The following is a 193,297-nucleotide window of genomic DNA, read 5'->3' as shown; positions in this document are numbered from 1 at the left end:
GAGGTAGATAGGTTCGAGGTGGAAGCGTGGCGACACGTGCAGCTGACGAATACTAATCGATCGAGGACTTAACCAATACTTTATGATTCACTTTGCATTCAACCGTTTCAATGTCCGTTGTATCCAGTTTTGAGGGCGCAAGCACTCAAACATAGTCCAGTGACGATGGCAAAGAGGCCACACCCGTTCCCATCCCGAACACGGCAGTTAAGCTCTTTTGCGCCGATGGTAGTTGGGGGTCTCCCCCTGTGAGAGTAGGACGTCGCTGGGCTATTCTATGTTTTATTTTTGTTCCGAGATTCTTTTGCCTTGCTTCCATAGCTCAGCAGGTAGAGTGCTTCCATGGTAAGGAAGAGGTCACCGGTTCGAACCCGGTTGGAAGCTTTTATTTTAAAAATGAAGTTTCTTTACATGGGTTACATAATTATTCATTAAGGCCCCTTGGTCAAGCGGTTAAGACACCGCCCTTTCACGGCGGTAACACGGGTTCGAATCCCGTAGGGGTCACCAAATTATCAAACGAAGATGGTAATTTTAATAATGGAGGATTAGCTCAGCTGGGAGAGCATCTGCCTTACAAGCAGAGGGTCGGCGGTTCGATCCCGTCATCCTCCACCATGTAGTATTCCAAATTTCATATCGGTGGGGTAGCGAAGTGGCTAAACGCGGCGGACTGTAAATCCGCTCCTTCGGGTTCGGCAGTTCGAATCTGCCCCCCACCACCAGTTTTATATTGGCATTGGGGTATAGCCAAGCGGTAAGGCAACGGGTTTTGATCCCGTCATGCCCTGGTTCGAATCCAGGTACCCCAGCCATTTTTTATGAGCCATTAGCTCAGTTGGTAGAGCATCTGACTTTTAATCAGAGGGTCGAAGGTTCGAATCCTTCATGGCTCATCTTTAATTTCCTTGCGCCTGTTCAGCGCGGGGCCTTAGCTCAGCTGGGAGAGCGCGACGCTGGCAGCGTCGAGGTCAGGGGTTCGAGCCCCCTAGGCTCCATTGTTCCATGTGTATTTGTACTATCCATGTGTAAAAATCCCGTATCCATTCAATTGGATACGGGATTTTTTTATGCCTTTCGAATCTTAACGGGCGCTTGCGCTTTTCTGGTGTCCAGACTCCGGCGACCCAGCTCTTCGAGTCATAAGCCAACCCAGCTGCCGTGGCAAAGAGCGCCACTCTGCTGGTCTGTCTTATGCTTTTCAGAGCTAAACGGGTACCGTCGCTTTTCTTAATTCCCGACATAAATCGATTGAGGACGGAAAATCACGTTATCTTCCTGTTGTTCGATGGTGTGGGCTGTCCAGCCGACGATCCGCGCGATACTGAATGTAGGCGTAAATAATTCAGGCGGCATTTCAATGGAACGCATAATAGCTGCGGCGTAGAATTCCACGTTGGTGTACAACGCGCGTCCTGGTTTTCGTTCATTAAGCAAATGGATAATACGTTTTTCGGCATCTACTGCGAGATCCAGCCAAGGATCACTGCCTTGAAGTTCAAGGCATTTTCGGCGCAGGAGAATTGAGCGCGGATCTTCGGTTCGGTATATACGGTGGCCAAAGCCCATAATTTTTTCTCCCGTTTCCAGTTTGCCGTTGATCACTGAATCGATATCATCCTCTGCACTGATTTCATTGAGCAAGGTGATGACACCGGAAGGCGCCCCTCCGTGTAATGGTCCCTTCATTGTGCCGAGTGCGGAAGTGACAGCTGCCACCATATCCGATTCAGTGGAAACGGTGACTCTGGCAGCGAAGGTGGAAGCGTTCATGCCATGCTCCATCGTCAGCTTCAAATATGTTTCAAGAGCTTCAATTTGTGCGGCGCTGGGCTCTTCTCCTTTGAGCATCCATAAATAATTGGCGACGTGCCCAAGTTTGTCATTCGAGCGAATTATCTCATAGCCGTTTTGAAGCCGATAAAGCAGGGCGGTCATAACGGGCAACGCGGAAGTGAGTGCGGTTGCCTGTTCATATGGGGACAATGAAATATATTCTTCATTATAATAAGCTGAGAGAAGAGTCCGCATTTTATCCATGAGTGGAGCAGTCTTCGGCAGCTCTACAGCAATTTTTTCAACGTGGGAAGGAAGTTTCCGGTACCTCAGGAATTGCTGGTTCAACTCCTGAGCCTGGTTTGCTGCCGGAAATTCTCCATGCCATAGAAAGTATGCAGTTTCTTCGAAACTTTTATGTTGAATCGCCTTCTCAACAAGTCTTCCACGGTACCGCAATTCGCCTTTCTCACCATCTACTGAAGCGATTTTCGTCTGTACAGCCACAACATCTTTCAAACCTTTTTGGAACATGTTAATTCCTCCTTTTCTTAAAGTTTACCCGGAGAGATTGATTATGAAAATTAATGATTTATAATTAAATCAATTCAAAATATTAATCAATGAGGAAGTGATCATTATCGACTTGGCATGGTTAAAGACTTTTGCTGATGCAGCAGAGACGCTGAATTTCCGTAAGACTTCCGAGAGGCTGCTGATGTCGCAGCCGAGTGTTACTGTTCACATCCGTCTGCTTGAAGAAAGCCTCGGAGTGGTTTTATTCCAGCGGCAGAAGAACCGGGTATCGCTGACGGAGGAAGGCAAGTTGTTCAAAGGGGAAGCGGATAAGCTGCTGCGGCAGTTGGAGCAGAGTGTGGAAAATGTCCATTCGTTTGCGCAGGGATACCGCAAGAAGTGGGTGCTGGCGATTTCTCCTTTGATGGCGGAGACGGTGCTGCCTTATCTATTGAAGTCTTTCACAAAGCAGCATCCGGATTTGGAGCTGGTTATACGGGTGGAGGAATCTGAAAAGATTGAAGGGCTGGTGGAGACTGGGGAAGTAAGTGCTGGAATTTCAGCCATCCATCCGGTGAGCCGAGTGCTGCACAGTGAAGTGGTATATAAAGACGAGCTTGTTTTTGTAGTGCCACGGGACGCTTACGATGACGAATCGGGGCCGGTAATTTCCGATGAAGCGATGCTCCGTTCCCATTATCTTTTCATCCATCATCACCCGGTATTTTGGAACGAACTGTTGGTGAAATTAAACCTGAAAGTGCCTGGTTTGCGGACGATGACTGTGACACAGGCGCATATTGCCAAGCGCTTTATACAGGAAGGGCTTGGGATATCATTTTTGCCAAGGTCGATGGTGCGCAGGGAGTTGATTGAAGGGCGTCTATTGGAAGCGCCATTTGGTTTGTTCTCGCTTCCTGAAGTGGCAACTTATTTTCTCTGTAAGGAAAAGAATGAATTGGAAAAAGAGTTTTTAGAAAGAATCCAGGCGGTATATTTTGGTTAAGGGGGAATTTAAATGATTATCGAACAACCAGGCGTACGCTTGCGTTTATTGAAGCGGGAAGATTTCGAAGCCCTGTGGAAGTTGCATACACCGGGTATTTTCGAGCACATGCTGATAAAAGTCGAGACGTTCGAGCAATTAGCGGGCTGGTTGGAAGCCGGATTAAACCAGTCGAACGTGCTGGTGTTTGGTGTAGAACAGCCGGACACCGGGAAAATAGTCGGAACGACTCGCATATACGCAATCGACGACGCGAATAAAAGCTGTGAGATCGGTTCAACTTTTTATGCGGAAGAAATGCATGGCAGCGGATTGAACAGCCGGGTGAAAAATGCACTGCTCACTTATTGTTTTGAAGAGCGCGGAATGATACGGGTACAGTTTAAAACGGACAAGGAAAATATCCGCTCGCAGAAAGCGCTTGAAGCCATAGGGGCAGTAAAGGAAGGGACGCTGCGCAACGAACGCATCCGTTCGACCGGCAAGCCGAGAGACGCTGTCGTCTATTCGATAATTGATGAAGAATGGCCGGCAGTAAAAGAATTATTGCTGAAACGAATGAATAAAAATACGTAATCTTGTGCAGTTGAGCCATGTTGTTGTTAGCGGTTACAATAGGTTTAACTACTCAAGGGGGTATAAAAACATGAATAAATTAAATGTGTCAATTATTGGAGTACCAATGGACCACGGACAAAATCGCCGCGGAGTTGATATGGGACCGAGCGCAATCCGCTATGCGGGTGTGGTGGATCGCATTGAAAACCTCGGGCATACTGTTAAGGATGAAGGGGATATCCAAGTAGGTCACGCAGATGGACAAGTCGATACGGATACGAACCTTCGCAATATGACGGTCATCACCGAAGCAATGGAAGCACTGGGTGAAAAAGTGCAGGCTGTTACGAAAACAGGGAATTTCCCGCTGGTACTTGGCGGAGACCATAGTATCGCTATCGGAACACTTGCCGGCATCTCTCCGAATCACGAAAACCTGGGTGTTATCTGGTATGACGCGCATGCGGATATGAATACGAGTGAGACGTCGCCATCGGGGAATATCCACGGTATGCCACTTGCAGCAAGTTTTGGCCATGGCCATGAGAAGTTAACGCAGATTCGCGGATTCGCACCAAAAGTGAAGCCGGAGAATATCGTCATCATCGGCGCGCGTTCTGTAGATCCGGGCGAACGTGAATTAATCCGTGAGCGCGGCATCAAAGTTTACAGCATGCATGAGATCGATAAGATGGGTATGGATTTCGTTATTGAAGATTCAATCCGTTATTTAAAAGAAGAGCGGGGAACAGACGGTGTCCATCTATCATTGGATCTTGACGGCATCGACCCTCTATATACACCAGGCGTCGGGACTCCGGTTCCAGGCGGCATCAGTTACCGGGAAAGCCATTTGGCGATGGAGATGCTGCATGATGCAGGAATCATCACATCCGCTGAATTTGTCGAAGTCAATCCGATTCTGGATGAAAAAAATAGAACAGCAGACGTGGCAGTGGCTTTAATTGGTTCATTGCTCGGCGAAAAACTACTTTAAAACAGGCGAAAGCCTGTTTTTTATTGTTGTGAAAAGAATTTATAAGAAATAAGAAACATCCCTTTGGTTATTTCGTATGAAAATTAGATGGATTTATTTGGGTAATATTTGATACCATAGAAAAGAGAAAAATAAATGAAACCTTTCTATAAACCATACGTATATAAAACATAGCCGCATAGGCGGAGGGAAATGAGATCATGGATGCGTTAGTGAACAAGAGAATAGCAAAAGTCATCAAAGGCGACCAGGACGCATTCGCAGAGATTGTAGAATTGTATCAGCACCAGCTGTATCAAATTTGCTATCGTATGCTCGGCAATAAACACGAAGCCGAAGATATAGCTCAGGAAGCTTTCATGCGTGCTTATGTCAATATTCATACATTCGATCAGAAAAGGAAATTCTCCACTTGGCTTTATCGTATAGCTACAAATTTGTGCATCGACCGGATCAGAAAGAAAAAGCCGGATTATCATCTGGATGCAGAAGTGCGTGGGGCAGAAGGTTTAAATATGTATTCGAGCATTGCCAACGACGACCAGCTTCCCGAAGACGAATTGGTGAAGATGGAAGTCCAGGAGCGGGTACAATATGAAATCAGCCGCTTGCCAGATAAGTACCGGGCAGCTATTGTATTAAAGTACATTGAAGAATTGCCGCTGGCGGAGATCAGCGAAATTCTGGATTTGCCGCTTGGCACGGTGAAAACACGCATACACCGCGGGCGAGAAGCCTTGCGGAAGCAATTAAGCAATTTGTAGGAGGCGAGCAGGATGAAGACATGTCCGGATTACATCGTCCAGTATATGAACGATTATTTAGACGGTGACCTTGAACCATCCAAAGAACGGGTGTTGAAAGAAAATCTGGCTACCTGCCAAGATTGTCAGAAGATATATCATGAATTGAACAAGACGATTGCATTCGTCCAGAGTGCATCCCATATAGAAGCGCCAAAAGGCTTCGTCGAAGCCACGATGAACAAACTGCCAAAACAGAAACAGCGTTCGGGCGCCCAGCGCTGGTTTAAACAGCATCCGCTGTTGACGGCTGCTGCGATTTTCTTTGTAATGATGAGCGCTGTTTTGTTCTCGGACTTCAATAATGAACAGCAATTCTCCTTTACGAAGCAGCCGAATGTTGTAGTGGAGGGGAACACCGTAATTGTACCGGAAGGTGAAGTGGTGACTGGTGACATCACGGTAAGAAACGGTGATCTGCGGGTCGACGGGGAACTTCACGGAGACGTCACCGTTGTAAACGGCCAATACATGGCTTCAAGTGGTGTGATTACTGGTGAAGTGGAAGAGATCGACCAGGTTTTCGACTGGTTATGGTATACCATCAAAAATGGTTTCAAAGACGCGGCCTCCATTTTTAATAATGAAGACGCAATGATCGGCGAATAAATCCGTCCCTTTGGGGACGGATTTTTTTGTCTATACTCCTGCGCCCAGATTCGAATAGGCTTTTTCGCGGCATATGAAAGCATGGCCAGAATGATTTATGATATACTTATTTTATGCAGATGTAGAAAAGCGAGGGTTGCAGATGCCGTTTTTGGAGAATATTTTTAACCTAACACCACTCGAACTCATAGTCAATATAGCTGATATTTTATTAGTTTGGTTCGTTTTATATAAATTGATAACGATTATTAAAGGGACAAAAGCAGTCCAGTTGTTAAAAGGGATCTTTGTCATTATTATCGTCCACCTGGTTACGCAGGCATTGAATCTGCAAACACTCGGCTGGATTATGCAGGAAGTGTTGAACTGGGGTTTCCTGGCGATTATCATTATCTTCCAGCCGGAATTGCGGCGGGCGCTTGAACAATTAGGGCGCGGAAAGCTCTTTTCCAGCAGTACATTAAATGAAGAATCAGAGCGCAACCGCCTGATTGAAGCCATGACAAAATCCGTCAGTTATATGGCGAAAAGGCGTATTGGTGCACTGATATCCATAGAGCGTGAGACCGGATTGAGTGAGTACATTGAAACAGGAATACCTTTGAACTCAGACATAACGTCAGAGTTGATGATAAACCTCTTCATCCCCAATACACCTCTTCACGATGGAGCCGTTATCGTCCAGAAGAACAGAGTGGCGGCGGCAGCGTGCTATCTTCCTTTATCGGAAAGTCCGTTTATTTCCAAAGAACTTGGAACACGCCATCGTGCGGCACTTGGAATCAGTGAAGTGACGGATGCCATTACGATTGTCGTGTCGGAAGAGACAGGCGCCATAAGCTTGACGGCCAATGGTGATTTGCACCGTAATTTATCACTTGAGGATTTTGAAGTGAAACTCCGTCGTATTTGGTTTGGTGAAGAGCAGCAGAACGAAACTTCTTCCTGGTGGAACTGGAGGGGAAAAAAGAATGGATAAAATGATGGACAACCCTTGGTTTTTGAGGATTACTGCATTATTGCTAGCCCTTCTCATGTTCGTTTCCGTAAAAGCGGAAGAAGAAAACAGTAACTCAGCGGCCAGCAATACGATGACGGAAGTCATTGAAGATGTGCCACTCGAAGTCTATTACGATGATACAAGTCTGATGGTCAGCGGTGTACCCGCGACAGTCGATGTCCATATTACAGGACCCAACAGCATGGTCCAGACCACTCAACAGATAAAAGACTTTACTGTATTTGTGGATTTACGTAATCTGCAGCTCGGGGAGCACCGCGTGCGCGTCCAAACGGAAAATATCTCCGAGCAATTGGGAGTCCGGATAGATCCGACTTTCTTGAATGTGCAGATCGAAGAACGCGTTTCCCAGGAATTTAAAATTGATGCAGAATTGAATGAGCGTCTGATTGCTGAAGGATTTGTACTGAAGAGCATTTCTGCAGATCCGGACACAGTAACAGTCAGCGGACCGAAAAGTGTCATTGATTCCATCAGCTTTGTAAAAGCGACGGTAACGGAAGAACCGGGCTTGAATTCTTCTGTAACAAGAGAAGCGAGAGTCCGTGTTCTTGCCAATGACTTAACGAAACTGGATAATGTGTCGATTGAGCCGGAAGTGGTGGAAGTCGAAGCTGTGATTGAAGAATACAGCAAAGAAGTTCCGATATCGCTAAGCCAGACAGGAACAGCACGCGAAGGGATTTCTGTGGAGGAAATTGAAACGGAAGTCGATACCGTCAAGATTTCAGGCCCGCAGAATATCGTTGATGCGATTGAAGAATATGAAGTCGAAGTGAATATCAGCGGTGTAACGCTGACGGATACGGCAATTGAAGTGGATCTCGCGGCTCCGGAAGGAACGAGTTCCGTGGATCCGGGAAGCATAATAGTAGAAGCTGAAATCGATGTGGATGAATCTGTACTGATTCCCGAAGATATTAGTTCCACCACGATAGATTACGGTGATTCTGCCGATAAGCTGTTTTTCGGCAGTCTTTCTGAAGAAGCTGAAGATTCGAAGGATAACAATGAAACCGTTGTTCCCGCTCACGCTGAAGGTACATCTGCTTTAATTGCTTACAGAACAGCAGAAATACTGGAAAGTTTGAATGTGGAAGAATTTGTGGTATATGTAGATGCAGTGGAAAAATTGGGACCATATAGAGTGTTGTAGAAATTGAAGGGCTGAGTTAGCCGTTCGCTGCAACCATCCGTATAAGATAGGCATTATTATCCGATATTGCATTGGATTTAAGGAGAGAATAATAGCATGGGAAAATATTTTGGAACAGATGGAGTTCGCGGCGTTGCCAATAGTGAATTGACACCGGAACTTGCATTTAAACTGGGCCGCTTTGGCGGATATGTATTAACGAAAAGCTCGAAAGATAAACCGAAAGTTCTTATCGGACGCGATACCCGTATTTCAGGCGAAATGCTCGAAGGCGCTTTGGCTGCCGGGTTATTGAGTGTCGGAGCGGAAGTGATGCGCCTCGGCGTCATCAGTACTCCAGGTGTTTCATACCTGACTCGCGTGATGAGCGCAGAAGCGGGTGTCATGATCTCGGCTTCGCATAATCCAGTTGAAGACAACGGCATCAAGTTCTTTGGTTCGGATGGCTATAAACTTTCCGATGAGCAGGAAGCTGAAATCGAAGCTTTGCTTGATATGGAAGAAGATACGCTGCCGCGTCCAACTGGCGGCGACCTTGGCGCCATCACCAGTTATTTTGAAGGCGGACAAAAATATATCCAATATTTGAAACAGACAGTTGATGAAGAATTTGACGGCATCCATGTGGCGCTTGACTGTGCACACGGTGCCACTTCAACTTTGGCGACGCATGTATTCGCCGATCTTGATGCGGATATCACGTCAATGGGAGCTTCGCCAAACGGCTTGAACATCAATGACCAGGTCGGTTCCACACATCCGCAGAAATTAGCGGAACTGGTAGTGGAGAAACACGCTGACATCGGACTTGCTTTCGACGGTGATGGTGACCGCCTGATTGCAGTAGACGAAAAAGGCAATATTGTCGATGGCGACCAAATCATGTATATCTGCAGCAAGTATCTTAAATCAGAAGGCCGCTTGAATAAAGACACAGTCGTTTCAACTGTGATGAGCAATATGGGCTTCTATAAAGCGGTGGAATCAAACGGCATGACTAGTGTGAAAACAGCAGTGGGCGACCGTTATGTGGTCGAAGAAATGCGCAAAAACGGCTATAATCTTGGCGGCGAACAGTCCGGCCATATTATTTTCCTGGATTACAATACAACAGGCGACGGATTATTGACGGGCCTTCAATTGGTGAACATCATGAAGGTTACCGGCAAGAAATTATCCGAGCTTGCAGCTGAAATGACGATCTTCCCGCAAAAACTCGTGAATATCCGTGTAACGGATAAACACGCAGTGACTGATAATGCGAAAGTGGCTGCTGAAATCGAAGAAGTTGAAACAGAAATGAACGGCAATGGCCGTGTGCTTGTGCGCCCTTCCGGTACAGAACCGTTAGTGCGTGTCATGGTGGAGGCAGCTTCAAAAGAAGATTGCGAACGCTATGTCGAGCGGATTGCAGAAGTGGTCCGTGCTGAAATGGGCATGAAATAATAAGAAAAGCGACAGCGCCCGTTAAGCTCTGAAAGGCATAAGCCAGAACAGCGAAGTGGTCCTGACCAAGCAGCTGGGCTGGCTTATGACCCGAAGAGCTGGGCCGCTGGAGTCTGGACAAAACTTCGCTCTTTCAAAGCCATTAGAAACTTTAAAATATCATCCTTTCTTATCCATTAATAATCTAAACCGTTCCGAAGCTGTAATGCTATCGGAGCGGTTTTTTATTTTGAGGCATTGGTAAACAAATTAACAGAAATACAAATATCTTAGTTTTTAGAGAGGCCGAACAATCGAATTTTATTGTTTATTCGATATTAATACAGCTTTGTCTAAGGACTTAGGGACGATTGACTAAGGTAATTGGAAAAGGTATGATATAGTAGCCTGTTTAAGGCCGCATAAAAAGGGGGATAGTAGTAAAGCGTATAAGGAAACTAGTTGAAGCGCCTGTACTGGAGAAATCGGACGGACAAGTCATTTTCCAGTAGACGAGGAGGAGGAGTATCGAGATTTCGGCGGATACCTCCCGGCCGTGAAGCCCGGTCGTTATGTTCATCTTCAAAGCAGCTGAGTGATCAGCTGTACAACAGGATGAATGGGCTCAAGAATGCGTCCGCGCAAAATGGCGAACGCTTATTTTGATACTGAAAAAATTGGAGGAACTATAATTATGTGTGGAATTGTTGGGTATATTGGAGAAAAAGATTCGAAAGAAATTTTATTGAAAGGCCTTGAGCGTCTGGAATACCGCGGCTATGATTCAGCGGGTATTGCTGTGCGCAACGGCGACGGCATTACAGTTTTCAAGGAAAAAGGCCGCATTGCGGACCTTCGCGGAGCTGTTAACGGCGACGTTACCGGCAATACGGGAATCGGGCATACACGCTGGGCAACGCACGGCAAGCCGAGCCAGGTAAACGCTCACCCGCATCAGAACACGTCAGACCGTTTCACGATTGTGCATAACGGCGTAATCGAAAACTATCACCACCTGCAGCGCGATTATTTGGCTGATGTGGAAATGGAATCCGATACGGACACGGAAATCATTGTTCAATTGATCGGTAAATTTGTTGAAGGCGAAGGCATGACGACGCAGGATGCTTTCAGCAAAGCCTTGAAATTGATGAAAGGTTCTTATGCGATTGCATTGCTTGATGCTGAAGAAGCACAAACGATTTTCGTTGCGAAAAATAAGAGCCCGTTGCTTGTCGGCCTTGGAGAAGATTTCAATGTTGTGGCGTCTGATGCTATGGCAATGCTGCAAGTGACAGACCAGTTCGTTGAATTGATGGACAAGGAAATTGTAATTGTCCGTAAAAACAGCGTGGACATTCTGACGCTTGAAGGTGAACCAGTAGAACGCGAACCATTCACTGCTGAAATCGACATGAGCGACATCGACAAAGGCACTTACCCTCATTATATGCTGAAAGAAATCGATGAGCAGCCAGCAGTAATGCGCAAAATCATTCAGGCTTATCAGGGCGAGGACGAGAAATTGACGATCCAGCCTGAAATCCTTGATGCTTTGCAGGAAGCTGACCGTCTGTACATCATCGCAGCGGGCACAAGCTATCACGCTGGTTTGATCGGCAAGGAGTATTTGGAAAAAATGGCGGGCATTCCAGTGGAAGTGCATGTAGCAAGCGAATTTGGCTATAACATGCCGCTTCTTTCCGAAAAACCGTTGTTCATCTTCATTTCTCAGTCTGGCGAAACGGCTGACAGCCGCCAGGTATTGGTACGCATCAAAGAACTTGGCCACCCGTCACTGACAATCACAAACGTTGCGGGATCGACTTTGTCACGCGAAGCTGACCATACGCTATTACTGTATGCTGGACCGGAAATCGCTGTAGCTTCCACAAAAGCTTATACAGCACAATTGGCGGTATTGGCGATCTTGGCAGCCGTGACTGCAGAAGCTCGCGGACGCGATCTTGGTTTCGACCTGGTGCAGGAAATGGGTATTGTGGCGAACGCCATCCAGGCGCAAGTTGACATGAAAGAAGAAATCGAGCAATTGGCGCATGATTTCCTTTCTACAACACGCAACTGCTTCTTTATTGGCCGTTTGATGGACTTTTTCGTCGGCCTTGAAGGTGCTTTGAAGTTGAAAGAGATTTCCTATATCCAAGCGGAAGGTTTTGCCGGCGGCGAATTGAAGCATGGTACGATTGCTTTGATCGAAGAAGGCACGCCTGTTATCGCACTTGCGACACAGGAATCCGTAAACTTGAACATCCGCGGCAACGTCAAGGAAGTCGCGGCGCGCGGAGCGAACACAATGATCATTTCAATGGAAGGCCTGAACGAAGACGGCGACAGCCACGTTCTTCCGACAGTGCATGAGCTGTTGACTCCGCTTGTATCGGTTATTCCGTTGCAGCTGATCAGCTATTATGCAGCGCTTCACAGAGACTGTGACGTTGATAAGCCGCGTAACCTGGCGAAATCCGTTACGGTTGAATAAAGAATAATAGAGCAGAGCCGGATCCTTAGGGGTCCGGCTTTTTTTGTACTTTCAGATTTAAAGACGCAAAAAAACAGACCAGGAATTATATCCCGGTCTGTTTTGTGTATTGATTTTATTACATTCTGCCGTAGCCAGTGAAGTGGTCTCCCCAATAAGGGCCGAATACGTCGACAACTTCTACTCCGCCGTTATTGGCAGCAACCATTTTGCCGTTTCCGACATAAATTCCGATGTGGGAAATTCCTGCTTTATACGTTCCGGAGAAGAAAACCAGATCTCCTTGTTGTGGAGTGCTGACTTTCGTCGCCATGTTATAGTAACCAGCTGCGCTTGTGCGGCTTACGTTGTGGCCTGCTTTGTTAAGTGTATAGGCGATAAATCCGCTGCAGTCAAATCCTGCCGGTGTTGAGCCGCCCCATACATATGGAACTCCAATATATTGCTGTGCAATAGATGCGACTGAAGAAGTAGGACTGCTCACCTGTGTTACTTGTGGAGCTTTCGTGCTGCTGGAAGCTGCAGAAGAACCTCCGCTAGTTTGGAATGTTTGGCCAGGATAAATCATATGGCCAGAAATGCCGTTGATGCTTTGGAGACTTGAAACCGTAGTTCCATAATCCTGTGCAATTTGCCAAAGTGTATCTCCAGATTTTACTTGGTGAGTAGCTGCGCTAGTAGGTGCAGCAATGGCAGTTGAAAGTGCGACAGTGGCAGTAAAGGCTAGTAATGCTTTTCTTGTTTTTTTCATTTTGTATTGCTCCTTAATTGTCTGGAATACACTGAATTCATATTGTTGAATAGTGATTCTCGTATTTTATATGTTAAACCATAATGTCTAGAGAGATATTAATAATCTGATGCTTCTTGTCACTTATCTTTGAAGCCTTGATTAGTGTAGCATGCCATTTTCCCGAATTAAACCCTTGTAATGGTTTTGTGAACGCATTTAAATATTTTGATATATTTTTGATATATTGTATTTTTATATAATAAAAAACAGAAAATTCGCTATAAATCTCTCCTAACGTTAGTGCGAAAGGATTTTAGAAGAAATTTTAATGAAAAAGTAGATTCGATTCTTTAAAATCAGACTGAAAAACTTACATTTAATGGATTGATTATTTCATGGATGAAATTTGGTTTTTCTTATTTCATGCTCAAAATTAAAGTGAAACTGAGTAAAGAACATCCATCTATGAATTGTAAAATTCAGTATTTTTGTATTTTACTGGGCTTTTGAATGGTATGATTAAGTAAAAAATGGAGGGCTTTACAGATGAATTGGGCAGTTATAAAAGACGGCAGAACAATGCTGGGACTGGTGTTGTCCGTTTTATTGAGTGTAAGTGCAATTGTGCTGGCGGTGAACGATATCGGTTACTGGGTTGCTCTGGTTGTAATGGCGCTGATTGTGCTTTTCTTCAGTATTGCCAAGGCTGATAAAGTGACGAGACAGGAATAGGGGAGCTGCAGCATGGAAAATCAGGCGTATGTGAATTGGGGTGGACATATAGTCAGTCTCAGCTGGGAACCTTACAGAAAGATGGAATCGGCTGATATTGTGACGAGTGTCCATGGCTATTGTTTTTTTGAAGGGAAAATTGTCCTCGTACATGTTAATGGCAGAGGGTTTAATGTTCCCGGCGGCCATATCGAAGAGGGGGAAAGCCCTGAAGAAACTTTGCACCGCGAAGCGTATGAAGAGGCTTATGTCAAAGGGGATATCAACTATATCGGGGCAATTTGCGTGGATCATACAGAAAACCTGAAGTTCACGGAAACCGGAAAGTATCCGCGTGTCGGGTATCAATTATTCTACCGGATGGACATTGCGGAATGCTTGCCGTTCCTCCGGGAGCACGAGACCCTGACTCGCATTTGGGTGGAGCCGGAAGAAGTGCCGCATGTGATGGAGGACCATAAAATAGCGTTATTGGTATTGAAGGAATCAATGAACAACAAGAGGGAAAGCGGAGTGACTATAGGAAATGAAATTGGAAACTGAACGATTGATTATCAGCCCTTGCACGGAAGATGTAATTGCATTGCTGAATGAACAGCATTACGAAAACGGGCCGCAGGTTTCAAATCACCTGAAGCAATTGGCGGAAGATCCGGCCATTCTTTATTGGGGACCCTGGCTTGCGATGCTGAAAGCGGACAACAAAGTTATCGGGGATCTGGGATTCAAAGGTGCGCCGGACAACAAAGTTATCGGGGATCTGGGATTCAAAGGTGCGCCGGATAACAAAGGTGCCGTGGAAATCGGCTATGGTTTGCTGGAAGAATACCGGGGCAAAGGATATGCGACAGAAGCGGTTGCGGCTCTGGTCGACTGGGCATGGAAGCAAAACGGTATACATAAGGTCAAAGCGGAAACGCTGGTGGATAACCAGGAATCGATTCGTGTGCTTGAAAAACTTGGGATGAGAAAAGTGGCTGAGAGCGAAGAGATGGTTTACTGGGAGATAACTGGAGGGTGAGTTTTTCGGAGATAGGAGCGGTATATGAACAGAGCAGCAGCTTTATACGGAGAATTCACAAGTGTATGTAAAGTTTTAAATGACGAGCTGCATATAACGCCGGTGCTGTACGGGTCTCTGGGATTAGCAAAAACAACGGGAACGGACTTTTCTCCGCAAGATATCGATATTCTGGTTCCGCTCATTTTCTTGGAGAATAGGTGGGGTGCACTGTGTGGAGTGATGGAGCGGCTTGGATATGAACTGGCCGATTTACGGGAACATGAATTTCATAATGGTGAAACGCAAATCGGATTTTCATTTATGGAAGATTTAAAGAGCTTCGCTGATATTGATTATTTGAATTTAGCTGCAGGCGAGGAGGATGGCGCGGCATATTATACGCTGAATGCTGCGGATTATTTCAAAGTCTATAAAAAATCGTCCGAAGATGGTTATAGAAGGACCAAGAATGATCAGAAAGACTTGAAGAAACTGAAGGTTTTACAACAAATATTGGAGGAGAAAAAATGATCAAAGGCCTTTACGAAGCTCATTTACCGGTACGTAATCTGAAGAAATCAATCGAGTTTTATAAAAAGCTGGACCTGGAACTGGCTTATCAAACAGACAAACTTGCTTTTTTCTGGACGGAGAAAGGGCATAGCTGGCTGGGATTATGGGAAACGGAAAAAGTGGACACGCCTTATCATCCATCGCTGCGGCACATCGCTTTTCACGTGTCGCTTGAAGATATTCGGAATGCAGGAGACTGGCTGAAGCAGAGAGGAATCGAAGCACGGACGGCTTTCGGCTTTTCGCCCGAGGAACAGCCGTTGGTCCTGGCAAATGTGGCCCATGCCCATGCGGCGGTTTACTTCCATGATCCGGATGGCAACTCACTTGAATTGATTGCACCGCTGCGCCTGGATACTGAAGAGAAGCTTGAAAAGATGTCGCTGAAAGAATGGGATCAGAAGTATAACTCGCAATAAATTGTATAGTCTGACGCAGCGGAATAGTTGCTTAAGAAATGAGAGGATTTTCATTATGCTGAAATATACACTTTGCCTGATTAAAAATGAGGATCAATTCCTGCTGTTGAACCGGTTGAAAAAACCGCAGATGGGCACGTGGAACGGTGTCGGCGGCAAAATAGAAAGCGGCGAAACTCCGCTGGAAAGTGTTATCAGGGAGACTTTTGAAGAAACAGGGATTCTGCTGAAAGAACTGGTATATGCCGGGAATGTGATTTTCAAAAGTACAGAAGGCCAGGAAGGCATGTATCTTTTCATAGCGGACTTGCCGGAAGGAAGCTGTCTTGAGACACCGGCGGGAACAGCGGAAGGCATCTTGGACTGGAAGCCGGCCGACTGGATCCTTCACAAAGACAACCGGGGAGTAGCAGCGAATTTACGGGCTTATTTGCCGGCAGTGCTGGAAGGCAGGATGGGATTTGAGCATCTGTTTACATACGACCAAGGGGTTATTCTGGATTATACGACTGCCGAATTCATTGGAAATGAAATAAATGAAAAATATGCATCGCCGATTGTTGTCAGTTGAATAGAGGAGTGTTTGGGGTGGAAAAGAGCGTTGGTGATAAAATTACGGTAAACGGCACAGAGCTATATTATGAATGGTCGGGTACAAGAGGTGAGGGACCAATCGCCGTCTTTGAATCCGGCTACGGCTGGTCTTTGGAAAACTGGGATCCGGTTCGAAAAGAAATGGAAGAATCTACGGAAATGTTCTTTTATGACCGTGCCGGTGTCGGAAAGAGCGGCAGAAGTGATGGACCTTTCCACAGCCTGCAAATTGTCCGGAATTTACGGGAGTTGCTTCAAAAGGCGAAGGTCAAGCCACCGTATTTATTGGTCGGCCATTCGTTCGGCGGCGTAAACGTCCGGCTTTTCGCCCATCTCTATCCTGAAGAAATTGCGGGAGTGATTTTACTGGACTCCTGCCACGAAGATCAGAACCGGAAGATGATGCCGTTGTTTACGGATGAGGTGAAAGAGGATTATTTGAATCAGTTTACCGTCGAAGCGACTTTGGAAGAATTTGAGCAAAGTCTTGACCAGGTTCGCGGCAAACGGCTGGGAAACATTCCGTTGCTGGTTGTAACCGGCGGCAATCAGCCTCACCATACGGCAGCGTCCATGCGGGAATGGCTGGACTTTCAGGAAGAGCTTGCAGGATTATCTTCGGAAAGTGAACATGTGTTGGTTGAAAATGCAGGTCACGCGATTCACTTGGACAATCCGACGCTCGTAACTTCATTGATTAAGAAGATGGCGGCGCGAGTAATACATTCCAGAGAGTTGCACTAATGATGGATGCACCGGTTGTGAAATATGGTATAAGACAGCTCCTGCCATTTTTGCGGGAGCTGTTTTTATTCAGATAGAGGATTATCGGCAGGCTTTGGAGAAAGAGAGAGGAAGTAAATCGCTTCAATGGGAGTACTTTATGGGAGCACTTTAATGGGAGGAATTTGTATGGAGCTGACACATATTCGCTTATTGGTAGACAATTACAAGGAATGTTTTCTATTCTACCGGAATGTTTTGGGTTTCAAGGTTTCATGGGGAGACGAAGATTCCAGTTATGCGGACTTTGAGTTTGCGGGAGTTAAACTGGGTTTGTTTGAACGGAAGCAAATGGCCGATGCAATCGGAGCGGAATACCATTTGCTCCGGAAACGGTCAGACAAAGCCGCGCTCATTTTCAAAGTCGATAATGTGGATGACAAGTACCGGGAACTTCAGAAGAAAATTGACTTCATCACCGAGCCGACCGTTCAGGAAGGCTGGGGCATTAAAGTGGCCCATTTCCGGGATCCTGCGGGTAACTTGCTCGAAATTTATGAAAGCCTCGAATCAATGGGGGATTAAGCTGAATCCAAAAGGGATCAGCTTTTTTATTGTCCACGACGCAGGAGTTCCGGGGTTTATTTTCTTCCGAAATCCTGTCGCTGGGCTGGACTTCGCTATACGAAATAATGGGTGACGCCAACGCCTATAGCCAGGTCAATAAGCACTTTAATTACCTCGACCAATCTAGATTGCGCGCCATTGTGGAGCAGGTGAAGCTGGTAAGGGTTTGTGTGGGAGAAGCCGATATATTGAAAGCAGGAAACCGCCTCTTTTAATTTAGGATAATGAGCCGCACCAATCTGCCTGTTTCTTCTTAATGGGCTTGTATCACTTAAAGTAGATAAGATGTAAAATAGAAGCATACTAGTTCGAGGACGTGATTTCTTTGCCGGATTGGACTTACCATACCGTCTTTAAACCAGGTCTTTCCCATTTTACGGCGAAGGCCGGGAGAGAATTTATCCACCGGAGCATGACCAGAATTTCTGCACTTCCAGGTGGAAGCAAACTAATCGAATACCTCGGCCATACCAACCCATCATCCCAGTTGGAAACGAAACTTTTCGGCTTCAAAATTTCCAATCCGATTGGATTAAGCGGGAAAATCGACCCTGAAATGACTGGCACCAAGGCATTCGGCCATTTAGGTTTTGGTTTTATAGAAGTTGGCCCTGTGACCTCAATTCCGGAAGGACATAGTGTGCCAACATATACTCAAGCGAAAGATAATCTTATTTTTCCTTATCGTCCGGAATCTCCGGGAATGGAAAAGACCGTGACAAACCTGCGAGAGCTGAAAGAATTTCAGAAACCGGTGTTTATCCGGGTTGGAAATACGAAATCTTTCAATGAGACTTTAACTTTATCTAAGGTGTTGGCAGGTCATGGAGATGCCCTTATCGTGAAAGGCTGTTATAGCGATGATGAATGGCGGTCATTAAAGGATTCTGTAAAAGATAAGACTCTGTTGGCGGTATACTCGTTAGATGAATTGGACAACGATACGATTGATAAGCTGACAGCCAACAGCTGGTTGGATGGTGTCGTTATCGATGAATACGCAAAAGACACTGGCGCGGGGTTGGAATATCCCTTGTCTCAGGCAAAAAGTTTGGCGGGGAAGGCAGCGGAAATCAGGAGCAGGAGTAAGATTCCGATTATCGTTTCCGGAGGCATCACTGAACCGAAAGATGCGCTGGCCTTATTTAAGGCAGGAGTGGATTTGGTAATGTTGACCGCCGGCTATGTTTTTACCGGGCCAGGATTGCCGAAACGGATCAATGAAGCTTTGCTGGATACAAAGATTGCAGTAAAGGATACATATAGCGGTTGGATATGGCATTGGCTATTCGGGTTTCTGATGTTGATAGGCGGTATTGCCGCTTTAATTGTCAGTATGACGATCGTTGTCCTGCCATATGATGAAGCGTTCTTGAAGATGACGAGGGAAGAATTAATCGCGATTAACCCAAACATTTACCGTTTTATGCAACATGACCGGATGACGGTCGCCGGAACAATGATATCGGGTGGCATCATCTACATGCAATTGGCCCGGCATGGCGTCCGTTATGGGTTGCAATGGGCGAAAAGAGCAATTCATATTGCCGGCATCTTAGGATTTTTAGGGATTTTGCTGTTTCTCGGATTCGGCTATTTTGACTGGCTGCACGGCATTTTATGGTTAGTCTTACTGCCGTTTTTTTGGAAAGGCTATTTGATGACTAAGAATCATGCTGAACACTCACCATCGAGTAACAGGACAAATCACAAAGCGTGGAAGAAAAGTTTATGGGGACAGCTGGCTTTTGTGGCGCTCGGTGCCGCTCTTGCAGTCGCTGGGCTCGTCATTTCCACAATCGGCGTGAACGGGGTATTTGTTCAAACGGATATCGCTTATATTTGCATGAGTCCGGAACAAGTAGCCGGTATAAATGATCGGTTGATTCCGGTTATTGCCCACGACCGCGCAGGTTTGGGAAGCGCTTTGATCAGTGTAGGTTTACTTGTATTGATGCTCGCGATCTGGGGATTCCAGCAAGGACAGAAATGGGTTTGGTATACCTTTTTGATCGGCGGAATTCCGGCTTTCAGCACTGCCATCATCATTCATTATGTGATAGGGTATACAACATTCATTCATATCTTCCCGGCCTATATTGCACTGTTGCTGTTTGCTGTGGGGTTATGGTATTCCAGGGAGTTCTTTTTTAAGAAACAATACTAATTCACCATTAATATCTTACCCTTTTCGCTGTAATAGGCGGAAAGGGTATTTTGAGATTGAATAGAAATTACGACAAACTTAACTCATCAAAACGCTGCAAAGACTCCACTTCGTCGAAAGAGCTGTAAATATTGTATTTTTCTTTATCTAATATTCGGAAATGCTGGCTGATAAGGTTTTGCTGAAGAATATAGTCGGAATTACTTTTAATTTCTTTCCACCAAATGACACCGCCCATTGTTTTCAGCCTCGGTCTATTATGGGATTCATAGATCAATGTCTCGATAATGACGAGCGGATCGTCACCCAATTCATGAAGCAAAATATCGCTTCTTCTAAATAAAGTGCACACGGCAATCGTCGTTGTCCAACCAGCAAGTATACGCCCTTTCTCGATTTGGACCAGTGTCTTTTTGGATAAGCCCAGCATTTCGGCCATCTTATCCTGAGTATAGTCCTTTTCAGTACGAATTAATTTTAATTTATTGCTGACAAGTAAGATCAAGTCGTCTCTGTTCATCGTCTCTTCCTTTCTAAAATGCCAAGCTGTACTCAAGAACGTCTTCGATGGATTGGATGTTGGCCAAATCCTTGGACGTCACATAAATTTCGTGAGTGACAGGCTTTTCGCTGTCATTTAGCCCTTCTTCATCATTGAAATACAAGGAAATATCAAGAGCTATGTTCTGTTTCTGTAATTCCTGTATCAGGTTGTACAGGTTTTCCGCTTCTTTTTTCTCGAATTCCAGCGACCATTTCTCGGAGGAATTGATAACAAGGTGGATATAATCCTGGGCTTCTTTGTAATGAAAGATCTCTTTGCCGGTCTGCATTTCGTGGGAGGCTCCGCCGCTTACAATTATCTGCAGCTCTTCGTATTCAGGGAAATGTTGGTTTACGAGTGGCGTTAAATCTTGAGTAAGCTGAGTTTTCCAAATAGCCTCAGGGTATTCATCGTAATAAACCCCGTTCCAGTTCCATTTTTCCGCCCGGAATACAAGTTCCTTTTGCGCTTCGGGATAAAAAAGTCCGCTATAATTGCCGTCCACGAAATTGTATTGGGCTTCTTGTAAATGAAAATCCATACCGTATTTTTCCTCCAGATGCGTTTCCAGCTCTTTTGCAACAACTCCTTTTTTAAAAGGCATGCCATAGATAAGGCTGTATCCTAGAAAAATAACGCCAGCCATAAAAACGCTCAGTAAAATAAGAAAAAAATTTTTCAGTTTCACCACAATTACCTCAGCTCTTTTTAAGTGTAATATTACACTTATGATTACTTTTGTCAATTAATTATCTGATAATTTTCAGTTTCTAGTATTTTAAGTAACCTTTTCCGCTACAATTGGCAGAAAGTGTATTATTTATTGCCAAAACGAAACCGGAATATTATGGGCGTTGTCTAACAGATAGAGAAAAAAGGGGGAGAGTGCTTGGAGAAGCGAGAGAAGGACCGGCTGCTGACGGAGGCGATGGATGAATAGGGGCATTATCTGGTGCGGCTGGCGTATTCGTTCGTCAAAGAACGGGCGAAGGCGGAAGACATTGTACAAGACGTGTTTATCCGCTATTACATAAATCTCGAAGGATTCGAAGGGCGCTCGAGCGCCAAAACGTTTCTGTACCGCATCACGGTAAATGAGTGCCATAACCATTTCAGAAGCTGGGCGCACCGCAAGATCGAGTTGACGAATATACTGAATCCACTTTTGCCGGATAAAAAATCAGCGGAAGAAACGGCGCTGGCCACTGAAAAGAGCAACGAAGTGGCGGGAGCGGTCGGCAAGCTGCCGCTGAAATACCGGGAAGTCATCTGGCTTTATTATTATGCAGAGCTGTCGGTGAAAGAAATCAGCGAGGTGTTGAAAATCTCAGGCAACACGGTGAAGACGCGGCTGGCCAGAGGGCGACAGCAGGCAGGCGTCAAATTTACGGAGGAGGGAATTGACCATGCGTGAGGATCTGAAACGGAAGCTGGATGAGTCGGTGCCGGAAGATGTGACGCTGTCGGATGCGAAAAAGCGGCAGATTATGATGGCTGCGCGAAATCGGGAAAATGGAAGAAAACCTTCGCGCGTACCGAAAATGTTGCCGGCGCTTGCGGGTGTGGCGGTGATTGGGCTTGGCGGGGTACTAGGCTACCCTTACGTGAGTGATTGGGAGGCAGGGCGTGGGGCTGTGGAAGAGTTACCAGAACCGAAAAAGTTGGTAGTCGCAGGACATGATTATCCAGTACTGATTGAATCTGAGTACGATGACCAGTCGGAGAACTTGCTTTATAATGATGGCGCCAATGTTTATTCGTTTGATCTGGCTGCCGGAGAAGAATCAGTGCTGACAAGTCTGGAGGAAAAGGTATCCACGTATCAATTTGCGGTAGACGGAAACTGGCTAGCCTGGGAAGAATATGGGGAAGAAATCGCCAATTTGAAAATCATGAATCGGGAAACAGAGGAAGTTGAAACTATTGAAGAGGCCAATATTATTGATCTGCATATCGATGAAGATTCATTGGTGTATGCCCGATTTGGGGTTGAGGACGACAAGCCGAAATATCTGTCGGTTAATTTGAACACGATGGAATCTCAAACTGTTCATAAAATGACGGGCCGGGGTTCGAATAGTGCCGCTTCCGTTTCGGAAGGCAAGCTCGTTATTCCGGAAGGAGCACTGGACGGTGAAAAAATTGTGAGTGAATTCCATCTCTATAATTTGAAGGAAAACATCTTGATTGAGACATTTACTTTGCCTTATCAGTCGGCGAGTGGAGTTACTTTGAATGATGGGCGAATATACGGACATTTCAGCAATGAAGAAACGTCAGAAAGCTTGCTTGGTTATGTTGATATTGAAACTGGAGAGTTTACAGAGATTCCGACCCCTGATTTTGTCGAGTTTGCTGTATACGGCGATTACCTCGCATTGAGCATAGCGGATGAAGCAGACTCCAGTGACTTGCATCTATACAGAATGGCGGGTACCGAACTGGAAGAAGTGCCAGCTTTTTCGGCAATTGACGAGCGGCTTGTCAGACCGCGCTTTACAGATGATGGAACCTTGGTGGTTAACGGTGAAGGAGAAGACTTGGCGATGTATTTATTAGAATTAGGGACAAAGGAATAATCTATTCCATATGGTCAAAAGAATGCTCTTGGGATAAGCTTTTCCTGAGAGTGTTTTTTATTTGTCTGTATTTATAAAACTCGGGGGAGTGGGAGAAGATATTGTCGATTTTCAAAAAGAAATGTGCAGTATGCAAAAAGAAGGCGGCACAGCCGCGGAAGTATTTCAATGAAGTGAATAAGGCGATAGTTGTTTGTGAGAAGTGTGTGTTATATGCAGAGAGAAGAGCTTTCCGGAAACGGACGGCATAAACAGGAGGTAATAACAATGAACGAACTGCCAAATTGCCCGAAATGCAACTCCGAATATGTCTACGAAGACGGCAGCCAGCTCGTGTGCCCGGAATGCGCGCACGAGTGGACGCCGGGAGCGGAAAGCGAAGCGGCTGGAGAAGAAAAAGTCGTAAAAGATGCCAATGGCAATGTCCTGCAAGACGGTGATTCCGTGACGGTCATCAAGGATTTGAAAGTGAAAGGCAGTTCGTCTGTCCTGAAGCAGGGGACGAAAGTGAAAAGCATCCGCCTGGTTAACGGCAATCATGATATCGACTGTAAAATTGACGGTTTTGGGCCGATGAAGCTGAAATCGGAATTTGTGAAGAAGGGGTAAAGGGGAGGCGGGAGAAAATCCAGCCTTTTTTAATTTGTTCTGCTATCACTAAAGAGCGCTTAAGGAAGTCTCCTTAAGCGCGGTAAGAAAAACTATTGTTTTTGCACGAGCATCTGATAATGGATAAAGTCGAAGAAATGGGCGTTATCAAGCATTCCATCGGCGGCGATGTCCTTGGCATGCCGGAAAACTTCATCCGCCAGTTCGACTTCGCCCAGTGATGAAAAATAAGTGTGCAAATAATAATAGACAGCCAGGGACTCGTAGTCCACCGTCGCTTTCAGCGTCTGCCGGTCATATCTGCCATATATTTTCTGCTCCTCATTCCACTCTTCCTTGAGCCATTCCGCGAATTGTTCTGAAGGCTGTCTTCTATTTTCACGGTTTAGCGCAATCAGCAATTGATCGATCATATGCACTTCATTGCTGCTGACGTACTGTTCGGACGCGGTGTCGTAGTATTCGGGAAAAAACACTTCGCTGGCATCGGCATTACCCAGCAATTCGTACGATTCGGCAGTAATCGATTCACTGTCATCCAGATAACTTAAAGTCAGCCGCTGGGCAGGCAACTCGAGCGACCAGTCATAGAAATCCACTGTATAGCCGCCTGTAGATTGAACGCTAAATACAGCTGCTGAAAGTTGGTCGGCAATAATTTTATAGTTTTCATTGCCAAAAATTCCGGCCGCCTGCTCCAGTGCCGTTGTGATGCGGATATCATCGATCAGTGCATTCGTCGCGGCATTTTCATTCAGGCGCCAGCGGATAAAATAATGGTCGTTTTCCTGCGCGAGAAAGTGGCTCTTCAGGAGTTCAACCTGCTTTGAAAAGTTCTCTTCATCTTCAACGAGCACTAAGTATGCCATATATAAGCTGATCGTTTCGGATAAGTATTCGGAATCCTGCTCTGTCGGGTAGGCGTGAATCAGTCCGTCGGCATTCGTATAATTTTTTTCGACCTGTTCCTGAACGGATTCCATTTTCCCGCAACCACCCATCATCAATCCAACCAGAAGCAGCATAACGAACTTCATTGTCATCAGCCAATACCTTTAAAACGCTTCGTTTTGTCCCAGGCAATCGTTTTGCCGCGCAGGCGGCTCCAGGCGTAAAGCGAAAAACTGCGCAACAGAAGGATGATAAACAGCTGGGCATAGGTGAAATACATGGTAAAGACGAAGAAGACGTTTTTCAGTGTCACGTTGCGGTCGATCACCAATGCGCTCAATAATTGGCTCGTATAGACGATATAACTCATGAACCAGAGAATCAGGAGCGGCGCGCCCATATTCGGAAATTCGTAGCCGGCCACACTGAGGATGAAAAAGATATCCGAAAACAGCAGGACCAACACGAAAACGAGATAAGTCATAACGTGCTGAAGGCTGAGGAAAAACGTCTTTCCTTTCCAATGCGTCAGATCCTGTAGGGATTTCTCCAAGAGGTAGATATTGCCGGTCAACCAGCGTGTCCGCTGTCGGATAAACGTTTTGATGCTTTCCGGTTCCTGTTCCCAGGTCCGTGACGTCGGAACGACCGGCAGCAGATAGCCTTTGGACGTCAGGCGGATTGTCAGTTCCGCATCTTCAGCAAGGGCGAACACATCGTACCCGCCGATTTCTTCAAGAACCGATCTCCGGAGCAGCATGTTCGTGCCTGCAAGCGAGCCAAGTTTGAAGACTTTCCAGCGGCCGCATTGCATCAATAATTGAAACACCTGGAATTCCAAAGCGATCATGCCGGTTAAGATGTTGGCGTTCCTGTTTTTCGTTTTTACATAGCCGACTGCTCCGGCTGCGTTTTTTGTACTTTCCGCTGTGCGCACCAATTTCTCCAAGGCATCGGTTTCCGGTTCATTGTCAGCATCATACACGATGAAGTAATCCGAGTCGGAAATGCTCAACCCGTAATTCAATACACGCGATTTGCCCGCAGGCGAACCATCGGGAACTGAAATGTAATGGATTCTGGAAAAGACGGCCGCAAACTCTTTGGCAATTTCCGCTGTCTCGTCTTTCGACCTGTCATCCAGCACATAAATATCCAGCTTCCCTTTGTACTCAAGGCGCGCCATTGCCCGCAGCGTGTTTTCGATGACGATTCCTTCATTGTGGGCAGGGATCAGCACCGCGACACTTGGGTAAACCTCCAGTTCCTCCGGATCTTTGAATGTAATACGGAACCAAACGCCTGAAATGGTCAGGATCGAGTAAAAAATGAGCAGTGTCCAGAAAAAGGCCATGATTACCAGAATGATAGACGTCATAACGGTTTCCCCATCAATCCGGCAAGATGCTCAACGTCTGTTACCTGCTCGATTGCTGTGGCATAAGGAGAGTCCGATAAATTGATTTCAGTCTGGACCTTTTCCCGGAAACGATCCAATACGATTTGCACACCTTCGGAATGTGTATTCTTTAATAGAAGATAAATGGCTCCCATATCGCCTGTCGCCAAATCGAATTTTTGGCGGATGCTCTGTAACGCCAGGCGTTCCATCTCTTCCTGCAGATTCACTTTCACGCGGTTATTGGGGGAAGTGATGGAAATCTTGACGAACCAGGCTTCTTCTTTATTTCGTTCCTTCGATTTCAGCAGCCATTGCGCCTGCTCATGAAATTCCGGAAGCGTCAGCAGCTTGGTCACACCTTTGTATTTTTGCAGCAGCCGAACCTCGTGTTTTAAATCGTTATTTTCATAACCGATTTTTTTAATGACATTCATCAGAATCCAATACAATAGAAGGGAACTCGTCAGCAACAGGTGCCCGTACATATACTGGAGCTGCATCTGGGACGATTGCTGATTGACGAAAGCGTAGATCGTCAGGAAGACGCCGTAGGAAAGGGCGACCGTGATCGCATACAAAAAGATGAATCTTTCCTGCACAGCAGTCATCACCAGAATGGAGATGGCGGCAAGCACGAGCACTGTCTGATAAAACGGCAACTCCAGAAAAGCGATTGCCCAACCATTAAGCAGAATTCCCAAAAGCAGCGTGGCAAGTACAAAGTTCTTTTTCATAACCTCATTCCTCCCTTTTATTAAAATTAAATATTTTGAATATTTTATCTATATAAACTGAATATACGTCTCGAGCACTAGAGCTACAAGTGCAGAAAAGCTTAGAGTAGGATTTTTGAAAAATAGTATAAAGACCTATGACGAGAAGTGTATTTAGTGAATTTATTTCTTTTAGATAAAATAGCGTTTAAATATAAGCTTCTCCTTTCTTTTTAATTGAAAAATGAAGAAAGGTACACAATAAAAAATATGATTTTCAATAATTTTTATGCTGTAATCCGAAGAATGCATAGGGATTTTGACGCTAGCACAAAAAATACTGTTTAATCATTCCATTATGTGCAAAAATAAGAACAAGCAATCAACGCATCATGAACAGAAATGAGGAGAACCCAAAGTGAATTTCCAAACGACCCGTTTCGGTGAAATAGAAGTAGCAGACTCAAGCGTCATCACATTTACACGAGGAATTCCCGGCTTTGACGAATACCAGAAATACGTCTTGATCCCGGCCGACACAAAAGAAGAAACGCCGTTTTTCTTCCTGCAATCGCTGGAAGCGGAAGATATCAGCTTCTTCCTCGTCGATCCATTTTCATTCTTTAAGGAATACGACGTTAAAATCTCTGACCAGACCGTCGAACGTCTCGAACTCGAAGACCCATCCGACGCGCTGGTGCTGACAACGGTAACCGTGCCCGGCGAAATGCAGCACGCGACGACCAACCTCAAAGCGCCGCTAGTCATCAATAATAGGAAGCAGCTCGGCATGCAAACCGTGCTGGACAATAAAACCTATGAAATCAAACAGCCGCTATTCCAAGCTGAAGCAAGGAAGGTGTAAGCGATGCTCGTACTCGGACGAAAAAAAGGCGAATCGATCATCATCGACGACCAGATCGAAATCACTATCAATTCCGTAGAAGGCGAAACCGTAAAGCTCGGGATTGAAGCCCCTCGGCATATTACGATTCATCGAAAAGAAGTTTACCTGGAGATTCAAGAAGAGAATAAGAAGGCGATGTCGAATGTTATTGATATCGGAGATTTTTTGAAGATGAAGAAGTGAGTGGAGAGTCTGCAGAGATGCGGGCTTTTTTGTGTTTCTAAAAGAAAATAAAAGTTTTTTAAAAATAAATTTAAAAAACGCTAAACATTTTCTGGCGCCCTCCGATAAAGATAGTGTAAGGAAGTTCAAACGGATTTGAACACCCTTGCAAAAAACAAAAAAACATTACACGGAGGTAATACACAATGATTATCAATCACAACATCACAGCTTTAAACACTCACCGCCAATTGGGCTCAGCAAACAACGCTCAGGCAAACAGCATGGAGAAATTGTCTTCTGGTCTTCGCATCAACAAAGCGTCTGACGATGCAGCTGGACTTTCAATCTCTGAAAAAATGCGCGGACAGATTCGCGGGTTGGAGCAAGCTTCGGCAAACGCTCAAGACGGCATCTCATTGATGCAAACAGCTGAAGGTGCATTGAACGAAACTCACGACATCCTACAACGTATGCGTGAATTGGCTGTACAATCTGCCAACGATACAAACACAGATACAGACCGCAAAGAGCTTCAAAAAGAAGTAAACGAACTTGCTTCAGAAATCACAAGAATTGGTGACAACACTGAATTTAATACTAAAACGCTTTTAGATGGTGGATTCTCAGGAACTTTCCAAATTGGGGCAAATGAGGGGCAAAACCTTTCAATTTCTATAGGAGATATGCGAACGGATGCTTTATCGGTTGGAACATCCTATACAGCTGCTACAGCATCTGATACATCTGGAACACTTGTAGGCCAAGACGGGACAACGGTTGTAGGGACATGGCAAGCTGCAACACCGGAGACTACCGATGCTACTACTGGGGCAGTAACACCAGCAAAAGTTGCCGGGTACTATGATGGCGCCGGTGTTTTAAAATTAGAAGCAGAGAAAACTTTAACAAATGACGCTAAAGGCGCTCTAGGTATTGATATTTCATCACAAGCAACATCTGACGCTGCAATCACTACAATCAATAATGCAATCGAATCAGTTTCTTCTGAACGTTCGAAGCTTGGTGCAAACCAAAACCGTTTAGACCACACAATCAACAACCTTGGAACATCAGCTGAAAACCTAACAGCAGCGGAATCACGCATCCGCGACGTTGATTATGCCGAAGCCGCTTAAAGCGAGCCGAGGTACAGTCGTCCTAACTGGTAACGGTTAGCGATTACGATCGGGTGAATTGCTGGAAACCCCTCATAGCTTTTATTGCCACAACGCAGCTGGAAACGGCAGACGTGAAGGCTCGAAAAAATAAAAGATTGGGCAATCAGCAGCCAAGCTCCTGTCTCGAAAGAGTGGAGAAGGTTCAACGACTAGGATAGACCATCTAAGGCGCAAGCTATGGTGATGAAATCCGTAGGTGATACAGTGTACATCAGCACTGATTGATCCGAAGTGCCCGGCCCCTACTAAAACTAGAGGGTGAAGATATAGTCTAGTCATTTATGAAAGTAAATGTTCGCACGATGGCGAAAGAAATGATGAACCAAACGAAGAACTCAATTCTTGCACAAGCAGCACAAGCAATGCTAGCGCAAGCAAATCAGCAACCGCAAGCAGTTCTTCAATTACTACGTTAATCTTAAGAAAAAATGGGAGCCTAATTTTAGGCTCCTTTTTCTATAAGGGGGGATGCTAAATGGATATCGCAGCATTATCAATGGTACTAAGCCAAGCGAATGTTCGACAGGAAGCCACTATGTCAGTAATGAAAAAGACAATGGATCAAGCTGAGTCGAATGGCCAAAATGTAGTTAAAATGCTTGAGCAATCTGTTCAGCCACATATTGGTGGATCGGTTGATTTAAAAGGATAATTATAAGTGCAAATTGATGTTAAAGGAGCCAAGGAATAATCCAAGGCTCCATTTTATATAGAGGAGAAAAATTTATGGATGATAGAATGTATAAAGAATTTCTTGAATCACAGCTTCAGTGGTCGAAAAATCAAACTGCTATATTGGATAAAATGGAGAGCAAACTCCTTGAAATGAAGAAGGTTGCTGAGTATGCAGCAGGTAATGTACTGTCGTCCGTTGAATTAGAAAATTCGACGGCTCAGATAAATAAATTGAATCAAGAATATCAGAGATTAACGGAATCATATCAATTGGGTGCGAATTAATCTTTTTCCATACGAAAACAACATGTAGTCAATTGGCTGACGGTCAATCCTGTTTGCAGTTTTAACTCCTGTAGAGATTCTCTGTAATTTGGATGGATTACTATTTGATAAGACTTGGTGGGAATTTGATGCGAAGCTATGTTTTGTCTGAAAAATTCATCTTGGTTCTTAGCAGCTTCAATTATTAAAGGCAACTTACTATACTGGCTGTTAACTTCTTTAGTAGGTTTGGCAAGGATGATTTCGTCTGGAAGATAAACAGTAGTTCGAGCTGCAATCGGTTTTACTCTGTGGGTGGGACGCTTTTTTCTGTTCATCGAATCATGGAGGTATGGCTCTACAAGATACAGGAAGTGGTATATCTGAAACTGATCATACAATAAGAGCCGATTCTGACCATCCAAGGAAAAACGAAATCCGTATTTCTCCTGAAGAAAATGCTGCAGAAAAAGGTTTTCTTCTTTACTGAAACTGTCAGTAGATAGAATGATTTTTCTAGGGATATCTCCATCCAATTTTAAATGCCCATCATCTTGATACCACCAGGCCAAACTCCGATCTGTAAAATTGTCTCCTATATAAGATAAAGGCAACTCTTTCTTTCCGCTTGGATACCAGACTTCATATAAAAATGAAATATCAATGGAAGTCCGAGATTGAACAATAAAACTTTCGGTATATCCCAACTTCATTCGGGAATCAATTAACTTTCGATATTTTGGCGGAGTTAATGGCAAGGATTCACCCAGCTGTTCGTAGCAATAATTGCTCCAACCTTTATCTTTTATGCAGTGAGTGAATTGGAATCTGGGTTTACGGTTCTGTTCTTTGGTCAGACAGCCATCCCCCAATAATTTCCCGCAAATTAAGTCATGCATTTCAACCACCAGCTTTCTGATAAGCTTTTAGTTAATTATACGTTCACTTGCAAGAATAAAGAATTTTGAGCGAGTAGATGCACTCATTTATATTTCGATGGAAGTAAACATTTTTAATGTCACAATTATCCTATTCTTTTTTCGTTAATTCTGCTGTATGATAAATTCATGATTATACTGACAAAGGTGTGTGACTCCCGTGACGAGCCCGATTTCTTCAAATTGGTTCTACTATACAACAATGGCTTCCTTGGCTCAGGCTTCATCAGCGGCTAACCAAACTGGAGCTTCCACTAATCCGCTGAACAGTTCAGGTACCAATATCTCCATGTTTATGACGTTGTTAAGCTCCATGATGCAAGGCGGCGAGATGGATTCTCCCATGCTAGCGGCGTTGAATCCTCAGACAAACTTGGGAAATAGCCAAAGCAGCCAGATGATGGCTCAATTGAATAATACCTATAAGCCGATTTCCGTTTCGTTGCCTGCTTCAACGGCTCCGGCAGTTGCTGAAACTGCTGCACAGTCTGCAGTGCCGAATTTGAAAACAGATTTAAGCTTCAAGCCGATTCAATTTCTTAAGCTTGAAAATACATTAGGCGGTAAGCTGAGTGGTACTTCTGCTCACTTCATCAATGCTGGTAAGAAGTATGATTTGGATCCCAATCTTCTGTCGGCTATCGCCATCCATGAAACCGGCAACGGCACATCTCGTGCCGCGAATGAGAAAAATAATATCGCGGGCATGATGGGCAAAAATGGCCTCCGCAGTTATGACTCTGTGGAAGAAAGCATTTTTGATATGGCTCGCAATCTCCGTCAAAATTATTTGAACCAAGGCAAGACCACAGTTGCCGCAATTGGTGCTAAATATGCTCCTGTCGGTGCTGGAAATGACCCGACAGGTCTCAATAATCATTGGGTAACAGGCGTAAATCGTCAATTGAATAAATTAACGTAGATAAAACCGATTGTTATTCGTCGGTTTTATTTTTATTTTCATCGAATAATAATTTCAATAAATGCTAAAAATATCTCTTTTTCTGCCGATACATAAGTATGGCAATTATGTAGATTGATCGGACAAGGGGATAGAGAGCGATGGAAGTGAAAAGTACACCTGTTATTCCAATTTTCAAAAGCAATGAAACTGTGGTTATTGAACCAATAAAAATTCAGGTAAAATCTGAAACTCCTATACAAAAAGAAGAAATTCATCAGGAACAAATCACTAAAGAGATGGTGCAGAACCAGATCGAAGGCATGAATGAATTTCTTGAGCCGACAACAACTGCCGTTAAGTTTTTATTGCATGAAGATTTGAATGAATATTATGTGCAAGTGATAAATCCTTTAACCGACGAAGTTTTGAAAGAAATCCCTAATAAAAAATTCCTTGATATGTATGCGTCGATGACGGAGCTCATGGGATTAATAGTAGACGAGAAAAAGTAAAAGAATGATATAGAATCGGAGTGATTTAAATGCGTGTAGGTGGACTGGCTTCCGGAATGGATACAGATGCAATCGTAAGAGACATGATGAAGATACAAAAAATGCCGTTGGATAAATTGATGCAGCAGAAAACTCTTATGGAATGGCAGAAAGATTCGTTCCGGGATGTCAATTTATCGTTGTCCAATTTACGGAATTTAGCTAGTGGCTTAAGGCTTCAAAGCACTTTTAACTCATATAGCGCAACTTCGTCAGTTCCAGGAGCAGCGACGGCGGAGACTTCCGCGCTTTCAGTCAGTGGCAGTTATAAAGTGAATGTGGAACGGTTGGCGAGTGGAGCAAAAGTCCATTCAGCAAATACGATAATGAAAGATGCGAATAATGCAGCCAAATCCACGGATCAAATCGGTGTGGCAGGCAACATCGTAATCAAAGGCAGCGGAACAGGGGCTGTCGATATACCAATTGCTATAGAAGCAACTGATACATATGAAGCAGTCGCTAAAAAAGTACAGGATGCGACGGCTGGTAAAGTACCGGAATTGCGGATGAGCTTTGATAACACAACTTCAAGGTTCTTCATCTCGACAAAAGGGATGGGCGCGGATCAGAATTTCACGATGGATTTTGAGAATGCTGATGGAACTGCCAATTCCGCATTGGCGAAGCAAGTGGTAAACCAAGAAAGTGCAACAGCTGGAGAATTCGTTTCTTCTTTCTCAACAAGCGCCGCTACAGCGACAGATACTTTTATGTCTGCAGCAGCAACTGGAAAAGTCACATTCGACGGAATCACTGTCGACAATCTGAATACCAACAAAACAACAATTAACGGTTTGACTATAAATCTCTTAAGTGTTGGAGAATCGATCATCACTGTGCAGGCAGACGCAACAAAAACATTCGATAAAATCAAAGAATTCGTTGATAAATATAATGAAGCAATCGGTGATATCGAAAAACAATTGGTTGAAAAACGCTATCCGAATTTCCAGCCACTTTCGACAGAGCAAAAAAAGGATATGTCGGAAAATGAAATTGAGCTTTGGGAAGAAAAAGCCCGCAGCGGTTTGCTCCGCAATGACCCAGTGTTACGAGGTGCTATGCAGGAACTGCGCCGCTCATTCATGGATCCAGTTGCAGGGGTACCGAATGGTAATCTCAATTTGATGTCGCAGATCGGTATCAATACTGGAAACTACACAGAAGGCGGCAAGCTTTTCATTGATGAAGATAAATTGAAAGCTGCTTTGACAGAACAGCCAGATGAAGTAATGGCATTGTTCACGAATCGTGTTGGCGATCAAAACGTTGGGGTCGGCGGCCGTGTATATGAAACTTTGAATAATGTAGTGAAAAGATTAAGCGATAAGGCGGGCAGTCCGTCCAGCCTTGTAGATAACAGCCAAATGACGAAATATCTTAAACAAATGGATCAAGATATCAGCAAATGGCAAGATAAACTCTCGCGGATTGAAGACCGCTACTGGAAACAATTCACAGCAATGGAGAAAGCACTGAGCCAGATGAATTCCCAAAGCGCTTGGATGCAGCAAAATATGTTCGGTGGTATGTAATGGACGCGTATCAACTCAGACTGGCTGAATTTCTCGAGCTTACAGAAAAATTGAATGCACAGGCAAAAACGGTGCATTCGAAAATGGAAAACAATGAAGAAGGACAACTCGAGTCTGTGCAGGTGCTGTTTGAAAGGCGTCAGGCAGTCATCAATCAGCTCAGTGAATATACAAAAGCCGCTGAATTCGAATGGACTTCTGAAGATAAAAAAGTCATCAGTCAACTGAAAGGTTATGAAGATGAAATGCAGCCGCTATTAAATCGATTGCATCAATCTTTTACAACCCAGATGAACCGGCTGAATCAGACAAGCCAGGCATCGAAAAAATATGTCGGTGCGTATCAGACGAAATCCACCGAGGGCTCATTTATCGATCAGCGGAAGTAATACAAGGAGGTTCTACAATTGGCAATCAATAATCCTTACCAAACATATCAACAAAACTCAGTCATTACGGCATCACCGCAGGACTTGTCCTTGATGCTCTATAACGGCTGCCTGAAATTCATCAAGCTGGCAAAACGCGCGATGGAAGAAGGTAAGATCGAAGAAAAAAATACTAATTTAATCAAAGCACAGGCAATCATCCAGGAATTCCAAATCACCCTTGACCGTGATATCGCAATTTCAGAAGGCTTGGCTCAACTATACGAATACATTAACTTCCGTCTTATAGAAGCGAACATCAAAAACGACATGGCCATTCTCGAAGAAGCAGAAGGCCAAGTCAAAGAACTGCGCGACACATGGAAAGAAGCAATGGCATTGGTGAAGGGGAAGTAATTTTTTTATTAAACAACCCCGAAGAAATCGCTGGAGGCAGCGACTCCTGCAGGATTAAGAGCGAGTCCTGAGACCCCGCAAGAGCAAAGCGATGAGGAGGCTCAGGCCGCTCCCTGCGGAACGCGTCTGCCTCAAGTGATTTCTGGCTACAGAAAAATAGCAACATTAGACAGAGACAAAGCAGTGAAATGAGGTTACAGATGTGGATAAGACATCCTGGATTGGCGTAATACTTGGAATAGTCGTTTTGGTTGGAGGCATGATTTTAAAAGGCTCCAGCCCAATCGCTTTATATAATCCGGCAGCACTAGTCATCATTTTTGCCGGAACAATCGCATGTATATTGGTCGCGTTCCCGATGGAAGAAGTTAAAAAGATTCCGAGCTTGTTCAAAGTCCTTTTCTCGGATAATAAAACCCTGTCAATCAAAGAAATGGTGCCGATGTTCTCCGGGTGGGCGATGCTTGCACGCCGCGAAGGGCTATTGGCTTTGGAAGAAAAAGCAGAAGAAGTGGAAGATCCGTTTTTACAGCGCGGCTTGAAAATGGTCGTTGACGGCCAGCCGCAGGAACAGATTCGCGAAATGATGGAAGAAGATATAGCGGCAATGGAAGAACGCCACGAACTTGGCGCAAAAATTTTCACGCAGGCCGGCACTTATGCACCGACACTTGGGGTACTGGGAGCGGTTATCGGGCTGGTTGCAGCACTTGGGCACCTGGACGATATCGCGCTTCTCGGAAAATCGATTTCCGCCGCGTTCATCGCGACGCTTTTCGGGATTTTCTCAGGGTACGTACTTTGGCATCCATTCGCCAATAAATTAAAGCGTAAATCCGAGCACGAAGCACGGACTAAGCGCATCATGCTGGAAGGCTTGCTGGCGGTTCACGAAGGCCTGCCGGTCCGTACAGTGGAAGAGAAACTATTGACTTACCTGCCGCTCAAGGACCGTGTTCTTGAAGAGGAAGTAAAAGAAGGTGTCGGCGTTGAAGCGTAAGAAAAAACATGAAGATCACGTAGACGAATCCTGGCTGATTCCTTACGCGGACGTTCTCACCTTGTTGCTCGCTTTATTCATCGTGCTGTTTGCAGCCAGTGAAGTGAATTCGCAGAAATTCCAGGAGATTTCGGATTCATTCAACCAGGAACTTCAAGGCGGAACAGGGATTTTGGATCAGCAGTCAGCGGTTGAAACGTTTGAAGAAACGTCGAAGCTTGCTGAACCGAATGATGTCGATCCGACCGAAGGGGAAGCGACAACACCGCCGGAAGTGGAAGAGGAAATTAACGATAAGATTGAAATGACTGCCGAAGAGATCGAGCAATTGGCTCTGGCGGAGGATTATAAAGAACTTGCGGCGATACAGGATAAAGTGAAAGCCTATATTGCAGAGCGCAATATGGAAGATAAATTGGAAGCGGAACTGACTTCCAAAGGCCTGGTGCTGAAAATTAAGGATGGCGTATTGTACCGTTCAGGAAGCGCAGACATTTCAGAAGGTTCTCGGACAGTCACGGAAGAAATCGGCAAGATGCTGGTGACAGATCCGCCGCGCAGCATCTTTATCGAAGGGCATACGGATAATATCCCGTCCACTTCCGACAAATACCCTTCCAACTGGGAACTGAGCTCCGCCCGGGCGATCAACTTTATGAAGATTTTACTGGAAAACAATGATTTGGATCCAACGAAATTCAGCGCAACCGGCTTTGCAGAGCATCAGCCGATTGCCAGCAACGATACAGCGGAAGGCCGTGCGGAAAATCGCCGGGTGGAAGTGTTGATTTCATTGTATGCACATGAAGAAACAGACTAATAGCAAATAGAGGTGCGTTATGGGGAAAATGATGAAAGTCTTGCTTATTTCATTGCTTGTGTTGGTTGCAGCAGGAGCGGGTGCGTTCTTTTTCTTAGGAAAAGACGCGGAAGGTTCTTCGGAAAAAGAAAAACAGCCTTCAGCGGAAGAGCTGGCAGCAATGAGCATTGATACAGATGTTATTACAACAAACTTGGCATCGCCGAATTTCGGAATCGTCCAATTTAATATTTTATTGGACAGTGAAAAAGCGAAGGAAGAAGCTGCGAAGCGGACGCCGGAAGTACGCGCAGCGATCATTTCAACAGTGGCTGGATTTACGAAAGAAGAATTGGTCGGACAGGAAGGCATTGCTGAACTGGAAGAGCAATTGAAAGGGAAATTGGCGGACATTATCCAGACCGGAAAAGTGGACCGCGTGTTAGTTACCGAATTCAAGGTTCAATAATTAAAAAACGCTAAACAAACCGTGAACTATGCCGATACTTACTATATAAAGGAACTGGGTGATTATTATGCAGTCAGATCGATTAGCTAACTGCACGATTTGCGGGAAGTTATATTTGAAGGATCATACGGATTATTGCTTGGATTGCTACAAGGAAATGGAGCAGGAGTTCAAGGTTGTCAACGATTTCCTGAAAGTTGAGGAAAACCGGTTCGCTTCCATTGAAGAAGTCAGCACATTCACTGAGGTAGCGGAAAAACGGATTGCGGAATTCATCCGGGACGGCAGGATCTACGTTGAAGATTACCCGAATCTGGGTTACGGATGCGCGCATTGTGGTACTCTTATCAAGAGGCAGATGCTGTGCAAGAACTGTTTCGAGGAATTCACTGCCGAGGTTAACAAGACCTTGAAGGCGGAAAAGTTTCTGGAAGAAGCGAACAGGCCGAACGAGCATGCTCAGGCGGCGCGATATTGGAAACTAAGAAATTAAAATATAAAAGACGGGGCGGTGAAGGAATGAATATCGATAAAACAAACGGTTCTTCCTTTATTCAATCTTACCAAAAGCAAATGCAGGTTTCGAAAGTGGACAAGACGAAGCCATTGCAGAAGGAAGACCAGCTGCAGATTTCAAATGAAGCCAAGCAGATGTTCGAAAGCAAAGCGGAATTTGAGCGCCATGAAAAGATACAGGCGCTGAAGGCCCAGGTCCAGTCTGGCGAATACCAGGTGAACAGCGAAAAAGTGGCAGAAAAGATGTTTGATTTCTGGTACGGAAAATAAAACGGATATATAAGTTAAATTAATGATTCTTGCCAATCGATATTCCGCAAAACAGCTCCACTTTCCTGGCGGCTCGCGCTAAGCTAACTCGGACCTTCGTCAGAGTGGATCTCAGCACTTCGCTTAGTCGCCTGGGAGTCTTCGCTGTTTTGCTCCATATCTCTAGAGAGTTCTCCAGCGCCGGCGCGTCGCCGGACTGGGCGGAACCATAAGACGAGTGTTCTTCTCGGCTTATGGTGTGAGCCTTGTCCAAAGCGCCGAAGCGGTATAATTACAATTGTTCTTTAATATAGTTTAGTTAAAAGGAGTGTGTCGGATTTTGAATGCAATGGTCACGGCACTGGATCAATTAATAGACGTCCAACAGCAGCTCATCACATGCGCTGACAATAAGAAAGCGGCATTGATTGAGCGCAATGTGGACAATTTGAACGGGGTAACAAAAGAAGAGAAGAAGCTGGTCAAACAGCTCGAACAAGCGGAACAAGAACGGATGGCAGCAATGGAAAGTGTTGCGCAGGATTCTGCTGCAGCAGGTTTCCAGTCATATCTAGATCAACTTCCCGATGGACAGGCAAGACAAAAGATCGAATCCCAATTGAAAACATTACAGGAGCTTACTGCGGAATTGCAGGCGAAAAACAAGATCAATGACCGCCTGCTGAAAGATTCCATGAGCTTTGTACAACATATGATTGACCAAATCACCAAGTCACAGCAGCAGCAATTCAATTACCAATCACCAATGGGCCAAGCCGGCCAAAAATCACAAACAAGCAACCGCGGCTTTTTCGATACGAAAGCCTGATCGGAGCAGAAGGAAGGGAAACACATGGTTTCAACATTTCACGGATTAGAGACTGGAAAACGCGCTTTGAGCGTCGGGCAGGCAAGCATTGCGACGACTGGCCATAATATCGCCAACGCCAATACGAAAGGCTATTCGCGCCAGCAGGTGAACCAGAGCACGACTCCTTCACTGGATGTCTGGACGAACAGCACGAACCCTGGCCAGCTAGGTTCAGGCGTTTCCATCGACTCGATCACGCGTGTGCGGGACCGTTTCCTGGACAATCAATACCGCGACCAATCAGCGACGCTTGCGGACGCACAGACAAAACAGGCAACGTTCGACCGTTTGGAATCGATCATCAATGAGCCAAGCGATTCCGGCTTGAATGCAGCGATGGACCAATTATGGAACGCATGGCAGGATCTTTCGAATAATCCGGACAGCGTATCTGCACAAGCGGTTGTCAAAGAACGCGCGCAGGCATTTGTCGAAGCGGCGCAGTCAATGGACAGCTCAATGGCTAACATGAAAACCGACTTAAATGAGCAAAAAACAGCCGCAATTTCTGAAGCGAATGATTATTTGAAGCAGATCGCTTCATTGAACGAATCGATTGTCCGCGGCGGCAATGGGTCGAATGATTTGAAAGACCAGCGCGATGTGCTCGTCGAGAAATTATCGTCACTTGCTCCGATCAAAGTGGATGCGCAGTCGAACGGAGCTTATAACATCAGCCTGGTTCAAAAAGACGACGCACCGCTTGCCCTCGTTGTTGGCACAACAGTAAGCGAGATTGACGATACTACTGAAGTGACAGGCGGGAAGATTGCCGGTTTGATTGCAGCGGAAAATAAAGTTGAATCAAACCACAGTGCATTGATCTCAGTAGCAACAACATTTGCAGCTGCCAACAATAAAACTGAAGGCGGCACGCCGTTGTTCAGCAACACGGCAAGCATTACCGCTATGGCAGTCGACTTTGGAGCGACACTTGGTGCACCGACAGCAGAGATGGAGACAGACATTAAAGGCGTGAAGTCTGATTACCAGAAGCTGGTCAGTACATTGGGCGCTGAAAGCCAATCGGCAACACGCTCAGTTGCGAACTTCGAAGCGACATTGCAGGCGACGGAAAATCGCCGCCAATCTGTAACAGGCGTTTCTTTGGATGAAGAAATGGCCAATCTAGTTAAATTCCAACATTCATATAGTGCCGCAGCTCGGCTGATATCGACGACGGATCAGATGCTTGATACGATTATTAACCGGATGGCTGCACGTTAATAATCGGTAACCGGAGGTAAGTATAATGAGAATTTCACATCAGATGCTACATCAAAATTCAATGAACCACGTCAGCCAGAACATGAGCCGCCTGAATAAAGCGTATAACGACGCTTCGACAGGCAAGCAAATCCATAAACCTTCAGATGATCCGCACGGTGTGAGCCAAGCGATGCAATTGAAGTCAGCCATTTCGGCTAACGGACAATACGAACGCAATACGAGTGAAGCCAATTTAGTGCTGGATGAAACGGATCAGACCATCAACAGCATGGTGAATGTCATGCAGCGTGTGCGCGAATTGTCTGTTCAAGGCAATAACGATACATTGAACGATGAAGACCGTAACATCATTGCGACGGAAGTCGAAGAGTTGACGGAGCAGCTTCGCCAGTTTGCCAACACACAAGTGAACGGCAATTACCTGTTCAATGGGACGGATACGAAAAATGCGCCTTATGCAGAAAAGAACTCGCACGAAACAGCCAATTTCGCTGATGTGAAATTGAAAACTTTTACGATTGCGGACGGCTTGACGCTGGAAGTTGGCGTGAAGGCGGGAGAATTATTCGGTGAAGGAGAAGATGGCCTCTTTGCGAAACTGTCGGAAGCAGCGCAAAACCTGCGTGCCGGCGAAAAAGTTTCGTTGGATAAAATCGATAGCGGAGTAGACCAGATGCTGCAAAAGGCTGCTGAAGTCGGAGCCCGTAAAAACCGCGTCGAAGCTGTCGAAAACCGCATCTCCGGCAGCACGCTAGAGTTGAAGCAAATGCTGTCGAAGATCGAAGACATTGACATCGCCGAAGCGATTACAAAGCTGAAAAGCGAAGAAAGCCTGTACCAGGCGAGTCTCGCGGCATCAGCAAAAATCATTCAGCCAAGTTTGATGGACTTTTTAAGATAATAATGAGAGAAAGAGCATTGCCATTATGGCAATGCTCTTTTTTGTTTTTTGTAATCGAGTGCATTTTGTAATCGCCGGAAATTCAAGAGCTTGGTTGGATGCTTTTCGCCTAAGCCCGGCCGAAAAGCGGGGAACCTGGAATTCAAAACCATAGTGGATGTTTTTCGCATTGCGAAAAACTCCTTCTTTAAGGAAATCTTCGCGGATGCGGAGATTTTTTCAATATAGGGGTTGTTGGAGAAGGAGGAGGGAATGGGTGAAAGACGGGGGAATTTGAGGGAGAATGGCTGTTAAAATAATCCATATTAAAAATAGGAGTTGCCGTGAGCTGGTTTCGTATGATGGGGGACGTTATCTGTCACGAATTATAGGGAGTTGGGAGTAAATCGATGAAAGTTGGGAGTAAACGGTGCCGAGTAGGGAGTAAAATCGAAAGCTAGGAGTGTGGGAAATATTTTGTTTAATTAATCCATTTAACAGGCGAATTGTTTAAGTTCAGGACAAGAGACTCCTGCTTTTTAGAATTTCACAGGACTTGGGCATAAAACGACAAAAGTTGGGCATAAACGGACCCGACTTGGGCATAAATCAAAAAAGCGGACACCCCCATGTGGGTATCCGCTTTTCTTATTAACCTCTTATAGTATTTACAAGCCCGCGCATATCATCAGCAAATGAAATCGCCTTGCTTTGCGATTGCAGCAAACGCTGGGTAGCGATTAATTCGGTCATTTCATTGGTCAAGTCGACGTTGGACATTTCCAGCGCGCCTTGGCCGACGCGGATTGAGCCGTCATTTCCGTCGGCAAGATTCAAAACCTGCAAGGTGCCGTTGGCGACTTGCTCAGCTTCGGTGCCTGGCAATTCATAAAGATTGCCGCCGGTTTTCTGAAGAAGATCCGGACGGTTTATTTCAGCGATGCTCAATTGGTATGTGTCTGCTGGCTTGCCGGCAGTTTTATACGTTACTTCGATTGTGCCGTTTTCATGTACAGTGATTTTATCGTAATCGTTGTCGATGGTTATTGGCTGGTTATTCGCACCGAGGACGGCTTCACCGTTGGATGTAACCAGATTCAGCTGGTTGCCGGCTGCATCTGGTGTTAATTGGAATGAACCGTTTTTTGTGTAATACGTATTGCCTTCAGACTCGACGCGGAAAAAGCCGTTTTCGCCAGTGATCATGAAATCGAGTTCGCGGCCGGTTTGGACAGCTGACCCCTGATTGGTGCGAAGGGCAATCTGTGAAACGGTTGCGCCAGCGCCGATGCGGATGCCATTTGGTGTTTGACGTCCGGCTTCAAGCGGGCCGGCTTGTTTTTCGAACGACTGCACCAGGGCGTCGGCGAAATTCGCTTCCTGCCGTTTGTAGCCGGTGGTATTGACGTTCGCGATATTATTAGCGATTGTGTCGATTTTTTTCTGCAATTCGCGCATAGAGGAAGCCGCGGAGTTCATCTGGATATTCATTTAGCTGGGCCTCCCATTATACACGGCCGATTTCATTGACCGCTTTTTCCATACTGCGGTCATAGGCCTGGATTATTTTCTGGTTTGATTCGAATCCGCGGTAAGTTTTCATCATATCGGTCATAGTCTGCGTTAGATCAACATTCGATTGTTCAATATATCCTTGCTGAACAAGGGGGCCGGTATTGCCGAGCCCGGCAAGTTCAATCGACACGGGAGCCAAGGCGGGATCGCCGGCCCAGCGCAGAAGATTCTGGCCTTCTTTGATAAATTGTTGCGGATTTTCGGTATAAGATAAAAATAGGGAATTATTTACAGTTCCGTCGGCCAATGTAACTTGTCCACCTTCACCGATAGTAAATTCAGTGGAATTGACCTGAATAGGCTGTAAGTTTTGATTCAAAACGTTGAATCCTTCAGCTGTTGTCAGGAATCCGGCATCGTCAACAGTAAATTGTCCGTTTTGGGTATAGCGGATTTCATTGTTCGGCAGCGACACGGCAAAGCTTACAGCCCCTTGCTGTCCAGTCTCCGGGTTGATTGGAAGTGACGAACTGAGCAAGGCTAAATCTGTAGAATTTCCTGTATTTTTTAAAGCGCCTTGTGTGAAAGAAGGAATTCCTTCCTGCGTATAAACTCCTGTATGAAGTGTACCGATATGTTTTTGCGAAGCTGGAAGTTTTGCTCCTCCAACTGTAGTTCCACCGGATTCCATTGCTTTGATTAATTGGGCAGGAAATGCGCGCATGACGGATTGGTCTTTTTTGAAACCAGGGGTCATGGCATTTGCCAAGTTGTTTGTCAGCACTTGCTGCTGTCTGTTGTTCGCCATCATCCCTGATGTGGCGGTGTATAAACCACGAAACATTGTTCGATCTCTTCCTCTCGAGAAAATAAGATTAATATGCGTAAGCATAACATTTTATTGACAATATTGACAAGCTTATTGGAAAATAAAACCATAAAAAATTTTTTAATCAAAAATATACAATTTTTTATTTATGTGATACTATAACTTGGAACTTAAATTTGAAAATGATAGAAAAGTAGGAGTTTGAAAGTAGAAAGTAATAAAACCTATCCTGAAAAAGGCAAACTTTTTGAAAGAAAAGGACGCAAAACCACGGGCCTAAGTATTTGTTTATAAGGCAGCCGGGTCACCGGAAGATGGAAGCTGTGAAGCTTGTCCACCTTTATTGAGGGTGGATTTTTATTTGCAGCAATGAATGCATATTTATAGTAGGAGGAAGGAAATTGAATCTCATTTCACCCACAATCCAGTCGCTGGAAAGGGCTTTATCAACTTCAGCCCTAAAGCAGCAGACACATACGGCGAATATAGCGAATGTGGATACGCCGGGTTACAAAGCCAAACAAGTCGATTTTGAAACCGCGTTGAAAAATGCTTCCAGCAAGCAGGCACTGTCGAGTTATAAGACTGATGCGAAACATATTGCATTCAGCAATGAATCCTCGCAATTTGATCCGAGGGTCACAGTCAATGAAAATTCGGAGTATAAAATTAACGGCAATAATGTCGACATGGATGTCGAAATGGCGGAGTTGGCGAAAAACCAGCTTCTATATAATGCAGTAACCGACAGAATCAGCGGGAAATTCCGCAGCCTGAGTTCTGTCATCAGTGGAGGGAGATAATTCGAATGAGCTTATTCAACAGTTTTAATATCAGCGCGTCCGGCCTGACGGCGAACCGACTCCGGATGGATGTGGTATCTGCCAATATTGCAAACGCGGAAACGACGCGGTCGCAAATGGTTAACGGCGAATGGACACCTTATCGCCGGAAAACAGTGGAATTGACGCAAAGCGGTGTTTCACCGTTTGAGCAGAAATTGCAGTCGATGATGGGCAACGGAAACAATGCTGTATCGGGTGTATCGGTATCACGAATTAAAGAAGATGACGCGCCTTTCACATTAAATTACGATCCGAGCCATCCGGATGCGGATGAAAACGGCTATGTACAGTTGCCGAATGTCGATCCAATCAAAGAAATGGTCGACTTGATGTCGGCAACGCGATCATATGAAGCGAACGTGACTGCGCTGAACGCATCAAAAAGCATGTTCATGAAAGCTTTGGAAATTGGGAAGTAATTCACTTCCGGAGATACTAAATTATTTAAGTTACTTCTATAAAGAAACAAACCTGGGGGAAATACGATGAATCCAATTAATCAGATACAGACACCGTTTATACAAGGTTTGACTAATCCGATCGCGAAGCCTGAAAACAAAGTAGAAGGTTTTGGTGAGATTTTCAAACAAGCGATACAGAATGTCAATCAGACACAAAAAGCATCCGATAAGCTGACAAGTGATCTGGCAACCGGGCAGGTTGAAAATATCCACGAAGTGATGATCGCTTCGGAGAAAGCGAGTCTTTCACTCGAGCTGACGATGCAAGTGCGCAATAAAGTAGTGGAAGCTTACCAAGAAGTAATGAGAATGCAAGTATGATTCTGGCAAATAGGATGAGTGATCGATGAAAGAGAAGTTTAGTGCTTATAAGACAAAAGTCAGTGAGACCTGGGGAAATATTTCTCCAAAGATAAGATGGACGATAATCGGATCGTTTTTTGTTACTTTCCTGCTGTTGCTCGTTTTCATATTTCTTGGTTCCAAATCGGATATGACGCCGTTGTATTCGAACTTATCACCGGCTGAAACAGGTGAAATTAAGGCGGCGATTGAAGCGCAGGGGATATTGACGGAAGTCTCGTCAGACGGCAAGACAATCAGTGTACCGCCAGAAGAAGTGGCAAACTTGAAAGTCAGTTTAGCCGCTGAAGGAATCCCGAAGAACGGCAATGTGAATTACAGCATTTTCAGTGACAATATGGGGCTGGGCATGACTGACCGCCATTTTGATGTTGTTGAACGGGATGCGATGCAAAACGAATTGGCCATGCTGATCCGCCAGATTGATGGCGTAACGGATGCCAATGTGATGATTACACTGCCAAAGGAAAATGTGTGGCTGACGGATGATGAACAGGTAGCGACAGCTTCTGTAGTCATTAAAGGCGAGCCTTCATTTCAATTAGATCAAAAGCAAGTCAATGGCTTGTATCACCTGATCAGCAAGAGTGTTCCGAGTCTGCCATCAGATCAGATCGTTATCATGGATCAGAACGGACAGACTTTCACCATGGAAGACGAAAAGGCTGCTGATACGACTTTGACGGTGTACCAGCAACAGCGCGATATCAAACAGGATATCGAAAAAGATATTCAGAAAGAATTACAGCAGATGCTCGGTTTATTGCTTGGGCGCGATAAAGTCGTTGTGTCGGTAATGGCGAGTGTGGATTTTACGAAAGAAAAACGCGAAGAACAATTGGTTGAGCCAGTTAATGAAGAAACGGGCGAAGGCATTGATATCAGCGTGGAACGAATTGTTGAAACCTATTCCAGTGAAGGCGCGGCAGTAGAAGACGCTGCGGGTACTGGAGATAGTGAGATTGCCAATTATCCAGCTGCAGGTGCAGGCGGGAACAGTGAATCGGAAAGAACGGAAGAGCGCATCAACCGCGAAGTAAACCGGATTCACCGCCAAATCGAATTGAGCCCTTATGTGATTGATGATATTACGATCAATGTCGGTGTTGAACCACCGGTACCTGGTAATCCTGATAGCCTGACGCTTGAAACGGTCGGCGATATCCGGAATCTGCTGGGCAACACGGTCAGTGCCGCACTCAGCATGAATGGCGCTGAAGTCAACGAGCTTGAACTGGATGATCGTATTTCGGTCTTTGCTACAGAGTTCCAGGGCAAAACGGTCGTAGAAGCTGAAGACCCGATTGATAATTGGTTCGGCACGATTCCAAACAGTCTTTTATTGATTGCCGGAGCAGCTGTTGCGCTGATTTTAATCATCGGAAGCCTGATTTTTGTTCTAATGAGAAGAAAACGTGAAGTAATCGAAGAGGATTACGGCTTTGATATGTTTGAACAGCCTGTAACGCCGATAGGATCCCTGGAGGAAGAGGAGAAAGAAATCGATCTTTCGGAATTTGACTCAAGATCGAATCCGAAACGGAAGACGATTGAAAAACTGGCAAAAGGCCGTCCGGAAGATTTCACGAAATTATTGCGTACTTGGATGTCGGAAGAGTAGGAGTGTAACTTGTGGTTAAAGGTGCTAAAGAATTAACCGGCGTACAAAAAGTAGCCGTATTACTGGTAGGACTGGGTCCGGATGTCGCTGTTGAGATATTCAAACAGCTGACGGAACCGGAAATCGACCAATTGACGATGGAAATTTCAAATGTGCGACAGTTGAAAAGCAGCCAGACAGAAAAAGTGATAGATGAATTTTACGAAATGGTACTTGGCCAGGACTTTATGGATGAAGGCGGGCTCGAGTATGCAAGAGGTATTTTGGAGAAGGCTTTAGGGAAAGACCGTGCGATGGATACAATTGGGCGTCTGACGAGCAGGCTTCATGTCAAACCATTCAATTTTGCGAGAAAAGCAGATCCGAATCAGCTTTTCAACATCCTCCAGCATGAACATTCTCAGACAATAGCACTTGTACTGTCCTATCTGGATTCAAGGCAGTCATCGCAGGTCATTGCTCAGCTTCCGCCGGCTAAACAGGCGGAAGTAGCGAAGCGGATCGCTTTGATGGAAAGCACATCACCGGAAGTAATCCATCAGGTGGAACAGATTATCGAACGCAAGCTGTCAGCTTCCGGAGCGCAGGATTACACAGCTACCGGCGGTGTCGAAGCGATTGTCCAGGTATTGAATAACGTGGACAGAGGAACTGAAAAAGCGATTCTTACCGAGTTGGAAATCGACAGCCCGGATCTTGTCGCTGAAATCAAGAAACGGATGTTTGTTTTCGAAGACATCGTTACACTCGAAACACGCTCGATTCAGCGCGTTATCCGCGAAGTATCGGATGCAGATCTGACATTTGCATTGAAAGTGGCAAACGAAGATGTCAAAGAAGGCATATTCTCAAATATGTCTGCACGAAGAGCGGAAGTTATTCGCGATGAAATCGACGTTATGGGTCCTGTGAAACTGAAAGATGTGGAAAATGCGCAAACGAATATTGTCGCATTGGTTCGCAGCCTTGAAGAAAAAGGCGAAATCATGGTGTCCCGCGGAGATGGAGATGAGCTGATTGTCTAATGTCATCCGCTATCATCACGGGAAACCTGTCGAAACAAAAATACTCAAGACGAAAAAGATAGAGTTCCGGAATATCCAGGAGCCCGAAGACGAAAAAGATCCTGAACAGCAAATATTGTCCGTAAAGCAAGAAATCGCGGCTTTATTAGCCCAGAAAAATGAGTTGGAAAATGAGCTGCAGGAGAAGCAGCAGCAAGCACAGACCGACATTGAATTCTGGTGGGAGCAGGCGCGGACAGAAGCCCAAGCTGAAGCGGAACGCCTTGCAGATGTGGCAACGGCGCAAGGATTTGAGACTGGCAAACAGCAGGGTTATCTCCAAGCCGAAGAAGACTTCAAGGAAAAGCGGCTCGAAATGGAAGAGCTGATCCGGGAAGCCTATAGCGAAAAATCGAAAATCGTACAGGAAGCGGAAACGTTTCTTCTGTCATTAAGTGTCCGCATTGCTGAACGTGTGATTAAAGAAGAGTTAAAGCAGCATGAAGAGCAGCTTTTGAATATTGTTAAGCAAGCTTTAAAGCATATCGAAGAAGCCGAAGACATCAACATGCAAGTGTCTTTGGACGATTACCCGGTATTATTACCCTTCCTGGAAGAGCTTAAAACCTATGTAAGGGCAGATTGTGAATTAAAAATGATTCCAGTGGCAAATGTCGAAGCCGGCGGCTGCATGCTGCATACGCCAAGCGGCTCTTATGACGTGACCATCGACAGCCAATTGGAAGAAATCAAAAAGCATTTACTCGCTTATTGTGAGGAGAAAACAAATGATGAACCAGCGGAAAGATGAATACCTGGCTCTGATTGATGAAGTGGAACCGATTAAAAAGCACGGCAAGGTTGTGCAGGTCATCGGATTGACCATCGAATCCAAAGGCCCGAACGCCAAAATCGGTGAAATATGTTTGCTGTATCCGAATCATTACGAAAAGCCGATTGAAGCCGAAGTGGTTGGATTCCGTGAAAATAAATTGATGCTGATGCCGTTGAATGATATTTCCCAGATCGGGCCAGGTTGTCTGGTAGTGGCAACAGGTGTGCCGCTGCAGATAAAAATCGGACCATCGATTCTCGGAAAAGTTCTGGACGGCACAGGAAATCCTTTGGATGAAACACGGTTGCCGAAAGGGCTCAAGAAATACTCGACGAACAACACGCCGCCGAATCCGTTGCAGCGTCCGAGAATCGAAAAGCCGTTGGAAGTTGGTGTCCGCGCAATTGATGGACTCCTCACTGTCGGACAAGGCCAGCGCATCGGCGTATTCGCCGGAAGCGGCGTCGGCAAAAGTACGCTGCTCGGGATGATTGCACGGAATACGGAAGCGGATGTCAATGTCATTGCGTTGATCGGTGAACGTGGACGCGAAGTGCGCGACTTTATCGAACGCGACCTTGGTCCGGAAGGTCTTAAGAAATCGGTCATCGTGGCGGCGACTTCGGACCAGACCCCGCTGCAGCGCATCAAAGGCGCAATGACAGCGACCACCATCGCGGAATATTTCCGGGATCAAGGGAAAAACGTCATGCTGATGATGGATTCGGTCACGCGCTTTGCGATGGCGCAGCGTGAAGTCGGGCTTGCGGTAGGTGAGCCGCCGACCAGTAAAGGTTATACGCCGAGTGTCTTTGCTTTATTGCCAAAATTACTGGAGCGCTCGGGGACTTCGGCCAAAGGATCAATCACCGCGTTTTATACGGTATTGGTCGACGGCGACGACATGAACGAACCGATTGCGGATGCAGTCCGCGGGATATTGGACGGGCATATTGTGCTGGACCGTAAAATCGCGCAAAAAGGACAGTTTCCAGCCATTAATGTTATGGCCAGCGTCAGCCGCGTCATGCACGAAGTCGTCAGCACAGAACACCAGAAAGCGGCTGTCGAATTCAAAAAAATGCTGTCGGCATATGATTCGGCAGAGGATCTGATTAATATCGGAGCCTATAAGGCGGGTGCCAATAAAGAGATAGACCAGGCCATACGCTCTTATCCACTTATCAAAGATTATCTGCAACAGGATATTTATGAAAACACCACGCTTGATGCAAGCATCGAAAAATTGACAGAGCAATTTGGGGGGACTAAGAATTGACGCAATTCAATTTCCGATTTCAGAAAATCCTTGAACTGAAAGAGAACGAAAAAGGCTTTGCCCAGGTACAGATGGCTGACGCGATAAAAAAAGAGCAGGCGGGCTATCAGAAAAGCAGAGCGATTACAGACAAACTGGCGGAAGCAGAACATCTCAAAAGAGAAAAGCAGCAAGGCGGCATCAATGTCGGCGAGTTGCAGAAGCTTGAAATGTACATAAACCAGCTGCAGGAGCAATCCATGGTTACCAACCGGGAACTGGAATTCCTTCAGGGCAATGTCACAAGAACGCAGAACCAGCTGCAGCAGAAAGCGCAGGAAGAAAAGACTTGGGGCAGCCTGAAAGAACAGGAGCTCAGCAAGTTTCAGGACGAGAAGAAAGTGCAGGAACAGAATTTCTTCGACGAACTGGCGAGCACCCGTTTTTACCGAACATCGAAAGCCATTACAGCTGAAAGAGGGTGAATCCAATAAATATCGCAAGTTCAGTATCTACTATGACTGTAAAGCAATCTGGCGAATCAGCGTCCGCCAAAGCTGAAGCTCCGGCGGCTGAAGGTTCGAAAGCTTTCTCAAGCCTGTTCCAATCATTGGCGGGCGGCGCGAAGCAAAGCGACAGCTCAGACCAGGCGTTGCCGAAGCAATTGCTTAAAAAGATTGAAGACATGCTTGCCGCTCTGCAGGAGCAGCCTGTTGAAGAACTTTCAGAAGAACAGCAAAAGCTTATGTATGAATTGATGCAATTGGTCAATTTGCAGCCGGCAAGAAAAGAAGGAACGATTCTAGTTGATACAACAGGAAAGAGAAAATTCACACCGATTAACACGGATGCTGAAAAGCAGGTGATACCAAAAGAAGTTCAGTCGAAGTTAATCGAGTTGGTTAAAAAGCTAAGTGATATTTTGCCGGCAACTACAACTGCTGATACAAAAAAGTTCGACGCCAGCATGAGTTTAATGGGGGTCGAAGGAAAAACTATCGCGATGGATGCTGAAAAAATCGAAAAGATAGCCAATAAAATCCTGGAAATCACTGGTTCACTCGCTGATAGCGGAAAAAAAGTTTCAGCAGCGGCCGCTCAACCTGAACAGGCAGCAAAAATCGGTGCAGTCGTCCCAGCCGAATCAGATAAACAGATGAAAGTCGCTGGAGAAACCAAAAGCGTAGACGCGGATGAAGCGCAGGCAGCCAAAGCGCAAACTTCTGCCGCTGTTGTCATTGCGGGTCGAAGCGACGGAGGACAGCAACAGGAAGCTTCACAGCAGGATGACACCAAGCAGAGCCTGACGCAAACTGCTGCTTCCGCAGACACAGCAAAATCAACTACTGCGCCTGCGCAGGCAACTCAACCGGTGCAGGCCAGATCAGAGCCTCCAATTATGCCGGCTCCGGTGGTACGGATGAATAACCTGACCGAAGAATTGGGTGAGGTATTCAAAAATTCGATGCGCATGAGCACAACCGGTGAAAGTACCCAAATCAAAGTGAATATTTCACCGGATCATTTAGGCCATCTGGATATTCGGCTGACAGAAACGAACGGCAAAATCGCCGCACAGATTTTCACGAGCAGCATGGCGGCGAAAGATGCCTTGGATCTTCAGCTGAATCAGCTTCGGAGCACATTGATCCAGCAAGGCTTGACGGTTGAAAAGATTGAAGTTGTGCAAAATAACTCACAGCAATCACTCGGCCAGCAAAATGCCCAATCCGAGCAGCGATTCACACAACAGCAGCGACAGAATAACGCCGGCCGCGAAAGCAATGGCTATCAGCAGATAGAAGAAAAAACAGCAGTGCAGCGAAGCCACCTCGACTCGGGAATGATGAAAGTGGATTACACAGTTTAACAAGAAAAGAGGTGTTCTGATGAACGTTACAAATACATCGACTGCTAATGTGATGGCGGGGACAGCGGCAAAAACGTCTGATCCGCAAAATACGCTGGGCCAGGATGCTTTCCTAAAGATTCTCGTTACGCAGATGAAGCACCAGGATCCGATGGAACCATTGAAAGACACTGAATTTATCGGGCAGATGGCACAGTTCAGCAGCTTGGAGCAATTGACGAACTTGAACAAGACGATGACTAATTTTGCCGCTGGTTCTAGCAACAATCAAACATTGGCAGATCACGCAAACCTGATCGGCACTTCGATCGATTGGTCTTATGAAGTAGATAGCCAGATGGAAACGGGCCAGGGAATTGTAAAAGCTTTATCGAGCAAAAACGGCGAACTGACGATTGAACTTCTGGACAGCGACAAGAAAATTCCACTCACAGCAATCAACCGGATTGAAATGAATACAGAAATTAAAAACGACCACGAGATTGTCTGATTCCAACTGGGATACGGACAATACTTGAAAGGGGAAAACTAAATGTTACGTTCAATGTACGCAGGTGTGTCAGGTATGAAAGGTTTCCAAACGAAGCTAGATGTCATCGGTAATAATATTTCCAACGTCAATACAATCGGGTACAAAAAAAGCACAATCAACTTCCAGGATTTATTGAGCCAGAATATGTCCGGTGGAGGAGCTAACCCGATGCAAGTCGGTCTTGGATCTTCAACAGGAGCGATCAATGTAAACCACAACGCCGGATCTTCTATGACGACAGGCGTTGGGACGGACCTGGCAATGATGGGCGACGGCTTCTTCATTGTGCAAGACCCGGAAGCTGCAGGACAAGATGGCCAATACTTGACGCGTGCCGGTAATTTCACGGTAACTGAAGATGGACGTCTTGTTACTTCGCAAGGATACAATGTACTTGGTTTTCCTGCTGCAGGAGGAGCGGCTGCTCCAATTACGATTGATCAGGGAACATATAATTCATTCAGTGTTAACCGGACAGGCGAAGTTATTGGGAAAGAACCAAATGGTGATGAAACAGTTCTTTTTAATCTCGCTATTTCAAATCCTGAAAACCCGACGGGCCTTAACAAATTTGGTGGTTCCCTGTATGAAATGACTGGACTGGCCAGTGCAGATGGCATCAACCCTCAAACAGTGGCAGGTGCAAACACATCCATCGCATCCGGCATGCTTGAAATGTCCAACGTTGACCTAACGGAAGAGTTCACTGAAATGATTATTGCACAACGTGGATTCCAAGCAAACTCACGCACGATCACTACTTCTGATGAAATTCTTCAAGAAGTTGTTAACTTGAAACGATAATAAAGGAGGGCGGCCTGAGGGAAGCTGAGCTTCCCTCGATAGGCGCTTTTATATGATCCTATTGACGAAATTAAATCAGACGCCGTTTACCATAAATGCGGTTTATATCGAAAGAGTCGAAGCTACACCGGATACAGTGGTGACACTGGTGTCGGGCAAGAAAATCCACGTTCTGGAGTCAGTCGGAGAAGTCACGGATAAAGTGACAGCCTATTATCAGCAGATCAGCATTTTGCCGACAATCCAAAAGCCTGACCCGATTGAATAAGGAGGAAACATCCATGGTAGATCATTTATCAGACGAAAATATAGATGCCATTCTTTCCTCCATTAAAAAAGAGAAGCCTGCACCTTATAAGATCGGCAAAGAACGTACAGTGAACAATTATGACTTCAAAAAAGCATTGCGGTTTTCACAAGACCAGATCCGGACATTGACGCGGATCCATGAAAACTTCGCGCGCTTGCTGACTTCTTATTTTTCTACGCAGTTACGTACATATGTCCAGCTTACGGTAACGGGAGTGGAACAATATTCGTACGAGGAATTCATCCAGAATATCGAGAAAAATTCATTGCTTGGTGTATTTGAAGCAAGCCCGCTGCCAGGCAGCATGGTGATGGAATTCTCTCCGGATGTGGCGTACGTGATGTTCGACCGTCTGCTCGGCGGGCAAGGGAATGCATTGAATAAAACAAGCGATTTGACGGAAATTGAAACTTCAATCATTGAACGGGTTTTTGTGAAGGCACTGGATTGTTTCCAGGAAGCATGGACATCGGTTATCCGGTTGTCACCGTCTTTGAAGGAAATTGAAGTAAATCCTCAATTTCTGACGATGTCACCACCGAATGAGACAGTCATCATGGTGTCGCTTCACACGAAAATCGGTGATGTAGAAGGCGTCATCAATCTGTGCCTGCCGCACCTGGTACTGGAAAAGGTGCTGCCAAAACTGTCGGCGAGGCATTGGCTGGCGAATCAGACAAAAACGAAAGAAAATCACGAAGTGGCCGCTTTGGAGAAAAAACTGCAAAGCACCAAAATGAGTGTGAAAGCGGTTCTAGGGCAATCTTCCATCAATATTGAAGATTTTCTGAATCTGAAAAACGGTGATGTGATCCGTTTGCAGGAATCCTTTTCGGATCCGGTGACGGTGCTCGTTGATGAAAAGCAGAAGTTTTTTGCTCAAGCCGGGGTTTCCAAAGGCCGTTTGGCGGTACAAATTACGGATGTTCAAACGCAGGAGGATGACAGCGATGGTAACTGGTAATTTGTCTTCAGATGAAATAAACGGCTTGTTGAACCGGGGAGAGAAGGAGGAGAAGAAAATGGCGAATACGTCACTTTCCACAATCGAAAACGAAGCGCTGACGGAATTGTTCAGCGTGGCACTCGGCAGTTCTTCGGCTGTATTGTCTATATTGCTGTCGAACCAAGTGACGGTAAGCTCACCGAAGTTGTCGGTTAAGCCGAAAACAGAAATCATGGCAAAAACGCAGGCGCCTTTCTTCGTGCTGCTCGGTGAATATACGGGTGATGTGTCAGGCATTCAATTTGTTTCGGTGAATAAAGAACAGGTGCAGGCTTTGACTGCAATGGTGGACCCGGGAAGCGCAAGCGAAGATACGGAACGCCAATTCGAAATCCTTCAGGATATCGTACAGCAGATGTATGCATCTGTTTCCCAGACATTCTCTGCTTTATTGGAATTGGAAGTCAGCCATTCCCTGTCCGGAATGGACATGGTCGAAGATCGGGAAGATTTTCCGGCAGCGAATTTTACTGCGGAAGAGTGGTTTGCTGAAGCCGCGTTTCAATTGAAAGCGCAAAACGGCCAGTACGCGGAATTCCATATGTGTATTCCGGTGCGTCTGGCAAAACAAATGGCAGGAATCTTGACCGGTTCAGGTGAAGAGGAAGTGCCGGAGGAGACACAGGATATGCAATTTGACTCGAACAATGAAAACAACGAACAGAATAAAAAAGAACAATCCGTTTCTTCACCAAGTATCCAACCAGTACAGTTTTCAAGTTTTGATGATTCAGCGGCCGCAAATACCGAACCGAACAACTTGAATATGCTGATGGATATTCCGCTTCAGGTCACAGTGGAACTGGGACGCACGAAACGGACGGTTAAAGAAATACTGGGCGTTTCTCAAGGGTCGATTATTGAACTCGACAAATTAGCGGGAGAACCAGTCGATATTTTAGTGAACAACAAATTGATAGCCGTGGGTGAAGTTGTAGTCATCGATGAAAACTTCGGGGTCCGCGTTACCGATATCCTATCTACAGAAGAACGAATCTCGAAGCTTCGCTAATACCTTTATGTAAGGAGTCTACAAGCTTGATCCAAAAAATGTCTTTATACAGTATTATGATGATCCTGCTGCTGACGCTGTCGGCAGTATGGATACCATCCGGAGCACAAGCCGCCGACCCGAAAGTCAGCGACAGCTATGACACGGACCAACCGGCAGTCGAACAGCAGGAACAACCCGCTGAAGCGGCAGCGCCGGAAGAAAAAAGTTTTATCGTGGTGATCGGCCAATTGATCTTCTACACCTTATTAATTGTCTTCATGATTTACGGCCTGATCAAATTCCTGTCGATGAAGCAGAAAAAGCTCCAGCCCAACCAAGCTGTAAAGCTGATGGGCGGAACAGCCTTAGGAAACAATAAATCCCTTCAGCTTGTAAAAGTGGGAGGACAGATTTATCTGATCGGTGTCGGCGATCAAGTGACGTTGATCAAAGAATTTACCGAAGACGATGAAATCAATGGAATCGAAAAAGACGTGGAAACCCAAGCTTCGCCATTACTGCCGAAGACGGTGACCAGTTTCATAAAAGAAAAGGTCGGCGGGCACTTGGAGAAGAACCCTTCCCAAACGAAAGGGTTTGAGCAATTGTTCAAGCAGAGTCTCGATAAACAGCGTAAAAAGCAGGACAAATTGGAATCGGATCTCAGCAAGCAGCATTCCGAGGATAAAGAAGGGCGTTTGTTATGATGGATTCTCTTCTCATGCTCGTCAACATTCCCGGAATCGATTTTGGCAACGATAATCCCGAAGACGTTTCAACTACACTGCAATTATTATTCCTGCTGACGATCTTGTCAGTGGCTCCCGGAATTTTAATCCTGATGACCAGTTTTACCCGCATCATCATCGTGCTGTCCTTTGTCCGGACCGGTCTCGGTACTCAATCGATGCCGCCGAACCAGGTATTGGTGGGACTCGCATTGTTCCTAACCTTCTTCATCATGGCTCCGATATTCTCGGAGATAAATGAAACTGCGCTTCAGCCTTATCTGGACGGAGAAATCGGACAGGAAGAAGCGATGGACTCAGCGGCATTGCCGATGAAAGAGTTTATGGCAAAACACACACGCGAAAAAGATTTAGCACTTTTTTATAAATACGCGGAAATGGAAAAGCCCGACAGCATCGCGGAAATACCGCTGACCTCGCTGATCCCGGCATTTGCCATCAGTGAGCTCAAGACAGCGTTCCAGATAGGCTTCGTCATTTTCATCCCGTTTCTGATCATCGACATGGTCGTGGCCAGCACCTTGATGGCGATGGGTATGATGATGCTGCCGCCGGTAATGATTTCATTGCCATTCAAAATTCTTTTATTCGTACTGGTCGACGGCTGGTACCTGATCATCGAATCGCTGCTGCTAAGTTTTTAGTGAAGGAAGTTAAATGAAAGAAACGGTTTTAATCCGCTTCGGCGCTTAGGACAAAGCTCCCGCAATAAGCCGAGAAGACCACTCGTCTTATTACTCCGCTCAGTCCATAGGCGCGCCGGCGCTGAAAGATATCTCTAGAGATATGGAGCAAAACAGCGAAGACGCCATGGTGACCAAGCGAAGTGCTGAGATCCACTCGGGCGAAGTGCAACGAGCCCGAGTTAGCTCAGCGCAAGCCACCAGGCAAGCGAGCTGTTTTGCGGAATATCGGCTACTAAAGATCATTAATTCAATTTGCATCGTTATGGAAGGAAGAACTCAATGACTCCAGATATGGTAATCAAACTGGCAGAACAATCGATTTATACAATCATCATTATTTCAGCGCCGATGCTGCTGATCGCATTGGGTGTCGGCCTGCTCGTCAGTGTATTTCAGGCGATGACACAGATTCAGGAACAAACCTTGGCGTTCATACCGAAAATACTCGCTGTTTTTATTTCGCTGGTTGTATTCGGACCGTGGATGCTGACAACGCTGTTGGATTATACGCGCAATCTGTTCCAAAGCCTTCCGCGAATAATCGGATAGGGAGCTTGCAATGAATTCTATTTTAGAAGTTTTGCCATATTTTTTATTAGTACTTATCCGGTTCACGAGTTTCTTTCTGATTGCACCGATTTTCTCGATGAAAGGTATGCCGAACCAATTCAAGATCGGTCTCGGCGTGTTCATTGCGCTGATAGCCGTTTCCACTCTGCCGGCTGAAGAGCCGATTGTCCTGGACGTCTATTACACGTTAATGGTCATAAAGGAAATCGGAGTTGGTCTGGCGCTCGGGTTTACAGCGGCGCTGCTGTTGTATGCGGTGCAGGTTGCCGGAGCGTTCATCGATTTTCAGATGGGCTTCGCTATTGCCAACGTCATTGATCCGCAAACCGGCGCGCAGGTGCCGATCATCGGTCACTTTAAATACATGATGGCGCTTCTTTTCATGCTGACGGTAAACGGCCATCACATGCTGCTTGATGGTGTGATGCACAGTCTGAGGCTGTTTCCGGTAGAAACAACCGCCTTCGCTTTTGAAGCAGGAGACCTTTCATCCTTTATATCGGCATTATTCGTCCAAATGTTTACCATTGCTTTGCAAATTGCTTTGCCGATTGTCGGCGCCCTGTTCCTAGTGGATGTAGCTCTCGGAATATTAGCGAAAACTGTACCGCAATTAAATATTTTTGCAGTCGGTTTTCCAGTTAAGATTTTCACCGGCTTTGTCCTGTTATTGCTGACAATGCCCATCTTCTTTTATCTTCTGCAATTTCTATTTGAAAAAATCATGATGAGCATGGCGCAATTGGTCAAGATAATGGGAGGGACATAAGTGCAGAAACGATTGGTTCTCGATCTTCAATTTTTCGCAGGTGAGAAAACAGAAAAAGCGACACCGCAGAAAAGGCAGGAGTCGAAACGCAAAGGACAGGTCGCAAAAAGTCCGGAAGTCGCTGCAGCCATGATTATGCTCGGCGGCGTCCTGTTGCTTTACTTCACCGGTGGTTGGATGCTTGACCAGATTCTTGCGATGTTCCGCATCAACCTGACGCAATTCTTTAACTGGGATCTGACACCCGCTTCCACGCGGACCCTGCTCGAACAGATGGCGTTTGAAGGATTGAAAATCATGGTCCCTATGGCGTTGATCGGCATGATTTTTGGCTTTTTCGGAAACTACATACAAATTGGCCCGATTTTCTCAACAGACCCATTGATGGCGAAACTTGAACGAATCGATCCAATCAAAGGCGCAAAAAGGATTTTCTCGGTGCGTGCCCTCGTGGAACTGGCAAAATCTTTACTTAAAATCGCTATCATCGGAACGGCGGCATTCCTTGTGTTATGGGCGTCGAAAGAAGAATTGTTTTTATTGTCCCAGCAAAGTGTGCCGCATGCCTTGAGTTTTGTCGGCGGGCTGGTCGTCAAACTGGGATTGACCGCTTCGATCATCCTCTTGTGTCTGGCGGTGCTGGATTATATGTATCAGAAATACGAGTTTGAAAAAGGAATAAAGATGTCGAAACAGGACATTAAAGATGAATACAAAAAGTCGGAAGGCGACCCGCTCATCAAGCAAAAGATCAAAGAAAAACAACGGCAGATGAGCATGAACCGGATGATCCAGGATTTGCCGAATGCGGATGTCCTTATTACAAACCCGACGCATTACGCGATCGCAATCAAATATGATGCCGAGACTATGGAAGCCCCGCAGGTCATTGCGATGGGGAAAGATCATCTGGCACTGAAAATTAAAGAAAAAGCGAAAGAACTTGATATTGTGATTATGGAAAATAAACCGCTCGCCCGCGCATTGTACGCACAAGTGGAAGTGGGCGACTACGTGCCGGAAGATCTCTTCATGGCCGTAGCCGAGGTGTTGGCATATATCTACCGTTTGAAGGGCAAGATCAGTTAAACATTCACGAAAGCAATAGGAGATGGGAAATAACTTGAAAATCAGAGATTATGCAGTCTTAGTATCCATACTTATGATCGTCGTCATGATGGTCATTCCGTTGCCGCCATTATTACTCGATATATTGATCCTCATAAATATCAGCCTAGCCATGACAATCCTGCTGGTGGCAATGAATACGAAAGAAGCGCTGCAATTCTCGATTTTCCCGACATTGCTGTTGTTGACGACGCTGTTCCGTCTTGGCTTGAATGTTTCGACGACACGATCGATTTTGACCAATCAAACCGGTGGTGAAGTGATCGAGACGTTCGGTTCATTCGTAGTCGGAGGCAGTGCCATCATTGGTATTCTGGTGTTCCTGATTCTTGTCATTATTCAATTCCTTGTTATTACGAAAGGTTCGGAACGGGTCGCGGAAGTTGCCGCCCGTTTTACACTCGATTCGATGCCCGGTAAACAGATGAGTATCGACGCCGATCTTGGCGCAGGCATGATTTCGGATATGGAAGCGAAAAACCGCCGGGAAAAAGTCAGCCAGGAAGCGGATTTCTACGGTGCCATGGATGGTGCCAGTAAATTCGTAAAAGGGGACGCTATTGCCGGGATTATCATTACAATCATCAATATCATCGGCGGATTGCTGATCGGGGTTATGGTCCACGGACTGCCGGTCGGCGAAGCAGCCAGCTTGTTCACACTCCTGTCCATCGGGGATGGTCTTGTGAGTCAGATACCGGCGCTGTTAATCTCAACTGCTATGGGTATTGTTGTAACACGCGCTGTTTCTGACGGCAACCTTGGATCGGATATCATCAAGCAGCTTTTTGCTTATCCGAAAATGATGTATGTCGTAGCGGGCACATTGATGATGATCGCTTTCCTGACACCAATCAATCCTTTCTTGATTTTGCCGGTGGCAGGGGTTATCGCATTCGCTGCATATAGAATGCAGAAAGCGTTGAACGAAGAAGAGAAATCCGAAAAAGAAGCCGTTTCCGGAGACGGCAAAGAAATTGAAGCCATGAAGAGTCCGGAAAGCGTCATCGACCTTCTTCATGTTGATGCCATTGAGTTTGAATTCGGCTATGGGTTAATCCCGATAGCGGATAAAAATCAGGGCGGTGATCTGCTCGACCGGGTCATCATGATCCGCCGGCAATTGGCGATGGAGCTTGGAATTGTGGTGCCGGTTATCCGCATACGCGATAATATCCAGCTCCGTCCAAACGAATACATCATCAAGATCAAAGGAAACCGCGTTGCAGCGGGTGAAATTATGCTCGACCATTATTTGGCCATGAGCCCTGGGATTGATGATGACAGCATTGAAGGCATTGAAACGATTGAACCGGCGTTTGGCATGCCTGCACTATGGGTCAATGACAGCATGAAAGAAGACGCTGAGATGGCCGGATACGCCATCGTCGATCCTCCTTCTGTCGTGTCAACGCATCTGACAGAAGTCATCAAGCGCCACGCACATGAATTGATCGGGCGACAGGAAGTGAAGTCGCTGATTGAAAATATGCGTGAAGCAAGTCCGGCAGTTGTTGAAGAATTGATTCCAAACTTAATGACCATCGGAGAAGTGCAGAAAGTGCTGATGAAACTCCTGAAAGAGAAAGTTTCCATCCGCAACTTGCTTATCATTCTCGAAACGCTGGCCGACTATTCATCGCAAACAAAAGATACAGATGTTCTGACAGAATATGTGAGACGTTCGCTGTCCCGTCAGATTACATTGCAATATGCTCCGCAGAATGAAGCCCTGAAAGTTATCACAGCAGGAGCGAGCGTCGAGAAGAAATTCGCCGAGTCGGTGCACCGTTCAGATCAAGGCAATTACTTGTCGATCGATCCGGAAACGTCCCAGCTCATATTCCAGAAAATATCCGAGCAGGCTGCGCAATTGCAGCAGACCGGCGTCCAGCCGATTTTGCTGACATCACCAGCCATCCGCATCTATATGCGTCAGTTTATCGAAGGTTTTGCACCGGATCTTCCGGTCCTGTCCTATAACGAACTCGAACCGAACATTGAGATTCAAAGCGTCGGCGTCGTCAATATCAGTGGAGGAGTAAATGTCTGATGAGATTAAAAACATATATCGTCCAGAATGTCAGTGAAGCTTTGCCGATGATCAAACGGGATTTGGGGGCTGACGCTTTAATCCTGAATACGAAAAAAGTGAAGACAGGCGGCTTTATCGGGTTTTTCCAGAAAGAAAGACTCGAAGTCACAGCCGCTGTAGAAGCGCAGCCGAAGAAGAAGAAAGCAGCGAGCAATGAACAGCAGGAAGCTGCATCGGATTCCCAGAAAGCCTCCGTACCGGTCCAGCACAATACAGTTGCCGCGCCGGAAGCTTCAAACAATCACTTAACGGGAGACTTGATCAATGAATTGAAAGGCATCAAGCAATTCATGATGCAATCCATGCAGGAAGAGCATTTGCCGGCTTCTTTGAAACCGTTGAATCAGCGTTTGAACAGCCAGGAAGTGACGAAGGAAATCCAGTCGGAAATCCTGGCGAAGATGATGCTGACAATTGGCCAGCAACCGGATATCTCCACTGCACAGATCCACAGAATGGCCAAGACGGAAATCATCCGCCTGATCGCTTTGCATCAGCAGAAACCGGTTGTGAAGGATCCGGAAATCATTTGTTTCATCGGACCGACCGGCGTCGGCAAAACAACGACGATTGCGAAAATTGCGGCTGACCTGCTGTTGCGTGAAGGCAAAAAAGTCGGCTTGATTACATCCGATACATACCGGATTGCTGCAGTGGAGCAATTGAAAACATACGCAGGCATATTGAACATTCCGATCCAAGTGGTTGATTCAGCTGAAGACTTGAACCGCGCAATGGTTGAACTGGCTGCATGCGATATCATCCTGATGGATACGGCAGGCCGCAATTACCAGCAGAAACAATACATCGACGATCTTGAAGCACTGTTGGCTGACAAGAATAAAATCCAGATCAATCTGGTATTGAGCCTGACTTCCAAATACGAAGATATGAAAAAAATCATCGACAATTTCCAGACTATCAAAATGGACCAGTTGCTGTTGACCAAACAAGACGAGACAAGCTCATCTGGCGCGATTTTGAATCTGATCTATCATTATTCGATTCCCGTTACTTATATTGCCAATGGCCAAAATGTTCCAGATGATATATTAACGGCAACTCCTGAGTTGATCGCAAACTTTGTGCTAGGGGAAGATGACAATGATTGATCAGGCAAAACAATTGCGGGAAAAAATGATGCAGAAAAAACCGAAAAAAGAACGCAAGCAAACGCGCATAATTGCCGTAACAAGCGGCAAAGGCGGCGTCGGAAAGTCGAATTTTGCCTTGAATTTCGCTTTGAGCCTTGTTGAGCAGAACCGGAAAGTCCTGATATTCGACGTCGATTTAGGCTTTGCCAATGTCGATGTGCTGCTTGGCCGGTCACCTGAAGAATCGATTGCGACGATGGTCGAAAAAGATTTATCGATTTGGGACATCATTGAAGAAGGACCGAATGGTTTATTGTTCATTTCCGGAGGGACCGGATTCAACGAAATGTTCAAACTGGATGAAGCGAAGATGAAGAAATTCTTTGACGAACTCAGCGAAATCCAAGGACATGTCGATTACGTGATCCTCGATACCGGTGCTGGATTATCGGATGAAAACCTCCGCTTTATCCTGGCGGCAGACGACGTGATTCTTGTTACGACACCAGAACCGACATCAATCACCGATGCTTATTCCATTGTAAAGATGGTTCATGTAAAAGATCCGAATGTCCATATGAAATTGATCGTCAACCAATGCACGACTGAAAAAGAAGGTAAACAGACGGCGGATAATTTCCGCCAGGTGACGCAGCAATTTCTCGAAAAAGAAATCGGCACATTGGGTTATATTCCAAGTGACTCGAATATACCGGCGGCTGTTAAGAAACAAGTGCCGTTTCTGCTGGCATTCCCAAACACATACGCTTCTCAGGCAATGAGAAAAGTGACAGGCGAATTTCTCGACTTGCCTGTACCTTATAAGCTGGGCATCAAAGGATTCCTGCTGAAAATGCTGTTTAAATAGACGTGCCCCGGTATCAAATGAATGGTGGTGAAACGCTTGTTGAATGATAAATTATCAAAAGAGGAACTGGAACACTGGGAAGGCTGGCAGCAGGGACGTGATCCTGAAGCCGGAAATTACCTGGTCGAACGCTATATGCCGCTGGTCGATTATGTGACCCAGCGTTTCATGATAAGCCTGCCGAAAACAGTGGACAAAGATGATATACGCAGTCTGGCTTTTGAAGGGCTTCTGGACGCATTTGATAAATTCAACCTGGAGCGGGACCTGAAGTTCGAAACCTATGCAGCATGGAGAATCAAAGGCGCGATCATCGATGGCTTGCGCCATAATGACTGGCTGCCGCGTTCTGTCCGCGAAAAGGTGAAGAAAATCGAAAAGGCTTATGCGGTTCTTGAACAGGAAAACAACCATTCCGTCACAGATGCAGAAGTCAGTAAATACCTTGGCATCACAAAAGCAGAGCTCAATAAAACTGTATCGGAAGCGGCGTTATCAACGATGATTTCGATGGATGAAAATCCTGGTGAGGACAATAATCAGGTAGGTAAATACAGTATGATCGGAAACGGTGAAGCAGGGTCTCCTGAACGCCGTCTCTATGAACGGACCATCAAGGAAGCGCTCACTGCAGCGATCGGGCGCTTGCCTGAAAAGGAAAAGATCGTCGTTTCACTGTGCTATTTCGAAGACTTGAAATTGACGGAGATCGCAGAAGTTCTCGGCGTCAGTGTTTCCCGAGTCTCCCAATTGCATTCAAAAGCAATTTTGCGGCTGCATTCGGCGACGCTTTCGGTCCATGAATATTATTAAGTTGTGCAAGTTGCGGAAAGACAGGTGATGGCCATGGAATGGCTGCTGATTTTACTTATTTTATTGGCGATAGCCGTGAATATACGATCGTTTATAGCGTTAAATCAATTCCAGAAACAGCGCAAAATCATGCTCGAAGACAGGGAAGCCGTCAATTCGAGCATGGAAGAGTTTGTAGCGAATCTCGAGCAGGAAAATGATGAACTCTATAACCGATTAGTGGAGCATATTGCCCAAAAAGAAAGCCGTATGGAAAAACGGATACGCGAATTGGAACTGAAAAGCGACAATGGAATCGTTGTTGAATCAGTGGACAAGCTGCCAGTTGCACCCAAAACCAAAACGGTGAAACAAAAGAAAATGGCTAAACCGGCAGAACCGGAAATCGATCCCAAACTGCCTGAAAATGAAAAAATTGAACAATTGCATAAACAAGGATTTTCACCGGTGCAAATTGCCAAAGTGGTTGCGGCAGAGCGCGGTGAAATCGAATTGATCATCAATATGTATAAAAAGAAACAAAGCTATCAGAAGTAAGATGGGGTGATTGCTATGCGCATTGAAAGCCAGACGAAAATACCGGGTGACCGGATTCAGAAAAACACAGTGGAAAGCAAATCGATCGACTCTTTTGCCAATGTCATGAAAAAGTCGCAATCGAAATTGCAATTGGATGCCTTGCATCAATTGATGAGCCGCGTCGACGCCCAAGGAGAAAAGCTGGGGGAGCAGCGCACCTTTGAAAATTTACGGGATTATAAAAATCTTGTGAAAGAATTTATGAGAGAAGCCCTAAGTTTTGGTATACAATTAACTGATAAACAAAGCTTTTCTCCTGGTGGCGGAATGAAAAATCATCAAATAGTGGAAGTCATTGACAAAAAATTGATTGAACTTCAGGACGAAGTGTTAAATAATGAAAAGGAAGGCTTGGATACGCTCCAGTCAATCGGAGAAATCAAAGGCTTACTGATTAATTTATACATGTAAAGGATTTGTCTGAAGTTAAAAAGGGTCTTCCCGCTTAATTTCCTGCTTTTGCATGGTTAAAGAAGAGAGAAGATTGAGGGGAGAAAGAAATGAGCGAAAATCGCCGCGAGTTTTTCCGTGTAATTTTTCATGAATCGGTCAATGGCAAAATCACCCGCCTCGGGGAAGCTCCAATGTCTATAGTGGTGGACAATATCAGTGTAAACGGTATGAGATTTAACTCGCCGGTCAATATTCCGATGGGCGAAAGGCTGGAATGCAGTTTTGAGATATTGGAACAGGCATTTCTGCTTGAAGGCACCATTGTAAGAAAGTCGACGAGAAATGACAGAGTCGAATACGGAGTAGGTTTTACAATCGATCAGGAAACGTCATCGCAATTATTCAAACATCTTAATTATTATCAGATCCGCCAAAGAAAAGGTTCATACGCAGATTGAGCATTATTGCAGAGGAAGCTGGCGCCGCGAAATTTCGCGGCGCCAGCTTTTTTATATCCGAAAAGTTGAAAGGGAAGTATGTTAAAATAAATTACAAGAACATTCCGTTAATTAATATAGAAAGGAGCGAAAAGATGAAAAAGACAGCGACAATTGTACTGACGATGGCACGGAGGATCAATGCGAATTCAAATGACGTATTCAAAGCCTGGACCAAACCGGAGCTGATGAAAAAATGGCTGTTCACGACGGAGGCTACGAATGTGGTTGCGAAAAATGATCTGCGTGCGGGAGGGAAATGGGAGATTATTGACCGGCGGGAAGGAGAGGAGTACCGCGCGACGGGTGAATATTTGGAAATCGATGCGCCTCACCGGCTGGAATTTACTTTTGAAATGCCTCAATTCAATAATTTACAGGATCAGATCATCGTCTGGGTTTCGCCAGTTGGAAAAGCTTGCGAAATGACCTTTAAACAGGAGATTACAGTGCCTCATGAAGAGAGTTGGGGACCTGAAGACATCAAAAGCGCAATGAAAGAGTACAGCGAAGAGTCGGAGGCAGGATGGGACAAGATGTTTGAAGGGTTGAAGCAATTAGTGGAAACCGGAGAAGTCAGAGCCATGGACAGTAAGTGAATAGCTGAAGCACAGCAGCTGCCGCCCACAATCTCATTGCGGCAGTTTTTTGGTGAAACCTTTTCGAAGGGATTGCTACTAATAGGATATAAAGCTGCAATTTGCAGGAGAGGGCGGTCGGCTATGAAAAATATACTGTTGTTATTAATGATTGCTGTAATGATTGCCGGGGTTGTGGCTTGGCCTGCTGCTGCCAGTGCCTGTTCGTGTATAGAACCACCTGGCGTGGCGGAAGAATTGGAGCGCTCCGATGCAGTATTCAGCGGAAAGGCGATTCTGGTCGATGAAAAGCCGGTGCTGTTTTCAGCAGCGACACGATCTGTTGTTTTTCAAGTTGCCCAGGTCTGGAAAGGACCCGCACATTCACAGATAAAAATAAAAACTGGTCAAGGTGACGGAGATTGCGGCATTAATTTCAGTGCCGGACAGGAATATCTGGTGTATGCAGTGAAATCCGAGATGTACGGAGCAAATGAGCTAACGACCATCATTTGTGACCGGACAGCTGTTTTAAGCCAGTCGCAAGGAGATTTTGCGGTGTTGGGAGAAGGGCAGGAACCGACAGAGGAAGTGGATTTGCTAGGCCGCAACGGATGGCTTTTGCCGCTGGCAGGATTTATTGTATTCGGGATAATCGCTTTTACAGTTTACCGAAAAAGGAAGACAATAAAATAGGGTGGGTGGAAGAGATGAAAGCACCAGAGGAGATACTGGCCGTATGGCGAAAATTCGACGATTTTCCGATGGAAACGCTGACGAAGGCGTGGCTCTATTCGAAACAGTCAAACCGGAAACAAAGAGATGTTGAAGCCATGAAACAGCATCATAAGGAATTCGGCGTCACAGGAAATTGCTTTGACTTGGCCATCTGGTTATTGGATGCATTTAAAGAAGCGGGGATTGAAGCTTACCCGATCGGAAGCGAGCTTGGGACAGGTGATGACCATGCTGCAGTTATGGCTGTCGACCGCAAGGGGCGCAGGTTCTTATGCGATCTGGGGGACCAATGGCTGCAGCCGATTTTGATAGATGGTGATGATGTAGCTTACACGGATGAAAAATTGGCAGGTTTTTTTCCTGGCGCAGAAGTGCAGGTGCTTCCGGAAAAGGATACCTTTAAAGTGGTTTATCACCGGCTGAACGGCAAGTTTTCAACGCAAATTTATTCAACCCTTCCTGTGTCGATGAAGGAATTCCTCGCAGCGGCGGATTTTTCGCAGAGCCATGTGTATCCGAAACCATTGTTGGAAGTGCGTTTGCCGTGGGAAAATGAAACTGCGCACTGGGAATTCTGTAATTGGAAAAGCTTTTTAAGCACAAGCAAGGGACTCGTTGAAGATCCGCCACTTTCAACGATTGATGAATGGGTGGAAAGAATTCACGAAAAGACCGGTTATGACAAAACGCTGTTAAAAGAATCGCTGGAATACTTCAAGGGTCTCGAAGAATCCTCTGCGTCTTGAGGCCTTTTCTGTTCCTGCAAAGAAAAGAGGTTTAAACGAATGGATGAGGAAATGATTACAGCTTGCGAGGAAGATGGCACGCCAATCGGAATCGCGACGCGTGAAGAAATACATAGAAAAGGCCTGTGGCACGAGACTTTCCATTGCTGGATCGTGGAAATCGAGGATGGCCTCCCTTATATTCACCTGCAACTGCGCAGCCCCGACAAAAAGGATTTCCCCGACCTGCTTGATATCAGCGCAGCCGGACACATCCTTGCACACGAATCGGTCATGGACGGTGTCAGGGAAATCGAAGAAGAACTGGGCATTGAGGTGAAGTTCGAAGAGCTGATTCCCCTCGGCATCATTAAAGATCAGCTTTCGCTGCAAAATTTCAAAGACAATGAACGATGCCATGTCTATCTGTATAAAGCGGCACAGAATCTGGATGAAACGTACCACTTCCAGAAAGAAGAAGTGGCAGGCATGTTCAAATTCGATTTTCAGGACTTTGCCGATTTATGTATAGGTGCCACGGAAAGAATCGATAGTGCAGGGGAACTTGCCACGGCGAAAACACCGTCACAAAAGAGTATTACATTGGCGGATCTCGTGCCGCACGGGGAGTCCTATTTGGAGCAGGTAGTGAAGGGGATACAAAAGGAATTAGGCTGAAATAAAGAAATTTCTGCGATAGAGGATCTTTTATAGAAAATAAAAAACCCGCAAACCAGCCGATTTTGGCAGGTTTGCGGGTTTTTCGATTAATTGGTGAAGAATACTTCATAATGGCGGCTGAATGCTACAGCAAAGTCTCCGCGAAGAACTTGTTCGCCGGGATTAAAGACAGCTTCTACAGTAGGTTCCAAGTCATATTTTCCTTGAGTGACTGAGAACTGGGCATTAAGAATATTCAAATCCAAGGCAAGCTGGACGTATGGTTTTAACTCGGCAGGAATAATGTCCTGGTCCTTAATGGTGACACGTTCATCTTTATACTGAACCGTAACGTCACCGCTGAATTCTTCGGCCTGTTTTTGCAATCCAAGGCTTTGCACTAATGAGTAGGCAAGTTCAGCTTTTGTTACGTTGCCTTTCGGATTGAATGTTCCGTTGTCTTTAGTGTTCATGACACCGTCAGATACTTGGCTGTAATCACGGAAGGCCGCTCCTTTGGCTGTAACTGCTTCAGCGTAAGGAGTAACGGAAGAATCCGTATCGGTAAAGCTTGGTGATGCCGGAAGGCTTTGGCGGATTTCAGCGCCCATTACCAAGTAAGTGGCCAAATCCGCTCGGGTCAGTTTATCATCAGGTCTGAACTGGCCTTTTGCATTGGAATCGAATAGACGGTTTTTAACGCCCATTGCGATTGCCGGTTCTGCCGGATGACCTGCTACATCAGTTAATCCTGTAATTCCGTTTACCTTGGTGAATGAAATATTCCCTTCGACTGTTTCCGGCACTGCCAGACCAATCGGATTAAGGGCATCACCGTGCAAGCCGCGCACTTCAGCTTTCCACTCGCCGGCCTGCGGATTATTTACAATTACAGTACGATCATAAGTCGTCGCGAATAAAAGGCTGATTCCTGAGCTGTATTCAGTGCCGTCTGGAGCGATCAGCACCAAATTCACAGGATTTCCTGTCTCTCCAAGAAGACCGGCAGCATTCACTTTTGCATTTACTGTAGAAACACCTTCTTCAACAGTAAAAGCGTGCTGGTTACTTACAGAAACAGTGTAGTCGACAGAAAATGCCTCTCGTGTTGTTTCTTCGGATACATTTGCATTGAAAACTTTTTCACTGTTTAAAGTTTCACCGTATGTTTTAGTATTGAATACTGCATCGATAGCTGCATAAGCATTCACATAACCTGCTCCGACTTCCCATGATTCATAGCCAGGCATGTTTGTTGCTGTTTGCTGAAGAACAGTTTTTACTTCATCAGGTGATAGCGTTGGATCTACTTCCAACAGAAGTGCAGTGATTCCAGCCACATGCGGCGTTGCCATCGAAGTTCCGCTCATAGTTGTGTAGTAAGGAAGGTATGCGGGTTCAATAGTAGCAGCATCTGCATCCGCTGAAAGAGCTGTAAGCGGTGACACAGTTCTTGTTGAAATGATATCGACTCCAGGAGCTACAATCGAAGGCTCATCTGCCCATGTCCATGTTTTGCCTTGAAGTTCAAAAGTTCCGCCTACCCCTTCTGTTCCGCGAGAGGAGAAGTCAGCAAGAGTACCGTCTTTTTCACCAGCTCCAACTGAGATTACCCACGGAGCTTTCGCATAAGGGTTATGTGTGTTTTCACCTGGACCAGCATTGCCTGCGGCGAATAAAACAACGATTCCGCGGTCATAAGCTTTTTTACTCGCAAGGTTGATCGGGTGGTTCGGATCAAAGTCTCCTGAAGAGCCCCACGAATTTGTGATGACGCGGATATTATATTCGTTCTGATGCGTAACCGCGTAATCGAAACCGCCGATTCCATCAAGGACGAACAGAGCTCCGCCGGAACCGTAACCAATCAGATCAGCGCCAGGTGCAGCACCTTCGTATTTTCCGCCGGAAAGTGCACCAGTACCACCGACCGTTCCTGCTACATGCGTACCGTGACCGGAGTTAGTGTCAGTGTTCGGTACATTTTCAGTGTAAGAAACAGGAAGAACACCTGTAATGCTTTGGAGGTTCGTAGTACCTAAAACGTTTTGAACAAGATTTCTTCCGAGTTCATGGTCTTTATGAGTGCCATCTACTCCGCTGTCGTTGACGACAACGCCGATGCCATCACCGGAAACCGGCAAGCCGCCGTTCAGTTTTCGGAATGAGTCATCCTGCTGAGCTTTATCGACGCCTGTGATCAGGTTGGCATCGGAATTGAAATATTCCAATTTTTCGTTGAGATAAATGGATTGGACTTGTTCATTGTTTGCAAGTTGTTCAATTTGTTGCTTTGTTGCAACAGCGCCCACAATCGGAAGGCTCTGCATACTTATGGCGGATTCAATTCCTAATCCTTCCAACAGTGACAGCTGAGCTTCTGTGGGCTTCTCATCTCCCCGGAAGGTAACAATCACCTGGGCAACTTCGGCATTGCCGAGAACCGACCAAACTTTTTCGTCCACCACTGCTGCAGTAGAAGAAACTGTGTTGTTTGCATTAACGGACGAGAAAGCCGGGAAGATAAGAAATAACATCATGACGATTAACAGGATTCTTTTCATTTACTCATTCTCCTTTTCCAAATAGTTTGAAAACTTCTAGTTAATTATCATCTGCCAGCGATATTTTGCCTATTAAGCAAAGGGTCTATTTTTTACACCCTCATGGACTATCTGATTTACTACCAAAGGAGTAGCATAAAAAAACGCCCCTTCGGGTAAAGGGGCGGGAAAACTTAGTTATTGGCATTTTTTTTCGAAGTTGTTACTGTTTCTGTTTTTAATAATGTAATCGCTTCGTATGCATTTACATACCCTGCGCCGGCTTCCCATGTTTCATAGCCTGGCATTGGTGTAGCGCTCTGCTGCAATAGTGCTTTTACCTCAGCAGGGGAAAGAGTCGGATCCACTTCGAGAATCAAAGCGATGATGCCGGCTACATGGGGAGCAGCCATTGACGTCCCGCTGAAAGTCGTATAGTACGGAAGGTGGGCAGGTGAAATACCTGATGTATCCTTCTCAACGCTTAAAGCTGATAAAGGTGAGATCACACGCGTTGAAACGATATCAACTCCTGGAGCAGTAACGGTTGGACGGTCTGCCCATGTGAAAGTTTCACCATCAATTACTACAGTGCCACCTTTATCTTTAACGCCGCGTGAAGAAAAATCAGCGAGCTCCATCGATGAATTGCCTGCTGCTACTGTAACGACCCAAGGTGCTTTCTTATAATTTCCTGAAATGGTAGATTCACCAGGACCAGAATTTCCGGCTGAGAAAACAGTAATGATACCGCGTTCATAGAGTTTCTTGGTCGCAATATTGATCGGGTGGTTTGGATCAAAATCAGTATTGGAATCGCTCGTGTCACCCCATGAATTCGTGATGACGCGAATATTATATTCTGTTTGATGAGTAAGTGCGTAATCAAAGCCGCCAATTGTGTCCATAATAGCTATCCCAGCTCCAGATCCATAACCGATCAGGTTGGCTCCCGGTGCTACTCCTTCATATTTACCGCCTGACATAGCGCCTGTACCGCCGACTGTTCCGGTAACATGTGTTCCGTGTCCAGAAGAGGAATCAGTATTAGGAACGTTTTCAAGGTAAGCGATTGGAAGGAGACCGACTGTGCTGTTCAAATTTATATTTGCCATAACGTTTTGAACCAGGTTCTTTCCGAGTTCATGATCTTTATGTGTGCCGTCGACACCACTGTCATTGATCACAACGCCAATATTCTCTCCGGTGATCGGCAAGCCGCCGTTTGCAGCTTGGAAGTCCGCGTCTTCACGCACTTGATCAACACCGGTCAATGAAGTAGAAGATTCGTTATCATATTGCAAAGGGGCATTATAGTAAATAGATTGAACTTGTTCCAAAGCTGCCACTTTTTCAACTTGGTCGGCAGTTAATAATGAACCTACAAAAGGAAGGTTTTGAAAAACTACCCCATTTGAAACTCCTATATCCTCCAGCAGCTGAAGGCTTGCTGAATCTGCCTGTTCCACATCTTCAAATGTAATGATTACTTCAACAGGAAGCAGGCTGTCTGCCAGTACTTGCTGAAGGCGTGGATCGATTATGGCCCCCTCTGTTGAAGCTGAAGACTTTTGGTTAAAAGAATATGGATTAAAAGCTAGGCCAATTGCTAAAGTGAAGATACTAAAAAGAACTAAAAACTTCTGCATAAAATTCCTCCTACAAATTTCAGAATAGTTGATCTTCTATATTCTTTCATTATCATGACAATAAAGCCATTCAACTACAGACCTAATTTAGGAGCTTAAAAAGGCGTAGGCAACTACTGCTTAAGTAGTAGTTGCCTACGCCTGAATTTTTATCTTAAAGGAACCAAGTTATTTTGCACTGCGAAAATAATCGCCTGTGAGCGGCTCTTGACATCAAACTTTTTGAAAATATTGCTGACATGGATTTTTACAGTTTTGTCGCTTATGTAAAGCTTGGAGGCAATTTCCTTATTGGACAGCCCTTCTACAAGTGCCAACAGAACTTCCATCTCGCGCGGGGTCAATGAATTATCTTCTGTTTGATTTTCATGCTGATGCATCGACAGCAGTTTCTTGGTCATAGTCGGCGGAATTACCGATTCTCCGTCAATTACAGTGCGGATGGCTCCAATTACATCCTTAGAAGGTGAATCCTTCAATAAGTAGCCGTCAGCGCCTTCCCTAATTGCGGCCATGAAATATTCGTCATTGTTATACATAGTCAGAACAATGATTTTAATCGCCGGATATTTGCTTTTTACCCATTTGGTCAATTCAATGCCATTCATATGCGGCATATTGATATCCATCATGATTATATCCGGATTGGTATTTGGCAGCATATCCATCAATTGCTCACTGCCTGTTGCTTCACCAGTTACTTCCATGTCATCTTCTTGCGCAATGAGTGTTCTTAATCCATCCCGTAAAATAGCATGATCATCTACCAATAGTACTTGAATCATTTATTTTATCCCCCTTCGAACCCCATTTTCGGTATTCTTACAATTATTTCAGTGCCTTTTGTTTCGCTGCTTTCAATTTGGAGGGTAGCCCCGATTTTTGCTGCATCTTCATTCATTTGCAAAATACCGTAGTGGGGTTCCTTCATCGCCTTAGTCATAGCCTCATATAAAGAAAATCCTACCCCATCATCTTTGATTTTCAGGAAAATCTGCTCTTTTTGGTAACTGAGCAAAATATTCAAAGAAGAGGCACGTGCGTGTTTAATGCAGTTCTGGATACTTTCCTGTGTGATCGAATAGATTACTTTTTCCGTCAATAAGCTTAATCGCGTTTGAACTCCGCGCATTTCAAATGAAATATCAACATCATTATTAGTATCTTTTTTCATTTCGTCTATCTTTTTCTTTATAGCCATATCCAAACTCAGACTTTCAGTAGGGTAGGGGCGAAGGGCGTAAATGGAGTCCCTTATCTCTTTCAGCCCTTCGCGCAAAGTACTATTGCTGTCGTTAATCATCTGCTGCGCATCCGCCGGGTGTGACGGGATTTTTCGGGCAGCGCTGTCGAATTTCATAACTGCACCGGCCAGAGTTTGAGCAATTCCATCATGGATGTCATGCGCGATTCGATTCCGTTCCTCCAATAGAATTCGCTGTTCTTTCTCACTGAATAGCTGTTGGGTCTTCAGGAAAATGGCCAATTGATTTGAAATGGTCGAAATGGAATGAACATCTTCGACGACAAAACTATTTGTCCGGATTTTCGTCAGGATCAGACAGCCGATCAGTTCATTATCCAACAGAAGAGGAGCATAAACTGCTGCCTGCATATTTTTATCAAAACAACCTGATAAGGGAGCCTCATCAAGGTTTTGTTTGTTAAATACCTGTGTAGAGCGTACTTTCTCCAACTTTCCGAGATCCATGGATCTAAGGGTTTCATGCAGATCGAGACGACTGCCTTGTGAAAATGCGAGTTTCCACCCGGTTTGATCATCTTTGGTGAATAAAAAGCTTTCTTCATAGAAAACGACATCACTCAGCAGCCGCTTAATATCTTCTTCCCATTCCTTAACTGGAATTGTTTTATTTAATTCGGAAGAAAAATGGAACAATGCTTTCAATCGTTGTTTATCTGCGCGTAAACGAAGAATAATTGAACTGATGATAGCAAGAAAGATCAAAGGGGACAAGAAGAAAAAATAACTGAAAATATCCACTTCCCCCCGATTTTGCCCACCCAGGTAATAGAGGAGAAAACCGTATAGAAGCGAGATGCTGAAACTGAAAAGCTCTCCTCTTCCTTTTTCCGCCCAGATTTCTACTGTGTATTTTTCCGGACGGAGAAAAAGGACAATATCTACAATGAAATTATTAAGAAGGTAGAAAAAAGCGATGAAAAAGAATAAAGAAACGAAATTCATCCATACTTCCCGTGAATCGAGTAAGGGTAGGAAGTTACTCTGGAAGAAATGGGCTCCTGCCAAACTGAGAACAAGCTGTGCAGGATTAAAAAAGATAATCCGCAAAGGTCTGCGATTGATCCAAGTCGTCAGTAGAACTCCGATAAAATAAAGGATGATGGTAATTTCGATCCCATAAATAAGATAAGTCAGAAATATGATGGGAAAGGCGAGAGAAGAATTCCCTTTTCTGAAGGGCATCGGGTAATGTTCACATATAAAGATAAAAGAAAGAAGGAGTAATAGTTCAAAAGGTTTTTCAATAGCTGGCAATTGCAGCAAAGAATAGAGGGCTAGGGACCAGCCGATCAAAGAGACAATCATCATGAATAATTGGGCGCTTTGGTGTCTGGCGGCTATCTTTTTCAAACTTGGTTCACCTGCTTTAGATCATATTTTAAGTACGTTGAAAACGTTCGCTTATACAATTTCCGAAACCTTCGTCGGTGTGATGCCGGCTTTCAGCAAGGATGCCGAAATTTTTTCAGCAAACGCCAAAGCATCCAGGCCATCTCCGTGAATGCAAATGGTATCGGCTTTCAATTCGGCATCAATTCCCTCGAGAGTCATCACTTTGCCTTCGCGCACCATCCGCACAACACGCGCAATCGCTTCACTGGAATCGGTGATCAAGGCGTTGGCTTCGGAGCGGGGTGTAAGAGAGCCATCTTTCTGATAAGTGCGGTCGGAGAATACTTCGTTAGCCGTTCGCAGACCGATTTCATTGCCTGCTGTGATCAGTTCACTGCCGGCAAGCCCGTATAGGATCAATGCAGGATTTACGTCATAGACTGCTTCTGCAATAGCTTCGGCATAAACAGCATCTCTCGCGGCCATATTATATAGAGCGCCATGGGCTTTGACGTGTTGCAGAATGCCGCCTTCCGCATTGACAAAAGCCGACAGGGCACCAATCTGGTAAACGACGATGTCATAGATTTCCTGGGCAGACAGGTGGAGATTGCGGCGGCCAAAGCCCGGCAGGTCCTGAAAGCCTGGGTGCGCGCCGATGGCTACATCTTTTTCGAGCGCCAGCCGAACAGTTTGGTGCATCGTAGCCGGATCCCCAGCGTGAAAACCGCAGGCGATGTTGGCCGAACTTACATAATCAAGGATTTCTTCATCCCGGCCAAGTTTATAAACGCCGAAACTCTCTCCCATATCACAATTCAAATCAACTTTATAAGTCATCACGTTTCCTCCCTTTTATATTTTATTGCCCGTTTCAAACGATTTATCTTTTTTTCCTGAAGCTTTAGCAGATGCTGTGCTTCTTCGACGCTGACTTCTTTGAACCGCAGACGGTCTCCAGGTTTCAACTGGCTGATGAGCGGCAGATCAACGGTGACGACTTCAGCGATTTTCGGATAGCCTCCGGCTGTCTGGCGGTCGGCCATCAAAATAATTGGATTGCCATCCACCGGCACCTGGATGGAACCGAAGACCACGGCCTCAGATGTCATTTCCTGTGCTTCTGCAAGTGCCAAGCGAGGTCCGTCGAGACGGTAGCCCATGCGGTCCGATTGGGAATTTACAGAAAAAGTTTCTGATAAAAAGTGTTTTCGGCTCTGTTCGGAAAACAATTCGAACTGGCGGCCTTTCGTTATCCGGATCACCGGGTTGGAAGAATAGGAGGGTGAAGGTACAAACCAGGACCCATTTTGAGCTGCTGATTTCTGAACGGCGCTTGCTTCGCCGATTGCCAGTTGGTCGCCGGATTCCAAAGCGCGTCCCTGATATCCGCCAAGCTCTGCACGTGTGTATGTGGAGCGGCTTCCCATCACTGCCGGAACATCAATTCCGCCTGCAACCGCCACGTAGCAACGGCTGCCGGTTCGAGGCTTACCAAACGTCAGTGCTTGTCCTTTTGCTACAGGAATCGCCCGCCAGCATCCCACAACTTTGCTGTCCAATTGGGGAGTGAGATTGCCTCCGCAAATCGAGATGACGTGGTCTTCAACAAAATGAATAGAGGGTCCCATTAAAGTTATTTCCAGTGCCGCCGCGTTTTCTTCATTGCCAACGAGCAGGTTGGCCATGCGCAGTGCATAGGGATCCATCGCACCGGATGCCACAACACCATATTGTTGGAAGCCTGTTCGCCCAAGATCCTGTACGGTTGTCTGCATACCGCTTTTACGTATGGTCAGCATTTTCTTTTTCCTCCAAAGTTTGATATTCCTCAGCTGTAATTCGGCGAAAAACAATAGTATCTCCCGCCCGCAGCAGGCTCGGAATTTCTTTTTTCGGCAAAAACAGCCGGGTCGGCGTGCGGCCGATCAATTGCCAGCCGCCTGGTGTGGAAATTGGATAGACGCCGGTCTGGTTCCCAGCGATTCCGACACTTCGCTCGGGAATGCTGACGCGCGGAGATTGTCTGCGCGGTGCTGCGATTTTTTCGGACATGCCGCCGAGATATGGAAATCCCGGCGCAAAGCCGATCATGTGGACGGTATAGCTTGTTCCAGTATGAATCGCTATCACTTCTTCCGTGCTCAAGCCATTGTGCTGCGCCACAAATTCAAGGTCAGGTCCATGGTCACCGCCGTAGCAAACAGGGATCTCGACTGTGCGGGGCGGTGAAGGCGTGATTTGGGAAGCTCCTTCCAGCAGAGCGGCCAATTCTTTTTTCACGTCCTCGAAATTGATGAGAAGAGGATTGTAGACTACGGATATTGTAGTAAATGCCGGGATATACTCAGTCATCCATTGTGGGCTATTCGCTTCGAGAAATGAAGATATCGCAAGTATCTCTTTTTGCGTATGTTCATTTATTGCGGTACCGACTTCAATGACGATTGCCTGGTCACCGAGCGGAGAAAAAGAATAATCCATGAACACCCTCCTGTTTCTTGATTAATCTGATTATTTTATAAGTATAGAGCTTTAAGGAGGAGGACGGAAGGGGAAGCGAAAGTAATATTGGCTGAGAATTGACGAGTTGGGAATAAATCGGGGGAAGTTGGGAGTATTTCGACCAGAGTTGGGAGTAAACAAAAATTCGCCAAAGAGGAGCCGTCGCGATTCCTCTTTTTGCGACTGGTTTGCTGAGTTGGGCATATTTTAGGGAAAGTCGGGCATATTCTGTCTGAAGTTGGGCGTATCTCAACCAAAGTTGGGCATAAGTATAAATCTTCGAGCCGCTGACCGTTATTCTAGAGCATGAACATAGTTTTTCTGCTGTCTATAAGATTTCATTATTTTCTGTAAATTAATATTGACCACCCTGGTCGACAGGCTTATAATGGAATCGACCGGAGTGGTCTAATGAGGAGGCGGAAATAATAAATGGAAAAATTCAAAGGCCTCGATGAAGAGAAGCAGCAGAAAATATTGGATGCGGCGTTAATGGAATTTGCGGAGCACGGCTACGAAAAAGCTTCGACAAACCGGATTGTAAAAGAAGCAGGCATCGGCAAGGGAATGCTGTTTTATTATTTTAAAAGCAAAAAAGATTTATACGAATTTTTGGCGGAATACAGCCTCGATTTTGTGGTAGAGAAATACTTTTCCCGGATCGATATGACGGAAGCGGATTTTATCGAACGTTTAAAACATACATCGCAAGTTAAGTTTGAAGCACAAACGGAAAATAAAAATGTATTCAACTTCCTGGGCACATTTATGCTGACGGCGGACTTTAAACTAGCCCCGCATATACAGAAAAAATACGAAGCTATGCAGAAGACAGGGAATGCAATGATTTATGAAAATGTGGATTTATCGCTGTTCCGCGATGATGTTGATGTGCAAAAAGCATTTAAGCTGATTCGCTGGTCGATTGAAGGCTATCAGAATGAACTTTTGCACAAGTTGCAGGGACAAAGCATGACGTCGATTGATTTTAATCCGTATTGGGAGGAATTTTACGAATACCTGGAAATTTTGAAGAAAAGTTTCTATAAAAAGGGGAGCGGGATCGATGACTATTCTTAAAACGACAGGTTTAACGAAAAAATTCGGTGATTTTGCGGCGCTTGATGGCGTGGATATCGAAGTGGGCAAAGGGGAAGTCTATGGATTTATCGGCCCGAACGGTGCTGGGAAGTCGACGGCCATTCGTGTATTGCTCGGAATCCTGAAGGCTACGGAAGGGCAAGCGACGATTTTCGGTAAAGATGTCTGGAAAGATGCGGTCGATATTCACAAACGGGTCGCTTATGTACCGGGAGACGTCAATTTATGGCCGAACCTGACTGGAGGGGAAGTCATCGATTTATTCATCAAACTGCGGGGCGGCAACAATAAATCACGGCGTGAAGAGCTGATCCGGAGATTCGATCTGGACCCAAGCAAAAAATGCCGCACCTATTCAAAAGGGAATCGCCAAAAAGTGGCTCTTGTTGCGGCGCTATCTTCAGATGCCAATCTTTACATTCTGGATGAGCCGACTTCGGGACTCGATCCTTTGATGGAACGCGTATTCCAGGAATGTGTCCGGGAAGCGAAAGCGGAAGGCAAAAGCATCTTGCTGTCGAGCCATATCCTGTCGGAAGTTGAACAGCTTTGCGATAAAGTGGCAATCATCCGTCAAGGCAAAATTATAGAAAAGGGTACATTGAAAGAACTTCGGCACTTGACGGGGACGATGCTGCTGGTGGAAACAAAAGAGCCGATGCCAAATTTGGCTGAGGTCAAAGGTGTACAGGGAATCGAACAGAGAGATGGCGCATTGTCATTTCAAGTGGATCAGGAAGAACTCGACCATGTGGTCCGGTACGTCAGCGGATTTGGCATCATCCGCATGGAAAGTGCGCCGCCGACTTTGGAAGAACTGTTCATGCGCCATTATGAAGGGATTGGAACAGGAGGCGCATTGTAATGACCAATCAGTTATTCAGTGGGACCGGCAGCTTGAGCCGTTTTATCCTGCGCCGCGACCGAATTCGGATTCCGATATGGATCCTGAGCTTTGTCTTTGCGACAGTGGCTACAGCGGTGGCATTTATTCGGCTATATGAAAATGCGCAGGAACGGCAAGCTATAGCATCGACAATGGAAAATCCTGCGATGACGGCGATGGTCGGCCCGGGATACGGGCTCGCCAATTATACAAGCGGGGCAATGATGGCGCATCAGATGCTTCTGATGACCGCGGTGGTCGTCGGGTTGATGAGTGTTTTACTGGTGATTCGCCACACCCGCACAGATGAAGAAGAAGGGCGCATCGAAATGGTGAGGTCTTTGCCGGTCGGGCGGCTGTCCAATGTAGCTGCCACGTTACTGGTGCTGTTTTTGGTGAATATCGTGCTGGCGATTCTTACCGGCGTCGGTCTTTATGCCCTAAATATCGAAAGCATGGAGCTGGAAGGCTCGCTTCTTTATGGAGCTGCGCTTGGGGCAACCGGGATGATTTTTGCTTCACTTACGGCTGTTTGCGCCCAACTTTCGCATAATGCAAGAAGTGCTATGGGCTTATCCATTGGTCTTCTGTTGCTGGCCTATATTGTGCGGGCAATCGGCGATGTGGGGAGTGAAGCCGTCGCTTGGCTGTCGCCGCTCGGGTGGATCGTCCGTTCGGAAGTTTACGTCAATAATATTTGGTGGCCTGTATTGATGACGGTGGGTGCTGCCATCATACTCGGCGGATTGGCGATGTACTTGAATTCGATCCGGGATCTTGGCGCCGGTTTTCTGCCGGCGAGAGCTGGGAAAATCCATGCTTCTCCCCTATTGTTGAGTCCCTTTGGGCTTGCATTCCGGCTGCAGCGGACAGGATTTATTGCGTGGGCAATCTCGATGTATGTGCTGGGTGCTTCCTATGGATCGGTAATGGGCGATATGGAATCCTTCTTTGCAGATGTCGACCTCATGCAGGATCTGCTTGTACCGATGGAAGGGTTTTCGCTCGTTGAACAATTTGTTCCGACATTGATGGCAGTGATGACCATCATAGCCACAATACCGGTGCTTATGGCCATATTGAAGGTAAGAGGCGAAGAGAAGAACGACCGTATCGAGCATGTTTTGGGCCGAGCGGTTTCAAGAAATCGCCTGCTCGGCAGTTATTTGCTGATTTCTCTGATTGCCAGTTTTGTGATGATTTCGCTGGCCGGTCTCGGTCTCGGAACAGTGGCGGACGCTGTAATGGATGAAGGATTTGATGTAGGTATGGCTTACCAGGCGGCACTCGCCTATTTGCCGGCAGTATGGGCAATGATTGGTGTGACGGTGCTGCTGATTGGCTGGCTGCCAAGATTAACCGGCTTTATCTGGCTGTATCTCAGTTTTTCTTTCTTTGTCATTTATCTCGGCAGTTTATTTCAATTGCCGGAATGGGGGGAGAAAACAACGCCTTTCGGCTATGTCTCAGCTATCCCGCTGGAACAATTCGATTGGCTGCAGGCGACAGTACTGACAGCAGTCGCGATCCTGCTGATTGTAATTGGATTCGTCGGATACAATAAAAGAGATATCGGCAAATAAGTTTTTGAACCTTGTTATGGAACGGATTTTCGTTGCATAACAGGGTTTTTTTGTCAGGTATTAAACCAATGAAAAGTAATAAGAAAAACTGGCACATTTTGTGATATTGACCGGCGGAAACGGGTATGTAGGTAGCAACATCAGAAGCCGGTTGATGAGGGAGGTTCCCTATGGCCAGTGACCTAATGAGTTATATTTTACTTGGATTTTCTCTTTCCGTTCCGGTTGGCGCGATTACGGTTGAAATGATCAAAAGAGGGCTGCTCAACGGATTTTGGCACGCATGGCTAGTCGGCGTGGGCGGAATGTCAGCGGACGTGGTGTTAATGCTGTTGATTTATTTTGGCGTCGCTAACCTGCTGACTGGGCCAGCTGCGCAAATAACAATCTGGCTCTGCGGTTTTGTGGTACTGGTTTATTTGGGAATCGGCAGTATAAGGGAAGCTTTCCGCAAAATAGAACTGGGTTCGGGAAGAGAAAGACGGTCTGATTCGCTTGCTAAAGCTTATCTGGCGGGATTTGCAATCGCAATATCAAATCCTCTCAATATTATTTTCTGGATCAGTATTTACGGTTCAGTGCTCGCTACAACTTTGCAGTCAGTAAGTGGAGGCAAAATCCTCTTTTACAGCAGCGCTATTTTTATCGGAATTGCGATTTGGGATCTTGTTATAGCAGGATCTGTCCATTTTGGCAGAGGGTTTGCTGGAGAACGCTTTATGAAGTGGTTCTCCATTGCTGCAGGTTTAGCGCTGATCAGTTTTGGATTATCGTTCGGATGGCAGGCAGCTGCTAAATTGATATCGCTGATGATTTATGGCAATTAAGGACAATGAATCAGTTGCAGCCTCCTGTCTTTGAGTTCATCAATCAAAAGGAGTGGTCGTATGTATCAAGATTTAGCAGAAAAAACGGCAATTGTCACGGGATCTTCAAAAGGAATCGGCAAAGGAATTGCTGAGCGTTTCGGAAAAGAAGGAATGAATGTGGTTGTCGACTATTTAACGGATCCAAGCGGTGCGGAAGATACGAAGGCGGCAATTGAAGCGAATGGCGGAAAAGCCATAACCGTTCAAGCGGATGTATCAAAGGAAGAAGGCATTCGGACATTGATGGAAACGGCGGTAAACGAATTCGGTTCACTGGATGTTTTGGTCAACAATGCCGGTTTCAGTGAAAGTGCTCCTTCTGAAGAGTTGACACTCGAGAACTGGCAGCGTGTGTTGGATGTCAACCTCACTGGTGCTTTTATAGCGAGCCGTGAAGCGATCAATTACATGTCGGAAAACGGTGTAAAAGGAAGCATCATCAATATAACAAGCGTTCACCAAACAATTCCGAAAGTGGAAAATGCGCATTACGGTGTAACAAAAGCGGGTCTTAAAATGCTGACGGAAACGCTGGCGCTGGAATACGCAGAACAGGGGATCCGGATTAATGTCATCGGTCCAGGCACCATCAATACGCCGGCCAATCCGGTTCATGAGCAAGATGAAGAGACGAAGAAAAAGACATTGGCGAAAATCCCGATGAAAAAAATCGGGGAACCGGAACAAATTGCAGCAGCGGCAGCCTGGCTCGCATCATCCGAAGCGGATTATGTGACTGGCGCTACGTTATTTGTTGATGGTGGCATGACGCTTTATCCATCGCAATTGGAACAATAAACAGTGCTTTAAATTGGAAAGCTGAAGGACAGGATAAACGCCTGTTGTTCAGCTTTTTTAATTTATTGTTATTTCAAGAAAATTACACATAGATGCTTACTTAGTACCTATTTCATCGGAATAGACAGATTCTTAGAATATTTGTGGCAAAAACGGTTGATTTTTCGATAAAACGATGTAATATTACATTATGCAATATATCGCATAATGTATTTTAGGTCTGGTAATTATATTGAAAATATATAAAGGACCGATAGCAGTATATATAGAAAACAGAACGAGGAGGAAAAAGAATGGATAGTAAATTATCGTTTAAGTCGTATGCCATTGTCGGAATGATGTTGTTTGCTTTGTTTTTTGGAGCAGGAAACCTGATATTCCCTGCACAATTGGGTCAATATGCAGGGACGGAAGTCGGCATTGCAATTCTCGGATTTTTAATAACAGGTGTTGGTTTGCCGCTTCTCGGAATTCTGGCTATCGGCTATTCGAAAAGCAATGATCTTCAGGACCTTTCAAGCCGTGTGCATCCGCTTTACGGCATTCTCTTCACTTCTTTGCTTTACTTGACGATCGGACCGTTTTTCGCTCTTCCAAGAACAGGTGCTGTCGCTTATGAAGTCGGAATTGCACCTTTTGTCAGTGATGGTTCAATGGGAACGATATTGCTTATTTTCTCAATCATCTTTTTTGCCATTGCCATGTTCATTTCATTGAACCCATCTAAAATTGTCGACAGTGTCGGTAAATTTCTGTCACCAGCCATTTTGGTTACGCTCGCAGTGCTTTTGGTTGCAGCGTTCATCACTCCGATGGGCGAAGCGGGAGCTCCGCAGGGAGGCTATCTCGATAATGCATTTATGACCGGCTTCCTGGAAGGCTATAACACCATGGACGCGCTGGCATCGTTGGTATTCGGAATCATCGTCATCGCGGCTATCCGCAAAATGGGTGTCAACTCACCGAAAGGCGTTCTGACCGCTACACTGAAAAGCGGACTTGTAGCTGCGGCATTGTTGGCTATCGTCTATACGGGAATCGCGCTTCTCGGCGCAACGAGCACAGGTACACTTGGCCTGATGGACACTGGCGGACCGGTATTAAGTGGCGCATCCGCTCATTATTTCGGCACTTTCAGTGCTTTACTGATTGCTGTCATCATTTCACTCGCTTGTTTGACTACAGCAGTAGGGCTTATTGTTGCGAACGCGGAATTTTTCCATAAGCTGGCACCGAAAGTCAGTTATAAATTATTTGTCGTCATTTTCGCTGTTTTTTCACTCGTTGTTACAAATGCAGGTCTTTCCAACATCATTACGTATTCAATTCCTGTATTGATGTTCCTGTATCCTTTGGCAATTGTGCTGATCCTTCTGGCTTTCACATCGCCGTTATTTAATCACGCACGTGCTGTCTATATCGCGACAATTACTGTAACGTTCTTTATCGCAGTGATTGACGGATTCAAGACACTGACTGGCACACTTGGGGTAGAAAATCCGGCATGGCTTCAAACAGTCATTGATTTCTATGGGACGGTTCTGCCGTTGTACAATGAAGGGCTGGGCTGGTTATTGCCGGCTATCATAACAATTGTTGTTACCGGGCTAATCGCTTCGAGCAGAAAAAGTGAAAGCGTCGAAGCCGTAAGAAATTAAAAAGAAAATATAAGAAAAGCTGTTCCGAAAGCATATGCTTTCGGAACAGCTTTTTTTGATTGGGATGTTGTTATTTGGCATTCAGTTCTTCGATGGAGCGAATCCAATTGTTTTTTGTCAGCGAAGACAGGCGGTCGACATCTTTGTCTTTGAAAGCCTGGATAATTTCATCATGTTCGTTGCGTGAGGCTTCTGACAGTTCCAGTGAATGGTGGAAGAATTGTCTCCTGACATGGGACTGCAGGCGGCTGAGCATGATGGTGATGTAAGGGTTCTGAGCGGCTTCGATAATAATCCGGTGGAACTCTTCGTCTATTTTGAGCGCATTGAAACTGTTTTTTTCTTCAATTGCTTTGGCAAAGCGCTTGTTCGCTTCTTCCAGTCGCTCGATTTGCTCTTCGGTAATATTCGGGACAGCAAGTTCACCAGCCAATGCCTGCAAAACGGCAAGTGGAGGCAGTAAGTGCTTGATGTCTTCTTTATTGACTTCGGTGACAGTGGTAGCTTTTCCAGGATACATTTTCACAAAACCAACCATTTCAAGCAGTTGCAGCGCCTCGCGGATGGGTGTTCTGCTTAAATTGAGAGCTTGGGCCAATTCAATATCGGTTAACTTTTCACCTGGCTGCAATGTACCGTCAATGATCCATTGTTCCAGTTGGGAATAGGCACTTTCTTTGGCGCTCATACGGACAGGTTTTGAATGGTTAGTTGGAACCGGCATAATAAATCTATCCTCTCTGAAACGATTATTATTATCCATTATACCCCAATAGCGGACAGTTGACATTACTCAATATGCAGTATATCGCTAAACAGCGTTTTCTGAAACTAGAGGTAGAAGATCCATACAAAGACGGGAGCAAGAAATGACCCGAACACGGCGCTCAGAGACATGGCGACCGAACTGACGGATGCTTCCTGTGCACCATATTCCAAAGCTTTGGCAGTGCCGATGCCATGAGCCGAAGCACCGAACCCTATGCCGACGCCGATTGGAGTCTCGATGTGCAGCATCTTCATGAAGGCTGGACCGATGATAATGCCGGAAAATCCCGCAATCATGACAAACACTGCCGCAAGGGAAGGGATGCCGCCCAATTGCTCTGTAATTTCCATCGCTACGGGAGTTGTAATGGATTTCGGCAGCAGGGAAAGGAGCAGGATCCGTGAAAAGCCGAATAATTTTGCCAAAGCGAGCCCGGTGGACATGCCGATGACCACACCGACCAGGATGCCTGAGATAACCGGCACCAAATTATCGAGAAGAAGCTTCCGTTGTTTATATAATGGAATTGCCAGGGCGACAACGGCCGGTCCCAGAAGGCTGTCAATCCACTGGCCGCCGATCATATAAGTATCGTAAGCGGTGTCCGTCATCAATAAGAAAAGTACGATGATTAATGTTGCTGTCAAGGCAGGCATTAAAAAAGAATAATGGAATCTTATATATAGAAGGTTCATCAAAAAATAAGCAGCAAATGTGAATACAATGAAAAATAGTGCAAGCAATATAGTCTCCATCATTCCTGCTCCTTCCTTGCTTCAATCCGTTGGCCAAGATATTGGCTGGTCAATCCGGATGCAGCCATCGTCAACAAGGTGCTGATGATAACGACGGCGATCAGGAAAAATCCTTTGCCGGCGAAGACATCGATATATTCGATGACGCCGACAGTGGCGGGGATAAAATACAGGGGTAAAAAAGACAGCAGCAGAGTGGCTGTGGATTCCACAAAGCGCAGCGGAAAAAGCTTTAGCGATAAAGCGGCGAACATGAGCATGAAGCCGATAATGCTTCCGGGCAAAGGAATACTGAACAGCTCACGCAGCAATTGTCCGAGAAAGAAAAAGCCATATATGAAGATGAATTGAAGAAGAAATACCAGAAACTTCATTGCGCGTGCGCCCCCTTTTCTTCCCAGTACTTAAAAGTCTGTGTTTTTTCCATAATAAGCTATTTTACATTATATCAATTGAAAAGCGAAAACATTGCGGGATCGATGGAACGGTTTTATTCGCGATGAAACTTCTGTAATCTGTTAACCGTATAGTAAGAAAAAGAATGGAGGAATTGGAATGAGCAATTACACAATCAGGGAGTTTATCGAAAAGACGCGGCAGGACGAACGTGAAAACGATTATTTCGAGCTGGAGACGGAAAGAATTCTGGAAGTGAATCTCGACGGGCTGGTATGGGCGAAAACCGGATCAATGATTTCCTACACGGGGCAGATTAAATTCGCGCGGGAAGGCGTCATGGAGCATGGCCTCGGCACGATGTTCAAAAAAGCGCTGACGGGGGAAGGCACTTCCTTGATGAAAGCGAATGGGCAAGGTCGCTTGTATCTCGCGGATCAGGGCAAGAAAATCACGATTTTCGAATTGAACAACGAAACGATTACGGTAAACGGCAATGATCTTCTCGCTTTCGAACCGGGAATTGAGTGGGAAATAAAATTAATGCGAAAAGTCGCGGGCATGATGGCTGGCGGTTTATTCAACGTTACATTGAAAGGCAAAGGGCGTGTCGCCATTACCTCGCATTACGAGCCGCTGACGTTATTAGTGAAACCGGGGCAGCCAGTAATCACCGACCCGAATGCAACAGTGGCATGGTCGGGCAACCTGACACCGGAATTCCGAACAGATGTCAGCTTCCGCACCTTTATCGGCCGGGGCAGCGGCGAATCGATCCAGATGGAATTCCAGGGAGACGGTTTTGTCATCGTCCAGCCTTTTGAAGAAGTTTACACAGTTTCCAATGGATCTTCGTGATCCGGTTTCCGGATTCTTGAACGGGGAATAGATATAGAAAAGCGCAAGCGCCAGTTAACGCATGGCATTCTCCGTTCAGGGAAAGGGGGGTCTCCTATTGTTGCCGACTGCTAAGTTGCCCGCTGAACTTCAACATCTATTTGCCACTGCTTTTTCAAAGCGGATCCAGAATAAAAACAGTCCCAATGAGGTTCTCTACCATTACACCAGCCTCACCAGCCTGATGGGTATGGTGGAGAGCCGGAAGATTTGGATGAGCAAAGCCGATTTTCTCAATGACTCAAGTGAAATGGTTTATTTCTCGGAAGTCCTGAAAAAGTCCGTGTCCCATATGAAAGATGTGGACAGTGCTGAAGCCTGGCATCATTATATTCGGAAATTTGAAGACTGCATGAATGGATTCTTGAATGATATCGATGAAGATGGACTGGAAGTCTATGTATTTTCCTTGTCCCATAATAAAGATTCTCTGGCTCTTTGGTATAACTACGCTCAAGGCGATGGGTACAACATCGGATTTGAAGCGGAAGATCTTGTCGGAAAAGGCGAAAAGATATTGAAAACCATCAATGGCATTCACGGATTCGTTCTCTACCAAGAAGAGGAACAAGAGGAGTTTTTGAGAGAGTCTTTACGGGATGCCTATGAACTGTTCAATAGGCAGGAAAAGCAGGGGAATGACATTGCCTTTGAAGAATATTTCAATATTCTGCTTGCAGCCTGCGCTACATTTTTTAAAAATCCGGCTTTTAAAAGTGAAGAAGAGTACCGGCTGGCTGCTGTTATAGGGAAAGAAAGCCGAGTGAATGTGGAGTTTCGCGCTCGGCACGGAATCATCATTCCATTTATCGCTGTGGAGCTGGGGGATATTTTACCGATTTGCCACGTTACCATCGGTCCGAAAAACAATATTGATGTGGCCAAAAAAGGTGTAGACTATTATTTGAAAAGCAAGGGTTATAATCTGGATAAAGTAAAAGTCAGCAAGTCGATTGCAGCTTTAAGGTATTAGAAAATAGCTGGGGAAAAGCTTTTATTTCTCCAGCTTTTTACATGAAATCAATATTATTCAAAACGCCCATAGCTTATCTGCAATAAAAGACAGATTTTTTGAAAATTACCGCTTTCTTTTGTTGCTTTTTGCTTTGATTATTGTAAGATGGCTAATGTAATGCATCGAATCATGGAATTTCTGGAACGGTTCAATCCAAATGCTTACGTCCTCAGGAGGAACCTGGATGGATACAAATCTGAACTTTAAATCTTACCTTATAATCGGCATGATGCTGTTTGCTTTATTTTTTGGTGCGGGCAACCTTATTTTTCCTGCGCAATTGGGACAATATGCGGGAACTGAAGTGGCGATTGCCATCACGGGCTTTCTGATTACGGGCGTAGGTTTGCCTTTGCTCGGAATTTTGGCTCTTGGATTTTCAAAGAGCAATGATTTGCGCGATCTTTCAAGCAGGGTGCACCCGGTGTACGGCCTGATTTTCACGTCTTTGCTGTATTTAACGATCGGCCCTTTCTTTGCTTTGCCGCGGACAGCTGCGGTAGCTTATGAAATCGGTATCGCACCGTTTACAGCTGACAGTTCGGGATCGGCCATATTGCTCGTTTTCTCCATTATCTTTTTTGCTATTGCTTTGTCATTATCATTAAATCCTTTAGAAATCGTCAATAAAATCGGGAAGTTTCTATCGCCTGCAATTTTGGTGACGTTAGCTGTACTTCTGATAGCTGCTTTATTCATGCCAATGGGCACGATTGGAGCACCTCAGGACAATTACACGGACAGCCCATTTCTGACAGGGTTCCTTGAAGGCTATAACACAATGGATGCATTGGCATCACTTGTTTTTGGTATTATCGTTATCGCTGCAGTGCGGAAACTTGGTGTCAATTCGGCCAAAGGCGTTCTTGCAGCCACGCTGAAGAGCGCTGTAATTGCAGCGGTTTTATTGGCCGTCGTTTATACGGGCATCGCCTATCTTGGCGCAACCAGCACAAGCACATTGGGTCTTCTTGACACGGGAGGTCCAGTCTTGAGCGGGGCGTCAGCTCATTATTTCGGCACATTCGGCCAATTATTGCTGGCCGTCATCATTACACTTGCCTGTCTGACGACAGCTGTGGGCCTGATTGTGGCGAATGCAGGATTTTTCAATAAACTCACGCCGATGATCAATTATAAAATTTACGTTGTCATCTTTTCCGTCTTTTCATTAATTGTCACAAACGCAGGACTTGCGAATATCATCGCTTTTTCAATTCCGGTCCTGATGTTCTTATATCCACTGGCGATTGTCCTGATTATACTCGCTTTTCTGTCGCCTCTATTTAAGCATCGCCGTCTTGTTTACGCGGCAGCGATCATCGTGACATTTTTCATCGCAGCGGTCGATGGAATGAAAACGCTGACAGCTTCGATCAGCGTAGAAAATCCCCAATGGCTGCAGTCGATCATAGATTTATATAATTCAATACTTCCGCTTTACAGCGAGGGTCTTGGATGGCTGCTGCCGGCACTCGTAACCATTTTCATAGCGGGAATCATCGCTCGCTTCAGCAGCGGAGAAGATGTAACATCAGCTGAAAATCAAAACTGAAGATGACACTTAAAACTGTTTCGAAGCTACAGGGCTGCGAAACAGTTTTTTTATGGGCAGATATTAACGGAGACAGCATTAAGCTTGCAGTTTGATAGCCTGAGAATAGGGAATAGAATAATACGATAATATTAAGGAAGGGGCGGAAAAATGCTGACTTTAGTGCCTAGTAAAGATATGGAAACAATTGCAGTGGAAATCGAAGGCCATGTAACAGAAGATGATTTAACGAAGCTCGATAAAGTTATACAGGAAAAGTTTTCGGAAAAAGGGGAATTCAACCTTTATGCGATTCTCTATCATTTTGAAGGCGCTTCTTTTAAAGCGTTGCTCGAAGAAATGAAAATTGATGTAAAACGCTGGAGCCAATACAATAAATTGGCGGTGATCAGCGATGATGAGAAAGTCGAGAAACTGGTCGAAACCAGTGACTATCTGCCATCCATCAAAACAAAGCATTTCGATATCAATCAGATGGAAGATGCGTGGGAATGGATTAGTGAACAGGGATAATGGCAATGCCATTTCATCTGTACAGTCAAAGAAAAAGGCGTTTTGCACATTCACAGTGCAAAACGCCTTTTTCATTTGTCCAGACTTCAGCGGCCCAGCTCTTCGGGTCATAAGCCAGCCCAGCTGCCGTGGCAAAGAGCGCCACTCTGCTGTTCTGTCTTATGCCTTTCAGAGCTTGACGGGCGCTTGCGCTTTTCTGTAGGTCAGGGTCCTATTTCTTCGACAGTCAGGAGCTCGGCTTTGACGATATGGTACATATTCAGCACAATCGTTTTGCCGGCAGCATCCTTTACTGGAAGCAAACTGACCATGACCCCGGAGAAATGGTATTCGAGCGGACCCTCAAACCGAATATTCTCCAGCCATTCCCCGTTCGACAGGAGAATGTTATAGGTGTGGATCTTTTTCTTCATGGTTACTCCTCCTCAGCTGTTATTCCAATGAAATAAGTGTATTGAGAGAGGCTTTGTTATACACTTATTATAAGATAAATGGGCCAATACAGATAGGATGAGAATTGATGAAACAGGAAATCACCATAAAATTGAAAGACAAGGCCAAAACGGAAATTGCTGGGGGCTATCCTCTGATTACAAAAGATTCACTTGAAAACATCGACCAGTTAAAAGAAGAAGGTGCGATACTGAATCTGACAGACAGCAAAGGGAGCTTTGTGGCAAAAGCCTATTATGGCAACCAAAACAAAGGTGTCGGCTGGGTGCTGACAAGTAATGAAAGCGAAAAGATCGACCAGGCATTCATTGAGCGGAAGCTTATTGAAGCTTTGCGTCGCCGCCCTGAAATGTTCAATAATCCGGAAACAACCGCATTCAGGCTGTTCAACGGGGAAGGCGATGGATTCGGCGGCGTGATCATCGATTATTACGATGGTTACTTCCTGGTAAGCTGGTACAGCGAAGGAGTTTATTCGTTTAAAGAAGAATTTGTGGCCGCTTTAAAAAATGTGGCGGAATTCAAAGGGATTTATGAGAAAAAACGCTTTGATACAAAAGGGCAATACATCGAAGATGATGATTTTGTCGCGGGTGAACGCGGAGAATTCCCATTGATCGTCAAGGAGAATGGAGTCAATTACGCCGTTTACATGAATGATGGAGCAATGACCGGCATCTTCCTGGATCAGCGGGAAGTCCGCAAAGCGATCAAGGAAAAATACGCAGAAGGAAAAACGGTGTTGAATACATTTTCTTATACCGGTGCATTCTCTGTCGCCGCTGCTCTCGGAGGAGCGGATAAAACAACCAGCGTCGACCTGGCAAAAAGAAGTAATGCTAAGACCATCGAGCAATTCAGCGTCAACGGCATCGATTACGAAAACCAGGACATACTCGTCATGGACGTTTTCAACTACTTTAAATATGCCAAGCGCAAAGAACTGAAATTCGATGTCGTGATTTTGGATCCGCCGAGTTTTGCCCGTTCCAAAAAATATACGTTCAGTACATCGAAAGACTATACGAACCTCATGAAAGAAGCGATTGCGATTACAGAAGACAAGGGAATCATCGTCGCTTCGACAAACAGCGCCTCTTTCGGGATGAAAAAGTTCAAAGGGTTTATTGACCGGGCATTCAAAGATCTGGGAAAAAAATACACCATTGTGGAAGAATATTCCCTGCCACCGGATTTCCGGGTCGATCCGAAATTCAAAGAAGGCAATTATTTAAAGGTCCTATTTGTGAAACTTGGGTAAAGCGTTCCGCTAAATGCTGGAACTGTGATGCAACGGCAGGTAAGATGTGACGGAAGTTTGCAGGCATTGGGGCTTTTTCAAGCGATTTTCATGCCGTCCGCTTGTAGTGATGGAAGCTCCTCTTCTATAATGATGGATAGAATGATTAAGGAGTAGAAGACCTTGAAAAATGCGTTGAATCAATTTCGTTTTATGGGATTAGTGGAAGGCGGCTCTTTGCTGCTGCTATTGTTTATCGCTATGCCGCTTAAATACTTTTTCGGCATGCCGGAAGTGGTCAGTGTAGTCGGCGCGCTTCACGGCGGGCTGTTCACCGTTTATGTATTAATGATCGTCTATGCCACTTTTGCAGTGAGATGGCCGTTCCGATTTACTGTTGGCGCCCTTGCTGTGGCGTTTATTCCGTTCGGCAATTTCATATTGGATAAAAGGCTTGAAAACTGGAAGCAACTGAAAGCAGCATGAGACACCTGGGGAATGAGTCCCCCGGTGTCTTTTTGCATCCAAACTGTTTTATAATAGAGAAATCAGCCGCTGCATGGCATTCGGACTGAGTTTATTAATACATAAGAATAATTCACTGGAGGACCTGTAATGGCGAACGCAATAAAGACATCTATGTCAGGGAACCCGGTTTATCCGGTTATGTTTGCAATCGGTGCATGCCACTTGCTGAATGATTCCCTGCAAGCGGTCATTCCCGCAATGTTTCCGATATTGGAAGAAGACATGGGACTGACCTTCACACAACTTGGCTTAATCGCCTTTGCTTTAAATATAGTGGCGTCTGTCCTGCAGCCGGTAGTCGGTTATATCAGTGATAAAAAACCGATGCCCTATGCTTTGCCGATCGGGATGACGAGCTCTTTTCTGGGTATTGCCGGGCTCGCTTTTGCACCGGAATATTGGATGATCCTTGTATCAGTGATGTTTCTCGGTTTTGGTTCAGCAGTATTTCATCCTGAAGGCTCACGCGTTTCCTATATGGCTGCAGGGTCGAAAAGAGGGCTGTCCCAGTCCATCTATCAGGTCGGCGGCAATTCCGGACAGGCGCTGGCACCGTTGATCAGTGCGTTTATACTTGTTCCGCTCGGCCAAACGGGAGCAGCATTGTTTTTATTCGTTGCGGCGCTCGGCATTTTTATCCTGTCGAAAATTTCGCGCTGGTACAAAGAGCAGCTGGAACAGGAAAAGCTGCAGAAAGTAAAGAAAGTGCTTTTATCGTCGTTGCCGGAAATGACACGTAAACAGGTAGGCGTCGCTTTGACTTTATTGCTGATCATTATTTTTGCGCGTTCGTTTTACGTTACGAATATCACAAGCTTCTATATTTTCCACCTCATGGAAGCTTACGGTCTAACGATACAGCAAGGCCAATTATACATATTCCTGTTTCTTGGCGTGGGGGCGGCCGGCACGTTCTTTGGCGGTCCGCTGGCAGATAAAATCGGGCGGAAAAATGTCATCGTGCTATCGCTCGTTGTGCCAATTCCACTCGCTTTGATACTGCCGTATATGCCGCTGTTCGCGGTTCTGCTGCTGCTTGGCCTGATCGGTTTCTTCATTATGCTGAGCTTTTCAGTGACCGTCGTTTATGCACAGGAATTGGTGCCGAGCAAAATAGGGACGATGGCAGGGCTGACGGTTGGCCTGGCGTTCGGCATGGGTGCGATCGGAGGCGTAGTAATCGGCATCCTGATGGATTCAATCGGTGTTTATGAAACGATGGTGGTTGTGTCGTTTCTGCCGCTTCTTGGGTTAGTCGGCCTTGGATTGCCGAAAGACCGTAAAATAACAGCAGTTAAATAGGGGGATGGAGTAATTATGGAGAAAAAAGTTGAAATACCGGAAGTTCCGGAGGAATTATTTACAGAACGGCTGAAACTGCGCATGCCAAAGCCGGGCGATGGAAAAGTGATTAATGCAGCTATCAAAGCTTCCATGGACGAATTGAAGCCGTGGCTCGGTTTTGTATTGGAAAATCCTTCTCCGACTGACACAGAAGTCAACGCGATGGAAGCGCACATCCTTTTCTTGAAACGTGAGAATCTCCGCTATTTGATTTTTGATAAAGAAACAGATGAATTTATTGGTTCGACTGGGTTCCATAATATTGAATGGGATATGCCGAAAATGGAAATCGGCTATTGGATCAATACGGTACATAGCGGCAAAGGTTATATGCTGGAAGCGGTGAGTACTTTGACTGATCTGGCTTTGACCAGTTTCGGCTGCCGCCGCGTCGAAATTCTTTGTGACGCGGAGAATCTCAAGAGCCGCGCTGTTCCGGAAAAATTGGGGTATGTGCTGGAAGGTGTTTTACATAACGACGAATTATCAGTGGATGGAAAAAGGCTGACGGATACATGCATCTACGCCAAATGGCAATAGATTGATCACGACAGGAGTTTGAAAACATGGAGAACAAGCAGGGGGAAAGTGGGTTAAAACCATTCGTCTCTTTAATCTTGTCATTGAAAATTCCGAAGGCGGCTTTGATTCTTGGGCTGCTGGCCAGTTTGATCACGACTCTTATCGGGTTGGTCGTGCCGCTGCTGACCAGAAATCTGGTGGACGGTTTTTCAGTGGAGTCATTGAGCATGCCGTTAATCATCGGCATCGCCGTTGCGTTTATCCTGCAAGCAATCATCAATGGTATTTCCATTTACCTGCTCAGCAAAGTCGGGCAGCGTATTGTGGCCGGATTGCGCGATAAAATGTGGATACGCCTGATCCGGTTGCGCGTCGTTTATTTTGACCAGCATTCGAGTGGTGAAACTGTCAGCCGGGTGGTCAGTGATACGGGAGTTGTACGAAACCTCATTACAGACCATTTCCCGAACTTCATTACAGGCATCGTTTCCATTGTCGGTGCTGTAACGATTCTGCTGATTCTCGACTGGAAAATGACTTTGATCATGCTGCTTGCTGTGCCTGTCACTGTATTGATCATGTTTCCTCTTGGCCGGCGCATGGCAAAGATTTCGCGTACGTTGCAGGATGAGACCGCCGAATTCTCTGGCCACGTCCAGCAGACGATCAGTGAAATCCGCTTGATGAAATCTTCCACTGCTGAAATGGTGGAAGAGCGTAAAGGCTTGAATGGCATTCATCAGCTTTTCAAGACGGGTATGAGAGAGGCAAAGATTTATGCGATCATTGCGCCGCTTATGTATGTTGTCATGATGGCAGTGATTGTAACGATCATCGGATACGGAGGAATACGGGTAGCGGAAGGGACGATGTCGACAGGTTCGCTTGTAGCGTTTCTATTGTATTTATTCCAGATCATCATGCCGGTCACCACTTTTGCAATGTTCTTCACGGAACTGCAAAAAGCGAAAGGGGCGACGGAGCGGATTATCGGAATTCTGGAGTTGCCGCTTGAAGATGGGCAGCAGGGGAAAGAAATGGATATTGCCGGTAAGGCATTGCGCATTTCCGGTGTGACATTTTCGTATGAAACGGGTGAACCGGTGCTGCAGGACGTCAGCTTCGAAGCGCAGCCGGGTGAAATGATTGCATTTGCCGGACCGAGCGGCGGCGGAAAAACCACTGTGTTCGGTTTGCTTGAGCGCTTCTATGAACCGCAAAAAGGCGAAATTCTAATCGGTGACATGCCGATCCGGGAGCTTTCCATCAATTCATGGCGTGACCAGATCGGTTATGTGTCACAGGAATCGGCTATGATGGGCGGGACGATCCGAGCCAATCTGACGTATGGTTTGGCAGACGCTGAGGCGATACCGGATGAGCAATTATGGACTGTAGCAAGAATGGCGTATGCGGAAGATTTCATCAAGGAATTTCCGGACGGCCTGGATACACAGGTCGGTGAGCGCGGAGTCAAACTATCAGGCGGGCAAAAACAGCGGATTTCGATTGCCCGTGCTTTCCTGCGCGACCCGAAAATCTTGATGATGGATGAAGCGACAGCAAGTCTCGACAGCCAATCGGAAGGCATCGTCCAGCAGGCATTGAGCCGATTGATGGAAGGGCGTACGACACTGGTCATTGCCCATCGGCTTTCAACCATTGTGGACGCGGATAAAATTATCTTTATTGAAAAGGGACGAGTGACCGGTATGGGCAAACACAGTGAATTGACTGCTTCCCATAATCTTTACCGTGAATTTGCAGAACAGCAATTAACGTGATATGAATGCTTGACCTTGACGCAGCGTAAAGGTGTAATGTGGACTCATCAGGAGGTGAGGAGATGGAATATACCGTTCAGAAGTTGGCTAAATTAGCGGGCGTCAGTACAAGGACTCTCCGTTATTACGACGAAATCGGATTATTGGAACCGGCCAGAAAAAATTCATCCGGCTACCGGATATACGGCAGTAAAGAAGTCGATAAGCTGCAGCAGATTCTTTTTTACCGAGAACTCGGACTGGATCTGGACAGCATCCAAAAAATCATTTCGAATCCCTCATTCGACGGACCGGCCGCACTCCGGATGCACCGTGAGAAACTCCTCGCCCGGCGCCGGCAGCTGGATCTCCTGATCACTAATGTGGAATCCACGATTTCCGCAGCAGAAGGGAAGAGCACAATGGCTGACAATGAAAAATTCAAAGGGTTCAAGCAGAAACTGATCGATGAAAACGAGCAGCAATATGGAGAAGAAGTTCGCGGGAAATACGGCGACGCCACGATCGATAAGTCGAACGCGAAAATGCTCAATATGAGTGAAGAGAAATACGAAGAATTCAAAACCCTGGAGAAGGAAGTGCTGAGTAAGCTTGCAGAAGCATGTGAAACAGGAGATCCTTCTTCGGAATTGGCTCAGAAAACGGCTGATCTCCATAAGGAGTGGCTGTCGTTCACCTGGCCAACTTACAGCAAAGAGGCGCATGCGGGGCTCGCGCAGATGTATGTCGATGACGAGCGTTTTGCCGCTTATTATGACAAGGGATGCGAAGGCGGCGCGAAATTTTTGCGCGATGCGATTTTGGTATACACCGGGGCAGAGCCGGAGAGTTCTATTGATTAAGGAAATAAAGTGTTGCATGGCCGCGAATTTTATATTCGCGGCTTTTTTATTGAAGAGGGCCTTTATTTGCAGAAGAATGGATTTTGAAATATTATACATATTTTTTGATGACACCTATAAATATAAAATGGAAAGTATTTCGGTCATTTTGGAAAGTATTTTGGGTGAATTGGAAAGTATTTAAGCCCAAATGGAAAGTATTTCGTGGGAATTGGAAAGTAAGCCCAAATAATGGGGTTTTTAATTTATAGTAACCAATTTTAAAAATGGAATGGACGGTATTTCATTCGCAGCAGACAGTACATCCAATCAACTGTGAATTATTTTTTTGAATCATAGGATATCTCGGCAATAAAACGAAAAAAATCAACCGATTCAGCAATCGTAATTTTTTGTTGTATAAATTTGAAATATATTTCCACCGCTAGTTTCATATAATGTTGACAGGGAAAAGCTGATAAAAAGGGGAGGCCGCCTAAATGACTGCTACGGATTCAACGCTCAGAATAATGAGTTTTAATATTTCTTCAGGTTTGACGATAGATGGCCGCCTCGATCTCGAGCTTACGGCCTCGGTCATTGAAAATGCGGAAGTGGATATTGCGGGGCTCCAGGAAGTGGACCAGAATTTCTCGGAACGGACCGATTTCACCGATCAGGTTAAGTGGCTGTCAAAGAGGCTGGATATGCATGTGGCGTTCGGACCGAATTTGACTGCGCATCCGGCTGATGCCAAATGGCCGATGCAAGCTTACGGCAACGCGATATTGAGCCGTTATCCGATCAGGAAATACCAAAATCATTTACTGGAGAAACTGGAAGAAGGACCTGAAAGTGAACAAAGAGGTTTGCTGGAAGCGACCATAGAAATAAATGAGGACTCAATCGCCTTTTTCAGCACGCATTTGTCTTTGAATGAAAAACAGCTTGAACGCAATATCGAAGAATTGCTGAGCATCATCAGAAATCAGGATCTGCCGGCAGTGTTGACAGGAGACTTCAACGCAGAACCGAACAGTCCGCATATGAAACGAATAGAAGAAGAACTTGATAATGTCTTTGGAGCGCCTGCTTCGCATCCGGAAACTTATAAAAAAGAGGGTGACCATGGCCAAAAAATCGATTTTATTTTCTACAGCAGGCACTGGCAAGTGCTTGAAGCAGAAACCATCGATACAGAAGCTTCCGATCATAGACCTGTCCTTGCAGTGTTGGAACTCAACCCCGAAGGTTAACAATTCTTTACAAACCTTTACACAGCTGATACAGTAATTTTTTCTGTCACTTGCTATACTGTATTCGAAGTCAATTATATTTAGTCAGCAAACTAAGTTTGTTCACCAAAAAGGAGAGCGAAGCATGAAAAACAGGAAACCGCCGATTGTCAAAGTCATGTCGTTTAACATCGCCCATGGTTTAGGTATGGATGGAATTACGGATCTTGAGAGGACGGCTACTGTTATTGAAGATTCCTGTGCAACTGTCATTGGCTTACAGGAAGTCGATCGTTTCTTCGGGGAACGGAGTCAGTTTATGGATCAGGTGGAATGGCTGGGGAACCGGCTTGGAATGTACACCGCATATGGTGCGAACCTGGATTATGCACCAGATCGGGAAGGGATGCCGAACCAGCAGTACGGCAACGCAATTTTAAGTAAATATCCCATAACATACAGTAAAAATCATCATATGACTCCAGTAAAACAATGGTACGGCAATGATGAGCAGCGCGGAGTCCTGGAAGCTGTCATCGAAATTGATGATATGGCCATTAATGTATTCAATGCCCATCTTTCATTGAAAGACGAAGAACTGAAACTCAGCGTCGACGAGATTTTGTCGTTGACTCAAAAGAGTAAATTTCCGTGCATCGTAATGGGAGATTTCAATGCTCCTCCGTTCTATTCACCAATTAGTAAAATGAACCGGCATTTCACGGATGCTTTTCTGAAAATGAAGAGAGGCGACGCGTATACGTATCCAGCTCCGCATTCATACAGCTCGACGGGTGTGGATTTGAAGCCCGTCACCCGCATCGATTATATTTTCTTCGGACCAGAGATGGAAGTCGCGCAAACTGCAACAATCTCTACCGATATTTCTGATCATTTGCCAATCGTGGCTGATCTGGTGCTGGCAAGAAATAAACAGGCTTTGCGGCCAAAGGAAAAAACCTCAAAAGCGAAAGCTTAATGAGGAACTAAGAATATATTTGCATTAGAAAAAAGGAGGGCTGCATAAGCTCTCCTTTTCGCATTAACTATAAATCGCCTTGCCGGAAACTTGTTCGCGGCGGCATAATTTGACGAGCAGATAGACAAGCGGTGTATCTGCAGTTGCCACGATCCACTTGAACAGGTATTGCGTGACAATCATGCCGATCAAAGCGCCGGCAGGCATCGTTCCCGCAAATGCAATCGTGATGAAAATAGTTGTATCGGCAAGCTGGCTCACCATCGTAGAAGCGTTATTGCGGATCCATAATTTGGATTCGCCGTGGCGCTCTTTTAATTTGTGGAAAATTGTAACGTCCAGGTTTTGGCTGATGAAATAAGAAACCAGGCTGGCTAAAGTCACACGGAAGCCTGCTGAAAAAATTGATTCGAATGACGACTGGTCGCCGAAAAATGGAGCAGCCGGCAGATGGATGGCGAAGAAGATGAAAGCCAGAGCCGCCAATTGAGTGATGAAACCGGCAAAAACGGTTTTTCTTGCCGCTTCTTTACCGTATACTTCCGCAATCGTATCTGTAATTGGGAAAGTGAAAACATATACGATGACTGCAGCCGGCAGCACCATCCACTCCCCGATGCTGAATAATTTCACCGCCAGGATATTGGAAAGGATCAGTAAGCCGACAAACGCGCCGTTCAAATAAAGCAACATGGATATTCCCCCTTATCGATTGGTTATCGTTTCAGGATTCATGTCGTGATTCATCATCCGGTACGATGCCATTTCTTCGTATTTTGTTCCTGGTTTGCCGTAATTGGTATAAGGGTCAATCGACAATCCGCCGCGGGGAGTGAATTTGCCCCAAACTTCGATATAGCGGGGATCAAGCAAATCGATTAAGTCATTCATGATGATATTGACCACGTCTTCATGGAAATCTCCGTGATTGCGGAAACTGAAGAAATACAACTTCAGCGATTTACTTTCCACCAATTTCTTATCGGGAATAAAGCTTAGGTAAATCGTTGCAAAATCCGGCTGGCCGGTCTGCGGACAAAGTGAAGTGAATTCCGGATTATTGAATTTCACGAAATAATCGCGGGTATGCATATTATCGATCGCTTCCAAAACTTCCGGAGCATATTCGTATTTATATTTTGTGTCCTGATTGCCGAGCAACGTTAAATGATCCAATGTGTCTTCGTTTCTTCCTGCCATTAAAAAAAGCCTCCTCAAATGCAGTTTCGGGAGAGGCTATAAAAAAAGGGAAAAAGAAAAAGCCAAATCGCATGTGGATTTGGCTGAGTTTCAAAATCCATAGTTTTTTATAGAGGGTGAAATGCTATGAACCTCTCCCGTCACCGGGTTATTTAATTTCCTTACCTATCGTATAAGAACCGGAGTTCGCTGTCAATCACCTTTTTTGCTAAAATGGCGATAAAGCAGGAAGGGAGGCAACTTGAAATGGGACATGATCACAATCATTTTGAAACGGCGCGGAGCGGCAATAAAAAAGCATTGATTCTGGCTTTGGTCATTACGTTTTCCATCATGCTTTTGGAGTTTTTCGGCGGCCTCTTTACAAACAGCCTGGCACTTATTGCAGACAGCGGGCATATGCTGTCAGATGCCGTATCACTTCTATTGAGCCTCGGCGCTATTTGGTTTGCAGGCAAAGCGGCTTCTGCCAACAAAACTTATGGTTATTACCGTTTTGAAATCATTGCCGCATTTTTTAATGGAATTACACTTTTTCTTATGGCCGGTTTTATCATATATGAAGCAGTTGAACGTTTTAATAACCCGCCGGAAGTGATGGGCGGATGGATGCTTGCAATTGCAGGCATTGGACTGGCGGCAAATATCCTGAGTGCCTGGGTGATCAATAGAAAAGCGGATGTGAAGGGCAATCTGAATATGAAAAGTGCCTACCTCCATGTAATTGGGGATGCACTGGGTTCAGTCGGTGCAATTATTGCCGGTGTGCTTATTCTTTTATTCGATTGGACCATTGCGGATCCGTTGATTTCCGTATTGGTGGCTTTATTGATTTTGAGAAGTGCCTGGGGCGTATTACAGAGCAGCATACATATATTGATGGAAGGTTCGCCTGTCACCGTCAATGTAGCAGAAGTTAAAAAGGTGCTGATGGATATTGATGGAGTGCTGGATGTCCACGATCTCCATGTTTGGACCATCACTTCCGGCATGGATTTGCTGACCTGCCATATGGATATTGAGGAAAAAGCAAAGGAGCAGGAAGTTTTAAAAGAAGCTATAGCTCTGATCAGTGAAAACTGCAAAATAGAACATACAACGATTCAAATCGAGAAACCTGGTTTTGATCATCATGAATTAAAAGTATAACTATAGGTGATAGTTTGGGTTTTGGGGGAAACAATAGAAAAAAGCCCTTGGAAAAGGGCTTTTTTTTAATATAGTGATGGCAGGGTAATTTCGTTTTTTACATCACTGTCTGACTGTGCCGATGATTAATGATATTGTCAGGCGACTGGCGAATTTTCTGGACATTGCTGATGATGAACCGGCTTTTCGGCATCGTCGGCATCCGCGCCATATCGTAACTCAAGTCCTGTTCAGGAACGGTGTAAGTAATATTTTCCGTTAGATACTTAAAGAACGCCTGCATGACCATAACCGTCATCCACTCGCCTGCGCAGCGGTGGCCGGCATGGAAATCGCCGCCTCCCTGCGGGACGAAAGCGAAGGGGCTGCCTTTCCAGTTTGCAAAGCGTTCCGGTATAAATTCATCGGCGTTTTCCCAATGATCCGGATGGCGGTTCGTTCCGAAAAGATCCAGAACAACCAGCATATCTTCTTTTACATGATAACCGTGCCAGATGAAATCGCGGTTCGCTTTTGCCGCCATTGCTGGAGCAAATGGATAATAGCGACGCACTTCTTGTGCAAATAGTTTACTGAAGTTATTTTTATCGGCTTGCAATTTCGGTTTCATTTCAGGGTACTCGTGGATGGCCAAAACTCCGAAAACAATCAGGTAGGCGGCTGCAATTATCGGTCTGTAGGCATTATTCAAATCGACCGCAGCAACATCCAGATTCAATAACTTTCCTTCCGGGCTTTTCTGCATCGCTACAATATAGGCGGCCGTATGGGACGGAGGAGAATAGACGCCTTCCCGAATATCGCTGATGATTTCCTTCAGCCATGCTTCGTGGCTTTTGCGGGCTTCTGCCCCTTCTTTAAAACGGGTGAGGGAGCCGCCAAAAGAATCCACCATTGCCACAAGTTCCTGCGTCCGCTGCTTCACTTCGCTTTCTTTTAATGGCAGGCCTGCCCAATTCATGACAGACCGCGACAGCACTTCTTCAATTTCATCGAGCAGCAGTACTTCATCCATGGATTCCCATTGAGAAGCTTTTTTGTCCAGTTCTTCTATCGCCATCCGCTTCATGTCTTCCAGCCTTTCGGGCGTCATCATCGACAAGAACATGCGCTTCTGATGATGGTGGTCTTCGCCGTCGCGCCCATGCAGCCCACCTTCTCCGAGTAAAGTCTTCTTCAGTGGTTTTGGCGCGGCACCCGCACGCTTAAAATATTTATTGTCATAAAAAACTGCAGCCGCTTCTTCACCAGCGATGCAAAGAGATTTTTTACCCAATAAACGTGCCTCGAAAATATCTGAGCCCAATTCTTTGCGGCGGTTTGGCAGGAAATTGAAGCCTTCATTGATTAAAGCCATCGTGCTGTCGAACTCTTTTGCTTTTGGAATCGGTTTTTTTACTTTCATAAATCAGGGGCCTCCTTCTATTTATAGCGTCTGGCTGAAAAACCGGAAGTTTTCGTCCGTTTTTACTGTATATAAAAAGCATACCCGCACGGCCCTTGTATAAACGCTGGTGCACATGGCAATGGCTGAGAAATGAAGTCTGGATTAATGTAGTATAAGATAAAATGGAGAAAAAATATCAACTTCGGCAGTGAGAAAGCGGTGAGGTTTATCGATATCCAAAATTTAAGTCAACCGACTCCGGAAAGTATTGGATGGGTGGAAGCAATTATTAAAAATCCAGTGGAAACAGCTGGGATAAAGAAGTTGCAAGGGGGCACTTCTTCGCTTGTTTTTGAAATACCTTTTAAAGAAAAAGGACAACAAGAAAATTTAATCCTTCGGCTCTTTCACAAAGAAGACTGGTTGGCGATGGAACCGGATTTGGCCAGACATGAATCTGAAAGTCTGCAGCAAGCAGCTTCAACTATAATGCCTTCTCCGGAAGTGATCGCCTTTGATGAGACTGGGGAGAAGTGTGGAATGCCTGCAGTGTTGATGACCAAATTGCCGGGAGACACTATTTTTCAGCCTTCTGACATGGATGATTGGCTGGATAAGATGGCTGAATGTTTAACCAGGATTCATCAGCAGAAAGCCGAAAACTTCGAATATGAGTATTTTTCCTATAACGATGCGTTAAGGTTGGAGAAACCGTTGTGGTCTAAGTTTCAGGATGATTGGATGCGTGCGTTTTATATTGTAGCAGGAGTCCGTCCGCAGGCAGATTTTTGTTTTATACACCGCGACTATCATCCGGGTAATATCCTTTGGCAGGATGGGAAGATAACCGGTATTGTGGATTGGGTGAATGCCTGCCGCGGTCCTGTGGGAGTGGATATTGGCCATTGCCGGGTGAATTTGACCCAATTATACGGCCTCTCCGCAGCAGATAAGTTTCTGGAAGCATATATCAAATATGCAGATGACAGTTTTCGATACGACCCTTACTGGGATTTGTTGTCTTTAACGGATACATTGGATGGTCCGCCAAAAGTATACAGAGGATGGACAGCACTTGGCATGACAGGCTTGTCTGATGAACTGATCCGCCACCGTCTTGACGAATACTTGCTGAGTTTACTTGAACGCTTTGATGATTAGGCAGACAGGTTTGATTTCTCTCAATTAGGAAATATACAGAACAAGTAGTTTTTGAGGAGGAATCGGCATGACTGATCAACAAATGAAACAATTGAAGAAACAATTGACTGACCAATTAGAGACTTTGGAAGATCGTGTAGAGCATACAGAGGAGTTCGAAAGAACGGAACTCTCAAATTATGATAATCATCCAGCGGATAATGCGACGGATCTCTTCGACCAGGAAAGAGGGATGGCATTGACGCAGTTTAAAGAAGAGGAAATAGATGATATCAAAGCTGCTCTGGCAGCGATGGAAGAAGGAACATACGGAAAATGTGCTGTTTGCGGAAAAGAAATACCGTTTGAGCGGATGGAAGCCCTTCCTACTGCATTGACCTGTATAGACCACGCGGATGAAGAACTTGATATGGAAAGCCGCCCTGTCGAAGAGGAAGTGCTGCAAGGATCAACTGATCAACCGGTCGAAAAAGAGGACGGAAGAGTCCGTGACTTCAATAACAGCTTTGAAGATGTTGAAGATTTCGGCTCTTCTGATGGACCACAGGATCAGCCGGGTGACGATGAGCAAATGGGTGACTTTTACGATGGTGAAAATGAAAACGATAAAGATTAAAAAATGCTCCGGTCAAATGTGACCGGGGCATTTCTTATTCCATCAATAAAGGGTATTGTTTATTTATATAAGGGAATTAGATATTTCCCGGGAAATATCACAGGGGGGATCCATAGTGAATGATTTGAAACGTGAAATCTATGAATTGGAATGCCGGCATATTTCGCCGGATGTGCGAACATCGAAAGTTAAGCTGGCGGAAGTGCTGGATGATGAATTTTACGAGTTCGGCAGCAGCGGCGGGATAATCCAAAGATGGGAATACGATGGCGACCATCCATTAAGTCCTGACCATATGGAGCTTTCTGAATTTAAAATACATCAACTTGGCAAAGAGGCGGTTCTGACGACTTATCGCATCGAAAATAAAACAACCGGCAAAAACACAAACCGCAGTTCTGTCTGGAAAAAACGGGAGAATGGATGGAAGTTATTTTTCCATCAGGGAACTGTAGCGAAGCCTTAGTGTTTAGGAAGAAACGAGAAAGGCTATTTATATGGTTAAGACGTTTTGCAGAGGAGGAAAATACAATGGATCATGCAATAGTGCTGTTTGACGGCGATTGCAATTTTTGCGATTCGAGTGTCCAATTCATTATTAATCACGATCCGGCAGGCTACTTCCAATTTGCATCGCTGCAAAGTGAAATTGGCGAAAAGCTGGCACGTGAACATAATATTCCGGAAGATGTCGATAGCCTTGTACTTATAGAAGATGGGAAAGCCTATGTTAAGTCTGAAGGGGCACTCCGAATTTCACATCATTTGACTGGCTTATGGAAATTGGCATACCATCTTCGACCGTTTCCAGCAGCAATTCGTGATGGCGCTTATGATATTATCGCCAATAACCGGTATAAAGTATTTGGTAAACTGAACAGTTGTATGTTGCCGCCCCCCCATATACGCAAACGATTTTTGGACAAGTAGAAAATGAGAGCCTGCACCCGAAAAGCAATTGCTTTTCGGGTGCAGGCTCTTTTAATTGAGAAGGTTTGTTTAGTTGTTTCATAACTGAACAGGCACTTCCGCTTTTCTATTGTCCAGACTCCTGCGGCCCAGCTCTTCGGGTCATAAGCCAGTCCAACTGCCGTAGGATAAAGGCTGCTCCTGCATCGCTGCGCTAGCTTCGTCGCAAAGAGATGGGCCCATAAATCTTGGGCCATCTCTTCACAGTCGCTTTTCTTTGTCCAGACTTCTGCGGCCCAGCTCTTCGGGTCATAAGCCAGTCCAACTGCGCGGCCAAGGCCACTTCGTTGGTCTGTCTTATGCCTTTCAGAGCTGAACGGCCGTTTCCGCTTTTCTTTACTCAAAATTCGAAATACGCCAATACTGGCTGGCAATGGGACCGGCCATCCAGGACAAACCTTTGTCTTCGGCTTCATGGATTTGGCCCCAATCAGCATTGCGTCCGGTTTTCAGGTAAACTTCGTGGTTGGGCGCCTGGTCATGGTTGCCGATAATGTCGTAGACACCTACTCTGTAGAAATTGGCGGCCATCTGGTAATCGATATCAGGGGAAGCCACCAACGGGTTGCCGACGGAATGCTTCAGATCGATTGCTATCTTATGGTGATCCTCTTTGACTTCTTTTAATTCGATACCGTCCGAAGAAGCAACATCCGCTTTACGGAATTTTTTGCGCCAATTATAGGCAATGGTCGTTCCGACATCTTTGGCACAATCGACTAATGCACCGTCCTCTGTAAAGCGGACATTCAGGTCGACGCGGGTTCTGTATTCTTTCGACTCTGGATCGAAGCTGCGTCCGTCTCCCTTGAAAAAACGGTTCAAAGATAATGGATTGGGGTTGGGAAGAATTTCTTCTCCCAGGAATGTCAAATAACGCAGCTGCCATTCCGGCTGCTGGATATGGTCTTTTTTAGTCGGCTGTTCAGCAAGCAGCTGCTCACGGCTTGCAACGCGTTTGATGATCCAAAATTCTTCCATCGCCGCTTTTTCCTGGGACGATCTGATATTGACTGCGCCAAAAAATGTAGCCAGCAGGGATTTCCTGTGCTTCTTATCTTCTTCGGATCTTTCAAGCGGGCGTTTGGCTTGTATCCAATACGTATAGGCTTTCTGTCTGTCGGCTTTTAAATCAGTAAACTGATTTTTTTCTGTGGTGGCCAGCAACTCGCCATCGCGGTATATATCAAAGCTTGTAATTCCTTCAATTGCACCCCACGCAATCGCAATTTTTGAATCGGAAATAATCGTGCTTACCGTAATTTGCTGAAGCTGATTAACAAAATCATCAAGGTAATTTTCGGTTCCTGTCTGCAATTTAATCCGGTCGATGACTCGTCCTTCCAGATCCAGTCTTTCAATCGTATAAATGTACAACTCTCCTGGCGTTAGCCCTTCATCTTTGAAAGAGTTTTCTGTTCCTTTATAAATTACTTTTCCATCCCGTTCAATCCGGCAAGTTCCACCGGTATTAGTCCAGATGAAAAAAATAGAGGTATCAGTTTGTTCCAACAATTCCACTTCCAGTCGTATTGGCATAAAGAACCTCTCCTCACTTGATATTTTCTCTTCAATACCCTGAATCCGAAATGACTGAACCTCGAATTAGTAAGAATGAAACATTTGTAACAGAAATAAAACAATTATAAAGGCTTACTGACTGTATAATATAGGTAATTACAATAAACGGAGGCGTTTGTATGGCACATCCGGCAAAAATGCTCAAAGAGTTAAAAGAACTTAAGCCTGACGCTTCAATTGAATATTGGATTTTTGGCATTTTCCATACAAGCCGCTCTGATAAGGTTGATGGATTCAAAGGCTTGCTTGCAGCCAGCAAGGAAACAGTGATTTTTAAAAGTGGTGGAAGTGGAGAAGACTCTTACATAATGGAAATTCCGCTAAAAGAAGTTAAAGACGTGCAAGCTGATTTAAACGGCACTGTAAATATGATTATTAACCTGATTGATGGAGGCTATATGGAGATGTCTTTTATTTCGCGCGGAGCGCCAAAGGAATTCCTGAGCTTTCTGAAAACACATGGTGAAAATTCACAAGATGAGCTTCCAACGATTGAGAATTCAAAGAAATAATACAAGCGCTGAGAAAGTGCACATTTTTAAGAAAACCGGACCTCTAAATAAGAGAGATCCGGTTTTTGTGTTTGAAGTTTTATTCTTTATCAAAGAAAACGTGCCGCAGATTCCATTCTTCTCCGATTTCCAGGATGCCAAAAGAGTATTGCTGCTGCCGGCGCTTGTCAGTTGGAGAGCCCGGGTTGAATAGAGTTACTCCGTTAACTTCTTTTTTTATCGGAATATGGGAGTGGCCAAAGACGACCAAATCGACCCCTTCATCAATAAACGTTTCGAGCGCGCGCTGTTCTGTAGTTTTACTTGCACCATCTCCGTGAACCATTCCTATTTTCAGATTTTCCACCGTAAGGATTTTCTTCTTGCCGAAGCGATCGAGTATTTCCCACGGATCAACATTTCCGGCTACTCCTATAGTTTCAGCGTAAGCAGAGAGTTCGAAAAATACATCGAGATTTTGCCAGTCGCCGGCATGTAAGATTAAATCGGCTTCTTCACAAGCATTTAAAAGAGTTTTGGGGAGCTGTTTCGCTCTTGCCGGTATGTGGGTATCAGATAAAATTACAATTTTTTTCATCGGCTATGCCTCCAATAAAATGAATTTAACTTACTGTATCAAATAGTTCGTACTAAGTCTAAGTGGTGTGTTACAGAACTGACATGGTTAACATTTGGGAAAAAGGGAAAATACACATTACAATGTTAGACTGTTATGGAGGGATTAAAATGAGAAAGCAAAGTATCAACAAAATGGTTTTTGCCGGCACCGCGTTTGCCGGTGGCATTATCCTCTTTAATAATATACGGAAAAAGAATGGGAAAAGAGTTTGGGTTTATGAAGACAATGATATGCGAAACAGTGTTACGGTAGACCGTGAAGAAAGTGTAAATGCCAAATATGATGATGCGGAAAAAGGGCTCACACAATTGGATGCTGCTTACCGTTCAGAGTGGCAGGCCAATGGCTTTCCACAGACGCACCGGGAACTTGAAAATTTAAAAGCAAATAAATAAGCAGTAAAAAAGGGTATGGGGCCGTATGCGGTTAAGTCGGCAGCTTTCAAAATCAGGAGGCGTTGAAAAATGGATACTGAACGAAAAATTGTCTGCTATATAGCCGAAAGTCTGGATGGCTATATAGCGACAGAAGATGATTCTCTTGACTGGCTCTTCAAAGTCGAAGGCGAGGGTGATGCCGGGTATGCGGATTTTATGGAGACAATTGATACTGTTGTTATGGGAAGAAGAACATATGACTGGGTAATGGAAATGGAAAAGGGGGAGTATCCTTATGAGGAGCTCAAATCCTATATTTATTCCAAGTCCGTAAAAGACGGCAGTCCTGCACGTGACATCGAATTTACAGACATGGACATACCGGCTTTTGCGGATAAGCTTAAAAGCGCCCCAGGTAAAAATATATGGGTCATCGGCGGATCGGAATTATTGGCCGGTTTCATGGATGCCGGTTTGGTAGATGAATTTATCATTTCAATCGCACCTGTTGTAATCGGCAGTGGAATCCCCTTGTTTAAGAAGTCCAATCTAATGACTGAATACAAGCTGAAGGATGTTAAAAGGTATGGGGAATTCGCGCAATTGCATTATATCTCAAAGTAAAAGCCTTATCATCAAGAGAGGAATCCTTGCTGTAAACAGCAAGTTATTTCCCTCGAATTAAAAATAAAATGTTTAGATCTATTTTCATAGGGAATTTCTATCTAGAGGACAAAACTATCCGTGTGCATTTTTACAGGCAGGAAAGTTTTTTAGAATGGAGAGAAACCATGAAAATTTTGAATCAAAACATATTTGGTGGAGCGGTTTTGGCCGTTGTTTTTTTATGTTTGCCATTAGCGGAAGCGCAAGCGGCTCAACATAGAATTTCAGGGCCGGGAGTGGATAACGGGGAAGAAATTCGGGAGCAGTTGGCACGAATGGGTTATTACGATGAAGACGTAACGGGATATTTTAATTTCATTACAAGCAACGCAGTCACAAGGTTCCAAGAAGACTATGGACTGCCCACTACAGGCATCGTTGGCCCGATGACGCAGATGAAACTCGAAAATGTTGAAATGATGGCGAAGATCGTTCATGGGGAAGCCCGAGGGGAAAGTTTTATCGGTAAAGTAGGGGTAGCGGCTGTGGTGTTGAACCGCATCGAATCACCGGATTTTCCGGATAGTACCGAAGAAGTCATTTTTCAGCGCAATGCCTTCACTGCTGTGATTGATGATCAATATTTATTGACACCGAACAGAAGCGCTTATGATGCAGTAAAAGAAGCGATGGACGGAGCTGACCCGACCATGGGAGCGGTTTTCTATTACAACCCAGCGGGGGTCACCGACGACTGGATATTTTCACGGACGGTCCTCACCCAGATTGGCCGTCATTTCTTTGCGGAGTAAACACATGCAGCCAACAATTCATATGGAACACAAAAGGCCACCGGGAAGTGGTCTTTTTTTAATCCATCATTTATTGAAGAGAACCGCTTTTGCTTTTGTGATGACATGGTCTTCGTCGTCGTAGATCAGGCAGTCGGCATGAATGAGATTGCGTCCTTCCTTTACAGCAAAAGCGCGGGCAGTCAAGACTGAAGATTTGCTGCTTTTTAGGAATGTCACATTCAAATCGGCGGTCACTGCCTGCTGCCGTCCTTGTTCATCAGGAGCGACCGTGTTGCATAAAGCGACTTCGGCAAGCGTGGAAATGATGCCGCCGTGTATGAGTCCGGCGCTGTCGATATATAACTCTTTGATTGGCAAAGTCACCTTTACACTGTTTTCTGTTGTTCGTTCGTATTCCATTTCAAGAAACTTATCGAATGGCTGGCGGATGAACATAGCTGGAGCCTCCTTCAACACTTCTTTATTCTCTACAATCCTTATTCGCCTTAAAGATCCTTGATTCCTTTTTACTGAGATAAGCCATACCATATGATCATTATGGAGCCCTTGAAAAGTATTGAAATTCCATTTGTTTATGTAAACCAGCCTTTCGTACTTTTTTGTCAAACAAATTAAGGAGGTCTGTTGGATACATAAAACCAAGTTTTAAATTTATACTGATTAGAATAAAAATATAGTTTATTGAATGAAGGGAGAGAAAAAATGAAATTTGTAAAAGCATTTTTATTCACAGCAATGGTATTCGCATTTTTAAGTTTTTCTCAAACAGAAACGAAAGCTCATTTTCCGGATCTCCATACCGGAATGGCAGGGGAAGAAGTAACCGCCCTTCAAAGGGATTTACAGAAACTTGGCTATTTCCACGTGGTGCCCACCGGTTATTTCGGCGAAATTACAAAAAACGCGTTAATCGATTATCAGAAGGATTTTGATGTTCCGGCAACAGGTTATTATGGGCCGTTAACACAAAGCAGAATGGCGGAAACAGAAATTATGGCACGCGTAGTCCACGGTGAAGCGCGTGGTGAAAAATATGTGGGAAAAGTGGCAGTCGCAGCGGTCATCTTAAATCGTAAGCAATCTTCCCTTTTCCCTGATTCTATCGAGAGTGTAGTTTTTCAGAGAAATGCCTTTACGGCAGTCAATGACAAACAGTATTATCTCGTGCCGGACAGCTCAGCTTACCGGGCTGTGAAAGATGCGGTAAAAGGCTGGGATCCAAGTTATGGAGCGACTTATTACTATAACCCGAGCGGTGTAACAGACAGCTGGATCTTTTCACGGACAGTCATAACGAAAATAGGCAAGCACGTTTTTGCCAAATAAGTAAAGAGTCCTGCCCGATCCATTAAAGGCAGGATTTATACTGGCTCAAAGCCTATTGCTCTGCAGCGCTCTCTATTATAATGAAGCCAGAGCTTAAGAAAGGCGGAAGATAGAGAGATGTATACGGTGATCTTGTATGCTCATATATTAAGCGCGGCATTATCAATCGGACCGTTTTTTGTACTGGTTCTACTGGTCAAACGGATCAGAGAAGCGGATACGCAGTACTTATCCGGTCTGATTGCGACGTTCCGTTCCGCTATCCGGCTGGTGATGCATGCTGGACATGTATTGGTTGCAACGGGTGTGCTGCTGATCTGGCAGGGTCCTTGGTCCTGGCATTCCCCGTGGATTCTGATGACGCTCGCCGTGATGTTTTCTTCGGTATTTTTCCTTGCGCGAGCTTTTTCGCCCGTGCTGAAAAAGTTCGCTGAACCGGAAGCGGATCACCCCGCATTGGCCGAAACGCTGCAACGTTCACTGTGGATTTACATATTGCTGTTATTGCTGATGCTGTGGTTCATGGTGGATAAACCAACTCTATGGCAATAAACCAAAAACTGATGTCTCGCCTCTAAGTGGGCAAGACATCAGTTTTATTTCGATAAAAATTCATCCTTTCAATGCGCCTGCTGTCATGCCTGCGACAAAGAAGCGCTGCAGGAAAACATAGGCGATGACCATCGGAGCGGATGCGATGATGACACCGGTGAACAGCATCGGGTAGTTTGTTGAATACTCGCCTTGGAATTCAAGCAAGGCAAGCGGCAACGTTTTATAGGCGTTGTCAGTAATGAACAGCAAAGGATACAGCAAATCATTCCAATGCATGACAAAAAGGAAAATGGCTGTTGCGGACAGGGAAGGCAGGGAAAGCGGCAATGCCAATTTCGTATAGATTTGCCAATTTCCTGCACCGTCTATTGTTGATGCTTCAAATAATTCTTTCGGCAGCGTCTTCATAAAGCCTGTCAGGATAAAAACCGCAATAGGCAAAGTGACCGCGATATTGACAAGGATTAAACCAAGCAGGCTGTTCGTCAAATTCAAATCCAGCATCAGCGAATACAAAGGCACCATATTGACCTGTGCCGGCACCATCATACCGAGTGTAAACAAGCCGAACAGGATATTGCCCATCCAATTATTCAATCGGCTAATGCCAAAAGCGATCATGGAAGCGAAAAATAAAGTCAAGAAAACGGAACACAAAGTGACGATGGTACTGTTCATAAAATACCCGGCCATTGTTTGTTCCTCGAAAATTGCGCTGTAATTGCTCCACTGGAAACCATCTTCAGGCAGTCCGAGCGGGTCTCTGAAAGTCTCCTGCAATGTCTTAACAGAAGTGAGGGCAACCATCAGCAGCGGTATTAAAATCAGTAACGCATAGACTGCCAACGAAAATTTCCGGAATAACAAAAAATCCCCTCCTTCTAATAAGAAATCCGGTCAGACCGCAAAGCTTTAAATTGCAAGAATGTGATGAATGCGATGATAATCATGAACAGAACTGAAATCGAGCTGGCGTAGCCAAAATTATAACTTCTGAAAGCAACATCAAATATATACGTGGCAATGATTTCTGTTGAATTATTCGGCCCGCCGCCTGTCATGGCAAACACCAGGTCAAATGCTTTAAAGGATTGGATGGTCGTATAGGCGATAACGATAGTGGCGGAAGGAGCGAGCAGCGGCCATGTGACTTTTCGGAACGTCTGCCATTTGCTTGCCCCTTCAATTTTTGCCACTTCATAGAGGTCTTCCGGAATCGCCTGCAGGCCGGCGACAAAAATAATCAGCATCTGGCCGGCATGAAACCAGATTTGGGTGATGGCCAAAGAATAGATGGCAATATCGGAATTTCCAAGCCAATTCTGCTGAAGAAAATCAAGGCCAAGCAATCCCAGAATCTGATTCAGGATTCCTAAAGACGGATCATAGATAAATGACCAGATGAAGGCGACCGAAACGGATGAAAGAATTGTTGGGAAAAAATACAGCGCCCTCAAAAATAAATTGGTTTTTGTATTCTTTAATACAATCATGGCGAACGCCAGAGCCGCCAGTGTTTGGAAAATAACGACCATCAGCATGAACTTCAAGTTATTGCCGACAGTTTTCCGGAAGACCGAATCACCGGTCAATGCCCGTTCATAATTCCCGATGCCGACAAATTGATAAGCATCACTCAGGCCGTCCCAATCGGTAAAGGAATAGAACAGGGCGCTAACAGTTGGATACAGGAAAAAGATGCTGTAGAGAAACAGCCCCGGTAAAAAGAATAGATAAATCGTCTTTGAAATCCTCATTCAGCTATTCCAGGTTTTCTTCGACAATTTGTTGTGCTTCTTCTGCCGCTTCCATCGGGTCGGCGCCTCCAAGTACATTTTCAATGGAGCTCAGGACAGCCGCTTCAACTTGAGCGTTGGTAATAAGGAACCGGGGCTGGAACCGTGTTTTTCTTTCATCAATCCAATAAGCGGTGTTCTGCAGCACTTCAGATTCGTATTCTACGTCGTTCACCGTCAAATGCTGACCGGTTTCATTGGCATACTGTGAGGCGATTTCAGGTCTGCTAAGGAACCGGATGAATTCTTTTGCCTGCTCTTTTTTCTCGGAGTTGCTGTTGACTGCCAGCATGAAAGTGGCGGTATTAATGCCTTCGTATTCGGCTTCACTTTCTTCAACTGTAATAGGAGCCATCAAGTCGAGCTCAAGTTCAGGGTTCAAATCAAGAAGGGAGGCCATGTGATAGGATCCGGTTGCGAGCATAGCAGCCTCTTCGTTGGCGACCATTGCCATGGCAGAGTCCTGGCTGGTGCCGAGAGCATCCGGCTGAATATAGCCTTTTTGTTCAAGGAGCTGGAAATCTTCAAGTGTTTTTACCCACCATTCGTTGGTGAGGGATTCTTCGCCGTTCTGCAATTTTTGGAAAACATCTTCATCGGGTGCATTGTTCATCATCATGCTGTTCATGAATTGGTTGGGCCCGATATCAGCACCTGGAAACGCGATAGGTGTGATGTCATTTTCAAGCAAGGTATCAGCCATCTCCTGAAACTCAGTCCAGCTCTTAGGCACTTCCAAGCCGAGCTCATCGAACATGCCTTTATTATAAACAGGCATATTGAATACTAATTGGTAAGGCAACGCCAATTGCTGGCCATCCTTTTCGCCCACCGTAATCAGGCTTTCGTCGAAGTTCCCGACGAAATCTTCTCCGCTGAGGTCTTCAAAAAAACCGGCGTTTGCAATCGCTTCAAACTGGGCGCCCGGGAAAGATGTAAACACATCGCCTGTCGAACCGTCCGTCAGCATACGCTGGCCGGTCGCCTGGTATTGTTCAGAAGGATAGATATTCATCTCGACACCGATTTCAGGATATTCTTCTTCGAATTGGGCAATGATATCATCAAAAACTTCTTTGTCTTCTCCGCGCCAATGAATAAAGCTGATTTGCGTGCGGTCTTCTGATCCGTTTTCACTTTCAGAACTGCTGTCCGGACTCTCGCCGGCGCAGCCAGCCAAGGTTAGAAGAGGGATGAGGAAAAATGCTGGGATTGAACTTTTTTTACTGATCATTTCGAAATCCTCCCTTTTTATATTTATGTATCCTTATTACAAGTTATACCGTAAATCTGCTTTAAATGACAGAATAATTAGATTTATATAGATTCTTTTCAGTTATACGGACATGAAAAAGCACAAGCTTTAGGGCTTGCGCTTTTTTCTTCTTCATTCTTCCCGTATAAGTGGAAGCGTACAACAGCGGAAGGCACCGCCGGACTTGATGATTTCAGAAAAATCGACTTCAATGACCCGAAAATCATTTGCCCTAAGCAAGGCATTTACTTTTGTATTCTGCGGCTGGCTGAATACCCTGCGATCGCCAATCGACAGTACATTTGTGCCTAGGGCAAATTGTTCCTGTTGATCGACAGGCAACAGGGTATAGCGGTTTGATAACATGTCGATTGTTTCTTGATCAAGTGCTTCTTCATAGATTAAAGCTTCGGTTGGAGAGAGGATATTGAAGACGCAATCCAAGTGAAGATACTTTTCATCAAAGGAAATCGGGATGACTTCAAATTCAGGAAGTTTCTTTTGTAATTCATCAACGGCATTTTTGCATGTACGGCTGCTGATTCCCACAAAAACAGTGTCGCGGTCAATTAGCACATCGCCGCCTTCGACCCGATTGCCTCCCAGTGCTTCTGGCTGAAAATCATTCTTAGTAAGCCACTTCTGCAGAACACCTTCTTCGCCTTGGCGAATTTCTGAAGCCATTTCAGCAATATAAACGGTATCACCCACGGTAAAACCGATATCACGGGTAAAGACCTGCTCGGGGAACGCCTCGGAGGGGTTCAGCAAATCCGTTTCCACGCCTTCATGCTGCAGAGCCTCAAGAAATTTCTTGTGTTGCTGCATTGCTTTTTCCGTATTGATATTTTCTTCCTGGTAACTTTTTTGTACATCGTTGATAACATCTTTTATTTCCATATATTCCGGCGGGCATAGCAAAACACGGCGCAAAGAATCGTATTCGCTTTTACACCTGGCCGATGGGGAAGATTTTGTGAATGCTGACATAATAGTTTCCTCCAAAATTTCTAGTTATTACTAATGTTATTCCCGTTTTAGGAGTGAATTAAAACCTGTAAAATGAGAAGATTGGGTAGAGCAGTGGAAGAAAAAGAAAGTGGAGGAGAATTTCAATATGAAAATCACACAGCAGGAAGTTCAAAAAGATCGGGATTTCATACGTCAGAAAGTGGTCGAACACAATAAAAACAGTTTGCCGGAACAATGGGAAAGCCCCTACGGCAATAGCAGTTTCATAGCAAGGAATGATGAAGATGAAATTATTGGAGGAATTACCGGAACTTATTTTTGGCGGCATATGCACATCGATTTTCTGTGGGTCGACCCGGCTCAACAGGGCAGTGGGATTGCTGCAAAATTGATGGCTGAGATGGAGCAGTTTGCACGTGAATTGAAGTGCAGGCTGATGACAGTGGATACATTCAGCTTTCAGGCTCCCGGTTTCTATCGCAAACAGGGTTTCCGTGAGTTCGGTAAGCTGGAAGATCATCCTGCGGGCCACAGCCAGCATTATTTTGAAAAGCGGCTGGTTGAGTAATTACAATGGAAACGCATATTATGGAATGAAAAAACGGACACCCATGGGGTGCCCGTTTTTCTTAATTATTCTTGATAAAAGACTTTATCTACGTTGTATTTCGCTTTTTGCGTGTTGATCAGGTAGGTTTCGTAAATTTCACGTTCCATCGGATCTTCCACAATGGATACAGTGATGCGGTGTACTTCGTCACGGTGGTTCTTAAGTGGCGAAACATTATCCTCAAAATGCTTTTTCACACGTTGGCGCAATTTGCGGGCTTTGCCGACAAACAGCAATTCGCCGCTGTGGTTGAAAAATTGAATGATTCCGCCTTTATCACGCGGAATTTCATGAAGGTCGATAAAGCCGTATAATGGCTTGATAACCGCTTCGTCGCCTGTAACTTCCTGTTTGCGCTGTGTAATTGTCACATCCGCTTTTGGTGGTTGAATATTAATCATACTTATCACGTCCTCTATTATCGTAATGCTCATTTTAACACAAAAGAGAGCGGAAATCCATCCGCTCTCAGGTTGCTTTATTAGACGGTCCCCAATTGGTTTTCCGCGTCTTCTTCGCCTTGCAGGATTTCAAATACTTTGCCGTATGTGTTTTCGCGTTCCAATACGTCTACCAGTACATGTGCCACATCTGCACGCGGAATTGAACGGCCTTCCATCGATTCGAAGCCTTGTGCTGAAACTTCGACTTTTCCGGTCTTCTCATCATCAGTCAAAGCACCAGGGCGAACAATGGTGTAGTCCAGATTAGTGGCTTGCAGAATCTCATCCGCGCTGCGCTTGGCAACGAGGTAAGGCTTCATCGCTTCACCGCCTGCATCCGGATTGTCCGATCCCATCGATCCGAGTTGGACAAACCGTTTAACACCTTTATCTTGAGCATATTTAGCTGCTTTTACAGAACCCCATAAGTCGATTGTCAATGTTTTGTCCGGACCTGTTTTTGGACCTGAGCCGGCAGCGAAAATTACTGCATCAACGTTTTCGAAGGCATTGCTGAAGTCTTCCTCTAAATCTGCCAATACTACTTTGGAAGCTCCAAGTTCCTCCATTTTCGCTTTTTGCTCCTCTTTTCGAACCATTGCAACAGCGTTATGATTTTTTTCAGCCAATTCTTTCACTATATTTCTTCCTACTTGTCCATTTGCTCCAATTACTAAAACATCCATTACATGTCCACTCCTCTAATTATCATGATTTTATTATTATTCCCTCTTCTTTATTGAATAAACAATATAAGGGGATAGTAAACATATGATGAAAAGAGCATTTTCCATTAAAGCTGTTAATAAGAAGAAGAACAAGCTAGAATAGAGATAAGACGGAGGTGGACCATATGGAAATTACCGATTTTACATTTCACAAAATCAATGATCCAACAGGAATAATGGAAAGCGATCGTTACGAATTTTTGCTGACTGTTGAAGTGGATGAAGATGATGAACTCTACACAGAAGCGGGTCTGGACCTGCGTGTCATCATGGCTGCCGATGACAATGGAGCTCGCATCGCACATTATAACTTCATGGATAAGCAAACAGGAAAAGCGATGGAATTTGCCCTTGAAGACGATGAAGAAGCTGAAGTGCAGGCATACTGCCGCGACAAACTTTCATTGTAAGAAAAAACCTCCAACCGACCGGGTTGGAGGTTTTCTTATTTAGGTTAGATTTTCACTTCAACATCAGCCGCTTTCCGCAACTCTTCGATGCGGTCATAAACGGCTTGCTTTTCGTTTTGATCCTCCAAGGATTGGAGGATCATAGGTTTCATTTCTTCGAATTCGGGTGTTTCTCCTTCAGTGGAATCCACATAGCCCTGATAGGCCTCTTTTAGATCTTCCTCTGTTACTTCAGCGCCTTCGATTTCTTTTGCAAGATAGCTTTCGTAGATCAATTGATCCCGCAGCTGCTGTTTCATATCATCCAGCGTAAAACCGGTTCTTTTAAGCGCTATATTCATCTGCTCTTCATTTTCGAATTGATTTTTCAGGTCTTCAAAACGTTGTTCCAGTACTTCTTCATCCACCTCGTGCCCTTTTTCAATGGCATCCTGGATGACCAATTTATTGCCTACTATGACAGAAATGGCTTGTTCTTTCACTTGCTCCGCAACTTCCGGATCATCCGCTTTTTTGCCTTGTGTGGCAACAGAGCTTTCAAGTTGGCGGGCTACGCTATTATAGACAGTGCCTTTGATTTCTTCACCGTTTACGATGACTACTACGTCATCGGCAGCCGGCAGGTCAAGATCCGTAGCAGGGTCATCGACTACAGTTTCCGAAACTGCTTCTGATTCCGCTGGTGCAGGTGTTTCTTCTGCTTTATCTTCGTCTGAACAAGCACCAAGCAACAGCAGCAAAGAAAGGGGCAAAGCCATTAATTTCATCTTTTTCATCGTGCAATTCTCCTCTTCGAATCGTTCTCGTTAAAGTAAACCACATTTGTGGGAAGGTTACAAATACTTCCGTATTATCTAAGATACAAAAAGATGGTATGATTAATTAATTATTTCTTTCAATAATAATAACCATCATGGGGGAATTCGAATGACGAACAGCAGCAATATTAAAACACGCAAAACGCTTGATGTGATCCAGCCGTATTCACCAGGAAAACCGATATGGGAAGTTCAGAAAGAATTAGGGCTCGACCGTGTCATCAAAATGGCTTCCAATGAAAACCCGCTGGGCCCGTCTCCTAAGGCCGTCAAAGCTATACAGGAAAGCCTCGCTGACCTGAACCGCTACCCGGATGCCGATGCCAGTGTCTTGCGGCAGGCAATTGCCGAGCAATACGGTGTTGCAAAACAGCAGGTTATCACGACAAACGGAGCTGATGAATTGATTACGCTCATTTCTGAAGCCTTTTTAGAACAAGGGGACGAAATTATTGTGCCTTCTCCGTCATTCAGTGAGTACGATTTCGGAGCGCATATTATGGGAGCGGTCGTAAAACAAGTGCCTTTCAATGAAGGTTTCCAATACAATGTGGATAAACTGCTCGAAGCAATTACTGAGAAAACAAAAATTATCTATATCTGTTCGCCGAACAACCCTACAGGCACTTATATTGCCAAAAAAGAAATGGCGCGTTTATTGGCAGAGCTGAAAGATATATTGGTGGTATTTGATGGGGCCTACAGCCAGTTTGCTGATGAAGAAGATTATACGGACGGTCTTGAATTTGTAGCTGAGGGACAACCTGTAATCGCTTTGCAGACCTTCTCTAAAATTTATGGCATCGCCGGTGTCCGAATCGGTTTCGGCATCGCATCGGAAGAAATCATCAAGTCCATCCTGAAAGTGAAAGAACCTTTCAACGTCAATACATTGGCGCAAATTGCAGCGTCGGCAGCAATCACTGACACGGAGCACGTCACTGCATCCTTCAATGCCAATAAAAAAGGACGCAATTTCCTGTATAAGAATTTTGAAAGACTCGGGCTGCATTATACCGAAACAACTGCCAACTTCATCCTGGTTCAAGTCGGGCCGAATGGAGAAGATATTTATCAGCAACTGATGGCCAAAGGCATTATTGTTCGCTACGGCAAGACATGGGGCTTGCCTGAGCATATCCGTGTAACAATCGGTACAGATGAAGAAAATGAATTTTTCATCGATACATTAACGGAAATTTTAAATCCATTAAAATAAATAAAGGCCGGTTCCTGTTTTTCAGGAATCGGTTTTTTTGTTGCGTTTTTTGGTTGTTCTATAGAAAGTTTATGAACTGGAAGATAAGGGAAAACCACGGAAAAAGCTTTAATGGAAGAGGTGGAAGGCTTGATATATGATTGTGCCATAATTGGCGGAGGACCAGCGGGATTGAGCGCAGCTTTGGTGCTCGGCCGTTCGAAACGAAATACGCTGTTGTTTGATGACGACCACGGACGTAATCTGGTGACGAGAGAAGCGCACGGCTTTTTGACACGCGACGGCATCCAACCGGAAGAATTGAAAAGGCTCGGACGGGAAGATATTGCGAAATACGACTGTGTGCAAATAAAGAAAAAACGGATTACCGATATTAAGCGCATCACCGAAAGTCATTACCAGCTTGATACCGAAGACGGCGATACTTTTCACAGTATAAAAATCATTATTGCAGCAGGCTTGAAAGAAGAATTGCCGAACATCCCGGACATCGAAAAATTCTACGGCACGAGCCTTTTCAGCTGCCCTTATTGTGATGGATGGGAACTCCAAAACAAACCATTGGCCATCATCGCTGATAAAATGGTATTCAAGTTAGCGAAAGAAGTATATACCTGGAGCAAAGATCTTGTCGTCTTTACCAATGGCATTGGGCGACTGGAAGAAGGGGAAAAAGCCAAGCTGCAGGCAAAAGGAATAACAGTCCGTGAAGAAATTATTGATGGCTTGGAAGGTGAAAACGGACAATTACGTAGCGTCAGACTTGAAGACGGTACACTGGTGGATCGGGAAGGCGGGTTTACCACTCCATTATGGAGCCATGCGACGCCTTTTGCCAAAGAGCTTGGCTGCAAGCTGAGTGAACACGGCGGCATTTTGACGGATGATTACGGCCGGACAAACGTCTGGAATGTCTATGCTGCCGGTGATGCTTCCTTGATCGTTCCTTCCCAGCTGGTGATAGCAGCGGGAGAAGGCAGCGCGGCAGGCATCGGTGTCAACGGAGACTTGACGAATGAATACTTTGATAAGGAATGATATTCGCTATATAAAAAACAGCAAAAGACTCTCCTTAGGAGAGTCTTTTGCTGTTTTTATTGATATAACGGTTCCACAGGAAATTCTGGAGCAGAAAAAGCAGCAAAGCAGTGATGCCTAAATTCAGGTAATACCAGATGCCGTCTCCGAAAAAACTTAAAGGTGTCACGGTATTCGGAAGCTGCATAAGATACAGATAGTTTGCATCGGTCAAGGGGTTTACCAGGAATCCGATGACAAGTGCATAGCCAACCAGCAGAAAAAACACTTTAAAGACGGAACGCAGTGTAATGGTGTCGGGTTTTGCGAGAGCCAAAAACAGGCAAGCCCAAGGAATAGCAGTGTGGTGGACAAAGAATTTCCAGAACCGGAAATGGTGATAATCGTATGGCAAGTCAGGTGTGACTAAAGCAAGAAATGAAGGGACAACACCGATATAAAAGGAAATTTGTATCCAGCTTCGCTGCATGGTCAATAAGCCGATCATGGCAGTAATGGAAGCAATCCCGCATAGATGGAGCGGAACGTGTCCGGCAAAATTCCATATCCCGTTTGAAATGGTCCAATACTGATAGGACACCTCGGATACTAATAATAACGAAAAAAGAATCCAGCGCAGGACTTGAAAGGGCCGGGAATCCGGCACTAAACGTTTCTTGAGAGCAATAAGCAGGATTATCCCCAGTAATGCCACTGCAAGCACAGTCAGATGGCTGGTCGAAAAGGGCGTAAAATAATGTTGGGAGTTTGTTCCGAACCAACTGTCCATGAGCCTTGCTCCTTCATCGATGTGATTTGTGTGAAAATTGTATCATTTACTCTATCATGCCGTCTATCTGCTTTTTTACAACCCGAGTTGGTTGCTTTGATGTTCAAAAATGGGGTAGACTTCATTAAAAGAGTCAAGGGAGGCTTCCGGAGAAGTGGAACAATCAAATCTATTGTCTACTATCACTTATGTCAATACGGAACGTTCCATTGAAGCGGGCGAGTTAAAAATCACCAAAAGCGAGTTCGACCTTCATCTATATGAAGATGTCCTCGTGTCTCCTACTGCAACCTTAAATTTGACCAATGTCTGGGATATCTCGTATAAAACTTTTTCGGATGATGCGAATCTTCTTTATTTGCATACGCATAGAGGCGTTGTCACCTATAATGTGCCTAATGATCCGCGGACGTTCGTTACTGTTTTCAAAAAAATAAAGAATGCCGATTACTGAATGTGAATGCATACAAAAGCTGCCAAAACCATTGGCAGCTTTTTCTATGGGAACGTTTTGGCTGGCGGTACAAAGGGAAATGTAATAACGGATGCTGGCCGCATAAAACGGGTTTGGAAATCTGACTCGAAAAGGGAGTGGGACGGATGACAACCAATATCGAAACGGCAGACAAATGGATAGAAAATGTGAATGCAAAAGATGTAGCTGCTGTGCTGAAAATCTCGGACCGCAATATCGAGTTGATCGGTCCGATGGGGGCGTCAGCGGGACATGAGACGCTTGCCGAATGGGTGAAAAATTCCGGCATCAGCCTTTCGACACAGTCGCGCTACGCCAAAGGCCATTGTGTTGTTTATGAACAGGAAGGCAGATGGGAAAATGAAAACGGCCAGGTCATGGTCTACACATTTATGGAAATCAAAGAAGGCAAAGTTAAAAGGATTGCCCGTTTTGATACGCTGGATGAAGCCTTCGGCTATTGTGGGATGAGCGAAGAAGATTTAGTGGAATGAAAAACAGTTTACAACTTTAAAAACGGTCTGGAAATCCAGACCGTTTTTAAAGTTGTACAGGTATCATTGCCGCAACATGCGGCTTATTCTATTTCTTTTTTTATCAACTGGTGCAGTTCTGCCCAGTCGCTGAAGCGCGGAAGATTCATATGCCGGTTATAGGACTGGTCTCTGACAAAAACATTTAATCCATCGCGTGCCAAAGTTTCAAGCACTTCCGGCTTGTCATCAAAATAATAATCCAGTTCGAGTTCTTCGATGATCTTCACTTTTTCTTCGTCTTTCATCCCGCAATAGAAACGTTCGTCCTGCACCGGGAATCCCTGCTTTTTCAGCCATGCTTTTGTGTCTTCGCCATGCTTCGCCGAACGCGCCGTAATATAGTAGATTTCATGTCCTTCGGCGTTAAGCTGCTGCAGCACCTCAATTGCGCCAGGATAGGCAGGGCAATCAGTGTAATAAATATAATCCACTGACTTCTTCCACATAGCCTTGCCTTCTTCATCGGTCATGCCGAATGCTTCGTGGATTTCCACGCGGTCAAGTTTATGGAACACATCAATCGCAACTTCCTGCTCTAATTGTTCCTGATAATAATGAAAAGCATATTCCCTCAAATTAATTAAAGTATCGTCTACATCAAAACCGAATTTCATATTCTTTAATTCCTCACTTTTCAGGGTAACCGGTAAATTTAAAGTCTTTGCCGATTTTTGTAAATTCTCCGTCCACCAAGTCGACTGCATCCTTCATCAGCTCAAATCCGCGGCCTTCAAGGAAGGTAGGGGCGTTGCTGCCGCCGACAAGCTTCGGCGCGAAATACAGCACCACTTTGTCAATCAGCCGATTTTCCAGAAATGTGGAATTGACAGTGCCGCCGCCTTCGATAAACAGGGAAGAGATCCCGTTTTCACCAAGAATGCGCATCAGATCGTTAACATCGGTTCGCGTTTCGCCCGAAGTTTCAAAAATACGGATGCCGGCCTGTTCAAGCTGTTCTTTTTTGGAGCGGTCGTATGTACGGCTGGTGAAAATCCAAGTTTCGGCAGCGCCGTCCACAACCACTTTGACATCCAACGGCAAGCGCAGGGAAGAATCGAGAATCACACGAACCGGGTTGCGGCCGTTCGGAATGCGTGCAGTCAGTTCAGGGTCGTCTTCTATCACTGTGCCGACGCCGACAAGAATCGCCATATGTTCGCTGCGCAATTCGTGGACATCCCGGCGCGCATCTTCAGATGTAATCCATTTGCTGTCGAGTGAGTGGGTCGCAATTTTCCCGTCGAGTGTTGAAGCCGCCTTTAAGGTAACGAAAGGCCTTTTAGTGGTAATGAATTTATTGAACACTTCATTCATTTTAAGAGATTCCTGTTCCCGAATACCGGAAACGACTTCGATGCCTGCATCTTCCAGCATTTTCACACCATTGCCGGAGACTAGAGGATTTGGATCCAGAGCGGCAATCACGACTTTTTTTAGCCCTGCATCGATGATTGCCTGCGCACACGGGCCGGTCCGCCCGAAATGGGAACAAGGCTCCAGCGTCACATAAATCGTACCGCCGCGCGCCTGGTCGCCTGCCATCCGCAATGCATGGATTTCTGCATGGGGTTCACCCGCTTTTAAATGGGTTCCGACACCGACAATCCGGTTATGGTTCACAATTACTGAGCCGACGAGCGGGTTGGGATCTGTTTGCCCTTTCATGGTCCGCGCATTACTCAGAGCAAGGTCCATATAAAATTCATGACTTGGCATGGACGCTGTCCTCCCCTTTGATATGGCCGGAACGTTTTACTTTCGTATCGAGATAAGCGGCGTTGTATTCGGATTCGTCCCCCCATAATGAAGTGCGTGAAGCAATCGACAAACCGGCTTTTTCTATAGCATCCACTTTTTTTGGATTATTCGTCATTAAAGTTACAGGTTTTGTGCGCAAGGCGCTTAGCACAGCGATTGCATCATCGTAACTTCTGGAATCATCCACGAATCCAAGGCTTTCGTTGGCTTCGACCGTATCATAACCATTTTCCTGCAGGACATAGGCCATCGCTTTGCTGAACAAGCCGATGCCGCGGCCTTCGTGGTTCGCCAGATAGAACAATGCGCCGCTGCCATGCTGGGCGATGCGTTTCATTGACTGTTTCAATTGGAAACCGCAATCGCATCTTTTGCTGCCGAAAATGTCCCCTGTGTGGCAGATGGAATGCATGCGGATCAATGCGTCTTCGCTATTTTCGAAATCTCCGTAAACCAATACGCTAGATTGCTGATATTCAGCAAGATTGGCTGAAGAAAGCTTTTCAATGATTTTTTCGTAGTCTTCTGTGACTTCTTCAAGGTTGAGCCAGCAATACCAATTGAAAATGATTGTATCTCCGTCCAGGTTGACAGGCAGTTTAATTGGCCCGACAAGGTAAATAGCACCTTCCTGTGACTTGATCATTTGTATTTTATCTTTTAAGACCGCAAACACCTGCGGTTCCAGTTTCATCTGTGTCATTTGGATTCCCCCAATATAAATCTGTAATAAAAACATCGTACTACATTCAGTTACTAAAAGTAAGTAAAGAGTTCCCTTGAAATCAAACTATTTTTACAGACGATAATAATTATCGATTAGAAGAAGATGTATAGGATTATAAATGATTATCATTATCAATTGAAAACATATATTCTCAATTACTTTCTTTTGTTTAAGGGGTATGGTATATTGTCTACATTAGAATAATTATTATTTAGAAAAGGGAGGAATTGTACATGTTACCTGAAAAACTTACAAATGCGTTGAACGATCAGTTTAATAACGAATTGCAGGCAGCCCATGCCTATACGGCAATGGCAGCTTATTTCTCGAAAAAAGGATATCACGGATTTGCCAATTTCTATTTGGTGCAATCTCGCGAAGAGCATTTCCATGCTATGAAGTTCTATCATTACTTGACTGCAATGGATGAAAAGCCGGTGCTGCAAAGTTTGGCTGAACCAAAAAATCACTTTGTAAGCGCAATTGATGTTCTTGAAAGTTCATTGGCGCAGGAAAAAGATGTAACCAGCAATATTTATGCATTGGTGACATTGGCGGACGAGTTGCAGGAGCATGCGACTTTATCTTTCCTTGACTGGTTCATAGAAGAGCAGATGGAAGAAGAAAAAACATTCCGCGATATTATAACGCGTGTTCGAGGCATCGAAGAAGGCGGCGAGTACTTCCTGAAAATGGATGACGAATTCGCAACGCGGAAAATGGAAGAGTAAGAAAGCTGAATAAGTAATGAGATAAAACAGCACACTGCTGACTGTGTGCTGTTTTTCTTTTAAGGTTAAGAAGGTATACACTTATTATGTTTGAAAAAGCGTTAAAACGAGCGGATTTCTGTCCAGGCTCCAGCGGCCCAGCTCTTCGGGTCATAAGCCGACTCAGCTGCCGTGGCAAAAGACGCCACTCTGCTGATCGGTCTAAGCCCGTATTGCTCCTGCATCGCTGCGCTAGCTTCGTCGCAAAGAGATGCCCCAAATTGCATTTGGTCCATCTCTTGCCTGTCAGAGCTAAACGGGCGCTATCGCTTTTCTTTTAAGGGAGGGAAACAGGTGACGACGGATTACAAACCGGCCATCCATTTTAACCATGTGGATTATTCTATAGACGGCAATAAAATATTGCGGGGGATAACAGGCTCTTTTCCGGAAGGCAAAATTACGACACTCGTTGGCCCGTCAGGTGCAGGCAAGACAACCTTGCTGAAGTTATGCAACGGCTTATTGTCGCCTGAATCCGGCGAGATTTACATTAAAGATAAAGGGATTGACAGTTTTGAACCCGTCGAGCTCCGCCGGAAAGTCGGCATTGCATTGCAAAGCGCTCCGATGGTCAGTGGCACAGTTTATAAGAACCTAGCACTTCCAGTGGAATTGCGTGGAGAAAAATACGACAAAAAAGAAGCGGAAAGCCTGTTGCGTGATGTTGGACTGGACGAAAAATTTTTGGACCGGAAAGTTACGGATCTTTCAGGCGGGCAGCAGCAGAAAGTTTCCATTGCCAGAACGCTGGTCAATAAACCGGAAATTTTGCTGCTCGATGAAATTACTTCTTCACTGGACCGCACTTCATTGAAGGAAGTGGAAGAATTGATCACCTTGATCAATCGGAAATATGGCACAACCATCATTTGGATTACACATAACCTCCAGCAGGCGCTCGACATAGGGGACTATACCTGGGTGATGATGGACGGTGAAGTGATCGAAACCGGGGAAAGCGAATTATTGCGGTCACCGGCCAACGACCGGGTGAAATCATTTGTTCAGGGGGGAGCGCAATGACTTATCTAACGTTATCGATTACGCTGATTTTTGTTGTGATTCCGCTCGTCCTCTCCAAAACACTGAATCTCGGACTTGAACGGGATACCATTATCGCCACCGTCCGTTCAATCATCCAGTTGCTGCTTGTCGGCTTCATCCTGAAATTCGTTTTTGATTCGGAAAGCCTTCTATATATCTTCCTGATGGTGACATTGATGATCGTCGCCGCTACGCATAACGCGAGGAATAAAGGCGCTTCCATCAAAGGGATCACCTGGAAAGTGGCTGTTACGCTTATTTTTGTTGAAGTGTTGACTCAGGGGATTCTGATCGGACTGGATATTACACCGCCTACAGCCCAGTACATTATCTCAATCAGTGGTATGGTCATCGGCAATTCGATGGTGCTGTCGATTCTTTTCCTTAATCGGTTTACGGCGGAAGTTGAATCCCATCAGGATGAAACGGAGTTGGTTTTATCGCTTGGCGGAACGCCGAAACAGGCCATCCATACCCAATTGATCAATTCCATCAAAGCCAGTATGATTCCGACGATTGAAAGCCAGAAAACGGTGGGGCTTGTGCAATTGCCCGGCATGATGAGCGGCCAGATTATCGCAGGTGCCGACCCGATTCAGGCTGTGCAATTCCAGTTGCTGATTATGTTCCTGTTGCTGACAACAGCATCCGTCACCAGTGTGATGCTCGGCTTCTTATCTTATCCAACCCTTTTCAATCAACGGATGCAATTAATTCAGAAAAGCTGACCTTTTAGGTGGGCTTTTTTCTATATTAGGACTTTTAGATTCAGCAGGTGACAAAAGTCCTCCTAATAGTTGGATAATATTTAAAATTTATGGAATATAGAACTGTTTTTAACTTTTTGCTCTTTCTTTATTGACCGGTCGGTATGTTAGTGATTTAATTATCATTAAATTAAAAATATTTAATTAATTGGAGGGAAGAATAAGTGGCAAAATCAATTACTGGAGAAGTTTTGCAAGGCCCCGTTACGAAAGAAGGAATTGAAGTAAAACCGGTTGACACGAGAGGGGCTCTAGAAGTGCCGGATTTTGAAAAAATTGAGAGATCTGAAGGGTTCAAGAACCTGATGCGCAAAAAGAAACTGTTTCTCATTCCCGCTACGGCTTTATTTTTAGGGTTATACCTGGCTTTTAATATTGTCATTTCCTATACAAACTGGCTGGATGCCCCGATTGTCGGAGATATTCCGTGGGTGTGGGTGTTTGCATTCGGATTGTTCGCTATGACGTGGATTCTTGTAACCGTTTACATGAAACAGGCGGCCCAATTCGACAAAATGGCCGAAGAAACACTGGGAGAATTTGGTTATGAAGAGAAGGAGGACATCCGATGAATGCTACGGTCATAATTATATTTTTGGTCATCGTCGCGATGACCTTGGTGATTACATACTTTGCAGCTAAAAGAACGAACTCCGCCAGCGATTTCTATACAGCCGGCGGCGGACTGACTGGTTGGCAAAACGGTATGGCAATAGCGGGAGATTACTTGTCGGCCGCGTCGTTCCTTGGTATTGCGGGGGCGATCGCCTTATTCGGTTTTGACGGATTCCTGTTTTCAATAGGTTATTTAGTGGCTTATCTTGTGGTGTTATTCGTTGTGGCTGAACCGCTGCGAAATCTCGGTAAATATACGCTGGCAGATATGATCAACGCCAGATTCAATGCTAAAAAAGTCCGTGGTGCTGCTGCACTCAGCTCGATTACAATCGTTATCTTCTATATGATTGCCCAGTTGGTGGGAGCAGGCGCGCTGATTCAGCTATTATTCGGCATCGATTATATATGGGCCGTGCTGCTTGTCGGAATCATGATGACAATTTATGTATTGTTCGGCGGCATGACTGCAACAAGCTGGGTGCAGATCATCAAAGCTGTGTTACTGATGTTAGGGACAGTCATCCTGTCGTTCCTGGTTCTAAAGAATTTCAACTTCAACATCATGGAAATGTTCACGCAAATGAAGACAGCGACACCTCATGGAGAAGCCTATTTAAAACCCGGCGTGAAATATGAAATTCCATTGGATACAATTTCGCTGATGCTGGCTTTAGTGCTCGGTACTGCAGGCCTTCCGCACATTCTGATGCGCTTCTTTACAGTCAGAGACGCAAAAACAGCGAGAAGTTCAGTTATGTGGGCAACATGGATTGTCGGTATATTCTATGTCATGACCATTTTCCTTGGATTTGGCGCTGCAGCATTTGTCGGTGCTGACTTGATTACTTCGACAAATCCTGCCGGAAACATGGCTGCTCCATTGCTTGCACAGGCCCTGGGTGGAGATGTTCTCATGTCGTTCATCTCGGCAGTGGCATTTGCCACAATCCTGGCTGTTGTAGCGGGGCTTGTGCTGACAGGAGCGTCCGCTTTTGCCCATGATATTTACGGCCAAATCATCAAAAAAGGCAAAGCGACAGAACGCCAGCAGATGCTTGCCGCGCGTTATGCTTCAGTAGGTGTGTCGGTATTCTCGATCCTCCTGGCGATTTTTGCTCAAAGCCTGAACGTAGCCTTCCTGGTTTCCTTGGCATTCTGTATTGCTGCAAGTGCCAATTTGCCGGTTATCGTCTACACGATATTCTGGAAAAAATTCAATACCGCAGGGGCGGTTTCAGCGATTCTGACCGGATTGATTTCCGCTTTGGTGCTGGTCTCGGTCAGCCCGAGTGTGTTGAGCCCGGAAGTTGGAGCGGCGATTTTTACTGGAACACCATTGTTCCCGTTGACTAACCCGGCGATCATTTCCATTCCTCTCGGCTTTATCGGAGGATTTGTCGGTACGCTCGTTTCACGTGAAATCGATGCGAAGAAATTTGCGGAAGTCAAAGTACGCGCCAATACAGGCGGTTTCAAACAATTATAATGCGAATCAACCTTATGCCGAACGGACGTGGCAGCGTCTGGATGCTGGGTGAAATGTGAATCAGACCCGGCAGCGTTATTGCCGGGTTTTATTTCTTTAAAAGCAGAAGGAGGAGTTAATATGCCGGATATTCATTTGATACCATATCGTATAGAAGAAATTTCATCGAGAGCGCCGCAGATTCCGGAAGGCGTCCGGATGATTCAGGCACCCGCCGTGTGGGAGGCAGCGAAAAAAGGAATAGGGAATGTCATCGCGATTTTGGATACAGGTTGCCAACCCGACCACCCGGATCTGAAAGACCGCATTATTGAAGGGAGAAATTTTACACCGGATTTTGACGGGGATCCATCTAATTTTGATGATAATAATGGCCACGGCACGCATGTAGCGGGTACGGCAGCCGCCTCGCATCAGGAAACCGGTGGTATAGCAGGAGTGGCTCCAGAGGCGCATTTGCTTATTTTAAAAGTGTTGAGCGGCGAAGGCAACGGCGATTATGAAGGGATTATCAAAGGCATCCATTATGCGGTGGATTGGACTGGCCCGAACGGTGAAAAGACCAGTGTCATCTCGATGTCGCTTGGCGGTCCGCAGGATATTCCGGAACTGTATGAAGCGGTGAAACGGGCAGTGGACGCAGGCATCCCAGTTGTTTGTGCCGCTGGAAACGAAGGCGACGACAGTCCGCAAACTGATGAATTCGCCTACCCTGGCGCCTATGGTGAAGTTATTCAAGTGGGAGCGGTCGATTTCAGACGCAAGATTGCCCCGTTCAGCAACACCAATAATGAGATTGATCTGGTGGCACCGGGCACTGATATCTATTCTGCATATCCCGGCAGCAAATACGCCAGTCTTTCTGGGACATCCATGGCTGCGCCTCACGTCTCAGGGGCTTTGGCGCTGATTAAGAACATCGCTGAAAATGAATTCGCCCGTGACCTGACAGAAGCGGAACTCTATGCCCAGCTGGTCCGGCGCACAGTGCCTTTAGGTTATCCGAAAACGGCCGAGGGCAACGGCTTGTTGGCGCTCGATATCCTGAGTAAATTTGAGCAATTGTTTAAGCTGTTCAACTCGTCTTATGGTATTTCGATGCAGCAAGGTTTAGACCAATAAGTTGCTGGCACCTGGCTCTGCAGCAAAACACGGGCAAGAGATTCCCATGAAATTCATTATTGTGGTAGAATTTCATCATGTGATTTACAACTAGCTGGCGTTTTGAAGGTTGAAATGCGGGAAAGAGCAGGTGCAAGTATGATTGTCGGAATAGATGCAGGAGGTACGCTGATCAAAGTGGCGTACACCGAAAATGGAACGCCCCACTTTGCCAAGTATCCAATTGCGGAAATTCAGCAAGTGGCTGCATGGGTAAACAGTTTGAGCGATGGTGACATTTGCATTACTGGAGGAAAGTCGGGTGTCCTTCTTTCTTTATTGAATAAAAAAGCGCGGGAAATGGTTGAATTCGAAGCGACTCATTTGGGTGTGCAATTCCTGCTGGAAAAAATGGGCCGCGATGATGATTCCTATTTGTTAACGAACGTGGGAACGGGAACTTCCATCCATTGTGTCGAAAACAATCAGCAGGAACGCATCGGCGGCACCGGGATTGGCGGCGGTACATTGGTCGGATTAAGCCGATTGCTGACCGGCGTGATGGATTATGAAGAAATGGTTTCTTTGGCGCGCAATGGTTCGCGTGATCGGATCGACTTGAAAGTGAAACATATCTACGAAGGAAAAACGCCGCCGATTTCCGGCGAGCTGACAGCCAGTAATTTCGGCAATAAAATCTTTGAAGTCGCGCACGAATTATCAAAAGAGGAATTGCTTGCCGCTGTCATCGGCCTGGTCGGCGAAACGGTCAGCACCGTAAGCGTGCATGCGGCGAAGCAATGCAATAATTCCACAATCATCTATATCGGCTCGTCTTTCTTCCATAATCCATTATTAAAAGAAGTAGTGGAAAGCTACACGGTTTTAAGGGGCGCCGTACCGCTGTTTCTGGAGAACGGGGAATACTCAGGAGCAGTTGGGGCAATGTCGGTGTTGAAATAAGAAGATGGCGCAGATTTTGCGCCATCTTTTTTTGATGTGCCTAGCTTGGGAAGCGTATTTTCTGTTTTTCTGACTTTTATGTGCGGAAAACGGAATTTATGTGCGCTGAGAGAAAAATATGTGCGGAGTGCCAATAATCTGCAGTTTATAACAAAAATAGGATGGAGCGATTTCCAACAACTCGCCCTCACTCAAAGTGCAGGTTCAACAGCGGATGTTTTTCGCTGCGCGAAAAACTCCAGTCCCTGAAAGGAAGGCTTCGCGTCCGCGAAGCCTTTTTCCAAAAAGAAATTTAAAAACAAAACAAAAAGGACTCTGAAAATCAGAGTCCTCCTACAAGCTGGCTATTCTGTAATAATCGTCAATTTCTCGCGAATAGCAGTCCGTTCGCGTTTTTGCGGAACCGTCTGCGGATAGCCGATCATCATTGTAGCGACAATTTTCTCGCCCGGTTGAACACCAAGCGCATCACGGAATTCCGGCTTATAAATCCAGTCGTTAGAACGCCAAATCATGCCGATTCCGCGTTCCCACGCTGCTAGCTGGAAATTCTGAAGCAAGGAAGCGACAGCGCCAAGGTCTTCATCGCGCTGTTTTTGGCGCGGGTCTTCTGAAATGACGACGACCAAGTGAAGCGGGATGTCACGGAAATACTCGGCTTTATTGAGCGCAGCCGGTGAAGGTGCGCCGTTAACTTTCGAAGCGGCGCCAAGAAACGCCTCCACAAATTTTTCTTTGCCGGCTTCTGCAAACAACAGGAAGCGCCAAGGTTCATTGACTTTATGGTTAGGAGCCCATTTGGCGATATCGAGCAGCTCGATGATTTCATCGATGTCGACCGGGTCCAGCTTGAAATTAGTGATGGATCGTCTTTCCATAATCGTTTTATCGATAGGGTTTTGCATTTACAAACTCTCCTTCATTCTCGTATTACTTTATTACCATACTATCACGTTTATGGCATGGCTTCTAACAAATGAAACCGCCTGCTAGTCGTTCACTTAGAATACAAATATCCCTGACTGCAGGTTGCCGGTTTTATTGATAAAATAGAATCAACAGTAAGGAGTGTGGTTGGCATGAAAAAAGTGGCAGTTATCGGAGGCGGCATCACGGGCCTTTCCGCTATGCATTATTTTCAGAAACTCAAGCAGCAGGAGAATTTGGATATTGAATTGGTATTGATTGAAAAAAATACAGAGCTCGGCGGCAAAATCCGCACCGTCAAAGACGGCGAATTCATCATGGAAACAGGGGCAGACTCGATTGTTGCGCGACACGGCAGTGTCTGGCCGCTGGTCGAAGAGCTGGACCTAGAGGACCGCGTGGTTTATAACGGCACCGGCATCTCTTACCTGTACACGGACAGCGGACTGCATCCGATTCCGGCGGATACGGTGTTCGGCATTCCGATGGATGAAGAAGCTTTGTTCAGTTCCACGTTGATTTCCGAACAGGGCAAGCAGGAGGCGCTGAAGGATTTCGAAACGAAGAATGAGCATTTCACCCGAGACAGTTCAATCGGTGAATTTCTCGAGAGCTTTTTGGGGAAAGAACTGGTCGAGAAGCAGATTGCACCTGTATTATCAGGCGTCTATTCGGGCAAATTGCATGATCTGACACTGGCCTCGACTTTGCCTTATCTGGCTGACTATAAAAACGAATACGGCAGCATCATAAAAGGGCTGGGCGCCAATAAAGCCAAGTTCCAAGGTGCGGCGAATAAAAAATTCCTGTCATTTGACGAGGGTATGGCGGTTCTGATCGACCGGCTGGAAGAAACGCTGACGGATGTCACGATCATGAAAGGCACCGGAATTGTGGCGGTTCAGAAAAATGGAGAAACCGTTATGCTCAGCATGGAGGATGGCGGTTCAGTAGAAGCGGATTACGTCATCTTGACGACTCCGCATCATTTGGCTCAGCAGGTTTTGAATCTGCCGGAATTAGAGCCGGAATTCAATCAATTGCACAACTCGTCTTTAATCAGCATCTACCTAGGTTTTAATATCCCAGATGCGGAACTGCCGGAGAACGGCACAGGGTTTATTGTTTCCGATAATACGGATCTCCGGTGCAACGCCTGCACGTGGACGAGCCGTAAATGGCAGCATACGTCAAAAGACAGTCATTTGCTGGTCCGCTTATTTTATAAGAGCTCGAATCCAGGGTTTGATGAATTGAAGGGGATGTCCGAACAGCAGCTGGCGGCTGTTGCACTGGAGGATATCCGCAAGAGCCTGAATCTTGCAGCGGAGCCGAAATCGGTGGAAGTCACCGGCTGGGACGGCAATATGCCGAATTATAATATGAATCATAAAGCAGCGGTTGAAGGATTGGAGCGGAAGCTGGCTGACCAGCTGCCGAATGTTCGATTGGCCGGCGCATCTTATTACGGAGTCGGCATCGGTGCGTGCATCCAGAACGGCAAGGATCTGGCGGAAGCGCTTGTTGCCGAAATGGAACGCGAATAAAAGATGGAGAGGGGATGCAGGCACGAGTGGTGCCGGCATCCTCTTTTTTTATTTATGCCCGACTTTGTACTAAATACGCCCAACTTCGGGTGAAATACGCCCAACTTTCTTCGATTTACGCCCAACTCAAGGCCAAATACGCCCAACTCCATAAATCCACCGAAAAACCGCAAAAAAAAGCCGGCCCACAAAATGGGCCGGCTGCTAATTGAGAATATTAACCATCAATTCTCAATAAATTATTTTGTTTCTGCAAGACCAGGGACAGGAAGGTTCAATCCTGCTGCTACGCGTGAACCGAATTCTGCATCCGCTTTGTACAAATGCTCGATCATGCGAAGTTTGATGTGGTCATAAGTTACAGCACTCAATCCGCCGACAAACGTGTTTACAAGGCGCTCTTGTTCTTCAGCGCTTTGCAGACGGTATAGGTCGCCTGGCTGCGTATAGAAATCTTCTTTGAAATATGGCACTGAATCAGTCACACCTGTTACTTCAAGTGGAGCTGGTTTAGCAGCTGCTGTTTCAGTTGGTCCATCAAAGCTGTTTGGCTCATAGTAAACTGAACCACCGCCGTTTTTGCCAAAGTTCATCTGGCCGTCGCGCTGGTAGTTGTTTACTTGGTTTTTCGCTGCGTTGATCGGCAGCATTTGGTGGTTGGCGCCTACGCGGTAACGGTGAGCATCGTGGTAAGCGAACAAGCGGCCTTGCAGCATTTTGTCCGGTGATACGTCGATACCAGGAACCAGTGTGCCAGGTGAGAAGGTTGCCTGCTCAACTTCTGCGAAATAGTTCTCAGGGTTGCGGTCAAGCACCATGCGGCCAACTTCGATTAACGGGTAATCTTTGTGTGACCATGTTTTTGTTACATCGAATGGGTCGAAGCGATACGTGTTCGCATCTTCCAAAGGCATGATTTGTACATACATTTTCCAAGCAGGGAAGTCGCCTTCTTCAATAGCGTTGAACAAGTCTTCTGTATGGAAATCAGGGTTTTCGCCGGCAATTTTGTCAGCTACTTCCTGTGTGATGTTCTTGATGCCTTGTTCAGTCAGGAAGTGGTACTTCACCCAATGGGATACGCCTTCAGCGTTAGTCCATTTGAATGTGTGGCTTCCGAAACCGTGCATGTGGCGAAGTGTTGCAGGAATTCCGCGGTCACCCATCAAGTAAGTAACTTGGTGCAAGGATTCAGGTGACAATGACCAGAAGTCCCACACTGCGTTAGGGTTTTTCAAATGCGTTTTTGGATCGCGTTTTTGTGTATGGATAAAGTCAGGGAATTTGATCGCGTCTTGGATAAAGAAGATCGGCGTGTTGTTTCCGACTAGATCGTAGTTTCCTTCTTCTGTGTAGAATTTCAAAGCGAATCCGCGTGGGTCGCGAACTGTATCCGCAGAACCGTTTTCACCTGCTACTGTTGAGAAGCGGGCAAACATATCTGTCTTTTTGCCGACTTCAGAAAGGAAAGCAGCTTTAGTGTATTTTGAAACGTCCTGAGTTACTTCGAAATAACCGTGTGCGCCAGCGCCTTTAGCGTGGACTACACGTTCAGGTACACGTTCTCTATTGAAATGCGCCAATTTTTCAAGCAAATGCACATCTTGCAATAGGACAGGACCACGCGCTCCGGCAGTCTGTGAGTTTTGGTTGTCTCCGACTGGGGCACCCCAGCTGGTTGTTAAACCTGTTTTGTTTGTACTCATGAATCGAACACCTCATTCTCATTTTTTTAAACTTTACTATTTAATAATAACATTTTTCAAATTAAAATCAATTCTAAATGATAATCATTATAATTAAAGAAAAGATTTTATTCACATAATCGACCATTAAAATAAAAAACCTCTCCTCCGGTTTTACGGAAGAGAGGCTGAAATTTGAAATTAATCCATTGCATAAAGACGTTTGTAGCCAGCGAAGTGCTTGCTCCAGTAACTATTGTCCAAACTTGTGATTTGGACTTTGTCGCCGCCTGCATGGATGAACTGATTGTTGCCGATATAGATGCCCATGTGGGAGATTCCCGCTCGGTATGTGTTTTCGAAGAACACTAAATCGCCGACTTGTGGGGAGCTGATGTCGTATGAACGTGAATCGTATCCAGTTGTACTGGTGCGTGGAATTTTAACGCCGGCTTGGTTATACACATAATAGATGAAGCCGCTGCAGTCGAATCCGCTGGCAGTCGAGCCGCCCCACACATAAGGGGTACCGACAAGCGATTTTGCCGTTTCCACAATTTTGCCCACTGTATCAGTTGCTGCCGGCGGAGCCGGGTTGGATACTGGTGTTGTTGAAGGTGCCACTGTGGAATTTTCAATTTTAAGGACCTGGCCAACACGAATCATGCTGGAAGTAAGGCCGTTCCAGTTCATTAACTGAGTTACAGAAATACCGTTGCGGTATGCGATTCCTGTTAATGTATCGCCGCTGACAACTTTATAGGTTCTGGCAGTTCCTGCCGCTGGAGCTGGTGCCGGAGCCGGAGCCGCTGTAACCGGCGGTTTTGGTGCAGTCACTGCAGGAGCAGAAGCAGCTGCGCTGACCATAAGTTTTTGTCCCGGATAAATCAGATGGCCGGAAATTTTATTGAGTTGCTGAATTTTGCTGACAGTTGTTTTATGTAAGGAAGCAATTTTAGATAAAGTATCGCCCGATTTTACTGTATATGTACTAGTCGCATTGCTGACTGGCTGTGAAGGAGCTGGAGCAGGCGCAGGCGCAGTAGTTGAACTGCCGGTTGCGGCGGCTGCCACTTTGAGAACCTGGTTTGGGAAAATAGCGTCAGATGAAAGGTTATTCCAGGTCTTCAAGTTAGCTACTGAAACATTATGCTGGCTGGCGATCTTCCACAGGCTGTCGCCGGATTTAATAGTATAAGTGGAACTTGCTTCTGCATCTGCAACTCCGATTAAAAGAGCCAAGGAGCCGGATGCAATTACTGAAAAGGCAATTTTATTCATAGTTTCTCTCCCTTTATATGGTAATTTTTTATAGTTAAACAGTAAAGTATACTTAGTAATTTTAGTACTCTCTATTCTATCTGTACCGAATAGAATAGGCAATACGATTTATTGTTACAATTAGATTACAAAAATGAAAAAAAGGTTTGAGAGGGTAAGGAAGGGGTAGTTGAAGTTTTTCTCTTTAATATAGAGGTGAATCAGGAAAAGTCATTGCCAATAGTTGTAATATTTGCCATGATTACATCAGAAACATGCGACTATCAAAAAGGGGGATTCACTGTGCAGATTAAACCTGTGGAAGAAACGATTGCTGGTGTTTTGGGGATTGAAATGGGAGAAATAACGGAAGATAAAGTAACAGCGACCATGCCGGTCAATTCTTCAACACATCAGCCTTTTGGCCAGCTTCATGGCGGAGCTTCCGTCGTACTTGCCGAAACGGTTGCGAGTGTAGGAACCTGGCATCTCATTGATCAGGAAAACGAAATCGCGGTAGGGCTTGAGATCAATGCCAATCACATTAGAGGAAAGTGTGACGGTATTGTTACTGCTGTTGGAACTCCTCTGCATAAAGGGCGCACGACGATGGTATGGGATATTAAAATTGTGGATGAAGAAGATAGGCTAATTTGCGTATCAAGATGTACGGTAGCAATTGTACAGAAGAAAAAGTAGTTTGTTACTTTTCTACTAATAGAAGAAATTCGAAACCTGCTGGAAATTCTCAGCAGGTTTTTCACTTGCTATTCTTTTCTTTCTTCAGCTTCAGCAATGAGTGTTTTAGGATAATAAGGAGTCAATTTAGTATCAAAAACAACATATTTATGTTTTAGTTCTTTTCTTTGTGGAATAAGAGAGTTAACATAAGAGAGAAGGATACGAATAGCAGCTACTATAAGGAAAAACTATATCAAGCTATTGATTTGGAAGTGCGGAAGAAGCAATCGGCCAATAAAATCATTCGTCTCTTCTATAACAACTTAAATAGACGGAAAACTGCCGAGAACCAGCAGAAATGATCAAAAGACTCTACTTCCCGCATTTCGGTTTATGCCGGTATGCGGGCTTTATTTGTATAATCAGCCAGTCGCCGAAGAACGAGGAGAACGGAATATTATTTGAAAAGAGAGTGGACGCAATGTTTGGTGATTTAAACGAATTAATGGAAGCGAGAGCGATTAAAGACAAGCGTTCGGTCTCGTGGAATACAATATGCGAAACAGAAAATTTATCGGAGAAATTCATCCGCGACAATGAAGCGCAGGTTAACTGGTATCTTGTTTCGGGCCATCAGCAATTGTCGGAAGAATTTATCCGTGAATTCAGTGGACGCTTATATTGGGATGAAGTGATCCGGACCCAAAAAGTCTCAGAAGCATTTATCGAGGAATTCGCAAAGGCCGAAATGTGGGAGCCGGAACTGGGGAAACTGAGTAAACGGCAAGCTAAAACGCTGGAAAATGAAGCAAGCCCGTTCAATTCTAAACAGTATTGGGAAATAGTATCCCGTAAAAAAGAATTGCTGAAGTCAAAAGGACTTTCACCTGCCTTTATCGAGCGGCACAGCGATAAACTGTCATGGCCTTCCCTGTCAGTCTGCCAGCATTTGCCGATGTCATTGATCGACCGTCATTCTGAGCAGGTGGACTGGATTGCTGTAACCCGCCACCAAATCCTGTCTGAATTATTTATTGAAAAATACCGGACCAAGGTGGAATGGGAAACGATTACGTTTCATCAGCAATTGTCCGAGCGCTTCATCAACAGGCATCACGCAAAAATGAGTTTTATTTCTGCGGAAGTAAAAAGGTCTGAGGCATTCATCTATACGCATCTGGATAAAATGGATGCAGCGTCTGTAATCGAAAATCAGGATTTTAGGACAATCAAAAATTATGGGCCGATGGATATTTATGTGATAGCCAAAAACGGCCGGAAGAAATATATTTTGCAGTTTAAAGGCCCCGACAAAAATGAGTTATTGGATTATTGCAAAGCTGATGAAGAAGAGCTGCTTGAAATCTTGCAGGAATATCAACTTGAAGAAATGATTGAAAAAGATTTTCCTGAGCTGCTGGTCGGTGAAGGAAGCCTATACTAGTATGAATTCAATTCAAGGCCGTTTAGGAACAGCAACACTGCTTCCTTAGACGGCTTTTTAATTTCTTTGAAAATTATAGTTAGAATAATCAGATATTTATGGCAATAAAATCTGAAAGTGATAAAATTCTCTTATAGGGATAATTTAAAATGAACACAGCTGAACAGAAGTTCCGGGAGGGCAATATGGGCAATCAAGTTACAATAATCGATTATACAGAACAGGGAAATTCCATTTATGTGAATTTGGAAGTGCTGGATGCAGGGCAAGATAAAATATATGCGGAAGAAGTACGGTTTCTTGATGACTTGCTTTACGGGGATCTCGTACATGCCAAAAGATCGCCATTGACGGACGGTTGCCGGGAGGAAACAATCCAATACTTGAGGAATTACTTCAATCGTTGAAATGGAGGTGCCTAATGAAATTCCAGTCAGGAAAGGACAGCAGAAAATTACTTGCACTGACAATTTATAATGATTTCGCGGCTGTCAGGGAGGTTAGAAGCCTGCAGTTTGAAACAGAAATCAATCACTTGGTCATCGGGGACCTTCCGGCTGGAATTGAAGCGGATTCCTTTTTCGTCAAAGGGGCTGCTGTCCTGGAACAGGATTACGAACGGGGCATAACAGATAAAGAGCAGTTGTTGAAAAAGTATATTGGCCGGGTAGTTACTGTGGGAAATTTGGAATCGGGCACTGAAACGAAGGTTCGTTTGCTTAAGGCTGGATTCGATTTTATAGGGAAAATTGAAGGTACCGATGAAATCTTTGTTAACCCTGGTGGACATATTATTCTGCCATCAAAAGGCGTCGAAATTCAAATCGATCCTGCAATATCCTGCCGCATCGAAACTTTGCATGAAGATACAGATGTCGGCTTGCACTATCTGGTTTCAGGCCTCAATTGGGAAGCGAACTATACTGCTGAACTTTTGGATGAAGAAATGATATTGAATGGCTGGATAAAAATTACAAACTATGCCGGAGGAGATTTTGAAAACTGCCAAATAAGAGCGGTTGCCGGTATTTTGAAAAGATCCGGTGAAGGGGTTCCCCTCATGGAGAACAGCCGGTTCAATGCAAAAGACCCCTCCGGAGAGCTGAAACCATATGGCTTTTCTGAAGGAAATGTCTACGAACTGGACGGAACGTTCTCGATTGCAGAAGGCGGATTTAAACAGGTCCGATTTCTCCATAATCAGCATGCTGCTTTTCAAAAAACATACAGAATTGAAGATCGGCAAGAGAATGCATCAATACAGCTTCAGTTAGGAAATGCCACTGATCCGGGATTGAATATTCCGCTTCCACAAGGAATCATAAAATTTTATGGGCATGGCGGGAATGGAGAGTTGGAATTTCTCGGAGAAGATGAAATCAGCCATATGTCAGCCAAGGAGAAAATTGTAGTAACGATTGGCAAAACTTTCGACTTAACCAATAAGTCATTTGAAAAGAGCCGGAAAGTTACAGGCGGTTCAGAGTACGTTACTTTCGTCTACAGAATTAAAAACAGCAAGCAGAAAAATGTTGCTGTACTTGTCGATCATTTAGTCAGCGACCCTATATGGGAAATGGAATCCTCGACCCATGATTATGAAGTAAAAGCTTCGCGTACTTTGGAATTTCATGTGAGAATGGGTGCCGGAAAAACAGTTGAGCTTGAGTTCACTTATAAGGCGAAGAGGCGATAAGTAAAAAATGCAAATTAAAATTAGCTGTTTGTGAAAGCTGCTGACTGTCTTGCCAAAGTAACCAGGGAACGGGCGGCATAACGGTCCGAACATACAACAGGTTTCTGAGTATGTGAATTCTATTATTGCGCCAATGGAGTGATATAAAAATCAATTGAAAAAGCTGTTCCAATAATCCTTAAGCGGATTTGCGGAACAGCTTTTTTCTTAATAATAATTTACAGATTAGATGACAGGTTGAGTGTAGCTAAATCAGGAGTGTTTGATAAAATGAAGCTATAAGTGTTCTCAATAGAAGAAGGGGGAAATGAAATGTTCAAGAAAATGGCGTCAGACGCTTTGGGTTTAAGTGATGTCGGAAAAATAATCGACCCTAAAGATTTCGATAAAACGGATTCGGATGATTATGTCATGCATGAAGATCAGGAAAAGATATATTTCCTTATCAAAACAAGAGCGGATGAATATTGTTTTACGAATCTTGCTTTAATCCATGTAGACGGGGAAAGCGCGGTATCTTCGAAAAGAACGTTAAAACGCTATCCTTATTCAAGACATCCGATTTCCGATGTTTTTTTGGAGACCGCTGGGAAAATAGATATCGATGTAGAGATTACTTTCAAATTGGGAGCTGAACAATTTCAGATCGACGTTCAGAAAAGCCAGATTGAACAATTGAAGGATTTGTATAAATCTTTATTGCGCATTGCGGAAATGACATACGAAAATGGTATTGTAATTGATATGGCCAACCAAAGCCTCGATAAAGCGGCAGGAATTCTTCAAAGTTCCCGTCCTTCAAACGTGGCGCTTGACGAACAGTATTCAAAACTGACGGATTTCGGATTTACCTGGCTGACTTCTGTCAGAAATCAGTATCATGTGAAAGATTTCGGGGACGTATTTGAAAAGTATATTAATAATTAAACAGAAAGCACCGGACCCCGAAGGGGCCGGTGCTTTTCTGTTTACTCCTCACTCAACTTCCGTCTGCCAAAGATAAAGTAGTAATAAGTGGACGAAATGATATACAAGCCGGCTGTAATCGAGAATGCATAGGCGTAGCCCCAATACGAACCGAAAGCAATGACCAGACCAGCCGCAACCGGGCCCATGGTAGCCCAGCCTACATTGAAGACCATCTGGTTCACGGAATTCGCAAGCCCTTTGTATTTATCGTGCACCACTTCCATTGCAACAGCGCTTTGGATGGGATTACCTGCATTCATCAATGCCTGGCGCAGTAAAAACCCTAAAGAAGCCAAAAATAGAGAAGTGGTATACGCGGTTAGGATCAGAAATGGAATCGACAGGACCTGAAAAATGATTAAAGCTTTTACTTTGCCTACCCGCCGGACGAGCATCGGACCAATCAGCATGGCGACAGCGGTCATGGCAGAACCGAGTGAAAGCACCAGGCCGATATAGGCATTGGAAGCATCAAAGCGGTTCGCAAAATAAAGATTCAGATAGGGCACAACCAAACCGGAGCCGAGGCCGATCAGCAGGCTGGCGAATGAGAAGTGGAAAATAACGATCAAATTGCGTTTTAATCCGGGATCATCAGGTTCGATATCAATTCGGGTTTCCACTTTTTCGGAAGGTTCCGGTACTTTATTGTTCAACTTGAATAAAGGCAATAGCCCTGCTGTGAAAAGGGTTGCGCCAAAAAGCAGCGACCAGCGGATGGCTTCGACCGCCGGCATCGACAGATAGACCTGGAAAACGTCGGATACGACACCTCCAAGCAGGCTGCCCACAACATTTGCGGCCGTCATCAAAGCAAAATAGATGCTGAACATATGTACCCGCTCAGAAGATCTTGAGTTCTCGGCGAGAAGCGGCACACCGGATACTTGGACGAATGCCATGAAAAGACCGGTGAAAAAAGCGGCAGTAACAAGAGGGGATTCAAGAACCGCGAAGCTTCGATAGTATAAAGTGGCGGCGCCGAACAAAGCACCGGCAATGATAATCCATTTGCGTCCGATTTTATCGCTCAGGAAACCTGCTGGAATCAGCATGATGGCAGAAGCCAGAGCTGTCATCGAAATCACTTTGCCGTTAACGGTTTCGGGCATGCCAAGTTCTTTTATATAGAGGTTATACATCACCATGAAAACGCCCAGCCCGATTTGGATCAGGACATTGGCGAGCATAAACAGTTTAACATTTCGATTAAAGGAAAGGACTTTAATCTTCCAGTCCATAAACCAGGATTTCATATAATACACTCTTTTCTGAGGAATGTTATTTCGCCTCTCTAAATATATAGTCAGATTTAAATAAAATCAATCAATTCCGACTTTTTTCATTTAAAAAGGTTGGGAATAAGTCGTCCATCCTGTTTAAGTGAAGCTGTCCTGAATTTCCTTTAATGATTAAACTTGTTAAGAATTCAGTGATGATCTAATGTCTGAAAATTTTTACATTTCATACGCCTCTTGATTGATCATTTCCACGTGCTATAATTGGACCATTCTAAAAGAATATTCACTCATATAATAGCGGGGATATGGCCTGCGAGTTTCTACCGGTTTACCGTAAATAAACCGACTATGAGAAGCAACGAAACGATGGACTATGCCCTTTTTGGCGCATATTTCTTTGCGTTTCCTTTCGAATTTAGCTCGAAGGACATTGCTCCGCTCATGGTTATGAATGGATGCACGGTTCTGAGGGCTATTTTTTATGCCCTTGGCCGTGACGAAAGGGGAACCAGCGATATGAAGCAGTTACAGGAGAAAATAGTATCAGAAGGAAGAGTGTTATCGGAATCGGTACTGAAAGTGGATTCTTTCCTCAATCACCAAATCGACCCGGTGCTGATGGATGCAATCGGAGAAGAATTTGCATCACGCTTTGCAGGATCCGGCGTCACAAAAATACTGACGATTGAATCTTCAGGGATTGCGCCCGCTATGATGGCTGGGCTGAAAATGGGGGTTAAGCCTGTCTTTGCCCGCAAGAGCAAATCACTTACTTTGACGGACCATTTATATACGGCAAGCGTCCATTCGTTTACAAAAAACGTGACCAGTGAGATTGCGGTTTCAAAGGATTTTCTGGATAAAGACGACGTGGTCCTCATCCTGGATGATTTTCTGGCAAATGGACAGGCGGTTCTTGGGCTATTGGAAATTATTGAACAGGCTGGCGCATCACTTGCTGGTGTCGGCATCGTCATTGAAAAGGGTTTCCAGCCAGGCGGGAAAACGATCCGCGAACGCGGAATCCGTGTGGAAACGCTGGCGAACATCAAGACAATGGAAAATGGCAAAGTAGAGTTTTTTGAGGAGGCGACTGTCCGATGAAAAAATTATTAGGCGAATCCGCTTTAGGGCTGCAGCATGTACTGGCGATGTATGCCGGAGCCGTATTGGTTCCGTTGATAGTCGGAGGGGCACTGGGCCTCAACTCTGAACAATTGACGTACTTGGTCTCAATCGATATTTTACTGTGCGGGATTGCAACACTTCTGCAGATTGTCAGCAACCGCTTTTTCGGTATCGGACTGCCGGTCGTGCTCGGCTGTACGTTTACAGCCGTTGGACCGATGATTGCCATCGGAGGCGAATTCGGGATTTCCGTGATTTATGGAGCGATTATAGCTTCTGGTCTATTTGTTGTCTTGATCAGCAGTGTCTTTGGCAGTCTTGTGCGTTTCTTTCCGCCGATTGTCACAGGTTCTGTCGTAACGATTATCGGGATTACGTTAATCCCTGTAGCCATCAATAATATGGGCGGCGGACAGGGGGGAGCCGATTTCGGTTCCACAGCTAATATTTCATTGGCATTCGGCACGTTGCTGTTTATCATTTTGCTTTATAAATTTTCGACCGGCTTCGTCAGAGCCATTTCGATTTTGCTCGGACTTGTTGGTGGAACGTTCGTTGCCGGATTTATGGGGTTGGTCAATTTTGCGCCAATCGCCGAAGCTTCGTATTTTCACATGGTCAAACCGTTTTATTTCGGCATGCCGACCTTCGAATGGTCCGCCATTCTGACAATGACTTTGGTGGCGATGGTGTCGCTGGTTGAATCGACGGGCGTCTATTTCGCATTGAGCGATATCACGAAAAAGAAATTGGAACAAAGGGATTTGGCGAAAGGCTACCGGGCGGAAGGCTTGGCCATAGTGATGGGCGGCATTTTTAATGCTTTCCCTTACACGGCATTTTCTCAGAATGTCGGGCTGATTCAAATGTCGGGAGTCAAATCTAGAAAAATAATTTTCATCGCTGCGATGATGCTCATCACACTTGGCTTTGTGCCGAAAATTGCAGCTATGACGACCATCATCCCGACAGCTGTCCTTGGAGGTGCTATGCTGGCAATGTTCGGCATGGTCATTTCCCAAGGGATAAAAATGCTGGGTAAAGTGATGGGTGAATCCACGGAAAACTCCATGATTGTTGCCTGTTCGGTTGGTATTGGGCTAGGGGTGACGGTTGTTCCTGAAATTTTTGCATTGGTGCCGCCAAGCTTTCAGATCTTGACGAGCAATGGCATAGTCGCAGGCAGTATAACGGCGATTGTATTGAATATCGTTTTTAATATGATTCCGGCGGGACGCAAAGCGAAAGTGGATGCGCCAAGCCCGAAATCGGCAGCAGCATCTGAAAAATTATTGAGCCAGAACTAGAAAAGACTCCAAATGAGCGATTTTCCGCTCGTTTGGAGTCTTTTTATCTGCTGTTAATTGAGAGGAAATTTAAAGTTTTGCTCAAAGTTTCCTGTGCATCAAGTGTGTCTAGCGCATACTGGAACTCGTGCTGCAGATTCTTTTCCGAACCCTCAAAGAACATCGTTTCTACCGCTATCCCTTGTGATCGGATTGCTTTTGCAAGTTCGACTGATTGCGGAGCCAGTGGATCACCATCTCCCACTGAAATGAACGTATCCGGGAAATACGGCGTAACGTGCCGGACCGTAGACAGCTCTTCCAAATCGATGAAGCTTTCGAATGCAGCGGTTCCTGTATAGTTATTCAAAAAGTAATCGATATTGGGAAATCCGGTATCACTGACTGTGGCCATATTGTATAAACCGCAAAACAATATAGCGCCGCGCAACTTTTCCGGATCGATGGCCGGCATAATTTCCATTCTATCTGCCAACCCACTATTGGAGATAACCGCGCTGAGCTGGCTTGCAATTTGCGCACCGGCAGAATCGCCGCCAATAAATACACGATTCATGTCGCCGCCAAAATCAGCGGCATGCTTCTGGAGATATTCCAGCGCGGCGTTGGCCTGGAAAATTGGTCCGGGATAAAGCTGTTCAGGGGCAAGGCTGTAATCCATATTGGCTACGAGATAGCCGTCATGGGCAAGCGTCATCGCATAATCACGCCGGCTGTCTTTTGATCCGCCAACATAGCCGCCTCCGTGAATCCACAAAATCACCGGTACCGGTTCATCGAGGGTTGCGGGAATATAAAGGTCGAGAAGCGCGCCTGAATCCTCTTCGTAAATAAGGTCAGAAATTACAGTGACTTCCGCCCGCACTTCTTCTATATGAGGAGGCGGGACAAAGACTGCCGACCCGGCTGGCTCTCTGGAAGCGACAGCATCTTTTGGCGTCACCATGTCTTCCAGAGAAAAAAACGCCAGCAGTGCCAACACGATGAGCAGTGGAAAAATCCATATTCTATTTAACATAAAGTTAGCTGGTTTTTTCATGAAGCACATCCCAACGTCATGATCTGTTGATTCCTGGCTAGTAAGTTCATCCTATCTGTAATGATTGTAATAAAGAAAGAGACTAACTGCCTAAAAATTGTAATATACCCAAATCGGTGTTCTTTTTGCAAAGAAGGGGTAAATAAATAGGTGATGCTTAATTGGTGATTAGTCAGCGATAGGGGGCTTTATATGTTCGGTTTCAGAGATTTATTGTCGTTGATAATTTCTGCCTTCATCATCCTCCCGGTTGTCGTGTTCCTTCGCGAGATGGGATACGTTATCGTGAGCATGCTGCTCGGTGTAAAAAATCCCCGGCTGACGGTTGGGTCCGGACCAAGAGTCGTCAAAATCGGCATGTTTGATATTCGGAAATATTATCACCTTTACAGTTGGTTTTCCTACGATTCTTTGAAAAGGGAAGGTAAATTCGCCTATATTATGTTATATGCAGGCCCGATTCTAATGAACGTAATAGTGGCATTGGTCATCAACGCCATGCTGGCGAATGATATGCTCGAAGAATATAGGACATTCTGGAATCGATTTATCTTCTATGCATTCTATTATGTCCTATTTGATGTTGTTCCCATGAAAACAGCCAATGGTATGCCAAATAACGGATTGATCATCTATGAAATGCTGCGCTATGGCAAACGGACCGATTATAATGAAGAGCCTTTCATCCCTGGTACTTCCGATGTGGAGGAGCAGTATCAGGAAGAAATGGAGAAAATAGAGGAAGTAAAAGAACACCAAAAAGATATGGCTGAAGAACATGCGGACAATAAAAAGGAAGAAAAACAGCGGAAAGCAGAAATCGAAAAAGATAAACAGAAGGAGATAGAAGAATTAGAGGAAGCTGGTGAACACGAACAAGCTAAGAAGAAAAAGCATGATAAAAACAAACCGGAATAACAAAAGTCTATACTGCAATGTCGACTGCCTGTGATTCGAGATAGCTACTTGGTATGATGATAGACGGAAAGCGTTAAGAAAAGGAGCGGATAGTTAATGGCGAATAAAATTTCAGGAATTCACCACATCACCGCCATTGTTGGCGATGCGCAGCAAAACGTGGATTTCTATGCAGGTGTTTTAGGATTGCGCCTGACGAAAAAAACAATCAATTTTGATGATCCGGGAACTTATCATCTCTATTTCGGCAATAGTGAAGGGGCACCGGGAACAATTATGACCTTTTTCCCTTGGGGCAATGCCTACCGCGGAAGGGTCGGAGACGGACAGGTCGGGGTGACAGCGTTTGCTGTGCCGCCGAACAGCCTGGAGTTTTGGAAGAAGCGCCTAACTAAATTCGGGATCCCTTTTATCGAAAATGAAAAATTCAACGAGAAATATATAGGATTTGAAGACCCGCATGGACTGCTTCTGGAATTGGTGGAACGGTCCGAAGGGGAAAACAGTTCTTGGGATTTCGGTGAAATTACGGGAGAAACAGCCATCAAGGGATTTGCCGGAGCTCTTCTTTTTTCAGCCAATGCCGAAAAAACATGGGAATTGCTGGAGTCGGTTATGGGCCTCGAAAAAGTTGGCGAAGAGGGCAATATCATCCGCTTTAAGTCGACGGCGGAAATTGGCAATATCATAGATGTCATGACGGAGCGGCAAGGAACCGGGCAAATGGGAGTTGGCACAGTTCATCACATTGCCTGGCGGGCTGAAGACGATGCGGACCAGCTCGATTGGAAGGAAAAGATTGAAAACTGGAGGCTCGGTGTAACTCCAGTGCAGGATCGGAATTATTTCAATTCCATTTACTTCCGTGAGTACGGAGACATCCTCTTTGAAATTGCCACCGATCCACCAGGATTCGCAGTCGATGAACCGGTCGAATCATTGGGGCAGGAACTTAAGCTGCCGCCGCAATACGAACAATACCGCAAACGGCTGTCGCAGGAACTGCCGCCACTGCGCGTTAGAACCTTGGACGAGGATAAATAAAAGGAGACGCGGATTTTGTCCACGTCTCCTTTTTATGATTTATTCCATTTATTTCGATACAATGCCGCGCAGAGCAAGGTTGATGTTCTGCGGACGTTCCGCTAAACGTCTCATGAAGTAGGCATACCAGTCCTGGCCGAAAGGTACATAAGTCGTGAAAGCGAAACCTTCAGCAGCCAATTCCTTCTGCATTTCCGTACGGAAACCGTAAAGCATCTGGAATTCGAAACGGTCGTGAGGGATATTGTTTTCTGCTACGAATTTCTTCACTTCATTGATGATATTATGATCATGGGTGGCGATGGAAGTAAACGCTTTCCCGCGAAGGCGGAGCTTGATCAATTTCAGGAAGTTTTCATCGATGTCCTGCTTGCTTTGCAGCGAAACATCCGGAATTTCTTTGTATGCACCTTTTACCAGACGCAGACGTACGTCCTTCAGATGGTCAAGGTCTTTTTCTGAGCGATACAGATAAGCTTGTATAACGGTTCCGACATTCGGATAGCTATCCCGGAGCGCAAACAAGATATCAAGTGTCTGCTGCAAGTGGGCGTAATCTTCCATATCCAGATTGATGAAGATGTCGTAATTTGCAGCCGCTTCTGCAATCTCACGGATATTGTCCAGACAGAAACCATAATCGACATCAAGGCCGATCTGTGTAAGTTTTATCGACATATGGGCGTTGACACCATGTTGTTGAATAGCTTCGATTGTGTGCAATATGTTTTCTTTGGCAACAGTCGCTTCTTCTCTGCTGTAAACGAATTCGCCGAGATTGTCGATTGTTGCACTGATTCCCATGCTATTCAATTCTTTAACCGATTTCATTACACTATCAATATCGGTTCCGGCTACCATTTTGCCGGCTCCTAGTTTTAAGCCCCATTTTTTTGCACCGCTGTTCAATAATTGGTTTTTGGACAAAGCAATAAAAAAGTCTCTAGTTACACCCACGTTATTTCCTCCTATACTATCAAACGACTTAATTTATCTTGAAAAACTAGCCCTTCGGTTAAGAATTGAATACAGCTTTTTTCATCGGGAATTCATGAAGAAAATCCAGAGGAACGCTGTGCGCCCGTATCCCAGATATATTATAATTGATTGTTTGAAGTCAGCATATCATTAAATATTATAGAATTAAAACTATTCCTATTAAAAAAATTAATTTTATGTCTTTTTTTAGACCTGTAAACTTTTCATTGTGCTTTACAGGTGTAGAATAGAGGATAACTTTGGATTAAACCGGAAAGGAAGAGGGACTATGAAAGGTATTGCAGTAAAAGGTTTTACCTTTTCGGTATCGATTTATGCATTGCTTCATTTCATCACTTATTTCTATTTTAATGGAACTTTGTTCAATATATTGTCTGTCCTGGGATTAATGACTTTGATTTTCGGACTGATTCTTCTGCCGCTCAATAAAATGTATTTGCCAATTTTCCTGTCCACCATTGCGGTCGGCGTTATGCTGTTTACAGAGGGCTCTCTGGCAGATGGTCTGGCTGAAGGTTTTTTGCAGATGCGCAGCCTGATTTCGCTATTACTAATTGTGCCGATGATCAGCTGGGTGTTGAACGAAGAACCTTATATTGATGAAATAATGAGTTATGGCCATAAATTTCTTAATGAAAGCCGGAAATTCTACCTCGGGTTAACGGGGATGACGCAAATCATTTCCCATTTCCTCCTGTTTGGAGCGGTTCCAATGATGTACAGTTTCATTGATTCGTTCTTGAAAGAGCAAAAAAGCGAGGCGTGGGAGCAATTTAAAGGCACTGCTATTTTGCGTGGCTTTGCTTTGTCCACACTATGGGTCATCAGCATCCCGAGCTTTATTTTTGCTGTGGAGGCTTTAGGCGCCACTTTGTGGAAGTCAGTTTTACTGGGCTTTGCTGCAGCTGCTGGAGGAAGTCTGCTTGGCGCGTTTTTTGCCTATTGGCAGGAAAAAAGAGATGGGGAAGACTTTTCGGCGGTTCTGCGCACTGAAATTGGCAAAGCGATCAAAAACTCGCGGAACACAGGCAAATGGAACCGGGATGTAGCGGAATTCGCTTTCTTGTTTGTATCTCTGTTCGGTACAATTTTTTTCATTCACGAAGTATGGAATATCGATTTTCTTGTAGTGATTCCACTTGTCATCCTGTTTTGGACATTGCTTTATTTCCTGCTTAAAAAGCGGGTGGGGAATTATGTGGCAGATGGCAAAAAGTATTTCTCAAACGGGATTTCCAGGCAGGCGCAGCAGTTCAGTATCCTGTTGTCTGCTGGATTGATGATTTACGCGTTGAATAAATCAGGCACAGGCGCATACGTTATTGATGTCATGGATTACATCACAGAACTCGTTCCTTTTCTGAATATTTTATTGCTGCTTCCGTTCATCCTGATTATTCTCGGGTTTATCGGATTGGGTCCATTGCCGGTCATTGTACTGGTGACGGGGATTCTGGAAGGGGCGGTTTTGCCATATCCACCTGAATTGATCGTACTTGCGGTAACTTCAGGCAGTGTTATTTCCATCATCCTGTCGCCCTTTGTCATGCCGGTCATTATATTGAGCAGCTTGAACGGCTTGAGCGGCATCCGCAACGGCATCCGTTTCAATTTAAAATATGCCATCGCCTTCTATATAATGGTTCAACTGTTTATCCAGACAAGCATTCTTTTATAAAGCGATTATCCACCTTTTAGAGGGTGGATTTTCTTTAGTCAAATATTATAAGTAGCCGAGATGTATACGGTTTGATAGGCTATATATAACTTTAGCCGAAGGTGAGTGGAAATCGGCGATGCAGAAGGAGGAGTTTTGTTTGGCAATTCTTCATGTGCTTACAGGATCTTATGCGACTCGGGATGAAAAAGGCATCAAGCTGTGGCAATTCGATACGGATGCGGGAGAGCTGAAGGAGATAGCGGGTGTCAGCGGGATCGAACGTCCATCGTTCCTCACAATCCATCCGTCACAGGAAATGGCGGTGTCCGGCAGTGAAGACTTCAACGGTGAACTGGTATCCTATAATTTTAATTTGGATAGCGAAATGATAAAAGAGTACAGCCGCAGCAGCGGCAATGGCGATCATCCGGCTTATGTCACGATTGACCGCAGCGGCAAATGGCTGTTGTCCGTCAATTATTCCGGCGGCAACGTAAATGTATTTGAACTGAAAGAAGACGGGGCAATCGGTGAAATGGCCGATTCTGTACAGCATGAAGGAACAGGACCGAACGAAGAAAGGCAGGATGCTGCCCACCCGCATTCCATTATCCAGGTTCCAGGAAAAGAATTGTTTGCAGTATCGGATCTGGGAACGGATACAATTTATTTTTATCGGCTTGATATGCAAAGCGGGAAACTGGAGCTTGACCATGCGTACGATGCCGAACCGGGAAGCGGGCCGAGGCACCTGGCTTTCCATCCGGAATTGCCGTTGTTTTATTCGCTTGGAGAACTCGATTCAACAATGACAGTTTTTTCGCTTGAGCGGGAAAGCGGAATTAAGCAAATTCAGCGAGTATCACTTTTGCCGACTGCTTTTGAAGGAGAAAATACTGCTGCCGAAGTGGCTGTATCAAAAGATGGTAAATTCCTTTACGCTTCAAACAGAGGGCACGACAGCATCGTCTCTTTCGAAATCGATGAAGGCGGCAAACTTCACAGCCCGGAATTCACAAGCAGCGGCGGTGCAGGGCCGCGTCATTTCTCATTGGTTCCTGGTGGAGGATGGCTGATTGCAGCTAATGAGAAATCGGATTCACTGACAGTTTTGAAACTGGAAGATGGACGGCCTATTGAACTTACGCAAGAAGTAAAAACTGTATCACCGGTCTGTGTGAAATTCATCGGACGGACCATATAAAAAACAGGCTGCGGACATTTGTCCGCGGCCTGTTTTCTTTTTACCAATCCCCTGATTCTTTTTCTATGACACCGAATTCTTTCAAAATGCTTGTGAATCGGCTTTCCACGTTTCCTTCGAAAGCTTCAGCCGTACATTCTGTATGCGGCGGATAATTCAGTTCCCGGGCCTGCTGCAAGGTCGATTCCTCAAGGTAATTCGTCGCGTCCGCTTCTTGAAAGCATGAAGGGGCGATGTAAGTCCGGAAGGTATGCTCCAAAACTACCCTTGTATTAGGCGGGGGAACATTCTCGCGCGGCACAAAAAGGAAAATCAGAAACGCAGCTGCAGCCACAATACCGAGAATGATCCAAATATTCGTCTTTTTCATCGCTTATTCCTCCGCCAAAAGGATTTCGATATCACTTATGATTTCTTCTGTGGGCGGATTGATGCCGTCATAAAATTTTCGGACGACACCCTCCTGATCGACGAGATAGAAAGATGTGCCGTGGACAACCTGGTCTTCGTTCGCTGGTTTTCTGGCGACGCTTTGAAAACTTTTCATCGCGAATGCGTCGATTTTTTCAGGAGAATAACCTGTCAGCAAGTCCCAGCTGCTGAGGTCCGCGCCGTAATTCTCGGCATACGACTTTAAGACTTCCGGTGTATCAACTGTCGGATCCACGCTGAAAGAAACGATTCTCACATCCAGCCCTTCCTGCTTCAGCTGATCCTGCAATTCGGTCATGTTTGCCATCATCGGCAAGCAGACTGTCGTACAGTTGGTGAATACAAAATCCGCTAACCAAACCTCGCCTTGCAGATCAGCCAGGCTGACTTCTTCATTATCTTGATTGGTAAAAGTGAAATCCTCTACTTCCCAACTGACGGGATCTTTTATTTCCTGCCCGCAGCCAGCAAGGAAAAGACTTACCATTATTAAAAGGGTAAACCACTTTGTTTTCAGCAATAGTACCCGTCCTTTCTGAAGTTCTTTCATGAATCCTTATAAGCGTAGAGGATATAGTGTCGTCAAACAAGTCCCGGGCTTTAGAATTATGTGTAAATATTTCGAACAACTGATGAAAAAAGAAAAATAATATATACTTGAAATATAATTAACAAAAAATTTAGTTAATTTACAAAGGATTATCATGCGGCGTGTAGAATCTACTAAAGATAGATAATTAAGGAAAGGCGATGTAAGGAGGGGTTCAACATGATCATTCAGGATGAAGAATTGACTGCAGAAAAATTGAAAGACTTCCATGAAGGCCGTATGACAGATGCTTACCGTTATTTTGGAGTCAAATCGGAAGAGGGTCACACTTCTTTTACTTTATGGGTACCAGAGGTGGAAAAAGTGACTGCTGTGGTTTTCAATCCGATATCGAACGAGCGGAATTCCTATGAAATGAACCGGCTGCCATATGATGAAACGGTTTGGCAAACGCGTGTGCCGGGGGAACTGACGGGATATTCATATATCTATGAACTTCTTTTGCCAAACGGTGAACTTCTCGAGAAATCCGATCCTTACGCCAGACAAGGAGAAATGAGGCCGCAAACAAAATCGGTAATTGCAGCACCCTCCCGGCATAAATGGCAAGAGGCGGTTATGAGGGAAAAGAAAAAACTTGCTGATAACCATGTCGAAAAGCCGATGGCAATTTATGAACTGCATATCGGCACCTGGAAACGGAACGAACAAGGCGGTTTTTTGAACTACCGTGAATTGGCTGATGAACTGGTTCCTTACGTCAAAAACCTGGGTTTTACTCATATCGAAATTCTCCCGATCACCGAACATCCTCTTGATGAGTCCTGGGGTTATCAGGCAACGGGCTATTTTGCCCCTACAATACGCTATGGAACTGCAGATGATTTAAAATACTTTGTTTCCGTATGTGCAGAAAATGGAATCGGATTATTTTTGGATTGGATTCCCGGACACTTCTGCAGTGATGCTTTTGCGCTTTCTTTATTCAACGGAAAACCGCTTTACGAAGAATCCCGTGAAGAAAGAAGAGTGAACCACGATTGGGGCACCTTGAATTTTGATATCAGAAAAGGGGAAGTGGTGAGTTTTTTATTATCCAGTGCCCATTATTGGCTGGATGAATTCAAGTTTGACGGCTTTCGTATGGATGCAGTCATCACTCAGCTGTTCATACCGAACGAGGAGTCCCGGCCTTTCAATGCTGAAGGTAAAGGTTTCTTGAGGAATCTGGTGTCCGGTTTGAAACGGGCGTTTCCCGATTCCATTCTTATTGCCGAAGATGCGTGGGGGCATCCAAAAGTGACGCATACCCCGGAAGACAATGGAGTCGGTTTTGATTATAAATGGAATTTCGGCTGGATGCACGACACGCTTGCCTATATGAAAGAGCAGCCGTCGGAACGCTCGGAGCACCACGAGAAGATGAACTTTTCGCTTATGTATCAATACGATGAACGGTATATCTTAGCTTTTTCGCACGACGAAGTCGTTCATGGTGAAAAATCATTATTGAATAAATTGCCGGGGACAATAGAAGAGAAATTCAGCCAATTGCGTTTGCTGCTGGGCTTCTGGATAACCCATCCAGGTAAAAAGCTATTATTCATGGGCCAGGAATTCGGCCATTTTGACGAATGGGAATTCAAGCCGGAACTGGACTGGGCCTCTCTTGAAACGGATGCGCATCAGCGGATGGCTTATTTTACTAAAGATCTTCTGGCTTTTTATAAGGGTGAGGTCTCGTTGTATCAGTTGGACGATCATCCGAAGGGTTTTACATGGCTTGATGCGGATAATCATGAACAAAGTGTTGCTTCTTTTATTCGAAGAGGGAAAAATCCTGAAGAAGAATGCATCATCCTTTGTAATTTCTCCAACCATGCATACCCAGAGTTTCGTGTAGGAGTACCGGGTGGCGGGAAGTATGAACAAGTCTTTTCAAGTGCCGCTGCCGAATATGGAGGGGTCCAGAGCAGTATGGCTCGCACAGCTCCAGCTGAAGGTGTCAGTGCAGATGGCCAGGAAAGGTCCATTAAAATTGAATTGCCTGCATTTACGATGTGTATCTGGAAATTGATAGAGAAAGGGAGCGAAGCGGATTGAAAAAGCAGATGGTTGCAATGCTGTTGGCCGGCGGGCAAGGAACCCGGCTGAAAGAACTTACCTACACGGTTGCGAAACCCGCAATTCCATTTGGCGGAAAATACCGCATCATAGATTTTCCTTTATCCAATTGCACCAATTCCGAGATTCATACAGTCGGTGTCTTAACACAATATCAACCGCATCTTTTGCATCAATATATTGGTCTCGGAACCCCCTGGGACCTTGACCGCCGCGATGGCGGCGTCACGATGCTTCCGCCTTATGCAGAAGCTGACGGCATCAAATGGTATGACGGTACGGCAAATGCAATTTTCCAGAACATGAAATTTTTGGAGGCGCATCAACCCGAGTACGTGCTGATTCTATCAGGGGACCATATCTATAAGATGAATTATATGCTGATGCTCGATTTTCATATAAAACAACAAGCTGCTGCTACCATCTCGGTTATTGAAGTTCCATGGGAAGAAGCCAGCCGCTTTGGACTGATGGAGACGGATGACCAAATGCAGGTAACGCGATTTGTTGAAAAACCGAAAGACCCAAAAAGCAATTTGGCATCAATGGGCGTTTACATTTTTAATTATCAAAAACTCAAGGAGTATTTGGCAAGAGATGCCGAAAACGAAGACTCCAGCCATGATTTCGGAAAAGACATCATTCCGGCAATGCTTGAAGGCAATGAAAAGATGGCTGCTTATCCTTATAAAGGCTATTGGAAAGACGTGGGCACGGTGGACAGTTTATGGGACGCGAACATGGATTTATTGGATCTCGACTCCGGTCTGGTCCTCCATGATTCAGCATGGCGTATATTTTCCTCCAACCCGCAGCTCCCTCCACAAGTAGTGACCGAAACTTGTGAAATAGAGGAATCTTTTATAAATGAAGGATGCATCATCGAAGGAAAGGTGCGGAAATCGGTTATTTCGCAGGATGTCCATATTAAAGAAGGTGCGGAAATTGATGAGTGCGTAATCATGGCAGGTTCAGTGGTCGGGAAGGGTGCAAAAATCAGGCGGGCTATTATAACACCTGACCTCGATATTCCGGCCAACTTTAAGCTGCAGAAAAATGACGGGGCAATCACTCTTTTAACCAAGGAAACAATCGAAAACTGGGAAGGGAGTGAAGACGATGCGTTTAGCAGCAGTAATTGATGCGACAGTCACTATCCCTGGCTTAAAGGAATTGGCGATGTACAGATCTTCGGCTTCAATTCCATTTGCAGGGCGTTATCGCTTGATCGATTTCGCATTATCCAACATCGTAAACTCAAATATTAACTCTGTCGGGGTCTTTGCTTCGCAGCAAAGCGTTTCGCTGATGGACCATATCGGCAAAGGCAAGAGCTGGGATCTGGATCGGCGCAGGAACGGCCTTTACTTTTTGCCGACATCCCAAAGGGAAGGCGATCAATTGAGTGTCGGCTCATTTGCAGCACTGGAAGATCACCTCAATTTTTTCAATAAAAGCACGCAGCCCCACATCGTGGTGACCTGTGCCTTTTCCATTTCTCAATTGGACTATAACGATATGCTGGAAAAGCATTTAGCGTCAGGAGCTGATATCACAGAAGCGGTCCGTGATGGTGAGTGTATGAAATCTTATATATTATCCAAAGAATTATTGATGCAGATGATTAAAGGTTTTCGGGAAAACCGGGTTGTAAGTGTGGAAGATGTCGTTAATCTGAAGAAAAAACCTTATACCTTCGCTCAATACGAATATGAAGGTTATTTCGTCCTGATCAATTCAATGGAAAGCTATTTCAATGAATCAATGGCGCTGTTGAACGAAATTACATGGAGGCAGCTATTTCTGCCAGAACGGCCGACTTATACGAAAGTCAAAGATGAACCGCCGACAAAATATATGAAAGGATCCAATGTTAAACGGTCGCTGGTAGCGAATGGCAGCTTGCTCGAAGGGGAGATCAGGGACAGCATTCTAAGCAGAGCGGTGGAAATCGGCAAAAATTCGAAGATTGAAAAGTGCATCATCATGCAAAAATGTGTAATAGAAGAAAATTGTGATTTACTTTATGTGATTGCGGATAAAGATGTGCGCATCAAAGCCGGCAGTGTGGTCCACGGGACAAAAGAAAAGCCGGTGGTCATCCGCAAAGGCAGTATAGTGTCGGAGGGAGAAGAATTATGAAAATTATTATGGCGGCGGCGGAATGTGTACCTTTTGCCAAAACGGGAGGGCTGGCTGACGTAATTGGGGCATTGCCGAAGGAATTGGCGAAAAATGACCACGATGTTACCGTATTCTTACCTAAATACAGCCTGATTGCTGAAGAATTCGTACAGCAATTTTCATTGCTTGAAGAAATCACAGTCTCTTTTGCCGGGGAGCAAAAAACATGCAGCATCCACCAATTCAGAAATGAAAACGTCCGGTATTTCTTCTTGGAAAATCAGGAATATTTCGGACGTTCCCAAATATATGGCGAGGCTGATGATGGAGAACGCTTCGGGTTTTTTAATAACGCCGTCCTGACAGCCATAAAAAAGCTGGAACTCAATGCGGATGTAATTCATGTTCATGACTGGCACACCGCTGTTATTCCATTGCTATTGAAGGAAGACAGCCGATTCAAAAATATGGGAGAAGGCTTAAAATCGGTGTTGACGATACACAACCTGCAATTTCAAGGGGCTTTCCCGAAATCCGTTTTTACGACTGGATTTGAGTTGGAAGAAAGCCAGTTTGATGATTCAGCCATCGAATGGAACGGAAATTACAATATGCTTAAAACCGGTATTTTATACGCGGACAAAGTAACAACCGTCAGTCCGGCTTACCGTGACGAAATTTTAACTTCACAGTACGGAGAAGGGTTAGAGAAAGTGCTCCGGAAGCGTGAAGAAGACCTGGTCGGAATCCTGAACGGATTGGACACAAAATTCTATAATCCCGCTACAGATCTGGCGATTGAAATGGAATTCGACCATTCATCAATCGAAGAGAAGGCGGTGAACAAGCGCAAGGCTCAATCACTGATGGGCTTGCCAGTAAAAGGGAATATCCCGTTGACCGTCATGATTTCAAGGCTGGCGGGCCAAAAAGGAATCGATATTCTGGAGGAAACACTGCCTGAATTGCTCCAATCCAAAGACATGCAATTTATCCTGCTTGGTTCAGGAGAAGAGAAATTTGAAGATTTTTTCAGGCAGCTGGCTAAAAAGTTTCCGGACAAAGTGGCGGCGCATATTGGATTCGACGAGGACCTTGCACATCAGCTTTATGCGGGGGCCGATATTTTCCTTATGCCTTCGCATTTTGAACCCTGTGGTTTAAGCCAGCTTATTTCAATGCGTTACGGAACCGTTCCTGTAGCCAATAAGACAGGGGGCTTGAAAGATACAGTCATTGAATATGACCGCATTACACAAACGGGCAACGGTTTTCTGAGTGACTTTACCCGAAATTCGCTTTTCACAGAGGCGTTGAAACGGGCGTTAAGGCTCTATCAGGAATCTGAGCACTGGGAAGCCATTAAAAAGAATGGCATGGATGCAGATTATTCATGGAAGCAGTCTGCAAAAGCTTATGAAGAACTTTATCAGGAAATGGTGAGCAACCTTACAGCAAAATAACCGATTAATGCGGCAATAATCAATAAAAGGACAGGTGATCATATGGCAGATAAATCATTCGATAATACAGACTTGGCCGACTATAAAGCAAGTGGAGCGCTGGAAGGGAAAGTGGCAATTATCACCGGGGGCAGCAGTGGAATCGGGCAGGCCGTGGCCATAGCTTATGCAAAGGAAGGCGCAAAAGTCGTCATCGGCTATAAAGGCAACGAAGAAGGAGCGAATTCGACCATAAAAGCCATTGAGAAATACGGTGGTGATGCGAAAGCGTTCCAGGGAGATTTGGGGAAATCGGCAGAATGCGAAAAGATTGTTCAATTTACGCTTGAATCATATGGCCAGATTGATATCGTCGTCAATAATGCCGGCTACCAATATCCTCAAACTTCACCGCTGGATATAACCGATGAGCAAATGCTGAAGACATTCGAAATCAAAGCTTTCGCGATGTTCTATTTGGTGAGAGCGGCATTGCCTCATCTAAAAAGAGGATCACGCATCATCAACACAGCCTCTATTAATGCTTACCGCGGCCATTCGGATTTGATCGATTACTCGGGTGCAAATGGCGCGATGGTGGCCATGACCCGTTCTTTGGCGAGGCGTCTTGTGCGTGAGGAAATTGCCGTAAACGGCATCGCGCCTGGTCCGATATGGACACCATTGATTACAAAGACATTCGGTGATTTAAACCCTAACGTAGCGGATGACTTTGGGGAAGATGTACCGGCAGGACGGCCTGGACAGCCTTTTGAACTGGTGAAAGCCTATGTATTTTTGGCGGACCCGCAAAACTCTTATATGACGGGACAATTTCTCCATATGAATGGTGGAGATTATATGTCGACCTGATTCCTGATCCGCCGGAGACTTTCTTTCTGGCGGATTTTTTATGTGTTTCGATTTTCCCGCTTACGAGGCAGCTGTGATAAAATTCACTGTGAATAAGGGAGTGAGTTTTTGAAAAGAATTTTATTATTTTTAATTGCGCTGCTGAGTCTGCTTGCGGGATGCCAGGAAACTGCGGCGCCCACAAAGCCGGCTGGACCGGAAGATGTGCTTAAAGACACAATGGAACCGACATTATATGTGCATTATATCGATGTCGGACAGGGAGACGCGACATTGCTTGAGTTTGACGGCCATGCGATTCTGATTGACGCCGGGCACTGGAAATCCACTCAAGCCGTCGATTATCTGAAAAAAACTGGCATAAAAGATATCGATATTGCTGTAGGTACACATCCCGATGCTGATCATATCGGCCAACTCGCGCAAGTCATCGGGGAATTCGAGGTGGGAGAAGTGTGGATGCCGGGAAATCCCAGCACTTCCAATACGTATTTGAATGTCCTGCAGTCGATAGAGGCAAGCGGAACCGATTATTATGAACCGAGGGCGGGAGATGTTTTCGACGTTGGCAAAATGCGTATTGATGTTCTTTACCCCGAACAGCTTACTGGCGCCGCCAATGAAGAATCAATTTCCATGAAACTGACGTATGGTGACATCCAATTTGTTTTCACAGGAGACGCAGGGATAAAAGAAGAACAGGAGATGATCGACAGCGGAACCGACTTGCGTGCGGAAATTCTGCACCTTGGCCACCACGGCTCGAATACATCGACAAGCAACGCTTTCCTGGAGGCCGTATCACCGGAAGTGGCGATATACAGCGCTGGAGCGGATAATTCCTACGGCCATCCGCACGCCGAAGTGCTGGCGGCTGTTGAAAATAGCGGTGCAGAAGTATACGGCACGGATGTTAATGGCACGGTTATTGTGGAAACAGACGGCGATTCCTATAATGTGGTTACCAGCAGCACTGGGGTTCCGACTGAAGGGGAGAACCGCTGCATTAACATCAATATCGCCTCCACCGCCGAACTGGAGCAGATTGCGGGCATCGGTGAAACGTATGCGAAAGAAATCATTCGTTTGCGGCCATTTGATACGGTTGAAGATTTAGCGGAAATAAAAGGCATCGGCCAAGCGACAGTGGACGCTATCAAAGAGCAGAATCTGGCTTGTGTGGAGGAGTGATTACGTGAAAGGTTATTTGGACCGGATTGAAGACGGGGGAAAAGCCGTCATCCTGCTGGAAGAGCAGGGCTTCGAAATTGTTGTGCCGTTCAGGGAGCTGCCGGATGGGAGCGGGGTCGGCTCGTGGTTCCGAATATATGAGGAAAATGGCTGCTTTTCCATCCAGCTCGATGAAGCTGAGCGGAAACATAAAGAACAAATGGCTGGCGAAATGACCCAGAAGTTAAGGATGAAAAGCAGCGGCAGTAAATATAAAAGAGACTAAGTTGAAAATGCCCTGGACTGATTGCAGTCCAGGGCATTCAGATTTTTATTTTCTTTTTTCAATCAGCTCGAGATAATAATCCGCCGTTTGCCCTTCTTTGTAAAGATCTGTTCGATCGGTCGCGTAGTTATGGATGGTGGCAGGGAACTCAAGATCCAGATCCGGAACGCGTACCTGGAAATCATTTTTATATAGAAGGACAGCCACGTCGTGATATTCTTCGCTGCTTACTTTAAATGAAAAAGAAATTTTTTTTACATTATTTTCAGCCTCTGAAATTTGCACATTATCGATTTTGAAGTCTGTTGCCTTAATTTGTGTGTCATCAATCCAAACGATTGTCTCCACGAAAAACCCGCCTTTCCAAAATTTTATATACTTAAGACTTTAACACGAAAAAACCGTCAAACCCTTATGCAAGGATTTGACGGTCGAATTTATACTGCTGCTTTTTTATTGAGCGAGTAGCGGATATTTGTCACAACAAGCGTGACAACAAGGAATAGTCCAAGCAACCCGATTACCGGGTAAAACTGACCGACAAGTTCCGTGAATCCTCTGAAGCTCAAAAGATAGGCAACGGTTACTGCAATGACAACGGTTATTTTGAAACGGACAGTATTTTGTTCAGCGAAACGGGCTGTAAACGAAAACAGCATACTGACTGCTGTATTGTAAATCATGGCAAACAAGATCAACGAGATGAAGAATCCAAGGAATGGTGAAATATCATTGGCCATCTGAAGAATCGGCATGTCCGAGTTGCCGACTCTGTCGACAGCTGAGAAAATAGCCAAATGGCTCAGGATAATCAGCACACCCAGACCAAGTCCGCCAAGTAAACCGCCGCGGGCAGCGATCTTTTCGTCTTTCTCTATGCCACCCATGACAATTGCCATTGATGCACCTACTGCTATATTAAATGAAACGTAATTGATCGCAGAATAGAACCAATTGGATAAAGCCGAATCCTGTTCTTTTGCGATAGGATTCAGTTCAGCAAAAGAAGCGTCCATCGTCAGCAAGCTGTAAACGGCAAGACCGATTACCATGAGAATCAGGAATGGTGTAACACTGCCGATGATTGTGATGATTTTCTGTACGTTCAGCATAATCGTCGCCATGACGATCAAAGCCATCACTGTATTTCCAAGGATTGCAGGCAATCCGAATTGCTGGGAAAAAATCGAACCAGCTCCGGCAATCATGACAACGCCAACGCCGAATAGTGTCAGGATAATAATGGCATCCATGATAAAACCACCGATTTTACCGCCGATTCCATATACAACTTCTTTATGGGAAGAAGTTTGCATACGGCTGCCAAGTCTCGTCAAACTCATCCCCATATAAGCGAAGAGAGCGGTGGCCAAAATGGCGGCAAGAATTCCCAGATAACCAAAACTAGTGAAGTATTGAAGTATTTCCTGTCCCGACGCAAACCCGGCGCCGACAATAATACCGATAAAAGCACTGCCAATCTTTAAACTTTTTTTCATGTGGTCCCCCTTGATGTAGTTAAACTTGAAGTTAAAACTTATGTAAATATAGCAAAAAAAGAGCATTTTGACAAAATATATTTGAAAATTCTAGACTTTTCTTTTGGAACTATTATTGTAAGAACATTAAAAATGTAATCAAATAAAAAAAGAGGATGCCAGAAGCCCGGCATCCTCTCGTGATTTGTAAGAGTTAGTCGTTTTTATTTGCGATAATGACCAATTTACCTTTATCGAGTTCTTCTTCATATTCTTCTGCTTCCTCTTTCGTTAATCCGGCGCCTGCCATTTTCGCGCGAAGTTCATCGCCGCGTGAGCTGGTCATATTTTTCATGCTGTCCAGGAAGCCTTGCTCTTTCATGCCGACGCTTTCTGTATCAAGAGCGTCAGTTACATCTTTTTGGCGCTTTTTATCATGCGCGAAAACGTAAATGTCGTCATGATCGTAACCTTGCGATGCTAATTTGTCGATTTCTGTTTTAGCCTGAAGTGCGTTTTCAACTGTCATTTTAATAGTCAAAATAATCCCTCCTGTTTTTTCTATCCACTTATTCTTTACCACACAGCACCCCCGCTTAAACAAGTGTGTCTATTCCTCTTGAGTTATACTAAAGAAAACTGCTTTGCGGGGAGAGTTGATCATGAACATTACGACAATCGGCATTTGGGGCGGTTACCCAAATAAAAACGAAGCGACTTCTTCATTTTTAATCGAACAGGATGGTTTCCGCTGTTTAATCGATTGCGGCAGCGGAGTGCTGGCGGCGGTTCAGAACTATACGGAATTGCGTGAGTTGAACGCAGTTATCATCACTCATTATCATCCGGACCATGTAGCGGATACCGGGGTTCTGCAGCATGCGGCAATGGTGGGCATGCAATTGAAGGAATGGAAAACACCTTTGCCGATTTATGCTCATAACCGGGACGCCGCCGGTTTCGACAGCCTTTCTTATAAAGGAGTGACGGAAGGCAGAGAGATTCATGTTTCTGAGCCTATTCATATCGGGCCTTGGGAAGTATCCTTTTGTGAAACGGTTCATCCGGTTTACTGCCTGGCGCTGAAATTTACTTCAAACGGCAAGACGGCGGTTTTCACAGCCGATACGGCATGGAAAGAAGAACTCGTTGAATTTTCTGCAGGCGCAGACTTTATCGCTGCCGAATCAAACCTTTATGAAAAATACGTCGGTATCATTCAAGGCCATATGAGCGGGCGGCAAGCAGGCGAACTCGCAGCCAGAGCCGAAGTGAAACAAATGGTGCTAACCCATTTGCCGCAATACGGTGAACTAGGGGAAATTTTGGAATCTGCCAAAGAAGCATTTTCCGGTTCGGTTGAATTTGCGGAAATCGGCAAAACGTATCGCCTTTAATGGCAAAAAAGAGCCGATGATGGGAGAAGCAGCCCCTTTCGAGAAAAAATATGAATGAATAGGTGTTTTAATTTTCATTAATGGGAAGTTAGTAGTATAGAAGTTATTGAAAGGGGCAAGGTTTAATATGAGGGAATTATTCGGTTTGATGAAATTCGGGGCTAAATCAGCCTTATGGGCAGCAATTATAAATACGATTCTTGGCATTATAAAAACAGCTGCTTATCTTATTACGGGAAATGTCGCCATGTTCGCTGAGATGATGCACAGTTTCGGTGATGCGGCAAACCAGTTTTTCGTATTTATCGGATCAGGGCTCAGTAAGAAGAGTCCGACGGAACGATTTCCTGGAGGTTTTGGACGCCTCGTGAACCTGGTTCTATTGGGAGCGGTGCTGATTGTCGGCATCCTGGCTTACGAAACAATTATTGAAGGAATCCACCATATCCAGTCTGCAACACATTCGGAAGATTGGTTCTGGTTGAATGTCGGTGTTTTGGGCGTAGCAATTATTCTTGAATTATTTGTTTTGCATAAAGCCATGAAAGAAATTACACATAACTTGCCGAAAGAACAAACTAAAGGAATGAAAATTGTTCCATTAGCCTATAAAAATGTGAAAAATGCCAATCCGGCGACAAAACTTGTATTCCTTGAAGACAACGTGGCAGTTGGCGGGGCGGTCCTTGCGTTGATTGCCATTGTTATCGCAACTTATACGCCGTTCCACAGCGCTACAGGATACGCTTCAGTCATTATCGGAATTATGCTGGTCGTTGTAGTTGGACGTATATTCCTTGATAATGCAGCCGGTGTTCTTGGTGTGGCGGATTTGGATATGGAAGAACGTATGGGCAATGAAATCATGAAGCATCCAAAAATCAATGATATTCAGGACATGGCTGTTATACGTGAAGGCGATGATCTTCACGTTGAATTGAAAGTGGAAGTCGAACCGGATATGACGATTAAGGAAGCGGATGAAATCCGTGAGTATATAGCGGCAGAAATCAATAAACGTGTTCCGAATGTTACAGATATCATTATTGAGTTCGATCAGGATGATGATATTGTCCACTGGAAAAAAGTGACGACGCAAAAACCGGTCGAATAAGCAGCGGATTTACAGTATGCCTTAGCGAATAAACTGGAGGGATTCTAATGAAAATCGGAATCATCGGCGCAACAGGAAAAGCTGGCAGCCTCATCATGAAGGAAGCGAAATCCAGAGGCCATGAAGTGACAGCGATTGTGAGGGATTCACAGAAACTCCCTGAAGGAGAAGACGCAGCGGTTTTGGAGAAGGACATTTTTGAACTTGATGCCAATGATCTGAAACAATTCGATGCTGTCGTCAATGCTTTCGGCGTGCCGCCCGAAAAAGCGGAGCAGCATGTGGAAGCAGGACGGTCACTGATCAATGCACTGAAAGAAGCACAAGATACGCGGCTATTGGTGGTCGGAGGCGCAGGCAGCCTGTTCGTCGATGAAGCGAAAACGACCCGATTGAATGAAACGCCTGAATTTCCGGAAGCCTTTAAAGCTATCGCGTTGAATCAATCTCAAAACCTTGCAGATCTTGAACAGGCGGAAGGAATCCAATGGACGTTCCTCAGCCCTGCAGCTTTCTTTGATCCCGAAGGTAAGCGAACCGGCAAGTACCAAATCGGAGAAGATGCTTTTCTCGTCAACAGGAAAGGCAAAAGTTACATCAGCTATAAGGATTATGCCATTGCGCTGGTCGATGAAATCGAAAACGGCTGGCATATCAATAAGCGCTTTACTGTAGTTGCAGAAAGTGAATGAACATATGAAGCAGCCACCGGAGTGGATATCCGGTGGCTGCTTTTAACGTTTGTGCTTTTTTGTGTCCAGACTCCAACGGGCCAGCTCCTCGAGTCATAAGCCCCACTGACTAGGCGGCTGAAAACATGCCACTACGCCAGCGTGTCTTATGCTTGTCGGAGCTGAACGGCCGTTTCCGCTTTTCTATTGTCCAGACTCCAGCGGGCGCTTTTCTTTAATCGCCACTAAACGTTCACCTTCATTTCTTCATTCCATAAATGAATCATGTATAATAAATTGAAACTTGAAGATAAAGGTGGGTAAGCACGATGGATTTTCTATACTTTCCAGAAGATAAATCAGAGTACATCCCGGGTATCATTTCCGTAATTGTTATCTTCATTCTTTCAATGCTGATTATCTGGTTGCTGATCAGAGCTTCGAAGAAACAAGTTCAGCATTTGGAAGATCAGGGGTATTCCGTTAATTATGATATGAAAAACAGCGACGATCCGCTGTCTATAGATGATAAGCCGGAACAGGATGAAGTGGAACATACTTCTGAAAACGATAACGGCAAAAAGGGGTCCTGACAAAATTCAGGACCTCTTTTTGTTGGGGTAAAACAGGTGTATACTGATACCGCATGGTTATACTTAACGAATTGGAGATTTACTTATGATAAAAAATTTATTTGGCGGCCTGCAATGGGCCGTGTTCTTATTAGCCTCATCCATTGCCGCACCGATCGCCATAGCAAGCGTCTTCGGAATGGATACAGCGGATACGGCATTATTCGTCCAGAGAACGGTTTTCGTTCTCGGCGTCGCTGTTTTGCTGCAGGCATTCATCGGCCATAGAATGCCGATCAACGAAGGACCAGCCGGACTATGGTGGGGCATCTATATCGTTTATGCCGGCCTTGTCGGTTCGCTTTACGCCACTGCTGAAAATGCGCTCCAGGCGCTGCAAAGCGGCATGCTTTACAGCGGTGTGCTGTTCATCATTTTCGCCTACACCGGTCTGGTAGGTAAAATGCGCCGCCTGTTTACGCCGACTATTACATTTGTTTATTTATTATTATTGGTGCTGCAAATCAGCGAATCAATCATGTCGGGTTTATTCGGAATCACAACACCGGGTGAACCCGTCGACCTCGTCGTATTCATGGCGGGAGTAGCGGTTGTTGTCGCTACTTTCTACTTCATGGGCAATAAAATCCCGTGGGTCAACCGCTATTCTGTCCTTTTTGCGATTGCGGCAGGCTGGCTCCTGTTCCTGATAATCGGCAAAACGGAATCCGTGCCATTCGATGCCGGCACTTTCATCTCGCTGCCGCAGATGCTGGTGTTCGGTCCGCTCGTTTGGGACAGCGGCATGTTCGTCACTTCATTGTTTTTAACGCTGCTGCTGATTGCCAATATGATGGCATCGATGCGGGTCATGGAGTATTTATTGAAAAATGAATTCGGTATCCATCAGCCGGACCGGGTCAAACAAGGTTCCGTCGCATCCGGTTTGAACCACATCCTTGCCGGGTTGTTCTCTTCCATCGGACCGGTGCCGATATCAGGGGCAGCCGGATTTGTCAGCGCGACACGGACGCCATCATTAAAGCCGTTCATCGTCGGCGGTTTCCTGGTAGTTGCAATCAGCCTGTTCCCGAATATCATGGCGTTGCTCGCTGCCTTGCCGGCACCTGTCGCCTATGCAGTAATCTTTGCGATTTTCACGAAGATGGTGGAAATGGCATTCAAGGAATTGGAAGAGGAAGCCGACCGGATGCAGGCGTATAAAGTCTCTGCTTTCGGCTTGATGATTGGTGTCGGCATCATGTTCGTGCCGCAGGAAAGCATGGCCCAACTGCCGGGTGTGCTGGCGTCGACCTTATCAAATGGCCTGATCACAGGAACCATCATTGCGATCATTCTTGAGCAGGCATTGATTTGGAGAAAGAACAGAAGATAAAAAAAGCGTGCCGCATCGGTGAGATGCGGCACGCTTTTAGCTTGTTATCGAAAATAAACCTTGAAAGCATGTTTCTTTCGCTTTTCGCTCGCGAAAAGCATCTAATTATCTTTAGATCTAAGTTTTTTTAGGAATTTCGAAGTCAGTAAAGCTTATTGACAGCTTTTCTGCTGCTTATTTTCTTTGTGTGGGTTGTCTAATAGCGGATATCGGCGCTCAGCGAATTATATCGGCGTTCAGCGAATTATATCGGCGTTCAGGAAATTATATCGGCGCTCAGCAAAATATATCAGCGTTCAGCTATTTTACGTCCGGATTCTATAACAAAGCTAAAAAAGCGTGCCGCATCGGTGAGATGCGGCACGCTTTTTATATAACCCGAAAAAATTTTTATTCGCCTTCAATTTCTTCAGTTAATTTCTCGAGCTCATCGATCAATTCGCCGATATAGGCGATTGTGTCGCGCAATGGTTGATCGGTTGTGATGTCGATGCCAGCCATTTTGGACAGCTCGACCGGCGATTTGGTTCCGCCGGCTTTCAGCACTTCCAGCCATTCGTCGACAGCCGGCTGGCCTTCTTCAAGGATGCGTTTCGATACTTGTGTTGAAATGGTCAACCCGGCGCTGTACGTATAAGGATACAAGCCCATATAGTAGTGAGGCTGGCGCATCCAAGTAAGCTCGGCGCCGTCATTGATTTCCACAGTGTCGCCCCAGAATTCCTCGAGAACCCCGCGTTTCAGGTTATTAAGAATTCCTGCATTGACGCTTTGTCCCGCATCGATGCGTTCATACACTTTACGCTGATAAGCAGCTTCGAGAAGATGCGTCACGAAATTATGGTAATACGTCCGTGCAACAATCGATGAAATGACCCAGCGTTTGAATTTAGGATCTTTCGAATTCTCGAGCAGGTGGTTGGCCATCAGCATTTCATTCATCGTTGAAGGGGCTTCGATAAAGTAAAGCGATGGACGCGCGTTGAAGATATTTTGAGCGCGGTTGGCGTTGTAGAAATGTCCGGCATGGCCTAGTTCATGCGCCAGCACAAATACTTCGTTCATGCGGCCAGTCCATGAAATCAGGATATACGGGTGGTTGCCGTAAGGACTCGAACAGAAAGCGCCAGTCGACTTGCCTTTGTTCTGGGCGAAATCGATCCAGCGTTCCGAATAAGAACGTTCGATCATTTCAAGATAATCTTCGCCCATGATGCCAAGCGCGTCGTTGATGTATTTCTTCGATTCTTCTACTGTAATTTCCGGTTCGTAAGTCGGATCCAGCGAAATCTTCAAATCGGCAAATGTCATTTTCTCAAGGCCGTGCGCTTTTTGCAGCAATTTTGCGTATTTGCGCATATGCGGTGCTAATTCGCTGGTGATCAAATCGATTTGGCGGTTATACAGCGAACGGTCCACTTCCTGGTTGAACAGCAGGTAATCGAAGATGGAATCATAGCCACGGAGGTCGGAAGTAGTTTTTTCCGTCTGCAGCTGCATATCGTACGTCTTCGCAGTGGTATGCTGGTAATCTTTCAGTTTCTGCGAAAATGCGTTAAAAGCTGCGCGGCGTTTGGCAGTATCCGTTTCCGCTTCCCAGTCGCCTTCGAACGAAACGTAACTTAGCGGATAACTTTTGCCATCCACTTCGAAATCATCGAATGACATATCCACCATTTTCGTCGTGTTGTAGAGGCCGTATGGCGCGTTGAATGTCGATGAATAAGCGGCAAGTGTCTTTTCCACTTCCGAATGCAATTGATACTGCTTTTTGCGGATCAATTTCTCCAAATATACTTTGAACTCATCGGATTCCTGCATCGCCTGCTCCAGCGTTTCATCCGGCAATGCCAATAATTCACTGGTGACGAACGACAGCTTGCTGTTCACTTTAGCCGCCGCGGAACCGAATTTACTCGACAGCATCTGAGCTTCATCATCGGTTTGGTCTGTGCTGATTTTAAGGCTTGCGTATGTACCCACCGGAACAAATTTTTCATTTATTTCAGCGTAAGCTTTTAATAATGTATTTACTGTTGATGCATTTTTGGTATTTCCTTTATAGGTTGAGGCGAATGCATCCACTTCTTTTTCGAGGGCAGAAAGTGCATCATGAAAAGCTTCATCTGATGCGAATAAAGACTGCAGATCCCATGTTTCATCAATGCTGACTTCTGAACGTGCGGGCATACTCTTGACCATTTATCTCGCTCCTTTTATTACGGTTATCGAACTATTCCAAGTATAGCGGGCAAGCGGAAAAAAGTAAAAACTATTTATCAAATAAATTTAAAAATTCTTATAAATGAGGTTTAAGAAATATTTGAAGGTGGTATCTAGAGAGTACAAGGCGGAACCACCGTAGGGAGAAACGAGTAAACAGGTTAGTAGTTTACAATCGCCTCCAGACGAGGACATGCACAGCCTTGGCGGAAAATTTGCTTTACTGACGATTGTGATCTCGTCGGGTACCAAGTTTGTAAAGTTTTCTGAAGAGAAAGTGTTTCAGACGAAGTTTGGTAAGTTTTTTGTGTAAGTGCAACTGAATATCTGACTGCAGAACAACGGATTCGCTGAGAGGTAAATGCGACGAAAATCTAAAGATGCAGACAGAACAGGAAGCTGTATTGACGAGATTTAGAACATTCGTCAACCTTTATCAGAATGTAGAAGTATGATCGACAAATTTTCCGCGTGCGTAAACTTCTCCGAGAGTGGAGAAGCTGCAACAAGGGAAGCACAGCCTGATGAAAAGGGCTGTGCTTTTCTATTTGCCCAATTTCATCAAAAAAAGCGGATCGCTTAGGCGATCCGCTTTTTTCTTTACAAATTTCAGCGCCCGGCTCTTATGGGCACTTCCACTTTCCTTTTAATATTCTCGTTCTTCAACTATGTTATGGTCCTTATCCAGAATCTGAAGTTTGCTCGGTGTATTGTCTTTAGCGAGTTCTTCAGCAGCAGCAATCGCTCCGTCTTTGCTTGGGAATGACTCGGTCGGAGCCACGTCCTCCAGTTTGACGATCCAGCGGGTTGCATCCTGGTCAGGTGCTACACTATAACATTTCATTCGTATCAAACTCCTTTCCTGATCTCTATTTCTTTTCCCGCCCTATATAGTTTTAAACAATCCACTATGCCAATGAGATTCAGAATAGTTCGTTCTTTTTTTCGTTATTATGCTAAAATTGAGGTAATATCTTACAAAAAATAGCCGAAAATATTTCAAGGAAAGAGGAGAAAAGAATGAGTGATACCCCGATTACAGCAATTCAGGATGAATACGCGGAAGAATTTGCGCATTGTTATGGATGCGGACGTTTGAATGAGCACGGCCATCATTTCCGGACAAGGTGGCAAGGGGATAAGACCTTTACCGAATACGAACCCGGCAGTGAGCATACGGCCATTCCGGGATTTGTTTACGGAGGCGTGATTGCTTCACTTATCGATTGCCACGGAACAGGCTCGGCTTCATTGGCATTGCATAGAAAAAATGGTTTTGAACCAGGCAGTGGAGAAGAGCCGCCGCGTTTTGTTACGGCCTCGCTGCATGTCGATTACCTGAAGCCGACTCCGCAGGGCGTCACATTAACAGCGGTAGGTGAAGTGGAAGAAATCCATCCGAAAAAATTCAAAGTGAATATAGAAGTTGCGGCTGGCGGAACAGTTTGTGCAACAGGTACAGTAGTTGCGGTTGTCATGCCTTCATCATTCGGAAAATGATTTTCTAAGGGGCTGGAGGAAATGGCGGAAGAAAAACAGGAAATTCGCACAGATCTGATCGGGGAAATCCTAAAGGAATACGAGAAGACCGGTGGAATGGATAATTTACCGGGCGCCGGTAAACCGTTGCCGGCAGAATATTTTTCAGGGGATCTTTTTCAGCATTTTCAGCGCATCGCAAATGAAGCCGGATACAAGCCGCATTGGCTGAAATTGCAGCATGAAATCCGCGATCAGATTCAGGGGGTGCTCGAACAGCTGCAGGCCGGCAAGAAAAAAGACCTTCCTCTGCGGTTAGCGAGTATCAATGAAAAAATCCATGAATTTAATAAATCCTGTCCGCTGCCTCTGCAAAAAGGCTCGGTAACGCTTGAAAACATTAGCCGAATGGCAAGCCGGTGGGAATAGCATTATGGAGAAAACGGACACAGCCATGTTTTGGAGTTCGTTTTTGGTTTAACAGCGCAATAATTAGGGAATTTTTCTCGTGAGTCTATTTAGCAGGAAGCAGAAAAGGGAGGGGGAGCAATAATGGAGAAAAAAGATGAAACAACAGAATTGAACAAAACACCGGAAACGGAAGAAGTGAAGGAGCCTGCTGCAGAACCGGTTCCAGAAGTCACAGAACCGCCGGCTGAGCCAGCACCGAAAGCAGAAGAAAAAACGGTGGAGCCGGCAGCGGAACCAAAGCAACAGCCAACACCAGAACCAGCAGAAATTCAAACAGAACCTGTGGCAGCCACTAAAGAACCGGTTGAAAAAGCAGAGGAAAAACAAAAAAAATCAGCGAAAAAAGAAAAAGCTGCTGCTGAGCCCGAGCCGGTAGATGAAACTCCCGAAGAACCGGCAGAAGAGGAAAACAATGAAACTGCCCGTTTCAGCAAAATTTACAGTAATGTAGCTTCGAATCGGTATGAAAATCTTCGGACAAGCTATATAGAGAACAAAGCGAAAGAATTGCGGAAAAAACGCAAATAAAGAGCGAACGCTTTGTGACGCTTTTCGTTATTGTCTAGACTCCAGCGGCCCAGCTCTTCGGGTAAAAGGCTGCTCCTGTCTCTGCATCGCTGCGCTGCTTCGTCGCAAGAGATAGTCCCAAACAAGTTTGGGCTATCTCTCGCTTCCGCTTTTCTTTATTTACGTTCCAATTTTTCCATTTCTTCGGAAGCGACAAAAGCAAGATCGTCATTTCCAAACAATTGCAGTACGTCAAGAAGGGTTTCATTGCTGATTTCAAATTCAGACGGATCTGCTTCTTCGACAGCGCGGACCAGCGCATCATTTTGCGACTGGGCAGGATAGGCTCTTTGATAAAGCTGAACCGGATCCAGGTTATTCTGCAGTGACCAGTTAACAAAAAGCTGGATCATTGTCGCTTCATCCTGCTGGTATTTTTTAATGATATATTCGTCGCGATTTTCGTATTCCATACTTATCAGCTCCTTATCAGCAAACTTAAACTTAAACATACCAAAAAATATAGATGGATGCTTGGACTTCCATTAAAAAATCCTCTAGAATTTAACGCAAGACGTATGAGAGTATCGGAGGGAAAAAGATGAAATTAATTCAAGTTAGAAAAGGGCAGTTTGTCTATTATAATAACGAATTGCATAAAGTCTATTCGGTCAAACCTTTGGCCAAGAAATCCGTTCACCTGTTCCGGATCAAAGACATGGAACAAGTGGATTGCAAAGCGGATGAAGTCTCACTCTATAAGCCGCAGCATCTCGATTCTTTCCTATTCTTCGGGACCCGCTATACTTTGCGGGATGATATAGGGCCGGAAGAAGGCGGCTATATCCTGATCAGTAAACCGGATCCGGATTATATGGACCATTATTCCCTCAATGAATTCGAGAAAGTGGAATCAGTGGAAGGCAAGAATGTGGTGACGACCAGACAAAATACAGTGAAATTCAGAGAATTCTTCGTCATGCAGCCGGGTGAGGCAGAAGGAAGCAAAGATATCGTTTATTACGATAAGTCAAAAGTCGATGCCAGCCAGCTGGAAGCGGACAAGGAATTGATTGACAAAATCCGTGAGCGTGATGCAATCCGCCCATCTATCGGAGATGTCTATTTAAACTTGGATAATACTTCCACTGCTATGGTTGTTGCGATTTCAAATGAACATGTTACACTCGGCAACGGGGATCGCCTGACATTCCATGAGCTTTACAAAGCGGATAACTGGAATTTCCTCTATAACGTCGTTGACGGTGAATTCCGTTAAAGCATGTTAATGAATGGATTTTAATAAAGCCAACTAAGGAATCAACCTTAGTTGGCTTTTTGCATTCTAAAGCGGCTTCAACGCATGTGTACGGTCAAAGAACAGGAACGCGTCGTAACGTTTTGAAATCATGGACGGCACGTAATTGCCATAAGCTTCGTGCTCAGGGTTATAAACGACTCCGACTGCCCGGTGTCCGATCCAGCGATCGAACAGGCGTCGGTTGCTGTCATCGAAAATCAGCAATTTATCATGTGCGCCGGTCCGGTGCAGCAATTCTTCCCATGAATTCTTCCTGCCAGGCGGCAGCACCATTTCTTCATACGGCGCTTCCCATGCTTCCGCTGCAATGACAGTGCCTTCGTACGAACCAAAACCAACGGCGAAGACATCTTCAGGCGGATTCTGCTCGCGCAGCAATTGCCCGACATTTACCATCTTATCGTCTTTCATATCCGTCGCCCGTGCATCGCCGATATGCGTGTTATGCTCCCAGATGATAATACGGGCATCGGTGCCGTGATAGTTCCGCAATTCATTGACCGTTTCCACCATATGGTGATCACGGATGTTCCAGGACTCTGCACCGCTTCTGACCATTGCGCGGTAATATTCTTCCGCGTTTTTCGCAACCAGTGAGTTGATCTGCAGATTCAGGTCGGCTTCTTCTTCATTTGTATAATTCTCCGCGTTGCTTCGGATGGAAGCAAGCAACTGGGTGACTTCATCGATGCAGCCCTCCGAAAAAGTCGCATAGGAAATTGCATATTTCTCGGGTTTCCTATTGCTCGGATCGAAACAGGAAAATGCCTGCTTCGCCAGTTCCACGTCTCCGCCTTCAGGATCCACATCATTCAAATAATGAATCACTTCTTCCATCGACTCCCAAAGGCTGTACACATCGATTCCGTAAAAACCGATCTTTTGATTTAGTGAAGCGTTATAATCCTTCAGCCAATCAATAAAACCAGCAATTTCTTCATTGGCCCACATCCACGTTGGCCAGCGGGTAAATGCTTGTTTGAGCAGATTCCGGGCGGTTTCATCCGCTTCGGTAAAATTATTGATGTAGCGGTGGACCTGGTAAGCGGACGGCCAATCACCCTCCACTGCAATAAGCGTAAATCCTTTTTCCTGAATCAGCCGTTTCGAGAATTCGGCGCGCCATTGATAATATTCTGATGTTCCATGCGTAGCTTCACCCAGCAGGACGATTTTCGCGTCGCCTACTGCTTCCATCAATGGTTCCAAATCATTCAAGCCATTGACCGGCTGCGCAAATCGGCTGATTGCTTCTTCCAGTGTATAATCCATGCCTGCACTTCCTTTCAAAAAAATGATCGGATGTCTAAATGGCAAAGGGTTGAAAAAAGCATACCCGCAAAACGGATATGCTTTTGGGCATTAATTCTTTAGAACATCCTGAAATTCCGGAGTCTTTTCAATGACGCCACGCGCAAATGAACATTGGGCATCGATGGTTTTGCCTTCATTACGTGCGTATTGCACCACTTCGCTCACCAATTGCTTGCCGACGCCCTGCCCGGAAAGTTCAGGTGACACTTCCGTGTGAGTGACCGTCAGCACATCGCCGTCCGGTGCATAAGCAAGTGAAGCCATTTCCTCAGAGTCTTTTTCAACATAGAATTTATTGTTGCCGTGTTTAACATCCATTGTATTGCCTCCTTTTTCATTTATAGTGATGTATTCCCGTTATCTTTAAAAGTATTCAATAGCGGGTATGGAAAGGCAAGTTTGTAATTTAAATACAGCAGGACGAGGTGATTGGATGGCGAAGGAAAAGCTTGCGGAAACCGCAGTCAATAAAATCGAGAAAGTGTTTGGGGAACATAAAACCTATAGACGCGCGCATTCAAGAGGGACGGGATATAAAGCCGTATTCACAGCAAACGGCGAAGGGAAGAATTGGACCGTCGCGCGCCATCTCCGGGAAGGGACGACCAAAGCTGTGGTGCGATTTTCGCACAGTTCTCCAGATCCATTTTGGACGGATAATTTATCACCGGTAAAAGGAATGGCTGTGCAATTCCAGTTGCCGGATGGCCAAGTAATGAACAGCGTCGGCGTTACGTCTCCGATATTCTTTTCGCGCACTCCGGAAGTGTTTACGGAAATGCTGGATATCGCGAAATCGTTTAAAAAGGGCAAACCCCGGCTGCGGGATCTCATCAAATTGTTCATCAAATATCCCGAAAGCCGAGCAGCAATCCGCATCATCCGGAAAATGCAGAGTCCGGCTAGTTTCGCGACCGGTCTCTACCATTCCATTCACGCATTTTACCTGGTTAACGGCACTGGCCAGCGCATACCCGTCAAATTCCAGTGGCATCCGGAAGCGGGCGTGGAGTCGTTGAATCCAGTGGAGGCTGCGTCCGTGAAAAAAGGGGATTTTGAGAAAGAGCTGGAAGAACGCGTAATTCGAGGTGAAACGGCTTTCCGTCTGATAGCGGTGATTGGAGATACAGATGATCCTGTAGATGACCCAACGAAAGACTGGGCTGAGGATAGAAAGAAAGTCGAACTCGGGCGCATAGTGCTAACAGAAAAGACTGACGAAGCGGAAGGGTTGCTGTATGATCCAACTATCCTGGCAGAAGGCGTCGAATGCACGGATGATCCCATCCTGCATTTCCGTAACCCGGCATACGCTATTTCGTATATGCGGAGAGAAGGGGAAAAGCAAAAAGAAAGTTGATTGGTGGGTTCACTCCAGCTGATTGCTCTAAAACAGTGAGAGGGTGGAAGCAAATCCGGGCGAACGTTGATATAATTCACTGAGCGTTGATATAATCTCCTGAACGTAGATATAATTCACTGAACGTCGATATAATCTCCTGAGCGTTGATATAATTTCCTGAACGTCGATAAACGATATTATGCTGCTTTCCAAGATTAGAAAAAGCAGTAAAAGAAGCTGGTCAAGAGAAAATTAGAGAGTTAATTTGATCAAAAAGCCAAAGATAAGAGACAAATGGATGCTTTTCGCGGGCGAAAAGCGAAAAAATCGAAAGAAACACCTAAAAAAAGCTGAAGCCCTTGTGGACTTCAGCTTTTTTAATGCTAATGGGCGCTTTCGCTTTTCTTATTGTCTAGACTCCGCTTGCCCAGCTCTTCGGGTCATAAGCCACTTCGTGTCTAGTCTCCAGTGCCTAGCTCTTCGGGATATAAGGCAAACCAGCTATGCGGCAAAGAGCGCCACTGCGCTGATTCGCCTTATACCTGTCAGAGCTGAACAGGCACTTCCGCTTTTCGAGGCTATGCGGCTGAAAACAAGCCGCTTCGCCAAATCGTCCAAACCCTTATTGCTCCTGCATCGCTGCGCTAGCTTCGTCGCAAAGAGATGAGCCAAATTACATTTGGCTCATCTCTTGCCTTTCAGAGCTTAACGGGCACCGTCGCTTTTCTGTTCAATATAACTTCCCTTGCTTATAAAGAACTTTAGATAATCGAGACACCGCATGGATGTAACAATTTTGGCGGAGCGGGAATGGATCTCCGTAGAACTGCGGCAGGATCATATCGAAAGTTTTCTTCATTTGGGCGACAAGTTTTTGGTAGATTTCGTCTTCTGAATCGTACTGGGTTTCGCGGCCTTGGAGCCACTCGAAATACGACACGATAACCCCGCCGGCATTCGCCAGGATATCCGGGATGATGACGACACCTTTATCGCTAAGGTAATTATCAGCTTCTTCTGTTGTCGGCGCGTTTGCACCTTCAACAATAATCCGAGCTTTAATGTCTTCCATATTGCCTTCGTGCAGCTGGTTCTCCAGCGCCGCTAGGAATAACACTTCCACATCCAGTGTAAGAAGCTCATCGCGTCCGCGGATTTCTGCTTTTGCGCCGGCTTCCGCTAGTTGCTCCTCTGTTGTCGGAAGATCTCCTTTATTTTTCGCTGAGAATGCGATCAACGCCGGGATATTTAGTCCTTCTTCATTATATAAAGTTACGTTGCGGTCACTGACAGCCACGACGGTGTTGTCGACCAATGGACATTTATAGGCCTCATGCGCCGTTACGGAACCAACGTTACCGAAGCCTTGCACGGCCACTTTCAGTGGACGGTGCGCCATATCCAATGTGGTTCTGGCGAAGACATTGTCCGTTGATGACAATAATTCTTCTTTTTCCTTCAGGAAATCATGGATCATATAACGGAATGAAAAATAAACGCCTTTCCCGGTCGCTTCACGTCTTCCTTTTGAGCCGCCGTTTACCACCGATTTACCGGTGAAACTGCCCAGATAAGGGGTACCGTGATGGATTTTCTTGTATTCCGCCATCATCCAGTCCATTTCCCGTTCTCCGGAACCAACATCCGGTGCCGGAATATCTTTATCCGGTCCGATGACATCCGCAAAATAACGGACGTATTTTCGGGAAATCGTATTTAACTCCTTCTCGGAATAAGTACGCGGGTTGATGACGATCCCGCCTTTGCCTCCGCCGAACGGCACATTATGCAAGGCATTCTTTAATGTCATCAGGAAAGCCAGGTTCATGACTTCGTCTTCGTTGACACTTTCGTGGAAACGGATCCCGCCTTTATAAGGCCCGAGTGCATCGTTATGCTGTACCCGGAATGATGGGATGCGCACAACTTTTCCATTATCCAATGGAACACGCAAATAGGATTTATGGACTTTGTTCGGTGTTGAGAGGATGGCACTGAGTGAAGTGAAAGCTTGTTGCCGCATGTTTTCAGTCAGTTCCGGCAAAAAACTTTCATCTTGCATCAGCGCATCGAGTGAAGATTGGATTATTGCATTTGTCGGTTCTTCCATTTTGCTGCACCTCCGAAATTAGTATCTCCTTTCTCCATACCCTGTCGGTATTGAAATATGCACAGGAGATTTCCGGATTTATTCCCAGCTGTCGTATTGCTCTTCTTCCGTAACCACCCGCAAATCGTCGGCTGTGATGAGCATGACCTGATAATCATTCCTTTCGGCGTATTGCTCTGCTTCTTTTTTAATGAATTTCGGCGAGCCGTCCGTCTCTTCGTCGTACATAATCAGGATGCCATCAGAATTTCGCAGGAAAAATTTATTCTTTTCGATAAATTGCCACGGAGCTTCGTAGGGGCGGTTCGTCAGGCTTCGATGGAAATCCGCCTGGCGAACGATTTCTTTATATTTTTCCTGGTTTGCTTCATTCCATTTGTTTTCCTGTTCTAAAAAGGGTGTGAGAAGCGCGAATTTCAAGTGAGGAAATTCCTCCTTCATCTCAATGGCGACTTCTGCAGCCCATGTCTCCACTCCCAGCTGACCACTGACCAGAATCCACTCCAAGCCTTCATCAATTAATGCGCGAAAGCGGTTTTCCAGCGCTTTCTTTATAAAACGGACGCCCGGATTTTTATCGTCGAAAATCCCCAGCTCGTGCTGTTTATACCCGGTGACCACCAATCGTTTCAACAAAATCCTCACCTCGCAATTGTTAAATTTTCATAGTCTCAGTTTACCGTACTCCCACTTCCTTTAATACTCAGAGCAAATTGGATTGGTTGTTGACAGAATAATCAGTCGGATTGTGGTAAAATTTCCTTCATAAAGGAGTGGAGCGGATGGTCAATTTACGTGATATCGAAAATGCTCGAGAAGAAATTAAAGATATTATCCATAAGACGCCGCTGCTGGAGTCGGAATTGCTGAACGCACAAGCCGGCAGGAAAATTTTCCTGAAAGCAGAGCATATGCAAAAAACAGGCTCGTTTAAAATCAGGGGAGCTGCGAACGCGGTAAAACAGGCGGTGCAGGAAGGAGCAAAGTTTATCACGGCGGCATCATCCGGAAATCACGGACAGGCTGTCGCTTTTATCGCCGGGAAGCTTGGGATTCCGGCTGTAATAGTGGTTCCAGAAGACGCAAACCGCGCAAAAGTGGCGGCAATCGAGGCGTATGGCGGAAAAGTGGAATATTGTGGTTTCACATCCGCCGACCGTATACCACGCGCAAAGGAATTGGCGGAAGAAAACGGCGGCGTCTATATCCCGCCTTATGACCATCCGAATATCATTGCAGGACAAGGCACAGTCGGCCTCGAAATCCTCGAGCAATTGCCGGATGTCGATGTCATCGTAGTGCCGGTGGGCGGCGGTGGATTGATCAGCGGGATTTTGACGGCCGTAAAAGAAAGCAAGCCGGACGTCAGAATCATCGGAGTCGAGCCGGAAAGCGGCAACGATACTTTTCTTTCACTCGAAACTGGAAAGATCACAGCAGTGTCCGGCACCCAGTCCATCGCGGACGGTCTGCGCACCTCACAACCCGGCGGACTGACTTTTCCTATTCTGCAAAAATATATAGATGGCATCGTACTTGTAACAGAAGAAGAAATAAAATACGCTATGCAATTTTTCATCGAACGCACCAAACAACTTATTGAACCTTCAGCAGCTACGGCCATCGCCGCCGTCCTCACAGGCAAAGCGGGGAAGCAAGACGAAAAAATCGCTGTCGTCCTCTCAGGCGGAAATATCGACCTGCTGGAACTTCGGACCTGCCTGCCCGATTAGACGTTTAATTGCGTACACGCGGGGAAAAGAATGGTATAACCAAAAATTCATCTACGAACAAAGGAGAGGATTAAGATGGCAGACAACAAGCAGCCTCACGAAAGATTGACAGATGACAATAACGGATTAAAGAAAGCTCAGGAAGTACATTACAACGAAGATTTTAAAGAAGCGGATAAAGCTGGAGAAGAACAGCGCCAGGAAAGTGACGAGAAGAAGAAAAATAGTGATGATAAATAATTTTAGTGCCCCGGTGATTAAACAATCACCGGGGCTTTGTATGTTCAAACAATCTTCTAATCTTTATTGCAATAGTGGTGCCGCAAAGGTAGAATAATGTTTAAGTATTCTGAACATACCAACTGGTAGGTATGTTAGAAAACAAAATGACTGGAGGGGACTTTGCATGCATGTTATGGATTTATTTAAGTTAGAAGGAAAAACCGCAATCGTTACCGGCGGAGGACGTGGTCTTGGTGCCCAAATCGCGCAGGGATTCGCGGAAGCAGGGGCAAACGTTGTAGTTTGTTCAAGAAAACTGGAAGCATGCGAGGAAACGGCTGAGCTGTTAAAAGGGCTTGGCGTCAAAGCGCTCGCATTGAAATGTGATGTTACAAATGAACAGGAAGTTGAAGACGTCATCCGGAAAACCGTAGAAGAATTCGGATCGGTCGATATTCTGGTGAATAATTCAGGAGCGACATGGGGCGCGCTGGCGGAAGAAATGCCGCTCGAAGCCTGGCAGAAAGTGATGAACGTTAACGTTACAGGGACATTCCTGATGAGCCGGGCAGCAGGACAAGTGATGATCAAACAAAAGAGCGGGAAAATCATCAATATTTCTTCTGTCGCAGGACTTGGCGGCATCGATCCGGAGTTGATGAATACCATCGGCTATAACACGAGCAAAGGTGCGGTTATCACGTTTACAAAGGATCTGGCAGCAAAATGGGGCCAGCACAATATAAATGTCAACGCGATTGCACCGGGATTTTTCCCGACGAAAATGTCGGAGGTCCTGATCGAACGGGGCAAGGAGCAATTTTTGAAGCAGACGCCGTTGAACCGCTTCGGCACCGATGAAGATTTAAAAGGAGCCGCCTTGTTCCTGGCTTCTAAAGCATCCGATTATATTACGGGGGATGTCGTCATCGTTGATGGAGGCATGCACGCCCTTTAAAGAATGTGAGGTAAGGCAATGAAAGACAGGATCAAAGAACAGAGTATCATCTTTTTCGAGAAAAAAGGCTTCAGCGAAACGTCGATTCAGGATATCGTCGAAGCACTGAACGTCACAAAAGGTACGTTTTACTATTATTACAGCAGCAAAGAACAGTTGTTGATGGATATTCATAAAGAGTATATCGATGATCTGCTGCAGCGTCAGCAGAAAATCATCGACAGCGGCGAAAGCCAAAAGTCCAAGCTGAAAGGAATCATTCACTTGCTGATTTCCGATATCGCGAGAAACGGGGACAGCGGCAAAGTATTTTTCCGCGAAATGCGCCATCTCACGTATGACAACGCAACGGAAATCAAAAAAAGACGTGAACAATTTCGCCTTTCTATAGAAGAAGTTATTCGGCAGGGGGCAGAAAACGGTGAATTCCGAAAGCAATTGCAGCCGGATATGACGGCGCTGGCAATATTGGGTATGACCAACTGGACTTATCAGTGGTTCAATACAGCCGGCGAACTGACGGCGGCTGAACTTGCAGAACAATACAGCAGCATCGTTTTGGATGGCATCAATACACGGAACGAAGGATGAGGTGGAGAAATGGCTTACGAAACGAACGTAAAAGTGCGTTTTTGCGAAACCGATGCACTTGGGCATATCAGCAACATCAGTTATTTTATCTATCTGGAGGAAGCGCGTACCGACTTTTTTGTTGAAATAGGCTTTGGGGCAGACTTGGAGGATTGGAAAGTCATTATGGCTTCCGCTAAATGCGATTTTGTGCGGCAGGGATATTACAATCAAAAATTGAAAGTGGTTTCTGAAGTCCAGAAAATCGGCCGGTCGAGTTTTACGATTGTCCACCGGATTGAAGACGCGGAAAATGGCGAGTTGATTGCAACAGGGGAGGCAAGCGCCGTGTATTATGACTTCAAAGCGCAGAAATCCGAAAAGATTCCGGATCATCTTCGCAGCGTGCTTGAAAAACATCTAGTGAAGGAGGCGGTAGTGAATGACCAATGAAACATTGAATTATCCAGGCGCTAGTTTCCTTTACCAGCCTTCAGGTGTGGAAGCGGTATTTACACCCGAAGACGTGAGTGACGAGCATCTGCTGATCGGCAAAACGGCCAAAAGGTTTTTGGAAAAGGAAATCCGCCCGAATAACGAAAAGATTGAGCAACAGGATTTCAAACTGGTGAGGGAACTCATGCAAAAAGCGGGAGAACTCGGTTTACTGGCGCATAGTGTACCGGAAAAATACGGCGGACTGGGCCTCGACAAAATCAGTAAAGGCATTGTCGGCGAGAACCTTGGATCAGCTGGGGGCTACGGCGTCGCCCATTCGAACCATACCTGCATCGCTACGCTGCCAATCACATATTTCGGCACACCGGCGCAGAAAGAATATTATTTGCCGAAACTGGCATCTGGTGAATTTATCGGGGCTTATTGCCTGACAGAACCGGAAGCGGGATCTGATGCGCTTTCTGCCCGGACGACAGCGGTCCTAAACGAGGCAGGTACACATTATTTACTGAATGGCAGTAAAATGTTCATCACCAACGCGGCATTTTCGGATACGTTCATCGTTTATGCAAAAGTCGACGGCACTGCATTTACCGCTTTTATCGTAGAAAAGGATTTCCCGGGGCTTTCCCTTGGCGCAGAAGAAGCGAAGATGGGCATCAAAGGTTCTTCTACGCGCACAGTGAGCTTCGATAATTGTGAAGTACCGGTGGAAAACCTGCTGGGTACAGTCGGCAAAGGGCATATCATCGCTTTGAACGTCCTGAATCTCGGCCGCTTCAATTTGGGGTCTGCCTGTATGGGCGCCGCAAAATATGGACTGCATCTGGCAGCTGCTTATACGAAAGAACGGAAGCAATTCGGCAAGGCGATATCAGAGTTTCCGGCAACACAGGAGAAATTGGCGTTGATGGCAGTCCGCATCTTCGAATCGGAATCGCTGCAGTACCGCACCGCCGGTTATCTGGAAGACGCACTTGGCGGGCTTTATGACAGTGAAGACCATGCCCTGATCGCGAAACGCCTGATGGAATATGCCACTGAATGCGCGGTCTGTAAAGTGCATGGTTCTGAAACGCTCGACTTTGTAGCGGATGAAGCGCTGCAGCTGCACGGAGGCTACGGCTATATCAAAGAATACAAAGTGGAGCAAATGTACCGAGATTCACGGATCAACCGCATTTTTGAAGGCACCAACGAAGTGAATCGCTTATTGATACCAGGTGGATTACTGAAACAGGCAGGCAAAGGAACTCTGCCGTTAGGGGAGTATATCGCGCAGGCAGTCGCCGAAATGAACAACCCGAAAGTCGGATCAATCGGCATTATTTCCCGGGAAATAGAGGCAGTTCATGCCATCCGCCGCGTTTTCCTGTTGGCTGCAGGCATGGCTTTTGAGACTTTTGGAGAAAAATTGGTGGAACAGCAGGAAACATTGATGAAACTTGCCGACATCGGCATCCAGCTGTACGCGGCAGAATCCGCCGTGCTGCGAACCCAAAAGGCGCTTGCCAAAAATGGGGATGAAAAAGAAACGTTGAAAATCGAACTGACTAAAGCATTGCTCGACGAAGCGCTGCTGAAGGTGGAAATGTCTGCGCGAAAAATGATGCAGGGAATTTCAAGCGGCCGCGCATTAAAAGACAGCATGGCCCTTGTCAGCAATGAACTCAGTCGCCTTCATGCGGAACAAAGCAATGCGACCAAACGGCACATAGCGGCAGCTGTTCTGGAAGCCGAACAGTATATTAGTTGAGGGGGATAAAAAGATGAAAGTGATCAAATTTGAACAATACGGCGGACCAGAGGTTCTCCAATATATAGAAGAAGAACGTCCGGAGCCCGGTGACAACGAAGTGCTGGTTGAAGTAAAAGCCATTGGCGTCAATTATGCGGATACAGCACGCCGTGAAGGGCAATATGTGGTGCCGACTCCGTTGCCATACATTCCCGGCTCAGAAGCAGCAGGTGTAATTACGGCAACCGGCAGCAAGGTCAAAAGGTTCGAAGTAGGTATGCGTGTGTCGGCGTTGATCGAATCCGGCGCATACGCTGATTATGTGGTAATCGATGCGAATACACTCATCCCGATTCCGGACGAAGTGGATTTTGAACAGGCGGTGGCATTGCCGCTGCAGGGGCTGAGTGCCTATCATGTCTTGACAACGATGGGCCGGCTTGAAAAAGGCGAAACAGTGTTGATTCACGCGGCAGCAGGCGGCGTCGGGGCGATTGCCGTTCAACTCGCGAAATTATTCGGTGCAGGAAAAATCATCGCCACCGCCAGTTCAGCGGAAAAGCTGGAACACGCAAAAGCGTTAGGCGCGACACATCTCGTCGATTACACAAAAGAGAATTGGGTCGAAGAAGTGAAAAGCATCACTGATAACAAAGGGGTCGATCTGGCACTTGAAATGGTCGGCGGTGAAGTTTTCAATAAAACTTTGAAATGCCTGGCGCCATTCGGCCGCCTCGTCATTTTTGGCGCTGCCAGCGGAGAACAGGCGCAATTTCATCCAGGCCAATTGATGAGAAAAAACCAATCGGTCATCGGCTTTTTCCTGCCGCAGATCATGCGTAAACCGGAACTATTCCAAAAGAGTTTACAAGAGTTGCTTAGTTATATGTCAAGTGGCCAGCTGAAGCTCACCATCGGCGGAAGCTATCCGCTCGCTGATGCGGCTGACGTTCATCGCCTGCTGCAGAGCCGTAAGACAATTGGAAAACTGGTCCTCAAGCCATAAAACACACAATAAAACTCTCATCTCTTACTATAGGTGAGAGTTTGTGTGCATAATTTTAAAGGAGGTAATAATAATGAAAATACTCATTGTCGGTGCCGGTGCGATTGGCGGCTATTTCGGTGGCCGCCTTCTTGAAAAAGGGGAAGACGTTACATTTTTGGTGCGTGACAGACGAAAGGAAGAGCTCGAAACAACCGGGTTGAAGATAGAAAGCGCGAATGGCGACTGCATCCTCAACCCAAAATTGATTACCAAAAACAGCGAACCTGAAGCCTATGACGTGGTGCTGCTGTCAACGAAGTCCTACCAGCTGGCAGGAGCTATTGAAGATGTGCGCTCGTTTGTCGGAGATGAGACGATGGTGCTGCCGCTGCTGAACGGCATATCCCACATCGATCAATTGGTCGAAGCTTTCGGTGAACAGTCGGTCATTGGCGGTCTGTGCTTTGTGGAAGCGACTCTTGGTGAAAATGGGACGATTGTCCAGACCAGTCCGTTGAATCAACTGGTTTACGGAGAACGGAGCGGTGAGCAAAGCGACAGGATCGAACGCTTGAAACAATCTTTCGAAAGCACAAAAGCTGAATTTATCCTGAGCGATAACATCAACCAGGAGATGTGGCATAAATACTTGTTCATCACGACGATGTCGGGCATCACGACTTTATTTGAAGAACCGATTGGTCCCATCCGCGAACTCGAATCCGGCCAACGGACCATTACGGCGCTGCTGAACGAACTGGAAGAAGTGATGAAGAAATTCGGAGCTCCTATCGAGCATGGGATTTCCAATAAGCTGTTGGAGAAAATCAACAGCCTGGGCGAAGGGATGAAGTCTTCGATGCAGCGTGATGCGGAGAAATCCCAGCCGATTGAAGCAGATCATTTGCAGGGATATCTGTTGGAAAGAGCGAAAGACCTGGAAGTTGCAGTCCCGGTTCTTGAAACGGTTTACACAAAACTGAAGCTTTATGAAAAAGGTGTTAATAATTAACTGAAATTTAAATAGACGGAACATTTACAAAATTGTTTCATTGACCTATGATTAAAGGGCAAGCGTGAAAGCGTTTGTCCAATATATAAAGAAGAGGGAGTTGAGAGATTTGAATGCTATTGCACTCGCGGCCATTGGACTTTTTATCTTTGCTTTAGGTTACCGCTTTTATTCTAAATTTGTAGCAGAGAAGATTTTCCGTCTGGATCCAAATTACGTGACGCCGGCCCACAAATACAAAGATGGCGTCGACTTTGTCCCAACTAATAAATTTGTCTTATGGGGACATCATTTTACATCCGTAGCCGGGGCTGCCCCGATTCTCGGACCTGCGATTGCCGTATACTGGGGCTGGCTGCCCGCTGTGTTATGGGTTGTCCTTGGAACGGTATTTGCTGCAGGGGTACATGACTTCGGTACACTTGTCCTTTCCGTAAGAAATAAAGGACAGTCTGTCGGAACGCTGGCTCATCGCTTAATCGGACAGCGCGGCAAAGTATTATTTCTTTTCATCATTTTAATTCTTGTGCTGATGGTTAACGCCGTCTTTGCCTGGGTTATCGCAAACTTGTTCATTTCTTTCCCGGCAAGTGTCATTCCGGTATTCATCCAAATTCCGCTTGCCATCTGGATCGGTTATGCGGTTTATAAGAGAAACACAAAAATGCTTGTGCCTTCTTTAATCGCACTCGCAATTATGTATGGTACCGCCATTTTCTCAAGTCAATACGAATTCCTTCAAATTGACCTTGTCCGTTACATGGGCGGAGAAGAAGGAGCGGGGTTATTCGGTCTTGGCGCGATTTCCACAGCGTTCTTTATCTGGATTATCGTTCTCATGATTTATGTTTACATTGCATCGACGTTGCCGGTATGGAAATTGCTCCAGCCGCGCGATTTCATCAACTCCCATCAATTGATCGTTGGTCTGGGAATTCTGTATCTTGGCTTATTGTTCACGAATCCTGAAATTACAGCACCAATGACGAATCCGGGTGCGGATATTTCCTGGTTCCCGTTGCTGTTCATCACAATTGCCTGTGGTGCGATTTCCGGTTTCCACGGACTCGTTTCTTCCGGTACTTCTTCGAAACAGCTGGATAAAGAAACAGATGCCCGCTTCGTCGGTTACCTGGGAGCAGTCGGAGAAGGGATACTGGCATTGATTTCAATCATTGCAGTTATCACATTATTCCCTGACCGTGATGCATTCTTGGCCACTTACAGCAGTTTCGCTGCTTCAAGCGGATCGGGTCTCGGTTCATTTATCCTAGGAGCGACACAACTGGCTACAGGCCTGATGATCCCAGCAGCCGTCGCTTCAACGATCGTATCTGTCATCGTTGTATCCTTTGCGGCAACAACTCTTGATACATCTGTCCGCTTGATGCGTTATATCATTTCGGAACTTGGGGTTGAGTACAAAATCCCGTCTTTGGAGAAAAAACATGTGGCAACAACAATCGCAGTTGTAGCGAGTGCGGCACTTGTGCTGATTCCGGAAGGACCGAACGGTTTCGGATCCGGCGGATATCTGCTGTGGCCGTTATTCGGTACCTCGAATCAGCTATTGGCTGGTATCAGTTTGCTGCTCATCTCCATTTGGCTGAGACAGCTTGGCCGAAGCTACGTAATCACCATTGTTCCAATGATTTTCCTGATGTTTATGACCCTTTGGGCAATGTTCCAGCAGGTGTTCCTGCAATGGGCATGGTACGCTGCAGCGCCTAATATGCTGCTGTTCGTGTTCGGAGCCATTATCTTTGTCTTCGCCTTATGGATCATCATCACAGCTATACAGGTTCTCGCAAGCAAAGATAATTCAAAATTGCTGGGGAACGAAAAAATAGAATAATCATGGAGAAGGGATCATACTATATGTGATCCCTTCCATTTTTATTGTCCAGTTACATACACATTTCTTACTGAAAAAGAGGTGATGAGAAATGCCGATTACCGATAACTTAAAAAGGCTGATCAAATGGTACGAAGCAGTTTTGGAACATCCGCATAAAACGGAAATTGCTCGGGAACTGCGGGCGGAAGACGATTTATTTCTGCTGATGCTTTACTCGGAAATGCTGGGGATTCCGAATCCCGCCTATTATTACACGCTTGAACTGTATCCTTATATGATAGAAGAATTTCATGACTGGCATTTGCGCATGGGCATGGAAAAATCACCGCTTTCCGGAATCCGCTGCTGCTAATTTCAATGAAAAGAGGTAAAGGAATGGACGTTTTATCGAAAAGCATTATTTTTGTCGGGGGCAAAGGCGGCGTCGGGAAATCGACTTCAGCCGCCGCTATTGCCTCGAAATCCGCTGACAGCGGCTTTAAAACTTTGCTGATTTCGACAGACCCCGCCCATAATGTCGGGGATATATTCAACCAGAAAATCGGGGGCAATACGAAAGAAATCGCCAAAAATCTCTATGCACTTGAAATTGATCCGGAAATCGAAACGGAGAAATACATCAAAGGTGTGAAAGAAAATATCAAAGGGACCGTTCACACGAGCATGATGGAAGAAGTGAACCGTCAGCTTGATACGGCGAAAGCTTCTCCCGGCGCCGACGAAGCAGCACTGTTTGATAAATTGATCCATATCATTTTGGAAGAACGCCAGAATTTCGATAAACTGGTTTTTGATACAGCACCGACCGGCCACACGATCCGTCTTCTGACATTGCCGGAATTGATGGGAGTCTGGATTGAAGGGCTGCTCGATAAGCGACGCAAGACGAACGAAAACTATTCTGCGCTGTTGAATGACGGGGAACCGCGTGAAGACCCGATTTACGATGTGCTGCGCGAGCGCCAGGAACGTTTTTCAAAAGCGCGCGATATTTTATTGAATGAAGAAGAAACCGGTTTTATTTTCGTATTGAATCCGGAACGCCTGCCGATTTTGGAGACGAAAAAAGCGCTGGAATTGCTGCATCAATACCATTTGCACGTGAAAACGCTGATCATCAATAAAGTCCTGCCGGAAGAAGCGGATGGCGACTTTTTGATGGAACGCAAAAAGCATGAAAAGAAATACATGGAACTGATCCGGGAAACCTTCCCGAAACAACAGCTGATTTTTATCCCGTTATTTTCACAGGACATCATCAGCATGGAACAGTTGAAAATGTTCAGCGAAAATTTTGAGCAAGGAGGAATAGCGTGAAAGCATTTGTGATTGAACAAGGAGAACTGAAAATAACAGATATGCCGGAACCGGAAGCGAAAAAAGGTGAGGTGCTCGTCGCTTTAAAAACCGCGGGGATCAACCGCCGCGATTTGAACCTGGTGAACCGCCACGGCAATAAACCAGAGCCGCTGATTATCGGATCGGATGGGGCAGGTGTTGTGGAAGCGGTGGGAGAAGGTGTGTCGAACGTTGAAGTCGGCGATGAAGTCATCATCAATCCAGCGCTACGCTGGTTTACGAATAGTGATACTCCGCCGCCGGAATTCGATATTCTTGGAATGCCCGACCACGGAACATTTGCGGAAAAAATCGCATTATCTGCAGAACAGGTTGAGAAAAAACCTCATCATCTTACGTGGGAAGAAGCGGGTGGTCTTGCGCTGCCGGCTTTGACCGGTTACCGTGCTTTGTTTACAAAAGGAGAAGTCAAAAAGGGTGACACGCTATTCATACCGGGAGCGGGGAGCGGTGTTGCCACGTTTCTGATCCAGTTTGCGAAAAATATCGGAGCTCGCGTGATTGTCACCTCAAGAAGCGAAGACAAGCTGGCCCATGCCAAAGAAATTGGTGCGGACCTGGCCATCGCGACCGACAGTGACTGGGTTAAGGAATTAGAAAATGAAACCGTCGATCTGGCTATCGACAGCGTCGGTGCTGCGACTTTCAACCGCACACTCGATGTCCTGAAAAAAGGCGGCCGAATTGTCATTTTTGGTGCGACAACAGATGACGTCGTCGATTTCAATCTGCGAAAATTCTTCTATGGCCAGTATCAATTATTTGGTTCGACCATGGGAAGCCGCGACGAATTGCGCGAAATGATCAATCACCTTGATCAATACAAGATGCATCCGATTGTCGGTAAAGTCTTCGAACTCGATGAAGCACAGCAAGCATTCGATTATTTAAAAGAAGCCAAGCAATTCGGCAAAGTTATTTTGCGGATCAGCTGATAATAATGAAACCTCACGGCCAGTCATCCGTATTAAGGAGTATAAGAAACAACATTACTGGAGGTAATGAATAATGGAAACCAAAGGATTGAAAGTCCTTGTCCACGCCAGTGCGTTTTTTGCTCCGTTCCTTGTGCCGTTTATCGTATTTCTGATTTCTGAAGACAAAGATGTAAAACGCCTATCCATCCAGGCTTTACTGTTCCAAGTGGTCATGGGTGCACTGCTTTTCATCTCGAGTCTGCTCGTTTTCGTATTGATCGGCATCCCGTTGCTTATCGTAGTGGGACTGGTTGGAATAATCATTCCGGTCCTCGGCATCATCACTGCCTTGAACGATCAGCACTTCAGCTATCCAATCGTTGGCAGCTGGTACTACTAAGAAAAGCGGAAGCACCCGGTTAGCTCCGAAAGGCATAAGACAGATCAGCGAAGTGGCGTTCCTTGCCACGCAGACACGAAAAGCGGAAACGGCCGTTCAGCTCCGACAGACTTAAGATGAACTTCCGAAGCGGCGCATGTCGCCGTGCAGGAAGGGCAGCTTAAGTCCGAGGAGTTGGCCGCTGGAGACTAGACACGAGCTGACTTATGACCCGAGGAGTTGGGTGCTGGAGTCTAGACAAAGAAAAAGTCCTTCGGGGCTTTTTTTTCTTTGTCGAAAATCGTTCGTAAAGGTGTATAGTATGCGGCGAACGTTCGTAAAGTGTTTTGGCACATTTACGAACACACTTTTTGTGGGTTTAGAGGGGATTTTGGGGCGTTCGTAAAGGTGTACTTTTGCGAACGCTATCACAATAGGGATGTAAGCTGAGAAAAAGGATTTTAAGAAAGTTCAGCGAAATAAGTAGTGATGGATATATCTGGTTATCAAAGCATGGATAAAAGATAAAAAAGCGGCTTGAGTCAATTTTTGTCTTAAATAAAGTATTAGGAAATGGAGTGAATGAAATGAAAAGGTTAATTATCTTATTTCTATTGATAGTTCTACTTTTTGGCTGTAGTCAAACTCAAGAAGAGACTGGAACAGAAGCGACTGCAAATGATTCAAAAGAAATTGCTGCCTCTATACCGTCTCAAGATTTGGAGTCAAATCACACGCATTTAGATGCAGAAATTCTGGAAACCCGAGAGGAAGATGGTCAGTTTATCATTAAGTTTAGTGCATGGCTTCATGACGGTATGGTTGAAGCAGAAGTTAGTACTTCTGAAATTCTTTATAACGCATTAATAGAATTTCAGGAAAGTCATAGTGGTGAAGATTTAAAATTTGATATTACTGTTGACGGTGACGATAGTTATATGCTGGGAATTGCGCCGGCTACCAAAAGGCACTTTAAACCATAAGGAAAGTATACTTTCTGATTCCCAATGGAGGTGTTTTCAGTGTTGAAATTTTATATCGTACTCATCATACTGATTTCCGTACTCGTCGGTTGTGCACCGGAAAGTATTAAGGATGAAGATTCTTACCAGATTCCGCCATTATTAACGGATGAACTAGGGGAAGACATGAAAGAGGTAGAAGTCTTCACCGATGTGATGCAGAGGGATGGCCAGTTTCCGGAAAAAGTTGTGGTTGACACAAATTACTACAGTAGCAATGAAGTTTCACGCGGAGATCTGGTTCAGGTCAATATTCCAGCAGATCAAGCAGCAGAATATAGCCAAGGAAATCCTGGAAGCCATGTAGTACGAGTGGTCGCATTACCTGGTGAAACAGTAAAAGCAGAAGAAGGTCAACTATACGTTGATGAGGCAGAACTGGAGACCTTCTACGGAAGTGCGTATCGTTGGGCCGGTGGTTCGTCTGCAGAACAGACGACGGACTTTTCAATGCCAGAGTTTACAGTACCGGAATCCAGCTTTCTCCTGTCGGGAGATAACTGGTGGCGAAGCCCTGTTAACATCGCAATTTCCCCAATTCCCAGGGAATTTATTGTAGGAAAAGTAATCGGTTATATTAAATAAACCACCTCTTGATTAACTAGAATATCGAAGTTGATTAGTAATCAGTTAACATATCATGAGGTTATCGGTAGCTGGCATAAATCTTGCACATAATATTAAGAACCCAGAAATCCTAGTATAAAAGGTTGCTGGATTCTTAAAAGTTATGCGTAAAATAAAGCTCGAAATTGATGCAAGTTATCTCTTAAAGTAACACGCTTTTACACAGATGGAAAAAGCAGAACAGCTTGGTAGAATTGGACTTCTAATCAGATAGCAAAGAAAAGAGCCGAAGCGATATTATCGCCCCGGCTTTTCTTATGCGTCTGTACCCCTGTCGCCTACAATAATCATAGGATCTTGTTTTGTTTTTACCTCTTCCTTACTTAAAAGCAAGGCCGAGATCAGTGCAG

At 45.4% G+C, this 193,297-nt stretch carries 214 protein-coding genes, 7 tRNA genes, 1 rRNA gene and 3 riboswitches; of the genes, 165 read left to right on the top strand and 57 right to left on the bottom strand.

From position 1 onward, the window contains the following. Positions 1–155 precede the first annotated feature (155 nt). The 8 genes from rrf (at position 156) to DP120_RS14480 (ending at position 998) form a co-directional block, all read left to right on the top strand. A 5S ribosomal RNA gene (rrf, locus tag DP120_RS14515) occupies positions 156–271 on the top strand. Between the two features lie 40 nt (positions 272–311). Continuing rightward, a tRNA-Thr gene (locus DP120_RS14510) sits at positions 312–384 on the top strand. Between the two features lie 51 nt (positions 385–435). After that, positions 436–510: transfer RNA gene (locus DP120_RS14505), tRNA-Glu, on the top strand. Positions 511–542: 32 nt separating this feature from the next. After that, positions 543–618: transfer RNA gene (locus DP120_RS14500), tRNA-Val, on the top strand. A 23-nt stretch (positions 619–641) separates the two neighbouring features. Beyond that, positions 642–725, top strand: a tRNA-Tyr gene (locus tag DP120_RS14495). Between the two features lie 15 nt (positions 726–740). Beyond that, a tRNA-Gln gene (locus tag DP120_RS14490) sits at positions 741–815 on the top strand. A gap of 8 nt (positions 816–823) precedes the next feature. Continuing rightward, positions 824–896: transfer RNA gene (locus DP120_RS14485), tRNA-Lys, on the top strand. A gap of 29 nt (positions 897–925) precedes the next feature. Further along, positions 926–998 (top strand) — tRNA-Ala (locus tag DP120_RS14480). A 232-nt stretch (positions 999–1,230) separates the two neighbouring features. Here the strand turns inward: DP120_RS14480 and DP120_RS14470 are convergent. Further along, a complete protein-coding gene (locus tag DP120_RS14470) occupies positions 1,231–2,310 on the bottom strand; it encodes a citrate synthase/methylcitrate synthase (RefSeq protein ID WP_112224372.1) in 1,080 nt (359 codons plus the stop codon). 112 nt (positions 2,311–2,422) lie between these two features. Between DP120_RS14470 and DP120_RS14465 the strand changes: the two genes are divergently transcribed. From DP120_RS14465 to glmS, 9 genes are all read left to right on the top strand, one after another. Next, the gene (locus tag DP120_RS14465) at positions 2,423–3,298 is read left to right on the top strand and encodes a LysR family transcriptional regulator (RefSeq protein WP_240612024.1); all 876 of its coding nucleotides are present in this window, start codon (positions 2,423–2,425) and stop codon (positions 3,296–3,298) included. A gap of 12 nt (positions 3,299–3,310) precedes the next feature. Next, positions 3,311–3,874 (top strand): GNAT family N-acetyltransferase, encoded by a 564-nt coding sequence (locus DP120_RS14460; protein WP_112224371.1) that lies wholly within the window; start codon positions 3,311–3,313, stop codon positions 3,872–3,874. A gap of 70 nt (positions 3,875–3,944) precedes the next feature. After that, positions 3,945–4,853 carry an arginase gene (rocF, locus tag DP120_RS14455; RefSeq protein WP_112224370.1) on the top strand — a complete coding sequence of 303 codons (909 nt, stop codon included), beginning with the start codon at positions 3,945–3,947 and terminating at the stop codon, positions 4,851–4,853. 200 nt (positions 4,854–5,053) lie between these two features. Next, positions 5,054–5,617, top strand: coding sequence for an RNA polymerase sigma factor SigW (gene sigW, locus DP120_RS14450; RefSeq protein ID WP_112224369.1), 564 nt, complete (start codon positions 5,054–5,056; stop codon positions 5,615–5,617). A gap of 12 nt (positions 5,618–5,629) precedes the next feature. Next, positions 5,630–6,265, top strand: coding sequence for an anti-sigma factor family protein (locus DP120_RS14445; protein WP_112224368.1), 636 nt, complete (start codon positions 5,630–5,632; stop codon positions 6,263–6,265). A 142-nt stretch (positions 6,266–6,407) separates the two neighbouring features. Continuing rightward, positions 6,408–7,244, top strand: coding sequence for a diadenylate cyclase CdaA (cdaA, locus tag DP120_RS14440; protein WP_112224367.1), 837 nt, complete (start codon positions 6,408–6,410; stop codon positions 7,242–7,244). Then, positions 7,237–8,442 carry a CdaR family protein gene (locus DP120_RS14435; RefSeq protein WP_112224366.1) on the top strand — a complete coding sequence of 402 codons (1,206 nt, stop codon included), beginning with the start codon at positions 7,237–7,239 and terminating at the stop codon, positions 8,440–8,442. Before cdaA ends, DP120_RS14435 begins: the two co-directional genes overlap by 8 nt. Before the next feature lie 96 nt (positions 8,443–8,538). Next, positions 8,539–9,888: a phosphoglucosamine mutase gene (gene glmM, locus DP120_RS14430; protein WP_112224365.1), complete on the top strand. Its 1,350-nt coding sequence runs from the start codon at positions 8,539–8,541 to the stop codon at positions 9,886–9,888. 673 nt (positions 9,889–10,561) lie between these two features. Continuing rightward, positions 10,562–12,367, top strand: a complete 1,806-nt coding sequence (glmS, locus tag DP120_RS14425) for a glutamine--fructose-6-phosphate transaminase (isomerizing) (protein WP_112224393.1) — start codon at positions 10,562–10,564, stop codon at positions 12,365–12,367. 118 nt (positions 12,368–12,485) lie between these two features. On the opposite strand, the gene DP120_RS14420 is transcribed toward glmS, so the two are convergent. After that, the gene (locus DP120_RS14420) at positions 12,486–13,118 is read right to left on the bottom strand and encodes a C40 family peptidase (RefSeq protein WP_112224364.1); all 633 of its coding nucleotides are present in this window, start codon (positions 13,116–13,118) and stop codon (positions 12,486–12,488) included. Between the two features lie 528 nt (positions 13,119–13,646). Here DP120_RS14420 and DP120_RS14415 point away from each other — a divergent pair. From DP120_RS14415 to DP120_RS14375, 10 genes are all read left to right on the top strand, one after another. After that, complete coding sequence (locus tag DP120_RS14415) at positions 13,647–13,832, top strand: hypothetical protein (protein ID WP_112224363.1); 186 nt, start codon at positions 13,647–13,649, stop codon at positions 13,830–13,832. Between the two features lie 12 nt (positions 13,833–13,844). Then, positions 13,845–14,375: an NUDIX hydrolase gene (locus DP120_RS14410; RefSeq protein WP_112224362.1), complete on the top strand. Its 531-nt coding sequence runs from the start codon at positions 13,845–13,847 to the stop codon at positions 14,373–14,375. Next, positions 14,359–14,853: a GNAT family N-acetyltransferase gene (locus tag DP120_RS14405; RefSeq protein WP_112224361.1), complete on the top strand. Its 495-nt coding sequence runs from the start codon at positions 14,359–14,361 to the stop codon at positions 14,851–14,853. The genes DP120_RS14410 and DP120_RS14405 overlap by 17 nt, the downstream gene beginning before the upstream one ends. A gap of 24 nt (positions 14,854–14,877) precedes the next feature. Then, positions 14,878–15,366, top strand: a complete 489-nt coding sequence (locus DP120_RS14400; RefSeq protein WP_112224360.1) for a hypothetical protein — start codon at positions 14,878–14,880, stop codon at positions 15,364–15,366. Continuing rightward, positions 15,363–15,827 carry a VOC family protein gene (locus DP120_RS14395; protein ID WP_112224359.1) on the top strand — a complete coding sequence of 155 codons (465 nt, stop codon included), beginning with the start codon at positions 15,363–15,365 and terminating at the stop codon, positions 15,825–15,827. The genes DP120_RS14400 and DP120_RS14395 overlap by 4 nt, the downstream gene beginning before the upstream one ends. Positions 15,828–15,882: 55 nt before the next feature. Next, positions 15,883–16,398 (top strand): NUDIX hydrolase, encoded by a 516-nt coding sequence (locus DP120_RS14390; protein WP_112224358.1) that lies wholly within the window; start codon positions 15,883–15,885, stop codon positions 16,396–16,398. Between the two features lie 17 nt (positions 16,399–16,415). Beyond that, positions 16,416–17,165, top strand: a complete 750-nt coding sequence (locus DP120_RS14385) for an alpha/beta fold hydrolase (protein WP_112224357.1) — start codon at positions 16,416–16,418, stop codon at positions 17,163–17,165. Between the two features lie 168 nt (positions 17,166–17,333). Continuing rightward, positions 17,334–17,729, top strand: a complete 396-nt coding sequence (locus tag DP120_RS14380) for a VOC family protein (protein WP_112224356.1) — start codon at positions 17,334–17,336, stop codon at positions 17,727–17,729. Between the two features lie 29 nt (positions 17,730–17,758). Continuing rightward, positions 17,759–17,986, top strand: a complete 228-nt coding sequence (locus DP120_RS18280) for a hypothetical protein (RefSeq protein ID WP_133257402.1) — start codon at positions 17,759–17,761, stop codon at positions 17,984–17,986. A gap of 197 nt (positions 17,987–18,183) precedes the next feature. Then, positions 18,184–19,938 carry a beta/alpha barrel domain-containing protein gene (locus DP120_RS14375; protein WP_240612023.1) on the top strand — a complete coding sequence of 585 codons (1,755 nt, stop codon included), beginning with the start codon at positions 18,184–18,186 and terminating at the stop codon, positions 19,936–19,938. 67 nt (positions 19,939–20,005) lie between these two features. On the opposite strand, the gene DP120_RS14370 is transcribed toward DP120_RS14375, so the two are convergent. Together DP120_RS14370 and DP120_RS14365 are read right to left on the bottom strand one after the other, a co-directional pair. Beyond that, positions 20,006–20,458, bottom strand: a complete 453-nt coding sequence (locus DP120_RS14370; RefSeq protein WP_112224354.1) for a helix-turn-helix transcriptional regulator — start codon at positions 20,456–20,458, stop codon at positions 20,006–20,008. Positions 20,459–20,471: 13 nt separating this feature from the next. Beyond that, entirely contained in the window at positions 20,472–21,170 is a 699-nt protein-coding gene (locus DP120_RS14365; RefSeq protein ID WP_476704079.1) for a YfjL-like protein, read from the bottom strand. A gap of 264 nt (positions 21,171–21,434) precedes the next feature. Between DP120_RS14365 and DP120_RS14360 the strand changes: the two genes are divergently transcribed. From DP120_RS14360 to DP120_RS14350, 3 genes are all read left to right on the top strand, one after another. Continuing rightward, complete coding sequence (locus DP120_RS14360) at positions 21,435–21,896, top strand: sigma-70 family RNA polymerase sigma factor (RefSeq protein ID WP_233786020.1); 462 nt, start codon at positions 21,435–21,437, stop codon at positions 21,894–21,896. Next, a complete protein-coding gene (locus tag DP120_RS14355; RefSeq protein ID WP_112224352.1) occupies positions 21,889–23,061 on the top strand; it encodes a hypothetical protein in 1,173 nt (390 codons plus the stop codon). The genes DP120_RS14360 and DP120_RS14355 overlap by 8 nt, the downstream gene beginning before the upstream one ends. A 267-nt stretch (positions 23,062–23,328) precedes the next feature. After that, positions 23,329–23,670, top strand: a complete 342-nt coding sequence (locus tag DP120_RS14350) for a zinc ribbon domain-containing protein YjdM (RefSeq protein WP_112224351.1) — start codon at positions 23,329–23,331, stop codon at positions 23,668–23,670. Positions 23,671–23,762: 92 nt separating this feature from the next. Here DP120_RS14350 and DP120_RS14345 read toward each other — a convergent pair whose 3' ends face one another. From DP120_RS14345 to DP120_RS14335, 3 genes are read right to left on the bottom strand one after another with little or no spacing between them, the layout of a single operon-like run. Further along, positions 23,763–24,707 (bottom strand): hypothetical protein, encoded by a 945-nt coding sequence (locus DP120_RS14345; RefSeq protein WP_133257400.1) that lies wholly within the window; start codon positions 24,705–24,707, stop codon positions 23,763–23,765. 5 nt (positions 24,708–24,712) lie between these two features. After that, positions 24,713–25,939 (bottom strand): glycosyltransferase family 2 protein, encoded by a 1,227-nt coding sequence (locus DP120_RS14340; protein ID WP_112224349.1) that lies wholly within the window; start codon positions 25,937–25,939, stop codon positions 24,713–24,715. Then, positions 25,936–26,697, bottom strand: coding sequence for a hypothetical protein (locus DP120_RS14335; RefSeq protein WP_112224348.1), 762 nt, complete (start codon positions 26,695–26,697; stop codon positions 25,936–25,938). Before DP120_RS14335 ends, DP120_RS14340 begins: the two co-directional genes overlap by 4 nt. Positions 26,698–27,094: 397 nt before the next feature. Here DP120_RS14335 and fliW point away from each other — a divergent pair, with 397 nt between their 5' ends. From fliW to DP120_RS14305, 6 genes are all read left to right on the top strand, one after another. Then, positions 27,095–27,541, top strand: a complete 447-nt coding sequence (fliW, locus tag DP120_RS14330) for a flagellar assembly protein FliW (RefSeq protein WP_112224347.1) — start codon at positions 27,095–27,097, stop codon at positions 27,539–27,541. A gap of 3 nt (positions 27,542–27,544) precedes the next feature. Next, on the top strand, positions 27,545–27,766 hold the full coding sequence (gene csrA, locus DP120_RS14325; protein WP_112224346.1) for a carbon storage regulator CsrA: 222 nt from the start codon (positions 27,545–27,547) through the stop codon (positions 27,764–27,766). Between the two features lie 185 nt (positions 27,767–27,951). Next, the gene (locus tag DP120_RS14320) at positions 27,952–28,884 is read left to right on the top strand and encodes a flagellin N-terminal helical domain-containing protein (RefSeq protein WP_112224345.1); all 933 of its coding nucleotides are present in this window, start codon (positions 27,952–27,954) and stop codon (positions 28,882–28,884) included. Between the two features lie 323 nt (positions 28,885–29,207). Next, positions 29,208–29,342 carry a flagellin gene (locus DP120_RS14315; protein WP_276310406.1) on the top strand — a complete coding sequence of 45 codons (135 nt, stop codon included), beginning with the start codon at positions 29,208–29,210 and terminating at the stop codon, positions 29,340–29,342. Positions 29,343–29,401: 59 nt separating this feature from the next. Then, positions 29,402–29,578 carry a YjfB family protein gene (locus tag DP120_RS14310; RefSeq protein ID WP_112224344.1) on the top strand — a complete coding sequence of 59 codons (177 nt, stop codon included), beginning with the start codon at positions 29,402–29,404 and terminating at the stop codon, positions 29,576–29,578. A 74-nt stretch (positions 29,579–29,652) separates the two neighbouring features. Continuing rightward, the gene (locus DP120_RS14305) at positions 29,653–29,886 is read left to right on the top strand and encodes a hypothetical protein (RefSeq protein ID WP_112224343.1); all 234 of its coding nucleotides are present in this window, start codon (positions 29,653–29,655) and stop codon (positions 29,884–29,886) included. Here the strand turns inward: DP120_RS14305 and DP120_RS14300 are convergent. Continuing rightward, positions 29,883–30,764 carry an endonuclease gene (locus tag DP120_RS14300; RefSeq protein ID WP_112224342.1) on the bottom strand — a complete coding sequence of 294 codons (882 nt, stop codon included), beginning with the start codon at positions 30,762–30,764 and terminating at the stop codon, positions 29,883–29,885. The two genes, DP120_RS14305 and DP120_RS14300, sit on opposite strands and share 4 nt — an antisense overlap. Positions 30,765–30,963: 199 nt before the next feature. Here DP120_RS14300 and DP120_RS14295 point away from each other — a divergent pair, with 199 nt between their 5' ends. The 13 genes from DP120_RS14295 (at position 30,964) to flgL (ending at position 40,616) form a co-directional block, all read left to right on the top strand. Next, positions 30,964–31,725 (top strand): glucosaminidase domain-containing protein, encoded by a 762-nt coding sequence (locus DP120_RS14295; protein WP_112224341.1) that lies wholly within the window; start codon positions 30,964–30,966, stop codon positions 31,723–31,725. 140 nt (positions 31,726–31,865) lie between these two features. Continuing rightward, positions 31,866–32,219 carry a flagellar protein FlaG gene (flaG, locus tag DP120_RS14290; RefSeq protein ID WP_112224340.1) on the top strand — a complete coding sequence of 118 codons (354 nt, stop codon included), beginning with the start codon at positions 31,866–31,868 and terminating at the stop codon, positions 32,217–32,219. Positions 32,220–32,248: 29 nt separating this feature from the next. Then, positions 32,249–33,796: a flagellar filament capping protein FliD gene (fliD, locus tag DP120_RS14285; protein ID WP_112224339.1), complete on the top strand. Its 1,548-nt coding sequence runs from the start codon at positions 32,249–32,251 to the stop codon at positions 33,794–33,796. Then, positions 33,796–34,185 carry a flagellar protein FliT gene (locus DP120_RS14280; RefSeq protein WP_112224338.1) on the top strand — a complete coding sequence of 130 codons (390 nt, stop codon included), beginning with the start codon at positions 33,796–33,798 and terminating at the stop codon, positions 34,183–34,185. The genes fliD and DP120_RS14280 overlap by 1 nt, the downstream gene beginning before the upstream one ends. A gap of 18 nt (positions 34,186–34,203) precedes the next feature. Next, positions 34,204–34,581 (top strand): flagellar export chaperone FliS, encoded by a 378-nt coding sequence (gene fliS / locus DP120_RS14275; RefSeq protein WP_112224337.1) that lies wholly within the window; start codon positions 34,204–34,206, stop codon positions 34,579–34,581. 202 nt (positions 34,582–34,783) lie between these two features. Further along, complete coding sequence (gene motA / locus DP120_RS14270) at positions 34,784–35,581, top strand: flagellar motor stator protein MotA (RefSeq protein WP_112224336.1); 798 nt, start codon at positions 34,784–34,786, stop codon at positions 35,579–35,581. After that, positions 35,571–36,401 (top strand): flagellar motor protein MotB, encoded by an 831-nt coding sequence (gene motB / locus DP120_RS14265; protein WP_205854553.1) that lies wholly within the window; start codon positions 35,571–35,573, stop codon positions 36,399–36,401. Before motA ends, motB begins: the two co-directional genes overlap by 11 nt. A gap of 19 nt (positions 36,402–36,420) precedes the next feature. Further along, positions 36,421–36,849 (top strand): flagellar basal body-associated FliL family protein, encoded by a 429-nt coding sequence (locus DP120_RS14260; protein ID WP_112224334.1) that lies wholly within the window; start codon positions 36,421–36,423, stop codon positions 36,847–36,849. Between the two features lie 115 nt (positions 36,850–36,964). Continuing rightward, entirely contained in the window at positions 36,965–37,342 is a 378-nt protein-coding gene (locus DP120_RS14255; protein WP_233786018.1) for a flagellar protein, read from the top strand. A 26-nt stretch (positions 37,343–37,368) separates the two neighbouring features. After that, positions 37,369–37,635 (top strand): flagellar biosynthesis anti-sigma factor FlgM, encoded by a 267-nt coding sequence (gene flgM, locus DP120_RS14250; protein ID WP_112224391.1) that lies wholly within the window; start codon positions 37,369–37,371, stop codon positions 37,633–37,635. 328 nt (positions 37,636–37,963) lie between these two features. Then, entirely contained in the window at positions 37,964–38,443 is a 480-nt protein-coding gene (locus DP120_RS14245; RefSeq protein ID WP_233786185.1) for a flagellar protein FlgN, read from the top strand. A 24-nt stretch (positions 38,444–38,467) separates the two neighbouring features. Further along, positions 38,468–39,712, top strand: a complete 1,245-nt coding sequence (gene flgK, locus DP120_RS14240; protein WP_112224333.1) for a flagellar hook-associated protein FlgK — start codon at positions 38,468–38,470, stop codon at positions 39,710–39,712. A gap of 25 nt (positions 39,713–39,737) precedes the next feature. Beyond that, positions 39,738–40,616, top strand: a complete 879-nt coding sequence (gene flgL / locus DP120_RS14235) for a flagellar hook-associated protein FlgL (protein ID WP_112224332.1) — start codon at positions 39,738–39,740, stop codon at positions 40,614–40,616. A gap of 630 nt (positions 40,617–41,246) precedes the next feature. Here the strand turns inward: flgL and DP120_RS14230 are convergent. Then, positions 41,247–42,086, bottom strand: coding sequence for a flagellar hook-basal body protein (locus DP120_RS14230; RefSeq protein WP_112224331.1), 840 nt, complete (start codon positions 42,084–42,086; stop codon positions 41,247–41,249). Between the two features lie 16 nt (positions 42,087–42,102). Beyond that, positions 42,103–42,954 carry a flagellar hook-basal body protein gene (locus DP120_RS14225; protein ID WP_112224330.1) on the bottom strand — a complete coding sequence of 284 codons (852 nt, stop codon included), beginning with the start codon at positions 42,952–42,954 and terminating at the stop codon, positions 42,103–42,105. A 212-nt stretch (positions 42,955–43,166) separates the two neighbouring features. Further along, a riboswitch (cyclic di-GMP riboswitch) is annotated at positions 43,167–43,251 on the top strand. Between the two features lie 89 nt (positions 43,252–43,340). Between DP120_RS14225 and flgB the strand changes: the two genes are divergently transcribed. The 30 genes from flgB to DP120_RS14075 all read left to right on the top strand — a co-directional run bounded on the left by flgB (position 43,341) and on the right by DP120_RS14075 (position 67,802). Then, the gene (flgB, locus tag DP120_RS14220) at positions 43,341–43,742 is read left to right on the top strand and encodes a flagellar basal body rod protein FlgB (RefSeq protein WP_112224329.1); all 402 of its coding nucleotides are present in this window, start codon (positions 43,341–43,343) and stop codon (positions 43,740–43,742) included. 5 nt (positions 43,743–43,747) lie between these two features. Further along, positions 43,748–44,203 (top strand): flagellar basal body rod protein FlgC, encoded by a 456-nt coding sequence (gene flgC, locus DP120_RS14215; protein ID WP_112224328.1) that lies wholly within the window; start codon positions 43,748–43,750, stop codon positions 44,201–44,203. Between the two features lie 66 nt (positions 44,204–44,269). Further along, positions 44,270–44,566: a flagellar hook-basal body complex protein FliE gene (fliE, locus tag DP120_RS14210; RefSeq protein ID WP_084243338.1), complete on the top strand. Its 297-nt coding sequence runs from the start codon at positions 44,270–44,272 to the stop codon at positions 44,564–44,566. Between the two features lie 25 nt (positions 44,567–44,591). After that, on the top strand, positions 44,592–46,229 hold the full coding sequence (gene fliF, locus DP120_RS14205) for a flagellar basal-body MS-ring/collar protein FliF (protein ID WP_112224327.1): 1,638 nt from the start codon (positions 44,592–44,594) through the stop codon (positions 46,227–46,229). 11 nt (positions 46,230–46,240) lie between these two features. Further along, complete coding sequence (fliG, locus tag DP120_RS14200; RefSeq protein WP_112224326.1) at positions 46,241–47,254, top strand: flagellar motor switch protein FliG; 1,014 nt, start codon at positions 46,241–46,243, stop codon at positions 47,252–47,254. Next, positions 47,247–48,044 (top strand): FliH/SctL family protein, encoded by a 798-nt coding sequence (locus tag DP120_RS14195; protein WP_112224325.1) that lies wholly within the window; start codon positions 47,247–47,249, stop codon positions 48,042–48,044. The genes fliG and DP120_RS14195 overlap by 8 nt, the downstream gene beginning before the upstream one ends. Further along, positions 48,025–49,347 (top strand): flagellar protein export ATPase FliI, encoded by a 1,323-nt coding sequence (gene fliI, locus DP120_RS14190; protein WP_112224389.1) that lies wholly within the window; start codon positions 48,025–48,027, stop codon positions 49,345–49,347. Before DP120_RS14195 ends, fliI begins: the two co-directional genes overlap by 20 nt. Further along, positions 49,344–49,811: a flagellar export protein FliJ gene (fliJ, locus tag DP120_RS14185; protein WP_112224324.1), complete on the top strand. Its 468-nt coding sequence runs from the start codon at positions 49,344–49,346 to the stop codon at positions 49,809–49,811. The genes fliI and fliJ overlap by 4 nt, the downstream gene beginning before the upstream one ends. Positions 49,812–49,843: 32 nt before the next feature. Next, entirely contained in the window at positions 49,844–51,196 is a 1,353-nt protein-coding gene (locus DP120_RS14180) for a flagellar hook-length control protein FliK (protein ID WP_133257398.1), read from the top strand. Between the two features lie 19 nt (positions 51,197–51,215). Continuing rightward, entirely contained in the window at positions 51,216–51,686 is a 471-nt protein-coding gene (locus DP120_RS14175; protein WP_112224322.1) for a flagellar hook capping FlgD N-terminal domain-containing protein, read from the top strand. A gap of 42 nt (positions 51,687–51,728) precedes the next feature. Beyond that, on the top strand, positions 51,729–52,532 hold the full coding sequence (locus tag DP120_RS14170) for a flagellar hook-basal body complex protein (RefSeq protein WP_112224321.1): 804 nt from the start codon (positions 51,729–51,731) through the stop codon (positions 52,530–52,532). A 52-nt stretch (positions 52,533–52,584) separates the two neighbouring features. Next, on the top strand, positions 52,585–52,800 hold the full coding sequence (locus DP120_RS14165) for a flagellar FlbD family protein (RefSeq protein WP_112224320.1): 216 nt from the start codon (positions 52,585–52,587) through the stop codon (positions 52,798–52,800). A gap of 13 nt (positions 52,801–52,813) precedes the next feature. Then, positions 52,814–53,806 (top strand): flagellar motor switch protein FliM, encoded by a 993-nt coding sequence (fliM, locus tag DP120_RS14160; RefSeq protein ID WP_112224319.1) that lies wholly within the window; start codon positions 52,814–52,816, stop codon positions 53,804–53,806. Then, the gene (gene fliY / locus DP120_RS14155) at positions 53,793–54,860 is read left to right on the top strand and encodes a flagellar motor switch phosphatase FliY (protein WP_112224318.1); all 1,068 of its coding nucleotides are present in this window, start codon (positions 53,793–53,795) and stop codon (positions 54,858–54,860) included. Before fliM ends, fliY begins: the two co-directional genes overlap by 14 nt. Before the next feature lie 26 nt (positions 54,861–54,886). Beyond that, on the top strand, positions 54,887–55,549 hold the full coding sequence (locus DP120_RS14150) for a flagellar biosynthetic protein FliO (RefSeq protein WP_165843812.1): 663 nt from the start codon (positions 54,887–54,889) through the stop codon (positions 55,547–55,549). Then, the gene (gene fliP, locus DP120_RS14145) at positions 55,546–56,235 is read left to right on the top strand and encodes a flagellar type III secretion system pore protein FliP (protein ID WP_112224317.1); all 690 of its coding nucleotides are present in this window, start codon (positions 55,546–55,548) and stop codon (positions 56,233–56,235) included. Before DP120_RS14150 ends, fliP begins: the two co-directional genes overlap by 4 nt. A 321-nt stretch (positions 56,236–56,556) precedes the next feature. Further along, complete coding sequence (gene fliQ, locus DP120_RS14140; protein WP_112224316.1) at positions 56,557–56,826, top strand: flagellar biosynthesis protein FliQ; 270 nt, start codon at positions 56,557–56,559, stop codon at positions 56,824–56,826. A 10-nt stretch (positions 56,827–56,836) separates the two neighbouring features. Then, positions 56,837–57,616 (top strand): flagellar biosynthetic protein FliR, encoded by a 780-nt coding sequence (gene fliR, locus DP120_RS14135; protein WP_112224315.1) that lies wholly within the window; start codon positions 56,837–56,839, stop codon positions 57,614–57,616. Then, on the top strand, positions 57,617–58,705 hold the full coding sequence (gene flhB / locus DP120_RS14130; protein WP_112224314.1) for a flagellar biosynthesis protein FlhB: 1,089 nt from the start codon (positions 57,617–57,619) through the stop codon (positions 58,703–58,705). Positions 58,706–58,739: 34 nt separating this feature from the next. Then, positions 58,740–60,797 (top strand): flagellar biosynthesis protein FlhA, encoded by a 2,058-nt coding sequence (gene flhA / locus DP120_RS14125; protein ID WP_112224313.1) that lies wholly within the window; start codon positions 58,740–58,742, stop codon positions 60,795–60,797. Continuing rightward, the gene (flhF, locus tag DP120_RS14120) at positions 60,797–61,951 is read left to right on the top strand and encodes a flagellar biosynthesis GTPase FlhF (RefSeq protein WP_112224312.1); all 1,155 of its coding nucleotides are present in this window, start codon (positions 60,797–60,799) and stop codon (positions 61,949–61,951) included. The genes flhA and flhF overlap by 1 nt, the downstream gene beginning before the upstream one ends. After that, positions 61,944–62,801, top strand: coding sequence for a MinD/ParA family protein (locus DP120_RS14115; RefSeq protein WP_112224311.1), 858 nt, complete (start codon positions 61,944–61,946; stop codon positions 62,799–62,801). Before flhF ends, DP120_RS14115 begins: the two co-directional genes overlap by 8 nt. A gap of 36 nt (positions 62,802–62,837) precedes the next feature. Continuing rightward, positions 62,838–63,614 carry a FliA/WhiG family RNA polymerase sigma factor gene (locus DP120_RS14110; RefSeq protein WP_112224310.1) on the top strand — a complete coding sequence of 259 codons (777 nt, stop codon included), beginning with the start codon at positions 62,838–62,840 and terminating at the stop codon, positions 63,612–63,614. Between the two features lie 27 nt (positions 63,615–63,641). After that, positions 63,642–64,151: a DUF6115 domain-containing protein gene (locus DP120_RS14105; RefSeq protein WP_233786015.1), complete on the top strand. Its 510-nt coding sequence runs from the start codon at positions 63,642–63,644 to the stop codon at positions 64,149–64,151. 15 nt (positions 64,152–64,166) lie between these two features. Further along, on the top strand, positions 64,167–64,604 hold the full coding sequence (locus tag DP120_RS14100; protein WP_112224309.1) for a YaaR family protein: 438 nt from the start codon (positions 64,167–64,169) through the stop codon (positions 64,602–64,604). Between the two features lie 89 nt (positions 64,605–64,693). Further along, a complete protein-coding gene (locus DP120_RS14095; RefSeq protein WP_112224308.1) occupies positions 64,694–65,044 on the top strand; it encodes a PilZ domain-containing protein in 351 nt (116 codons plus the stop codon). Between the two features lie 134 nt (positions 65,045–65,178). Further along, positions 65,179–65,682 (top strand): SRPBCC family protein, encoded by a 504-nt coding sequence (locus DP120_RS14090; protein WP_112224386.1) that lies wholly within the window; start codon positions 65,179–65,181, stop codon positions 65,680–65,682. Positions 65,683–65,805: 123 nt separating this feature from the next. Next, entirely contained in the window at positions 65,806–66,357 is a 552-nt protein-coding gene (locus DP120_RS14085; RefSeq protein ID WP_112224307.1) for a hypothetical protein, read from the top strand. A gap of 14 nt (positions 66,358–66,371) precedes the next feature. After that, positions 66,372–67,145 carry a hypothetical protein gene (locus tag DP120_RS14080; protein WP_112224306.1) on the top strand — a complete coding sequence of 258 codons (774 nt, stop codon included), beginning with the start codon at positions 66,372–66,374 and terminating at the stop codon, positions 67,143–67,145. A 39-nt stretch (positions 67,146–67,184) separates the two neighbouring features. Continuing rightward, on the top strand, positions 67,185–67,802 hold the full coding sequence (locus tag DP120_RS14075) for an NUDIX hydrolase (protein WP_112224305.1): 618 nt from the start codon (positions 67,185–67,187) through the stop codon (positions 67,800–67,802). An 89-nt stretch (positions 67,803–67,891) separates the two neighbouring features. Here the strand turns inward: DP120_RS14075 and DP120_RS14070 are convergent, their stop codons facing one another. The 7 genes from DP120_RS14070 to pxpB all read right to left on the bottom strand — a co-directional run bounded on the left by DP120_RS14070 (position 67,892) and on the right by pxpB (position 77,059). Continuing rightward, positions 67,892–70,348, bottom strand: coding sequence for a S8 family serine peptidase (locus DP120_RS14070; protein WP_112224304.1), 2,457 nt, complete (start codon positions 70,346–70,348; stop codon positions 67,892–67,894). A gap of 173 nt (positions 70,349–70,521) precedes the next feature. After that, complete coding sequence (locus DP120_RS14065) at positions 70,522–71,976, bottom strand: S8 family serine peptidase (protein WP_112224303.1); 1,455 nt, start codon at positions 71,974–71,976, stop codon at positions 70,522–70,524. A 149-nt stretch (positions 71,977–72,125) separates the two neighbouring features. Continuing rightward, positions 72,126–72,761 (bottom strand): response regulator, encoded by a 636-nt coding sequence (locus tag DP120_RS14060; protein ID WP_112224302.1) that lies wholly within the window; start codon positions 72,759–72,761, stop codon positions 72,126–72,128. A gap of 5 nt (positions 72,762–72,766) precedes the next feature. Continuing rightward, complete coding sequence (locus DP120_RS14055) at positions 72,767–74,185, bottom strand: sensor histidine kinase (RefSeq protein WP_240612022.1); 1,419 nt, start codon at positions 74,183–74,185, stop codon at positions 72,767–72,769. Between the two features lie 459 nt (positions 74,186–74,644). Then, a complete protein-coding gene (locus DP120_RS14050) occupies positions 74,645–75,415 on the bottom strand; it encodes a LamB/YcsF family protein (RefSeq protein ID WP_112224301.1) in 771 nt (256 codons plus the stop codon). Then, on the bottom strand, positions 75,415–76,377 hold the full coding sequence (locus DP120_RS14045) for a 5-oxoprolinase subunit C family protein (protein WP_112224300.1): 963 nt from the start codon (positions 76,375–76,377) through the stop codon (positions 75,415–75,417). The genes DP120_RS14050 and DP120_RS14045 overlap by 1 nt, the downstream gene beginning before the upstream one ends. Beyond that, complete coding sequence (gene pxpB, locus DP120_RS14040; protein WP_112224299.1) at positions 76,361–77,059, bottom strand: 5-oxoprolinase subunit PxpB; 699 nt, start codon at positions 77,057–77,059, stop codon at positions 76,361–76,363. The genes DP120_RS14045 and pxpB overlap by 17 nt, the downstream gene beginning before the upstream one ends. Before the next feature lie 453 nt (positions 77,060–77,512). Here pxpB and DP120_RS14035 point away from each other — a divergent pair, with 453 nt between their 5' ends. From DP120_RS14035 to brnQ (DP120_RS14010), 6 genes are all read left to right on the top strand, one after another. Further along, positions 77,513–78,160: a TetR/AcrR family transcriptional regulator gene (locus tag DP120_RS14035; RefSeq protein ID WP_112224298.1), complete on the top strand. Its 648-nt coding sequence runs from the start codon at positions 77,513–77,515 to the stop codon at positions 78,158–78,160. Then, the gene (locus tag DP120_RS14030; RefSeq protein ID WP_112224297.1) at positions 78,147–79,046 is read left to right on the top strand and encodes an ABC transporter ATP-binding protein; all 900 of its coding nucleotides are present in this window, start codon (positions 78,147–78,149) and stop codon (positions 79,044–79,046) included. The genes DP120_RS14035 and DP120_RS14030 overlap by 14 nt, the downstream gene beginning before the upstream one ends. After that, positions 79,046–80,650: an ABC transporter permease gene (locus tag DP120_RS14025; RefSeq protein ID WP_112224296.1), complete on the top strand. Its 1,605-nt coding sequence runs from the start codon at positions 79,046–79,048 to the stop codon at positions 80,648–80,650. Before DP120_RS14030 ends, DP120_RS14025 begins: the two co-directional genes overlap by 1 nt. A 170-nt stretch (positions 80,651–80,820) precedes the next feature. Continuing rightward, positions 80,821–81,477 carry a LysE family translocator gene (locus DP120_RS14020; RefSeq protein ID WP_112224295.1) on the top strand — a complete coding sequence of 219 codons (657 nt, stop codon included), beginning with the start codon at positions 80,821–80,823 and terminating at the stop codon, positions 81,475–81,477. Between the two features lie 60 nt (positions 81,478–81,537). After that, complete coding sequence (locus DP120_RS14015; RefSeq protein ID WP_112224294.1) at positions 81,538–82,317, top strand: glucose 1-dehydrogenase; 780 nt, start codon at positions 81,538–81,540, stop codon at positions 82,315–82,317. 293 nt (positions 82,318–82,610) lie between these two features. After that, positions 82,611–83,975 carry a branched-chain amino acid transport system II carrier protein gene (gene brnQ / locus DP120_RS14010; RefSeq protein WP_112224293.1) on the top strand — a complete coding sequence of 455 codons (1,365 nt, stop codon included), beginning with the start codon at positions 82,611–82,613 and terminating at the stop codon, positions 83,973–83,975. Positions 83,976–84,045: 70 nt separating this feature from the next. On the opposite strand, the gene DP120_RS14005 is transcribed toward brnQ (DP120_RS14010), so the two are convergent. The 3 genes from DP120_RS14005 to DP120_RS13995 all read right to left on the bottom strand — a co-directional run bounded on the left by DP120_RS14005 (position 84,046) and on the right by DP120_RS13995 (position 85,873). Continuing rightward, on the bottom strand, positions 84,046–84,699 hold the full coding sequence (locus DP120_RS14005; protein ID WP_112224292.1) for a GntR family transcriptional regulator: 654 nt from the start codon (positions 84,697–84,699) through the stop codon (positions 84,046–84,048). 107 nt (positions 84,700–84,806) lie between these two features. Beyond that, a complete protein-coding gene (locus DP120_RS14000) occupies positions 84,807–85,499 on the bottom strand; it encodes an LrgB family protein (RefSeq protein WP_112224384.1) in 693 nt (230 codons plus the stop codon). Continuing rightward, the gene (locus DP120_RS13995) at positions 85,499–85,873 is read right to left on the bottom strand and encodes a CidA/LrgA family protein (protein WP_112224291.1); all 375 of its coding nucleotides are present in this window, start codon (positions 85,871–85,873) and stop codon (positions 85,499–85,501) included. Before DP120_RS13995 ends, DP120_RS14000 begins: the two co-directional genes overlap by 1 nt. A 181-nt stretch (positions 85,874–86,054) precedes the next feature. Between DP120_RS13995 and DP120_RS13990 the strand changes: the two genes are divergently transcribed. The 4 genes from DP120_RS13990 (at position 86,055) to DP120_RS13975 (ending at position 89,875) form a co-directional block, all read left to right on the top strand. Next, entirely contained in the window at positions 86,055–86,753 is a 699-nt protein-coding gene (locus tag DP120_RS13990; protein WP_112224290.1) for an AIM24 family protein, read from the top strand. A gap of 97 nt (positions 86,754–86,850) precedes the next feature. Continuing rightward, positions 86,851–87,765: a DUF2971 domain-containing protein gene (locus DP120_RS13985; protein WP_165843810.1), complete on the top strand. Its 915-nt coding sequence runs from the start codon at positions 86,851–86,853 to the stop codon at positions 87,763–87,765. Between the two features lie 226 nt (positions 87,766–87,991). Beyond that, positions 87,992–89,362 (top strand): branched-chain amino acid transport system II carrier protein, encoded by a 1,371-nt coding sequence (gene brnQ, locus DP120_RS13980; RefSeq protein ID WP_112224288.1) that lies wholly within the window; start codon positions 87,992–87,994, stop codon positions 89,360–89,362. A gap of 150 nt (positions 89,363–89,512) precedes the next feature. Next, the gene (locus tag DP120_RS13975; RefSeq protein WP_112224287.1) at positions 89,513–89,875 is read left to right on the top strand and encodes a SpoIIAA family protein; all 363 of its coding nucleotides are present in this window, start codon (positions 89,513–89,515) and stop codon (positions 89,873–89,875) included. Between the two features lie 203 nt (positions 89,876–90,078). Here DP120_RS13975 and DP120_RS13970 read toward each other — a convergent pair whose 3' ends face one another. Then, positions 90,079–90,288, bottom strand: coding sequence for a hypothetical protein (locus DP120_RS13970; RefSeq protein WP_112224286.1), 210 nt, complete (start codon positions 90,286–90,288; stop codon positions 90,079–90,081). A 107-nt stretch (positions 90,289–90,395) separates the two neighbouring features. On the opposite strand from DP120_RS13970, the gene DP120_RS13965 reads away from it, so the two are divergent. From DP120_RS13965 to DP120_RS13930, 8 genes are all read left to right on the top strand, one after another. After that, a complete protein-coding gene (locus tag DP120_RS13965) occupies positions 90,396–91,589 on the top strand; it encodes a class I SAM-dependent rRNA methyltransferase (protein WP_112224285.1) in 1,194 nt (397 codons plus the stop codon). 162 nt (positions 91,590–91,751) lie between these two features. After that, a complete protein-coding gene (locus tag DP120_RS13960) occupies positions 91,752–92,054 on the top strand; it encodes a DUF3817 domain-containing protein (RefSeq protein WP_276310405.1) in 303 nt (100 codons plus the stop codon). 129 nt (positions 92,055–92,183) lie between these two features. Beyond that, entirely contained in the window at positions 92,184–93,398 is a 1,215-nt protein-coding gene (locus tag DP120_RS13955) for an MFS transporter (RefSeq protein ID WP_112224284.1), read from the top strand. Positions 93,399–93,413: 15 nt separating this feature from the next. Continuing rightward, the gene (locus DP120_RS13950) at positions 93,414–93,980 is read left to right on the top strand and encodes a GNAT family N-acetyltransferase (RefSeq protein ID WP_112224283.1); all 567 of its coding nucleotides are present in this window, start codon (positions 93,414–93,416) and stop codon (positions 93,978–93,980) included. A gap of 26 nt (positions 93,981–94,006) precedes the next feature. Then, positions 94,007–95,746, top strand: a complete 1,740-nt coding sequence (locus DP120_RS13945) for an ABC transporter ATP-binding protein (RefSeq protein WP_112224282.1) — start codon at positions 94,007–94,009, stop codon at positions 95,744–95,746. 62 nt (positions 95,747–95,808) lie between these two features. Beyond that, positions 95,809–96,588: a MerR family transcriptional regulator gene (locus DP120_RS13940; RefSeq protein WP_112224281.1), complete on the top strand. Its 780-nt coding sequence runs from the start codon at positions 95,809–95,811 to the stop codon at positions 96,586–96,588. A 479-nt stretch (positions 96,589–97,067) separates the two neighbouring features. Further along, a complete protein-coding gene (locus DP120_RS13935) occupies positions 97,068–97,823 on the top strand; it encodes an endonuclease/exonuclease/phosphatase family protein (RefSeq protein WP_112224280.1) in 756 nt (251 codons plus the stop codon). Positions 97,824–97,947: 124 nt separating this feature from the next. Next, positions 97,948–98,781 carry an endonuclease/exonuclease/phosphatase family protein gene (locus tag DP120_RS13930; protein ID WP_112224279.1) on the top strand — a complete coding sequence of 278 codons (834 nt, stop codon included), beginning with the start codon at positions 97,948–97,950 and terminating at the stop codon, positions 98,779–98,781. A 63-nt stretch (positions 98,782–98,844) separates the two neighbouring features. Here DP120_RS13930 and DP120_RS13925 read toward each other — a convergent pair whose 3' ends face one another. Together DP120_RS13925 and queF are read right to left on the bottom strand one after the other, a co-directional pair. Next, positions 98,845–99,474: a queuosine precursor transporter gene (locus DP120_RS13925; protein WP_112224278.1), complete on the bottom strand. Its 630-nt coding sequence runs from the start codon at positions 99,472–99,474 to the stop codon at positions 98,845–98,847. A gap of 12 nt (positions 99,475–99,486) precedes the next feature. Beyond that, entirely contained in the window at positions 99,487–99,981 is a 495-nt protein-coding gene (gene queF, locus DP120_RS13920) for a preQ(1) synthase (RefSeq protein WP_112224277.1), read from the bottom strand. 93 nt (positions 99,982–100,074) lie between these two features. Next, positions 100,075–100,122, bottom strand: a riboswitch (PreQ1 riboswitch). 105 nt (positions 100,123–100,227) lie between these two features. Between queF and DP120_RS13915 the strand changes: the two genes are divergently transcribed. Continuing rightward, complete coding sequence (locus tag DP120_RS13915; RefSeq protein WP_112224276.1) at positions 100,228–101,130, top strand: cation diffusion facilitator family transporter; 903 nt, start codon at positions 100,228–100,230, stop codon at positions 101,128–101,130. 97 nt (positions 101,131–101,227) lie between these two features. On the opposite strand, the gene DP120_RS13910 is transcribed toward DP120_RS13915, so the two are convergent. Continuing rightward, positions 101,228–102,535 (bottom strand): cytochrome P450, encoded by a 1,308-nt coding sequence (locus tag DP120_RS13910; RefSeq protein ID WP_112224275.1) that lies wholly within the window; start codon positions 102,533–102,535, stop codon positions 101,228–101,230. Positions 102,536–102,736: 201 nt separating this feature from the next. Between DP120_RS13910 and DP120_RS13905 the strand changes: the two genes are divergently transcribed. The 4 genes from DP120_RS13905 (at position 102,737) to DP120_RS13890 (ending at position 105,224) form a co-directional block, all read left to right on the top strand. Continuing rightward, positions 102,737–103,678: an aminoglycoside phosphotransferase family protein gene (locus DP120_RS13905; protein WP_240612021.1), complete on the top strand. Its 942-nt coding sequence runs from the start codon at positions 102,737–102,739 to the stop codon at positions 103,676–103,678. Between the two features lie 67 nt (positions 103,679–103,745). Next, on the top strand, positions 103,746–104,294 hold the full coding sequence (locus DP120_RS13900) for a TraR/DksA C4-type zinc finger protein (RefSeq protein WP_112224274.1): 549 nt from the start codon (positions 103,746–103,748) through the stop codon (positions 104,292–104,294). 115 nt (positions 104,295–104,409) lie between these two features. Next, positions 104,410–104,760 (top strand): nuclear transport factor 2 family protein, encoded by a 351-nt coding sequence (locus tag DP120_RS13895; protein ID WP_112224273.1) that lies wholly within the window; start codon positions 104,410–104,412, stop codon positions 104,758–104,760. Positions 104,761–104,825: 65 nt separating this feature from the next. Continuing rightward, positions 104,826–105,224 carry a thiol-disulfide oxidoreductase DCC family protein gene (locus DP120_RS13890; RefSeq protein ID WP_112224272.1) on the top strand — a complete coding sequence of 133 codons (399 nt, stop codon included), beginning with the start codon at positions 104,826–104,828 and terminating at the stop codon, positions 105,222–105,224. 375 nt (positions 105,225–105,599) lie between these two features. On the opposite strand, the gene DP120_RS13885 is transcribed toward DP120_RS13890, so the two are convergent. After that, on the bottom strand, positions 105,600–106,802 hold the full coding sequence (locus DP120_RS13885; RefSeq protein ID WP_112224271.1) for a DUF3238 domain-containing protein: 1,203 nt from the start codon (positions 106,800–106,802) through the stop codon (positions 105,600–105,602). Between the two features lie 161 nt (positions 106,803–106,963). On the opposite strand from DP120_RS13885, the gene DP120_RS13880 reads away from it, so the two are divergent. Further along, positions 106,964–107,356, top strand: a complete 393-nt coding sequence (locus tag DP120_RS13880; RefSeq protein ID WP_112224270.1) for a hypothetical protein — start codon at positions 106,964–106,966, stop codon at positions 107,354–107,356. Between the two features lie 79 nt (positions 107,357–107,435). Here the strand turns inward: DP120_RS13880 and DP120_RS13875 are convergent, their stop codons facing one another. Further along, positions 107,436–107,933 carry a metallophosphoesterase family protein gene (locus DP120_RS13875; protein ID WP_112224269.1) on the bottom strand — a complete coding sequence of 166 codons (498 nt, stop codon included), beginning with the start codon at positions 107,931–107,933 and terminating at the stop codon, positions 107,436–107,438. A 149-nt stretch (positions 107,934–108,082) separates the two neighbouring features. Between DP120_RS13875 and DP120_RS13870 the strand changes: the two genes are divergently transcribed. From DP120_RS13870 to DP120_RS13860, 3 genes are all read left to right on the top strand, one after another. Continuing rightward, positions 108,083–108,370, top strand: a complete 288-nt coding sequence (locus DP120_RS13870) for a hypothetical protein (protein ID WP_112224268.1) — start codon at positions 108,083–108,085, stop codon at positions 108,368–108,370. Between the two features lie 69 nt (positions 108,371–108,439). After that, positions 108,440–108,976, top strand: coding sequence for a dihydrofolate reductase family protein (locus DP120_RS13865; RefSeq protein ID WP_112224267.1), 537 nt, complete (start codon positions 108,440–108,442; stop codon positions 108,974–108,976). 167 nt (positions 108,977–109,143) lie between these two features. Beyond that, complete coding sequence (locus tag DP120_RS13860; protein WP_233569580.1) at positions 109,144–109,770, top strand: cell wall hydrolase; 627 nt, start codon at positions 109,144–109,146, stop codon at positions 109,768–109,770. Between the two features lie 66 nt (positions 109,771–109,836). On the opposite strand, the gene DP120_RS13855 is transcribed toward DP120_RS13860, so the two are convergent. Then, positions 109,837–110,208 carry a PaaI family thioesterase gene (locus DP120_RS13855; protein ID WP_112224265.1) on the bottom strand — a complete coding sequence of 124 codons (372 nt, stop codon included), beginning with the start codon at positions 110,206–110,208 and terminating at the stop codon, positions 109,837–109,839. A gap of 267 nt (positions 110,209–110,475) precedes the next feature. Here DP120_RS13855 and DP120_RS13850 point away from each other — a divergent pair, with 267 nt between their 5' ends. Both DP120_RS13850 and DP120_RS13845 read left to right on the top strand, forming a co-directional pair. After that, the gene (locus tag DP120_RS13850) at positions 110,476–111,099 is read left to right on the top strand and encodes a cell wall hydrolase (protein WP_112224264.1); all 624 of its coding nucleotides are present in this window, start codon (positions 110,476–110,478) and stop codon (positions 111,097–111,099) included. Between the two features lie 117 nt (positions 111,100–111,216). Continuing rightward, positions 111,217–111,651: a hypothetical protein gene (locus tag DP120_RS13845; RefSeq protein WP_112224263.1), complete on the top strand. Its 435-nt coding sequence runs from the start codon at positions 111,217–111,219 to the stop codon at positions 111,649–111,651. A gap of 60 nt (positions 111,652–111,711) precedes the next feature. Here the strand turns inward: DP120_RS13845 and DP120_RS13840 are convergent, their stop codons facing one another. From DP120_RS13840 to DP120_RS13825, 4 genes are all read right to left on the bottom strand, one after another. Further along, positions 111,712–112,521 (bottom strand): carbohydrate ABC transporter permease, encoded by an 810-nt coding sequence (locus DP120_RS13840; protein WP_233786004.1) that lies wholly within the window; start codon positions 112,519–112,521, stop codon positions 111,712–111,714. 14 nt (positions 112,522–112,535) lie between these two features. Then, the gene (locus DP120_RS13835; RefSeq protein ID WP_112224262.1) at positions 112,536–113,411 is read right to left on the bottom strand and encodes a carbohydrate ABC transporter permease; all 876 of its coding nucleotides are present in this window, start codon (positions 113,409–113,411) and stop codon (positions 112,536–112,538) included. 4 nt (positions 113,412–113,415) lie between these two features. Then, a complete protein-coding gene (locus tag DP120_RS13830) occupies positions 113,416–114,684 on the bottom strand; it encodes an ABC transporter substrate-binding protein (protein WP_112224261.1) in 1,269 nt (422 codons plus the stop codon). A gap of 153 nt (positions 114,685–114,837) precedes the next feature. After that, on the bottom strand, positions 114,838–115,695 hold the full coding sequence (locus DP120_RS13825; protein WP_112224260.1) for a dimethylarginine dimethylaminohydrolase family protein: 858 nt from the start codon (positions 115,693–115,695) through the stop codon (positions 114,838–114,840). A gap of 127 nt (positions 115,696–115,822) precedes the next feature. Between DP120_RS13825 and DP120_RS13820 the strand changes: the two genes are divergently transcribed. Further along, the gene (locus DP120_RS13820; RefSeq protein ID WP_112224259.1) at positions 115,823–116,245 is read left to right on the top strand and encodes a GNAT family N-acetyltransferase; all 423 of its coding nucleotides are present in this window, start codon (positions 115,823–115,825) and stop codon (positions 116,243–116,245) included. A gap of 65 nt (positions 116,246–116,310) precedes the next feature. Here the strand turns inward: DP120_RS13820 and DP120_RS13815 are convergent, their stop codons facing one another. Together DP120_RS13815 and DP120_RS13810 are read right to left on the bottom strand one after the other, a co-directional pair. After that, the gene (locus tag DP120_RS13815; protein WP_112224258.1) at positions 116,311–116,688 is read right to left on the bottom strand and encodes a nucleotide excision repair endonuclease; all 378 of its coding nucleotides are present in this window, start codon (positions 116,686–116,688) and stop codon (positions 116,311–116,313) included. 80 nt (positions 116,689–116,768) lie between these two features. Continuing rightward, the gene (locus DP120_RS13810; RefSeq protein ID WP_112224257.1) at positions 116,769–117,416 is read right to left on the bottom strand and encodes an SDR family oxidoreductase; all 648 of its coding nucleotides are present in this window, start codon (positions 117,414–117,416) and stop codon (positions 116,769–116,771) included. A 167-nt stretch (positions 117,417–117,583) separates the two neighbouring features. On the opposite strand from DP120_RS13810, the gene DP120_RS13805 reads away from it, so the two are divergent. Further along, complete coding sequence (locus DP120_RS13805; RefSeq protein WP_112224256.1) at positions 117,584–117,868, top strand: DUF6509 family protein; 285 nt, start codon at positions 117,584–117,586, stop codon at positions 117,866–117,868. A 44-nt stretch (positions 117,869–117,912) separates the two neighbouring features. Here the strand turns inward: DP120_RS13805 and DP120_RS13800 are convergent, their stop codons facing one another. Then, positions 117,913–118,644: a SurA N-terminal domain-containing protein gene (locus DP120_RS13800; RefSeq protein WP_112224255.1), complete on the bottom strand. Its 732-nt coding sequence runs from the start codon at positions 118,642–118,644 to the stop codon at positions 117,913–117,915. Positions 118,645–118,795: 151 nt separating this feature from the next. Here DP120_RS13800 and hisC point away from each other — a divergent pair, with 151 nt between their 5' ends. Beyond that, positions 118,796–119,905: a histidinol-phosphate transaminase gene (gene hisC, locus DP120_RS13795; RefSeq protein ID WP_112224254.1), complete on the top strand. Its 1,110-nt coding sequence runs from the start codon at positions 118,796–118,798 to the stop codon at positions 119,903–119,905. 111 nt (positions 119,906–120,016) lie between these two features. Continuing rightward, on the top strand, positions 120,017–120,943 hold the full coding sequence (locus tag DP120_RS13790) for an NAD(P)/FAD-dependent oxidoreductase (RefSeq protein ID WP_112224253.1): 927 nt from the start codon (positions 120,017–120,019) through the stop codon (positions 120,941–120,943). 34 nt (positions 120,944–120,977) lie between these two features. Here the strand turns inward: DP120_RS13790 and DP120_RS13785 are convergent, their stop codons facing one another. Continuing rightward, positions 120,978–121,712, bottom strand: coding sequence for a YwaF family protein (locus tag DP120_RS13785; RefSeq protein ID WP_112224252.1), 735 nt, complete (start codon positions 121,710–121,712; stop codon positions 120,978–120,980). Between the two features lie 154 nt (positions 121,713–121,866). On the opposite strand from DP120_RS13785, the gene DP120_RS13780 reads away from it, so the two are divergent. Both DP120_RS13780 and DP120_RS13775 read left to right on the top strand, forming a co-directional pair. Then, a complete protein-coding gene (locus DP120_RS13780) occupies positions 121,867–122,166 on the top strand; it encodes a hypothetical protein (RefSeq protein WP_112224251.1) in 300 nt (99 codons plus the stop codon). Between the two features lie 146 nt (positions 122,167–122,312). After that, positions 122,313–122,681 (top strand): nuclear transport factor 2 family protein, encoded by a 369-nt coding sequence (locus DP120_RS13775; protein ID WP_112224250.1) that lies wholly within the window; start codon positions 122,313–122,315, stop codon positions 122,679–122,681. A gap of 83 nt (positions 122,682–122,764) precedes the next feature. On the opposite strand, the gene DP120_RS13770 is transcribed toward DP120_RS13775, so the two are convergent. From DP120_RS13770 to DP120_RS13760, 3 genes are read right to left on the bottom strand one after another with little or no spacing between them, the layout of a single operon-like run. Continuing rightward, positions 122,765–123,337: a 5' nucleotidase, NT5C type gene (locus DP120_RS13770; protein ID WP_112224249.1), complete on the bottom strand. Its 573-nt coding sequence runs from the start codon at positions 123,335–123,337 to the stop codon at positions 122,765–122,767. Between the two features lie 13 nt (positions 123,338–123,350). Then, on the bottom strand, positions 123,351–124,439 hold the full coding sequence (gene ribD / locus DP120_RS13765) for a bifunctional diaminohydroxyphosphoribosylaminopyrimidine deaminase/5-amino-6-(5-phosphoribosylamino)uracil reductase RibD (protein ID WP_112224248.1): 1,089 nt from the start codon (positions 124,437–124,439) through the stop codon (positions 123,351–123,353). Beyond that, entirely contained in the window at positions 124,426–125,184 is a 759-nt protein-coding gene (locus tag DP120_RS13760) for a GTP cyclohydrolase II (RefSeq protein ID WP_112224247.1), read from the bottom strand. The genes ribD and DP120_RS13760 overlap by 14 nt, the downstream gene beginning before the upstream one ends. Positions 125,185–125,441: 257 nt before the next feature. On the opposite strand from DP120_RS13760, the gene DP120_RS13755 reads away from it, so the two are divergent. Then, the gene (locus DP120_RS13755) at positions 125,442–125,939 is read left to right on the top strand and encodes a ferritin (RefSeq protein WP_112224246.1); all 498 of its coding nucleotides are present in this window, start codon (positions 125,442–125,444) and stop codon (positions 125,937–125,939) included. 101 nt (positions 125,940–126,040) lie between these two features. On the opposite strand, the gene DP120_RS18515 is transcribed toward DP120_RS13755, so the two are convergent. Further along, positions 126,041–126,214 (bottom strand): hypothetical protein, encoded by a 174-nt coding sequence (locus DP120_RS18515; protein WP_165843809.1) that lies wholly within the window; start codon positions 126,212–126,214, stop codon positions 126,041–126,043. Between the two features lie 58 nt (positions 126,215–126,272). Between DP120_RS18515 and DP120_RS13750 the strand changes: the two genes are divergently transcribed. The 6 genes from DP120_RS13750 (at position 126,273) to coaW (ending at position 131,960) form a co-directional block, all read left to right on the top strand. Beyond that, positions 126,273–127,004, top strand: a complete 732-nt coding sequence (locus tag DP120_RS13750) for an ABC transporter ATP-binding protein (protein WP_112224245.1) — start codon at positions 126,273–126,275, stop codon at positions 127,002–127,004. Continuing rightward, positions 127,001–127,753 (top strand): ABC transporter permease, encoded by a 753-nt coding sequence (locus DP120_RS13745; protein ID WP_112224244.1) that lies wholly within the window; start codon positions 127,001–127,003, stop codon positions 127,751–127,753. The genes DP120_RS13750 and DP120_RS13745 overlap by 4 nt, the downstream gene beginning before the upstream one ends. Before the next feature lie 203 nt (positions 127,754–127,956). After that, positions 127,957–128,364 (top strand): DUF485 domain-containing protein, encoded by a 408-nt coding sequence (locus tag DP120_RS13740; protein WP_233786002.1) that lies wholly within the window; start codon positions 127,957–127,959, stop codon positions 128,362–128,364. Then, positions 128,361–129,896 carry a solute symporter family protein gene (locus tag DP120_RS13735; RefSeq protein ID WP_112224243.1) on the top strand — a complete coding sequence of 512 codons (1,536 nt, stop codon included), beginning with the start codon at positions 128,361–128,363 and terminating at the stop codon, positions 129,894–129,896. The genes DP120_RS13740 and DP120_RS13735 overlap by 4 nt, the downstream gene beginning before the upstream one ends. A gap of 120 nt (positions 129,897–130,016) precedes the next feature. Next, a complete protein-coding gene (locus tag DP120_RS13730; RefSeq protein ID WP_112224242.1) occupies positions 130,017–131,018 on the top strand; it encodes a S8 family peptidase in 1,002 nt (333 codons plus the stop codon). A gap of 138 nt (positions 131,019–131,156) precedes the next feature. Then, complete coding sequence (coaW, locus tag DP120_RS13725) at positions 131,157–131,960, top strand: type II pantothenate kinase (RefSeq protein ID WP_112224241.1); 804 nt, start codon at positions 131,157–131,159, stop codon at positions 131,958–131,960. 344 nt (positions 131,961–132,304) lie between these two features. Here the strand turns inward: coaW and DP120_RS13720 are convergent, their stop codons facing one another. Beyond that, on the bottom strand, positions 132,305–132,865 hold the full coding sequence (locus DP120_RS13720) for a nitroreductase family protein (RefSeq protein ID WP_112224240.1): 561 nt from the start codon (positions 132,863–132,865) through the stop codon (positions 132,305–132,307). Positions 132,866–133,039: 174 nt separating this feature from the next. Between DP120_RS13720 and DP120_RS13715 the strand changes: the two genes are divergently transcribed. Then, positions 133,040–134,434, top strand: coding sequence for a protoporphyrinogen oxidase (locus DP120_RS13715; protein ID WP_112224239.1), 1,395 nt, complete (start codon positions 133,040–133,042; stop codon positions 134,432–134,434). A gap of 239 nt (positions 134,435–134,673) precedes the next feature. On the opposite strand, the gene katA is transcribed toward DP120_RS13715, so the two are convergent. Next, positions 134,674–136,140, bottom strand: coding sequence for a catalase KatA (gene katA / locus DP120_RS13705; protein ID WP_112224237.1), 1,467 nt, complete (start codon positions 136,138–136,140; stop codon positions 134,674–134,676). A 180-nt stretch (positions 136,141–136,320) separates the two neighbouring features. Continuing rightward, on the bottom strand, positions 136,321–137,400 hold the full coding sequence (locus DP120_RS13700; protein WP_112224236.1) for a C40 family peptidase: 1,080 nt from the start codon (positions 137,398–137,400) through the stop codon (positions 136,321–136,323). A gap of 282 nt (positions 137,401–137,682) precedes the next feature. On the opposite strand from DP120_RS13700, the gene DP120_RS13695 reads away from it, so the two are divergent. From DP120_RS13695 to DP120_RS13675, 5 genes are all read left to right on the top strand, one after another. Beyond that, a complete protein-coding gene (locus DP120_RS13695) occupies positions 137,683–138,078 on the top strand; it encodes a hotdog fold thioesterase (RefSeq protein WP_112224235.1) in 396 nt (131 codons plus the stop codon). A 463-nt stretch (positions 138,079–138,541) separates the two neighbouring features. Next, complete coding sequence (locus DP120_RS13690) at positions 138,542–139,504, top strand: hypothetical protein (RefSeq protein WP_112224234.1); 963 nt, start codon at positions 138,542–138,544, stop codon at positions 139,502–139,504. A gap of 185 nt (positions 139,505–139,689) precedes the next feature. Continuing rightward, positions 139,690–139,911, top strand: coding sequence for a hypothetical protein (locus DP120_RS13685; protein WP_112224379.1), 222 nt, complete (start codon positions 139,690–139,692; stop codon positions 139,909–139,911). A 14-nt stretch (positions 139,912–139,925) separates the two neighbouring features. Next, positions 139,926–141,200: a DUF4139 domain-containing protein gene (locus DP120_RS13680; protein ID WP_112224233.1), complete on the top strand. Its 1,275-nt coding sequence runs from the start codon at positions 139,926–139,928 to the stop codon at positions 141,198–141,200. A 312-nt stretch (positions 141,201–141,512) separates the two neighbouring features. After that, a complete protein-coding gene (locus DP120_RS13675; RefSeq protein WP_112224232.1) occupies positions 141,513–142,127 on the top strand; it encodes a PH domain-containing protein in 615 nt (204 codons plus the stop codon). 41 nt (positions 142,128–142,168) lie between these two features. Here the strand turns inward: DP120_RS13675 and DP120_RS13670 are convergent, their stop codons facing one another. Beyond that, complete coding sequence (locus DP120_RS13670; RefSeq protein ID WP_112224231.1) at positions 142,169–143,425, bottom strand: MFS transporter; 1,257 nt, start codon at positions 143,423–143,425, stop codon at positions 142,169–142,171. Between the two features lie 252 nt (positions 143,426–143,677). Next, a riboswitch (purine riboswitch) is annotated at positions 143,678–143,779 on the top strand. Between the two features lie 147 nt (positions 143,780–143,926). Here DP120_RS13670 and DP120_RS13665 point away from each other — a divergent pair. Beyond that, positions 143,927–144,514, top strand: a complete 588-nt coding sequence (locus tag DP120_RS13665; protein ID WP_112224378.1) for a xanthine phosphoribosyltransferase — start codon at positions 143,927–143,929, stop codon at positions 144,512–144,514. Beyond that, the gene (locus tag DP120_RS13660) at positions 144,511–145,845 is read left to right on the top strand and encodes a nucleobase:cation symporter-2 family protein (protein WP_112224230.1); all 1,335 of its coding nucleotides are present in this window, start codon (positions 144,511–144,513) and stop codon (positions 145,843–145,845) included. Before DP120_RS13665 ends, DP120_RS13660 begins: the two co-directional genes overlap by 4 nt. Before the next feature lie 43 nt (positions 145,846–145,888). Here DP120_RS13660 and DP120_RS13655 read toward each other — a convergent pair whose 3' ends face one another. Further along, positions 145,889–146,863, bottom strand: coding sequence for an alpha/beta hydrolase (locus DP120_RS13655; protein WP_240612019.1), 975 nt, complete (start codon positions 146,861–146,863; stop codon positions 145,889–145,891). Between the two features lie 213 nt (positions 146,864–147,076). Between DP120_RS13655 and DP120_RS13650 the strand changes: the two genes are divergently transcribed. Next, positions 147,077–147,802, top strand: coding sequence for a hypothetical protein (locus tag DP120_RS13650; protein ID WP_112224229.1), 726 nt, complete (start codon positions 147,077–147,079; stop codon positions 147,800–147,802). Positions 147,803–147,898: 96 nt separating this feature from the next. Next, positions 147,899–148,846, top strand: coding sequence for a ring-cleaving dioxygenase (locus DP120_RS13645; protein WP_112224228.1), 948 nt, complete (start codon positions 147,899–147,901; stop codon positions 148,844–148,846). Between the two features lie 48 nt (positions 148,847–148,894). On the opposite strand, the gene DP120_RS13640 is transcribed toward DP120_RS13645, so the two are convergent. Next, on the bottom strand, positions 148,895–149,803 hold the full coding sequence (locus DP120_RS13640) for a proline dehydrogenase family protein (RefSeq protein ID WP_112224227.1): 909 nt from the start codon (positions 149,801–149,803) through the stop codon (positions 148,895–148,897). A gap of 310 nt (positions 149,804–150,113) precedes the next feature. Between DP120_RS13640 and DP120_RS13635 the strand changes: the two genes are divergently transcribed. After that, a complete protein-coding gene (locus DP120_RS13635) occupies positions 150,114–151,523 on the top strand; it encodes a hypothetical protein (RefSeq protein ID WP_112224226.1) in 1,410 nt (469 codons plus the stop codon). Positions 151,524–151,662: 139 nt separating this feature from the next. After that, positions 151,663–152,709, top strand: a complete 1,047-nt coding sequence (locus tag DP120_RS13630; protein WP_112224225.1) for a lactonase family protein — start codon at positions 151,663–151,665, stop codon at positions 152,707–152,709. 40 nt (positions 152,710–152,749) lie between these two features. Here DP120_RS13630 and DP120_RS13625 read toward each other — a convergent pair whose 3' ends face one another. Together DP120_RS13625 and DP120_RS13620 are read right to left on the bottom strand one after the other, a co-directional pair. Then, positions 152,750–153,079, bottom strand: a complete 330-nt coding sequence (locus tag DP120_RS13625) for a hypothetical protein (RefSeq protein ID WP_112224224.1) — start codon at positions 153,077–153,079, stop codon at positions 152,750–152,752. 3 nt (positions 153,080–153,082) lie between these two features. Then, on the bottom strand, positions 153,083–153,628 hold the full coding sequence (locus DP120_RS13620; protein ID WP_233786178.1) for an SCO family protein: 546 nt from the start codon (positions 153,626–153,628) through the stop codon (positions 153,083–153,085). A 282-nt stretch (positions 153,629–153,910) separates the two neighbouring features. Between DP120_RS13620 and glgB the strand changes: the two genes are divergently transcribed. The 7 genes from glgB (at position 153,911) to DP120_RS13585 (ending at position 161,710) form a co-directional block, all read left to right on the top strand. Then, the gene (gene glgB / locus DP120_RS13615) at positions 153,911–155,794 is read left to right on the top strand and encodes a 1,4-alpha-glucan branching protein GlgB (protein ID WP_112224223.1); all 1,884 of its coding nucleotides are present in this window, start codon (positions 153,911–153,913) and stop codon (positions 155,792–155,794) included. Then, a complete protein-coding gene (locus DP120_RS13610) occupies positions 155,791–156,957 on the top strand; it encodes a glucose-1-phosphate adenylyltransferase (protein WP_112224222.1) in 1,167 nt (388 codons plus the stop codon). The genes glgB and DP120_RS13610 overlap by 4 nt, the downstream gene beginning before the upstream one ends. Next, positions 156,935–157,957, top strand: a complete 1,023-nt coding sequence (locus DP120_RS13605; RefSeq protein ID WP_112224221.1) for a GlgC family sugar phosphate nucleotidyltransferase — start codon at positions 156,935–156,937, stop codon at positions 157,955–157,957. Before DP120_RS13610 ends, DP120_RS13605 begins: the two co-directional genes overlap by 23 nt. Further along, positions 157,954–159,402 carry a glycogen synthase GlgA gene (gene glgA, locus DP120_RS13600; RefSeq protein ID WP_112224220.1) on the top strand — a complete coding sequence of 483 codons (1,449 nt, stop codon included), beginning with the start codon at positions 157,954–157,956 and terminating at the stop codon, positions 159,400–159,402. Before DP120_RS13605 ends, glgA begins: the two co-directional genes overlap by 4 nt. A 42-nt stretch (positions 159,403–159,444) precedes the next feature. Beyond that, positions 159,445–160,254, top strand: a complete 810-nt coding sequence (locus DP120_RS13595) for an SDR family oxidoreductase (RefSeq protein ID WP_112224219.1) — start codon at positions 159,445–159,447, stop codon at positions 160,252–160,254. A 108-nt stretch (positions 160,255–160,362) separates the two neighbouring features. After that, positions 160,363–161,445, top strand: coding sequence for an MBL fold metallo-hydrolase (locus DP120_RS13590; RefSeq protein ID WP_233785990.1), 1,083 nt, complete (start codon positions 160,363–160,365; stop codon positions 161,443–161,445). A 4-nt stretch (positions 161,446–161,449) separates the two neighbouring features. Continuing rightward, the gene (locus DP120_RS13585) at positions 161,450–161,710 is read left to right on the top strand and encodes a DUF3006 family protein (protein ID WP_165843807.1); all 261 of its coding nucleotides are present in this window, start codon (positions 161,450–161,452) and stop codon (positions 161,708–161,710) included. A gap of 45 nt (positions 161,711–161,755) precedes the next feature. Here DP120_RS13585 and DP120_RS13580 read toward each other — a convergent pair whose 3' ends face one another. The 3 genes from DP120_RS13580 to DP120_RS13570 all read right to left on the bottom strand — a co-directional run bounded on the left by DP120_RS13580 (position 161,756) and on the right by DP120_RS13570 (position 163,729). After that, entirely contained in the window at positions 161,756–162,058 is a 303-nt protein-coding gene (locus DP120_RS13580; protein ID WP_112224217.1) for a DUF3219 family protein, read from the bottom strand. 89 nt (positions 162,059–162,147) lie between these two features. Continuing rightward, positions 162,148–163,209, bottom strand: a complete 1,062-nt coding sequence (locus DP120_RS13575) for a YkvI family membrane protein (RefSeq protein WP_112224216.1) — start codon at positions 163,207–163,209, stop codon at positions 162,148–162,150. A 193-nt stretch (positions 163,210–163,402) separates the two neighbouring features. After that, entirely contained in the window at positions 163,403–163,729 is a 327-nt protein-coding gene (locus tag DP120_RS13570; protein ID WP_112224215.1) for a YflT domain-containing protein, read from the bottom strand. 121 nt (positions 163,730–163,850) lie between these two features. Between DP120_RS13570 and DP120_RS13565 the strand changes: the two genes are divergently transcribed. From DP120_RS13565 to DP120_RS13545, 5 genes are all read left to right on the top strand, one after another. Beyond that, positions 163,851–164,585 carry an MBL fold metallo-hydrolase gene (locus DP120_RS13565; protein ID WP_112224214.1) on the top strand — a complete coding sequence of 245 codons (735 nt, stop codon included), beginning with the start codon at positions 163,851–163,853 and terminating at the stop codon, positions 164,583–164,585. 127 nt (positions 164,586–164,712) lie between these two features. Then, the gene (locus DP120_RS13560) at positions 164,713–165,699 is read left to right on the top strand and encodes a cation diffusion facilitator family transporter (RefSeq protein ID WP_112224213.1); all 987 of its coding nucleotides are present in this window, start codon (positions 164,713–164,715) and stop codon (positions 165,697–165,699) included. A gap of 47 nt (positions 165,700–165,746) precedes the next feature. Beyond that, positions 165,747–166,391, top strand: a complete 645-nt coding sequence (locus tag DP120_RS13555; RefSeq protein ID WP_112224212.1) for an NAD(P)-dependent oxidoreductase — start codon at positions 165,747–165,749, stop codon at positions 166,389–166,391. Between the two features lie 308 nt (positions 166,392–166,699). Continuing rightward, entirely contained in the window at positions 166,700–166,963 is a 264-nt protein-coding gene (locus DP120_RS13550; protein WP_112224211.1) for a hypothetical protein, read from the top strand. Between the two features lie 85 nt (positions 166,964–167,048). Beyond that, positions 167,049–168,338, top strand: coding sequence for a purine/pyrimidine permease (locus DP120_RS13545; protein ID WP_233785988.1), 1,290 nt, complete (start codon positions 167,049–167,051; stop codon positions 168,336–168,338). 390 nt (positions 168,339–168,728) lie between these two features. Here DP120_RS13545 and pepF read toward each other — a convergent pair whose 3' ends face one another. Continuing rightward, the gene (pepF, locus tag DP120_RS13540; protein WP_112224210.1) at positions 168,729–170,540 is read right to left on the bottom strand and encodes an oligoendopeptidase F; all 1,812 of its coding nucleotides are present in this window, start codon (positions 170,538–170,540) and stop codon (positions 168,729–168,731) included. Between the two features lie 667 nt (positions 170,541–171,207). Beyond that, positions 171,208–171,405 carry a DUF2188 domain-containing protein gene (locus tag DP120_RS13535; protein ID WP_112224209.1) on the bottom strand — a complete coding sequence of 66 codons (198 nt, stop codon included), beginning with the start codon at positions 171,403–171,405 and terminating at the stop codon, positions 171,208–171,210. 176 nt (positions 171,406–171,581) lie between these two features. On the opposite strand from DP120_RS13535, the gene DP120_RS13530 reads away from it, so the two are divergent. The 3 genes from DP120_RS13530 to DP120_RS13520 all read left to right on the top strand — a co-directional run bounded on the left by DP120_RS13530 (position 171,582) and on the right by DP120_RS13520 (position 173,039). Beyond that, positions 171,582–172,061, top strand: a complete 480-nt coding sequence (locus tag DP120_RS13530) for a PaaI family thioesterase (RefSeq protein ID WP_112224208.1) — start codon at positions 171,582–171,584, stop codon at positions 172,059–172,061. Positions 172,062–172,082: 21 nt separating this feature from the next. Further along, positions 172,083–172,469 (top strand): DnaJ family domain-containing protein, encoded by a 387-nt coding sequence (locus DP120_RS13525; RefSeq protein ID WP_112224207.1) that lies wholly within the window; start codon positions 172,083–172,085, stop codon positions 172,467–172,469. A gap of 123 nt (positions 172,470–172,592) precedes the next feature. After that, on the top strand, positions 172,593–173,039 hold the full coding sequence (locus DP120_RS13520; protein ID WP_112224206.1) for a hypothetical protein: 447 nt from the start codon (positions 172,593–172,595) through the stop codon (positions 173,037–173,039). 155 nt (positions 173,040–173,194) lie between these two features. On the opposite strand, the gene DP120_RS13515 is transcribed toward DP120_RS13520, so the two are convergent. Next, positions 173,195–173,491 carry a hypothetical protein gene (locus DP120_RS13515; RefSeq protein ID WP_112224205.1) on the bottom strand — a complete coding sequence of 99 codons (297 nt, stop codon included), beginning with the start codon at positions 173,489–173,491 and terminating at the stop codon, positions 173,195–173,197. A 128-nt stretch (positions 173,492–173,619) separates the two neighbouring features. On the opposite strand from DP120_RS13515, the gene DP120_RS13510 reads away from it, so the two are divergent. Further along, positions 173,620–174,297 carry a hypothetical protein gene (locus DP120_RS13510; protein ID WP_112224204.1) on the top strand — a complete coding sequence of 226 codons (678 nt, stop codon included), beginning with the start codon at positions 173,620–173,622 and terminating at the stop codon, positions 174,295–174,297. Positions 174,298–174,363: 66 nt separating this feature from the next. Here the strand turns inward: DP120_RS13510 and DP120_RS13505 are convergent, their stop codons facing one another. After that, entirely contained in the window at positions 174,364–175,611 is a 1,248-nt protein-coding gene (locus DP120_RS13505; RefSeq protein ID WP_112224203.1) for an erythromycin esterase family protein, read from the bottom strand. Between the two features lie 90 nt (positions 175,612–175,701). Then, positions 175,702–175,971, bottom strand: coding sequence for a GNAT family N-acetyltransferase (locus DP120_RS13500; RefSeq protein ID WP_112224202.1), 270 nt, complete (start codon positions 175,969–175,971; stop codon positions 175,702–175,704). Positions 175,972–176,086: 115 nt separating this feature from the next. On the opposite strand from DP120_RS13500, the gene DP120_RS13495 reads away from it, so the two are divergent. After that, positions 176,087–177,013 (top strand): catalase, encoded by a 927-nt coding sequence (locus DP120_RS13495; RefSeq protein ID WP_112224201.1) that lies wholly within the window; start codon positions 176,087–176,089, stop codon positions 177,011–177,013. Positions 177,014–177,725: 712 nt separating this feature from the next. On the opposite strand, the gene DP120_RS13485 is transcribed toward DP120_RS13495, so the two are convergent. Both DP120_RS13485 and DP120_RS13480 read right to left on the bottom strand, forming a co-directional pair. Beyond that, positions 177,726–179,105: a Glu/Leu/Phe/Val family dehydrogenase gene (locus DP120_RS13485; RefSeq protein ID WP_112224199.1), complete on the bottom strand. Its 1,380-nt coding sequence runs from the start codon at positions 179,103–179,105 to the stop codon at positions 177,726–177,728. A gap of 78 nt (positions 179,106–179,183) precedes the next feature. Then, a complete protein-coding gene (locus DP120_RS13480; protein ID WP_112224198.1) occupies positions 179,184–179,741 on the bottom strand; it encodes an SLOG family protein in 558 nt (185 codons plus the stop codon). A 146-nt stretch (positions 179,742–179,887) separates the two neighbouring features. On the opposite strand from DP120_RS13480, the gene DP120_RS13475 reads away from it, so the two are divergent. The 15 genes from DP120_RS13475 (at position 179,888) to DP120_RS13405 (ending at position 192,905) form a co-directional block, all read left to right on the top strand. Then, a complete protein-coding gene (locus DP120_RS13475; protein WP_112224197.1) occupies positions 179,888–180,838 on the top strand; it encodes a threonine ammonia-lyase in 951 nt (316 codons plus the stop codon). A 75-nt stretch (positions 180,839–180,913) separates the two neighbouring features. Then, entirely contained in the window at positions 180,914–181,078 is a 165-nt protein-coding gene (locus DP120_RS13470; RefSeq protein ID WP_112224196.1) for a YfhE family protein, read from the top strand. Positions 181,079–181,244: 166 nt separating this feature from the next. Beyond that, the gene (locus DP120_RS13465) at positions 181,245–182,018 is read left to right on the top strand and encodes an SDR family oxidoreductase (protein WP_112224195.1); all 774 of its coding nucleotides are present in this window, start codon (positions 181,245–181,247) and stop codon (positions 182,016–182,018) included. Between the two features lie 18 nt (positions 182,019–182,036). Next, complete coding sequence (locus DP120_RS13460; RefSeq protein ID WP_112224194.1) at positions 182,037–182,609, top strand: TetR/AcrR family transcriptional regulator; 573 nt, start codon at positions 182,037–182,039, stop codon at positions 182,607–182,609. A gap of 9 nt (positions 182,610–182,618) precedes the next feature. After that, entirely contained in the window at positions 182,619–183,041 is a 423-nt protein-coding gene (locus tag DP120_RS13455; protein ID WP_112224193.1) for an acyl-CoA thioesterase, read from the top strand. Continuing rightward, positions 183,031–184,803 carry an acyl-CoA dehydrogenase family protein gene (locus DP120_RS13450; RefSeq protein WP_112224192.1) on the top strand — a complete coding sequence of 591 codons (1,773 nt, stop codon included), beginning with the start codon at positions 183,031–183,033 and terminating at the stop codon, positions 184,801–184,803. Before DP120_RS13455 ends, DP120_RS13450 begins: the two co-directional genes overlap by 11 nt. 13 nt (positions 184,804–184,816) lie before the next feature. Then, positions 184,817–185,791 carry a quinone oxidoreductase family protein gene (locus DP120_RS13445; RefSeq protein ID WP_112224191.1) on the top strand — a complete coding sequence of 325 codons (975 nt, stop codon included), beginning with the start codon at positions 184,817–184,819 and terminating at the stop codon, positions 185,789–185,791. A gap of 73 nt (positions 185,792–185,864) precedes the next feature. After that, on the top strand, positions 185,865–186,785 hold the full coding sequence (locus tag DP120_RS13440) for a ketopantoate reductase family protein (protein WP_112224190.1): 921 nt from the start codon (positions 185,865–185,867) through the stop codon (positions 186,783–186,785). A gap of 109 nt (positions 186,786–186,894) precedes the next feature. Then, entirely contained in the window at positions 186,895–188,640 is a 1,746-nt protein-coding gene (locus DP120_RS13435) for a carbon starvation CstA family protein (RefSeq protein ID WP_112224189.1), read from the top strand. 91 nt (positions 188,641–188,731) lie between these two features. Continuing rightward, complete coding sequence (locus tag DP120_RS13430) at positions 188,732–188,995, top strand: cory-CC-star protein (RefSeq protein WP_071152079.1); 264 nt, start codon at positions 188,732–188,734, stop codon at positions 188,993–188,995. 23 nt (positions 188,996–189,018) lie between these two features. Further along, positions 189,019–189,960 carry an ArsA family ATPase gene (locus tag DP120_RS13425; RefSeq protein WP_112224188.1) on the top strand — a complete coding sequence of 314 codons (942 nt, stop codon included), beginning with the start codon at positions 189,019–189,021 and terminating at the stop codon, positions 189,958–189,960. After that, positions 189,957–190,937: a zinc-binding dehydrogenase gene (locus tag DP120_RS13420; RefSeq protein WP_112224187.1), complete on the top strand. Its 981-nt coding sequence runs from the start codon at positions 189,957–189,959 to the stop codon at positions 190,935–190,937. The genes DP120_RS13425 and DP120_RS13420 overlap by 4 nt, the downstream gene beginning before the upstream one ends. A 73-nt stretch (positions 190,938–191,010) precedes the next feature. Beyond that, positions 191,011–191,319, top strand: coding sequence for a DUF4870 domain-containing protein (locus DP120_RS13415; RefSeq protein WP_112224186.1), 309 nt, complete (start codon positions 191,011–191,013; stop codon positions 191,317–191,319). Positions 191,320–191,876: 557 nt separating this feature from the next. After that, entirely contained in the window at positions 191,877–192,281 is a 405-nt protein-coding gene (locus DP120_RS13410) for a hypothetical protein (RefSeq protein WP_165843806.1), read from the top strand. Positions 192,282–192,305: 24 nt separating this feature from the next. Next, positions 192,306–192,905: a S26 family signal peptidase gene (locus DP120_RS13405; protein ID WP_205854552.1), complete on the top strand. Its 600-nt coding sequence runs from the start codon at positions 192,306–192,308 to the stop codon at positions 192,903–192,905. Positions 192,906–193,297 lie beyond the last annotated feature (392 nt).

The organism is Planococcus halotolerans, assembly GCF_003289955.1.
GTDB lineage: Bacteria > Bacillota > Bacilli > Bacillales_A > Planococcaceae > Planococcus > Planococcus halotolerans.
The sequence above is the reverse complement of the archived record's forward strand: the minus strand, read 5'-3'. Positions and strand labels throughout refer to the sequence as shown.

Coding starts and splice junctions, on each gene's coding strand:
- DP120_RS14470 (WP_112224372.1), bottom strand. CDS start 2,310: ATGTTCCAAAAAGGTTTGAAAGATGTTGTGGCTGTACAGACGAAAATC.
- DP120_RS14460 (WP_112224371.1), top strand. CDS start 3,311: ATGATTATCGAACAACCAGGCGTACGCTTGCGTTTATTGAAGCGGGAA.
- rocF (WP_112224370.1), top strand. CDS start 3,945: ATGAATAAATTAAATGTGTCAATTATTGGAGTACCAATGGACCACGGA.
- sigW (WP_112224369.1), top strand. CDS start 5,054: ATGGATGCGTTAGTGAACAAGAGAATAGCAAAAGTCATCAAAGGCGAC.
- DP120_RS14445 (WP_112224368.1), top strand. CDS start 5,630: ATGAAGACATGTCCGGATTACATCGTCCAGTATATGAACGATTATTTA.
- cdaA (WP_112224367.1), top strand. CDS start 6,408: ATGCCGTTTTTGGAGAATATTTTTAACCTAACACCACTCGAACTCATA.
- DP120_RS14435 (WP_112224366.1), top strand. CDS start 7,237: ATGGATAAAATGATGGACAACCCTTGGTTTTTGAGGATTACTGCATTA.
- glmM (WP_112224365.1), top strand. CDS start 8,539: ATGGGAAAATATTTTGGAACAGATGGAGTTCGCGGCGTTGCCAATAGT.
- glmS (WP_112224393.1), top strand. CDS start 10,562: ATGTGTGGAATTGTTGGGTATATTGGAGAAAAAGATTCGAAAGAAATT.
- DP120_RS14420 (WP_112224364.1), bottom strand. CDS start 13,118: ATGAAAAAAACAAGAAAAGCATTACTAGCCTTTACTGCCACTGTCGCA.
- DP120_RS14415 (WP_112224363.1), top strand. CDS start 13,647: ATGAATTGGGCAGTTATAAAAGACGGCAGAACAATGCTGGGACTGGTG.
- DP120_RS14410 (WP_112224362.1), top strand. CDS start 13,845: ATGGAAAATCAGGCGTATGTGAATTGGGGTGGACATATAGTCAGTCTC.
- DP120_RS14405 (WP_112224361.1), top strand. CDS start 14,359: ATGAAATTGGAAACTGAACGATTGATTATCAGCCCTTGCACGGAAGAT.
- DP120_RS14400 (WP_112224360.1), top strand. CDS start 14,878: ATGAACAGAGCAGCAGCTTTATACGGAGAATTCACAAGTGTATGTAAA.
- DP120_RS14395 (WP_112224359.1), top strand. CDS start 15,363: ATGATCAAAGGCCTTTACGAAGCTCATTTACCGGTACGTAATCTGAAG.
- DP120_RS14390 (WP_112224358.1), top strand. CDS start 15,883: ATGCTGAAATATACACTTTGCCTGATTAAAAATGAGGATCAATTCCTG.
- DP120_RS14380 (WP_112224356.1), top strand. CDS start 17,334: ATGGAGCTGACACATATTCGCTTATTGGTAGACAATTACAAGGAATGT.
- DP120_RS14375 (WP_240612023.1), top strand. CDS start 18,184: ATGACCAGAATTTCTGCACTTCCAGGTGGAAGCAAACTAATCGAATAC.
- DP120_RS14370 (WP_112224354.1), bottom strand. CDS start 20,458: ATGAACAGAGACGACTTGATCTTACTTGTCAGCAATAAATTAAAATTA.
- DP120_RS14355 (WP_112224352.1), top strand. CDS start 21,889: ATGCGTGAGGATCTGAAACGGAAGCTGGATGAGTCGGTGCCGGAAGAT.
- DP120_RS14350 (WP_112224351.1), top strand. CDS start 23,329: ATGAACGAACTGCCAAATTGCCCGAAATGCAACTCCGAATATGTCTAC.
- DP120_RS14345 (WP_133257400.1), bottom strand. CDS start 24,707: ATGAAGTTCGTTATGCTGCTTCTGGTTGGATTGATGATGGGTGGTTGC.
- DP120_RS14340 (WP_112224349.1), bottom strand. CDS start 25,939: ATGACGTCTATCATTCTGGTAATCATGGCCTTTTTCTGGACACTGCTC.
- DP120_RS14335 (WP_112224348.1), bottom strand. CDS start 26,697: ATGAAAAAGAACTTTGTACTTGCCACGCTGCTTTTGGGAATTCTGCTT.
- csrA (WP_112224346.1), top strand. CDS start 27,545: ATGCTCGTACTCGGACGAAAAAAAGGCGAATCGATCATCATCGACGAC.
- DP120_RS14320 (WP_112224345.1), top strand. CDS start 27,952: ATGATTATCAATCACAACATCACAGCTTTAAACACTCACCGCCAATTG.
- DP120_RS14315 (WP_276310406.1), top strand. CDS start 29,208: ATGAAAGTAAATGTTCGCACGATGGCGAAAGAAATGATGAACCAAACG.
- DP120_RS14310 (WP_112224344.1), top strand. CDS start 29,402: ATGGATATCGCAGCATTATCAATGGTACTAAGCCAAGCGAATGTTCGA.
- DP120_RS14305 (WP_112224343.1), top strand. CDS start 29,653: ATGGATGATAGAATGTATAAAGAATTTCTTGAATCACAGCTTCAGTGG.
- DP120_RS14300 (WP_112224342.1), bottom strand. CDS start 30,764: ATGCATGACTTAATTTGCGGGAAATTATTGGGGGATGGCTGTCTGACC.
- flaG (WP_112224340.1), top strand. CDS start 31,866: ATGGAAGTGAAAAGTACACCTGTTATTCCAATTTTCAAAAGCAATGAA.
- fliD (WP_112224339.1), top strand. CDS start 32,249: ATGCGTGTAGGTGGACTGGCTTCCGGAATGGATACAGATGCAATCGTA.
- DP120_RS14280 (WP_112224338.1), top strand. CDS start 33,796: ATGGACGCGTATCAACTCAGACTGGCTGAATTTCTCGAGCTTACAGAA.
- DP120_RS14260 (WP_112224334.1), top strand. CDS start 36,421: ATGGGGAAAATGATGAAAGTCTTGCTTATTTCATTGCTTGTGTTGGTT.
- flgM (WP_112224391.1), top strand. CDS start 37,369: ATGAATATCGATAAAACAAACGGTTCTTCCTTTATTCAATCTTACCAA.
- DP120_RS14245 (WP_233786185.1), top strand. CDS start 37,964: ATGGTCACGGCACTGGATCAATTAATAGACGTCCAACAGCAGCTCATC.
- flgK (WP_112224333.1), top strand. CDS start 38,468: ATGGTTTCAACATTTCACGGATTAGAGACTGGAAAACGCGCTTTGAGC.
- flgL (WP_112224332.1), top strand. CDS start 39,738: ATGAGAATTTCACATCAGATGCTACATCAAAATTCAATGAACCACGTC.
- DP120_RS14230 (WP_112224331.1), bottom strand. CDS start 42,086: ATGAATATCCAGATGAACTCCGCGGCTTCCTCTATGCGCGAATTGCAG.
- DP120_RS14225 (WP_112224330.1), bottom strand. CDS start 42,954: ATGTTTCGTGGTTTATACACCGCCACATCAGGGATGATGGCGAACAAC.
- flgC (WP_112224328.1), top strand. CDS start 43,748: ATGAGCTTATTCAACAGTTTTAATATCAGCGCGTCCGGCCTGACGGCG.
- fliE (WP_084243338.1), top strand. CDS start 44,270: ATGAATCCAATTAATCAGATACAGACACCGTTTATACAAGGTTTGACT.
- fliF (WP_112224327.1), top strand. CDS start 44,592: ATGAAAGAGAAGTTTAGTGCTTATAAGACAAAAGTCAGTGAGACCTGG.
- fliI (WP_112224389.1), top strand. CDS start 48,025: ATGAACCAGCGGAAAGATGAATACCTGGCTCTGATTGATGAAGTGGAA.
- DP120_RS14180 (WP_133257398.1), top strand. CDS start 49,844: ATGACTGTAAAGCAATCTGGCGAATCAGCGTCCGCCAAAGCTGAAGCT.
- DP120_RS14175 (WP_112224322.1), top strand. CDS start 51,216: ATGAACGTTACAAATACATCGACTGCTAATGTGATGGCGGGGACAGCG.
- DP120_RS14170 (WP_112224321.1), top strand. CDS start 51,729: ATGTTACGTTCAATGTACGCAGGTGTGTCAGGTATGAAAGGTTTCCAA.
- DP120_RS14165 (WP_112224320.1), top strand. CDS start 52,585: ATGATCCTATTGACGAAATTAAATCAGACGCCGTTTACCATAAATGCG.
- fliM (WP_112224319.1), top strand. CDS start 52,814: ATGGTAGATCATTTATCAGACGAAAATATAGATGCCATTCTTTCCTCC.
- fliY (WP_112224318.1), top strand. CDS start 53,793: ATGGTAACTGGTAATTTGTCTTCAGATGAAATAAACGGCTTGTTGAAC.
- fliP (WP_112224317.1), top strand. CDS start 55,546: ATGATGGATTCTCTTCTCATGCTCGTCAACATTCCCGGAATCGATTTT.
- fliQ (WP_112224316.1), top strand. CDS start 56,557: ATGACTCCAGATATGGTAATCAAACTGGCAGAACAATCGATTTATACA.
- fliR (WP_112224315.1), top strand. CDS start 56,837: ATGAATTCTATTTTAGAAGTTTTGCCATATTTTTTATTAGTACTTATC.
- flhF (WP_112224312.1), top strand. CDS start 60,797: ATGAGATTAAAAACATATATCGTCCAGAATGTCAGTGAAGCTTTGCCG.
- DP120_RS14115 (WP_112224311.1), top strand. CDS start 61,944: ATGATTGATCAGGCAAAACAATTGCGGGAAAAAATGATGCAGAAAAAA.
- DP120_RS14105 (WP_233786015.1), top strand. CDS start 63,642: ATGGCCATGGAATGGCTGCTGATTTTACTTATTTTATTGGCGATAGCC.
- DP120_RS14100 (WP_112224309.1), top strand. CDS start 64,167: ATGCGCATTGAAAGCCAGACGAAAATACCGGGTGACCGGATTCAGAAA.
- DP120_RS14095 (WP_112224308.1), top strand. CDS start 64,694: ATGAGCGAAAATCGCCGCGAGTTTTTCCGTGTAATTTTTCATGAATCG.
- DP120_RS14090 (WP_112224386.1), top strand. CDS start 65,179: ATGAAAAAGACAGCGACAATTGTACTGACGATGGCACGGAGGATCAAT.
- DP120_RS14085 (WP_112224307.1), top strand. CDS start 65,806: ATGAAAAATATACTGTTGTTATTAATGATTGCTGTAATGATTGCCGGG.
- DP120_RS14080 (WP_112224306.1), top strand. CDS start 66,372: ATGAAAGCACCAGAGGAGATACTGGCCGTATGGCGAAAATTCGACGAT.
- DP120_RS14075 (WP_112224305.1), top strand. CDS start 67,185: ATGGATGAGGAAATGATTACAGCTTGCGAGGAAGATGGCACGCCAATC.
- DP120_RS14070 (WP_112224304.1), bottom strand. CDS start 70,348: ATGAAAAGAATCCTGTTAATCGTCATGATGTTATTTCTTATCTTCCCG.
- DP120_RS14065 (WP_112224303.1), bottom strand. CDS start 71,976: ATGCAGAAGTTTTTAGTTCTTTTTAGTATCTTCACTTTAGCAATTGGC.
- DP120_RS14060 (WP_112224302.1), bottom strand. CDS start 72,761: ATGATTCAAGTACTATTGGTAGATGATCATGCTATTTTACGGGATGGA.
- DP120_RS14055 (WP_240612022.1), bottom strand. CDS start 74,185: ATGAATTTCGTTTCTTTATTCTTTTTCATCGCTTTTTTCTACCTTCTT.
- DP120_RS14050 (WP_112224301.1), bottom strand. CDS start 75,415: ATGACTTATAAAGTTGATTTGAATTGTGATATGGGAGAGAGTTTCGGC.
- DP120_RS14045 (WP_112224300.1), bottom strand. CDS start 76,377: ATGCTGACCATACGTAAAAGCGGTATGCAGACAACCGTACAGGATCTT.
- pxpB (WP_112224299.1), bottom strand. CDS start 77,059: ATGGATTATTCTTTTTCTCCGCTCGGTGACCAGGCAATCGTCATTGAA.
- DP120_RS14035 (WP_112224298.1), top strand. CDS start 77,513: ATGGAAAAATTCAAAGGCCTCGATGAAGAGAAGCAGCAGAAAATATTG.
- DP120_RS14030 (WP_112224297.1), top strand. CDS start 78,147: ATGACTATTCTTAAAACGACAGGTTTAACGAAAAAATTCGGTGATTTT.
- DP120_RS14025 (WP_112224296.1), top strand. CDS start 79,046: ATGACCAATCAGTTATTCAGTGGGACCGGCAGCTTGAGCCGTTTTATC.
- DP120_RS14020 (WP_112224295.1), top strand. CDS start 80,821: ATGGCCAGTGACCTAATGAGTTATATTTTACTTGGATTTTCTCTTTCC.
- DP120_RS14015 (WP_112224294.1), top strand. CDS start 81,538: ATGTATCAAGATTTAGCAGAAAAAACGGCAATTGTCACGGGATCTTCA.
- brnQ (WP_112224293.1), top strand. CDS start 82,611: ATGGATAGTAAATTATCGTTTAAGTCGTATGCCATTGTCGGAATGATG.
- DP120_RS14005 (WP_112224292.1), bottom strand. CDS start 84,699: ATGCCGGTTCCAACTAACCATTCAAAACCTGTCCGTATGAGCGCCAAA.
- DP120_RS14000 (WP_112224384.1), bottom strand. CDS start 85,499: ATGGAGACTATATTGCTTGCACTATTTTTCATTGTATTCACATTTGCT.
- DP120_RS13995 (WP_112224291.1), bottom strand. CDS start 85,873: ATGAAGTTTCTGGTATTTCTTCTTCAATTCATCTTCATATATGGCTTT.
- DP120_RS13990 (WP_112224290.1), top strand. CDS start 86,055: ATGAGCAATTACACAATCAGGGAGTTTATCGAAAAGACGCGGCAGGAC.
- brnQ (WP_112224288.1), top strand. CDS start 87,992: ATGGATACAAATCTGAACTTTAAATCTTACCTTATAATCGGCATGATG.
- DP120_RS13975 (WP_112224287.1), top strand. CDS start 89,513: ATGCTGACTTTAGTGCCTAGTAAAGATATGGAAACAATTGCAGTGGAA.
- DP120_RS13970 (WP_112224286.1), bottom strand. CDS start 90,288: ATGAAGAAAAAGATCCACACCTATAACATTCTCCTGTCGAACGGGGAA.
- DP120_RS13965 (WP_112224285.1), top strand. CDS start 90,396: ATGAAACAGGAAATCACCATAAAATTGAAAGACAAGGCCAAAACGGAA.
- DP120_RS13955 (WP_112224284.1), top strand. CDS start 92,184: ATGGCGAACGCAATAAAGACATCTATGTCAGGGAACCCGGTTTATCCG.
- DP120_RS13950 (WP_112224283.1), top strand. CDS start 93,414: ATGGAGAAAAAAGTTGAAATACCGGAAGTTCCGGAGGAATTATTTACA.
- DP120_RS13945 (WP_112224282.1), top strand. CDS start 94,007: ATGGAGAACAAGCAGGGGGAAAGTGGGTTAAAACCATTCGTCTCTTTA.
- DP120_RS13940 (WP_112224281.1), top strand. CDS start 95,809: ATGGAATATACCGTTCAGAAGTTGGCTAAATTAGCGGGCGTCAGTACA.
- DP120_RS13935 (WP_112224280.1), top strand. CDS start 97,068: ATGACTGCTACGGATTCAACGCTCAGAATAATGAGTTTTAATATTTCT.
- DP120_RS13930 (WP_112224279.1), top strand. CDS start 97,948: ATGAAAAACAGGAAACCGCCGATTGTCAAAGTCATGTCGTTTAACATC.
- DP120_RS13925 (WP_112224278.1), bottom strand. CDS start 99,474: ATGTTGCTTTATTTGAACGGCGCGTTTGTCGGCTTACTGATCCTTTCC.
- queF (WP_112224277.1), bottom strand. CDS start 99,981: ATGGCAGGAAGAAACGAAGACACATTGGATCATTTAACGTTGCTCGGC.
- DP120_RS13915 (WP_112224276.1), top strand. CDS start 100,228: ATGGGACATGATCACAATCATTTTGAAACGGCGCGGAGCGGCAATAAA.
- DP120_RS13910 (WP_112224275.1), bottom strand. CDS start 102,535: ATGAAAGTAAAAAAACCGATTCCAAAAGCAAAAGAGTTCGACAGCACG.
- DP120_RS13900 (WP_112224274.1), top strand. CDS start 103,746: ATGACTGATCAACAAATGAAACAATTGAAGAAACAATTGACTGACCAA.
- DP120_RS13890 (WP_112224272.1), top strand. CDS start 104,826: ATGGATCATGCAATAGTGCTGTTTGACGGCGATTGCAATTTTTGCGAT.
- DP120_RS13885 (WP_112224271.1), bottom strand. CDS start 106,802: ATGCCAATACGACTGGAAGTGGAATTGTTGGAACAAACTGATACCTCT.
- DP120_RS13880 (WP_112224270.1), top strand. CDS start 106,964: ATGGCACATCCGGCAAAAATGCTCAAAGAGTTAAAAGAACTTAAGCCT.
- DP120_RS13875 (WP_112224269.1), bottom strand. CDS start 107,933: ATGAAAAAAATTGTAATTTTATCTGATACCCACATACCGGCAAGAGCG.
- DP120_RS13870 (WP_112224268.1), top strand. CDS start 108,083: ATGAGAAAGCAAAGTATCAACAAAATGGTTTTTGCCGGCACCGCGTTT.
- DP120_RS13865 (WP_112224267.1), top strand. CDS start 108,440: ATGGATACTGAACGAAAAATTGTCTGCTATATAGCCGAAAGTCTGGAT.
- DP120_RS13860 (WP_233569580.1), top strand. CDS start 109,144: ATGAAAATTTTGAATCAAAACATATTTGGTGGAGCGGTTTTGGCCGTT.
- DP120_RS13855 (WP_112224265.1), bottom strand. CDS start 110,208: ATGTTCATCCGCCAGCCATTCGATAAGTTTCTTGAAATGGAATACGAA.
- DP120_RS13850 (WP_112224264.1), top strand. CDS start 110,476: ATGAAATTTGTAAAAGCATTTTTATTCACAGCAATGGTATTCGCATTT.
- DP120_RS13845 (WP_112224263.1), top strand. CDS start 111,217: ATGTATACGGTGATCTTGTATGCTCATATATTAAGCGCGGCATTATCA.
- DP120_RS13835 (WP_112224262.1), bottom strand. CDS start 113,411: ATGAGGATTTCAAAGACGATTTATCTATTCTTTTTACCGGGGCTGTTT.
- DP120_RS13830 (WP_112224261.1), bottom strand. CDS start 114,684: ATGATCAGTAAAAAAAGTTCAATCCCAGCATTTTTCCTCATCCCTCTT.
- DP120_RS13825 (WP_112224260.1), bottom strand. CDS start 115,695: ATGTCAGCATTCACAAAATCTTCCCCATCGGCCAGGTGTAAAAGCGAA.
- DP120_RS13820 (WP_112224259.1), top strand. CDS start 115,823: ATGAAAATCACACAGCAGGAAGTTCAAAAAGATCGGGATTTCATACGT.
- DP120_RS13815 (WP_112224258.1), bottom strand. CDS start 116,688: ATGATTAATATTCAACCACCAAAAGCGGATGTGACAATTACACAGCGC.
- DP120_RS13810 (WP_112224257.1), bottom strand. CDS start 117,416: ATGGATGTTTTAGTAATTGGAGCAAATGGACAAGTAGGAAGAAATATA.
- DP120_RS13805 (WP_112224256.1), top strand. CDS start 117,584: ATGGAAATTACCGATTTTACATTTCACAAAATCAATGATCCAACAGGA.
- DP120_RS13800 (WP_112224255.1), bottom strand. CDS start 118,644: ATGAAAAAGATGAAATTAATGGCTTTGCCCCTTTCTTTGCTGCTGTTG.
- hisC (WP_112224254.1), top strand. CDS start 118,796: ATGACGAACAGCAGCAATATTAAAACACGCAAAACGCTTGATGTGATC.
- DP120_RS13790 (WP_112224253.1), top strand. CDS start 120,017: ATGGAAGAGGTGGAAGGCTTGATATATGATTGTGCCATAATTGGCGGA.
- DP120_RS13785 (WP_112224252.1), bottom strand. CDS start 121,712: ATGGACAGTTGGTTCGGAACAAACTCCCAACATTATTTTACGCCCTTT.
- DP120_RS13775 (WP_112224250.1), top strand. CDS start 122,313: ATGACAACCAATATCGAAACGGCAGACAAATGGATAGAAAATGTGAAT.
- DP120_RS13770 (WP_112224249.1), bottom strand. CDS start 123,337: ATGAAATTCGGTTTTGATGTAGACGATACTTTAATTAATTTGAGGGAA.
- ribD (WP_112224248.1), bottom strand. CDS start 124,439: ATGCCAAGTCATGAATTTTATATGGACCTTGCTCTGAGTAATGCGCGG.
- DP120_RS13760 (WP_112224247.1), bottom strand. CDS start 125,184: ATGACACAGATGAAACTGGAACCGCAGGTGTTTGCGGTCTTAAAAGAT.
- DP120_RS13755 (WP_112224246.1), top strand. CDS start 125,442: ATGTTACCTGAAAAACTTACAAATGCGTTGAACGATCAGTTTAATAAC.
- DP120_RS18515 (WP_165843809.1), bottom strand. CDS start 126,214: ATGGACCAAATGCAATTTGGGGCATCTCTTTGCGACGAAGCTAGCGCA.
- DP120_RS13745 (WP_112224244.1), top strand. CDS start 127,001: ATGACTTATCTAACGTTATCGATTACGCTGATTTTTGTTGTGATTCCG.
- DP120_RS13735 (WP_112224243.1), top strand. CDS start 128,361: ATGAATGCTACGGTCATAATTATATTTTTGGTCATCGTCGCGATGACC.
- DP120_RS13730 (WP_112224242.1), top strand. CDS start 130,017: ATGCCGGATATTCATTTGATACCATATCGTATAGAAGAAATTTCATCG.
- coaW (WP_112224241.1), top strand. CDS start 131,157: ATGATTGTCGGAATAGATGCAGGAGGTACGCTGATCAAAGTGGCGTAC.
- DP120_RS13720 (WP_112224240.1), bottom strand. CDS start 132,865: ATGCAAAACCCTATCGATAAAACGATTATGGAAAGACGATCCATCACT.
- DP120_RS13715 (WP_112224239.1), top strand. CDS start 133,040: ATGAAAAAAGTGGCAGTTATCGGAGGCGGCATCACGGGCCTTTCCGCT.
- katA (WP_112224237.1), bottom strand. CDS start 136,140: ATGAGTACAAACAAAACAGGTTTAACAACCAGCTGGGGTGCCCCAGTC.
- DP120_RS13700 (WP_112224236.1), bottom strand. CDS start 137,400: ATGAATAAAATTGCCTTTTCAGTAATTGCATCCGGCTCCTTGGCTCTT.
- DP120_RS13690 (WP_112224234.1), top strand. CDS start 138,542: ATGTTTGGTGATTTAAACGAATTAATGGAAGCGAGAGCGATTAAAGAC.
- DP120_RS13685 (WP_112224379.1), top strand. CDS start 139,690: ATGGGCAATCAAGTTACAATAATCGATTATACAGAACAGGGAAATTCC.
- DP120_RS13680 (WP_112224233.1), top strand. CDS start 139,926: ATGAAATTCCAGTCAGGAAAGGACAGCAGAAAATTACTTGCACTGACA.
- DP120_RS13675 (WP_112224232.1), top strand. CDS start 141,513: ATGTTCAAGAAAATGGCGTCAGACGCTTTGGGTTTAAGTGATGTCGGA.
- DP120_RS13670 (WP_112224231.1), bottom strand. CDS start 143,425: ATGAAATCCTGGTTTATGGACTGGAAGATTAAAGTCCTTTCCTTTAAT.
- DP120_RS13665 (WP_112224378.1), top strand. CDS start 143,927: ATGAAGCAGTTACAGGAGAAAATAGTATCAGAAGGAAGAGTGTTATCG.
- DP120_RS13660 (WP_112224230.1), top strand. CDS start 144,511: ATGAAAAAATTATTAGGCGAATCCGCTTTAGGGCTGCAGCATGTACTG.
- DP120_RS13655 (WP_240612019.1), bottom strand. CDS start 146,863: ATGTTAAATAGAATATGGATTTTTCCACTGCTCATCGTGTTGGCACTG.
- DP120_RS13650 (WP_112224229.1), top strand. CDS start 147,077: ATGTTCGGTTTCAGAGATTTATTGTCGTTGATAATTTCTGCCTTCATC.
- DP120_RS13645 (WP_112224228.1), top strand. CDS start 147,899: ATGGCGAATAAAATTTCAGGAATTCACCACATCACCGCCATTGTTGGC.
- DP120_RS13635 (WP_112224226.1), top strand. CDS start 150,114: ATGAAAGGTATTGCAGTAAAAGGTTTTACCTTTTCGGTATCGATTTAT.
- DP120_RS13625 (WP_112224224.1), bottom strand. CDS start 153,079: ATGAAAAAGACGAATATTTGGATCATTCTCGGTATTGTGGCTGCAGCT.
- DP120_RS13620 (WP_233786178.1), bottom strand. CDS start 153,628: ATGGTAAGTCTTTTCCTTGCTGGCTGCGGGCAGGAAATAAAAGATCCC.
- glgB (WP_112224223.1), top strand. CDS start 153,911: ATGATCATTCAGGATGAAGAATTGACTGCAGAAAAATTGAAAGACTTC.
- DP120_RS13605 (WP_112224221.1), top strand. CDS start 156,935: ATGCGTTTAGCAGCAGTAATTGATGCGACAGTCACTATCCCTGGCTTA.
- glgA (WP_112224220.1), top strand. CDS start 157,954: ATGAAAATTATTATGGCGGCGGCGGAATGTGTACCTTTTGCCAAAACG.
- DP120_RS13595 (WP_112224219.1), top strand. CDS start 159,445: ATGGCAGATAAATCATTCGATAATACAGACTTGGCCGACTATAAAGCA.
- DP120_RS13575 (WP_112224216.1), bottom strand. CDS start 163,209: ATGAAAAAAAGTTTAAAGATTGGCAGTGCTTTTATCGGTATTATTGTC.
- DP120_RS13565 (WP_112224214.1), top strand. CDS start 163,851: ATGAACATTACGACAATCGGCATTTGGGGCGGTTACCCAAATAAAAAC.
- DP120_RS13560 (WP_112224213.1), top strand. CDS start 164,713: ATGAGGGAATTATTCGGTTTGATGAAATTCGGGGCTAAATCAGCCTTA.
- DP120_RS13555 (WP_112224212.1), top strand. CDS start 165,747: ATGAAAATCGGAATCATCGGCGCAACAGGAAAAGCTGGCAGCCTCATC.
- DP120_RS13550 (WP_112224211.1), top strand. CDS start 166,700: ATGGATTTTCTATACTTTCCAGAAGATAAATCAGAGTACATCCCGGGT.
- DP120_RS13545 (WP_233785988.1), top strand. CDS start 167,049: ATGATAAAAAATTTATTTGGCGGCCTGCAATGGGCCGTGTTCTTATTA.
- pepF (WP_112224210.1), bottom strand. CDS start 170,540: ATGGTCAAGAGTATGCCCGCACGTTCAGAAGTCAGCATTGATGAAACA.
- DP120_RS13535 (WP_112224209.1), bottom strand. CDS start 171,405: ATGAAATGTTATAGTGTAGCACCTGACCAGGATGCAACCCGCTGGATC.
- DP120_RS13530 (WP_112224208.1), top strand. CDS start 171,582: ATGAGTGATACCCCGATTACAGCAATTCAGGATGAATACGCGGAAGAA.
- DP120_RS13525 (WP_112224207.1), top strand. CDS start 172,083: ATGGCGGAAGAAAAACAGGAAATTCGCACAGATCTGATCGGGGAAATC.
- DP120_RS13520 (WP_112224206.1), top strand. CDS start 172,593: ATGGAGAAAAAAGATGAAACAACAGAATTGAACAAAACACCGGAAACG.
- DP120_RS13515 (WP_112224205.1), bottom strand. CDS start 173,491: ATGGAATACGAAAATCGCGACGAATATATCATTAAAAAATACCAGCAG.
- DP120_RS13510 (WP_112224204.1), top strand. CDS start 173,620: ATGAAATTAATTCAAGTTAGAAAAGGGCAGTTTGTCTATTATAATAAC.
- DP120_RS13505 (WP_112224203.1), bottom strand. CDS start 175,611: ATGGATTATACACTGGAAGAAGCAATCAGCCGATTTGCGCAGCCGGTC.
- DP120_RS13500 (WP_112224202.1), bottom strand. CDS start 175,971: ATGGATGTTAAACACGGCAACAATAAATTCTATGTTGAAAAAGACTCT.
- DP120_RS13495 (WP_112224201.1), top strand. CDS start 176,087: ATGGCGAAGGAAAAGCTTGCGGAAACCGCAGTCAATAAAATCGAGAAA.
- DP120_RS13485 (WP_112224199.1), bottom strand. CDS start 179,105: ATGGAAGAACCGACAAATGCAATAATCCAATCTTCACTCGATGCGCTG.
- DP120_RS13475 (WP_112224197.1), top strand. CDS start 179,888: ATGGTCAATTTACGTGATATCGAAAATGCTCGAGAAGAAATTAAAGAT.
- DP120_RS13470 (WP_112224196.1), top strand. CDS start 180,914: ATGGCAGACAACAAGCAGCCTCACGAAAGATTGACAGATGACAATAAC.
- DP120_RS13465 (WP_112224195.1), top strand. CDS start 181,245: ATGCATGTTATGGATTTATTTAAGTTAGAAGGAAAAACCGCAATCGTT.
- DP120_RS13460 (WP_112224194.1), top strand. CDS start 182,037: ATGAAAGACAGGATCAAAGAACAGAGTATCATCTTTTTCGAGAAAAAA.
- DP120_RS13455 (WP_112224193.1), top strand. CDS start 182,619: ATGGCTTACGAAACGAACGTAAAAGTGCGTTTTTGCGAAACCGATGCA.
- DP120_RS13450 (WP_112224192.1), top strand. CDS start 183,031: ATGACCAATGAAACATTGAATTATCCAGGCGCTAGTTTCCTTTACCAG.
- DP120_RS13445 (WP_112224191.1), top strand. CDS start 184,817: ATGAAAGTGATCAAATTTGAACAATACGGCGGACCAGAGGTTCTCCAA.
- DP120_RS13440 (WP_112224190.1), top strand. CDS start 185,865: ATGAAAATACTCATTGTCGGTGCCGGTGCGATTGGCGGCTATTTCGGT.
- DP120_RS13430 (WP_071152079.1), top strand. CDS start 188,732: ATGCCGATTACCGATAACTTAAAAAGGCTGATCAAATGGTACGAAGCA.
- DP120_RS13425 (WP_112224188.1), top strand. CDS start 189,019: ATGGACGTTTTATCGAAAAGCATTATTTTTGTCGGGGGCAAAGGCGGC.
- DP120_RS13415 (WP_112224186.1), top strand. CDS start 191,011: ATGGAAACCAAAGGATTGAAAGTCCTTGTCCACGCCAGTGCGTTTTTT.
- DP120_RS13405 (WP_205854552.1), top strand. CDS start 192,306: ATGGAGGTGTTTTCAGTGTTGAAATTTTATATCGTACTCATCATACTG.